The sequence below is a fragment of the Enterobacter cloacae complex sp. P2B genome, assembly GCF_014895985.1.
Lineage (GTDB): Bacteria > Pseudomonadota > Gammaproteobacteria > Enterobacterales > Enterobacteriaceae > Enterobacter > Enterobacter bugandensis.
Window position 1 is genome coordinate 56,001 of record NZ_JADBQQ010000002.1, and the last position, 216,264, is coordinate 272,264.

Consider the following 216,264-nt stretch of genomic DNA (forward strand, 5'->3'; position numbering starts at 1 on the left):
GGAACGGCGAACTCCGTGACCGGGGTAGCATTCTCAACCGCCTTAATCCAGCGGCTGCTGCGCAGGTATAGCCGACAAAAGTAATTCAGCCGCTGCCAGAAGGCGCGATGGCGATAATCAAACTCATCCACCGGGGCGAGCGGGGCGATAATCTTCGCGACGGTATAGATGTCCGCATCCGGTCGCGCGAGCGCCGCGAGCAGGGTTTCGATTACCGCGCGAGTGTTTTCTGGCGGTGTCGGCCAGTTGAGCAGCATTCGGCGCAGGCTGGAGATAGCGCTGGTCATGCGCAGCTGCTGGTGCAGCAAATAGTTAAGCAGCGTGTTCTGACGGCGAAAACGGTAATGGCTCCAGAACGCCTGAATTCGCAACAGATTCATGGTCAGGATCTGCCCGATAACCTTTTCATGCGCGAGGCGGATGTCATCGCTTGTATCCGGTTGCCACAGCAGGCTCGCATGTTCCAGCAGCCGGGTATGCATGGTTTTCAGCGCAGTGATAAGCGCAGTGCCGTCAGAGGTGCTGGGCAGGATCATCATCATAAATCCGCCGCAGAGGATCCCGACAATGACTTCGCAGACGCGCGCCTGTGCGATATCCCATAGCTCGGTGGTGTCGAGCACGTTGACGACCGGGAAGGCGATAATGGCGGCGGTATAGCCCGCCAGCTGGAAAGCATAGGCCACGTTATTGGTGAAATGGGCGCAGGCCCAGGTACAGCAACCCAGCCATGCCGCCATGCTCAGCAGGAACAGCCACGGATCGTTCAGCGTGTGGCCCGCAATAATTAACGCCGCGGTGGCGCCCAGCAGGCTACCTGCGATACGGCCAAGGCTTTTGCTGATCACCCCGCCAACGGTGGGGAAGCTTACCACCGCCGCGGAGGTCATCGCCCAGTAGGGTTCATCCAGGTTCAGATAATAGGCGACAGTCAGCGCCAGGCACATGGCAATGCCGTTACGCAGCGCGTAGCGCCACTGGGGGCGCGTCGCTTTCATCCACGGCGTGTTTTGCCAGGAGAGCGCCTGCAGCTTCATTAACGGGTTCCGATAGAGACAGTGCAGGTGGTGCCGGAAACCAGCGTGATGTCCTCGGGTAAACGGTCAAACTCCACGCGCACAGGAACGCGTTGAGCCAGGCGCACCCACGGTACGTTCGGCTTGATGTCCGGCACCAGCCCGGAATCCGTTTCAACGCTTTGATCGTAAATGGCGCGGCCAATGCTGGAAACGTGACCCTGTAACTTTTGCGGGCCACTATACAGCGTTATGGCGGCGGGTGCGCCTTCATGGATATGACGAAGCTTGGTCTCTTCGAAATAGCCCACGACGTAGAACGAGTGGCTGTCGACGAGCGCAAAAACCGGCTGACCGGCGGTGGCATAATTTCCCACCCGGGCGGAGAGGTTGGTCACCCATCCGTCGACGGGGGCGGTGACCACGGTTTGGGTTAACTCCCACTGCGCCTGCTTCAGCGTGGCCTCAGCCACGTTGACGCTTGCCTGCATGGCCTTGACGTTAATATTGGCGGTATCTAAATCTTCCGCGGAGATATAGTTTTTCGACAGGTGACGGCGGCGATTGGCCTCATTATTGGCCTTTGCAAGGTCAGACTGGGCTTTTGCCAGCTGCGCCTGGGCGTTCAGAATCGCAATGTGATACGGGGTGTCGTCGATGCGGAATAACACCTCTCCCTTTTTAACGTACTGGTTATCCTTAACCAGCAGCGTTGTGATACTTCCCGAGACCTGGGGGGTGATGCTGACCTGCTCAGCGCGAACTTTGCCATCACGGGTCCAGGGGGACTGCATATAATAATTCCACAACCACCATCCAGCAGCCAGGGCGAGGACAAGAACGAACAGGGTGGAAAAGTACTTCAGCGTTTTCAGAGGCATATTCACCACACGATCAGAACAGCAAGGCCCAGGCATACGGAGAGGGCAAACAGGGAGAGATCCATCAGCATGGGGTGCCAGATTTCGCCGGAGTACATCCAGTCGCGAAGCAGGCGATGCGCGATGAGCCAGAGAACAAAGCCCACCAGCACGGCTTTAAACAGGGGAGGAAAGTAGACTGACGCACCGAAGATCAGGTCCTGAAGGGGTAAACCTTCTGAGCGATGAAAAAAGATCACAGGCAGAAATCCTTTGCAGTGAACAGAATGCCGCGTTGGCTTGTCTGAGTATGAAGAAGCATCATAATTCAGTGTAAGTCATACTTTTGAGTCCGATGAATGCAGTATTGCATTTGTTTTGCCAATACAAATGCTGCACACTATTCTAAAATCAGTATAATAACTTAGCAAGCTAATTATAAGGAGATGAAATTGGAATCGCCATTAGGTTCTGATCTGGCAAGGTTGGTACGCGTCTGGCGTGCTCTGATTGACCATCGCCTGAAACCTCTGGAACTGACGCAGACGCATTGGGTCACGTTGCACAACATTCATCAGCTGCCGCCCGACCAGTCGCAAATTCAACTGGCTAAAGCGATAGGCATTGAGCAACCGTCGCTGGTGCGCACGCTTGACCAACTGGAAGAGAAGGGACTGATCTCCCGGCAAACCTGCGCCAGCGATCGTCGCGCCAAGCGCATTAAGCTGACGGAGAAAGCGGCGCCTATCATCACTGAAATGGAAGCGGTGATCACCAAAACGCGCGGTGAAATCCTTTCAGGGGTTTCACCGACGGAGCTGGAAATGCTCATCAGCCTCATTGCGCGCCTTGAGCAAAACATTCACGAGCTACAGTCTCGCGACTGACCAGACAACACGGCCTTGCATCTGCAAGGCCTTGTTTTTACTTAAAGACAACGACGCGGTTACGGCCCGTCTCTTTCGCTTCATACATCGCCTTATCGGCACTTTCCACGCACGCTTCTGCGCTTACCGACGAAGAGGTTGCCGTAAACACCCCCATGCTGATGGTAATCGGCTCTGGTAACTGACCCTCGCTGCTAATTTTATCAAAACCGCTTAGCTTCAACCGAATGCGCTCCGCCACCTGATATGCGTCTTCTGCGGAGGTGTTTGCCAGCATCAGGACAAACTCTTCGCCGCCGATTCGCGCTGCGATATCCTGCGGACGTACGGAGTCCATCAGCAGATTGGCGACAAACTGCAGGACTTTATCTCCCTGCAGGTGACCGTAGTTGTCGTTGATACGCTTGAAACGATCGAGATCGCTGACGATAACCGAAACCGGGCGGCTGGGTTTGGCGATGCCCAGCGCCTGGTTTAACGATTCATAAAAATAGCTGCGGTTATAAAGGCGCGTGAGCGGATCGCGAATCGAATTTTGATACGACTGCTGATACTTCAAATGGGAGTCACGATACAACCTGAAGACATCATAGAGCAGCACAAAAATAATAATCAGCGTCGCGACGGTTTCAAATAATCGAGCACGATACCAGGATATATCTTCTGCATGTCCGCCTACCAACAGCATAGCGAGCGTGACGACATAGCAGACACACAGAAAATTACCGCCTACCCAGAACAGATTACGCACGCGCGTAATAAACATCAGCGTGGCTAGTGTCACGACCCAGAAAACGATTAATGAAATATTAATGCTGTGGCTCCAGAGAACCATAAACTGCCGCGTTTCATTATCAACCAGATCGAGGGATAAAAACGGGGAATGGCTGGAATACATCCAGGCCAGAATCACCATACATGCGGTAAAAAGAAATGAACCGCTAACGATGATGATATGCGCCAGCCGTGAAAGGGGCAGATTGCGCGTGGGATAAAGTAATGCCGAAACGATCATCAGCACCGCCATTAAGAGGTGGCGGAACATATAGTAGATCATCGCATCGTTGTAGTTCACAACGTTGAATTGATAGAGATCCAGCCACGCCGGAAAGCTGGTCAATGTTCCGACCATCAGCAAGGCCGAACCGGCAAAGGCAAATGAGATGGCAATCAGATAGAGCCGCCGCTTATCACACCAGTATTTCATCGCCATAAAACAGGCAATAAACAGGTGAAACACGAGTAAAAAAATGGTGAGTGTGGGGAACAAAAGAGGCGAAAAGGACGGAACCCAGTCAACCAGTTTTGAAAATAAAGCCTGTAATATTCCGATGACGACAAAGCAACCGAAACAGAACGAGATATAACGACCTTTTACAGAACGACTATTCGCAAGCATATAAAGTTTTACAAATTAAAATAATTATGAAGAGATGATTGCGAAGAGTTTAATCAATTAGCACGCTAAATACTTTGCGCAGAAACAATATATGGCGCGTTTAATAATGTGTGTGGTGAATATATTTTGTAAATATATTTGTGGGGGTGATATATATTGTTAATGGATGTGGCCTGATGACCACATCCATTTTTAATTAACGCGGAGAAACGGTAACCTGGCTGCCGTTGCTCGCCAGCACGACGCGTTGACCCGCAGAGAAGCGGGTGTTGCCCTGCTTCTGAACAACCATAATGGTGCTGCCGTCGTCTTTACGAATTTCCAGCTCTACACCCTGGGTTTTGTTCATCGCGCCCTGAACGCCCTGACCCGCGACACCACCCGCTACAGCGCCCGCTGCGGTTGCCAGAGAACGGCCCGTGCCGCCGCCAACGGTATTACCCAGGAAACCACCCAGTACAGCACCGCCGATTGCGCCCATCACGTTGTTTTCATCACCACCCTGAATTTGTACAGGACGGGCGTTAACAACGGTACCGTAAGTCACGCTCTGAACCTGTTTTGCTTCAGAAGCGCTGTAAACGTCGCCAGACAGCGAGCTGTCGTTCACACAGCCAGCCAGGGTTAAACCAATCAGCGAAACGCCCAGTACACGTACAATCATTTGAATCTCCTGTTCACCAAAAACGCCCATCTGGAGGCATCCGTTATGGCTAAATTATATGGCATAAAGAGCCATAGTTCATATCTTTGCACTAACAATAAGAAAATTGTACTTGAATTTGACTTAACGAGACATAAACAGGAGCCACTCGCCATACCGGCAAGACATTGTTAAAAAATATTATCGTCGGATGGCAAAGGAGCGCTGTTTATGGTTGAGTGGATATCCTTAGCCCACGCAACGTAAGGAAAGCGCATGAAATCGGGTCGCTACATTGGTGTGATGTCGGGCACCAGTCTGGATGGGGTAGATGTCGTTCTGGCCGCCATTGACGAACATATGGTGGCACAGCAGGCGAGCCTGACCTGGCCAATCCCCCTTTCGCTAAAAGAGGACATTCTGAGCATCTGTCAGGGGCAGCAGTTAACCCTCTCCCAGCTTGGTCAACTTGATGTTCGGCTGGGGGCGCTGTTTGCGGATGCGGTGCAGGCGTTAATGCAAAAAGAACATCTTCGTCCCCAGGATGTGGTCGCCATCGGGTGTCACGGACAAACCGTCTGGCATGAGCCGACTGGCGACGCGCCGCATACGTTGCAAATCGGCGATAACAACCAGATTGTGGCGAAGACGGGCGTAACGGTCGTCGGGGATTTTCGTCGCCGCGATATTGCCCTTGGCGGACAGGGCGCACCGCTGGTGCCCGCGTTTCATCAGGCACTACTGGCGCACCCTTCAGAACGCCGCATGGTGCTCAACATAGGCGGGATTGCTAACCTCTCGATGCTTATTCCGGGGCAGCCCGTTCGCGGCTACGATACCGGCCCGGGAAATATGTTAATGGATGCCTGGATCTGGCGGCAGTGCGGTCAACCGTATGATAAAAACGCCGAGTGGGCGAGTGAGGGGAAAGTGGTTCTCCCGCTGCTGCAGTCCATGCTCAGCGACCCTTATTTTGCTTTACCGGCGCCGAAAAGCACGGGACGAGAATACTTTAACTTTGGCTGGCTCGAGCGCCAGCTTGCGCTGTTCCCGGCACTCGCCCCGCAGGACGTCCAGGCGACGCTTGCCGAATTAACGGCCGTGTCGATCTCTGAGCAAGTGCTGCTCAGCGGCGGCTGCGAACGCCTGCTGGTGTGCGGCGGGGGAAGCCGAAACCCGCTGGTGATGGCACGTCTTGCCGGGCTGCTGCCGGGCACCGAGGTGACGACGACGGACGAGGCCGGCATCAGCGGGGATGATATGGAAGCGCTGGCTTTCGCCTGGCTTGCCTGGCGCACCATCGCCGGGCTGCCAGGGAATTTGCCGTCGGTAACCGGCGCGCGCGAGGCCAGCGTCCTCGGGGCGATTTTCCCTGCAAATCCTCGTCATAATCAGAGTTAACTGAAATTCAGCGCGGCGGCTCGTCGTTAGAATGGAATAAAACAGGGGGGCAGCCATGCCCTCCAGGACCAGGAAAGTCTTCGGAATACGCCCATGAAAAAACTTCTTCTTATTGCCGCGCCTTTATTGCTTTCAGGATGCACCGTCTATAACCAGTTCCTTGAGCGCATGCAGACCGATACGCTGGAGTATCGCTGCGATGAAAAACCGCTGACCGTGAAGCTGAATAACCCGCGTCAGGAAGCCAGCTTCGTTTACGATAACAAGCTGCTAACCCTTAAACAGGGTATCTCGGCCTCCGGGGCGCGTTATTCGGACGGCATCTATGTCTTCTGGTCGAAAGGCGACAGCGCCATGGTCTACAAACGCGACCGCATTGTGCTGAACAACTGCCAGCTTGAAAATCCGAAGCGTTGAGATTTTTACAGGGGCGGCGCACAATAGCGCCACCCAATCTCAAGATCAGCTAACGCCATGTCAGATAACGACGAACTGCAGCAAATTGCGCATCTGCGCCGTGAATACACCAAAGGCGGCCTGCGTCGCCAGGATCTTCCCGCTGAACCCCTCGTGCTTTTTGAGCGCTGGCTGAAACAGGCCTGCGACGCGAAGCTGGCCGACCCAACGGCCATGGTCGTCGCGACGGTAGATGAACACGGTCAACCGTATCAGCGCATCGTCTTGCTTAAGCATTACGACGAGAAAGGGCTGGTGTTCTATACCAATCTGGGTAGCCGCAAGGCGCACCACTTAGAAAACAACCCGCGCATCAGCCTGCTGTTCCCGTGGCATATGCTTGAACGTCAGGTGATGGTCACCGGTAAAGCGGAACGTCTCTCGACCCTTGAGGTGGTGAAGTATTTCCACAGCCGCCCGCGCGACAGCCAGATTGGCGCCTGGGTATCAAAACAGTCCAGCCGGATCTCTGCCCGCGGCGTGCTGGAAAGTAAATTCCTGGAGCTGAAACAGAAGTTCCAGCAGGGGGAAATTCCGCTGCCGAGCTTCTGGGGCGGCTTCCGCATTCCGATTGAGCAGATGGAATTCTGGCAGGGCGGTGAGCATCGCCTGCATGACCGCTTTTTATACCAGCGCGAGAATGGCGGCTGGAAAATCGACAGACTGGCCCCGTAATCCCCGAAATTTGTTGATTTAAGCGCTAGCGTACACCGCGCTTGCGCTTTATTCTATGGTCCTTTCGCATCAGGCGAAAAGTCGTGTACCGGCAAAGGTGCAGTCGTTTATACATGGAGAATTTGATGGCAAGCAGTAACTTGATTAAACAATTGCAAGAGCGGGGCCTCGTGGCCCAGGTGACGGACGAGGAAGCGTTAGCAGAGCGACTGGCGCAAGGCCCGATCGCGCTCTATTGCGGCTTCGATCCCACCGCTGACAGCTTGCATTTGGGGCATCTTGTTCCATTGTTATGCCTGAAACGCTTCCAGATGGCGGGCCATAAGCCTGTTGCCCTGGTGGGCGGCGCGACCGGTCTGATTGGTGACCCGAGCTTTAAAGCCGCGGAGCGTAAGCTGAACACCGAAGATACCGTGCAGGAGTGGGTGGATAAGATCCGCAAACAGGTTGCACCGTTCCTCGACTTCAACTGTGGTGATAACTCTGCCATTGCTGCTAACAACTACGACTGGTTTGGCGGTATGAACGTGCTGACCTTCCTGCGTGACATCGGCAAGCACTTCTCTGTTAACCAGATGATTAACAAAGAAGCGGTCAAGCAGCGTCTGAACCGTGACGATCAGGGTATCTCCTTTACCGAGTTCTCCTACAACCTGCTGCAGGGCTATGACTTTGCCTGCCTGAACAAGCTGCACGGCGTCTCTCTGCAGATCGGCGGCTCTGACCAGTGGGGGAACATCACCTCCGGTATCGACCTGACCCGTCGTCTGCATCAGAACCAGGTCTTCGGCCTGACCGTTCCACTGATCACCAAAGCAGACGGCACCAAATTCGGTAAAACCGAAGGCGGCGCGGTATGGCTCGATCCGAAGAAAACCAGCCCGTACAAATTCTATCAGTTCTGGATCAACACGGCGGATGCCGATGTTTACCGCTTCCTGAAGTTCTTCACCTTCATGGACATTGCAGAGATCAATGCGCTGGAAGAGGAAGATAAGAACAGCGGTAAAGCGCCGCGTGCCCAGTACGTGCTGGCGGACGAAGTGACCAAACTGGTTCATGGTGAAGAGGGCCTGGCCGCGGCAAAACGCATCACCGCAAGCCTGTTCAACGGTACGCTGAGCGATCTGAGCGAAGCGGACTTCGAACAGCTGGCGCAGGACGGCGTGCCGATGGTTGAGATGGAGAAAGGAGCTGACCTGATGCAGGCGCTGGTGGACTCTGAGCTCCAGCCTTCCCGTGGTCAGGCGCGTAAAACCATCGCCTCCAACGCTATCACCATCAACGGTGAAAAGCAGGCTGATCCGGAATACACCTTCGTCGACGGCGATCGTCTGTATGGCCGCTACACGCTGCTGCGCCGCGGTAAGAAAAACTACTGTCTGGTCTGCTGGAAGTAAGTAAAAGTCTCGAGGGGCGTGGGAAACCACGCCCTTTTTGTTTGTTCAGGGTTTGGTAAGAAAAAGATGAAGAACATCCTCGCCATTCAGTCCCACGTTGTCTTTGGACATGCTGGCAATAGCGCAGCGGAATTCCCGATGCGCCGCCTCGGTGCCAACGTCTGGCCTCTCAATACCGTGCAGTTCTCTAACCACACGCAATACGGCAAATGGACAGGCTGCGTGATGCCGCCTTCGCATCTCACAGAGGTTGTGCAGGGTATTGCGGATATCGACCAGCTCAAGCGCTGCGACGCCGTTCTGAGCGGCTACCTCGGCTCAGCGGAGCAGGGGGAACACATCCTTGGCATCGTGCGTCAGGTGAAAGCGGCAAACCCGGCGGCAAAATATTTCTGCGACCCCGTCATGGGACACCCGGAGAAAGGCTGCATTGTGGCGCCTGGCGTAGCGGAATTTCACGTTCGCCATGCGCTGCCCGCCAGCGATATCATTGCGCCCAACCTGATTGAGCTGGAGATCCTCTGCGAGCATCCGGTTAACAGCGTAGAAGAGGCTGTACGCGCGTCTCGCGAGCTGATAGCTCAGGGGCCGGAGATTGTGCTGGTAAAACATCTCGCCCGCGCAGGGCTGACCCAGGAGCGTTTTGAGATGCTGCTGGTGACGAAAGATGACGCATGGCATATCAGCCGTCCGCTGGTGGATTTCGGCACGCGTCAGCCGGTGGGCGTGGGTGATGTGACCAGCGGGCTACTGCTGGTGAAACTGTTGCAGGGTGCAACGGTGAGAGACGCGCTGGAGCACGTGACGGCAGCGGTGTACGAAATCATGATTGCGACGAAACAGATGCAGGAATATGAACTGCAGGTGGTCGCGGCACAGGATCGTATCGCGAAGCCGGAGCACTATTTCAGCGCCACACGGCTATAATCGTTCAGAGTTCGTAGGCCGGGTGAGCGTCAGCGCCACCCGGCAACACAGACGGCTCGCTTAATTCAACCCTTCCGCTTTTAGCGCCGCGGCCACCGCTGGACGCTCCGCCACGCGCGCCATATACGATGCGATGTGGTCCAACCCTTCCAGGTTCAGCTTAACCGCACGCGCCCAGCGCAGTACGGTAAACAGGTACGCGTCGGCAATGGTGAAGCGTGAACCACAAATCCACTGATCGTCTTTCAGCGATTCGTTAACATACTGCAGCTTTTTCTCCAGCAGAGCTCGCACGGTCGGCTTGTACTCTTCCGGCGTATCCGGGCGGAAGAGGGGGGTAAAACCTTTGTGCAGCTCGGTGGCGATATAGTTCAACCACTCCAGCGTTTTATAACGTGCGACGCTGCCGGTAGGGGCAAGGAGCTGGCGATCCGGTACGTTGTCCGCCAGGAATTGCATAATCGCCACGCCTTCGGTCAGCAGAGTTCCGTCATCCAACAGCAGGGCCGGAACCTGCCCTTTTGGGTTAATCGCAAAAAAGTCATCCCCGTTTTCCAGGCGCTTTTTCATCAGATCAACGCCATCCAGCGTGAAATCTTTGCCGCTCTCGCGCAGGGTGATATGGGAAGCAAGAGAGCACGCGCCCGGTTTGTAGAACAGTTTCATCGGTAACTCCTTTTTGCTGAGGTTTCAGCTATGTTAGTGCGCGAAGGGACAAAAAAAAAGCCGCTAATCTCTTAGCGGCTTCTGTTCTGTCGTTTCTCTCAAATATCACGCGGTAGCGGTTTTGTTCGCTTCCGCCGTCTTGTCGTCGTCCTGAGTCATTCGATTCAGTTTCGGCGCTGTCAGCAGCATCAGCGCCGCGATAACCGCCGTAGCGATACCAATCTGCATGAACACGGTACCGTAGACGTTCAGGGAGAGCAGCGGATCGGTCACGTTTTCTGGCACAGCCATCAGGTTTGCGATCTTACCGGCGATGATCGCCGCACCGGCAGTGGTCAGGAACCAGCTACCCATAATGAAGCCCATCAGACGCTGTGGAACCAGCTGTGCAACCATCGCCAGACCCAGACCGGAGATCATCAGTTCGCCGATAGACTGCAGCGCGTAGCTCAGGATCAGCCAGTTAACGGACACGATACCGGCGTCGGACGCAAACTTTGTCCCCAGCGGCAGCACCAGGAACGCACCAGAACAGAGCACCATACCCACCGCGAACTTGTGCGGCATTGGCAGACGATCGCCCATCTTGTTATAGATTGCGGCCAGAATCGGGGAACCGATCATGATCCAGAATGGGTTCAGCGCCTGGAACTGCTCGGGTTCGAATGCGATACCCAGGATAGAGTGCTCAACGTTACGAATAGCGAAGAAGTTCAGAGAGGTTGGCATCTGGCTGTACAGCACGAAGAAGATAATCGCTTCCAGCATCAGAATGAACGCCACAATCATCTTACGACGGGCTGCACCCTTCATAGCGAACGCTTCTTTCGCGAAGATGACCACGATGCCCAGCGCAACTACGCCCAGAACGGCACGAGCGATACCCTGGTTGTGCAGCAGCCAGGTGGCGATCGCCGCCAGGACGACAACGCCCACGATGGTAGCCAGCAGCTTGCCCATGTGGACAGGCTCGAAGTCAGGTTTTGAACCGTAGTCTTTCACCCAGTTGCGGCAGAACAGGAAGTTTACCACGGTGATCAGCATACCCACGAAGCTCAGCGCAAACGCCACGCTCCAGCCGAATTTCGCGGCCAGCCATGGGGTTGCCAGCATGGAAAAGAAGGAACCGATGTTGATGGACATGTAGTACATGGTAAATGCACCGTCCAGACGTGGGTCATCTTTGCTGTAGCAGGTTGAGAGCAGGGAAGACGGGTTCGCTTTGAACAGGCCGTTACCCACGGCGATGGTTGCCATGCCCATGTAGACCACAGCCGCATCATGTCCTGACCATGCAACCAGACCATAGCCAATAGCCAGAACAATGGCACCCAGCATAATGACGCGCTTAGTACCGAGAACTTTATCACCCAGCCAGCCGCCGATAGCAACCAGACCGTAAACGAGGGCACTAAAGGAGGAGAACAGCGTGATGGAATCGGCTTCGGACATACCCAGCTGTTTAACCAGGTAAACCGCCATGATCCCTTGCAGGCCGTAGTAACCAAAACGCTCCCATAACTCGATAGAGAAGATGAGATAAAACGCTTTCGGTTGTTTAAAAGCGTTCAGACTCACGCTTTCATCTGTTGGTTTATTGTTTGCAGTCGACACATATACCTCTTTTTTTACATCCCATATTAACGGGGGTGTTCATAGCGTGATGGCCGTAGCCCATCCGCCTTATAGTTATATTGGGAGGAGAAACGGCGGGTAATGTTCACTATCCTGCCCCGTCTGGCAATACGTTTGTAATAATCTGTTACATATATCTTGAACGGTATAATTGTCGGTTTCTACAAATGTTATTTAGCGTTAAATTTTATACGATAACTAAAGGTAGTTTTTTCGACTGGTATACACCCAGTGCGATGGGGTTTTGGCGATATGTTCTGCTATTTGCCGCTTGTTGTAGTGATATAGCCCATATTCTGAAAAATAGCTGGTCTTATCTTCCGGCTAAACGCATTTAAATCTTGCCCGGCAAAGGGTTTGCGATGACTTTGACTACAAAAAATCAACATGACGTTATCAGAGTGATCGCGATCACAGATGTATAGAAATTTTTGGCTATGAAAAAAGTATTAACCTGTTTGAGCGTTATAGAGCCGAACAAGTGACAAGTCAGAAGAAAGTAAGAGCGGACAAATAACGGCCAAAAGAAGAACGAACGGTAGCCCTTCTTTTGGCAAGGGATTATGACGGTCAGGGATAGACTTTTTCTTTATATTCGCAGAGATCTTCAATAACGCAGGAGCCGCAGCGCGGCTTTCGGGCTATGCAGGTATAACGACCGTGCAAAATCAGCCAGTGGTGGCAGTCAACCTTGAATTCGGCAGGAACCACTTTTAACAGCTTCTCTTCTACCTGCTCGACATTTTTCCCTGGGGCGAAGTTGGTCCGGTTTGAGACGCGGAATATATGCGTATCAACGGCGATGGTCGGCCAGCCAAACGCGGTATTGAGCACAACGTTCGCGGTTTTACGCCCCACGCCCGGCAAGGCTTCCAGCGCGGCGCGATCTTCCGGTACTTCGCCTCCGTGCTGTTCCAGCAGGATCCGACAGGTCTTAATTACGTTCTCGGCTTTGCTGTTAAACAGGCCGATGGTTTTGATATAGGACTTCACGCCTTCCACGCCCAGCTCCAGCATGGCCTTCGGCGTATTGGCGACCGGATAGAGCAGGGCAGTGGCTTTATTGACGCTCACGTCGGTCGCCTGCGCAGAGAGCAACACCGCGATCAGCAGCTCAAACGGGGAGGTAAAATTCAGCTCCGTCGTCGGGTGCGGGTTCTCGTCCCGCAGACGGGTCAGGATCGCAATGCGCTTTTCTTTATTCATGAGGCCTTTTCGTGTGTCCCTTCCAGAACGCTGCGCTCAGCCGCGCGGCGCTTACGTTTCTCATCAATCAGGTATTTTATCGCCAGCATCATGCCGAGGCCAATAAACGCGCCGGGCGGCAGCATCGCCAGCAGGAACGGCGTATCGGTGTGAAACACCTCAACGCGCAGCGCTTTAGCCCAGCCGCCCAGCAGCGCATCTGCGCCGTCGAACAGCGTACCGTTGCCGAGGATTTCACGCAGCGAGCCCAGCACGAACATGGCGCACGTGGCGCCCATGCCAATGGAAAAACCATCCAGCGCCGACATGGCCGGGCTGTTTTTTACCGCGAACGCTTCCGCACGCCCGACCACGATACAGTTGGTGACGATAAGAGGAATGAAGATCCCGAGCGACTGGTACAGACCAAACGCGTAGGCGTTAATCAGCATCTGGACAATACTGACCACCGACGCAATGATCATGACGTAAATCGGAATACGAATTTCCGACGGCGTCCAGCGTCGCAGGGCAGATATGGAGAGGTTGGTCAGGGTCAATACCAGCGTGGTTGCCAGACCCAGACCGAGCGCGTTGGTGGCGGTGGATGTCACCGCCAGCAGGGGGCACATACCCAGAAGCTGTACCAGCGCGGAGTTGTTCTTCCACAATCCCTGGACAATAACCTCTTTAACCTGGCTCATGATTACTCCTCACAGGCCGGAAGATTGTTGATCTGCGCGGGCAGCGTTTCAGCGTACAGCCCGGCACGTTTTACGGCGTTTACCACCGCCCGCGGGGTGATGGTTGCGCCCGTGAACTGGTCAAACTCGCCGCCGTCTTTCTTCACCGCAAACGCGGTGTCATCTTCACCATGGATCACTTTACCGGCAAAGTGCAAAATCCAGTCGCTCAGACGGGTTTCGATTTTATCGCCAAGACCCGGCGTTTCATGATGCTCCGTCACGCGGGTGCCCAGGATGGTACCGGAGAAATCGCTGCCCACGAGCAGCTGAATGGTGCCGGAATAGCCATCAGGCGCGGTCGCTTCCATCACCGCGCCGACCGGTTTATCCCCTTTGCGGGCGATAAAGAGGCGGTGCGGGCCTTTCCCAAGCTGCGGCGCGTCTACCACAAAGCAGCTTTTTTGCAGGTCATTATCGTAGAAATCGGACGGGATCACCTGATCGAACAGCGCCTTTTGCTGCTTCGAGGCCTGTTCTTCGATGGTCGTTTTGGTCAGCGCATTAACCAGTGCCGTCAGCCCCGTCAGGACCGCGGCGAAGACAGCCAGCGTGACGCCGTGTTTTTGCATCGTTTTTAACATGGCGAAACCCTTAGCGATGGCCGTACACGCGCGGACGCGTGTAATAGTCGATGAGCGGAACGGTAATATTGGCGAGCAGGACGGCAAAGGCCACGCCGTCCGGGTAGCCGCCGAAGCTGCGGATGAGCCAAACCAGCAGGCCAGCCAGCGCGCCGAAGATCAGGCGTCCGCGGTTAGTCGTTGAGGCCGTCACCGGATCCGTCAGGATAAAGAAGGCACCCAGCATGGTCGCGCCGGAGAGCAGGTGCATCTGCGGGCTGGCCAGCGATTCAGGAGAGAATACCCAGCCCAGCGTGGCACAGACCGCCAGCGTCACGAGGAAGCTGACCGGAATATGCCAGCGGATGGCCTTCTGCTGCAACAGGAACAGGCCGCCCAGCAGATACGCCAGGTTGACCCACTGCCAGCCGGCTCCCGCCAGCACGCCGCTGTAGATGGCGGACTTCATGATTTGCTCAACGCTGTGCCCGGCGTGCAGGGACGTTTTAAACGTATCGAGCGGCGTCGCCTGGCTGATACCGTCCACGCCCATACGCAGCGCGTTCATATCAGCACCCAGCGCCGTATGGCCGGTAAAGATCACCTGCAGAGCATCCATAAAGCCGGGAACCGTGGCTGCAATCTCGTGCGGTGGCAGCCAGCTGGTCATCTGTACCGGGAAGGAGATCAGCAGCACCACGTAGCCAATCATCGCCGGGTTAAACGGGTTATGACCGAGGCCGCCGTAGAGCTGTTTGGCAATAATCACGGCAAACACGGTGCCGAGCACTACCATCCACCACGGGGCAAGCGGGGGAATGCTGATGGCCAGCAGCAGGCCGGTCAGCAGCGCGGAGTTGTCGGCCAGGATGCGGGAAACCGCCATCTTGCGCAGCTTCAGCACGAGGGCTTCCGCCGCGACGGCGCTGGCGCATCCAAGAGCTATCTGGAACAGGGTTCCCCAGCCGAAAAACCAGCACTGAACGGCAATGCCCGGTAGCGCCGCCAGGCAGATCAGCATCATGATGCGCGAGGTCTGGCGCTGATTGTGGGTGTAAGGGGAACTTGCGATTCTGAAAACCATTTAATCCTCGTTTACGGCTTGCTGTGCGGCTTTCTTTGCCTGAACGCGCGCAATGGCGGCGGCGACGGCGGCCTTGCGCGGGTCATCGTTGGCGGCCTGCGGCTGCTCTTCCTGCTGCGCTGCTTTGCGCGCTTTGGCGCGGGCTATCGCCGCTTCAACGGCGGCTTTGCGTGGGTCGACCGGTGCTTCAGGTTCTGCGGCTGGCGCCTGCTGCGCTGCTTTGCGCGCTTTGGCGCGGGCAATCGCCGCTTCAACGGCAGCTTTACGCGGATCGACCGGTTCCTGTTCAACCACCACTGGCTGCTCCCCGGCCTTGCGCGCTTTGGCACGGGCTATTGCCGCTTCGACGGCGGCTTTGCGTGGATCGATTTCAGCTTCCGGCTGCGCCGCTTGCGCTTTTTCCGCCTGACGGGCGCGGGCCGCAGCTTTACGCGCTTCGCGGGCGGCAATCGCTTCGCTGTTATCCGGTTTTTCACCGGCCTGGATCACCAGCGTCTGGGCGGCACTGGCTTTTTTCTCGCGAACGCGCGCCAGTGCGGCGTTGATTGCATCCTGATCTTTCCCGGCAGGCTGAACGGCGGCCTGCTTATGTCGCTCCTGACGAGCCATCTTCTCACGTTCGAGACGCGCCTGACGCGCTTCGAAACGTGCCTTGGCTTCCGCGGCGCGTTTTTCTTCCATGGAGATGGCATAAATCTCGGCCTTCTCCTGGCGGAAATACTGCACCAGAGGAATGTTGCTTGGGCAGACCCAGGCGCAGGCGCCGCATTCGATGCAGTCGGCCAGGTTATGGGCTTTGGCCTTATCGTGCAGCTGGCCTTTGCTGTACCAGTACAGCTGCTGCGGGAGGAGATCCGCCGGGCAGGCATCGGCACAGGCGCTGCAGCGGATGCAGCCTTTCTCTTCCTGCTCCTCCCCCATTTCGGTTGGGGAAGGGGCAAGCAGGCAGTTGGTGATTTTCACTACCGGAACGTCGAGCCACGGCAGGGTAAAGCCCATCAGCGGACCGCCCATGATCACCATCTGGTCGCTGGCCGGGCAAAATTCAGCCTGTTCCAGCAGATGGCGCACCGGCGTGCCGAGGCGCGCCCACACGTTACCCGGACGAGAGACAGACTCTCCGGTCAGTGTTACCACGCGCTCGGTCAACGGCTCGCCGTCAATCACCGCACGCTTGACGGCGTAAGCGGTGCCGACGTTTTGCATCAGCACGCCGATATCCGACGAGCGTCCGCCGTGCGGGACCTGCTTGCCGGTGAGGATTTGCGTCAACTGCTTTGCGCCGCCAGAGGGGTACTTGGTCGGAATAACGCGCAGGGCGATATCATGGCTACCGGCAAGCACGGCGCGCAGCATTGAAATAGCCTGCGGTTTATTATCTTCGATACCAATCAGCACTTCCCGCGGCTGCAGAATGTGCGCAAGGATGCGGATGCCTTCCACCACCTGGGCGGCGCAATCCTGCATCAGACGATCGTCGGCGGTGATGTACGGCTCGCACTCGGCGGCGTTGATAATCAGCGTCTGAATCTTATCGCCACCGCCGCGCAGCTTGACGCCGGTCGGGAAGCCCGCGCCGCCAAGCCCCGCGACGCCGAACTGATGAATACGCTCGATGAGCGCTTCGCGGCTCTGGCTGCGGTAGTCGCTCCAGCCGTCACGGTCAATCCAGCGATCTTCACCGTCGGCTTCAATAATCACGCTCAGTTCCGACAGCGCGGATGGATGCGCCACCGTATGAGGGGCAATCGCCACCACTTTCCCGGAAGTAGGGGCGTGTACCGGCAGCATACGTCCGCGTCCGAAGGTCAGCGGCTGACCGCGCAGAACCTTATCGCCTTCTTTCACGCACAGCTCGCCCTCAGCGCCAATATGCTGCTTGAGCGGCATGACGTAACGCGTCGCCAGCGGAATTTGACGCAGCGGCGTGCCGTTGGACTGGGTTTTCATCTCTGGCGGATGGATACCGCCGTCAAAGTCCCAGATCTTCTCTTTTCTGAAAGCAGAAAATAACTTAAGCATGTTGTTCCACAGGAATATTGCGAACCGGAATGGTTTGAAGATCCCACTTCCAGCTTTCGGTAGTCGTTTCAACCGGGCGCAGCTCTATACATTGCGTCGGGCAGGGGGCCACGCAGAGGTTACAGCCGGTGCAGAGATCCGCCACAACGGTGTGCATGGCGCGCGTTGCGCCAACAATGGCGTCGACCGGACAGGCCTGAATACATTTGGTGCAGCCGATGCAGTTTGCTTCGTCGATCACCGCGAGGGCACGGACCGGCTCCTGGACTTCCGCATCGCCATCAACGGGCTGCGGATCGACGTTAAGCAGGGCGGCAATTTTCAGCATCACCGCTTCGCCGCCGGGCGCACAGCGGTTAATTTTTTCACCCTGAATGCCTACCGCTTCAGCGTAAGGGCGGCAGCCTGGGTAGCCGCACTGTCCACACTGACTTTGCGGCAAAAGCTCATCAATTTTTTCAACAACAGGATCGTCCTCTACCGCGAAACGGCGGGAGGCGTAGCCCAGGATAAGGCCAAACACCAACCCCAGGACGCTGATAGAGGCGATGGCAATCCAGATAGCACTCATTACAACTTCACCAGACCACTAAAGCCCATAAAGGCCAGAGACATTAAACCCGCGGTCACCAGCGCAATGGCATTACCGCGAAATGGCGCAGGGATGTCCGCTGCTGCCAGACGTTCGCGAATCGACGCGAACAGCACCATAACAAATGAGAAACCGACAGCGGCGGAGAAACCGTACAGCGCCGACTGCATGAAGTTATGGCCAAGGTTGATGTTCAGCAGCGCCACGCCAAGCACCGCACAGTTGGTGGTGATCAGCGGCAGGAAGATACCCAGCAGGCGATAGAGCGCCGGGCTGGTTTTACGCACCACCATTTCGGTAAATTGCACCACCACCGCAATGACCAGAATAAACGCCAGCGTGCGGAGATAGATTAACCCCAGCGGGATGAGGATCCAGGTGTCAATCAACCACGCACAGATAGACGCCAGCGTCATGACGAAGGTCGTCGCCAGCCCCATGCCCATCGCTGTTTCCAGCTTTTTGGACACGCCCATAAACGGGCACAGGCCAAGGAACTTCACCAGAACGAAGTTGTTAACCAGCACGGTGCCGACAAAGAGCAGTAAGTAATCGGTCATTATTTAGCCTGAAATAAAAAAGCCGCCTATTATCGGACAAACCGGGGCAGGCGACAACAGGTTATCTGTAAGGTTATTACGGGTTCACGAAGGTGTTTTTCACACGCGTTGAACGTTTGAAATAGGGCACCAGCAGCGCCGCGGCCAGTAACGGGAAAAGCAGCTGGCGGACAGCAAGCGCGTCAGAGACGGGCGAGAAAGCAAACGCTTTAACCGCCAGCAAGACCGAGACCAGCAGCCAGATAATGTAGTGCTTAGGCACACTCTTGCGGCGCTTAAAGAAGGCGATAGTCAGCCACAGGGTGTAGTACCACATCCCAATCGCGAAAACGAACGACACAAACCACATCGCTATATTCAGCACGCTTTGCGACATCAGGGTCTGAATAGCGTGAGGGGTAATCAATGCGGTGGTATAAAGCAGCAGCGCAAGCGATGCGCTTAATAAGGCAACCAGCAGCCATGCCAGTGGGGCGATTAACCAGCCTCCGATGCGTTCTCCAGGCGTTGCGGTCATGAACTCTCCCATTATCTGCGCGAAATGTTGTATAGCCAGTTTGCAGGGCGGAGAGTATATAACATTTCGCGCGGATGGCTACTTTCTTATAAAACGTAACGCCATACGGACTTTGGCACCTCGCCGACGTTGAACAAGCGTCCGCCGGAGACCAGCTCCGCACGGCGATGGTCAGCGGCGCGATACATATTGATGATGTCCTGATTATCCGACAGGGTGTAGTTCAGATGGTCAAACAGTTTTTCCAGGCTCTCAAGCGAATTGATCTTGCGAAATTTTAATAAATAGTCCTGAACTGTCATATTAATAATTTTCCATATAAAAGTGAGTAATACCAGTTAAGGTAATTCGGTCGAATAATAAACGGATTAATACAGACGTAAACAGCCCACTCAGATAACGCGACGAAATTAGGAGTTTTCTTTGCTGAAATTCAGGCACCGAAGGTGATGCCTGGAAGAGAAGGTTAACCGCGTTCACCAGGGCTGGCAATACGAAACTGACACATTATGTCACTCTTTAAAGCAGCAACCGGTTACTTAGGATGGGTGACGGCAGCAGGCTCCGGCGGCTGGTAGTTATCAATATGGCTGGCTACGCCGAGCAAAATGACCGAAACCCCAAGAACAATCCATCCCGCTAATTCAATGATTCGATTAATAATTGATGCCATGATTCACTGTTGTAATTTATCCATAAATACAGGTCGCAAATGTTACAGCGCTGTTTCTCTGACGGCAAGCGCTTTGGGAACGATTCCCTTAAACAAAATCAGAAGGTTAATACTATGTAACAAAAATAGCCGGTACAGCCTGCTATTTTAAGCGCCATGGCTCATTATTAATGAGGACAATGCCAGAAAGGCCAGTATGAAATAAGAAACGCAAAAAGAGGACAACACGATGAGTGATAACATCCGCGTCGGGCTTATAGGCTACGGGTACGCGAGCAAAACGTTTCATGCGCCTCTGATAGCCGGAACGCCGGGAATGGCGCTGGCGGCGGTATCCAGCAGCGACGCCGCCAAAGTCCACGCTGACTGGCCCGCAGTGCCGGTTGTCTCCGAGCCTAAACACCTTTTCAACGATCCGAATATCGATTTAATTGTTATTCCCACCCCGAACGACACGCACTTCCCGCTGGCGAAAGCCGCGCTGGAAGCCGGGAAGCACGTCGTTGTTGACAAACCCTTCACCGTGACGTTGTCACAGGCGCGTGAGCTGGAGGCGCTGGCAAAAAGCCTGGGCAGAGTGCTGTCCGTTTTCCATAACCGCCGCTGGGACAGCGACTTCCTGACGGTTAAAACGCTTCTCGGGGAAGGCACGTTAGGAGAGATCGTTTTTTTTGAATCGCACTTTGACCGCTTCCGTCCGCAGGTGAGAAACCGCTGGCGCGAGCAGGCCGGTCCGGGCAGCGGCATCTGGTACGATTTAGCCCCGCATCTGCTGGACCAGGCCGTGAATCTGTTTGGGCTGCCGGTGAGCATGACGGTCGATCTGGCCCAGCTCAGGCCCGGGGCGCAGACAACCGATTACTTCCACGCGGTGTTAAGTTACCCGCAGCGGCGGATTGTGCTGCACGGCACGATGGTCGCGGCCGCGGAATCTGCCCGCTATATCATCCACGGCACGCGCGGGAGCTACGTGAAGTTTGGCCTCGATCCGCAGGAAGACCGCCTCAAAAACGGTGAACGTCTGCCGCAGGAAGACTGGGGCTATGATATGCGCGACGGCGTCGTGACGCGGACGGAAGGTGAGGAGCTGGTTGAGGAAACCCTGTTAACGATCCCGGGTAACTATCCGGCTTATTATGCTGCCATCCGCGATGCGCTGAACGGAACGGGGGAGAACCCGGTTCCGGCCAGCCAAGCGATACAGATTATGGAGCTGATTGAGCTGGGGATTGAATCTGCCAAACATCGCGCCACGCTCTGTCTGGCATAAGTTTTAAATGCTTTTGTATGCCGGGTAAGGCGTAGAAGCCACCCGGCAAAAGGGTTTACGCGGTTGCCACCTTATCCCGCAGCGCCTGCTTCTCTGCAGGCGTAAGGAAGGCGATCTCCAGCCCGTTGATCTGCGCCTGACGGATCTGCTCGCGGCTCAGGCCCGCCTGCGGGGCGGCAATGTTGTACTCGTGGATGATATCCACGCCCTGAACCGCCGGGTCGTCCGTGTTCAGCGAGGCCAGCACGCCGTGCTCAAGGAACGTTTTCAGCGGGTGCTGCGCCAGCGTTGCCACGGTGCTGGTCTGAATGTTGGACGTCAGGCACGACTCAATGCCGATGCGCTGCTCCGCCAGGAAATCCATCAGCGCGCGATCTTCTACCGCCTTCACGCCGTGGCCGATACGCTCGGCGCCCAGCTCGCGGATGGCCTGCCAGATACTTTCCGGGCCCGCTGCTTCACCCGCATGGACGGTAATGTGCCAGCCAGCATCGCGCGCGCGGTTGAAGTGGGAGAGGAACAGGCTGCCGGGGAAGCCCAGTTCGTCGCCGGCAAGGTCGACGGCAGTGATGGCATCGCGGTGCGCCAGCAGCGCTTCCAGCTCCTGCAGGCAGGCGGCTTCGCCGAACGTACGGCTCATAATGCCGATCAGGCGGGCCTGAACGTCGAAGGTTTTACACCCTTCACGGACGCCTTCAATGACGGCCTCCACCACGCCTGCAACGGGCAGGCTGTGGGTCATCGCCATATAGCCCGGCGAGAAGCGCAGCTCGACGTAGTGCAGGCCGTTGCGGGCCGCGTCTTCAATGTTCTCAAACGCCACGCGGCGGCAGGCATCCAGCGAGGCCAGCATCTTCACGCCCCAGTCTAGTTTGCTCAGGAAGCTGACCAGGTCTGGTTCATTGGAGGTAACCTGTACGTGTGGGATCAACGACTCAAGCGTCTGAGCGGGAAGCGTTAAGTTGAACTGGCGGCCAAGATCGAGGATGGTTTGGGCACGAATGTTACCGTCAAGGTGACGATGAATATCAGTTAAGGGCAGGCGTGTATCAATCATGGTCGCACTCTTTTCGGATTAAAGTGCGCCATATTATAAAAACAAAACGGGGTAAAAAGCTATTTGCGCAAGGGAATATTCCGTTGCGCAAACAAATTACAGGAGCGTGTTGATCCCGGCGATGAGGCGCTGAACCCCTTGTTCCAGCTTGCTGCGTGGGCAGCCCGCATTTAAGCGCACGAAGCCATTTCCCTCTTCCCCGTAGGTATATCCCGGCATGATGGCGACTTTTTGCTGCTCGATCAGTACTTTTTGCAGTGCCCTGTCGTCAATGTTCAGCGGGCGCAGATCAATCCAGGCCAGATAGGTTGCTTCCGGCGGCTGCCAGTTCAGTTTCGGAAAAGCACTGTTTAATTCCTGTGCGATATACAACAGATTCTCTTCCAGATAACGACGCAAGGCATCCAGCCACGGCTCTCCCTGCTGATAGGCGGCGATATGGGCCGTCAGCGCCAGCACGGAAGGGGAAGAGAGCCCATCCCGTCCTTTTAGCGCGCTGAGATAGCCGTTACGGCTCTCTTCATCGCCGATCAGGCCGTATGCGCCCGTCAGTGCCGGAATATTAAAGCTTTTCGAGCCGGAGGTGAGAAGCGCCCATTTGCCGCGCGCTACCGCATTCCACGGGGTGTGGCGATGCGCCCCCCACACCATGTCCATATGAATTTCATCGCTGATAACCGCCACGTCATAGCGCTCACAGAGTTCCGCCATCTGCGTCAATTCACCCCGCGTCCAGACCTTGCCGGTCGGGTTCTGCGGGCTGCACAGTAGCAGAATTTTGTTTTCCGGTTTCGCCAGGGCCGCTTCAAGCGCCGCCATATTGCCCTGCCAGCCAGCCGCCTGCTTTTCCATCTCAACGGCCACAACCTGACGCGCATTGCCTCCAATGGCGTTGTAAAACGCATCGTACGCCGGGGTGTGAACCACCACGCCGTCACCGGGCTTTGACCAGAGGCGGATCAGCTCTGACACCATGTAGATGACGGAAGGGCCATAAACGATGGTTTCTTTATCAATGCGGCTGTTAAAGCGCTGCCGAAACCAGTGCTCAACAGCGGCAAGAAACTCGTCGTTTTTCCAGCGGCTGTAGCCCAGCACGCCGTGGTTGATGCGCTGATGCAGCGAGTCGGTAATGCAGGGGGCGGTGGCGAAGTCCATATCCGAGATGGTGAAGGGCAGCAGATCCGTCGCGCCAAAGCGGTCGGCGACGTAGTCCCACTGCGTACACCAGGTGCCGTGACGATCCACGACGGTTGAAAAATCAAACATGACGTTAATCCTTAAAGTAAAACCCCCTCATGAGAGGGGGTTGAGGCATCAGGCTTCTACTGTTCGCATCAGGGTTGCCAGCTCATCTTTCACCGACTGAACCTGCGGGCCGATAACCACCTGCAAATTGTGCTGATTTAACTGTACCACGCCGATGGCCCGGTTGGCTTTCAGGGCGTTGGTATCCACTTTTGACATATCCGCCACCGACAGACGCAGGCGGGTGATGCAGTTATCCAGCGAGGTAATGTTATCCGCACCGCCCAGCGCAGCCAGAATGGCAGGGGTGTTATACCCGGATTTGCCCACAGTACCGGCTACCGCCTGCTCAATGCTGGTGGCGGTATCGGTATCGCGGCCCGGCGTTTTCAGGTTAAAGCGGGTGATGGCGAAGCGGAAGATACCGTAGTACACCGCGAACCAGATAGCCGCCACGACCGGCACCAGATACCACTTGGTTGACAGGCCGTGCAGGATCCCGAACACCACGAAGTCAATCACGTTGCCGTCGGTGTTGCCGATGGTGACGCCCAGCACCGCCATCACGGTAAAGCCCAGGCCGGTCAGCAGCGCGTGGATGAGATACAGCACCGGCGCAACAAACAGGAACAGGAATTCGATAGGCTCGGTGGTGCCGCCCACGACGCAGGCAATCACGCCGGAGATCAGCAGCCCTTTAATTTTATGTCGGTTTTCCGGGCGCGCGCAGTGGTACATCGCCAGCGCGGCACCCGGCAGGCCGCCGAGGAAGGCCGGCATTTTACCCTGAGACAGGAAGCGGGTGGCGCTTTCAGAGAAGCCGTGGGTAGTCGGACAGCTCAGCTGCGCCTGGAAGATGGTCAGCGCACCGCTCACGTCGTGACCGCACACCTCCATGGTACCGCCCGCTTCGGTGAAGCGAATCAGGGCCACCAGGATATGCTGCAGGCCGAACGGCAGCAGCAGACGCTCGCCGGTGCCGAAGATCATCGGACCAAAATCTCCCGCGCCGTTGATGATGCGGCCAATGCCGTTGATGCCCATCGCAAAGACTGGCCAGATCAGGGGAATGATCAGGCCGAACAGACCCATGACCACCAGGGTGACAATCGGCACGAAGCGGGTACCGCCGAAGAAGGCCAGAGCATCCGGCAGGCGGATATTATGGAAGCGCTCGTGCAGCATCCAGATAATGACCCCGGCGATGACCGCTCCGAGGATCCCGGTATCAATAGATTGAATACCAATCACGCTCTGAATGTTGTTGGCCTTCAGCACGGCAGCATCGGTCGTCGGCAGAATGCCTTTCGCGGTCAGCCAGAAGTTAACCGCCAGGTTCATCACGGCGTAACCCACAAACCCGGCAAACGCCGCGACGCCTTTATTCTCGCGGGCCAGGCCCAGCGGGATGGCGATGCAGAACATCACGGGCAGGAAGCTAAACGCGAAGGAGCCGACCTTACTCATCCAGATAAAGATCGCCTGCAGCACGGGAGTACCGAGGAACGGGATCAGCGTGATGACGTCTTTACTGCTCAGCGAGCTGCCGATCCCGAGCATGATCCCGCAGAACGAGAGGAGCGCCACGGGCAGCATAAAGGTTTTACCCAGTTGCTGGAAAAACTCCCACAGCGATATTTTTTGTGCTGTTTTCGCCGTCATAAAACGACTCCTTTATTGTTAAAATCAGTTTGCCTGCTTCAATGCTGCGAGAAGATAAAACGTTTTATCAAAGTTTAGTGCGCGCTAAATCACATTCTCAGGCTTTGACTGGTAGTATAAAGATAACGTATTGATAAAACGTTTTACCGATCTCATTTCAGGGAGTCACGCTGACACATGGCTGTAGCGAAAAAAGTCACCATCAACGATGTCGCGCTGGCGGCGGGGGTTTCCGTCAGCACCGTTTCTCTCGTGCTCAGTGGTAAAGGGCGCATCTCGCCCGCAACCGGCCAGAGGGTGAACGAGGCGGTTGAACAGCTGGGCTTTGTGCGTAACCGTCAGGCGTCGGCGCTGCGCGGCGGGCAAAGCGGGGTGATTGGCCTGATTGTCCGTGACCTGACGTCACCTTTTTATGCGGAGCTGACCGCCGGGTTAACCGAAGCGCTGGAAGCGCAGGGGCGGATGGTCTTTCTGCTGCATGGCGGGCGCGAGGCCGGGCAGCTTCTCTCCCGTCTCGATATGCTGCTGACCCAGGGGGTTGACGGAGTGATCGTCGCCGGAGCGTCGGGCGTGGGTAGCGATCTGTGCGAGCGCGCCGCCGAAAAAGGCGTGCCGCTGGTGTTCGCCTCGCGCGCCAGCTATCTGGACGAGGCCGATACGCTGCGCCCGGATAACATGCAGGCCGCGCAAATGTTGACCGAACATCTTATTCGCCGCGGGCATCAGCGCATTGCCTGGCTGGGAGGGAAAAGCTCCTCCCTGACGCGCGCCGAGCGGGTCGGCGGCTACTGCGCGACGCTGATTAAATACGGCCTGCCGTTCCACAGCGAATGGGTCGTGGAGTGTGAATCCAGCCAGAAGAAAGCGGCGGAAGCGATAGGCGCGCTGCTGCGAAGCAATCCGACGATCAGCGCCGTGATTTGCTACAACGATGTGATTGCCATGGGTGCCTGGTTTGGCCTGATCCGCGCCGGGCGTCAGAGCGGCGAGGGTGGGGTGGAAACCTTCTTCGGCCATCAGGTGGCGTTAGGGGCGTTCGCCGACGTTGGTGAAAACGCGCTGGACGATCTCCCCATCGTCTGGGCTACCACCCCTGCGCGGGAGATGGGCTACACGCTGGCAGACAGAATTATGCAGCGCATCGACAACACGGATGTCCAGTCCGGGCACCAGATTGTGGCGGCGCGGCTGGTGACGGTGAAATAACTCAGCTCTGCTGCGTAAGCGGGTTGAGCGTCAGATGTGTCTCCAGGGCTTCTACAAATTTTCGTACTTTTGCCGGGATCAGCCGGGAGGTCGGGTAAACCGCCCAAATGGCCAGCGATTCCGGCTGAGCATCTTCCAGGACGATCCGCACGAGTTTACCCTCAGCAATGGCAGGCTCTACGTACCAGCGAGATAAATTTGCGATGCCGAGTCCCCCCAGGCAGGCCTCGAAAATCGCCTCAATAGAGTTAGCCGAGAATCGGCCTGACACCTTTTGTTTGTAGCGCTGTTCACCCTTCTCAAACGACCAGTGTGTCGTATCTGAGGTGGTCAGGCAGCTATGTCCAGCCAGATCGTTAAGCAATTTCGGTGAACCGTACGCGGCGAGATACTCCGCGCTGGCGCAAAGCTCGCGGGGGTTATCACAGATGCGGTGTGCAACTAACCGGTTATCGCGCAGCGGTGCAATGCGTAACGCCACGTCTATGCCTTTCCCGACAATATCAATTTGCTCATCGGTTGCCAGCAGGTCGACCTGCAGGGCAGGATGTTGCTGCATAAACAGCGGCAACATCGGTGCAACGATCTTGCGTCCAAACGCCGCTGAGGCGGTAATGCGAAGGCGTCCGGACAGGTGCGTACCATCAGGAAACAGATCGGCCAGCGCGTTATTTTTATCTTCCAGCAACGCCTGCGCATGCGGCAAAAAAACGTCACCATCGCTGGTCGGTGAGAGGGATCGCGTGGTGCGATGCACCAGCCTGACCCCCAGCTCAGCCTCAAGATTGTTAAGAGAGCGTGACGCCGCCATGGCGCTCATTGAGAGCCGACGCGCGGCGCCCGCCAGGCTACCCGCCTTAATCGCTTCGACAAACACTTCAACGTCTTCCAGTTTCATTGTATCGCTTTTCGTTATGCTGCCTTATCAAAGTACATATCTACAGTATTTATCGTTACGCTGCCATAGTCTCTTCACAACCTGAAAAATACCAATCTGGAGTGAAGATGAAAAAGTTGAAAACGGTTCTGGCATTCAGCAGCCTGTTGCTGGTAAGTGCCGCCTGGGCTGACGCACCTGCGCAGGTGAAGCAGCAGGTCCCAGGCTATTATCGTCTGGCGGTAGGGGAATATGAGGTCACGGCGCTGTACGACGGCTATAACGACCTTTCGCCGTCATTACTCCACGGTCTTTCAGACGACAAGGTTCGTAAACTGCTGGCTCAGCATAAAATCGATGCCGACCGCATGCCTACCGCCTTTAACGCTTTCCTGGTTAATACCGGTAAACATCTGGTCATGATTGACAGCGGAGCGGGGCACTGCGTGCCGGAAACGGCCGGCCAATTGGTTAACAATATGAAAGCATCAGGCTATCGTCCCGGGCAGGTTGATACCATTTTCCTGACGCATCTTCATCTTGATCATGTTTGTGGCCTGAGCGATGCGAACGGTAAAGCGTTGTTCCCCAATGCCACCGTCTACGTACCGCAGGGGGAGGCCGACTACTGGCTTGATCCTGCAAAAGAAGCGAGCGCGCCGGCTAATGCGAAAGAGTATTTTGCTATCGCCCGAAAAGCATTGTCTGATTATAAAGCCTCCGGACATCTTAAAACCTTCGTTCCGCCAGCTTCGCCGATCCCGGAAGTCCAGACGGCCTATGCCGTTGGCCATACGCCCGGCAGTACCGTTTATCGCTTTGCGTCGCAGGGGACGGCTATTAACTTCATTGGGGATCTGATTCATGCGCCAGCCGTCCAGTTCCCGCATCCTGAAGTGTCTATTCGCTTTGATGTCGATTCGAAAAAAGCCATCTCGTCCCGGGCGCAGGAATTTAACGCCCTGGCGAAAGACGGCGAGTGGATGGCCGCTGCGCATCTGCCTTTCCCCGGTATTGGGCATATCACTGCCTGGCAGCAGGGCTATAGCTGGAACCCTGTAAATTACGGTCCTTATCAACGTGCGGCCAACGTGCCTCTGCTGAAATAAAGTGAGGTTATGAATATGAAAAGTTACACCGTAACGGCAAACGGCATTCGCCAGTTTGTGGTTGAAGAGGGTGAAGGCGCGCCGGTTATTCTTCTGCACGGTTTTCCTGAAACAAACTATGCCTGGCGCTACCAGATACCTGTATTGTCCCGGCACTACCGCGTCATCGCGCCGGATTTGCGAGGATATGGCGAAACGGATAAACCGGCTTCTGGCTATGATAAACGGAACATGGCCCGGGACATCCGGGAGCTGATGCGTGCGCTGGGGTTACAGAAGGTGGTGCTGGTGGGGCACGATCGCGGGGCGCGCGTCGCGACGCGGTTCGCAAAAGATTACCCTGAGCTGGTGGATCGTCTGGTGGTCATGGATAACGTGCCAACGCGTATCGTGGCGCGCGATTTGAATGCGTCCATCGCCCGCGCATACTGGTTCTTCCTGTTCCATCTTGTGCCCGATCTGCCGGAAGCGTTGATTGCAGGACGTGAAAATATCTGGCTGCGCCACTTTTTCTCGGACTGGACCTACGATCCGTCAACCATCAGCGGCGAGGCGTTTGACACCTATGTTCGCGCGTATCAGGCGCCCGGAGCCGTGCGAGGCGCGATGGCTGACTATCGCGCCAACGCGGAAGACGTGGCGCAGGATCTTGCCGACGCTGACGTAAAAATCGCCTGTCCGGTAATGTCGCTGTGGGGCAATGATTTTCACGCGGTCGGAAAGCTCTTCGATATGCAAAGCGTCTGGGCTGAAATGGCGGATAACCTGCGGGCGCAGGGTATCGACGAGTGCGGCCATCTTCCTCAGGAGGAACAGCCTGAGAAAGTTAACGCCTTGCTGCTGGATTTCCTGGAAGGATGGAAAGGATAAGGGCAATAAAAAACCCCTCTTGCGAGGGGTTTTGACGTTTACTGCTGCGGTGCCGCCGGTACGGCTGGCGCTGCGGGTTCAGCCGGTTCCGGCATTCCCAGCGTCGGCATACCAAACATGCCAACAAACTCTTCCAGCGGCATTTTGTCGCCGTTCAGCGTTACCTGGCCGTTGGCATATTGCAGGCTGGTGGAAATGGTATTGTCTTCCACTTTGGTGATGCGGAACATCTGACCCATCGCCGCCAGACCTTTCACCTGCTGGTTCGCCAGCTTGCCGGCATCTTCATCGCCGTAGCCTTCCAGCTTCGCAATCTGGGTCATAAACTCGGTCGCCATATCCATCGGGATGGTCAGCTTGCTGTCGAGCGACTTCACGCTGCGATCCACTTCCTGCGCCAGCGTCTGCGGTTCACCCGTGGCGGCTGCAGGATCTTTCAGGAACAGCGACAGGTTAAAGCTGGTTTCGCCTTTGCTGTTTTTCCAGCTCAGCGGCGCAACGGTGACTACCGGCTGGCCTTTCAGCAGGATTGGCAGGTTATTGAACAGCACCGCCATCGCCTGCTGCTGGTACACTTCCGGGTTCTGCTGCAGCGCGGCATCGGTCAGCAGCGCCTGGCTCTCTTTGCTGTATTTCTGGCTAAATTCGTGCCATGCCTGGCCGTCGATATTGCCGATCTTCAGCGACAGCTTGCCGGTGCCCAGATCCTGATTCTGCACTTTCAGGCTCTTCAGCGTGTAATCCAGCTGGGTATTGATGCTCTTACCGTCTTTGGATACGTCGGATTGACCGTTAACGTCCATGCCTTCCAGCACGGCCATCTCTTTTCCTTCAATTGCGATAGCAATCTTATCCACGGAGAGCTTCTGATCGCCGATACGCTCTTTAAAGTCGGTCATACGGCTGTTGCCGTCGGCTTTCAGGTTGTTGAAGGAGAGCTGAACTTTTTGATTATATTCGTTCACGGCGTTGACCAGGCCGCTTTCCGCTTCACCCGTCATGGAGAAGACGTTGCCGTCCCGATCCGCATCAAGTTTGAAATGGCCGCCGCTGAAGGCGACTTTTTCGTTCTCTTTCTCGTAGTTTAGCGGTTTCAGCGCGATATCAGAACTGGTATCACCGGAGTAGCTAATACGGGTGTTAATGTCGAAAGGTGATTCATTCTTCGCCAGGTCAAACAGCGGTTTGGTGACGTCGTTATTCACCAGTACGGTATGAACGGACGCCATGGACGGGATAAGGTTAAACGACTTTAACTGCGCCAGCGGCAGCGGACCGTGGCTTACCACTTCATCCAGCACCACGCTCTGTCCCGGCTTCAGCCAGCCGTTTGCCGCACCGGCCACCGGCTTCACCACCAGCTGCATGCGGCTGGTGAACACGCCGCGCTGATAGTTCTGGTAGCTCAGTTCCAGACCCGCCTCCGGCGCGCTGCGCTTAATTTCTCCGTTAGCCTGCGCCACTATCTCAGCCAGACGGCCTTCCAGCTGTTTCCCGGTAAACCAGGAGGCACCCGTCCAGACCACGCCTAACGCTACAATCACTCCAACCGCTACGACCGATTTTTTCATTGCGACTATCCCTAAAATGAAACCAGGCGGTAAAAACCGCCCGGAGATATTAAGCCTTCAACTAGCTTAGCAAGAGTTGTTAAAAAATTCAGTAAGTGCTTAAAGCTTATTAAAAACGCGTGCCAGGCGACCGGTGCCGCTCACGCTGACCGGGGACTCATTGGCTGCAACGAATGCTGACTCGCCAGGCTGGAGAACCAGACGCTGCTCGCCTTTGCGCAGCGTTGCTTCGCCCTCGACGCAGAACAGGATCGCCGCGCTCTCCTGTGCGATTGTCGTTTCCGTCTGATTGAGGTCATGCAGGGAGAACGCAAAATCCTCAACCGGAATCGGGAAGTCCAGCTCTGCACCGTTTTTCACCGGCTGAGTCAGCAGCTCCGCGGCAGGCTTCGCCACAAACTTCACGTTGGCAACCAGCTCAGGGATGTCGATATATTTCGGCGTCAGGCCCGCGCGCAACACGTTGTCAGAGTTGGCCATCACCTCCAGCGCTACGCCCTGCAGGTAGGCGTGCGGGGTTTCCGCGAACAGGAACATCGCTTCGCCCGGGTTCAGCTTCACCACGTTCAGCAGCAGAGGGGAGAACAGGCCGCTGTCGTCAGGGTAAAACTCGGAAATCAGGCGGATGGTCTCCCACGGTTCCCCTTGCTGGCTGTTCAGGGCCGCTTTCAGCACCGCCAGCGCGTGAGATTTCTCTTCACCCTGCATATTCAGCAGGCTGGCAAACAGCTGGCTGAGCGCGTCCGCGTTTGGGTTTTCGAGGAAGTGGGCAATAGCCTTGTTGGCACCCGCGACCGGCTGCAGCAGGGAGATAATCTCTGAAAACTCGCGGAACGCGTTCATCGCCAGGAACGGGGTCAGCGCGAACACCAGCTCCGGCTTGTGGTTAGGATCTTTGTAGTTACGCTCGGCGGCATCCAGCGGGATGCCCGCCGCGTTCTCTTTGGCAAAGCCGATTTCAGACGCTTTCTTGTTCGGGTGAACCTGGATGGAGAGCGGCTGGTCGGCGCACAGCACCTTAAACAGGAACGGCAGTTCGCCAAAGCGCTGAGCCACCTTGTCGCCCAGCAGTGCGGCTTTATCGGCATCAATCACGTCACGCAGGCTGCGTACCTGGCCGCTGGCGTCTTCAATTTTTGAGCTGCTCTTCGGGTGCGCCCCCATCCACAGTTCCGCCATCGGCAGGTTGTTCGGGTTCGCGATACCGTAGAGATCCGTTAACGCAGTTTTACTTCCCCAGGCGTAGTTTTGCACTGAGTTAATGAGTTTTTGCATTATCAAGCCCTGATTCAAATGTGGAATTAACTCCGGGTATTAAAGCAATAAACTACGTGGAAGTAACCTGTGGATGTAAAAAGTCGTACTAGTCTCAGTTTTTGTTAAAAAATTGTGTAGGATAAGCTGACTCGCTTTTAAGCCGGGCAGCGGAACATCTGCCCTGAATAAACAGACCGAAGCAGTAAGTGAGAGAACAATGTCGAATAAACCCTTCCATTATCAGGATCCTTTCCCCCTCAGTAAGGATCAGACCGAGTATTACCTGTTAACCCGCGATCACGTCTCCGTCTCTGAGTTTGAAGGACAAGAGATCCTCAAGGTGGATCCGCAGGCGCTGACGCTGCTGGCGCAGCACGCTTTCCACGATGCCTCCTTTATGCTCCGCCCCGCGCATCAGCAGCAGGTTGCCGATATTCTGAGCGACCCGGAAGCCAGCGAAAACGACAAGTACGTTGCCCTGCAGTTCCTGCGTAACTCCGATATCGCGGCGAAAGGCATTCTGCCCACCTGCCAGGACACCGGCACGGCGATCATCGTCGGTAAAAAAGGCCAGCGCGTCTGGACCGGCGGCGGTGACGAAGCGGCGCTGGCTCACGGCGTCTACAACACCTACACCGAAGACAACCTGCGCTACTCGCAAAACGCGGCGCTGGACATGTACAAAGAGGTCAACACCGGCACTAACCTGCCTGCACAGATTGACCTCTACAGCGTCGACGGTGACGAGTACAAATTCCTCTGCATCGCCAAAGGCGGCGGTTCAGCCAACAAAACCTATCTCTACCAGGAAACCAAAGCGCTGCTCACTCCGGGCAAGCTGAAAAATTACCTGGTTGAGAAGATGCGTACCCTCGGCACCGCGGCGTGCCCGCCGTACCATATCGCCTTCGTGATTGGCGGAACCTCGGCTGAAAGCACGCTGAAAACCGTCAAGCTGGCCTCAACCAAATACTACGACGGACTGCCTACTGAAGGTAACGAGCACGGTCAGGCGTTCCGCGACGTGCAGCTTGAGCAGGAGCTGCTGGAAGAGGCGCGTAATCTGGGACTCGGGGCGCAGTTTGGCGGTAAGTACTTCGCCCACGACGTGCGCGTGATCCGTCTTCCGCGCCACGGTGCCTCCTGTCCGGTCGGGATGGGCGTCTCCTGCTCTGCGGATCGCAACATCAAGGCCAAGATCAACCGCGAAGGCGTGTGGATCGAAAAGCTGGAAAATAACCCGGGCAAATACATCCCGGAAGCGCTGCGTAAAGCGGGTGAGGGGGAAGCGGTTCGCGTTGACCTGAACCGTCCGATGAAAGAGATTCTGGCGCAGCTTTCTCAGTATCCGGTCTCGACCCGTCTCTCCCTGAACGGCACGATCATCGTGGGCCGCGACATTGCGCACGCGAAGCTGAAAGAGCGTCTGGACAACGGCGAAGGGCTGCCGCAGTACATTAAAGATCACCCGATCTACTACGCGGGGCCGGCGAAAACGCCTGAAGGCTATGCCTCCGGCTCGTTAGGCCCAACCACGGCAGGGCGTATGGACTCGTACGTTGATCAGCTGCAGGCCAACGGCGGCAGCATGATCATGCTGGCGAAAGGCAACCGCAGCCAGCAGGTGACGGACGCGTGCCACAAGCACGGCGGCTTCTACCTCGGCAGCATCGGCGGCCCGGCGGCGGTTCTGGCGCAGGGCAGCATCAAGAGCCTGGAGTGCGTGGAATACCCGGAGCTGGGTATGGAAGCGATCTGGAAAATCGAAGTGGAAGACTTCCCGGCGTTTATCCTGGTGGATGACAAAGGCAACGACTTCTTCAAGCAGATCCAGTCGTCCCAGTGTTCGGCGTGCGTGAAGTAAATTGAAAAAAACGGGTGGCGCCGCCGCCACCCGACATCAAAAAGAGCGCACAAAGCGCCATACCGTTTCTCAGAAGTCATCAATACTTATCCCTTAAGCATGTGAGCAATCCCTCTTTTGTTATCAAGGAGAAAGTAATGACCACGGTACGCCATGAGAAAGACTCGATGGGCGCCATCGACGTCCCGGCCGACAAGCTATGGGGCGCGCAAACCCAGCGTTCGCTGGAGCACTTCCGTATTTCGACCGAAAAAATGCCCGTCTCGCTGATTCAGGCGCTGGCGCTGACCAAACGCGCCGCCGCGAAAGTGAACCAGGATTTGGGCCTGTTGGACAACGATAAAGCCACCGCCATTATCAACGCCGCAGACGAAGTGCTGGCGGGAAAGCATCCTGACGAATTTCCCCTTGCTATCTGGCAGACCGGTTCCGGTACCCAGAGCAACATGAACATGAACGAAGTGCTGGCGAACCGGGCGAGCGAGCTGCTGGGCGGCGTGCGCGGCATGGAACGTAAGGTCCACCCGAACGATGACGTCAACAAAAGCCAGAGCTCTAACGACGTCTTCCCGACGGCGATGCACGTGGCGGCGGTAATCGCCATTCGCGAGCAGCTTATCCCGCAGCTCAACGTGCTCAAATCCACGCTTAACGAGAAAGCGCAGGCCTTCCGCGACATCGTCAAGATTGGCCGTACGCACCTGCAGGACGCCACGCCTTTGACGCTCGGCCAGGAGATTTCCGGCTGGGTGGCGATGCTGGAACACAACCTGAAGCATATCGAGAACAGCCTGCCGCACCTGGCGGAGCTGGCGCTCGGTGGGACGGCGGTCGGTACCGGGTTAAACACCCATCCAGAATACGCGGTGCGCGTGGCGGAGGAGCTTGCTGCCATCACCGGACAGCCTTTCGTCACGGCGCCCAATAAGTTCGAAGCGCTGGCGACCTGCGATGCGCTGGTCCACACCCACGGCGCGCTGAAGGGGCTGGCGGCCTCGCTGATGAAAATTGCTAACGACGTGCGCTGGCTGGCCTCGGGCCCGCGCTGCGGCATCGGTGAAATCAGCATCCCGGAAAACGAGCCGGGCAGCTCCATCATGCCGGGTAAAGTGAACCCGACCCAGTGCGAAGCCATGACCATGCTCTGCTGCCAGGTTATGGGCAACGACGTGGCCGTCAACATGGGCGGTGCGTCCGGCAACTTCGAGCTGAACGTCTATCGCCCAATGGTGATCCACAACGTGCTGCAATCTGTTCGTCTGCTGGCGGACGGGATGGAAAGCTTTAACGAGCATTGCGCGGTAGGGATTGAGCCCAATCGCGAACGCATCAGCCAGCTGCTCAATGAATCTCTGATGCTGGTCACCGCGCTCAATATCCATATTGGCTACGACAAGGCCGCCGAGATCGCCAAAAAAGCGCATAAAGAGGGGCTGACGCTGAAAGCCTCCGCCCTGGCGCTGGGCTATCTCACGGAGGCGGAGTTTGACGCCTGGGTTCGCCCGGAAGCGATGGTCGGTAGCCTGAAATAATCATCCCGCCACGTACAGGTGCAGCCGAGGAATAATCAGCTGTAGCGGCTGCGCCTGAGGTCTGTAACGGTGCTGAACATTGTCAGCATCGTAATTCAGCAGTTCCCCGATATCGGGTACCACCGCGCCCTGAGCGGCATCGTAAAGCGCAATCAGCGGCGTCGGGCAGGCATATTGCACCTGCTTTTGCTGACCGGAATACCAGACGCGAGCGATAGGCTGCACCTTCACCGGGCGCTTTATCTTCAGGCGCGCATCCGCTGGCAGCGAGGCGATGCTGTGGTACTCCTGCTCCAGGCGCTCAATCCACTGCTCCCGCGACCACGGGGCGACCGTGCGCGGCGATTTCAGGCTTTTTTCCAGCTGGGCCAGAATCTCATCCCGGGTGAAGTTTTTAATGATGTGCTTATTCGCCCAGCCGAAGCGCAGCGTAGCGGGGTGACGCAGTACCGTCAGCGTCCGATAGGCGTTCAGGGTAATCAGCCCCGGAAGCTGGCGGTGCACCCACTCGAACCGCGCGGCAGGCGCGAGGCCGGACTCTTCGGTGATGATCTTTTCAAAGGCCGCTTTCAGGGTGTTGATATGCGCAATCTGGCTTTCCAGCGCTTCGCGCGATGTCGCATCGGTTTGCAGGCAGATGACCCCCGGCAGGCGCACGGCGGCCTTGCTGCTGCGGTTTTCTGACTGCTGCTGGATAAACAGGCGACGATAGTGTTTTAGCGCCAGCTCAAGGGCCGCGCTGCCGATGTGCTGTTCGACCTCGATGGTGTCCACCGGATCGTGCTCGGCTCCCTTAGCCACATCGGGCAGGGTAAAGACGCTCGCGGCCAGCAGGCGGCAGGCCTGCAAACGCTCGGTCAGGGTCAGGAGTTCGTGTTCTATTTCCCGAAACGTGCCGTTAAGCCGTTCGATGAGATCGTAGTTCGCCATAAACACTCTCATTAGTTACAACATACTTATCATATAGCACAGCACGCCGGGTCAGGCCAGCGTGCGTTTGAGGTCAGGCAGGGACGGGAAGGGCGATGTTATGGTACACCGGCCAGCTAAAGCAGAAGCGCGCGCCGCCGAGCTCGCTCTCCTCGCAATGCACCGTGCCGCCCATCGCCTGCGCGATAGAGTAGACAATCGCCAACCCCAGGCCGCATCCGCCGGTGGCGCGATCGCGGCTGGGATCGAGGCGGACAAACGGTTCAAACACGGTTTCTCGCGCTTCCGGGGCAATTCCCGGTCCGTCGTCCTCCACCGTCAGGCTGGCCCGGTTGCCCTGCAAATCCAGGCCAATCTGGAGCGTACTTTCGCTGTAGCGCATGGCGTTGTTCATCAGGTTGTCCAGCACGCGCTCCATCAGGCGCATATCGAGCGCGCCGTAGTCACCCGGCGTGACGCGCGTCAACAGCGTGCGCTGCGGGTTTACGCTCTGAACGTCATCAATGTGGGTTTGCAGCCAGGCGGGCAGATCCGGCGTGGTGAGGTTCAGCTCGTTTTGCGGGCGGTCGAGACGCGCGTAGGTCAGCAGCTCCTCAATCAGCGCTTCAAGCTGGCCAATGTCGCGGTTAAGCGCCTGATTCTCTGCCTCGGTCAGATTCTCGCTCATCTCCAGACGGTAGCGCAGGCGAACCAGCGGCGTGCGCAGCTCGTGCGCAATTCCGTCGATCAGCTGCTTCTTGCTGGCGATCAGGGCGTTGATGTTATCGGCCATCTGGTTAAAGGCCACGCCCAGACGCTCAAAGCTGGAACCGCTGTCGAAATGAATGCGTTCGGTAAAATGCCCCTCACCAAAACGCTGCGCGGCGGATTCCAGCTTCAGCATGTCCTGCCAGTGGGGCCGCATCCAGATAAAGACCGGAAATGCGAGCGAAATGGCGATAAAGGCCATCAGCGCCATGTCCAGCAGGCGCATCTGGTGCAGATAATAGAGATAGGGCACCGGCCCGACGGCCAGCACGTAATGGCTGCGCGGAATACGCTGAATAAACGTGTATTTCTCATCCAGCGCGACGATGTCCCCGTCGCGCAGACGCTGCATGGCGGGCGGATCCAGCTCAAAATCTTTCAACGGCTCAATGCGTAAATCGAATGACAGATTAAGATCCAGCTCTTTCAGGGTTTTCGCCCAGTCGTGTGGCGGGATCTCTCTCAGCTCGCTGCGCATCAAATAGAGCGAGCTTTTCATCAGATCGTCCAGCGACTGCCGGCCCGCACGTTCGGCGGTGAATTTATAAACCAGGCCGACCAGCATGGTCATCACCAGGAAGCAGACAAACAGTAAAAGATAAAACTGCACAAACAGCTTTTTCATTAAATATCACCGGGACATCAAGTAATTAACTACTTTGTTTTGACCTTCAGGGGCACTATAGGGACATTTGCATATCCGCCAAAGCGCTGATTCAAAAATGGTACCTGATCGCTATCGAGAACATTTATCCTCGCAGAGTATACATGAATGCCCGATCGTTTTATCGTTCGGTAGGCCTGTCTTCTCGTTCAGTTTTGAAGCAATTTCTCGGCTGAACAAGCTTGATCATATTATTAATACCGAAACGAAAGAGGTTAGTCATTGCGCCAGCAAAATGGGCCGGTGGGAAGCTGGTGGTAGGAAACAATTTCTTCATATGGCTCGTGAGTGGATGATGAGCGAAGTTCAGATTTATTTGCCAGGCTTCAAATAAGTATTCACAGAGAGCCATTTTCACAACGGCTTACAGATAAAATTACTTCCTGTAAAGGTCGCCTTGACCGGACCTTGCTCTTCCCCAGATTTCATCATCAGAGAGTGAAGTTTCTATCAGTTCAATCGGTGCGCCATTGTCATTAATCATGGCAACAAAGAAACCGTCAATGGGCTCATAGGGACCAAGAATTACTTCTTCATCTTCGATAGCTCTTAGCAGGTTGTCCACTTTGAAGGCGACGTGAGGCACAGTTTTTATCAGATTGTGGAGTGGAGAACTATCTTTAAATCTATGCCACTGCACACGAAACTGGCCTGGGTTATCAACTGTATACATCCCGGCTTTTTCGCTGTATGCACCTTCAAAAACGCCATCCTGTAACGGGATGCCGAAGTGATGAAAGGTATACTTTACATTTGATTTCATTCTTATCTCGCTAACTAATTAATGACAATTTAATTGAGCATAGGATGTAACTACTGTGGGCAATGTACTAAATATAAACAACTAAAGAATACCATACATGAAATTCTTCCAACACGAGCGCATTTGTAAGTGGATTTAAAAGGGATATCCCTACAGCGGAAAAATCATCTGCTATTCCCTTGAGTGGATAAATAGACGTTCATGACTTACATCGACAGATGCATTAAACCTGTAAGGGAATCGATTTAACTGCTGGTAATTTTGAAATGATCAATCTGATGCGAGCGTTTGTTTCTGAAGGTGTTGAATTTTTTACAAACTTATGCAGCAAGCGGTTTGGTTCAGTTTGTACGGGGGCATTACTCCTGGCGCTCACCGGAAAGCTAAATGGAAAAAGAGTGACCACGCATTGGGCATGTGCGGAAACCCTTTCCGCCAGGCATCCCCAAATAATCGTAGAGGCAGATGCGTTGTAACGAGCCGTTAATAGCTTTGCGAACGGGAGAGAAGCTATAGCCTTTCCAGTAAATTGCAGGTTTTCTGCACACTAAACTGCACAAACAGCTTTGTCATTGGATCTCACCGAAAAAACGCTATGTGCAGAATATACATAAAAACCCTTCGGGTTTTTCACGTCTGTCAAGCGTGTTATATGGCTTTCGCGCTGTTTTTTACCTTGGCGATGAATTTTTCGGTCACGGCCAGGCCTTCCGCAATGTGCGTATCAATCACATCCGGCCCGTATTCGCTGATGAGATCCAGCAGTATTTCATAAGACTGGATGAGTTCCAGCAGGTCAAAGAGCGCTTTTTGATCGGTGCGTGAGGGTGAGGTGTGGTTAAGGGTTGCCTGATTAACAATCCACTCAAGATTGATTTTTATCGCTTCTACCTGACCGTAGCTATACATAATTCATGAGCTTAAATCCTCATTTCAAGATTTCTGGGAGCGATGTCGTGAAAGCTTCACGGCGAAAATGAGTAAAACGATCGTAAGAGCAGGATGAGCTGAAGAAAGGAGAGTCGAGAAGCTAATTATGGAATAGTTTGCGTGCTTAGCAAGTTAAATGTTGCGCAAACGTAAAAATAAATGCGCGAAAGGAGGGCGTTTTCGCGCAATGCCTTCAATTCGCGCAGATTATCCTATCCGACGATCAGGTTTCCCAGGCGTGTGGGGCGAACAGATAACCCTTGTTACGCACGGTTTTAATGCGGTAGGGCTCGGTGGCGTTATCCTGCAGTTTTTTGCGTAATCGCGAAATCGCCACGTCAACGCTGCGATCCATACCGTCATAGCTCACGCCACGGAGGTTTTTCAGCAGCGCGTCGCGGTCCATGATTTGCCCGGCATGCGTGGCCAGCTCCCACAGCAGGTCAAAGTCTGCGGTAGAAAGGGCGATAAGCTCGCCGGAAAGCAGGACCTGGCGGTTAACCGGGTCAATAGACAGCGTACCGAAGCGCAACGCTTTGTGCGGCGTCAGGGACGGCGCGGGCGCTTCGCGTTCGATGCTGGCGTGCTGGCGCAAATGCAGGCGCAGGCGGGCCAGCAGGACGGCAGGCGGTGTGGTTTTCAGAATGTAATCATTGGCGCCCATCTCCAGCGACAGAATATGGTTCATATCGCTGTCCAGTGAGGTCAGCAGAACGATAGGACCGTCCCAGCGGGCGCGCAGGTCCCGGCAGAGCGTCATGCCGTCTTTGCCTGGCAGCATGATGTCCAGCAGCACTAAATCCGGGTTTTCACGGACGACCACCTCTTCGGCACGATCGCCGCGAGGCTCAACAATGACGTCCATATCATGTTTACCCAGATAGGCGGCGATCAATTGCCCGACTTCGGGTTCGTCTTCAACATATACAATCTTATTCATACAGCGTCTGTTTTCGTGAAAAAAGCCAAAATACACCGCGGAACCTTAACCTTCCATTAATCTTTCAAAATTAACGCCGCTTCCGTTATTCTGACGTTTCTTGTTATTTGATTGTTATAGGAAAAAATATGGGGCTGGTGATCAAAGCCGCGCTGGGGGCGCTGGTGGTATTACTGATTGGCATTCTGGCAAAAACCAAAAACTACTATATTGCCGGGCTGATCCCGCTGTTCCCGACCTTTGCGCTGATTGCCCACTATATTGTGGCCTCTGAGCGGGGTAGGGAAGCGCTACGCACGACCATTGTGTTTGGCATGTGGTCAATCATACCGTACTTTCTCTACCTGCTTTCCCTGTGGTATTTCACCGGTTTTCTGCGGCTCCCCCTGGCGCTGGGCGGGGCAGTGGTCTGCTGGGGGCTCAGCGCCTGGGTGTTAATCTTCTTCTGGAGCCGCTTTCACTAGCGCAGCGGGCGGCCGCCGTCCACGGCAAAGGTTCTGCCGGTGACGTAGCAGCTGGTGAGCAGGTAATCCACCAGGTCGATCACCTCTTTCTCACCGGGCGCTATTTTCATGAGCGACTTATTCAGCGCCTGCTGGCGGTATTCCGCATCATCGTGTTCGTTAAACAAAATCATCGCCGGGGCGATGGCGTTCACCTTTACCTCGGGCGCGAGCTTGCGGGCAAAGGAACGCGTCATGTTATCCAGCGCGGCTTTGCTGGCCGCGTAGGCGATATGCTTGTCGCTGCCGCGCTCCACCACATAATCGGTAAAGTGAATAATGTCCCCCGCCGCATGCCCGTGGCCGCGCAGCAGATCCTGCAGCGCGTGGTTAAGCAGATAAGGGGCGTTAACGTGGATCTGCAGCATGGCGGAGAGCGTATCGCTGAGGGACGTGCCGGGCTTCTCGGCACACCATGCGCTGGCGTTATGGATCACGGCACGCAACCCCGTCGCGGTGGATTTAACCTGTTCGGCAAAGGCCAGAATGCCTTCGTCGGTGGAAAAATCAGCCTGAATGCAAACCGCTCCGGCTTTGCGCAGCCCCTCAATCGACGGGTATTCCGTACGGTAGCTGACAATGACCGGATGCCGAAGGTTGAGAAAGTGATGGGCGAGGGCGAGGCCGATACGGCGGCCTCCACCGGTGATCAGTATTGGGCGAAGCGGTGCATTTCCCATCGTATTCTCCTTTACAGTTCAACAATGGGAAAGACAGTGCTATCCCATTAACATCCAGGTTGCCGGTACGGCAGCAACCAGTAACAGCCCGATTAAGGCCATTTCACGGCGTTTCAGCGCGTTCTCCAGCTGATGCGTGCGGCGGGCATAGACAAACACCAGCAGACCCGGCGCATACAGCACAACCGACAGCAGCAGATGCATCGGCCCGGAAGCATACAACAACCACAGGCCGTAAATACAGGCCCCTACGCCCACAACATAGTGCACCGGACGCGTGGCGATTTTTAACAAATACGCACCCACTAAGAAATAGGGTACCAGAATCATCTCCGAGGCGATGGTCAGCAGGGTGTTATAGTCTGAACCTGTGAGCCAGATCAGCACCAGACAGACCTGAACGCTGATGTTGGTCAGCCAGAGTGAGGCTGATGGTGCATTATTTTGGTTTTGACGGGCAAACAGGCGGGGAAACGCCTTGTGCGTCGCGGCCAGGAACGGTACTTCAGCCGCCATGATGGTCCAGCTCAGATAAGCGCCGCAGACGGAGACGATCAGTCCTGCGGCAATCACCACATCGCCCCACGGGCCGAGCATTTTCACCATCAGTCCTGCCATGGACGGGTTACGCATTTCGGCCAGTTCAGGACGCGCCACCACGCCCAGCGACAGCAGGGTCACCAGCAGATACACGCCCAGCGCCGCCAGGACGGCCAGCAGCGTGGCGCGGCCCACATCGCGCTTATTACGCGCGCGGGCAGAAACCACGACGGCACCCTCAACGCCGATAAATACCCACAGGGTAATCAGCATCGTGTTTTTCACCTGCTCCCAGACCGGAACGCCCAGCGCAATGCCGCTGAAATCAAGCGAAAACACGTCGAGACGGAACGCAATGAAGGCCAGCACGATAAACAGGCCAAGCGGCACCAGCTTCGCCAGCGTCGCCACCAGGTTGATGCTGGCGGCGGTCTGGACACCGCGCAAAATCAGCCAGTGAACAATCCACAGCAGCACCGAGGCGCCGACGATAGACTGCCAGGTATTACCGTCGCCAAACAGGCGCAGCTCAGGGGTATCGGTAAAGAAACTGAGCGCCGAGAAGACAATTACCAGATAAGAGACGTTGGCGATGACCGCGCACAGCCAGTAGCCCCAGGCGGAACAGAAGCCGATCAGCTCGCCGAAACCTTCACGTGCATAAGTAAAAATGCCGCCGTCCAGATCAGGGCGAATGCGCGTCAGCAACAGCATGGCAAACGCCAGCAGCAATATCCCGACACCGGTAATGCCCCAGCCAATGAGCAGGGCGGCAGGGCTTGCGACGGCCGCCATGTTCTGCGGTAAACTGAATACGCCCGCGCCCAGCATTGAGCTCAATACAAGTGCAGTTAAAGCACTCAGGCCAAGTTTCTTTTCCATTGGCTTCCTGTTATGAAAAGTCCCAATCCAGAATAATTATTTCGCTAAGGCGCATAAAAATGGTGGATCACACTAAGGCGCGGGATTTTACGGAGTGTAACGAAAGCATGCAATGATGTGTGGCAGATTTTCAAAAAAAGTAACAAAAAAGGCGGCATTGCGCCGCCTTTCATCAACGGTTTTGTTACTTGTACAGATCGGCGCTGATGGTCACGTTGTTACCACGTTCCTGCCACTGGCGGGTGATGTGGTAATACTTCGCCCCTTTCTTCGCCGCACGCTTCGCGACCTGATAAGAGACTTCCGTCATATTGCCGTAGTTGCCGGTAAACTTGATGCTGTCGAACGGCACCATCTGCGCGGCAGTGGCTTTGTTCAGCTCTTCAATTTTGGTGCCGTCCGGCAGCGTCACGGAGTAACGGCCACCTTTCGTGGACTGCGTTTCAAAGAAACGGCCCACTTCAGCGCTTGGCGCCGCAGTGGTCGCTACGCCCGGAATTTCAACTTTCTTCGCTTCTTCGCCGCCTTTGGCTATCGCCGCGCGACCCGCTTCAGAATCCGCAGGGATGGCATCCGGGCTCTGCAGAACGCGTTTTTTCGCATCTTCTTTGTAGATGAATGCGGTAATACGCTGGTTGCCGCCCTGGTTAGCATCCACCTGACGCACGATATAGAAAGAGTAGGCACCTTTCTCTTTCGCGGCTTTGGTGATGGCATCGTTCACTTCTGGCTGGCTGCGATAGAAGCCCTGAACGGTAACGGTGTCGTAAGGTTCCAGCTCAATGGCCTGGTCTTTCGGCAGCTCAACGATACCGTTGATCACGCGGTTTTTCGGCGCGTCAGCCTTTGGTGCATTATCTTTATACAGCGCAATGGTCACGCGCTGGTTACCGCTGTTGCCGTAATCGGACTGGTCAACTACGTAAAACGAGGCCGCTCCGTTTTTATCCGCGGCTTTTGATGCGGCGGCGACGGCATCGCCAATAGAATTATAACGACCCACAATGACCGTATGGTCAAAAGGTTTTAACGCTGCCGCTTGCTCTGGCGTTAACTCTGTTGCGGCATTCGCAGACAGGGCGGTCGCACAGAGAAGTGCGGACGCCAGGAGTGTGTTCTTAAGCTTCATAAAAATAATCCTTCGCCTTGCGCAAACCATGTACTGGTATTGTTGTTAATTTGAGACGGCCCTGATTATGGCATTTAAAACCCGTCGCTGTCTGCGCCATTTTTCACTGCCTGTGCTCACTCAATTACCGAATTCGATAACATTTAGTGATATGTTGAAAAAACAGGCGTTTGACAAGCAAAACTGATAAAGCATATGACTTTTACAAGTTAATTTAATGTTAATAACTTGTTCTCTTATGGCGCTATATCATGTTTTTACCGCTTCGCTTGCGCGATTTATCGGTTCTGGCGATGAATTTAAGGTAAATATCACTGTCAGTGACGCCGATCGCTTATTTTTCACAGATAAAGTAAGAAATAGTGTTTTCTGGCGGTAGATCACAAGCGCTATTTTCAGTAGGTTATAGACAGTTTGTTACTGTTTTATTTTGCGGGGTTACTCATTTCTCGTCGCTATCATGCTGGCGAAAATTGATACAAACCGCGGGCATTTATCGACAAACCATCATCAAAAACCGATGGAAGGGAAAACTATGCGTATTGGGGTACCAAAAGAACGGTTAGCCAATGAAACCCGCGTAGCGGCAACACCGAAAACGGTGGAGCAACTGCTTAAGCTGGGTTTTACCGTCGCGGTTGAAAGCGGCGCAGGCAAGCTGGCGAGTTTCGATGACGAAGCCTTTATTCAGGCTGGCGCGGAAGTGGTGGACGGTGCTGAAGTCTGGCAGTCGCCCGTGATTCTGAAGGTCAACGCGCCGGAAGAGAGTGAGATTGCGCTGCTGAATCCAGGCACCACGCTGGTGAGCTTCGTCTGGCCTGCACAAAATCCTGAACTGATGGAGAAGCTGGCGGCCCGTGGCGTGACCGTGATGGCGATGGACTCCGTGCCGCGTATTTCGCGCGCGCAGTCGCTGGATGCGCTGAGCTCCATGGCAAACATTGCCGGCTACCGCGCCATTGTTGAAGCCGCCCACGAATTTGGACGCTTCTTTACCGGGCAGATCACCGCGGCGGGGAAAGTCCCACCGGCGAAAGTGATGGTGATTGGCGCGGGCGTGGCGGGTCTTGCCGCAATCGGTGCGGCAAACAGCCTGGGCGCTATCGTGCGCGCGTTCGACACCCGTCCCGAAGTGAAGGAACAGGTCCAGAGCATGGGGGCCGAATTCCTTGAGCTGGACTTTAAGGAAGAAGCGGGCAGCGGTGATGGTTACGCGAAGGTGATGTCCGAAGCCTTTATCAAAGCCGAAATGGAACTCTTCGCCGCGCAGGCAAAAGACGTCGACATTATTGTTACCACCGCGCTTATTCCGGGTAAACCGGCGCCGAAGCTGATCACCCGTGAGATGGTCGACTCCATGAAGCCGGGCAGCGTGATTGTCGACCTGGCGGCGCAAAACGGCGGTAACTGCGAGTATACCGTTGCCAATCAGGTGACCACGACCGCGAACGGCGTGAAGGTGATCGGCTATACCGACCTGCCTGGCCGCCTGCCAACCCAGTCGTCTCAGCTGTACGGCACCAACCTCGTTAACCTGCTGAAGCTGCTCTGCAAAGAGAAAGACGGCAACATCACCGTCGATTTTGACGATGTGGTGGTGCGCGGCGTCACCGTCGTTCGCGAAGGTGAAATTACCTGGCCTGCGCCGCCTATTCAGGTTTCAGCCCAGCCCCAGGCTGCGCCGAAAGCGGCACCCGAGCCAAAAGAACCGGCTAAACCGGCTTCTCCGTGGCGCAAATACGCCATCATGGCGCTGGTCATTATTCTGTTCGGCTGGCTGGCTGACGTCGCGCCGAAAGAGTTCCTCGGCCACTTTACCGTCTTCGCACTCTCGTGCGTTGTGGGTTACTACGTGGTGTGGAACGTCTCCCATGCGCTGCATACGCCGCTGATGTCGGTGACCAACGCTATCTCCGGGATCATCGTGGTAGGGGCGTTGCTGCAGATTGGACACGGCGGCTGGATCAGCTTCCTGAGCTTTATCGCGGTGCTGATCGCCAGTATCAATATTTTCGGTGGTTTCACCGTGACTCAGCGCATGCTGAAAATGTTTCGTAAAGGCTAAGGGGTAGCATATGTCTGGAGGATTAGTGACAGCCGCATACATTGTTGCTGCAATCCTGTTTATTTTCAGTCTGGCGGGGCTTTCCAAACACGAAACGTCTCAGCAGGGAAATAACTTTGGTATCGCCGGGATGGCGATTGCGCTGATTGCCACCATCTTCGGGCCGGATACCGGCAACGTGGCGTGGATCCTGGTGGCGATGATCATCGGCGGCGCGATTGGTATTCGCCTGGCGAAGCGCGTTGAAATGACCGAGATGCCGGAGCTGGTGGCGATTCTGCACAGCTTCGTGGGCCTGGCGGCGGTGCTGGTGGGCTTCAACAGCTACCTGTATCACGAACCGGGCATGGAGCCGATTCTGGTCAACATTCATCTGACCGAAGTGTTCCTCGGTATCTTCATCGGTGCAGTAACCTTCACCGGTTCTATCGTGGCGTTCGGCAAGCTGCGCGGTAAGATCTCTTCTAAACCGCTGATGCTGCCTAACCGTCACAAGCTGAACCTGGCGGCGCTGGTGGTGTCGTTTGTGCTCCTGGTGGTCTTCGTGCGTACCGAAAGCGTGGGCCTGCAGGTACTGGCGTTGCTGGTGATGACCATCATCGCACTGGCGTTTGGCTGGCATCTGGTGGCGTCCATCGGCGGTGCGGATATGCCGGTGGTTGTCTCGATGCTGAACTCCTACTCCGGTTGGGCAGCGGCGGCTGCGGGCTTTATGCTGAGCAACGACCTGCTGATCGTCACCGGTGCGCTGGTCGGTTCCTCCGGTGCCATCCTGTCTTACATCATGTGTAAGGCGATGAACCGTTCGTTCATCAGCGTTATCGCCGGTGGCTTCGGTTCTGACGGTTCTTCTACCGGCTCTGACGAAGAAGTGGGTGAACACCGTGAGATCAGCGCGGAAGACACCGCGGAAATGCTGAAAAACTCGCATTCTGTGATCATCACCCCAGGCTACGGTATGGCGGTGGCGCAGGCGCAGTATCCGGTGGCGGAAATCACCGAGAAGCTGCGTGCGCGCGGTATCAAAGTTCGCTTTGGTATTCACCCGGTGGCCGGACGTCTGCCGGGCCACATGAACGTACTGCTGGCGGAAGCGAAGGTGCCATACGACATCGTGCTGGAGATGGACGAGATCAATGATGATTTCGCCGACACCGACACCGTGCTGGTTATTGGTGCTAACGACACCGTTAACCCGGCGGCACAGGACGATCCGCGTAGCCCAATCGCCGGGATGCCGGTTCTGGAAGTGTGGAAGGCGCAGAACGTCATTGTCTTCAAACGCTCGATGAACACCGGCTATGCTGGCGTGCAGAACCCGCTGTTCTTCAAAGAGAATACCCATATGCTGTTTGGCGACGCCAAAGCCAGCGTGGATGCGATTCTGAAAGCGCTGTAATTCGCTTTCTCCTGACAAACCGCCTTTCGGGGCGGTTTTCCTATTTCTGCGGCCAGCGTTTCTCCTCTGTCTATACTTTACCCTTTGTGTAATACGAGGAGGTGTAATGCAATTTCTGTCCCGCTTCGACATCATCGCGCTGATGATGACGCCGACATTCTGGATAGGCGCCGCCACGGTTGTCTTTGTGACGCTGTTGGTGTACTGGCTGCTAACGCGCCTGATCGCGTTCGTTAAGAAAGGCATCACCACCTGGGGCGACAAGCACCCGACCACCAACCGGATGCGTTTTATCCTGACCGATATGCTTAACCGCACCAGCCGCTTCCTGCTGTTTGTGGTGGCGCTGCTCTTCAGCCTGCGTTTCGTTGACTTGCCGGATCATCTCTTTGGTACCGTGAGCCACGCCTGGTTCCTGGTTTTCGCCATCCAGGTGGCGCTGTGGATGGATCAGGGGGTGGTGTCGTGGCTTCGTCACGTCATGCTGGCGCCCGGAAGCCATAAAAACCCGGTCACGCTGGTGATCACGGGGCTTATTCTCCGTGCCATCGTCTGGTCAGTGATGCTGCTGTCTATCCTTGCTAACGCGGGCGTCAACATCACTGCTCTGGTTGCCAGCCTTGGGGTAGGGGGTATTGCCATCGCCCTCGCCGTACAAACTATCCTCAGCGACGTGTTTGCCTCGCTCTCTATCGGCTTTGATAAGCCGTTTGAAATTGGCGATTTTGTGGTGTTCAACGACGTGGCGGGGACGGTAGAGCACATTGGCCTGAAAACGACCCGTATCCGCAGCCTGAGCGGGGAGCAGATCGTCTGCGGTAACGCCATTTTGCTTCAGCAGACGCTTCACAACTACAAACGCATGCAGACGCGTCGCATCGTCTTTACCTTTGGCGTTGCCAGCGACACGCCGCCCGATAAGTTGCGCTACGTGGGGGATATGGTCAGGCAGATCATTACTGATGTCGGCGAGACAAAATTCGATCGTGCCCATTTTCTGGGATTTGACCGCGACCGCCTGACGTTTGAAGTCGTCCATATCGTTAATACCGCGGATTACAATAAATACATGGACATCCAGCAGGAGATCAATATCCGTATTCTTGAAGGGCTGAACGCCCAGGAGATTAAGCTGGCGCTGCCCAGCATGGTATTGCACGCGCCGTGGATGCAGGATGAGTCAGGTGAACAGACGAAGCCGGTAATGGAGAGCTGATGAGAAAAGCCCGCCGGAGCGGCGGGCTTTGATGTTTACGTTAATCGTCTTCCGGGTCGTCCAGCTCAATCGGCGTCTGATACTCATCCGGCTTGATGACCAGCAGGTCGCAGCGCAGATGGTCGATCACCTGTTCGGCGGTATTGCCGAGGAAGGCAGCAGAGATACCGGTCCGGCCAATGGTGCCCAGCACCACAATCCCGGCCTGCAGATGTTCGGCTAAATCCGGGATCACCTCTTCAGGCAGCCCTTTTTCCACGTGCGTCATGTTCTCGTCAATGCTGAACTTCTGGCGCAGCGCTTTCATCGCCAGCAGGTGCTGACCGCGGATCGCGTCGTTATAGACGCTAGGGTCAAATTCCGGCAGCTCAATGGCGATATTGATCGGGGTAACCGGATAGGCGCCCACCAGATGCACTTCGGTATGGTTAACCTGATCGGCAAGCTGGATGGTCTCCTTCACCAGCTTCTCGTTGAGCGAATTGTGATAATCCTCTTCGCTCGCGAGATTCACCGCCACAACGGCTTTCCCGCCTTCAGGCCACGGCTGGTCTTTCACCATCCAGACCGGGCAAGGGCATTTACGCAACAAATGCCAGTCGGTCGGAGTGAAGATTACGGACTCCAGCTTGTCGTGCTGGTGCGCCATCTTCAGCAGCAGGTCGTGCCCACCGGCAACCACTTCCTGGATAATGGCCTCAAAAGGTCGGTTATGCCAGACCACTTTAATATCAATAGGCACGCCCGCTTCCAGGTAATACTTCGCCTGTTCACGGATCCACGCGGTACGCTGGCTGATGACGCCCTGACGCATAGCGGTGCGCTCGTCAGGCGACAGAAGGGTGGTCATCTCATACGAGAAGTCATAGATCGGCAAAAACGCTTTGATTTTGCCACCAATCCGTTGATGTAAATACACAGCACGTCGTAATGCCGGCTGATCGTCCTGATTCGGATCGATAGCTACCAGCATGTTTTGATACTTGGCCATACAGGTCTCCTTACTACTGTCACCACAGTCTGTAATTAAAAGAGTAACCTATATATCCTGAATGAAACAGAGGGGAGCTTTTGCCAGATCAATAATTCATGAAAATTTATCAGAGGAAAAGCACGGTGGATGTCACCGCGATAAACGCAATGAACAGCAGCACCATCACCGCTATCGCAAAGGTCGTGGAATCCTGAACGTAGGTTTTTTCCTCCCCCTTCATCGGACCGACAAGCATGATCCAGATGAAGATAAAGGTCACTGAGGCGATCACGACTGAAACGAAAAACAAACTTTCTCTCAATTCATAACCTCAACGACAACCTTTCAGGCGCTGTATGGGGACGTGCTACGGTGAAAATGTCTTAAAGCGGAAGCGATGATACCAGACCAATAAATCACGTGAATTTATCAGTCTGGTTATCAACATGCGGAGAGTTACGCCACGTTGCGGGCGTGTCCGGCAAGAACGGCCAGCGCTTCGCCGTTTTCGATAGTGATGTATTTACCCTTAACGGCCAGCATTCCGCTCTTCTGGAAACGACCCAGCAGACGGCTGATGGTCTCAACGGTCAGGCCCAGGTAGTTACCGATATCGCCACGGGTCATGGTCAGACGGAACTCACGCGGCGAGAAACCGCGCTCGGCGAAGCGGCGGGAGAGGTTGTAGATAAACGCGGCCAGGCGCTCTTCTGCGTTCTTTTTGGAAAGCAGCAGAATCATGTCCTGATCGCCTTTGATCTCACCGCTCATCAGACGCATCATCTGCTGACGCAGGTTAGGCATCTTACCGGACAGATCGTCCAGGGTTTCAAACGGAATTTCGCAAACCATCGAGGTTTCGAGTGCCTGAGCAAAGCTCGGGTGGTGACCAGTGCCGATGGCATCAAAGCCCACCAGATCGCCTGCCAGGTGGAAGCCGGTGATCTGCTCGTCACCCTGTTCGGTGATGGTGTAGCTCTTGATGGTGCCAGAGCGGATAGCATAGAGCGATTTCAGTTCGTCTCCCGCTTTAAACAGCGTCTGCCCTTTCTGAATCGGCTTTTTGCGCTCGATGATATTATCAAGCTGATCGAGTTCATGCTCATTCAGGGTAAACGGGATACAGAGCTGGCTGATGCTGCAATCCTGGCAATGGATAGCACAACCGCCAGACTGAATGCGTCGTATAATTCGCTTTTCCGGGATCATAGGTTTGCTCAAGCCTTAATTGATATTGGTCAATTTTAACATCTTTTTGGTAAGTACGTAAGCCTGACAAACCCTCAATAAGGACAAGAGACGGCAACGTGTTGCCATCTTCTTGAAATTCCACAGCTTGATTATGGATTTTTAGCCTAACCGGAAGAAAATTAAGCACAAAAAGCCTGGGATCTACAGCAAGAGATACCCTTCGTGACGTAGTAACCACTCCTTACGCTGCACGCCACCGGCATAGCCGGTCATGGTGCCGTTACGGCCAATGACCCGATGGCAGGGCACCACAATGCTGACCGGATTAGAGCCATTGGCGGCACCCACCGCGCGTGCGGCGCCTGCGCGGCCTAGCTGCTCCGCGAGCTGGCCGTAATGCATGACCTGCCCGCACGGAATCGACCGCAGCGCCCGCCACACTTCGCGCTGAAAAGGGGTACCTGCCGTGGCGGTTGGCAGAGTGTCAATGATGCTGAGATCGCCTTCAAAATACGCCGCCAGCTTGTCGCTCAGCCCGCCCGGGTTGGTGGCGCTGATGCGTTCATAACCTTGTGCGCGGTAATGAATATCAAGCAGTTCCTCCATGCGGTCGCTGTGCTCTTCCCACTCAACGGCGCGCAGGCAGAACTGCTCGTCCGCGATCACCCACAGCGGCCCGAGCGGCGTCGCAATTTTATCTTCGAGTAATCTCAGCATTTTCAATCCTTTAATTTAGCCTCGGGTATATCCCCGGCCCAATCGGCAGGCCGACAAGATACCATGCCACCAGCATCACCAGCCATACCCCTAAAAAGATAAGCGGGTAGGGTAAAACCAGCGAATAGTAGGTACCCAGTCTGGCCTCGGGCTTATAGCGCTGCAGGAAGCCTAAAAACAGCGGAACGAAAGGTGAGACGGGCGCCAGCGGGATCACCGAGGAGTCCGCGATGCGGAACAGGATCTGGGCAAACGCCGGGTGGAATCCGAGCATCATAAACATCGGCACGAAGATCGGCGCCAGAATTGACCAGATGGCGGAGCCGCTGGCAATAAACATGCACAGCAGGGATGACAGCAGCGCCAGCCCGACAAACGCCGGTACGCCGCTTAATCCGGCAGCCTCCAGCGCGTCGGTCAGGCCCACGGCCATAAACTTGCCCATGTTGCTCCAGTTAAACATCGCCACAAACTGCGCCAGCGGGAATACCATCACGATAAAGCCCGCCATCTCTTTCATCGGCTCGATCATCAGCTGCGGCAGATCGCCCTGACGGCGGATTTTGCCGGTAGCGATACCGTAGGCGAGCGAAACGACAAAGAAGAAGAGAATAATCAGCGGCACGATGCCCTGAATAAACGGCGACGGCAGGACGGTATGCTTAACCGGATCGCGCAGTATGCCGTTTTCCGGTACCACCATCAGCGCCACCAGCGCGATAAACGCCAGCGAGACCAGCCCAGCCACGCGCAGGCCGAAGCGCTGCTCTTTGCTTAGCGTCTCCAGCTTTTCATCGCTACGGCCTTCCCATTTGCCCAGACGCGGCTCGACGATCTTATCGGTAATCAGCCCGCCGACAATCGTCAGGACAATCACCGAGCTGGCCATAAAGTACCAGTTGTCGATCACGCTGACGTGCATGGCCGCATCAATGGTTTTCGCCGCCTCCGTGCTGATGCCCGAGAGCAGCACGTCGGTGGTGACGATCAGCAGGTTGGCGGTAAACCCGCAGCCCACGCCCGCAATGGCCGACAGCAGACCCGCCACGGGATGGCGCCCGACGGCGAGGAAGATCAGCGCCCCCATAGGCGGCATAATCACCAGCGCGGCATCGGATGAAATGTGGCTGAAGAAGGCGATAAACAGCACCATGTAGCTGGCGTAGCGCGCGCTGACGTGGGACGCCATTTTTACCATCAGCGCGGGTAACAAGCCCACGCGTTCAGCCAGCCCGGCGCCCAGCACCAGCGCCAGAATGGCCCCCAGCGGAGCGAAACCGCTGAAGTTTTTGATGACGTTCGGTAAAAACCAGTGCAGCCCGTCAACGCTGAGCAGGTTTTTCACCGCCACCAGGCTGCCGTCTGCCGGGCTGCGCACGCTGACGTCAAAGGCCGAGAGCACGGCGGTGGCAACCATCAAAATCACAATCAGATAGATAAACAGCAGGAAAGGGTGCGGCACTTTATTGCCGATCCTTTCAACCCAGCCATAGAGCTTACCGGATGGGGAATGCGAAGGTATGGATGACATACTCATGGGCGTTCCTCGGGAGTGTTGTGTTGTTGTGTTGTGTTTTTTTATTTTAAAGGTGACGGTGTCACGCCCGGTGGGATCGGACACGCGTACGGTTTTTCTTCTATTTGTTGTTCGAACTCTTCACGGCATGTTTTCAGCAGGTCTGCATCCTGCAGCAGATTGAGCGCGGTTGCGCCCATCACTTTCGCGGCCAGCAGCATGCCTTTGTGGGCGATGGAGGTTCGTCCCTGCGACACCAGTTGCCAGGTGTGCAGCGGCGTGCCAACGGTAAAGCAGGGGCTGAAGCACTGGGCGACCGGCATTTTCCAGCTGACGTCACCCACGTCTGTTGAACCCGCCAGCACGTTATCGGTGATGGCATAGGGCGCGACTTCATCCACCAGCAGCGTCTCCTGATGGCGGCGGGCAAAGGCTTTGCCTGCTTCTCCCCCCGTGGCGGCAATGTTTTTCAGGCTGTTCTGCAGATCGTTTGGCGTCAGCGTGGCGCGGATTTCGCGGGCAAAGTCGCGCTCTTCATCGGTCCACTCCGGCGTGCCGTAGTGCTGCAACGCGCGGTACATCGCAGCCTCAAGCGTGCGGTTCGGCAGGTAGCTGGAGCAGGCTTTATCAAAGCGGCATTCGACGGTGGTTTCGGTCATCATTGCCGCGCCCTGGGCAATTTTTTCGATGCGTTGGTAGATCTGCTGCGCGTCGGCCATCTCCGGGGCGCGGATCAGGTACAGCACTTCAGCCTGCGCCTGCACCACGTTGGGCGAAATCCCACCGGTGTCGGTGATGGCGTAATGGACGCGCGCTTTCTCAATGATGTGCTCGTTAAGAAAGTTGGTCCCGGTGGTCATCAGCGTCACGGCGTCCAGCGCGCTGCGCCCTAAATGGGGCGAGTTGGCCGCATGCGCCGCCACGCCGTGAAAACGCCAGGCCGCCTGAATGTTGGCCAGCGTGCTGACGTTAAACATCCCGGCAAAGGCCTCCGGGTGCCAGGTGACAGCAGCATCAACGTCATCAAACAGACCTTCACGTACCATAAAGGTTTTCCCGGAGCCGCCTTCCTCACCGGGACAGCCGTAAAAACGCACCGTTCCGCTGCCGCCGTGCTGCTCCAGCCAGCTTTTTACCGCCACCGCGCCCGCAAGCGCCGCGGTGCCCAGCAGGTTATGCCCGCAGCCGTGGCCGTTCGCCCCCGGCGTGGCGGATTGCGCCGTCGCGCAGTGCGCCTGCTGGCTTAGCCCGGCCAGCGCGTCGTACTCGCCCAGCAGAGCGATAACCGGTTTTCCGCTGCCGAAGCTGGCGATAAACGCGTTTGGGATACCGCCTGCCTCGCGGGTCAGCGTAAAGCCCTCGGCTTCCAGCTCGTCAGCGAGCCGTCTGGAGGACCAGAACTCTTCAAAGCGGGTTTCGGGATGATCCCAAATTGCATCGGCAATATCGGTTAGCGTCTGACATCGCGTGTCGATGGCATCGGCAATAAAAGCGTAGTTCTCCTGCATTACACACCTCGCGTCCACGGGAAATTGAGCGCAGTTCGCGCCAGCGTTTCAATGGCGACAGCCATGACCTGCTCATCGAAGTCGAATTTTTCGTTGTGATGTCCGGCGCTCAAATCCGTGCCGAACACCATATACGACGCCATGCCGCCGTTCTGCTGCACGCGGGCCATCATCAGCGTGGCGTCTTCAGAGCCTGCTGGCGCTTTCACCTTATCGATTGCGTGCACAATTCCCGATACCTGGCTCGCCTGTTCACGCAGGTAATCAACCCAGGCCGGCGTCGGTGCGCTGGAGGTGGCGGCCCCCATCAGGCGCATCTCCGCGCTCACGCCATAGAGCGCGGCCGCGCCGTTAATGACAGCCTGCGCGCGTTCAAAGACATACTGGTTTATTGCTTCGCTTTCGCCGCGGGTTTCAACCTTGATCAGTGCATTTGCGGGCACCACGTTGCGGCCGCTACCCGCCTGCATCACGCCGACGTTGACGCGGGAAGCGCCTTCGCTGTGCGGGGCGATGCTGTGCAGGGCGAGGGCGGCCTGCGCGGCGGCAAGCAGGGCGTTACGTCCATCCTCCGGTTTGCCGCCCGCGTGTGCGGCAACGCCGGTAAAGTTCACGTCGAACTTGGTGGTTGCCATAAAGTTATCGCTGCCGCAGATCGCCGTTCCGGCGGGGACGCCGGTACCAATATGGATGGCAGTAAAATAGTCCACGCCGTCCAGCGCCCCGGCGGCGACCATGGCGCGCGCGCCGCGGGTGCCTTCCTCGGCAGGCTGGAAGATCAGCTTGACGGTACCGTTGAGCTGCGCTTCGTTCTGCTTAAGCACCTTTGCCAGCCCCAGGCCAATGGTGGTGTGGCCGTCGTGCGCGCAGGCGTGCATCATTCCCGCGTTGCAGGAGGCAAAACCGTCGCGGAACGGGCGATGGCTGTCGTCGAGCGCTTCGCTTAAATCAAGGGCATCCATGTCGACGCGAAACGCCAGCGTCGGGCCCGGTCGTCCGGTATTCAGGGTCGCCACAATGCCGGTAAATCCGCCTTCAAACGGCGCCAGCCATTTCTCAGGCGCCCCCTGTGACCGCGCACGGGCAAACTCTCGCGAAAGGGTGGCGTCATCGGGCAGCCCCATACGGCTTTCGGCATCGATCACGTCGCGACCCATCGCCAGTTCGTAGCCCAGGGAGTCAAGGATTTCCGCGACCTTTGCGGCGGTACGGAACTCTACCCAGCCGGATTCCGCAAAATGGTGAAAATCGCGACGCCATGCGATCAGCTGGGGGGCTAATGTCTGGATGTACTGCGCCAGTGTGTCCATATCTGTTCCTGTCATCATTAAAAAATGTGAACTGCTTCACGCTGTGATAGTTTTTACTTATCACTAACCGTTTTTTCACAGTTTTAACCGTTCAGGAATTACCCTCGCACATCCCTTTCCATTAAAGTAGATGACAGTTTCTTTACTCTGATAAACAACGGTTATCGGTTGGGCTATGTCATTTCAGATTAAATTTCATCAAATCCGGGCGTTTGTTGAAGTGGCGCGTCAGGGCAGCATTCGCGGTGCCAGCCGGACGCTGAATCTCTCGCAGCCGGCGCTGACCAAATCCATCAAAGAGCTGGAGGAGGGCATGGCGGCGCAGCTTTTTGTTCGCCGGAGTAAAGGCGTTGCGCTGACCGAGTGCGGGGAAGGTTTTTACCAGCGCGCCAGGCTGATTCTGGAAGAGCTGCGTGCGGCGCAGGATGACATTCGCCAGCGGCAGGGGGATCTGGCCGGGCAGATCAATATCGGGATGGGGGCCAGCGTGTCACGCAGCCTGATGCCCGCCGTCATCACCCGTTTTCACGCCCAGCACCCGCAGGTTAAAGTGCGAATTATGGAAGGGCAGCTGGTGTCGATGATCAATGAATTACGCCAGGGCGAACTGGACTTCACCATCAACACCTATTATCAGGGGCCTTACGACCATGAGTTTACGTTTGAAAAACTCTTCGAAAAACCGTTTGCGGTATTTTGCCGGGAAGGGCATCCGGCGACAGGGGCAACATCCATTAACGATCTGCTGCATTATAACTGGACAATGCCAACGCCGCGGGGAAGTTATTATAAGCAATTAGAAGATCTATTTAGCCACCGCTCGCAAATACCGCGGATTGGCGTAGTGTGCGAAACCTTTTCTTCCTGCATTAGCCTTGTTGCGCAAAGTGATTTTTTAAGTATCCTTCCGCAGGAGTTAGGCTGTGATCCGCTGCTGGCGCACCGTCTGGTCATTCTGCCGGTTGCCGAGTCGCTTCCAAAAGCCGCATATTATTTAATTCAGCGCCGGGATTCTCGTCAAACTCCGCTTGCCGAATCATTAATTACGCAATTCAGAAGGGAAGCGAGAAAAATAGTTTCAGGGTGAATGTCGCATAATAAAAAAACAGAGTCTGCCCGACATCAGACAGACCCTATAGTACACACAGCAGTGCGTCCTTTCGCAAGTCCTGGGTATTATATCCATGAGGCAGGTAAATTTAGTTATAACACCTTTCCCGAAAAATGAAAGGAAGGTGAATGACTGATTTTACAAAAATTTAACGCAAATCACCTATTTTACCGTTGATGGGGTTTTAGTTAAGTCAGGTTTAAGTGCATTTTATAATGACTATATATATTCATCGGGTTAATATTTATCCCGTGCCTCATCTTCTAAGGGTTATTGAGACACCTGTCTGGCGCAGGTATAGTACAAGCCCAGATGTAGCCGGAGGATTTCCATGAACCCTGACGACAAATCCCTTTTTCTTGACGCCATGGAGGATGTCCAGCCCCTGAAACGCTGCACCGATATCCACTGGCAGCAAAGCCGTAATACCCGGGCTCGCCAGGACATCGATACCGAACAGCTCGACAACTTTCTGACCCTGGGTTTCCTTGAGCTATTGCCGCTTGACGAGCCGCTGGCGTTCCAGCGCGAAGGCGTCCAGCAGGGCGTTATTGATAAGCTGCGTTCGGGTAAATACTCCCGACAGGCCAGCTTAAATCTGTTGCGTCAGCCCGCTGAACGCTGCCGCCAGATGCTGTATTCCTTTATTCGCCAGGCCAGTCGTGACGGATTACGTAACCTCATCATCATCCACGGGAAAGGGCGCGAGCAAAATTCGCATCCTAATGTGGTGCGTAGCTATCTGGCACGCTGGTTAACCGAGTTCGAGGAAGTGCAGGCGTTCTGCGTGGCGCTGCCGCATCACGGCGGCAGCGGGGCTTGCTATGTTTCCCTGCGAAAATCCGACGACGCGAAGCAGGAGAACTGGGAACGGCACGCCAAGCGCAGCCGTTAGCGGGCGATATCTTCGCCCGCCTGAGGCTTAGAAGGTTTCCCAGTTACTGTCGGGGGTGGCGTTAGCCGTTGCCGGACGCAGCAGTTGCGGCGTTTTAACGTCGGCCGGGCGTGGGGCGGTGGCGTTTGCTTTACCGTTCAGACGAAACGCGGCCACGGCCTGACGCAGCTGTTCGGACTGATCTTCCAGTGCCGCTGCCGCCGTGGCCGACTGCTGCACCAGCGCGGCGTTTTGCTGCGTCACGCTGTCCATCTGCGACACGGCCAGGCTCACCTGCTCAATTCCGCGGCTCTGTTCATCCGATGCGGACGAAATCTCGCCCATGATATCGGTGACGCGGGTGACGGCGGCGACAATCTCCTTCATAGTCGCGCCCGCTTCGCTGACCTGCTCAGAACCGGTGTTCACCCGGCTGACGGAGTTCTCAATAAGCCCTTTGATCTCTTTCGCCGCCTGCGCGCTGCGGCTGGCCAGCGTACGAACTTCACCGGCGACAACCGCAAACCCGCGGCCTTGCTCGCCTGCGCGTGCGGCTTCCACCGCGGCGTTAAGCGCCAGAATGTTGGTCTGGAATGCAATGCTGTCAATCACGCCGGTAATATGAGCGATTTGCTGCGAACTGTCGGCAATTTCGTTCATGGTGCGCACCACGTTATCCACGACGTGGCCGCCGCGAGCCGCTGTTTCAGAGGCATTCTTCGCCAGCAGCGTCGCCTGACGGGCGTTATCGGAGTTCTGTTTAACCGTTGCGGTCAGCTCTTCCATGCTGGCGGCTGTCTCTTCGAGCGAGGAGGCCTGCTCTTCGGTGCGGGCGGAGAGATCGTTGCTCCCTGCGGCAATTTCACCCGCGCCGGTGTAGATGGAGTCGGTGCTGCCGCGTACGGCGCTGACGGTCGTCACCAGCGACTGCTGCATCTCGTGCAGGCCAGCCGCCAGTTGACCCATCTCATTGCGGCCAGAGAGGGTGATATCCTGTGTCAGATCGCCTCCCGCAATGGCGCGAATATGGTTCATGATGGCGTTGAGCGGTTTTAACAGCAGGTGCTGTAAACCCTGCCAGATCACCACCAGCACGGCGATAACGGCCAGGAAAATGGCTGCCAGCGTCCACTGCATCTGCGTGAAGCTGCTTTGGTTCTCTTCGGTTGCCGCCTTCAGCAGCGTGTTGTTCTCGGCGCGCCAGCGGTTATAGACCGCTTCCATGTCGTCCTGGGCCTGCTGAGCGTCCAGATCGCCATAGGCCTGGTAGTTGTCGGCACGCAGATACTCAATCGACAAACGCATCACCTTGTGCATCTGATTCCATGACTTCTGCATCTCGTCGGTTAACGCCGCATTCTGGCCGTTAACCTGCGGCATTTTCTGCCATTCTTTGTTATAGGCTTCAGCTTTAGCCAGCGAGTCGCCTGCGGTGCCGAGCAGTTTGTTAATCGCGGCAAGGGATGCCGGGTCGCGCTGGTTCTTCAGGTAGCGGATTGCCACGCGGGTGACGGTAACGCGCGTTTTCACCAGCGTGTTCACGCTGTCGCTCAGGCTTTCCTGCTGGGCATTCAGCACGCCGGAGTTCTGGAAGTTATGGCGATCGTTGCTGACGGCAGAGTAGAACAACCCTCCCGTGACAACTTGCAGCAGACAGAATATGGTGAGGGCAAAGATAATTCCGGTAATCACGTGCAGATTTTTCAGCATAGCGGTCGTCCGTTAGAAAAGATGCAGAGGTACACCCATACTATCGTCGTATAGAATTTAAACTTTAATTTAACTCGCGCTTAACTTAGGGCTTCGGTCAGGAACCTGTTGTAAATCCGGATCATTTTATGAGGAAGGTTAACATGAGCAGCATTGATAAAAGCGGGACGTACGCGCTCGGAACGCGAACGGTGAAACGACTGGGCTACGGGGCAATGCAGCTTGCCGGGCCGGGCGTATTTGGCCCGCCGAAGGATAAACAGGCCGCGCTGGACGTGCTGCGCGAAGCCGTGGCGGCGGGTGTGAATCATATCGATACCAGCGATTTTTACGGCCCGCATGTGACGAACCAGCTGATCCGCGAGGCGCTTCATCCTTACCGGGACGATCTTACCCTCGTCACCAAGATCGGTGCCCGTCGCGATGTCAAAGGGGCCTGGCTGCCGGCCTTTTCCGCGCAGGAGCTGACCCAGGCGGTGCATGACAACCTGCGCAACCTGAAGCTGGACGTGCTGGACGTGGTGAACCTGCGGATCATGTTTAGCGCACACGGCCCGGCAGAAGGATCGATTGCTGAACCGCTTTCCACCCTCGCAGAATTACAGCAGCAGGGGCTGGTACGCCACATTGGCCTGAGCAACGTCACGGCCACGCAGGTGGCGGAAGCGCGGAAGATGGTGCAGGTCGTCTGCGTGCAGAACATGTACAACATTGTGAACCGCGGCGACGATGCGCTGGTAGATTTACTGGCGCAGCAGGGGATTGCGTATGTGCCGTTCTTCCCGTTGGGAGGCTTCACGCCACTGCAGTCCACCGGCCTGCAGGCCGTCGCGGATTCCTTGGGCGCAACGGCGATGCAGGTTGCGCTGGCATGGCTGCTGCAACGGTCGCCGAACATCCTGCTGATCCCCGGCACGTCATCCGTGGCGCATGTGCGGCAAAACCTCGCGGCGGGAGAGGTGCAATTGCCGCCTGAAGCACTTGAAAAGCTGAATGCGCTGATGGGTTAATCACAGCATGGGCAAAGCCGGAAGGACACTTCCAGGCTTTGCCTGCTCAGACTCCGCATTGACTTTTTTGTCTGTGAAGCGCTAACGCTTCTGCCACAATTTCCTGCTTGCTTTTTCGCGTCTCAAAGGCGGTGATTCTGATATATTCCATCAGGTCAGGCTCAATGCGGGCGCTCAACATCCTGAGATCGGCCTCCTTTGCTAAACCGCGGGCAACTCGCTTGTCGGGATAGTCACGGGCTGGCATAGAAAACGTCCTCCAAAAGTCTTGATAATTCGTGCCCTAAAATATGCGTTATTCTGATGTGTAAGTCAATTGATAGTGTTTCTATAGTGATTTAATGATCTTATTTATATGAAGTGATTTTAAAAGTGTTCGCTAATGACTTTTTTATGACTTTCGGTTGGCCCATCTGCGATCGCCAGCAGAAGAGGTTGCTAAATTAAATCCGCTCAAACTTCAACGCGTTTGCGGTCTTTGTCGGAAATGACCTTGATCCTGTGCCGTAATCCGTAATACTGTGTTTATATACAGTATCTGGCGGGAAAGGCATTTATGGACACTCTCTTTTCTTATCATCCAAAGCAACTTATTGAATTACCTTTATATCTTGAGCGTGTTGCCTGTGGCTTTCCAAGCCCTGCGCAGGATTATGTGGAGGATCGTCTCGATCTTAACCGGCTGGCGGTCAGGCACCCCAGTGCGACCTACTTTATCAAAGTGAGCGGGGACTCCATGATCGGCGCAGGGATTAGCGACGGCGATCTGCTGGTGGTAGACCGCTCGTTAAATGCCGAGCACGGGGACATTGTTGTGGCGTCGGTCGGCGGCGAATTTACGGTGAAAGAGCTACAGACCCGCCCGGTTCTGCGGCTGCTGCCGCGTAATGCCCGCTATCAGCCGATCGCCTTTCAGTCCGAAGAGGAGCTGCAAATCTTCGGTGTCGTCACTCATACGCTCAAAACGCATAAACATGTTCGCGCTGGTTGATGTGAATAGCTTCTATGCCTCCTGCGAGAGGGTGTTTCGCCCCGATCTGGTGGGTAAGCCCATCGTGGTGGTGTCCAATAACGACGGCTGTATTATTTCGCTGTCGCGGGAGGCAAAGCAGTTCGGCATAAAAATGGGGGAGCCCTATTTTAAATTCAAAGAGAAGGGGTATCCGTCGCGGGTTTACGTCTTTAGCTCCAACTATGCGCTGTATGCCGATCTCAGCAGCCGGGTGATGCAGACGCTGACCGATCTCGCGCCGGCCATTGAGATCTACTCCATCGATGAAGCATTTGTGAACGTTTCGGGTGTCAGCAACTGCATCTCGCTGGAAGCATTCGGTCATCAGATGCGTACGCAGGTCTTTAAAAACACAGGCTTAAGTGTGGGCGTCGGGATTGCGCCGACTAAAACGCTGGCGAAGCTGGCCAACTATGCGGCGAAGCGGTGGTCAGCCACCGGTGGCGTGGTCGATCTCTCGGATCGTGGACGGCAGCGTAAGCTGCTGGCAAAGGTTCCGGTGGAGGAGGTGTGGGGCGTAGGACGACGCATCACGAAAAAGCTTAACGCGATGGGGATAACCACGGCGCTGGAGCTGGCGGAAGCGTAATCCTGGGTCATCCGCAAACATTTTAACGTGGTAATGGAGCGCACGGCGCGCGAGCTTCGAGGTGAGCCCTGCCTCGATCTGGAAGAGTTTACTCCCACGAAGCAGCAAATTATCTGTAGTCGTTCGTTTGGACACCGTATTACGCAGTACGAGGAGATGCATCAGGCCATTTGCGCCTATGCAGAACGTGCTGCGGAAAAACTGCGTGGCGAGCATCAGTATTGCCGCTTTATCAGCGTGTTTGTGCGCACCAGCCCGCATGCCGACAACGAAATTTATTACGGCAATCAGGCTTCCGTCACCCTGATGACGCCCACCAATGATTCGCGCGATATCATTCGTGCCGCCACTGAGGCGCTGGGGCGTATCTGGCTTGACGGATATCGCTATATGAAAGCGGGGGTGATGCTGGCAGACTTTTTCAGCAGCGGCGTTGCCCAGCTGAATTTGTTTGACGATAACCGCCCGAGCGCCAACAGCGCCGCGCTGATGGAAACCATCGACAGCTTAAATCATTCCGGCAAAGGGAAAATATGGTTTGCCGGGCAGGGGATTGAGAAAGCCTGGGCGATGAAGCGGGAGATGCTGTCACCGGCCTATACGACGCGGTACGCGGATTTACCGGTGGCGAGATGAAAGGCGGCTATGTGTGACAAAGAGCCGAAGACGGTTTACGGACGCCGCTCCTGTGCAGCGTCCATAGCATCAGGGTTAAGGGCTTACTCAACCGTTAATGTATCGACAACCTCAGCCACGCTTCTCACGCTGCGGATACTTCCTATCCCCGTGCCGAGCGAGATATAACCTTCATCGGTGTTATCTTCCAGCATGCCCAGGCGTAGGCCCCGCAATCCTCCCATCGCCTTGCCCAGCGCTTCATTGCTTGCGCCAGCTTTATCCATCGCCGCCAGTTTTTCCGCCAGCTTGCCGGGCAGAGAACGATAGTAGTGAGGGACGGTGCGGAAAAGCAGCAGGTCCAGGCCGTTGGCGGCAACAATTTTCTCTTTGACCTCCTGCGGCACGCGGCTTTCTACGGTACTGATAAAGACCGAACCGGCAAACACGCCTTCCGCACCTAACGCATGCGCCGCTCTGGCGGTGCGGCGATCGGTAATACCGCCCGCCGCCATCACCGGAACATGCTTCACGGCATCGGCAATCAGCGGCACGATGGAAAAGGTACCCAGCGCCGTTGCGGGTAGCGTCCCGCCCTCGTCAAAACCGGTGGCGACGATAATGTCTGCCCCCATTTCTTCAGCCAGAAGGGTGTTCTCCGGCGTGGGATTGATGTCGCGGTAGATAATGGCGATACCCGCCTCTTTTAATTCACTGAACAGCGTAGGAATAATGCTGCCTTCACCATAGCCCGTATACACCACGGCCCTGACGCCTTCCTCTTTTATCACCTTAAGAATTGGCCCGGTCCAGACGTCATTAACGGCGGTGGGGATCAGGTTCACGCCGAAGGGTTTTTCGGTCAGCCGTTTGGTTTTGCGAATTTCTTCCCGCATTTTTTCGGCGGTCTCTTCCGGCGTGGAGACCGCGGTGTCGGCGGTTAAACCGGCATTAGGCCCCAGCACGCCGAGCCCTCCTGCATTGCTGACCGCGGCCACTAAACGGGCATCAGTAAGCCAGGATAACGGTCCCTGAATAACAGGCTTTTCGATACCCAGGATCTGACAGATACGGTTATTTTTCATAGCAGAACATTCCTCACGTTTGAATGGAGGAGAGTGTAGGGCGGAAGATTGTTAGGAAAAATAGCCAAAAAGATTCATCACTGTTATAAAATAAGTAACAATCCTGACATTCCTGTGACGGCAAAAGAGACAACCAATGCAACTAAATCTCTTTGAATCGATTAGAGTTTTCATTGAAATTGTCGAGTCGGGCAGCCTGACCCAGGCGGCGGAAAATCTGCAGATCCACCGTCCGGCGGTCACCAAAGCGTTACAGCATCTGGAGCAGCACAGCGGCACGCGTTTGCTGCAGAGAACAACGCGGCGGATTAGCCTGACGCCGGACGGAGAGGCGTTTTATCGCCGAAGTAAACCCCTGCTGGCGCAGGCGGACGATTTACTGGAGTCGTTTGGCACTGGCCGGGCAATACACGGTCAGTTGCGGGTGGATATGCCCATCGCTTTTGCGGCGCTGAGGGTCATACCCAACCTGCCGGATTTTTATCGGCAGCATCCTGAAATCGACATCATACTGAGCAGCTCTGACCGCCGTCGGGATATGCTGCGCGATGGCCTGGACTGTGTGCTGCGAGTAGGGGAGCTGGACGATGGTGACTATGTCGCGCGCAAAATCGGGAACATTAAAATCACGACCTGTGCCAGCCCGGCCTGGCTGGCAAAACACGGTACGCCAGAAACGCTGGATGATTTATACAAACATCAGGCCATCAACTGGATTAATAACAACAGCAGAAAAATTCAACCCTGGACGTTTACTACGCCAGAAGGCATTGCGGAAATAACGCTGCCCGGCAAGCTGGTCGTGGATAACTCCGAAGCCTACATCGCGGCGGGCCTGGCCGGGTTAGGGTTAATACAGGGGATGAATCTTTTTCTGCAGCCCTATATTGACCGCGGCCAACTGGTTGAAGTGTTACCGGAGCATCGCTCCCCGGATCGTAAATTGTCGCTTCTCTATCCACACCGCCATCTCTCCCGCAAGGTGCGGGCCTTCACCGAGTGGCTGGAAAGTTTAGTGTAAAACCGCCACCGGAGAAGAGCCGCCAGTTCATGACACCGCGCGCCAATCTGTTCCATGGCATTCAGCAGGCGAGGCGTGGGTTCGTTTGCGCAGTTTAGCCGCAGCAGCTGACGGAGGTTGAGATCCCCCGGATCCTGAGGAACCGTTTTGCGCTGACTGCTGTGTAATCTGCCGGGTAACGATTGAGCCTCAGCTCACCTTTCTTCTGCGGCTTTGCGCTGAGTCCCCCCACTGTAACAGCAGGCTAAACGACGCGGGTAATACGGTCAGCGTTACCAGCGTCGCGACCAGCAGCCCGCCGATAATCGCATAGGCCATTGGCCCCCAGAATACCTGATGAGAGATCGGGATCATGCCCAGAATGGCGGCGCAGGCGGTCAGACAGATGGGTCTGGCCCGATGCTCCGCGGCCGCCACAATCGCGGCATCGTTTGCCATCCCTTGAGCAAGATTACTGTCTACCTCGCTAATCAGTATCACCGCGTTACGCACGATCATCCCCGCCAGGGCGATGACGCCCAGCAGCGCGACAAATCCCATCGGCGTGCCGCCGGGCAGCATAGCCAGCACAATCCCCGGTAAACCAAACGGGGCCATCAGAAGCGCCAGCAGCATCCGGGAATATCGGCGCAACTGAAGCATCAGCAGCATCAACATGATGACAAGCGTCACCGGAAGAACGCTAAAAACGGAGCTGTTCCCCTTATCTGATTCGGCAACCGCGCCGCCTTCTTCTATGCTGTAACCGGCAGGCAGCTCCGCGCGCAGCGTGTCGATCGCCGGACGCAGCGCCGCCGATACCGCTTCGGCCCTCAGCCCCGGCGCGAGGTCAGTTTGCACCGTAATAAAAGGCAACCGCTGTCGACGCCAGATGACCGGATCGTCCACGCTCCAGTCCAGCGTCGCGACGGCGCTGAGCGGAATTTTTTTACCGTCATTCCCCTGAACGGTCAGCGAGGAGAGAGTGGCGGTGCTGTGACGTTCATTGTCCGTGGCCCGCAGTACCACGTCGACAAGGCGATCGTTATCCCTGACCGAGGTGACAACGCTGCCGGACCAGAGGGTATTCAAGGTGCGGGCGAGAGCTTCTGACGATATTCCTGCCGCCCTGGCCGCCGTCTGATTCACCTTCAGAGTAATGATCCTCTCCGGCTCTCCGGCCGTCTGGTTAACCTCGCGCGACAGCGGCGATTGGCCAATCGCGTCGGCCAGACGGTTCGCAAGCACCCGGACCTGCAGGTAATCAGGCCCGCTCACCCGGTATTTGATTGGCCAGCCGACGGGCGGCCCAAGCTCCAGGGGCGACACGCGCGTGATGATGTCGCTAAACTGCGCCGCCAGCAGCCTGTTCAACTGCCCATGCAGACGATCCCGCGCCTGAAGATCCTTCGCCACCACCACAATCTGGGCGATGTTTTCATTTTCCAGCAGCACGTCCATCGGCAGGTAAAAACGGATGGCTCCTGACCCGACGTACGTCGAGTAGCGCTCGATATTGCTGTTGCCGGCCAGCGCGTGTTCCAGCTTTTCCACCTCTCTTAACGTTTCGGGCTGCGACGCGTTGGCCGGAAGCGTCAGGCTGACCAGCAGCTCAGGCCGGTCCGACGCGGGGAAGAACTCACCCTGCATAAACGTCGTGCCGTACACGGACAGCCCCAGCGCGGAAAGCGCAATCAGCACGGTGGCGAGCCGGTGGCGTAGCGCCAGCCCTAAAAGCCGCCCGTACCCGCGCGCGATCCTTCCAGGGCCTGCCGCGCGATGTCTGACCTTCTCCGGCAGCAGCCACGTGCCCGTCAGCGGCGAAAACAGGATCGCGACAACCCAGGAGCAGAGCAGGGCAATCAGCACTACCGCAAACAGGGAAAAACAATATTCACCGGCGCTGGAGGCCGCAAAACCAACGGGAATAAACCCGGCAATCATTACCAGGGTTCCGGTGAGCATCGGGAAGGCCGTCGTTTTGAATGCATGGGTGGCCGCATGCCGACGGGAATCCCCGGCTTCCAGTCGGGAGACCATCGTTTCGACGGCGATCATGGCGTCATCCACCAGCAGACCCAGCGCAATGATCAGCGCCCCAAGCGAGATACGCTGAAGCCCGATGCCGGCGAGCATCATGCCGGCAAACGTCATGGCGAGCACCAGCGGAATGGCCGCAGCCACCACCAGCCCCGCCCGCAAACCCAGCGAGACAAATGAAACCGCCAGCACGATAACAACAGCTTCAATAAGCACCCGGACAAAACCACTTACCGCGTCACTGACCACCGCCGACTGAGCGGCAACTTTCACCATCTCAATACCGTGCGGCAGCCCGGCGCTGAGGACTGTCATTCTGGCGTTCAGCGCGGCGCCAAAACGCAGCATGTTGCCCGTTGGCGCCATTGACACCGCCAGCCCGATGGCCGGTTTGCCGTTTACCCGGTACGCGGGGGCCGGCGGCTCGGCGGCTTCCCGGGTGACGGTGGCGATATCGGTCAGCGGAATATAGCGATTGTTAATGTGCAGCGTGACGGCGCGTAAACTCTCTTCGGACGTGAGCGCCCCGCTGACCTTGATCGCGATGTTCTCCTGCCCGGTACGCATAACGCCAGCTGGGACAACCGCGTTTTGCGCCCGCAGCGCATCGGCGACCGCCTGAATATCCAGTCCCATACCCGCCAGACGGGCCGGAGAAAAGGCGAGAACCATCTGATCCTGCTGTTCGCCCAGCAGGGTGGTTTTGCCGATATCTGGCAAGGAGGCGAGCTCACGACGTATTGTCTCAACGCGATCCCGCACTTCCCGTAAGGTGTAGCCGTCGGGAATAAAGCCGTAAATCGTGCCGAACGTATCGTCAAATTCGTCGTTCACGGCCGGGCCCTGAACGCCTTCCGGTAAAGACGGCGCGATGTCCTGCATTTTTTTGCGGATCTGATACCAGATGTCCTGCACCATTTGCGGCGGGGTATTGTCACGGAGATTCACATGGATAACCGTGCTCCCGGCGCGGGTTTCACTTTCGAGATAATCAAGCCAGGGCGTTTCCTGCAGCTTTTTTTCAAGCGTATCGGTCAGCAGACGGGTGGTGTCCGTTACGGACGCGCCCGGCCACTGCGCTGAGACGACCGCCGTTTTAATGGTAAAAACCGGATCTTCATTACGCGGCAGTTTTTCATAGCAGAACACGCCCATCGCCACGATCAGCAGCATGAAGAAACTGACCATCTGCTGATGGTTAAGCGCCCATGCGGACAGGTTAAATTTCGCTTCCGGTTTCGTGTTCATGGCTGAACCTCCCCGGGTACCACCGGCTCTCCGGAACGGAGTTTGCTCACGCCAGCCGTAATCACCCGGTCGCCTGGCTCAAGGCCGGAGGCGATAATCACCGAGGAGGCCGTATAGCAGGCAGGCACCACCGCGCGCAGCTGCGCCTGCGAATGCGGGTTGATCACGAACACCGCCGGTCTATCTCCTGTTCGGCTCAGCGCCGATGCGGGAATGACGTAACCTCGCGGGCCAGTCGAGGGCAGGGTGACGGTGACGCTGGCACCCAGCGCTATCGCCGCTGGCGGGTTTATCAGGGTGGCTCTGACGCGCCAGGTGCGGGTCTGAGGATCGGCCTGCGGGGTGATATCCCGCAGCACGGCAGATGCCTGTACCGACGGGTCGCTGAGCAGGGAAACCCGCAATTCCGCCTTATCCAGCGGCGGTATCGCATCGGGCGTGGCGATATCAAACGCTACGTCGCGGGCTTCGCCGGTTGCCAGCGTAAGCACCGTCTGTCCCGCGCTGACAACCTGGCCCGCAGAGGCGCTCACCTCGGTGATCGTGCCGGTTTGTGGAGCGATAAGGCGCGTCCAGCCAAGGCTTTCGCGGGCGTTACGCCACGCGGCCTCGCTGCTTTTTAATCGCGCGCGGGCGACAAGCCAGTCCGCGCGGGCGCTGTCTAGTTGCGTGCGGGCTATTGCGCCCGTCGGCATGAGCTTTTGCATTCGGCTGACGTTAAGCGCGGCAACCTGCGCTGAGGCTGTGGCCTCTTCATAGTCGGCCGTTGCGCTGTCGAGCTGATTTTGTCCGGTGGTATTTTCAAGTGTGGCCAGCAGCTGTCCGGCATTAACCCGATCGCCAATATCAACGCTGCGCGTCAGTATTCGCCCCCCGGTTTGAAAGCTCAGCGTCGTTTCATCGTGGGCATGGATCTCACCGGTCCTTTCCAGCGCGGGGAGGGTTTGGGCTGTACGTACGACGACGTAGCGCACCGTACGCACTGGGGCAGGCTTATTTTCCTGTTTGTCACCGCAGCCGGTGAGCGGAAAAATCACCAGCGCGAGCAGGACCAGAGGGAGAAAATTTACCCAGGGAAGAGTGCGCGCCACGCCGTACAGATGGTGCAGGCAGTGGCGGAGGGAGAGAACAAATTCGTCTGACATAACGCCGCTCCATAAAGATGAGGGCGTTATTAAATGCGCGCTACGTCGAGAAAGATTCGATGTTCTGTCAAGGGTTTATCAAGAGTGGATATTTTCATTACCGGACGGCTGCCAGGGTAACAAAATACGCACAGCAAGGCCGCCCGTTTCCGGTAATGAGGCCTCGATCGTGCCCCCATGTGCCTGACAAATCGCCCGGGCGATAGACAAACCGAGGCCGCTGCCGCCGGAATGCCGCGCGCGGGACTGCTCCTCACGGCTAAAGCGCTTAAACATGTCCGGTAAGAACTGGGGGGATACGCCCGGTCCGTCATCGTGAAATTCAATGGCGTAATGCCCGCTGGCGTAGTGCAGCGCCACCTCAAGATGGCCGCCTTCGCGCCCGTAGCGTAGTGCATTTTCCATAAGGATAGTAAATACCTGCCCCATGCGGAACGCATCGCCTCTGAACGGGCACGTACGCGGGTTACGCAGCGTAATCGTAAAATGATGCGCTTCGGCCTGCGGCATGATCCAGGCCGCCCGCTCCTGAATAAGCTCATCCAGAGAAAAGGCCTGCTCTTCCAGCACCAGATTTCCCGCGTCCGCTAACGAGAGAAGGTGAAGCTCATCGGTCAGGCGATTAAGATGCTGAAGCTGTTTCATCACCATTTCCAGCTGCATCGGGCTGGCATCAAACACACCGTCCAACATGCCCTGCAGACGACCAATGGCGGCCGTCAGGGGCGAACGCAGCTCGTGCGCCATCGCGACGTGCGAGGCGCGGAGCTCTTTTTCATAGCGGGCGAGTTGCCCCGTCATGGAGTTAAAGTCGTTTGCAAAGCTGACCATTTCCGCTGGCGCATCCTTGACCAGTTCAGCCTGACGGCCAAACTGCCCGTCGGCGACATCTTTGGCGGCATCGCGAAGACGGCTGAACTGCAGCGCCAGCGGTCGGGCGTGTTTTAACCCCATTACCACAATAAACGGGATCATCACCAGCACCAGCAGGGCCACCGTAACCCAGTCCGCAGAGGCGATGGATGGCGTGGAATAACTCAGCCCCCACCAGGTATCCACAATGCTGTGGAAGCGGGCCGGATCGGCCTGTGGGTTCTGGCTGAGCGTCAGAAATTCCTGCCGGACCGCCGCTGGCATTCTGCCCATTATCCAGTAGTTCTGTACCGCATAACGTAGCCACATGCAGGTGGCAATGACGATCACGCTGCCGATGGCCAGTGCCAGGATACGCGCGCAAATCCAGCGCCAGAGAGAGGAGTGCCGGTTTTTTATCATGGTTGTCTGAACCTGTATCCCACGCCGCGAACGTTAATCAACACGCCGGAAATACCCGCCGCTTCGAGTTTTTTACGCAGGTTATAAATATGGGTGTCCACCACGCGCTCCAGCGCCTCGCTTTCCGGCAGACAGTGTTCCAGCAGGTACTGACGGGAAAAGGGGCGTGCGGGAGAACGCAGCAGCGTTGCCAGAAGCGAGAATTCCGTTGGCGTAAGATCGAGCATCACGGGCGCGTCGCCACCGTTATCCACGCTCGCCACAATGGCGGCCACATCCACCTCCAGCGTTTGCCAGCGAAGGATCTCGTCGTCTGTCTCTTTTTTACTGCTGCGTCGCAGCACCGCCTGTACGCGAGCCACGACTTCTCCCGGATGATAGGGTTTCACAACATAATCATCGGCACCGTACCGCAGGGCACCAATGCGATCGGGGGTGTCGCCCATGGCGGTGACCATGATCACCGGTACATCGCTTTTACGACGCAGTCCGGCCAGCACTTCGGTGCCGTTAAGCCCGGGCAGCATCACGTCCAGCAGGATGAGGTCGGGTTTCCACCGCTGCGCCATATCCAGCCCGGAAAGACCGTCTCCGGTAATGGTGACATCGTAATTTTCACGACGTAAATAGGCTTCAAGCACGCCAGCCGCATCGGCGTCATCTTCAATAATCAGCACTCTTCTGGACAACATCCGTTCACCTTGACCGTTTCTTAACACTATCCCGACGATTCATTGATTTAGCCAAACTATACTGCGCCAACATTGTGTGGCAGACCCTGAATCAGCAGACGCCAGCGTCTGCGTGGAGAACAGTATGATAGCGATAAAAAAAAGCCTGTATATGACCGTTCCGTTTCTGATGGCCGTTGCCTCAGGTGTGCAGGCGGATGATGACGCCGCTTCCGGCTCTTTAACCGTCGGGCTGGGCGGTCACTATGCCCCCCGTTATTCAGGCTCAGACAAGCAGGTTTGGCAGGTGGTTCCTGTGCTGCAGGGGCGCAAGGGTGCTTTCTTTATTGATGCACAAAAAGGAGTGGGATATGACCTGCAAAACGACAGCGGTTGGTACCTGGAACATACGCTGGGTTACGACCTCGGGAGGGCAGAGAAAAATTCTGGCTGGCGTGAGGGCGCAAACAATCTGAAAGGGATGGGGGACATTGATGCCACCCTGAATACCGGCCTGGCCGTCGGCTGGCAGGCTGCGTCCTGGCTAAGCGTTGAGGGTAAGGCGACGCTACCGTTAACGGTCAGCCAGGGCGTAAGTTATCAGGCGTCCGTTACGTTGATTCCCCTACAAAACAGCGAGGACACGATCGCCCTTCAGTCTGCGGCTCTGTTTGGCGACAGCCGTTATCTGAATACCTGGTATGGGGTCAGCGAGCAGCAGAGCCGCCGCACCGGCTATCGCCGCTATTCAGCGCCGGGGGGATTTTATGGCGTCGACACCAGCCTGACCTGGAGCCATCAGTTCGATGCTCACTGGGGAACGGTCCTGAGCGCGGACTATACCTGGCTTGGCGACCATGCGAATGAAAGCCCAATAGTGATGCGGCGCAATGAGGGGTCTGCAACCGCCGCTATCACCTGGACATTTTAAAATCGCGGAGCACGAGCGGACGAGAAGATTATTTCTTCTTATCCATCATCGCTTTTAAATCGGCAAACGGGTTAAACGTGGCGACACCCACGTCTTTTTGCGCGTCTTCACCGGCGACCACGGTGGTGCCGTACTGATCCGCTTCGGTGTATTTCGAATGCTCGTGATCGTGGCAAAACAGGCACAACAGCTCCCAGTTGCTGCCATCTTCCGGGTTGTTAGTATGGTCATGATCGATATGGTGAACCGTCAATTCACGCAGGTTGGAATAGACGAACTCCCGCGAGCAGCGTCCGCAGACCCAGGGATAGATTTTTAATGCTTTCTCGCGATAGCCGCTTTCCAGTCGCGCGTAGTTTTTAGGGATCAGAGCCATTGCCGGTTTTACCTGCCATGAAAAAAGTGGGGAATATTATATCCATTATGGAGCGGAATGACGAACCCCGCTATTCCGTCAATTTATTTGATGCATTCCGTTAAATAAACGGCATTTATTCTTACCGGGTAATGCGTAAAGTGGACAGAACGCAACGCATTATCAGGACACAGGGTTATGAAAAAGATCGGGTTTTTATCGTTTGGTCACTGGACGCCTTCTCCGCAGTCCGGCACGCGCTCGGCGGCAGACACGCTGCTGCAGTCCATCGACCTGGCCGTGGCCGCTGAAGAGCTGGGCGCGGACGGCGCCTATTTCCGCGTGCACCACTTCGCCCGTCAGCTTAGCTCGCCGTTCCCTCTGCTGGCGGCAATAGGCGCGAAAACGAAAACCATTGAAATCGGTACGGGCGTGATTGATATGCGCTATGAAAACCCGATGTATATGGCCGAGGATGCGGGCGCGGCAGATCTGATCTCCGGCGGCCGTTTGCAGCTTGGCATCAGCCGCGGCTCCCCGGAGCAGGTCATTGATGGCTGGCGTCATTTCGGCTATGTCCCGCAGGAAGGGGAAAACGAAGCGGACATGGCGCGCCGTCATACCGAGGTGCTGCTTGAGGTGCTGCGCGGCGAAGGGTTTGCAAAGCCGAATCCACAGCCGATGTTCCCCAATCCGCCTGGGCTGCTGCGCCTGGAACCGTATTCTGAAGGGCTGCGGGAGCGTATCTGGTGGGGCGCCGGTTCAAATGCGACGGCGGTATGGGCCGCTAAGCTCGGAATGAACCTGCAAAGCTCAACCCTGAAAGACGATGAAACCGGTGAGCCGTTCCATATTCAGCAGGCAAAACAGATCCGCGCCTATCGTCAGGCCTGGAAAGAGGCAGGGCATACGCGGCAGCCACGCGTCTCGGTCAGCCGTAGTATTTTTGTCCTGATGGACGACCGCGACCGGATGTACTTCGGCGCCAGCCGCAACGACAGCGATAGCGTGGGGTATCTTGATGAAAAAACGCGCGCGATCTTTGGGCGCAGCTATGCCGCAGAGCCTGACAGGCTGATTGAACAGCTGAAGAAGGACGAGGCGATTGCCGAGGCTGATACGTTATTACTGACCGTACCGAACCAGCTCGGTGTGGATTACAATGCGCACGTGATTGAGTCCATTCTCAAACATGTCGCACCGGCAATGGGCTGGCGCGATTAAGTATTCCGCCGTCAGCCGTGAGATCGTAATGGAAAATTTGGCCCTCTGGTATCGCCGTTTTGGCGAGCCAGAATCTGTTCTGCAACCTGAAACCGCGCCGCCGGGCGCGCTTGCGCCTGGACACCTCCGTGTGCAAATGCTGTATGCGCCGGTGAACGCGTCCGATCTCATTCCCATTACCGGCGCTTACCGCCACCGAACCCCGCTGCCCGCCGTCGCGGGCTATGAAGGCGTCGGCGTTGTCATTCAGGCGCCCGCGTCTTTTGCGCATCTGCAGGGTAAACGCGTTCTGCCGCTGCGCGGTCAGGGCACCTGGCAGCGCTATGCGGATTGCCCGGCAGAGTATGCGATCCCCGTGCCGGATGATGTCGATTCACGCCTGGCCGCGCGGGCCTATATCAACCCGCTGGCGGCGCAGATGATGTTGAGCCACTATCCACCGCGGGGAAAGCGGGTGCTGCTCACGGCCGCCGGTTCGGATTGCGCTATTCTGCTCGGGCAGTGGGCGCGTCTGGCGGGGGCAGAGGAGGTGTACGGTATTCATCGTTCGCCCGTTCACGCCGAACGGCTGGCGGCGATGGGGATCGTTCCTGTCGCACAGCATGACATGCAGCGGATTCTCTCCGTTGCCGCGCGTGCCGACGTCGTTTACGATGCAACCGGCGGGGCGCTGGCGGAAGCGATCCTGAGCGTGCTGCCGGAGCTGGGCATATTTGTCTGCTACGGGCTGCTCTCCGGGCAGACCTTCCGCCAGCAGCGGCCCCTGCCGCGCGTGGCGTGGTTCCATATTCGTAACTATCTGGATGGGCTCAGCGCAGAGGCGTGGCGCGCGGCGTTCGATCAAATCTGGCCCCGGATGCGCGCCAGTGAATACAGCCCCGGAACGGTGTACCCTCTGACGGACTGGCAGAGGGCACTCAGGGCTTACCGTGAAGGAGGAAGGGCAAGCAAGCCCCTCATGTCGATGGCGGAATGACAGCTATTGATGGCTCATATCGCTCAGCAGCACGGCGATGCTTTGCCCGCCCGCCGTCTGTTCCAGACCAATCTTCACGATGATGGTCAGCGGAACGGAGAGCAGCATGCCTACGGGACCGAGCAGCCAGCCCCAGAAAATCAGGGACAAAAAGACGACCAGCGTCGAAAGCCCCAGCCCACGCCCCATCATTCGTGGTTCAAGAATATTCCCGAATACCAGGTTAATCGCCAGATAGCCGGCCAGCAGAATCAGCGCATCATAAAATCCGCTGAACACCAGCACCTGAAGAATAGGGGGGATTGCCGCCAGCACGGAGCCGATGTTAGGAATGTAGTTGAGCGCAAATGCCAGTAACCCCCAGACGAACGCAAAGCGGACGTCCAGCGCCACCAGCATTCCCCAGACCACCACCCCGGTGACCAGGCTGATGACGGTTTTCAGTACCAGATAGCGTGAAACGCTGTCCAGCGCGCGCTGAATAGCGCCCATTCCTTCAACCGGACGAACCATGATTTGCTGTAACTTTGCGGGTAGCTGTGGCACCTCCAGCAGCATGAACACCACCGTTAAAAACAGCAGGAAAATGGAGGTCATGGCATTGGAAAGCTGCGTCAGCAGGCCTGTGACGATGGTCATGGCCGCATTAGGGTCGATATATTTAAGAAGCTCCTCAACCGAAACTTCTATTCCCGCGCGCTGAAGCCAGGGCTCAAGCTGCAGCAGCGGTATCGCCAGCGAGGAACGGTATTTCGGCAGCGTTCGCGCCAGTTCGTTCAGCGAGGTACCCAGATACGCAACCAGTAACACCATGGCGAAAATAATGACGCTAATTAGCAGGGTAATTGCCAGCACGCGCGGGATGCGCAGCCGCGTCATGCGCCGGACCAGTGGGTTAAGGATCACCGCAACAAACAGGGCCAGAATAAAGGGCACAATGATGTCGGCGGCAAAACGAACGCCCGTGAGTATGATCACCAGCATGCCCAGCATGATGACAATTTTTAACCCGTTCAGGGTAATAATGGGTTTAGCCATGGTGACTCCAAAAAACGCTTTTTATTTATAATAGAGGGTAAACGTCCTGCAATAAACTAACCAAAATCAAACGGGATGGGTAAAGAATTGAAAAGACTTTGAGTAAAATCTTCAGTTATGGTACAAATTTGGCGTGTTCAACTACCGAGGACAATTTTCATCCGCAAAGACGAGAAGCAACAACGCGGATAATTGTAATTTTATGGACAATTTGTTCAGGACCTATTCTTCAAACAACGCTGCTCTATTTTCTACCTCCTTCTGCCTGATTGCTGGTGAGCAACACTGGCGCACCGCACTATAGTCACCTCTTCTGCCTGAGCTGGCGCTACGCGCTTAGCTATCTGATTTAATTTCATATTTTTTTGGTTTGCTGCATGCAGCGGGCCACGATGGATTATATTCTCAAGCAGGAGAAAAACATGTTTTACTGGATCTTATTAGCCCTGGCTATCCTCGCTGAAATTACCGGCACGCTGTCAATGAAATGGGCAAGCGTCAGCGAGGGCAATACCGGTTTTATTTTAATGCTGGTGATGATATCCCTTTCCTATATTTTCCTCTCATTTGCGGTGAAGAAAATTGCGCTGGGTGTGGCCTATGCGCTGTGGGAAGGGATCGGTATTTTATTGATTACGCTGTTCAGCGTTCTGATATTCGACGAAACATTAACAACAATGAAGGTCGCCGGGTTAACGACGCTGGTCGCGGGTATCGTGCTGATTAAATCAGGTACCCGTAAACCGACAAAACAGCAGAAGGAGCAGAACCATGCAACAGTTTGAATGGGTTCATGCGGCCTGGCTGGGCTTCGCCATCGTGCTGGAAATTCTGGCGAACGTGCTGCTGAAATTCTCTGACGGTTTTCGCCGTAAGGTTTATGGCCTGATGTCGATTGCCGCAGTGCTGGGGGCGTTCAGCGCCCTGTCACAGGCGGTCAAAGGTATCGATCTGTCTGTGGCCTATGCGCTGTGGGGTGGTTTTGGTATCGCCGCCACCCTGGCCGCAGGGTGGGTGCTTTTCGGGCAGCGTTTAAATAATAAAGGCTGGATAGGGCTGATTTTGCTGCTGGCGGGCATGATCATGATAAAACTCGCCTGATCAATCGGTAACCCTGATTCACAGACGGCCGCGCTGGCTTACTCTTTAGCCAGCGCTTCCAGCTTATCGCGAAAACCGGTGACGGATAAGGCCCGGTTATCGGCTCGCCAGCGGTCTTTCGCCGCCGGGGCGGAGCTTTGAACCCCAATCAACTGCCAGCCGTTATCGGTTTTCAGCATCAGCGGTGAACCGCTGTCGCCCGGCAACGTATCGCACTGATGGGAAAGCACGCTGGTCTGCGCCCAGCCCGTCACGATACAGTCCGTGTGGGTGTAAAGCGCATTCAGATGATCGACCGGGTAGCCTGACTGCGTTACCTTGCGGTCGGCGGCTTTCAGCGCGGCGGTGAGCGCCGCTTTATCGCCATCAAATAACGGCAGCGGCGTAATGCCCGAAGGCGGGTAGCGCAAAATAATCAGGCCAAAATCCCACGAGGCTGCCGCGGGCGGCACAATCCAGCCGTCTCCATCCGGTTTAAGACGCTTCCCAAGAGAAGCATCAACCCGGCCTTCAATGCCGTGGATTTCATAGCGCCAGATCCCTTTTTGCGACACAAATCGTAAGACAACCGCTTTGTCTGGCTTACCGTTGGGTGGCGTCAACAGGCAGTGGCCCGCCGTCAGCGCTAATTGCGGGGTGATTAACGTCGCGGTACACAGGTTGCCGCTGGCGGTTTCCAGTTGGCCTATAGCGTCCCAGGGAGCCTGGGTAGGATCGGTGACGCGAGTACGATCGTCATGACCGAAAAAAAGCGTCTTTAGCTCTTTCGCGCTAATGGCGTTATCACCGCCATCATCCGCCTGTGAAAATCCAGAAAAAAGGCCAAACGTTCCCAGCAACAACACAACAGATTTACGCATATCACACTCTGGTGGGGGTAATTATGATTATTAAAAGTGAACCCTATGAAAATACTATAGACGGGACGGCGCTAAAGTGGGAGTAAAATCAGCGTGCTACAGTCAGGAAAGATAAAAGCGGCTTGCGATGAGCGCGCATAAAATAAGCAGGATAAGAATCAGCTCAAACCGATAGCGTCGCAGCATACGCCCTCCGGATAAAAAAAACGGCGCAGAACCTTTTCCGGTTCAGCGCCGGTTTACCAACGTGCCCCGCAGGGCACGGTTAAGCTTGTACGCTTACGCAGCTGGCTGTGCAGCTGGTTTAGCAGCTTCGTGTTTTACTGCTTTTTTGTGATGCTTTTTCGCAGCCTGGGCTTTCTGCTCTACGGCTGGTTTAGCGGCTTTCTTGTGGTGCTTTTTCGCAGCCTGAGCTTTCTGCTCTACGGCTGGTTTAGCGGCTTTTTTGTGGTGCTTTTTAGCTGCCTGTGCTTTTTGCTCTGCAGCCGGTTTAGCGGCTTTGTGGTGTTTCTTGTGATGTACGGTTTTTGCTGGCGCCGCGGTGGTCGTTGCAGCAGGCGCAGCAGCAGCTGGTGCAGCAGTGGTTTCAGCAGCAAACGCAGCAGAAGACAGACCCATAGCAGCGGCAACAACCAGAGCTAATACTTTTTTCATGTTCATACCCTCGAATTTGGTTTTTCATTTAACCCCACTGCGGGGCCGTTGAAATAACTATATCCCTGTAAATTCGGGGTTTCCGTGAGTGATTGGTATCGGCGTGTAACCATATGTACAAGGCCGGGGAAGAACCCCGGCCTTATCATTACAGGTAGCGTGAGGTCAGATGTTCGCGGAAGTAGCGGATATTCAGATCTTCACCCGTCGCCTGGGTGATTAACTGCGACGTGCTAAAGCGGCTACCGTGCTGCCAGATGTTCTGACGCAGCCACTCAAAGAGGGCGGAAAAATCCCCTTCAGCGATGGAGGACGCCAGTCCCGGAAGCGCGGTCTTTGCAGCATGGAACAGCTGCGCGGCATACATTGCGCCCAGCGTGTACGACGGGAAGTAACCAAAACCGCCGTCGGTCCAGTGGATATCCTGCATGCAGCCGTTGCGGTAGTTATCTTTGGTGGATAATCCGAGCCAGGCCTGCATTTTCTCATCCCACAGGGCGGGGATATCGTCCACCTCGATCTCGCCGTTGATCAGCGCGCGCTCAATCTCATAGCGCAGCACCACGTGTGCCGGGTAGCTCACTTCGTCGGCATCGACGCGGATATAGCCCGGCTTCACGCGCTGGTTCCAGGCGATAAAGTTCTCTTCGCTGAACGCCGCCTGGCTGCCAAAGCGGGCGTGAACGGCTGGGAGGAGGTGCTTAAGGAAGGCTTCGCTGCGTCCCAGCTGCATCTCAAAGAACAGGCTCTGGGATTCATGGATCGCGGTTGAGCGTGCCAGGGCAATCGGCTGGCCTGCCCACGCGCGCGGCAGGTTTTGTTCGTAGCGCGCGTGTCCGGTTTCGTGGATCACGCCAAACAGCGCGCTGAGCAGCTCGTCCTCATCATAGCGCGTGGTAATGCGCACGTCTTCCGGCACGCCGCCGCAGAACGGGTGCGCACTTACGTCGAGGCGACCGCCGTTAAAATCGAAGCCGAGCATCTTCATGGCTTCCAGACCCAGTTCGCGCTGGGTTGCCGTCGGGAAGGGGCCCTGCGGCGGAACGAACGACCGCTGAGCCTGTTTCTCCACCGCGCTTGCCAGCAGGTCCGGCAGCCAGGTTTTCATATCACCAAACAGCACGTCCAGGCGCGCGCTGGTCATGTCCGGTTCAAAAATATCCAGCAGCGCGTCGTACGGCGTACAGCCTTTGGCTTCTGCGCGCAGGCGGGCTTCTACACGGCTGAGTTTCACCACTTCTTTCAGGTTGCCGGAAAAGCCCTGCCAGTCGTTCGCGGGACGCTGCGTACGCCAGGCGTGCTCGCACCTGCTGCCCGCCAGGGATTTGGCTTCCACCAGCGATTCCGGCAGCAGGGTAGCCTGCTGATACTGTCGCGTCATTTCACGCAGGTTGGCCTGTTCGACGTCATTCAGATCTTCCCCTGCTGCGGCCGCTAACAGGTCGCCGACTTTTTTATCGGTCAGGATCTGATGTTGCAGGACGCTCATCTCTGCCAGCGCTTCACCGCGCGCGGCGCTGCCGCCTGGCGGCATCATGGTGAACATGTCCCAGCTGGCGATGGAGGAGAGATGCGAGAAGCGTGAGAGGCGTTGGAAGGTTTTCACAAGTGACTGATAGGCGGATGTTTTTTGCAATTCTTATTTCCTCTTGCCAGGGATGTGTTTCAGGGAGCATACAATGAAACAGACCAAATTCCCCAGCATTTCCCACACGGAGGAAATCTGTGCCGATCTCCTCCGTTGAAACCGTCCCCGGCATTCCGGGTGACGGTTTTCGGTGGGCACTCAGGACTTATCACGCATAACCTGTTGCAGGATCGCCAGTGCCTGGTTGAACTGGGCATCCGGAATGGTCAGCGGATAAAGGAAGCGGATCACGTTGCCGTACTGGCCGCAGATCAATAACAGCAGGCCCTGGGCGAGCGCCTTTTGCTGGATAGCCTGCGCAATGGCGGCCGACGGTTCACGGCTCTCGGGATCAAAAAACTCCGCCGCAATCATCGATCCTCTCCCCCTTATCGCCACGAGCGCAGGGAAGGTGCCCTGAATCTCCTCCAGCGTGGCTTTCAGTCGATCCCCCAGATGGCAGGCGCGGGCGCACAGTGACTCGTTGTCGATAATCTTCAGCACCGCGTGCGCGGCGGCCACCGCAAGCGGGTTGCCTGCATAGGTCCCCCCCAGACCGCCGGGCGCCGGCGCGTCCATGATTTCGGCGCGACCCACCACGCCAGACAGCGGCATTCCGCCTGCCAGGCTTTTCGCCATCGTCATCAGGTCGGGCTTGTCCACGTAGTGTTCCATGGCAAACAGTTTACCCGTACGGGCGAAGCCGCTCTGCACTTCGTCGGCAATCATCACGATCCCGTGCTCATCACAGATTCGGCGGATGGCGGCCACCAGTACTGGCGGGGCGACGTTGAATCCGCCTTCACCCTGAATGGGTTCAAAAATAATCGCCGCTACCTGTTTCGCCTCAATATCCGCTTTGAACAGGCGTTCTATCGCCGTGATGGCATCCTGCGTCGTGATGCCGTGCAGCTCGGAGGGATACGGCACGTGATAAACCGACCCCGGGAAGGGGCCAAATCCCAGCTTATAAGGCGCGACCTTGCCGGTTAAGGCCATGGTCATATAGGTTCGGCCGTGAAAGCCTCCCCCGAAGGCAATCACGCCCGGTCTGCCGGTGTGGGCCCGGGCGATTTTAATGGCGTTTTCCACCGCTTCCGCGCCCGTGGTGAAGAACGCCGTTTTGGCCGGGCCCTGTACCGGGGCCAGCTCGTTAAGCTTTTCGGCTAATGAAACGTAGCTTTCATACGGCACAATCTGGTAGGCCGTGTGGGTGAACTGGTGAAGCTGTTTTTCCACTGCGGCCACCAGTTCAGGATGGCGATGGCCGGTGTTCAGTACCGCGATCCCGGCGGCGAAATCAATATAGTCGTTGCCTTCCACGTCGGTAAGCGTGGCATTCTCCGCCGTGCGGGCAAAGAAATTACACATTACGCCTACGCCGCGCGGGGTGGCAGAAAGTCTGCGCTGATGAAATTCCTGGTTACTCATGTCAGATACCCTTTTGTCGAAACGATCATACGCCAAGACGATCGCGCAGGCTGTAATACGCCGCGCCCATCGCCGTGAATGGAATCCGCAGGCTACGGCCGCCCGGGAAGGGGTAGTGCGGGAGATTGGCAAACGCATCAAAGCGCTCAGCGTCACCGCGCAACAGTTCCGAGATCAGCCGTCCGGCCAGGTGGGTGCAGGTCACGCCGTGGCCGCTATAGCCCTGCATGTAATAGATGTTTTTGTCCAGACGGCCAAACTGCGGCATCCGCGACAGGGTCAGCAGGAAGTTGCCCGTCCAACGGTAGTCGATTTTGACGCCTGCCAGCTGAGGGAAGGTTTTGAGCAGCTTTGGCATCACCAGGCGTTCGACATCGTCCGGATCGCGCGCGCCATAGACGACGCCACCGCCGTACAGCAGGCGGTTGTCGGCGGTGAGACGGTAGTAATCCAGCAGATAATTGCAATCTTCCACGCAGTAGTTATTGGGGATCAGCGTGCGGGCGACCTCCTTCGGCAGCGGGGCGGTGGTCACCACCTGGGTGCCGCAGGGCATGCTGCGTTTTGCCAGCTCCGGTTCTATCTTATCGCCCAGATAGGCATTCCCGGCGACGATCACGTAGCGGGCCGTGACCTGGCCATGCTGCGTGCTTACTACTGCCGGGCTGGTGTGCTGAATGGCGGTCACCGGAGACTGTTCATATACACGCCCACCGTTCAGGCGAATGGCGTCCGCTTCGCCGATCGCCAGGTTCAGCGGATGAATGTGCCCCCCGCTGCGGTCCAGCAGCGCGCCGGTATAGCGGTCGCTGTCGACTTCCCGGCGGATGGCGCTGGCGTCCAGCAGCTCCAGCTGCGTGTTGCCGTAGCGTTCCCAGTTGGCCTTTTGCTCCTCCAGCGTCTCCAGCTGCTTATGGTTTAGCGCCACAAACAGCCCGCCGGGACGATAGTCGCACTGGATCTGATAGCGCTGGATACGCTCCCGAATAATTTCCCCGCCTTCAAACATCATGCTCCCGAGCACTTTGGCGGCATCGGGCCCGTAGTTTTTCTCGATCACGTCGATATCGCGGCTGTAGGAGTTAACCAGCTGGCCGCCGTTGCGTCCGCTGGCGCCGAAGCCGATGCGCGCCCCTTCAAGGAGCACCACGTCGTAGCCCATTTCGGCGAGATGCAGCGCGGAGGAGAGGCCGGTATAGCCGCCGCCCACCACGCACACGTCACAGCTGATCGACTCGTTAAGCGTCGGGAAAGGTTCATAAGCATTCGCGCTGGCCGCGTAGTAGCTGGTGGTATGTTCGGTCATGATTGAGGCTCCAGGGCAATCCAGATGGTTTTCAGTTCGGTAAATTTTTCCAGCGCGTGCAGGGACTTATCGCGACCGTTGCCGCTCTGCTTATAGCCGCCAAAGGGGACGGTCATATCACCGTCGTTGTAGTTATTGACGAAGACCGAGCCGGCTTTCAGGCGGCGGCTCATGCGGTGCGCCCGGGAGAGATCGCGGGTCCATACCGCCGCGCCAAGCCCGTATTCACTGTCGTTGGCCAGCGTTAAGGCTTCCTCTTCGGTTTTAAAACGGGTGACGACCAGCACCGGCCCGAAAATCTCTTCCCGGCACAGCGGGGAGGCAGGGTCGATGTCGACAAAAATGGTGGGACCGACTGCGGAAGGCCATGATTGTTCCCGCCCGTCCAGCAGCAGCGTACCTTTCCGGGTTCCTTCGCGAATAAACGTGTGGACGGTATCGGCGTGCGCAGCGTCGATGAGCATGCCCATCGTGCTGTCAGGGTCGAGCGGATCGCCAGGCTGCCAGCGGTGGGCCTGCGCTTTCAGCCTTGCCAGGAAGTCATCGGCGATGCTGTCTTCGAGCAGCAGGCGGGTACCGGCGATACAGACTTGCCCCTGGTTGTAAAAAATCCCGGCGGCGGTCGCGCTCACGGCCTTGTCCAGGTCCGGACAGTCGGCAAAGATAATGTTGGCGCTCTTGCCGCCTGCCTCCAGCCAGACGCGCTTCATATTGCTTTCTCCCGCGTCCTTCAACAGCTGCTTGCCGGTACGGGTAGAGCCGGTAAACGTCAGCACTTCGACCTCCGGGTGCAGTGCCAGCGCCTGGCCCGCTTCGTGGCCGTAACCGCTTATCACATTCAGCACGCCGTCCGGCAGGCCCGCCTCTTTCGCCAGCCCGGCCAGGCGCAGGGCGGTGAGCGGTGATTTCTCCGACGGTTTTAATACCACGCTATTGCCCGCGATCAGCGCCGGGCCCAGCTTCCAGCAGGCCAGCAGCAGCGGGAAGTTCCAGGGGACGATGGCCGCGACAACCCCGATCGGCTCGCGCACGATCATCGCCAGCTCGCCCGGACCCGTAGGCGCCACTTCGCCGTAGACTTTATCCGCCGCTTCGGCGTACCAGCGAATGGCGCGCGCCGCGCCGGGAATATCGTCGCGCAGGCTGTGGCGGATGGGTTTACCGGTGTCAAGCGTTTCCAGTAAGGCCAGCTCTTCGCCGTGGCGTTCCATTAAATCGGCGAGCTTATTGAGCACGGCCTTGCGCTGCGCCGGAGACGCCTGTGACCAGTCGCCGCGCTCAAATACCTCACGTGCGGCCTGAACCGCGCGGTCCACGTCCGCCTGCTTGCCCCGGGCCACGTTCGCCAGCGTCTGTTGGGTAGCGGGATTGACGGTTTCAAACGTGGCATTATCGGCGGCGTCACAATAGGCACCGTTAATAAATAACCGGGTCTCAATGGCGCTGTTTTTTGCTTTATCCTGCCAGTAAGTCAGGTGCTGAAAATGCATATTCACTCCTTTCTTTCGCAATCAGATAAATAAAGGCATGGCCGTTTCAGGCAATACGAAGCCGTGGGGCATCCCGGGAATTAACCCGTTGAATGCCGACATTGATCGTTTTTATTTGTCCCGGCGTAAGCGCGCTTACGCCGGGACTGAGTGGTAATTAGAACGTGGTGGGGGTGTGGGCACTGATAATGCGGCAGATGCCTGCCGAGGTATTGCTGAAGCTGTGCGGTATGCCGGTATTGATGGCATAGCTCTGCCCTGCAACCAGGTGATAAGGCTGGCCATTAATGGTCAGCACTATTTCACCTTCCAGTATCGTACCGATCTCCTCACCCTGATGTTTGATCCTCTCTCCGGTCGTGGTTCCAGGCTGGTAAGTTTCAAAAATCATCGCCAGCGTACGGTTCGGATTTCCGTTATGAACCAGCTTCATCGAAACCCCCTGACTGCCTATTTCGATAAGGTCTTCCTGATTAATAACCACCTGCGGTTCATCAGGTTTTTCCGGTTCCGAAAAGAATTCCGAGAGCGACAGCCCATAGACTTTCAGCAGCTTTTGCAGCGTACTGATGGCAGGACTGACTTTGTCCTGTTCAATGGTGCTGATGGCACTGTGTGTTAACCCAGACAGTTCGGCGGCACGCCGCTGCGAGAGACCCAGCTGTTGGCGGATCTCAGACAGACGTTTCCCTGGCGCCAGTCCGTCATCGCTCATAGTTGCATTTCCTTTACGGTAGTGGTCAAAGCCGTTGCTTCTCGGCAATGTGGCTTTGACAGGCGGTGATAAAACCATCAAACAACATACGTGACAGGGCGTACTCGCTGCTGTTCCATTCGGGGTGCCATTGCACGCCGAGGGCAAAAGGGTGGTCATGAACGCTGACCGCTTCGACCAGCCCGTCCGTCGAACGGGCCTCCACGCGGAGCCGTGGTCCTAACGTTCGTGCACCTTGCCCGTGTAACGAGTTTACCCAAAATGTGTTACAGCCTGGTATTAATTGAGACAGCAGTCCTCCCTCCTGAACCTGAACCTCATGAGAAGGGGCGTATTGTAGCTCAACCGGCAGTTCAGGATCTTCCCGGTGTTCAAGCAGGTCGTTCTGCTCAAACAGGCGGCGATACAGCGTTCCTCCCGTCGCAACAACCAGTTCCTGCAGCCCCCGGCAGATGGCGAAAATGGGGATGCGCCTTTCGAGCGCGGCGGCAATCAGCGCCATACTCAGAAGATCTCGCCCGGGATCGGCGTCAGGCTCATCGCCGTTTTCACCATAAAGGTGCGGCTGCACGTTACTTGGGCTGCCCGGCAGGTAAATCCCGTCCAGGGTTGGCAGCAGAGCGGTAAGTAGCTCTGGCTCTGCCAGCGCATGGGGTAAGGCAATCGGTAAGCCCCCCGCGTTAATAATGGCATTCAGGTACTTTTCTTGCAGGGTCTGGGTCTCATGACCCTTAAGCCTGTTTCTGCACATCACTACGCCAATAACTGGCTTGTTCATTATATTTTCCATGATCGCCCTCACAAAGTGGACTAAATTTAGGCCATTCTCGCCTGTGAAACGGCCTTTTCGTTCAATATTTTCTCAATCTAGCAACGGGATCTGCCTTTTGCAAACTTAATTTAACATTTGACAAACAATTTGTTTGCATACAGATTCGATAGGGTGGACATTATATTTGACAGTCCAGAGCAGCGAACGCAAATCCCAAAAACGGTGGTAAATCATGGAAACCAATATCGTAGAAGTTGAGAACTTTGTGCAGCACACGGATGAGAGGCGGGGCAGCGCCTTTACGCAGGAAGTGAAGCGCTATTTAGAAAAGTATCCTGACACCCAGTTTATTGATGTCCTCCTGACCGACCTGAACGGCTGTTTTCGCGGCAAACGCATCCCGGTTGCCGGACTGAGCAAGCTTGAAAAAGGCTGCTATTTCCCGGCATCGGTTTTCGCCATGGACATTTTAGGTAACGTCGTGGAAGAGGCGGGCCTGGGGCAGGAGCTCGGCGAGCCGGACTGTATCTGCGTGCCGGTGCCGGGTACCCTGACGCCGTCCGCCGCCGACCCGGAATACATTGGTCAGGTGCAGCTCACCATGGTCGATGAAGATGGCGCTCCCTTTGACGTTGAGCCGCGGAACGTACTCAACCGACTCTGGCAGCAACTGCGCCAGCGCGGTCTGTTCCCCGTGGTAGCGGTAGAGCTGGAGTTCTATTTACTTGACCGTAAGCGCGATGCCGACGGCTATCTGCAGCCACCCTGCGCGCCGGGCACCGACGTACGTAACACGCAGAGTCAGGTCTACTCGGTTGATAACCTGAACCACTTTGCTGACGTGCTGAACGACATTGACGAACTGGCGCAGCTGCAGCTGATCCCCGCCGACGGGGCCGTGGCTGAGGCCTCCCCGGGCCAGTTTGAGATAAACCTGCACCATACGGAAAACGTGCTCGACGCCTGCGATGATGCGCTGGCGCTAAAACGTCTCGTCAGGCAGATGGCGGAAAAACATAAGATGCACGCCACGTTTATGGCAAAGCCGTATGAAGAGCATGCGGGCAGCGGGATGCATATTCACATCAGCATGCAAAACAACCGAGGCGAAAACGTGCTCGCAGACGCCAGCGGCGAGGATTCCGCGCTGCTGAAACGCGCGCTGGCCGGAATGATCGATCTGATGCCCGCGTCCATGGCGCTGCTGGCGCCGAACGTCAACTCCTACCGCCGCTTCCAGCCGGGAATGTACGTACCGACGCAGGCGTCATGGGGACACAATAATCGCACCGTTGCCCTGCGTATCCCCTGCGGCGATCGCCATAACCATCGGGTCGAGTACCGCGTGGCGGGAGCAGACGCGAACCCGTATCTGGTGATGGCGGCGATTTTTGCCGGCATTCTGCACGGGCTGGATAACGATTTACCCCTGCAGGAAGAAGTGGAAGGCAATGGCCTGGAGCAGGACGGACTGCCGTTCCCGATTCGTCAGAGCGATGCGCTGTGGGAATTTATGCAAAACGATCATCTTCGCGAGCGGCTGGGCGAACGTTTCTGCCACGTCTATCACGCCTGCAAAAATGACGAATTACTGCAGTTTGAACGCCTGATTACCGAAACAGAAATTGAGTGGATGTTGAAAAACGCCTGATGACGTGCCCCGGTAAGGGGCCGCTTTGTTTCATCGCATACGTATCACCAAACGGCCTGCGCGGAGCCTGGCCGAAACGTTCGCTGGCACGCCAGCTATCTCCCGGGAGTCGCGTTATGGAGCGCAGGCGGCACAGGGACTTTCTTAACGACACTGTGTGACGAGGTAGGAAATGATGCAGATGTTCAACTATCCGCAGGGCGAAGGGGGCCAGTCAGGCGCCTGCTATGAGTGCGAGCGAGAGACGCTGCGCTGGTACGATCGCGTATGTTCTTTACAACTTCCCCCTTTGCTAAGCAGGTTTGCGTTACGGTCAACGCGATTGCAAACCACGGTAAGCATGGGGGGGATGGTTTATGGCGACTAACACCTCTCTTGATTCGCCGGGCATGGCCGGAAGAACCCGGCTGCGCAGTTCCCTCAAGCTCTGGCAGGTGGTCATGATGGGGCTGGCTTACCTCACTCCCATGACCGTGTTTGATACCTTCGGCATTGTGTCCGGTATCAGCAACGGCCACGTGCCCGCCTCGTATCTCCTGGCGCTGGCGGGCGTCATGTTTACCGCCATCAGCTACGGCAAACTGGTACGACAGTTCCCGGAAGCGGGCTCTGCTTATACCTACACGCAGAAATCGATCGGCCCCCACTTAGGCTTTATGGTCGGCTGGTCATCCCTGCTGGACTATCTCTTCCTGCCGATGATCAACGTGCTGCTGGCGAAGATCTACCTTTCCGCGTTGTTCCCTGAAGTCCCGCCCTGGGTCTGGGTGGTGGGGTTTGTGACGATCCTGACGCTGGCGAACCTGAAAAGCGTTAACCTGGTCGCCAACTTTAACACTCTGTTTGTGCTGGTGCAGGTCGCCATCATGGTGGTCTTTGTCATACTGGTAGTGCATGGACTGCACAAGGGGGAGGGGGTTGGCACCGTCTGGTCGCTCCAGCCGTTTATCAGCGAGAACGCACACCTGATCCCGATTATTACCGGCGCGACTATCGTCTGCTTCTCTTTCCTCGGCTTTGACGCGGTCACCACGCTCTCGGAGGAGACGCCAAACGCGGCGCGGGTGATCCCCAAAGCCATTTTCCTGACCGCACTGTATGGCGGGCTGATATTTATTGTTGCCTCGTTTTTCATGCAGCTCTTTTTCCCGACGATCGCGCGCTTCAAGAACCCGGACGCCGCGCTGCCGGAAATTGCACTGTACGTGGGCGGCAAGCTCTTCCAGTCGGTGTTTCTGTGCACCACGTTTGTGAATACGCTCGCTTCAGGCCTGGCCTCGCACGCCAGCGTCTCACGCTTATTGTATGTGATGGGGCGTGACAACGTCTTTCCGGAGCGGGTGTTTGGCTACGTGCATCCGAAGTGGCGCACTCCGGCCCTGAACGTGATTATGGTAGGGATAGTGGCGCTGTCGGCCCTGTACTTTGATCTGGTGACCGCGACGGCGCTGATCAACTTTGGCGCGCTGGTGGCGTTTACGTTTGTTAATCTCTCGGTGTACAACCATTTCTGGCGGCGTAAGGGGCTGAACAAAACGTGGAAAGATCGGCTCCACTATTTCCTGCTGCCACTCATTGGTGCCGCAACGGTCGGCGTGCTGTGGATCAACCTCGAAGCGACGTCCCTGACGCTTGGCCTCATCTGGGCGGCACTGGGTGTCCTTTACCTGACCTGGCTCACGCGCCGCTTCCGAAAACCGCCTCCGCAGTTTGAAGCCGGTAAGATAGAACAGGCCTGGGATTCCTGAACGAACAACGGCACCAGTACGCTGGTGCCGTTTTTCGGGAAACGGATATCAGCCCGCAAGCCTATTATTTCAGACGTTTATGAAGGCTTGCGCCCACCAGCAGTGCGGCACAGAGCATCAGCGCAATAAACCCGCCCACGCCGTTCCAGCCGTAGTTATGCCAGAACACGCCGCCCAGCGTCCCGGCGATGCTTGAGCCCAGATAATAGCTAAACAGATACAGCGACGATGCCTGGCCTTTGGCGCGACGCGCGCGCGGGCCAATCCAGCTGCTGGCGACGGAGTGAGCGGCGAAGAAGCCTGCGGAGAAGAGCAGCATCCCGGCAAAGATAAGCCACAGGGAAGAGAAAAGCGTCAGCAGCAGGCCGAGCAGCATCACTGCGGTAAACACCAGCATCACCGGCCCGCGGCCAAAGCGTGCCGTCATCGCCCCGGCTTTCGGCGAACTCCACGTACCGGTGAGATAGGCCACGGAAAGCAAACCCACAACGGCCTGATTCAGATGCCACGGCGAGAGCATCAGGCGGTAGCCAATATAGTTAAACAGCGTCACGAAGGAACCCATCAGCAGGAATCCCATCAGAAACAGTCTCGGTAAACCTTTGTCACGCCAGTGCAGGCGGAAGTTGATAAACAGCGTTTTCGGGCGCAGAGACGTCGGGCGAAAATGGCGCGATTCTGGCAGGATTTTCCAGAACATCAGGGCCGATGCCAGCGCAAAACACCCGATCACCGCCAGCGCAATGCGCCAGCTAAAGAAGTCCGTGAATACCCCGCTCAGCAGACGCCCGCTCATGCCGCCAATCGAGTTCCCGCTGATGTACAGCCCCATCGAAAAGGCGACGAAGCTCGGGTGGATCTCTTCGCTGAGATAGGTCATCCCGACTGCCGCCACGCCGCTGAGCGAGAGCCCGATCAGCGCGCGCATCATCAAAATGCCGTGCCAGCTGGTCATCATCGTCGAGAGTAACGTACAGACCGAGGCCAGCATCAGGGCGGTTACCATCACCTGTTTACGGCCGATGGCGTCGGAGAGCGGGCCGGTAAAAAGCAGGCCAATTGCCAGCATCCCGGTTGAAATGGAAAGCGAAACGCTGCTGCTGGCGGGGGAAACCCCAAACTCGTGGGAGAGAACGGGCAGGATCGGCTGAACGCAGTAGAGCAGGGCAAACGTTGCCAGACCGGCGGAAAAGAGCGCCAGCGTGACGCGCATAAACTGGGGGGTACCACGTTTGATGAACTGAACCGGCTGCGATGCTACAGGCAAATCATTAATATCTCTGGCCGGCTCGATATCAATGGTAGATGTACGACTCACACAGTTTCCTTGCTTAAACATCCCCGTGATTTTTGGTGACGGGTATGACCACACGTTTAGAGTAGGAAAATGTAAATATTCTGTCTAATATATTAATAATCTCAAATGATACTTTAAAAATATGAATATCGAGCTGCGTCATCTTCGCTACTTTGTCGCCGTCGCCGAAGAGCTGCATTTTGGCCGCGCGGCGGCACGGCTGAACATTTCTCAGCCGCCCTTAAGCCAGCAGATTCAAATCCTCGAACAGCAGGTCGGGGCGCGTCTACTGGCCCGCACCAACCGCAGCGTGAGCCTGACGGCAGCGGGTAAGCAGTTTCTGATCGACAGCCGACAAATTCTGAGCATGGTCGACGACGCCGCTGCCCGGGCGGAACGGCTCTATCTTGGGGAAGCCGGGGAGCTGCGGATCGGGTTTACCTCGTCCGCGCCGTTTATCAGCGCCGTCTCGCAGACGCTTTCGTCATTCCGCCGTCATTTTCCGGACGTGCATATTCAGACGCGCGAAATTAATACCCGCGAGCAGATTGCGCCGCTTAACGAAGGTGCGCTCGATCTGGGGCTGATGCGTAATACCCAGCTGCCGGACACGCTGGCATGGGAGGTTATCCTGCGCGAACCGCTGATGGCCATGATCCCGAACGATCACCCGCTGGCGTCGCGTCCGGCGGTTTCGCTGGCAGAGCTGGCAAAAGAGCCGTTTGTCTTTTTTGACCCGCAGGTCGGGACGGGCCTGTATGACGATATTCTGGGGCTGATGCGCCGCTACGATCTGGCGCCGGTCATTACCCAGGAAGTGGGAGAGGCGATGACCATTATCGGCCTGGTCGCCGCCGGGCTGGGCGTGTCGATACTCCCGGCCTCCTTTAAGCGGGTACAGCTACGCGAGATGCGCTGGGTTGCTATCGCCGAGGAGGATGCCGTTTCGGAGATGTGGCTGGTGTGGTCAAAACATCGCGAACAGAGTCATGCTGCCCAGCGCTTCAAACAGCGGTTAATCCAGGCTTCCGCGGTCTGATATTTCCCGGGAAAACGGGTAAAAATGTGCGGTAAATCACAAGGCTAAGTAAATATTTGACGACACCCATGGAAGTGCTTCACCATAGCCAACAGTTTATTTCGAAGCTCGAAAATAAGGGAGTACGAGGTGGTTGCTGATAGTCAGCCAGGGCATATTGATCAGATTAAGCAGACCAACGCTGGCGCGGTGTATCGCCTGATTGATCAGCTTGGTCCGGTTTCGCGTATCGATCTGTCGCGCCTGGCACAGCTGGCACCTGCCAGTATCACCAAAATTGTCCGCGAAATGCTGGAAGCGCACCTGGTCCAGGAGACGGAAATTCAGGAGCCGGGCAGCCGTGGTCGTCCGGCGGTCGGCCTGGTGGTCGAGACGGAAGCCTGGCACTACCTCTCGCTGCGCATCAGCCGCGGAGAGATCTTCCTTGCGCTGCGCGATCTCAGCAGCAAGCTGGTGGTGGAAGACCGGCTTGAGCTGCCGCTCAACGCCGAGGAACCGCTTCTCGATGCGATTGTCTCCCATATCGATCGCTTCTTTATTCGCCATCAGCAGCGGCTTGAACGCTTAACGGCGATTGCCATCACCATGCCCGGCATTATTGATACCGAAAATGGTATTGTTCACCGCATGCCGTTTTACGACGATGTTAAAGAGATGCCGCTGGGCGAAGTGCTGGAAAACCATACCGGCGTGCCGGTCTATATTCAGCACGACATTAGCGCCTGGACGATGGCGGAAGCGCTGTTCGGCGCGTCGCGCGGTGCGCGGGATGTCATTCAGGTGGTTATCGACCATAACGTCGGGGCGGGGGTGATCACCGACGGACGGCTTCTCCACGCCGGGAGCAGCAGCCTGGTGGAAATTGGTCATACCCAAGTCGACCCGTACGGTAAACGCTGCTACTGCGGGAACCATGGCTGTCTGGAGACGATCGCCAGCGTGGAAAGCGTGCTCGAACTGGCGCAGGTGAGGCTCAGTCAGTCCATGAGTTCCTCGCTGCACGGCCAACCCTTAACGGTGGATTCCCTCTGCGCCGCCGCGCGTCAGGGGGATCTGCTGGCGAAGGACATTATTACCGGGGTGGGTAATAACGTAGGCCGCATTCTGGCGATTATGGTGAACCTCTTCAATCCGCAAAAAATCCTGATCGGCTCACCGCTCAGCCAGGCGGCGGAGATCCTTTTTCCGGCGATTACGGCCTGTATTCAGCAGCAGTCGCTTCCTGCCTACAGCAGAAATATTGCGGTAGAAAGTACCCAGTTTTCCAACCAGGGCACAATGGCCGGCGCGGCGCTGGTCAAAGATGCCATGTACAACGGCTCGCTGCTTATCCGCCTGTTACAGGGTTAACTCTTTTCCGCAGATGTAAGAAAAATTGCGCTATCTCAAGCCGGGTAGCGCACGCATCCCGTAGACTTCCTCCACTGAATTATTTACCTGGTTGATATTTTCGAAGCATACCCAAGAGGTGGAGTGAGTCATGCTTAAGCGTTTCTTTGTTACTGGTACAGATACCTCTGTCGGCAAGACCGTTGTATCCCGCGCATTGCTGCAGGCTCTGACAGCAAGCGGTAAACGCGTCGCTGGGTACAAACCGGTCGCAAAAGGGAGTAAAGAGACGCCAGAGGGATTGCGAAATAAAGACGCCCTGGTGCTGCAAAGCGTCTCGTCGCTGGAACTGCCTTATCACGCGGTCAATCCCATTGCGTTAAGCGAAGATGAAAGCAGCGTGGCGCACAGCGGCCCAATCAATTATTCCCTGTTATCCGACGGGCTGGCGAACCTGAGTGAGCAGGTCGATCACGTAGTCGTCGAAGGAACGGGCGGCTGGCGCAGCCTGATGAATGATTTACGCCCGCTGTCTGAATGGGTCGTGCAGGAGCAACTGCCGGTAGTGATGGTAGTGGGGATCCAGGAAGGGTGTATCAACCACGCGCTGCTGACGGCGCAGGCGATTGCCAATGACGGCCTGCCGCTGGCTGGCTGGGTGGCAAACCGTATTAATCCAGGCCTCGCGCACTACGCGGAGATCATCGACGTACTGAGCACCAAACTGCCTGGCCCGCTGGTGGGGGAGCTGCCTTATCTGCCTCGCGCCGAGCAGCGCGAGCTAGCGCAGTACATCGATCTCTCTGCCCTCGGTGGCGTGTTGACCGTAGATCGAGTCGTGGCGTAACGTCCGCGACAGTACGGACGCTATCACGCAGGCGACCAGTAAACCGGGCAGTAAAAAATACAGCCCGGTCATTTCACAGACCATCAGCGCCGACATAATGGGTGCATGCGTGGTCGCAGCGAGCAGCGTTGCCATCCCGGCCAGCCCCAGCAACATGGCCGTCTCAGAACCCGGCAGCCACAGCGCGAAAAGCTGCGCGAACAGCATCCCCGTAGCCATACCGACAAACAGCGTTGGCGTAAATACCCCGCCCGGCGCACCCGAACCGCTACTTGCCAGCACCGCCAGCAATTTACAGATGAACACGCCGGCAATCACCGACAGCAGCGGTGGGGCGAGCAGAAAAGCCTGAACCACGCTGTAGCCGTTCCCCCAAACCTTCGGCGTCAAAAGAGACAGCAGCCCGACAATCAAGCCGCCGAGCGCCAGCTGCCACGGCGGCGAAAGCCTGAGGCGCAGGAAAAGCTCGTGGCTGAACGCCATTAGCCACATCAGCAGCGGTCCGCAGAGACCTGCCAGCAGCCCCATCGCGACCAGCAGGGCATAATCTGCCGCGGTGAGAATGCCGCTCAGATGGACCTCGTAGAGCGTGCCGGCACCCGGTGCCAGGAGTTGCGTCGTAAGAAGCGCCACCACCGCCGCAATCACCACGGGGCCGAGCGAGGCCAGCATCAGCGTGCCAAACAGAATCTCTGCAATGAACAGGCTTCCCGCTAACGGAGCATGGTAGGCGCTGGCCATCCCGGCGGCGGCGCCACAGGCGATCCAAAGCTTCCATTCCGATTTGGGCGTAAAGCGCCGGGCAAAAAAGGAGGCGGCGAGGGCGGCAAGCAGGATCATGGCCCCTTCGCGGCCGATGGCGCTTCCGCTGGCAACGACCAACAGCGAAGCAAGAGATTTAACGAGGCTCGCGCCGTAGTCAAACTGACCGTCCCCGGTCTCCAGCGCTTCCATATAATCGGTCGGCGCGTGGGGACGCTGGGCGGTCAGGCGCTGCCATCCCCAGAGCAACAGCCCGGCAGCCAGCCCGCCCAGCGCGGGTGTCAGCGCGCGCCTCCAGGGTGAGAGCGACGCGGCGGCATTCACCAGGCTGCCGCTGTCGTTGCTCAGAAGCAGCCACTCCAGCAGGTACATGCTGTGGCGGAACACCGCAACGGCCAGCGCGGCCAGCACGCCGGTGACGGTTGCAATCAGGAGTCGGCGAAACATTGCGCGGATGTCGGGGTACGTATGAAGACGTTGCATGGGTCGCGATTAAACGGGGACGATACAATATTGTGGCGGGAAATCGTGGGGTTAGCAAAAGGTATGCGTGCGAAAAAGCCGGGCGATGCCCGGCCGGAAAAATTAACTCTCGCTATGAATATTCAGCGCCCGGCGCGTACGCCCTGAACTCAGATACTCGGCAATATAATCCTGCGAAATCTCGCCGTTGTAGCGCCCGTCCTCATCCACGATCGGCATCCAGCTGGTGTTGCTCTCATACAGGCGTGACAGCACCACGCGCAGGTTGTCTTCGGCTTTGCCAGTCATGCGGAACGGATGCAGGATGTCGGCGCAGGTCCCGCTGGCGTTACGCGCTTCGCGACGCTTCACAAAGCCCAGCGGCTTGCCGTGCTCGTCAACCACGGTAATCGCGCGAATATCGTTATCATCCATGGTGGCAAACGCGTCAGTAAGCGGGGTAGAGCCTCGCACCGTAATAGTAGGCTGCTGGTCGGTGACATCTCCCGCCGAGACCAGCAGCAGGCGCTTCAGCGTGCGGTCCTGACCAACAAACGAGCCGACAAACTCGTTCGCCGGTTTCGCCAGCAGTTCATCCGGGCTGGCACACTGGACGATTTTTCCCTGACGGAATACCGCAATGCGGTCGCCGAGCTTCAGGGCTTCGTCGATATCGTGGCTCACCAGCATGACGGTTTTTTTCAGCTTGCGCTGCATCTCGAGGAACTGGTTCTGGATCACCTCGCGGTTGATCGGGTCCACCGCGCCGAAGGGTTCATCCATCAGCAGTACCGGAGGATCCGCCGCCAGGGCGCGAATAACGCCAATACGCTGCTGCTGGCCGCCGGACATCTCGCGCGGATAGCGGTGGAGGAACTTGTGCGGATCCATTGCCACCATATCCATCAGCTCTTCGGCGCGGGCTTTGCAGCGCGCTTTATCCCAGCCCAGCATGCGCGGCACGACGGTGATGTTCTCTTCAATGGTCATGTTCGGGAACAGGCCAATCTGCTGGATCACGTAGCCGATGTTGCGGCGCAGGGTGACGGTGTCCATCCCGCTGGTGTCCTCGCCGTTAATCAGGATGTTTCCGCTGCTTGGGGTGATAAGTCGGTTAATCATCTTCAGGGTGGTGGTCTTTCCGCAGCCGGACGGGCCGAGCAGGACGCACATTTCCCCTTCGGGCACGTTCAGGTTGACGTTATCGACGGCCTTAAAGGTCTGGCCGTGCTTCTGTGAAAATTGTTTGGTGAGGTTTTCCAGTTTTATCATTATCGAATCCCCTTTGGAGTCAGAACCACCTGCAGACGGTGCAGCAGCCAGTCGAGCACAATCGCTAAAAGACAGATCATCAGCGCGCCCGCAATCAACATACGAATATCGCTTCCGCCGATGCCGTTAAGCAGCAGCAGGCCAAGTCCGCCCGCGCCAATCACGGCGGCAATCGCCATCACGCCGATGTTCATCACCACGGCGGTGCGGATGCCGCCGAAAATCACCGGCAGCGCCATCGGAATTTCCACCCAGCGCAGACGCTGCCAGAACGTCATACCGATGCCGCGTCCGGCTTCGCGCAGGCCCGGCGGCAGGCTGTCGAGCGCCGTGTGGGTGTTACGCACGATCGGCAGCAGCGAGTATAGAAACACCGCCGTGATTGCGGGCAGGGCGCCAATCCCCTGACCGATCAGCGAAAACAGCGGGATCATCAGGCCAAACAGGGCAATGGACGGGATGGTCAACACGATGGTGGCAATCCCCAGCACCGGCGTCGCCAGCCACTTGTGGCGCACAATCAAAATACCCAGCGGGACGCCGATGATAATCGCTAAGCCCACGGCCAGCGCCACCAGCCACAGATGCTGCAGCGTGAGGGTTAACAGATAGTCCCAGTTGTCCAGAATGTAGTGAACGGTATCCATAGCGCCTCCTACAGCAGCTGCTTGCTACGCAGGAAATCGCGGGCGACCTGCTGCGGTGACTGATGGTCAATATCCACCTTCTTGTTCAGCTCGGTGATAACGTCGTTGTTGAGCTGGGCCGAGAGGGTATTGAGCGCCTCTTCCAGACCGGGATTGGCCTCCAGGGTGTCCTTGCGCACCACCGGGGTGACCGCGTAGCTCGGGAAGAAGCCTTTATCATCTTCCAGCACTTTGAGATCAAAGCCCTTCACGCGCCCGTCGGTGGTATAAACCAGCCCGGCGTCGACGAAGCCGTCGCGCACGGCGTTATAGACCAGACCCGGGTCCATCTGGCGGATTTGCGGACGGTCCAGATCCATCTTATAGGCCTCCTGCAGTGGCTTCATGCCGTCGCTGCGCCCGGCAAATTCAAGGTCTAAGCCCAGCAGCCAGTTTTTGTCCGGGTTGGTTTTGCGAACCTGTTCAATTTTCGCCACCATCTCCGACATGGTGTTGATATGCTCCGCCTCGGCGCGCTTGCGCTGCATGGCGAAAGCGTAGGTGTTGTTCATATCGGCGGGTTTGAGCCACACCAGACCGTGCTTCGCATCCAGGCGCTTCACCGTCTCCCAGGACTCCTGCGGCGACATGCGCTTGTTGATGTGGTTGAAGATGATCAGCGACGTGCCGGTGTACTCCCAGGTCATATCAATCTGCTTGTTGATCATCGCGTTGCGTGAGATCACCGTGGCGATATTGGTTTTTGGCTGAACCTGAAAACCTTTCTTTTGCAGGTACTGTACGGTCATCGCCGAGAGAATGTGCTGCTCGGTAAAGCTCTTGGTCGCCAGAATCAGCGGGGCTGCCATCGCCTGGCCGGTGAACAGCGACGCGGCACACAGCGCCGCAAGGCTGGATATCAGTCTCATAAAAGCTCCTTGTTATTGTTATCGAGCGAGATGGGGACTCATCACGCGACCCAGCGCCGCCAGCAGGGTGTCGAGGATCAGGGCGAACAGGGCGGTGGCCGCCGCGCCGAGGATCAGGGTCGGGAAATCGTTCAGGTAAATGCCCGGGAAAATCAGCTCGCCGTAGCTGCTGGCACCAATCAGGAACGCCAGCGGCGCGGTACCGACGTTAATGGCGGTGGCGATGCGGATCCCCGAGAGCATAACCGGCCAGGCGTTGGGCAGCTCAACCTGGCACAGGCGCTGCCATTTGGTCATCCCAATCCCGTTTGCCGCTTCCAGCAGCGACGACGGGACCGAGCACAGCCCGGCGTAGGTATTGCGCACAATCGGCAGCAGCGAGGCGAGGAACAGGGCGATGATGGCGGGCGTATCGCCGATACCAATCACCACCATCGCCAGCGCCAGCACGGCCAGCGGCGGCAGGGTGTTGCCGACATTAAAGATTTGCATCACGTATTCGGCGACGCCCCGCGCGGCCGGACGGCTCAGCAGAATACCGGCCGGAATGCCCACCAGCAGGGCAAAAAACATCGACGAGAAAACCAGAATCATGTGCTGTTGCCCGAGGTAGACCAGGTCAACCTGGCGCGCCTTGATTGTCTCAAGCCCGACTCCCCAGACGAGGAGGGCGAGGACCACGAGAATGGCGCCGACAAACAGCAGCGAGCGTTTGAGTAATGGGTGCATTGCGGTGTGTCTCCCTGTGCGCATGCGTTATAGCAACCACCGGTTGCCTGTTGTTATGCCATGTTTCGGCAGGGGTAATTGACCTATAGCAAGCGTTTGGGAAGGGTTCCAGCGAAGGGGGGAAATCAGTAACCCTATGAAATTAGTGACAACCTTAATTAAAGCCTTATGGCGTAAGGGCTGGTTGCGTGCCGGGCAGAATAGTCCTAAAGCGAATTTTAGATAGTGACAGTGTCACATATCAAAGGGCGCCCTTACGCCGAGAGTCGTTCGTTATTTAGATAGAGGCACGAACCCGGCGAACGCGGACCGAGATGCTAATGATAGAAAAAATGGCAACAATCGCGAGCAGCAGCCCAAGCGCCAGCATGGCGTTAAACCCAATCCATCTGAACAACAGCAGCCCAGCAATCCCTCCGCTCATAAACGAGAAAATGGTGGTTAAGTGAGTTTTCAGCTGACTTTTTTGTGCCGCGGTATCCTTCGAGTAATCCCTGCGAAGCATCGCCACCAGCACGGAGGCCAGTGATATGCCTGCATCCGTTAGCGTGCCGGTAATGTGCGTCGATCTCACCCGCCCTCCGGAGAGCTGCGTGGAGGTTGAATTATGAATGCCCATCAGGCCGCACAGAAAAATAATAATCTCGCGGTTGCTCGTGAGGGCGTGGAAATACATCTCGTAGAGAGAGATGCCGGTCAATAGTACCCCCTCGACGAAAAGGATTTGGCAAAAAACCAGCCTGATATTGTGGATAATGCCCCAGAGTACAATAAGACGAGCAAGGATGGCGCCGGTGACAAAAGAGAGAATAATCGAGCCAAAGAAAATCATATCGCTCAGATCGGTGGAGGAGACTTCGCTGGATAATTGTGAGGTATTGCCGGTCATGTGAGAGGGGAAAAAGCCAAATGCCCCAAGGGCGATGGCGTTAAGCAAACCTGCCGAGGTCGCCAGCCAGAGGGCAAGCCGACGATCCTCCTTATGCGTTCGTTCTTTCTTGAGTCTAATCAGCAAGAATACCTCCGGGTTGAGCTTTGCCTGAATAGTCAGGCTAGCAAAGCGGTGCAACGGGCTGTCCAGGATATGGCTTAATTATTATTCCCTCTGACGCCAATCAGGGTTTAGTAATTAAATAAAATATCCTTGCTCAAGGTGGGGGCGTAAATAATTTATATCATGCCGTTATTGCCGTGACGCAAAAACGCCGGGCGCTGGTTGAGGCGCTCATACCAGGCCTCAATCGCCGGCACGTCGGGCTTGTCAAACGGCGTCATCTTCCACCGATTCACCGACAGCCCAAGCACCACGTCGGCAAGGGTAAACGTCTCGCCTGCCGCAAAGGCCCCGGTGCGCTGCAGCTGGTTTTCCAGAATGGTGATGCAATGGTTCCACTCTTTTATTCCCGCCGCAATGCGCGCAGGGTCGTTAAAGTCCGGGTTTTTTCGTCCCAGCGCCGGGAAGACATAGCGCCAGGCGTTATTGAATTCAGTTGCCTGCCAGTCCATCCAGCGCTCAACGTTGGCGCAGGCCTGCGGCTCTGCAGGCAGCAGATCGTGACGTCCGGCCTTGCGCACCAGATAGCGGCAGATGGCGTTGGACTCCCACAGCACGAAATCGTCATCCATCAGCACCGGCACCATGGCGTTGGGGTTCAGCGCGCGGAAGTCATCCGTTTCTGTTGAGGCAAAACCGCTGCCGTAGTCTTCCTGCAGGTAAGGGATGCCCGCTTCTTCACAGGTCCAGAGCACTTTACGAACGTTGATGGAGGTGGTTTTACCGAGGATGTTAATCATGACGCCGCTTCTCTTCAGGGGGATTAATCATTTAAAAACAATACACCCTTTGCGCGAAGAGGGAGGGATAATATTGAGTGAGGAGTGCTCTGTACGGGCAGGTCAGCGCGTTTTAAGCGGAAACGTTACGTCTTCAGGGTGCGTAATGGCGGTTATTCCGCGCCGTTTTCTCCAGAGGCGTCTGCTTGCTTAATGCATGGAAAAAATTTAGGCTAACATCAGAGATATGCTTGCTCATTAAAGGTTTAGAAATGGAAAAAATAACCCCTGAATATACGTCCGTTGACTTATCTCGTTGGGCAAGGAAGGAACATTTTGAGATTTTTCAGGGGTTCGCTCAGTCGACGTTTAACCAGACGGTTTTAATCGATATTACTGCGCTGTTAAAACATATCAAAGCGGTCGGCTGGAAATTTTACCCGACTATTATTTTTCTCATTTCTAAGATCGTCAACAGTCATCCTGAGTTCCGTATGGCTATGAAAGACAATGAGCTTATTATATGGAACGAAATTCATCCAAACTATACCATTTTCCATAATGAAACAGAGACCTTTTCATCATTATGGAGCCATTACGATGGCAATATTCAGCACTTCCAGAACACCTATACTGAAGACATTGCGCGCTACGGTAATAATTTTTCTTATTGGCCTAAAGAAGAATCCCGGGAAAATATTTTTTTCATATCGGGTATTCCCTGGGTGAGTTTTACCAGCTTTAACGTCAACGTTGCGCACATGAAGAACTTTTTTGCCCCTATGTTTACGCTTGGAAAATACTATGAACAAGATGGCAAAGTATTATTGCCCCTTGCCGTTCAGGTTCATCATTCCGTGTGCGATGGTTTCCATGTGGCAAGATTGTACAATGAATTACAAGAGATGATTGATGCCTTGCCGCAATCCGGCGCGTGACGTTAATAAAAAGCCGCAAGCAGCATGCTGCTTGCGGCGTCAGGCTCGTTGACGATGTGGCAATCAGGCAGCTTTTACCGCTCTGATTTTTTTACTGTCAGCCGCAGGGGCATCGAGAGCAGGGAGCTTGCTGGTGCGCAGAATATGCTGCACGGTATCTTTCTGCTCGGCGAGATACAGACCAAGATTTTCAGCCTGCGTTTCATCCATCTGCATTCCGCTTTGCAACAGCCAGTCGGTGAACGCGTCTGCCATATCGAGCAGCTTGTCGTGAGCGTCAGCCTCTTTCTTACTGGCAAATGTCATTTTCTCTTCACCTTTTCTTACGACAACATATTTTATTTCAACAGCCATCACGCACCTCTCATACTGTATTTATATACAGTATAACAGCTTCGGGATGATGTTGCAGTAAAAAGTGAGCTACTGGTGCATCGGCTGCGTTTCACGGCCGCCGATACTGCGTCGCCATGCGCCAGGTGCCTGACCGAATTGGCGCTTAAAGCTGCGGTTGAACGACTGCTGAGAGTCAAACCCGAGCGCGATTGCCACGTTCAGGATGGGCTCATCGCTGTGGGCTAAGCGCTCAACCGATTTTTGCAGCTTTTGCGCGCGAATATAGCCGGCGAGGGGATAGCCCGTGTGCTCTTTAAACAGGCGCTGGAGGTGCCATTTCGAGTAGCCGGAGCGCCTGGAGACGGTCTCAATGTCCAGGCGACTGTCGAGGTTGTTATCAATCCAGTCGAGTAAATCATGCATAAATGCGCCAGTGTTCATCAGGTTTCCCCCACGCAGCGATAGAAAGGTATCTTTATCTGTTGCATTTTAAGGTGGCCTGGTTTCTCGATAATTGCAAGTTTTATTGTTGCATTTAAATCCTTGCCCGAAACGGGCCTTTTAACGCCGCCTCAAATAGCACATAAAGTGCAACAATTATTCTTGCACTTAGTTAGGCGCATTCCTACAATCGCCGCGATAGTGTATTCGAAACTGTTACAGTTTTGTGGCGATGAACGACACAAATGGCCTTAAGCCAGCCCGGACAAAGGAAGTGGCGCGGCACCTCCCGCTGCGTCTTGCCCGGCGGCTACAATTACCGGAATAAAAATAATGAGCCTGCAAAAAACCTGGGGAAACTATCATCTGAATGCGCTGGGAGCGATGATGCTCTCCGTGCTGCTCGTCGGATGTGATGACAGCGTCGCGCAAAACGCCGCGCCGCCCGCGCCCGCCGTTAATGCTGCAGACGTGGTTGTGAAATCCATTAGCCAGTGGGATAGCTTTAACGGCCGGATTGAAGCCGTGGAAAGCGTGCAGCTTCGTCCCCGTGTCTCTGGCTACATCGACAAAGTGAATTTCACCGACGGCCAGGAGGTGAAAAAGGGTGAGGTGCTGTTCACGATTGATGACCGAACCTATCGCGCCGCGCTGGAGCAGGCGCAGGCGACGCTGGAGAGAGCCAAAACGCAGGCCGGCCTGGCGCGAAGCGAGGCTAACCGTACCGATAAACTCATTAATACCAACCTGGTATCCCGTGAAGAGTGGGAGCAGCGCCGTTCGGCCGCCATTCAGGCGCAGGCCGATATTCGCGCAGCCCAGGCTGCGGTAGACGCCGCGCAGCTGAATCTCGACTTCACTAAAGTGACGGCTCCTATTGATGGTCGCGCCAGCCGGGCGTTAATCACCAGCGGCAATCTGGTCTCCGCGGGCGACAGCGCCAGCGTGCTCACCACCCTGGTCTCGCAGAAGACGGTTTACGTCTACTTTGACGTGGATGAGTCAACCTATCTTCACTATCAAAATCTCGCCCGCAACGGGCAGGGGGCGTCCAGCCACCATACGGCGCTACCGGTTGAGATCGGCCTTGCCGGCGAGGAGGGTTACCCCCATCAGGGTAAAGTGGATTTCCTTGATAATCAGCTCACGCCGAGTACCGGTACGATCCGCATGCGCGCGCTGCTGGATAACGCGCAGCGTCAGTTCACGCCGGGACTCTTTGCCCGCGTGCGCCTGCCGGGCAGCGCGGAATTCCAGGCCATGCTTATTGACGACAAAGCGGTACTGACTGACCAGGATCGCAAGTATGTCTATATCGTGGATAAAGAGGGTAAAGCGCAGCGTCGCGATATTACGCCGGGGCGTCTGGCCGACGGCTTACGCATCGTGCAGCAGGGGCTGAAACCTGGCGATAAGGTCATCGTTGACGGTCTACAGAAAGTGTTCATGCCGGGTATGCCGGTGAACGCGAAAACCGTCGCCATGACCGCCAGCACCGCCCTCAACTGATCACTTGACCTGAGAATCCTTCCCATGGACTTTTCCCGCTTTTTCATCGACAGGCCGATTTTCGCTGCCGTACTGTCGATTCTGATTTTTATCACAGGATTAATCGCCATCCCGCTTCTGCCGGTGAGTGAATATCCTGACGTCGTACCGCCAAGCGTGCAGGTGCGCGCGGAGTATCCGGGCGCCAACCCGAAAGTGATTGCCGAGACCGTGGCGACGCCGCTGGAAGAGGCGATCAACGGCGTCGAGAACATGATGTACATGAAATCCGTTGCCGGCTCGGACGGCGTGCTGGTTACTACCGTCACGTTCCGTCCGGGTACCGATCCGGATCAGGCGCAGGTGCAGGTGCAAAACCGCGTAGCACAGGCTGAGGCGCGTCTGCCGGAAGACGTGCGGCGCCTGGGCATCACGACGCAGAAGCAGTCGCCAACGCTGACGCTGGTGGTTCATCTGTTCTCGCCCAACGGCAAGTACGATTCACTGTACATGCGCAACTACGCCACGCTGAAGGTGAAGGACGAGCTGGCGCGTCTGCCCGGCGTCGGCCAGATTCAGATTTTCGGCTCCGGTGAATACGCGATGCGCATCTGGCTGGATCCGAACAAGGTCGCGGCCCGCGGGCTGACCGCCTCGGACGTGGTCACGGCAATGCAGGAGCAGAACGTGCAGGTCTCCGCGGGCCAGCTTGGCGCCGAGCCGCTGCCGAAAGAGAGCGATTTCCTGATCTCCATTAACGCCCAGGGTCGTCTGCATACCGAAGAAGAGTTTGGCAACATTGTCCTGAAAACGTCGGAGGACGGTTCGGTCGTCCGCCTGCGCGACGTGGCGCGTATCGAAATGGGTTCCGGCAGCTATGCGCTGCGTTCCCAGCTTAACAATAAAGACGCGGTCGGGATTGGTATCTTCCAGTCACCGGGGGCGAACGCCATCGATTTGTCTAACGCGGTGCGCGCCAAAATGGACGAGCTGTCTACCCGTTTCCCGGAAGATATGAAGTGGGCGGCACCTTACGATCCGACGGTTTTCGTGCGCGACTCCATCCGTGCGGTGGTGCAAACCCTGCTGGAAGCGGTGGTGCTGGTTGTACTGGTGGTGATCCTGTTCCTGCAAACCTGGCGCGCGTCGATCATTCCGCTGATCGCGGTGCCGGTGTCGGTGGTGGGGACGTTCAGCATTCTCTATCTGCTGGGCTTTTCGCTTAACACCCTGAGTTTATTCGGGCTGGTGCTGGCGATTGGTATCGTGGTGGACGATGCCATCGTGGTGGTGGAAAACGTCGAGCGAAACATTGAAGAGGGGCTTGCGCCGCTTGCGGCGGCGCATCAGGCGATGCGTGAAGTTTCCGGGCCCATTATCGCGATTGCGCTGGTGCTGTGCGCGGTGTTCGTGCCGATGGCGTTCCTCTCCGGCGTAACCGGTCAGTTCTACAAGCAGTTTGCGGTGACGATAGCGATTTCCACGGTGATCTCCGCCATCAACTCGCTAACGCTCTCTCCGGCGCTGGCCGCGCTGCTGTTAAAACCGCACGGCGCGCCGAAAGACTTCCCGACCCGGCTTATCGATCGCCTGTTCGGCTGGATTTTCCGTCCGTTTAACCGCTTTTTCCATCGTAGCTCTAACGGTTATCAGGGGCTGGTGGGCAAAACGCTTGGTCGACGCGGCGCGGTGTTTGTGGTGTATCTGCTGCTGCTGTGTGCCGCGGGCGTCATGTTTAAAGCGGTACCCGGCGGGTTTATTCCGACACAGGATAAGCTCTACCTGATTGGCGGCGTGAAGATGCCGGAAGGCTCGTCGCTGGCGCGCACCGACGCGGTGATCCGCAAAATGAGCGAAATCGGCATGAATACCGAAGGCGTGGACTACGCGGTGGCTTTCCCGGGGCTGAACGCGCTGCAGTTTACCAACACGCCGAATACCGGGACGGTGTTTTTTGGCCTGAAGCCGTTTGACCAGCGCAAGCACTCTGCGGCGGAAATTAACGCGGAGATCAACGCGAAAATCGCGCAAATCCAGCAGGGCTTTGGTTTCTCCATTCTGCCGCCGCCGATTCTGGGGCTGGGTCAGGGGTCTGGCTACTCGCTGTATATTCAGGATCGCGCGGGTCTGGGCTATGGCGCGCTGCAAAACGCGGTGAACACCATGTCCGGTGCGATTATGCAGACGCCGGGAATGCACTTCCCGATCTCAACCTATCAGGCTAACGTTCCGCAGCTGGACGTGCAGGTTGACCGCGATAAGGCGAAAGCGCAGGGCGTGTCGCTGACCGATCTGTTCGGTACGCTGCAAACCTATCTGGGCTCGTCGTACGTGAACGACTTCAACCAGTTCGGGCGCACCTGGCGCGTGATGGCGCAGGCAGACGGGCAATTCCGCGACAGCGTGGAAGATATTGCGAATTTACGCACCCGGAATAGCCAGGGCGAAATGGTGCCGATTGGCAGTATGGTGAAAATCACGACCACCTACGGACCGGATCCGGTTATCCGCTACAATGGCTACCCGGCGGCGGATCTGATTGGCGATGCCGACCCGCGCGTGCTCTCGTCCGCGCAGGCGATGACGCAGCTGGACGCGATGTCTAAGCAGATCCTGCCGAACGGAATGAACATTGAATGGACGGATCTAAGCTTCCAGCAGGCCACGCAGGGCAATACGGCGCTGATCGTCTTCCCGGTCGCGGTACTGCTGGCGTTCCTGGTGCTGGCGGCGCTGTATGAAAGCTGGACGCTGCCGCTGGCGGTGATCCTCATCGTTCCGATGACCATGCTTTCCGCGCTGTTTGGCGTCTGGCTGACCGGGGGCGATAACAACGTCTTCGTGCAGGTGGGGCTGGTGGTGCTGATGGGGCTGGCCTGTAAAAACGCGATTCTTATCGTGGAGTTTGCCCGCGAGCTGGAAATTCAGGGTAAAGGCATCATGGAAGCAGCGCTGGAAGCGTGCCGCCTGCGTTTACGTCCGATTGTGATGACATCCATCGCCTTTATCGCCGGGACCATTCCGCTGATCCTCGGCCATGGCGCGGGCGCAGAAGTGCGCGGCGTCACCGGGATTACGGTTTTCTCCGGGATGCTGGGCGTGACGCTGTTTGGTCTGTTCCTGACGCCGGTCTTTTACGTGACGCTGCGTAAGTTCGTGACGCGCGGCAAAGAGGAAAGAGAGGTTCTGCCTGCGTAGGGATATCGCAGATAACAAAAAACCGCACTCACTATGAGGGCGGTTTTTTTTTGCGTAAATTACTGGGCTTTTTTGTACTGGGCAATCAGTTCAGGTAAAGGATCGCACCCGCTGGTATCGGCTTTTTTGACCTCGTCCAGCGCGCTTGCCACGGTGTGGCGCGCTAATACCGCGAGCGAGGCCTGCTCTGCTTCTTCGGAAATAGATTTGAAGTACCAGCAGGCGTTCGCGCTGACCACGCAGCGGGCCGGCACGTCCGGGCGCGACGCCCAGAGTTTTTTATCTTCGGTAACTGAAAGGTAGATATCGCGCAGGGTAATCTCTTCCGGCGGACGTCCAAGATGAATTGAGCCGTTGCGGCCAAGCGTTGAGACGATAATGCCGTCACGCGTGAGTGGAACCATCAATTTGCGGATAAAGCTCGGGTTGGCTTCCAGGCCGTAGGCCAGAATCGCACTCGTCGAACGTTCACCTAGTTGCTCCGCCATCGCTACGCTGAGAACCATCTGCAAAGCTGTCGGGAAGCGGTAATCTAACATTTCTCTTTCCTGGGTTGCGGTGAATCTTGTTCTTTTTGGCACCGCAGAGGTGAATAAGCAATAAACAACAATATAACAAATACGGTAATTTTTTTGAAGCAATCTGCGGCATTTGCGATCAAACACCCTGTTCCGGTTTAGCTATACGTGCGGTTCGGGAAGTCAACCGTCACCAGCAGGCCACCTTCTGCGGAAGTACTCAGGTTTACGCTGCTGCCGTGCTGCTGTGCAACGGCTTTGACAATGGCAAGCCCCAGTCCGCTCCCGCTTTGCAGCTGATTGGGGTCGCGGAAAAACCGGTCGAATACGCGCTCGCGCAATTCAACCGGGATACCCGGCCCCCGATCGGAGACGCGTAGCTGGGCTGAATTATCTGCTGAGCGTACCTCTACCTGAATCCGCCCGCCCTCAGGACTGTACTTCACGGCGTTTTCAATGAGATTGTCTATAAGCGACATCAGACGCTCCCTGACGCCAGCGATCCAAATCTCATCCTCAGCGAAGAATTCCAGCTCAATCTTGCGCCCGGACGCTAGCGGCTCCAGCGCAGCCATCCGCTCTTGTATGAGCGAGGTTAGCGGCACGGGCTCCATCGCGGTGTCAATGCGCGCTTCACTGTGCATCATCAGCAGCAGCTGGTTGACAAGACGGGCCGCCCGGCTATTGCTGCGCACAATCCCTGCAAGCAGCTGCCGCTGGCTCTCGCTGCTCACCCAGGACTGCAGCGCCTCCACGTTGATGCGCATCGCGGCCAGCGGCGTACGCAGCTCGTGCGCGGCGTCCGCAATGAAAACCCGTTCGCGTTCAGCGCTTTCCCGCACTCTGGCAAGAAAATCATTTATCGCGTCCACCATCTGGCGGAGTTCCTTATGCCCGGGAACAGCCTTTAAAGGGGAGAGATCGTCAGGCGAACGTAATGAGATCTCATTAACCACCTTGCTCCAGGGGCGCATCGCAATGCGGATTGACAGCCACGCAGGAAACAGAAGAAAAGGAATACATACCAGCAGCGGCATAATGTAGTAGCCCCGCGAGTTCAGGTAGATAAAGAAGTTCCAGCTTCCGGCAGGGGTGAAAAGGGTAACCTCCACGTCGGAGTGGGGGGATTTAAGCGTGCGGCTCGTCCAGGCGTGGCCTTCACTCTGAACGCGCTGCAATTCGCCCAGTCTGGTGTTTTTTACCCCCGTAGGTGCACCATCAGAAGAGAAAATAACCTCGTTGTTTTTGCGAACGATCAGGTTAATCGAAAGCTCCGGATCTTCACCGCCGCCATAGCCTTCCCGCAACGCTTTGCTGAATGCTTCCAGGACATCATTACGATCCTGCGGGCGCTCGTCACTGAGATCAACCAGAGTAAAAATGGTTTCGTAAGTCTTACTTCCCGTGAGTATCGGAGGGCTACGCAGGTCTTCCAATAAAATAAAGGTTAAAAAAAGACACCACAGCAGGGTAAGCAGCAGCATCTGGGCGATGATAATTCGCCGTACCAGCGTTGGGCGCCTCAGTTGGTGCCAGACATTTCGCATTAATCTGTCACCTTCTGGATAGCGACGGTATCAATGACATACCCGACGCCCCGCACCGTTCGTACATAGCCGTCACCAATTTTTCGCCGCAAATTCCCCATATGCACGTCGAGCGCATTGCTGAGATTTTCCTTCGCGCCAAATATCCTCTCTTCCAGGAACCGCCGCGTGATCACCCGGTCAGCGCGCAGCATCAACGTTTCAAGCAGCGCATATTCACTGGCCGTCAACTCAACGTGACGCGCGTTCACCGTTACGCGACGCGTCGGGATATGAAGCGATAAGCTCCTGATTTCTATCGCTTCATTTTCAAAACCGTAGCTGCGTCGCGCAAGGGCTCTGACTCGCGCCAGCAGTTCGGCGAGAACGAAGGGTTTGACAAGATAGTCGTCTGCGCCAGCATCCAGCCCGCACAGGCGATCCTGCAGGGTGCCTCGCGCCGTCAGGATGATGACGGGGATCCCCTTAAGCTGCTGGCGCAAACGCGTCATCAGGCTCATGCCGTCGCCGTCGGGCAGCCCCAGGTCGAGCAGAATAAGTTCCGGCACGCCGACCTCAAGCTGATGCAGCGCATCCTCTTTACGGCGAACCCATATGACATCAAATCCTTGATCTGAGAGGGCGATACGTACGCCATTGCCGAGATCCAGGTCGTCTTCGATTAGTAAGATTTTCACATTGGTAACTGTATCAACAGTGAATGAAGAACAACTTAAGAAAAAAACGGTAGCAGGAAATCCGTCCGGTTGACAGCGCCCGCACGCGCTTCAGCGTTTCTTCATTTTCGGCTCATAAGAACCTCAGGGTGAGTATTCAGAATGAGTGCTCTGGCGTGTAAACCGCTGGCATTGCAATCATTTGAATCCAAAGGACTTCTTCAATGAGTAACATCGAACTGCGTCATACTTTCCCCTATTTGCTTCCGAGCCGCAGACTGAAAAACATCGTGCCGGGCGTTATTCTGGCGTTACTGGCAACCCCGGTACTGGCGGCAGAGCAGAAACAGGGCAATGTCTTAACCCTGGGGGGAGGCGTGGACGTCGCGCCACGCTACTCGGGTTCGGATAAAAGCCGGGTCTCGGCAGCTCAGGTAGTAGATTATTCCATGGCAAATGGTTTCTTTATCAGCACCACGCGGGGTATCGGTTACGGAAATAACATTGGCAACCTGGATTACAACGCCGCAGTGAGCTACCGAACAGGCCGTAAAGATAAAGACGTGAGCAGTGATTCGATCAGCTCCGGCAGCGACTATCTGCGGGGGATGGGCGATATCAAAGGTTCCGCTATCGTGGTGCCGGGGCTGGGGTATAAGGTGACCGACTGGCTCAATCTGCAACTGCAGGCTGAGATCCCGGTTTCTGAGAGAGACAACGGTGAGGCGGTGCATTTCGGCATTTCCAGCCCGCTCTACACATCGTCGAAAAATGCGGTGACGCTGGGGCTGACTGGCAGCTGGGGTTCCGGCAAGTACATGCAAACGTACTATGGGGTTAATGCTGCCCAGTCCGCCGCATCGGGATTTGCCCGACATGACGCCGGAGCGGGAATTTACGCCTGGTCGATGAACCTTGACTGGACCTACAGGCTCACCTCGCGCTGGAGCGTTCTCACCTCCGCGGGCGTAACGCAGCTGACGGGGGATGCGGGTGATAGCCCGATCGTGCAACGTAAAACGTCGCCAACGGGAAGCCTGAAGGTGACGTACAGTTTCTGATTGCGGGTTGCTTATAGATATGAGCGCGCAATAGCGACGAATTTGAGCCGCCCCGGAAAGATGATGGGGCGGTAGTTTTTAAATGATGTTTAACAGCAGTCAGAATAATGAGTTGACTGACGTTTTATTAAGAACTGAGAGGCATCGACCTGACTCCGGAGCATTTGGAAACCAGAACCTCACTGAGAAGTGTGCCAATATGACGTGGCTATCATCCCTGTCCGGAGAATAAAGTGCTCGGAAAATTATTGTTAAAGTACATGCCAGGGTTACAAAATTTGTTAGCCTACGATAAAAGCTGGCTAAAACATGATGTTAAAGCTGGATTATCCGTTGCGGCTGTAGCGCTACCCGTTGCTATTGCTTATGCTGAATTGGCAGGTGTTGGGGCAATTGTGGGGCTCTATTCCTGCGTTTTACCGATGATAGCTTATGCACTGTTTGGTTCTTCACGTCAGCTTATTGTTGGCCCTGATGCAACGACCTGCGCCGTGATTGCAGCCGTCGTGTTTCCTCTTTCTGCAGGCAATCCTGAACTGCACTGGCAACTGACGATCGTCATGACATTGATGATGGGCGGGTGGTGCCTGCTTGCCAGTAAATTTCATCTGGGTGCACTTGCCGATCTCCTTTCTCATCCCATTCTTACAGGGTTGCTTAATGGCGTAGCCGTGACGATTATTGTCGGGCAATTAGGCAAGGTTTTGGGGATCAAGCTCGATGAAGCGCAGGTTATTGAGAAAATACTGGCCTTGCCAGGCCGACTTTTAGACAGCCATGTATTAACAATAGGGATATCACTTTTAACGTTAATTATTTTAATGGTTATCAAAACGTATCGCAGCCACTGGCCAGCACCTCTGATTGCCATTGTGATGACAACGATACTGGTATGGGGAACATCTGCGCAACAGTATGGTATTGCCACGATTGGGGGGGATGGCTTCCAGCCTGGTTTACCCGTCGTTAACTGGGGGGCGTTCCAGCCCGGTCCGATGCGAGAATTAGTGATCCCGGCGCTGAACCTGGCTTTAGTGAGTTTTGTCAGTCTGATGCTGACCGCCCGCAGTTTCGCCGCGAAAAATGGCTATGAAATTAATGCTGATGCAGAGTTCCGGGCACTGGGTATTGCGAACATTATGTCTGGGCTATCTCAGGGATTTGCCATCAGTGGAGCCGATTCCCGGACCGCGGTTAATGATTCCGTTGGGGGGAAAAGTCAGCTGGTTTCCATAGTCGCAGCCTTACTGATAGGTTTAGTGGTGGTATTTTTCACGCAGCCATTACAATTTATTCCGGTATCTGCATTAGGTATTGTTCTAATGTATGCATCGTGGTCATTAATTGATTTACGTGGGTTATGGAACCTGAGGCGAAGAAATAAACAGGCATTTCGCCTGGCCTTTTTCACGTTTGGCTGTGTTTTAATCATCGGTGTAATTCAGGGGATCGGCCTTGCGGTGTTGCTTGGCCTGTTACAGTTCCTGCGTACGGTATTTCGTCCCTCTGAGCACTTACTGGGGACTGACGAAAATGGAATGATCCACTCATTAGGGAATACAACCGATATTAAAATGGTCCCGGGCGTGCTGATGTATCGATTTAACTCACCGTTGACCTATTTTAATGTGGCTTATTTTAAACGTCGGGTATTGAACCTGGTTGATGGTGCAGCATTACAACCTCAATGGGTGGTTATTGATGCCGTGGCTTGCTTCACCTATTCAGATATCAGTGTCCTGGCAACCATTAATGAGTTAAAGCGTGACCTGAAAGCCCGACAGATTATGTTAATCCTTGCGGGCAGGAAAACGGAATTAACACGTTGGTTTAAAGAAAGTCGGCCAACGATGAATGATGATGACATGATTCTGGCGCCAGACCTCTATTTGGCACTCCGGTTCATTCAAAGCAAAGAAAGTGTGAGTGAATCAGGTGGTGATGCACAACCAAACCCTGGTTAAAGGCTTGCTCGCCACCCGCGAGCAAGCCATATCCCTTAGCGGTACAACGTCTTTTCCGCAACCGGAACAACCAACGCCGATCGCCAGTCCGCCAGCGTCAGCTGCGCAAGCCTGCCGAGCGCGATATAGAACGGATGCCCGGCGTTGTCGACAAACACCGACAGAAAGCGGGTGCTCCACGGCAGCAGATGCCACGCCAGAAGCCGATCGCACTCCGATTTGCGGCCATTCTCGGCCAGCCATGCCGCCAGCAGCAGCAGGGTGCCGAAATGATCTTCCGGTTCATTTTGCTGCATCTGAAACGCGATATTGTTTTCCCGCATCCACTGGCGCAGCGCGAGGGTCGAATCGCCAAACAGCACGGATTCACGGTCCAGCCAGACGGAACCCCACGGCGGAGCGGGCAGGGCATAAGGACCAATAAACAGCCGTTGCCAGGCATCCGTCAGCGGCTCATCGGAAGATGAGGCAAAGGTTTCGGCAACGGGCAGCAGCGTTTCCGGCGGCAGGGGCCAGTCCTCTATCCATTCGCCAGCGGTAAGTGCCTGCACCAGCGGGGCTGTCTGCTCGCTGTCAGGGGCGAAGTAAAACAGCGCGCCCAGTACGCGGGCGCTGAACGCGAACGAGTCACGGTGTGAGACGTCTTTCATTAAACCTTCCTTGCTCGCGCGGTTATGTCCGCGCGAGGTGATTAACCATTAATACAGACCAAAGCATAAACCAGGGTCATAGAATTCACCCCTTACACCTTCTCAATCTGCACCAGATTGGTGTGCTGCGGGTTGCCTTTTGCCAGCGGTGACGGGCGGTGCGTGGTCAGGGTGTTGATACACGAGCCGTGGTCGATACGATCGCCATTCATATTGGCATCGTGCCAGGCTCCCTGGCCCATTGCGCTTACGCCTGGCATGATGCGCGGCGTGACTTTCGCTTCTATTCTCACCTCACCGCGATCGTTAAAGACGCGCACCGTATCGCCGTTCTTAATGCCACGTTTCGCGGCATCAACGGGATTCAGCCAGACCTCCTGGCGGCAGGCCGCTTGCAGCACGTCGACGTTACCGTAGCTCGAGTGGGTGCGGGCTTTAAAATGGAAGCCAAACAGCTGCAGCGGGAACTGCGCGCGCTCGGGCGCATCCCAGCCGTCAAAGGTGGATGCGTAGACGGGCAGCGGGCTGATGGTCTCATCTTTTGCCAGCTCCCAGGTCGCCGCAATATCCGCCAGCTTGCTGGAATAAATTTCAATCTTGCCTGAGGGCGTTTTCAGCGGGTTGGCTTCCGGGTTCTCGCGGAATTTTTTATAGGCCACAAAGTGTCCGTTCGGATCTTTGCGCTTATAGATGCCCATTTTTTTCAGCTCGTCATAGGACGGCAGCGTGGGATCTTTTGCGAGCATTTTGGCATACAGATACTGCAGCCACTCTTCCTGCGTTCGCCCTTCGGTAAATTTCTGATGGATATCCGGTCCGAGGCGTTTCGCCACTTCGCTCATGATCCAGTAGATAGGCTTGCGCTCAAACTTCGGCGCGGTCACGGGCTGGAGAAAAATCAGGTAACCCATGTTCCCGGCGTAATCGTTAGGGATAATGTCTTCCTGCTCAACGGTCATTAAATCTGGCAGCAGGATATCGGCGTATTTCGCCGATGAGGTCATAAAGTTGTCGATCACCACGATGGTTTCGCACTTGCTTTCGTCCTGCAGAATATCGTGGGTTTTATTGATATCGGAGTGCTGGTTAATAATGGTGTTGCCCGCGTAGTTCCAGATGAACTTAATTGGCACGTCCAGCTTATCTTTACCGCGTACCCCGTCGCGCAGAGCGGTCATTTCCGGGCCACGGGCGATGGCGTCCGTCCAGCTGAAGCAGGAAATTTGCGTTTTGACCGGGTTTTCCGGCAGCGGCATACGTTCGATAGTGATGGTGTAGGTCGACTCACGGGCGCCGCTGTTGCCGCCGTTGATCCCCACGTTGCCGGTCAGAATCGGCAGCATCGCGATGGCGCGGGAGGTCAGTTCACCGTTCGCCTGACGCTGTGGTCCCCAGCCCTGGCAGATATAGGCCGGCTTCGCGGATCCAATCTCGCGGGCCAGTTTAATGATGCGGTCTGCAGGAATGCCGGTGATGCGCGAGGCCCACTCCGGCGTTTTCGCCGTGTTGTCCTCACCCTGGCCGAGAATGTACGCTTTATAGTGACCATTCGCGGTGGCACCTTCCGGCAGCGTTTTTTCGTCGTAGCCAACACAGTATTTGTCCAGGAAAGGCTGGTCAACCAGGTTTTCGTCGATCAATACCCAGGCAATCCCCGCCACCAGGGCGGCATCGGTACCCGGACGGATCGGGATCCACTCGTCTTCGCGTCCGGCTGCCGTATCGGTGTAGCGCGGGTCGATGACAATCATACGTGCGTTAGAACGCTCGCGGGCCTGCTCCAGATAGTAAGTAATCCCGCCGCCGCTCATGCGCGTTTCCGCCGGGTTATTGCCGAACATCACCACCAGTTTGGTATTTTCGATATCCGAGGTGCTGTTGCCGTCGTTGCTGCCGTAGGTATAAGGCATCGCGCAGGCGATTTGCGCCGTGCTGTAGGTGCCGTAGTGGCTCAGGAAACCGCCGTAGCAGTTCATCAGGCGCGCCACCAGCGAAGCGTAAGGGGAGGAGCGGGTGATATTGCCGCCGACAATTCCGGAGGAGTAATTAATATACACCGCTTCGTTGCCGTACTTGCTGACCACGTCTTTCAGGCTGGTGGTGATGACGTTCAGCGCTTCGTCCCAGCTGATGCGCTCGAACTTGCCTTCACCCCGCTTACCCACGCGTTTCATCGGGTAGTTCAGACGGTCAGGGTGGTTGATGCGGCGGCGAATGGAGCGCCCGCGCAGGCAGGCCCGGACCTGGTGATTGCCGTAGATATCCTCACCGGTGTTATCCGTTTCGACCCAGTACACTTCGTCATCGCGGACGTGCAGACGCAGCGCACAGCGGCTGCCGCAGTTGACCGAACAGGCGCCCCAGACCACTTTATCTTCTGCCGGTTTCATTGCATTTTGTACCGCGGCTGCGGCGCTTTTCAGTCCAAAAGGCAATGAAATTCCGCCAGCGGCAAGCGCCAGAGAACCTATCGCCGTAGATTTCACGAGTGTTCGACGGCTAATCCCGCCGTGATGTTCGATATCGGACATGGCTCACCCCACCATTGTGATTACGTATTATTTTTCCCGAAATGATAACCGGGCTAATGATGGGGTGAGTGTTACTTATTTGGAGGTATTAAATATTAATCCTTGTCAAATCAAAGGGGATTGACGGTGATTTACTGAGGTTCAGCCGGCGCATTATCCTGATTGCCGGACGCCGCCCCGCTGCCCGTACGGGTGTACAAAATTTTAAAGGTGTCGTTGGCACAGTGGCCCACCACCTGAGCGTCCGGCTGGTCAGCCTGATCGTTCGGCACAATGTTCAGCGTAAAACCTGACTCCGGCACGCCGTTGTTGATGATCTTCTGCTGAATGTCGCTTTTCACGCGCTCGCAGGAGTCCGGTGCCGCCAGCGCGGCCGTTGAGGCACTCATTAACAGCAGGGCGGTAATCCAGGGTAACCGTTTCATCTGTAGCTCCTTTTCTCTGTGTAGAGATTAATTTTAGCAGGCTTCGTGTAAACAACTGTATTTGCTAATATGATTGGGAATAATCTCTCTGTATTGGTAAAGAATGTGAAGAAATATGCAGCGATAACGCTCCTGGCAGCTACTCTCGCAGGGTGTGATAACAACTCCGCGCCGCTGTCGTTTACGCCCGAGATGGCGAGTTTTTCGAACGAATTCGATTTCGACCCTCTTCGCGGCCCGGTCAAGGATTTTACCCAGACGCTGTTCAACGAGAAGGGTGAAGTGTCCAAACGGGTCACCGGCACCGTGTCGGCGGAAGGGTGTTTCGATACGCTGGAGCTGCACGACCTGGAGGCTAACACGGGCGTAGCGCTGGTGCTGGATGCCAACTACTACATCGATGCAGAAACCCAGCAGCGTAAGGTGAAGCTGCAGGGCAAATGCCAGCTGGCCGAACTGCCGTCAGCCGGGGTGACGTGGGATACCGACGACAACGGCTTCGTGGTGGCCGCACATGGTAAAGAGATGGAGGTGAAGTACCGCTACGATGCGGATGGCTACCCGCTGGGCAAAACCACCGTCTCCGGGGATCAGCATTTATCGGTACAGTCGACGCCATCTAAGGATCTGCGCAAAAGAATGGATTACTCGGCCGTGAGCCTGTTAAACGATAAGCCGCTGGGCAACGTGACGCAAAGCTGCGACTACGATCGCCACAATAACCCGGTGAGCTGCGATCTGACGATCACGGACGACAGCGTCAAACCCGCCGTTGAGCGCAAGTACACCATCAAAAACACGATTGAGTATTACTGAGAATGAAACCGCGCAGGCTACTGCGCGGTTGGTTTCAGCAGGCTGGCACCTGACGGCTTGTGACCGGCCAGATGCTGATGCTGGAAAATGCACATGCGGATGGTATTCCGGTATTCACCATTGATAAAGAACTCATGAATCAGCTCGCCTTCTACCATAAAGCCCAGCTTGCGGTAGATATGGATCGCTTTTTCGTTCTCTTTATCCACGATCAGATAAAGCTTGTAGAGATTCAGTACGTTGAATCCGTAATCCATCGCCAGCTTCGCCGCCCGGGAGGCCAGGCCTTTCCCCTGGTGCTCCGGCGAAATAATGATCTGGAACTCCGCCCGGCGGTGAACGTGGTTGATCTCAACCAGCTCCACCAGCCCGGCTTTGTCGCCTTCACACTCCACCACAAAACGACGCTCGCTCTGATCGTGAATGTGCTTGTCGTAAAGATCCGACAGCTCGACAAAGGCTTCGTACGGCTCTTCGAACCAGTAGCGCATCACGCTGGCGTTATTGTCGAGCTGGTGGACAAAGCGCAGGTCTTCACGCTCCAGCGGCCGGAGTTTTACGTCACAGGGCGCCGACATTATGGGGCTACCGTACGACCAGTGCGGCGATCCAGGCAGCGCAGGGTGTTCGGCTCCCAGTAGGCATTGACGTTCGCACTTTGCTGACACTTATCGCGTGCGTCAAAGGCGACATCTTCTTTGTCCCACTCTTTTTCAGCACGTTTGTTGACCTTCTGACGAAGGCTGCGGGTGTCATTCCATTGTTCTTTGTCCATCGCGGCGTTCTGGCGGCTTTGCGCGCTGTCACCAGACTCAATAATGAGCTTGCTGGTTTCCGCTGTCGCAGAGGCGGCAAAGGCGAACGATGACAGCGCCAGCAGGGCTGTCAGACAAAGGCGTTTGCTTAATGTAGTCATAGCGTTTCCTTTTAAATGGGTGCAGATGAGCAAGTTTCCCCGTTCAGATTCTACACCAAAGAGCAATAACGGCATACCCGCGGAGCAAGTATGGAAAAGTAAAGGGCATCATCAGGTATGATGGTTAAATAAATCCTCACCTGACGTGAAATATGCTCAAAACGACGCTGCTTTTTTTTGCCACCGCGCTATGCGAAATCATCGGTTGCTTCCTGCCCTGGCTCTGGATGAAGAAGGGGGGAAGCGCACTGCTGCTGATCCCGGCGGGCGTCGCGCTGGCTCTGTTTGTCTGGCTGTTAACGCTGCATCCGGCGGCCAGTGGGCGCGTTTACGCGGCTTACGGCGGCGTCTATGTCTGCACGGCGCTGCTGTGGCTGCGCGTGGTGGACGGCGTCAAACTCAGCGCATATGACTGGTCCGGGGCGCTGATTGCCCTCTGCGGTATGCTGATTATTGTGGCGGGATGGGGCCGTGCTTGAGCCCCCCGGGTTTTGTGATCGTTAGCTGATTTTATGATCATTATACTTGTATGGTAGTAGGGTTGATGGGTAAATTTCAAGCATCACAACGAACGATGTAAGGAAAGGAATTATGAAGATTGTCGCGGCTGACGTGTTTGTTACCTGCCCGGGGCGGAACTTTGTCACCCTTAAAATCACTACCGATGAAGGGATCGTTGGCCTCGGTGACGCCACGCTGAACGGGCGTGAGCTCTCCGTTGCTTCCTACCTGAAAGATCATCTCTGCCCGCAGCTGATTGGCCGCGACGCGCACCGTATCGAAGATATCTGGCAATTCTTCTATAAGGGCGCCTACTGGCGCCGCGGGCCGGTCACCATGTCGGCTATCTCCGCTGTGGATATGGCGCTCTGGGACATCAAAGCCAAAGCGGCCAATATGCCGCTCTACCAGCTGCTGGGCGGCGCATCCCGTGAGGGCGTAATGGTCTACTGCCACACCACCGGGCACACCATTGACGACGTGCTGGAAGATTACGCCCGCCATAAGGAGATGGGCTTTAAGGCGATCCGCGTCCAGTGCGGCGTGCCGGGTATGAAAACCACCTACGGCATGGCTAAAGGGAAGGGGTTGGCCTACGAGCCCGCCACCAAAGGCGACTGGCCGGAAGAGCAGCTTTGGTCCACCGAGAAATACCTCGATTTCACGCCAAAACTGTTTGACGCGGTGCGCAGTAAATTTGGCTTCAATGAGCATCTCCTGCACGACATGCACCACCGTCTGACGCCCATCGAAGCGGCGCGCTTCGGCAAGAGTATCGAAGCGTTCCGCATGTTCTGGATGGAAGACCCAACGCCTGCGGAAAACCAGGAGTGCTTCCGCCTGATCCGCCAGCATACCGTCACGCCAATTGCGGTGGGCGAGGTGTTTAACAGCATCTGGGACTGCAAGCAGCTTATTGAAGAGCAGCTTATCGACTATATCCGCACCACTATCACCCATGCAGGGGGGATCACCGGGATGCGCCGCATCGCGGACTTCGCGTCGCTCTATCAGGTGCGTACCGGCTCGCACGGCCCGTCCGACCTGTCGCCGATCTGCCACGCAGCCGCGCTGCATTTCGACCTGTGGGTGCCGAACTTCGGCGTGCAGGAATATATGGGATACTCCGAACAGATGCTGGAAGTCTTCCCGCACAGCTGGCGCTTTGATAACGGCTATATGCATCCGGGCGAGAAGCCGGGGCTGGGCATTGAGTTTGATGAAAAGCTGGCGGCGAAATACCCGTACGATCCGGCCTATCTGCCGGTGGCCCGTCTCGAAGACGGCACGCTGTGGAACTGGTAACCGAGGAGCGAACGATGAAAAGCGTAGTGATTCAACAGCCGAACCAGCTGGTGATTGAAGAGCGTCCGCGCCCGGAGCCAGGCGCAGGGGAAGTCCGCGTCAAAATCAAGCTGGCCGGGATCTGCGGGTCAGACAGCCACATCTACCGCGGGCATAATCCGTTTGCAAAATATCCGCGCGTGATTGGCCACGAGTTTTTTGGCACGATCGACGCCGTGGGCGAGGGCGTAGAACCGTCCCGGTTAGGGGAGCGCGTTTCGGTGGATCCGGTGATCAGCTGCGGGCACTGCTACCCGTGCTCCGTCGGCAAGCCTAACGTCTGCACCTCGCTGGTGGTGCTGGGCGTCCACCGCGACGGCGGATTCAGCGAATATGCCGCCGTGCCCGCTAAAAATGCCTGGCGCATCCCGGATGCGATCCCGGATAAACACGCCGTGATGGTTGAACCTTTCACCATTGCCGCCAACGTGACGGGGCAGGCTAGCCCTACCGAACAGGACGTTGCGCTGATCTACGGTGCAGGGCCGATGGGACTGGTCACCGTACAGGCGCTGAAGGGCGTCTACAACGTGAAGCAGGTTATCGTCGTCGACAGAATCAATGAGCGTCTGGCCATGGCCCAGCGCAGCGGCGCGGACTGGGTCTTTAATAACGGCGAAACGTCGCTGCAGGCCGCGCTGGACGAAAAAGGCATCAAGCCGACGCTGATTATTGATGCCGCCTGTCATCCGTCGATTTTGCAGGAGGCGGTCACCCTGGCTTCCCCGGCGGCGCGCATCGTGCTGATGGGCTTCTCCAGCGAGCCGAGCCAGATAGTCCAGCAGGGGATTACCGGTAAAGAGCTGGCGATCTTCTCCTCGCGCCTCAATGCCAACAAATTCCCGGTCGTCATCGACTGGCTTGAAAAAGGGCTGATCGATCCGGAAAAACTGATCACCCATACCTTTGACTATCACCATGTAACAGACGCCATCGAACTGTTTGAAAAAGACCAGCGGCAGTGCTGCAAGGTTTTACTGACGTTCGGGCAATAACCCTACACGCGGTTAAGAGCCCGCGAAGACGGGCTCTCAGTGGTACGCATCTTACCTTTTAGAGATAGCCATTATGACGCAAGCACAACCTCAAAGAACCACCTCAGATCTGGTGAAAGCCGCCGTCTCCGGCTGGCTGGGCACCGCGCTGGAGTTTATGGATTTCCAGCTCTACTCGCTAGGGGCGGCGCTGGTATTTCATGAAATCTTCTTCCCGGAACAATCGGCCGCGATGGCGCTGATTCTGGCGATGGGAACCTACGGCGCGGGGTACATCGCGCGTATCGTCGGGGCCTTTATCTTCGGCAGAATGGGCGACAGCATTGGCCGTAAAAAGGTGCTGTTTATCACCATCACCATGATGGGGATCTGCACCACGCTGATTGGCGTGCTGCCGACCTACGCGCAGATCGGCATTTTTGCGCCCGTACTGCTGGTAACGCTGCGTATCATTCAGGGGCTGGGCGCCGGGGCGGAGATCTCCGGGGCGGGGACCATGCTGGCGGAGTACGCCCCGAAAGGGAAACGCGGCATCATCTCCTCGCTGGTGGCGATGGGGACTAACTGCGGGACGCTGAGCGCCACGGCGATCTGGGCCATTATGTTCTTCGCCCTCGATCGTGAACAGCTGCTCGCCTGGGGCTGGCGCGTGCCGTTCCTTGCCAGCGTCGTGGTGATGATCTTTGCCATCTGGCTGCGAATGAACCTCAAGGAGAGCCCGGTCTTTGAGAAAGTAAACGATGCAGAAACCGTGCAGCCGGACACCTCGCTGGGTTCCATGGTGAAAAGTAAATCCTTCTGGCTGGCGACCGGCCTGCGTTTCGGTCAGGCGGGCAACTCGGGGCTGATCCAGACCTTCCTCGCGGGTTATCTGGTCCAGACGCTGCTGTTCGATAAAGCGATTCCCACCGACGCGCTGATGATAAGTTCCATTCTCGGGTTTATCTCCATCCCGCTGCTGGGCTGGCTTTCCGACAAAGTGGGGCGCAGGCTGCCGTACATTATCCTCAATATCTCCGCCATTATTCTGGCGTACCCGATGTTGTCGATTATCGTCGATAAGAGCTATGCGCCGGGGATAATCATGCTCTCGATCATCGTTATCCATAACTTCGCCGTGCTGGGGCTGTTTGCGCTGGAAAATATCACCATGGCGGAGATGTTTGGCTCGCGAAATCGCTTTACCCGTATGGCTATCTCCAAGGAGGCGGGCGGTCTGGTGGCGGTGGGCTTTGGCCCGGTACTGGCGGGGATTTTCTGCAATATGACGGGTTCCTGGTGGCCGATTGTAGCCATGCTGGTGGCTTATTCCGTGATTGGGCTGGTTTCGGCGTTCCTGATGCCGGAAGTCCGCGACCGCGACCTCAGCGCGGCTGAAGATGCCGCCGAGGCCGCGCCGAAAGAGCGCGTGGGTTACGGCGCGGTTTCCACGCGACGCTAGCGGTTTATATCTTTCGTGACTTATCACACAACTTTTTGTTTATGTCACACCACCTGAGCAAAAGTTAATATAAATCAAAAACTCAAACGGCAGTATCAGTATGGTTGATGGCAGTAATTTTTTACCCCGACTGCCATTCTAGTTGGTGTAGTCAGCAGGCGCTGCCGCTCTGGACTGGGGGCGGCAGCGATCCACAGCTTTCTAATTAGCGAGTCTTAATCATGGAAAACACCTTATTACAGGCCAACGCGACGCTGCCTAAGTACGATCGCGACAGCCTTAAAGCACGCAATGTACATTTAGGCTTCGGCGCATTTCACCGCGCGCATCAGGCGGTGTATGCGGACATCCTCGCGGCTGAACACGGCAGCGACTGGGGCTACTGTGAGGTTAACCTGATTGGCGGCGAGCAGCAGATTGCCGACCTGAAGGCGCAGGATAACCTCTACACCGTAGCGGAAATGTCTGCCGATGGCTGGACGTCCCGCGTGGTTGGCGTAGTCAAAAAGGCCCTGCACGCGCAGGTCGACGGGCTGGAAAGCGTGCTGGCGGCAATGTGTGAACCGCAGGTGGCGATTGTCTCGCTGACCATCACCGAAAAAGGCTACTGCCACTCTCCGGCAACCGGGCAACTGATGCTCGATCATCCTTTCATCGTTGCCGACCTGCAAAACCCGCATCAGCCGAAATCTGCGCCGGGCGTGGTGGTGGAAGCGCTGGCGCGCCGTAAAGCGGCAGGGCTGCCCGCGTTTAGCGTGATGTCCTGCGACAACATGCCGGAGAACGGTCACGTGATGCGCAACGTCACCTGCGCGTACGCCCGGGCGGTAGACGGCGAGCTGGCGGACTGGATCGAGGCTAACGTCACCTTCCCGTCAACCATGGTGGACCGCATCGTACCGGCGGTCACACCCGATACGCTGGATAAAATCGCGCAGCTGACTGGCGTACGCGATCCGGCGGCGGTGGCCTGCGAGCCGTTCCGCCAGTGGGTTATCGAGGATAACTTTGTGGCCGGGCGTCCGGAATGGGAAAAAGCCGGAGCCGAACTGGTTTCAGACGTGATCCCGTTTGAAGAGATGAAGCTACGCATGCTCAACGGCAGCCACTCTTTCCTGGCCTACCTGGGCTATCTGGCCGGTTATCAGCACATCAATGAGTGTATGGAAGACGAACACTATCGCGTCGCCGCGCACGCGCTGATGTTCAACGAGCAGGCGCCGACCCTGAAAGTGAAGGGCGTCGATTTAGAACGCTACGCTGACCTGCTGATCGCCCGTTACAGTAACCCGGCCCTGCGCCACCGTACCTGGCAAATTGCGATGGACGGCAGCCAGAAGCTTCCGCAGCGGATGCTGGATCCCGCGCGCTGGCACCTGGTGCACCAGACGCCTTTCCCACTGCTGGCGCTGGGCGTGGCTGGGTGGATGCGCTATGTCGGCGGCGTGGACGATCAGGGTAACGCTATTGACGTGAGCGATCCGCAGCTGGCGGTGATTCAGGCGGCGGTGAAGGGAAGTGCCGAAGGGGAAAACCGGGTTAACGCGCTGCTCGGCATTGAGGCCATTTTTGGGAAAGAGTTGCCGCGAGAAAAAGCCTTCACAGATGCCGTGATGAGCGCGTATCAGACGCTGCTGCAGAAGGGAGCAAAGACCACGGTGGCGGAGTACGTGTCGCACCTGTAATTCAATACATGCCGCCGTTCGCGGCGGCATGTCGGCGCACAATTTAGTGCATACCCAGACGAATCAGTTCAATTGGTTCGAACTTACCTTCGCACCCTTCCACTTCCACCGTTTTGCCACGGCGCACCTGCGCGGCATCCAGCCCGTCGCTGTGGATCGCCTTAATCACGCCGGTTTTGCCGGTGCCGCTAATCATGACGCGGCTGCCGGTGGTGATTGCATTGCGGTTACGGTCGTATGTCATCATGGTATTTTCTCCTCTCTAAACTATCCGTTACGGCGCTATTTCAGGTTTTGCCGTTCACGGGGCACTATAAATACGCCTGTCTGCCAGTCATGTTTTTGTTTTTGATCAAACTCACACTTTTTTCTTTATTACATGGGGCGTTGACGCTTCACGACGGCAATTTACAAAGCAGACCGTTATTTTCACTCATTGATAGTTTCTACGAGGAAGCGTTGAGGATTGGTTTATATTCCCGATGCCATTCTGGTTGCAGGAAATAACCCTTCATCGGAATAAGGAGTCAGGCTTATGTATAAGAAGATTTTGATGCCTGTTGACGTGTTTGAAATGGATTTAAGCGACAAAGCGGTTCGCCACGCGGCTAACCTCGCGAAGGCCGAGGGCGCGTCGATTACCCTGGTCAATATTCTGCCTGCCAGCAGCCGGTCTCTGCTGCGCGGATTCAACGCCGATATTAAAAAGTTTGAAGAGTATATGAGCGCAGAATCCGGGAAGAAAATGAACGAGTTAAAACGACTGTTCGATATCTCCCTGGAGAATATTCACACTCTGGTTCGTTTTGGCAGCGTCCGCGATGAAATTATCAAGTTGAGCAAAGAAGGGGAATATGACGTGATTGTCATCGGGTCAAGAAATCCGGGCATCACCACCCATCTGCTGGGGTCAAATGCGGAATCTATTCTGCGCTACGCCACAATTCCGGTGTTAGTCGTTCGCTAATTACGGCGCCGCCCGCCAAAAGGGCGGCAAATATCACTCTTCGCTAAACCACTCGCTATTTTCCTGACGAATAAGCTGCACGGATTCGCCTATCTCCTGCAGATGCAGGGTCATCGCTTTTTCCACGCCGTCCGGGTCGCGTTTTTCCAGCGCGCTGAAAATATCGTGATGCTGGCGGAGCAGCATTTCCGGCGGGGAGACGTGATCGAGGCTCATGTAGCGCACCCGGTCAATGGTGGCCTTGATGTTCTCGATGGTATCCCAGGCCAGCTGGCAGTCTGCAATTTGCGCCAGCTTCTGGTGAAACTCATCATCAAGCTGGAAGAAGTCGTTGAGCTGTTTACGGTCAATCGCAATGCGCTGCTGATGCAGGTTTTGCTCCAGCAGGTAACACTGGTTGTCATTAATGAGCGTCGCGGCACGGCGCACCACCGCGCATTCAATTGCCTGGCGTACGAAACAGCCGTTGCGCACCTGTGAGAGTGAAATTTTGTTCACGTAGCTGCCGCGCTGCGGGCGGATCTGAATCAGGCCGTTCTCCGCAAGCTTAATAAACGCTTCACGCACCGGCTGACGGGACACGTCAAATCGCACGGAGACCTCTTTTTCAGAAAGCGGCGTTCCCGGTGGGATCAGGCAATGGACAATATCACGTCGCAAAATGCGATAGATTTGCTGGTTTACGGGCTGGGTGGGATTGAGTTGCGATTCAGCGGCCATGAGTTGTCATTTCTCAGAGAGTTAGCCCGAACATACTACCATTCTTTTATGACCCGAAACAGACCCGGCCCGCGGGCCGGGAAGGGCTTATTTAGCCACGATGGACGCTAAGTCCGGCAAAACTCTGGCTGACCGGCATCATTTCCACGGTATTGATGTTGACGTGTTTTGGCAGCGTTGCGACCCACCAGACCGTTTCGGTGACGTCTTCCGGCGTCAGGGCGTTGGCATTTTCGTAGGTTTTATCCGCTTTCGCGTCATCGCCCTTGAAGCGCACGTTGGAGAATTCGGTGCCGCCTACCAGCCCCGGCTCGATATCGGTGACGCGAATGGCGGTGCCGTGCAGGTCGGTGCGCAGGTTCAGGCTGAACTGGCGCACAAACGCTTTGGTCGCGCCGTAGACATTACCGCCCGCGTAAGGCCAGCTCCCGGCGGTAGAACCGATGTTGATAATGTGGCCGCGGTTGCGCTCGACCATGCCCGGCAGCACCGCGCGGGTCATGTACACCAGCCCTTTGTTGTTGGTGTCGATCATGTTTTCCCAGTCTTCAACGCTGGCTTTGTGGGCTGGCTCCATGCCCAGCGCCAGACCGGCGTTGTTGACCAGCACGTCGATGGCACGCCACTCTGCCGGCAGGCTGGCAATCATCTCTTCAATGGCCGCACGGTTACGCACGTCCAGCTGCGCGGTCAGGATGCTGTCACCTAAATCGTCCTTCAGCTCCTGAAGCCGCTCCTGACGACGACCCGTTGCAATCACCTTATGCCCGTTGGCGACGAAGCGACGCGTGATGCTTTCACCAAAACCTGCCGTTGCCCCGGTAACTAAAATAATCATCTCACTGTTCCTCAACGCTTTTTGTGTGGTACTAACATAGCACGCCCGCAGAGGGTGCGTTAAGGCAACATTTGTATGACGGCGTTGCAGGCGATGGCGGCCTGGCCTACTCTGGGAAGATATTCGTTCGGAGGAGTGAAAGATGACGGCCACCAACCCCTTTTTTGACATCAGCCTGCTGCCTTACCAGGCTCCCCATTTTGATACCATCAAAGACGAGCATTATCGTCCGGCCTTCGATGAAGCGCTTCGCCAGAAGCGGGCGGACATAGAGGCGATAGTCTCTCACACCGCTGCGCCAGACTTCACTAACACCGTGCTGGCGCTGGAGAAAAGCGGCGTCATGCTTGCGCGCGTCAGCAGCGTTTTCTTCGCCATGACCTCCGCGCACACCAATGCGTACCTGCAGGAACTGGAGGAGCAGCTCTCCACCGAACTTGCCGCGCTGGCGAACGACATCTGGCTGAACGACACCCTTTTCGCCCGCGTCGAGAGCGTCTGGCAGGACCGCGCCGCGCTGGATGCCGAATCCCGTCGGCTGGTCGAGGATACGTACCAGCGCTTTATTCTGGCCGGCGCGCGCCTGAATGAAGCGGAAAAAGCCGAGCTGAAGGCGCTGAATACCGAGGCCGCGTCCCTGACCAGCCAGTTTAACCAGCGCCTGCTGGCCGCTAACAACGCGGGCGGGCTGGTGGTTGATTACGCGCACCAGCTTGAAGGCCTTAGCGCCGAAGAGATTGCCGCCGCGGCGCAGGCCGCCGCGGAAAAAGGGCTTAACGACCGCTGGCTAATCCCGCTTCTGAATACGACACAGCAGCCTGCGCTAGCCGCGCTGCGCAATCGGCAGACGCGCGAAAACCTGTTCAACGCCGGCTGGACGCGCACCCAGAAAGGGGATGAAAACGACACCCGCACGCTGATCCTGCGCCTTACGGCGCTGCGGGCGCGCCAGGCCCGTCTGCTCGGCTTTGAGGATTACGCCAGCTGGAGCATCGCCGACCAGATGGCGAAAACCCCGGCCGCCGCGCTGGAATTTATGCGCGGCATTGTGCCTGCCGCCCGCGCCCGCGCGGAACGCGAGCAGGCCGATATTCAGAAGGTCATCGACGACGAGCAGGGTGGCTTCACCGTGCAGGCCTGGGACTGGGCCTTTTATGCCGAGCGCGTGCGCCAGGCGAAATATGCCCTCGATGAATCGCAGATTCGACCCTATTTTGCGCTCAATACCGTATTGCAGGACGGTGTATTCTGGGCGGCCAGCCAGCTGTTTGGCATTCGTTTTGTGGAGCGTTTCGACATTCCGGTTTATCACCCTGACGTCCGCGTATGGGAAATTTTTGACCATACCGGTGAGGGCATGGCGCTGTTTTACGGCGACTTCTTCGCCCGCGATTCCAAGCAGGGCGGGGCCTGGATGGGCAATTTCATCGAGCAGTCCTTTGAGTTTGCTGCCCGCCCGGTGATCTACAACGTCTGCAACTACCAAAAGCCGGGTAACGGCGGCGTCGCGCTTCTCTCCTGGGATGACGTGATAACCCTGTTCCACGAGTTTGGCCATACCCTGCACGGTCTGTTTGCCAGCCAGCGCTTCGCCACGCTGTCCGGTACCAATACGCCGCGTGATTTCGTTGAATTCCCGTCGCAAATTAATGAGCACTGGGCCAGCCATCCTCAGGTGTTTAGCCACTATGCCCGTCATTACGAAACCGGTGACCCCATGCCGGACGCGCTGCGGGAAAGCATGCTCAACGCGACCCACTTCAACAAGGGCTATGACATGACGGAGCTGCTGAGTGCGGCTCTGCTGGACATGAACTGGCACGGCATCAGCGAAGCCGTGTCGAGCGTTGAAGAATTCGAAGCCGCCGCGTTGAAAAAAGAGGGGCTGGATCTGCCCGCTGTACCGCCGCGCTATCGCAGCAGCTACTTTGCCCATATCTTCGGCGGCGGCTACGCTGCGGGATATTACGCCTACCTGTGGACACAAATGCTGGCGGACGATGGCTATCAGTGGTTTGTCGAACAGGGTGGATTGACGCGTGAAAACGGGCAGAAATTCCGCGAGGCGATTTTGTCCCGTGGTAACAGTACGGACTTGGCTGAACTGTATCGCAGCTGGCGCGGGCACGATCCGAAGATTGAACCGATGCTGGAGAATCGCGGGCTGAGCGCATAAAGTCACTTTTAGCTAAGAAGATAACCGGGCCCCGCGCCCGGTTTTTTTTTAAGGTCTGAAAGCCCGAAAATGGTCAAAAAAAAGAGCTAAAATTTACATTTGTTAACGGTTTGAAATATATTTATATTAAATGTGCTTAAATTTAGGCGCTTTTACCAATCTCAAATTTATAATGCTCGCAAGTTTATTTAATTATTTATGCTGACTGAAGCATGGCCGTTTATTGCATATAAGAATCATCGCAAAAAGATGATTATAATATTTTTATCCCAGTCTAAAGTATTAATTTTCTCTGCCGATTAGCATGGGTGTGGTCGTGGTGGAAACCCATTTCCATTAACCACAAAAAATAAGCCGTTATTAAAATTCATCTCCAGAAGATGAACCTATGCTAATTATTAAGGAAGAGTCATGTTTAAAAATCTCAACATCGGCACCCGGCTTACCATAGCATTTGGCGCAATTGTGGTTTTAATGTCCGTCGTCTGCGGATTGCTCTATTTGAGCTTTGACAGAGTGACGGCCGTAAGCAAGCTCAACGTCCATAGCTATAAAGTGGTCGACAATCTTCGCTCCCTAACCGAAAGCCTGATCAACATGGAAACAGGTATTCGAGGTTTTGCGCTCACCGGCAACCAGGATGTGCTTGAGCCTTTCACGCAGGGTGATGAACGGTTTAAAAGCAAAGTAGAAGAAATTGCGGGGCTTACGCGTGATAATCCGTCGCAGCAGCAGAAGTTAACTTCCCTTTCCAGACTTGAAGAAGAATGGAAAAGAACCTTTGCGCTGCCGCTCATCCAGCGTCGGGAGAGCGTATCCCGCGGGGGCGAAAATATGGATGCGTTTATCAGTAACGTTGAGCGAAATACCGGAAAAGCCCAAATGGACGCCATGCGGAGCGTTATTCAGCAGGCGCTGAGTGATGAGTACGACATTATGGCTGAACGCCAGACCCGACTGGCTGAAGAACGCTTTCGAACGCGAATGATGATTGTTCTGGGGATGATTGCTGCGGTTATCACCGCGCTGCTGACGGGCATACTGCTGTCACGCAGTATTCTCCGACCGCTTAAGCAGGCCGTAAATACGGCGAATACTATCGCTGCGGGCAATCTCACCTCAGCCATACGTATTACCCGGATGGATGAAACCGGCACGCTGCTTGCGGCTCTGGACAACATGCAGACCCAGTTGAAAACCCTTGTCACTGAAATCAAAGAGGCCGCGACGTCGGTGGATCTGGCTGCCGGTGAGATCGAGCAGGGTAATATGGAGTTATCGTCTCGTACCGAGGAGCAGGCGGCGGCGTTGCAGCAGACTGCCGCCAGCATGGAACAGCTGACGATGACCGTTCGGAACAATACCGAGGTCGCGGAGCATACGGCAACGTCAGCAAGAAAGACGGAAGCACTGGCACGTGAAGGTGAGTCTGCCGTGGGCGAAATGAGCGAAACGATGCAGAATATCTCGGCTAACGCCCTGAAGATAAAGGAAATCACCAGCGTTATAGAAGGGATTGCTTTCCAGACTAATATTCTGGCGCTGAATGCGGCGGTCGAGGCTGCACGTGCCGGTGAGCATGGTCGTGGCTTCGCCGTGGTGGCGACGGAAGTCAGAAATCTCGCTCAGCGCAGCGCAACGGCGTCCAAAGAAATTGGGGCGCTGATTGAGCATGCCGTTGAGGATGTCGATAACGGTGTGTCGGTGGCATCCAGAACGGCAGAGACGATTTTGCGGGCTGCGAGCAACGTGGCTACGCTGGCAGAAACTATGGACAGTCTTTCAATGGCCTCGGTTGAGCAAATGCAGGGCATCATGCAAATCAGCGCTGCTGTCACCCAGATGGATGGCGTGACGCAGGGTAATGCGGCGCTCGTTGAGCAATCCGCAGCGGCATCGCAGGCGCTGACCGAGCAGTCCAGGGCACTGAAGCAGATGACGGAAAACTTTGCTATTTGAGCAGCAAAAGCATAATCAAAAGGTAAAGCTCCGGCGTTTTAAACGCGAATTTTAATCAAACCAGCAACGGGGACGCTAATAAAAAGGGGCGTCCCCGTGAATAATGAAGAAAATAGCCGAGCGTCAGTGACAAATTAAAAATACTGACTACGATTTCGTAAAACGAAAATTTAAAAGGAGTTTCTGATGGCGATTGCTGTGGTGACAGTTTTACTCTTCCTGTTGATGTTCCCGGCGGCTATTCACATTTTGCTACAGCTCGTTGGAGGCTGGTGTGACGAGTAGCCTCCCCGGTTAATCCGGTCTTTTGGGCCGTCATCTGATTTTCAATAAGCAGCGCTACGCTACATTTTAAATTTTATTGTACGATCGTCTGGACGCGGGTCATCGCGAAACGCGAGCCGGATAATTTACAGGCAGGAAGTATGTCTCTTCGTTCGCTGCGGGCGTTATGCCTGACAAGTTTTTTCATTGCGGATGTCCGTGATGGCCTTGGTCCTTTTCTCGGTATCTTTCTGACAGAACGCCACTGGAGCCCCGATGATATTGGCATCCTGATGACTGCCGGTGGGCTGGCGGGATTGCTGGCTACGCTCCCGGCGGGGGTAATTACTGACACTTCGCGGAACAAACGCGCCGTACTGGCGCTGCTCTGCACTTTGATCACCCTGAGCACGCTGCTGCTCTGGTTTAGCCAGCAGACCAGCGTTGTTGCCGTCTCACAAATGGTCACCGGCATCTGCGCGGCGTTTGTCGGGCCGCTCATCGCCGGGATTACGCTGGGCCTGACCGGCCAGCGCGGGTTCAGCGCGCAGATGGGCAAAAATGAGGCGTTCAATCACGGCGGTAATTTTGTCACCGCAGTGATAGCAGGCGGTATTGCCTGGTACTGGGGCGTCGGCGGGATTTTCCTGCTGATGACCTGCACGACGCTGCTGACGCTCTGCGCGCTGCTTGCCATCCGCAACGGGGACATTGATAACGATGCGGCGCGAGGGCTTTCATCCTCAGGTAGCGTTCCTGTCCCCGGCTTCGCGGTGCTGATTAAAAACCGGGCGCTGTTTGTGACCGGACTGACGCTACTGCTGTTCCATCTGGCGAATGCCGCACTGCTGCCGATGCTGAGCATGAGGGTGGCCGCGGCACCCGCCTCGATCAATCCTGGCCTGTACGCGGCAGGCACCGTCATCATCTCGCAGGCGGTGATGATCCCCGTTGCCATCTGGGTTGCAGGCCGAATAGAACGCTACGGCTACTGGCGTTTGATTATGCTGGCGCTGTTGGTTATGCCGGTGCGCGCGGCGCTGGCAGCATCGACCGACGCGCCGTTAATGATGATCCCGGTACAAATTCTCGACGGTCTCGCCGCCGGGATCCTGGGTGTCGTCGTACCGTCGTTTATTGTGGTGCTGCTGCGCGGAAGCGGGCACGTTAATGCCGGGCAGAGTGTGGTGATGCTGATGCAGGGAGTGGGGGCAGCCATGAGCCCGGCGTTAACCGGGACGATCGCCGGTCGTTACTCGTTTGCGACGGCATTCAGTGTCCTGAGCGCGATTGCGCTGGCCGCCGTCCTGCTCTGGTGGCGCGTTGCTCACCGAAGCTGGGAAACAAACGCGCCGGATGAAGCTTAGCCCCCACCCGGCGTAGCATTTAAGCCAGTTCGTTAGGGCACGGTTCACCCTTTTCTAACTGCTGAAGATTCCCCAGCGTGGTTTCCGAAATGCTGATCAGCGCTTCGGCAGTCAGAAACGCCTGGTGGCCGGTAAACAGGACGTTATGGCAGGCAGACAGACGGCGGAACACGTCGTCCTGGATCACATCGTTGGACTTGTCTTCAAAGAACAGATCGCGCTCGTTCTCATACACGTCCATCCCCAGCGCGCCAATTTTCTGAGTTTTCAGCGCTTCGATAGCAGCCTGAGAGTCAACCAGACCGCCGCGGCTGGTGTTGATGATCATCACGCCGTCTTTCATCTGGTCAAACGCCGCCTGGTTAAGCAGGTGGTAGTTTTCCGGCGTCAGCGGGCAGTGCAGGGAGATCACGTCGGACTGCGAGAATAGCGTCGGCAGGTCGACGTACTCCACGCCCAGATCCAGCGCTGCGGCGCTCGGGTACGGATCGAATGCCAGCAGACGCATGCCGAAGCCTTTCAGAATGCGCAGGGCAGCCACGCCAATTTTACCGGTGCCGATCACGCCCGCGGTTTTGCCGTACATGGTAAAGCCGGTCAGCCCTTCCAGCGAGAAGTTGGCGTCACGCGTACGCTGATAAGCGCGGTGAATTCGACGGTTGAGCGACATCATCATGCCAATCGCATGTTCTGCTACCGCTTCCGGGGAGTACGCCGGGACGCGAACCACCTTCAGACCCAGCTCTTTTGCCGCGTCGAGATCTACGTTGTTAAAGCCGGCGCAGCGCAGGGCGATATACTTCACTCCCTGCTTTTTCAACTCTTCCAGCACCGGACGACTGCCGTCATCGTTAACAAAAATGCAGACGCCTTCACAGCCGTGCGCCGTTTTGGCGGTTTTTTCGGACAGCAGAAAGTCGAAAAATTCAAGCTCAAACCCGTAAGCTTCGTTAACATGTTGCAGATACTTTTTGTCGTACTGCTTTGTGCTATATACCGCGAGTTTCATAAGACTTTCTCCAGTGATTTTGCATTCACGTTAGCATGATTAAAATTATCTTACAATTTATAAAATATTATTGAATTCAATAAGTTCTATCAATTATTCTAGAGCATATATACACCCTAACTCCATGATATTCATATCCAACGCTTTCTTAAGTGCGAGTTATACAAAAGACATGCCTGTTAGCTTCAATTTTCAGGAACGCAAGGGTTACCAAAGCCTGAAAACGTGGCTAAGCTTAGTTGTTGATATGACGTAGCTCTTTGAATGTATTAACATCAAAGGTAGTATTAGCATTATCGTTTAAAAATGACAGGGAGACCGAATGTACAACCATAATCGGGATAAAAGTCATTTCGAAGAGAAAGTAGTTGAGATTGAAAATCTCGCGCAACGTATTGCCACAAAGCATTTGCTTTATGGTACTTCAGGCATGTTTTTTGAAACTCAACAACTTGTTGATCATCTGAAACGAGAGATCGAATCGCATTGCCTGACGTGGTCAGGTGGGATTCAAATACTTGATGAACAGATTCATCATCTCAAGGATCAGGATGATTTACTTACCTTCAACAAGGCTAAGCTCTACATCGTTGTTGAAAAAAATCGGACCACAACGACGACCTTAGCCCTCAAACAAATTGGTTTCGTTGCGGGTGGGGCGCAAGTGTATGGTGGCGCTAGTTTATGCGTCGGATCGCTGGGACTGGCCTGCGCCGCATATGGTGCACCTATGATTACTCATGGGTTAAACAATATGTATGAGAATGGATACTATCTTCTTTATCGGGAAGATCGGTCAGGCACGCTAAGAGATGCTTATCGTTTCGCGGCAGCGAAGCTCGGCTATGGGAATAACGAAGCTGATATTGTTTATGGGGTTGTTGATATATCATTATCAGCCTACGGTGCTGGCAGGAGAGTTCTGGCTCCCAGAGAAAAATCATGGAGTTTGTTTCGCAACATTGAATCTGATTATATCAGAGGATGGCAGGAAGCGTCTAAAACAGCGATGGCTCTGGATTTGACCAGTGGGAGCGTCACAGGTTGGCAGATGTACCAGATAGCTAAAGAGAATTAATTATGTCGCAACAGTTTGAGTTGTCATTAACTCCCCCCATTCTACCTGCTTTATGCTATTTCATTGTTTCTATTTTAATTTTTTTCTTGTTGTACGTTGGAAAACTCAAGGTCAATAGGCTCCGTAAATATCCATTGTTCATTGCCTATACGCTGTTTGTGATAGCGATTGCAGCCATCCAGATTAATGTTTTTGCCAACGGCTATGAGTTTGTTCGCGGTTTTTTACATATCGATTTTGATCCATGGCGGTACGATTCAGTGTATTGGGGGTCGTTGATATTCGCCATGCTCTACCTATTGGCAATGCCCAGGAACAAGTATTAGTTACGCAGTGTTTTCCCGTTTTTACGTCTGAGATAATGCGTAACCCACTGAATCTAAAATGTGTTCTGTAGGTTACGCATAGCAAAAAGTTTTCTCATACTCTTTACAGCATCTATCCTTTATCTTGGGGTCAACTTCAACTCAACCGCCAAATATGCGACAATATTCGGCATTGCCGGCTTAATTCTTTCGAAAAATCAGGACATTAACTGCCCATGAAGGGTAAATACAAAGCCGCCATTGCGGTTTTACTGCTGTTGATTTTGGTGCCGCTGACGCTGCTGATGACGCTCGCCCAGTGGGTGCCGACGCTCGCCGGGATCTGGCTCCCCGTCGGGACGCGGATTGCTTTCGAAGAAAGCCCAAAACTGACTCGCCACGCGCTGGTGATCCCCGATCTTCGCTATCTGGTGGAAGACTGCGAAATTGCCCGCATCGATAACGTGACGCTGTCACATCCGAGCCGCTGGAAACTGGATATCGGCGCGCTGGATCTTAACACCGTCTGCCTGAGCAAAATTCCCCAGTCTGCACCCTCAACGGTCGCCCCCAAAACGCTGGCCCAGTGGCAGGCTGTGTTGCCCAATACCTGGCTCACCATTCACCGTCTGACGCTCTCGCCCTGGCAGCAGTGGCAGGGCGAGCTCAATGCGTCACTGACGCCCTCCAGCCAGGAGATCGCTTACCGAGGCGAACAGGTCAACATCAAAGGCACGCTTCGCGGCCAGACGCTCTCGGTCAGCCAGTTTGATGTTCAGCTCCCTGACCAGCCGCAGCCGATTAAGCTGGTGGGCGAGTTCACTTTGCCGCTGGTGCCGGACGGCGTGCCGGTGAAAGGCCACGCGGTCGCGACCTTTAACGTGCCACAGTTAACGTCTCTGGTCGATGCCGATCTCGACTGGGAAGACAATCAGGGACAGCTGGTGGTGATGGCGCGGGATAACCCCGATCCGCTTCTCGACCTGCCGTGGCAGATCACGGCGGAACAGCTGAACATCAGCGACGGGCGCTGGAACTGGGATCTTTCGGGTATGCCGCTGAGCGGGCGGGTGTCCCTTCGCGCCGACAACTGGCAGCAGGGGCTGGAGAAAGCTACCCTGACCGGACGACTGAACGTGTTGACGCAAGGCGATGCGGGTAAAGGTAACGCGGTACTGAACATTGGGCCCGGCAGGCTCAGCATGGAAAACAGCAACATGCCGCTGCATCTGAGCGGCGAGGCGAAGCAAAACGATCTCATTCTTTTCGCCAAATTGCCCGCCACACTGACCGGCAGCCTGTATGAACCGCAGCTTGCTTTTGAGCCCGGCGCGCTGCTCCGCTCGCGCGGGCGCATTATTGACTCACTCGATATCGATGAAATCCGCTGGCCGCTGGCGGGCGTGAAGCTCACCCAGAAGGGCGTGGACGGGCGTCTGCAGGCTATTCTGCGTGCCCATGAAAACGAGATGGGCGGTTTTGAACTCCACCTGGACGGTCAGGCCAACGACTTTTTACCTGATAACGGCCTGTGGCAGTGGCGCTACTGGGGAAAAGGCGGCTTTACGCCGATGCATGCCCGCTGGGATGTCGCCGGGAAAGGCGAGTGGCGCGACAACCTTATTGAACTGACGGCGCTCTCCACCGGTTTTGACAAGCTTCAGTACGGCACCATGGAGGTCAGCAAGCCGCGTCTGGTGCTGGATCGGCCTGTACGCTGGCTGCGCGATGCCGAAAAACCCGCATTCAGCGGCGCGCTGTCGCTGAATGCCGGGCAAACCCGGTTCTCCGGCGGCAGCGTATTGCCGCCCTCGGTCCTGACCTTCAGCGTCGACGGTACCGACCCGACTGTTTTTCAGTTTAAGGGCGACCTCCATGCGGACAACATCGGCCCGGTACAGGTGAACGGACGCTGGGATGGCGTGCGCCTTCGCGGGCAGGCCTGGTGGCCGAAACAGTCGCTCACCGTCTTCCAGCCGCTGGTCCCCCCGGACTGGAAAATGACGCTGCGTGACGGTGAACTCTATGCGCAGGTTGCCTTCTCGGCGGCCCCCGATCAGGGCTTTGAGGCGGGCGGACACGGCGTGCTGAAATCCGGCAGCGCCTGGATGCCGGACAACCAGATCAACGGCGTCGATTTTGTGCTGCCGTTCCGCTTCAGCGAGGGGACCTGGTCCCTGGGCACGCGCGGCCCGGTCACGTTGCGGATTGGCGAAGTGGTAAATCTGGTGACCGCGCGCAACATTACCGCGGACCTGCAGGGGAATTACCCCTGGACGGAGGACAACCCGCTGCTGCTCACCAACGTTAAGGTAGAAACGCTCGGCGGGAAGATCACCATGCAGCAACTGCGGATGCCGCAGCACGATCCGGCCCTGCTGCGCGTGGACAATATCTCCTCAAGCGAGCTGATCAGCGCCGTCAACCCGAAGCAGTTTACCCTGTCGGGCCCAGTGAGCGGGGCGCTGCCGTTCTGGCTGGACAATGAAAAATGGATCATTAAAGATGGCTGGCTGACCAACCCGGGGCCAATGACGCTGCGCATCGACAAAGATACGGCAGACGCCATCGTGAAGGATAATATGGTCGCGGGCGCAGCGATTAACTGGCTCCGCTACATGGAAATTTCGCAGTCGTGGACGAGAATCAATTTAGATAACCTGGGTGAATTAACCATGCAGGCGACCATCAAGGGGACCAGCCGCGTGGACGGCAAAAGCAGCTCCGTCAATCTGAACTACACCCATGACGAGAATGTCTTTACCCTGTGGCGCAGCCTGCGTTTTGGCGACAACCTGCAAACCTGGTTTGAGCAACACGCGGCGATTCCCGGTCTCCGCAGTTCGACTGGCAAGGAAAGTGAGGAACAACAATGAAAAAGATGGCTGGTGCGCTCACCGTTGCCGCGCTACTGACCGGCTGTACGCCGCGCATTGAAGTCGCTGCGCCAAAGGAGCCGATTACCATCAATATGAATGTCAAAATCGAACACGAGATCCACATCAAGGTCGATAAAGACGTTGAAGCCCTGCTGAAATCGCGCAGCGATCTGTTCTGAGGATGCCATGAAACGATTAGCGTTGATTTTACTGGCCCTGAGTATAAACGTGCAGGCGGCTGCGCTGACCTTAAACGATGCCCGCGCGCAGGGGCGCGTGGGGGAAACCCTGAGCGGCTATCTTGCTCCGATCCAACAGGATGCCGAAACGCTGGAGCTGGTGAATCGCATTAACGCAGCGCGCACGGAGAGCTATCAGAAGCTGGCCGACAGCAATAATTTGCCGGTTGATGAAGTGGCGAAAATGGCGGGGCAAAAGCTGGTGGCCCGCGCGCAGCCGGGCGAGTACGTGAAGGGCATTAACGGTAAGTGGCTGAAAAAATAGCTAACGGTAGCGCTTGCGGTATTCACCCGGCGAGACGCCAAAACGCTGCTTAAAGGCCGTTGAAAAGTGGCTATGGTCGGTGAATCCCCAGCTGTAGCCAATGCCCGCCAGCTTTTCATCGTCGCCGGTTGACTGCAATTCCTGAGCGCAGAGATCCAGACGACGGTTTTTAATGTACTGCGCCACCACCAGCCCCTTCTCGGCAAACATGCGGTAGAGGCTGCGCACGGACATTCCGCTCTCAGCGGCAATCCATTCCGGACGCAGCGATTCAGACTGAATATGGTTGTCAATCAGCGCCACAACGTGCTGGAACTGGCGCTCCTTGCGCGGCTGAATCACGTCGCGCTGCTGGAACGCGGGGCGCAGCAGGCAGACCATCGCCTCAAGCGCCGCTTCACTCTCCCGGTCACTCAGGTCGCGGTTGTTCATACTTTCCATCAGCAGGCGATGGCTCAGCTGTACCGTGGGTAAGGTGCGGGAAAGGGCGAGCGCGCAGCTTATCTCCTGAAAGCGGCACTGCTGCTCGATAATCTGACGGGGAACCAGCAGCGAAATCTGGCGGGACTTTTCCTGCCAGTTGATCGAGCACGGGCGTGAGGCATCAATCAGCGTAATATCACCGGTTCTGAGTACCGCGCGATGGTCATCCTGCTCAATTTCCGCACTCCCTTCGAGCTGAAACACGGTATAGAACCAGGCATCGTTACTCTGCTTAATCTCATGACGGGAGCGGAACAGGTTAACGCCGCCTGCGGTGACGGTACTGAGCTTCAGGCTGCGCGCATAGCTGGTCTCCAGCTCGCCGTAGAACTTTCCCTCGGTGGGCTGCGCGTTAAAACGCCCGCAAACCTGGTTAATCTGCGCCAGCCACTGCTGATACTGTTCCTGCTCGCTTGCACACGCCATCGTTTCTCTCGCTGCACCGTCAACGTTTTCGCATTGTTGCATTTGTGTTGCATTTTGTCAGAGCTATGAGGCTGACTATAGGAAAGAACACTCACCGGTAACAGCGATATAAGCGGCGATTATCGCGATTTGCGGCACCTGTCACAGGTGGCAAAGCGAATGTCACAGAGACAAAAGCGAGAATGCAAAACCCCACATAGACTGGATGAACACCCTGCGAAGAATAACGAAGGAGTATCCTATGTCTGAATCACTGGTGGCTATTCAGCCTGCCGTGCAGCAATTTTTAGACCGACAACATGGCCTGTGGATTGAAGGGCGTCAGGCCGCGTCGGACAGTGAAAAGCGGCTGAACGTCTACAACCCGGCCACGGGCGAGGTGATTGCCTCGACCGCCGATGCCAGCGTCGATGACGTTGACCGGGCCGTTATGTCCGGCTGGCGCGCGTTTGTCGCCCGTAGCTGGGCCGGAAAATTACCGGCGGAGCGCGAGCGGATCCTGCTCCATTTCGCCGATCTGGTGGAACAGCACGGCGAGGAGCTGGCCCAGCTTGAAACGCTGGAGCAGGGCAAATCAATTAACATCTCCCGGGCTTTTGAAGTGGGCTGCACCCTCAACTGGATGCGCTATACCGCCGGGCTGACCACCAAAATTGCGGGCAAAACACTCGATCTTTCCATCCCGCTGCCGCAGGGTGCGCGCTACCAGGCGTGGACGCGTAAGGAGCCGGTTGGTGTGGTGGCCGGGATTGTGCCCTGGAACTTCCCGCTGATGATCGGGATGTGGAAAGTGATGCCAGCGCTGGCCGCGGGCTGCTCTATCGTCATTAAGCCGTCTGAAACCACGCCGCTAACCATGCTGCGCGTGGCGGAGCTGGCCAGCGAAGCGGGCATCCCTGACGGGGTGTTCAACGTGGTAACCGGGAGCGGCGCGGTGTGTGGCGCAGCGCTGACCTCGCACCCGCATATTGCAAAGGTGAGCTTTACCGGCTCGACGGCAACGGGTAAGCAAATTGCCCGCGCGGCGGCGGACACGCTAACCGGAGTGACCCTGGAGCTGGGCGGGAAAAACCCGGCAATTGTACTCAAGGATGCGGACCCGGCGTGGGTGATCGAAGGACTGATGACCGGCAGCTTCCTGAACCAGGGGCAGGTGTGCGCGGCGAGCTCGCGCATCTACATTGAAGCGCCGCTGTTTGACACGCTGGTGAGCGGGTTCGAACAGGCGGTGAAATCCCTGAGCGTCGGGCCGGGCATGTCGCCGGAGGCGTTTATCAACCCGCTGGTGTCGCGCGCCCACTGCGATAAGGTGCAGACCTTCCTCGACGAGGCGACGTCGCGCAATGCGGAGCTGATCGTCGGTAATCGCGGCCCGGAGGGCAAAGGCTATTACGTGTCGCCTACGCTGGTGGTGAACCCGGATGCCGCGCTGCGGTTAACCCGAGAAGAGGTGTTTGGTCCGGTGGTCAACCTGGTGCGGGTATCCGACGGAGAAGAGGCGCTCCAGCTGGCAAACGACACCGAATATGGCCTGACGGCCAGCGTCTGGACGCAGAATATCAGCAAGGCGCTGGAGTACACCGACCGGCTGCAGGCGGGTACCGTGTGGGTGAACAGCCATACGCTGATTGACGCCAACCTGCCGTTCGGCGGGATGAAGCAGTCCGGTACAGGACGTGATTTTGGCCCGGACTGGCTGGACGGCTGGTGCGAAACCAAGTCGGTTTGCGTGCGCTACTAGTAAAAGCAAAAGGCAACAGGGAGGTTGCCTTTTTAGTGTTTGTTCCCTCTCCCGTGGGAGAGGGGCAGGGTGAGGGCATCAGGCCGCACCCGGCGAATTTTTGTAGGTCGGGTAAAGCGTCGCATCCACCCGACATGTTATAAAGACCACCGATCCCGCCCGGCCTCTTTCGCCCGGTACAGCGCCGCATCGGCGCGGGCAATAATCTCGGTACCCGCAAGCCCCTCGACCATGCCCGCAATCCCCATACTCACGGTGACACGATCGCTGACGGATGACGCGCTGTGCGGTATCGACTCCGCGCGCAGGCCGTCCTGAATGCGTACCGCAACTTTTTCCGCGATATTTTCCGGGCAGTTAAACAGGATCACCACAAACTCCTCGCCGCCGTAACGTGACACCACATCGTCGGGCGTTCGCACTGACTGCTTCAGCACCCGCGCCACGCGCGTCAGACAGTCGTCACCCGCCTGGTGACCGTAGGTGTCGTTGTAGCGTTTGAAATAGTCAATATCCAGCATAATCAGCGAGAACGGTTTCTTCTGCTCAACCGCGTTCTCCAGCACCACTTCCATCTTCCGGCGGTTGGCGGTTGTGGTTAACGGATCCTGATGCGCCAGCGCATCCAGTCGTGAGATCAGCAGCTGGTTTTGCTGGTTACGTCGCCAGGCCTCGTCAAACCAGCTTAAGAGGATGAATCGCCCGCAGATCAGGATCAGCGAAAAGACGCTCCAGATGATAACGAAGTGAAGATTAAGGCCATCATTCAGTGCCCAGCTTGCAATCGGCAGGGTTATCCAGAGCGGGAGCACGAAGGCGAGCAACCCCACAGGGTAAAAGTAGAGGGCCGTTAACCCAGCGAGTAATAAAATAACGCACAGCGGCCAGACGTGGGGCAGCAGTAAATCGGTGATAAACCAGAAGCATGATATCGACCAGATAGCACTACAGATACACAGCACTACGCTGATACCGGCGATGCGCCGCCAGCCCATAAGGATCAGTGCAGCCGAGAGGATAATAATGCCGAGCATCGAAGCGTCGACCATTTTCATCATATGCGGCAAGTGGGGATAAAGGGGATCGCTGGCGTTAAGCAGAACATGGCGCAGCAGAATCATCACGGCGAAGCTGATGTTGACGAAAGCCAGCCAGGGCAGGTTCATCGCCAGCCCGTGCATGACCATGGCGTGGCGCGTCGGCCAGGTTGCTCGTTCCAGCGTCGGTTTTTTTCTTTTTTCCATAAAGCCCTTTCCCGTCCGGGGGAAAAATCATGCAGGTGATATATCAGTAACTATAAGCAAGCGAGGGCGATCATCAAACGTCAGGGTAAAAAAAACCGGGCAATTGCCCGGCGGGTGGTTATTTTTCGTCTTTTTTCTTCCCGAGCGTCGGCGTCTCGTCGAAGAAGTTCCACGGTTTAAGCAGGGTATGCACCCATTCCGTCGGCATGATCGGCCACTCTTCCGCGCGTGCGACGTGGGTGGTGCCGGTGGTCATCCACACCACGTCGTCCTGGTCGTTGAGCGACTCGTTATCCTTGCTGTACTGGCCCAGACCCGTATCGTGGATGGAGCGGTTCGGGAATTTCCCTTCCGGATACAGCTCGTCCGGGTGGTAACGCGTCACCCACAGCTGTTTATCCATAAAGCTCAGACGATGGTAGATCCACTCGTCCGGCGCAAATTTCGCGCCTGTCGCCACCGGATGGGTACCGCCCGCGTAAGGGATAATCTGGTACGAGACCGGGTTGCCCATGCGGTTCTCCTTGCTGGTGTTGCTCAGCAGTCGGATGGTGCCCGGGTCAAACTTCTGTGCCGCCTGCTGTTCGGTATCAATGTCATACTGGTTCACCTGCATGGTGCTGGTGCGCGGGCCGCCGGCGGTATTCGGCTTCACTTCCGGGTCCATCGCCACCAGCTTGTTGTTGATGCCGTCCACGTCCATATCAAGACGGAAGTTATAGATGTGCTGGTGCGTGGTGCCCACGATATTATGATCGATCAGCGTGCCGTACTTTGTGTCGTCTTTGGCGGTGGCATCATGCATGGTTTTTGCCTGAACGCCTTTCACCGCCTCGATACCCGTAGCACCGGCGTCAATGCCGATAGTGCCGTTTTCGTGGAACACCCAGTCGAAGATGTAATCGTAGTTGCCCACGGTACTCACCCAGCGCACCACCAGCTCGCGGCGTTCGGCGCTGACGTTCGGCTTGCCCATCTCCTGATGTTTATATTCTGGCCCCGCGTAGCGTTCGAAAATGGCGATCGCGCGCGGGATCTCCATCGGCGTGCCGGTGTAGTCCGGGATGGTTTCGTTGAGCATCACGGCGTTGGACGGCACGTCTTTACCGCGCACCAGCGGCGAGGTCAGGGTGCCCATGCCGTAGTCGCCGGAGTCGAGATAGGCCTTGAAGTACCAGCCCACGTCCGGATCGCCGTAAGGGACAATCATGCCGCCGAGCGATCCCTGATACATCACCTGACGCTTTTTCCCGTTGTCGTTGTAAGTGACGGTCGAAATCATCGGGCCGACGCGGGAATCCAGGCTCAGGTGGAAATCCCAGTTCTGCCAGTGCACCATGTCGCCGGTAATGGTGTAGTTCTTGCCTTCCGGCTCAATGATGTCGAGCGGCTTTTTCGGCGTCTCGACACGGTCGCGGCCGTCATAGGGGCGCGGAGTCATCGGAACCGGCACAACGGCACCTTCTTCGATCTTCTGAATTTTTTTCTGCTCAAGATCGACCACGGCCACGAGGTTCTCGATCGGGTGGGCCCAGTAGTTGCCGTCGCCGACGTCCAGATAGCTCACCACCTTAAGCAGGCGGTCTTCCTGCTTCAGGCCGTCTTTACCGTCGAAGTAGCCGACGGTAAGCGGCGTGGTGATCACTTTTTTCGGGTCGGTGATGCCGTGTTTTTTAAGCACCTCGGCAAACTCCGGGCTCTCGTTAATGATCTGCTGAACCGCGGTGAAATCATCCAGCAGCACCATGCCGTGCGCGTCCTTCACCGGCTCCCAGCGCAGGATTTTTTTATCCTTCAGGTCCACTACGCTTTCGATAACGTGCTTGCCGTCGAGCATGACGATCTTCGCCTGGCGAGGGGCGTCCACTGCCGTACCGTTGAGCACAAAGTCCCACACTTTGGCTTTCTCTGGTTGCGCAAGGGCGATCTGGGTAAAGCGGGTATTGGGTTTAAAATCCGCCGAGGCTTTCACAATCCCGACAGCCTGCTTAATTTCGTCCGCCGTGAGCGCGTTTAGCGGGTGAGGACGTTTTTCAACCTGGAAGGTCTGGTCAAGACCAGACTGGAAAACATCGTTGATGAAGGTCTCTGAGATAAAGGCTTTTTTGTCCTTCATCACTACCGGCACTTCAAGATTGAGGGGGTGACCGTTGACGATGGCCGTCTTTGCGCCCGGTTTGACCTTCACGAAGGCGCCGTCTTTCGCAATGGTGAACATCTGTGCGTAATCATCCCACTGAACGTCCGCGCCAAAATCCTGCAGTGTTTTGTCCATCGGGACCATATGCGCCTCGCTGCCGTGGGCGAATGCAGGGGATTGCCAGGCGCAACACAGCGCAACGGCCATGGCCAGTGCCGTTCTACGGGCAGAAAAAGAAGAATTGCTTCCCATCGTAGACCTCATCTTGTTGTGTTTTTAGGGTTTATTGTGTTGTGACAGCCTTATCCTGACAGGCGCCTGAGAAAAGCGTTTGCCTGCATCTGCCAGGTTATTTGTTGGTCTTGCCAGGTTAAAAAAGGCGCTGAGATAAATCACAGGTCGTGCAGAGCAATCTCCTCTCCCCGTTGGGGAGAGGGGCAGGATGAGGGCGAACGTTAGCTGAAATCACCCCGCTGGCGCGCCACCAGCGTCAGAATGGAGTAGAGCGCCACGGCCTGCTGGTGCTGGTTGAAAATCTCTACCGCCCATTCCACCACGCCGGTCGGTTTTTCCTCGGCGGTACGCTGTTTCTTCAGCGTTTTGCGCTTGCAGGTCAGACGCACCTGGATGGTGTCGCCCGGCTTGACCGGCTCGATAAAGCGCAGGTTTTCCATGCCGTAGTTGGCAATCACCGGCCCGACGCCTGCATCAACGAACAGTCCCGCCGCGGCGGAGATCAGGAAGTAGCCGTGAACCACGCGCTCGCCAAAGATCGACTCTGCCGCCCCGATCTTGTCCATATGGGCGTAGAAGTGGTCACCGCTCAGGCAGGCAAAATTGACGATGTCCGCCTCCGTCAGCGTGCGGCGCGGCGTCAGCAGGCTGTCGCCCGGCTGCAGTTCCTCAAAGTATTTACGGAACGGATGGACGCGATCTTCCTGCACCGCTGCGCCACGCACCCACTGCTTGCCGATGGCGGCCAGCATCGTCGGGCTGCCCTGAATCGCGGTGCGCTGCAGGTAGTGCTTCACCGCGCGCAGGCCGCCCAGCTCTTCGCCGCCGCCCGCGCGGCCAGGGCCGCCGTGCATTAGCTGAGGAAGCGGGGAGCCGTGGCCGGTAGACTCTTTTGATGATTCTTCGTTAAGGATCTGAATACGCCCGTGGGCGCGCGCCGCGCCGGCAATAAACTGGCGGGCAATGTTCAGGTCTGCGGTGACAAGCGTCCCCGCCAGGCTGCCGCCGCCCGCGCGGGCAAGCTGCATGGCGTGCTCTGCACTGCGATACGGCATCAGCGTGGCGACCGGGCCGAAGGCTTCGGTATCGTGCACCGCCGGGGTTTCATCCGGCTGCGGGCAGAACAGCAGGGTCGGCGGGAAGAACGCCCCCGCGGCCTGCAAATCCGCTTTGCCACCCAGACGGATCTGGCAGCCTGAGGCGACCAGCCGATCCACTTTCTCCTGCACGTCTGCGCGCTGTTCAGCGTTGACCAGTGCTCCCATCTTCACCCCTTCCTGCGCCGGGTCGCCCATCACCACCTTTTCCAGACGGGCAATCAGCGCCTGGCTGACGGCATCAACCTGGCTTTGCGGGACGATAATCCGGCGAATGGCGGTACATTTCTGCCCGGCCTTGGCGGTCATTTCGCGGACCACCTCCCGAATGAACAGGGCAAACTCCGGCTGCTCCGGCGTGACGTCTTCACCCAACACGCAGCAGTTCAGGGAGTCGGCTTCCATGGTGAACGGAATCGAATTCGCCACAATATTCGGGTGCACGCGCAGGCTTTGCCCGGTGCTGGCGGAGCCGGTAAAGGTCACCACGTCCTGGCTGTCGAGCTGGTCGAGCAGATCGCCCGCGCCGCCGCAAATCAGGCTGATGGCGCCGTCCGGCACCAGTCCGCTGTCCACGATGGATTTGACCATCGCCTGCGTCACCTGCGCGGTAGCGGTGGCGGGCTTGATGATGGCGGGCATCCCGGCAAGCCAGGTCGGCGCGAGTTTTTCCAGCATTCCCCAGCAGGGGAAGTTGAAGGCGTTGATGTGTACCGCCACGCCGGATTTCGAGGTCAGAACGTGGCGTGCCGCAAAGCCGCCTTCTTTCGACAGGGTGATTAGCTCATCTTCCGGCCACAGCGTGTCGTCCGGCAGCTCGCGGCTGCCCAGGCTGGCGTAAGTGAAGAGGGTGCCGATGCCGCCTTCAATATCGACCCAGCTGTCCGCCTTCGTCGCGCCCGTCTGGGCGGACAGGGCATAAAACGCCTCTTTTTCGCCGAGCAGGTGTTTCGCCACCGCTTTCAGCATGACGGCACGTTCAATAAAGGTCATGGCGCGCAATGCCTCGCCCCCATGCTCAATGGCATAGCGACGGGCGGCCGCCATGTCCAGCCCTTCGCTGGTCACTTCCCAGAGTGCTTCGCCGCTGATGGCGTGATGAATCGCGCGTTCGCGGCCCCGGCCAGACTGCCAGGTACCGGACAAGAAGCTGGCTAACTGCTGCATCGCTTATCTCCAAATGTTTCGTGATTTCACTATTAATAGTTTGATCGCGAATCATAAAAATCAAGCTGTGTTTTTAATGAATTGTTAACGTTGTGATCTGGCTGGATGAATCGCGTCGCGTAAAGGCGCTTTGTAAAAGGCATGGCGTAAAAGCCTTGCGAGCAGCATCACAAAACCGGGAAACAATTCTTGGGGTTATATTTAACCTTTGTGTAACTTTTAAAAAACAAAGTGATTCAACATTTCGCTTTAATTTGCAAACTAACGAATCATAAAGGTGATGACGTGACGCAAGAACAACGGTTTGAGCAGCGCATAGCGCAGGAGACGGCGATTGAGCCTCAGGACTGGATGCCGGAAGCCTACCGTAAAACGCTGATCCGCCAGATTGGTCAGCACGCGCACTCCGAAATTGTCGGCATGCTCCCGGAAGGGAACTGGATAGCCCGCGCGCCGACGCTGCGCCGAAAAGCGATCCTGCTGGCGAAAGTGCAGGACGAAGCCGGACACGGGCTTTACCTCTACAGCGCGGCGGAAACGCTGGGCTGCGCGCGGGAAGACATCTACCAGAAGATGCTCGACGGCAAGATGAAATACTCCTCCATCTTCAACTATCCGACCCTGAGCTGGGCTGATATCGGCGTGATCGGCTGGCTGGTGGACGGCGCGGCCATCGTCAACCAGGTGGCGCTGTGCCGAACCTCCTACGGCCCGTATGCCCGGGCGATGGTGAAAATCTGTAAAGAAGAGAGCTTCCACCAGCGTCAGGGCTTTGAAGCCTGCATGGCGCTGGCGCAGGGCAGTGAGGATCAGCGTCAGATGCTGCAGGACGCCATCAACCGCTTCTGGTGGCCGGCGCTGATGATGTTCGGGCCGAACGACGATAACTCGCCGAACAGCGCCCGCAGCCTGGCCTGGAAAATCAAACGCTTTGGCAACGACGAGCTGCGCCAGCGCTTTGTCGACAACACGGTGCCGCAGGTGGAGATGCTCGGCATGACGGTGCCGGATCCGGACCTGCGTTTCGATGAAGAGAGCGGTCACTACCGCTTCGGCGAGATCGACTGGCAGGAGTTTGACGAGGTCATTAACGGGCGCGGCATCTGTAACCACGAACGTCTGGCCGCGAAACGCAAAGCCTGGGACGACGGGGCGTGGGTGCGGGAAGCCGCGCTGGCGCACGCCGAAAAACAACGTACCCGTCAGGCCGCATAAGAGGAAATAACCATGAGCAATGTCTACTGGCCGCTGTACGAAGTGTTCGTACGCAGCAAACAAGGGTTATCGCACCGTCACGTGGGCAGCCTGCATGCCGCCGACGATCGCATGGCGCTGGAAAATGCCCGTGATGCCTACACCCGCCGCAGCGAAGGGTGTTCTATCTGGGTGGTGAAGGCGAGTGAAATTGTGGCCTCCCAGCCAGAAGAGAGCGGCGATTTCTTCGACCCGGCGGAAAGCAAGGTTTACCGCCATCCGACGTTCTACACCATCCCTGACGGCATCGAGCATATGTGAGGCAAAGAATGAACTCAGTGACTGCCTATGCCCTGCGCCTGGGCGACAACGGTCTGGTGCTCTCCCAACGTCTCGGCGCCTGGTGCGGCCACGCGCCTGAACTGGAAATTGACCTCGCGCTCGCCAATATCGGCCTCGACCTGCTGGGGCAGGCGCGCAATTTTCTGACCTATGCCGCGGAATTAGAAGGCCCGGGCGATGAAGACACGCTGGCGTTTGGCCGCGACGAGCGCCAGTTCCGCAACGTCCTGCTGGTGGAGCAGCCGAACGGCAGCTTCGCCGACACGATTGCACGCCAGTACCTGATGGATGCCTGGAACGTGGCGCTGTACGAACGCCTGACACAGAGCAGCGACGGCCAGCTTGCTGCCATCGCCGCCAAAGCGATCAAAGAGGCGCGCTACCACCTGCGCTTCAGCCGCGGCTGGCTGGTGCGGCTGGGCGACGGGACCGAAACCTCCGCGCAAAAAATGCAGCAGGCCATCGACAGCCTGTGGCGTTTTACGGCGGAGCTGTTTGACGCCGATGAGGTCGAGCTTGAGCTGATTGACGCTGGCGTGGCGGTGGATCCGCGAACCCTGCGCCAGCCGTGGGAAAGCGAAGTGTTTGCTGGTCTGAAAGAAGCCTGTCTGCAGGTTCCCGCAGAGGTGGCGTACCGCACCGGGGGCAAGAAGGGGCTTCATACCGAACATCTGGGTCCGATGCTGGCGGAAATGCAGTATCTCCAGCGCGCGTATCCCGGTCAGCAGTGGTAAAGGAGAACGCTATGCAACGCCTCGTCGACATCGCGCCTGCGCAAATTCCGCAGATCTGGTCGCTGTTAAGCCAGATCCCCGATCCGGAAGTGCCGGTGTTAACCATCACCGATTTAGGCATGGTGCGCAGCGTGAAGGCGCAGGGGGAAGGCTGGGTGATTGGCTTCACGCCAACCTACTCGGGCTGCCCGGCAACGGAACACCTGCTGGGGGCGATCCGCGAGGCGATGACCGCGCACGGCTTCACCCCCGTGCACATCGTGCTCCAGCTTGAACCTGCCTGGACCACCGACTGGATGACCGCCGACGCGCGCGAGCGCCTGCGGGCGTACGGCATCAGCCCACCGGTGGGGCATAGCTGCCACGCGCACGCCCCGGCAGAGGTGAGCTGCCCGCGCTGCGCCAGCACCGACACCTCCCTTATCAGTGAATTTGGCTCGACGGCCTGCAAAGCGCTCTACCGCTGCAATACCTGCCGCGAACCCTTCGACTATTTCAAATGTATTTGAGGCTGCCATGACAACGTTTCATTCATTAACAGTGGCAAAAGTGGAACCCGAAACCCGCGACGCGGTAACCATCACCTTCGCGGTGCCGCAGGCGTTGCAGGAGGCCTACCGCTTCCGCCCCGGCCAGCACCTGACCCTGAAAACGACGCTGGGCGAAGACGAGCTGCGCCGCTGCTACTCCATCTGCCGCAGCACCGCGCCGGGTGAGATCAGCGTGGCGGTCAAAGCCATCGACGGTGGGCGCTTTTCCCGCTATGCCCGGGATGAGATCAAAGCGGGCATGGCGCTGGAGGTGATGGTTCCTCAAGGGCAGTTTGGCTACCAGCCGCAGGCTGAACGCGAAGGCCACTACCTGGCAATTGCCGCAGGCTCCGGGATCACCCCGATGCTGGCGATTATCTCCGCCACGCTTTCAACCGAACCCAACAGCCATTTCAGCTTGATCTACGGCAACCGCAGCAGCCAGAGCATGATGTTCCGCCAGGCGCTGGCGGACCTGAAGGACAAATACCCGCAGCGGCTGCAGCTGGTCTCCATCTTCAGCCAGGAGCGGCTGGACAGCGACCTGCTCTATGGCCGCATCGACGGGGAAAAGCTGCAGGCGCTGGCGAAAACCCTGATCAACTTCCGCCAGTATGACGAGGCCTTTATCTGCGGCCCGTCGGCGATGATGGACGACGCCGAAGCGACGCTGAAGGCGCTGGGGATGCCGGAAAAATCCATTCACCTTGAGCGCTTTAACACCTCCGGAATCCCCGTTAAGCGCGCGGTGCACGTGCAGGCGGAGGGTCAAAAAGTGACCGTGCGCCAGGACGGGCGCGACCGTGAAATCACCCTGACGGCGGACGACGAAAGCATTCTTGATGCTGCCCTGCGTCAGGGAGCGGATCTGCCGTATGCCTGCAAGGGCGGCGTGTGCGCCACCTGCAAATGCAAAGTGCTGCGCGGCAAGGTGGACATGGCAACCAACTACAGCCTGGAGCCGGACGAGCTGGCCGCCGGGTACGTACTGAGCTGTCAGTCGCTGCCGTTAACCGCCGACGTGATTGTCGACTTTGACGCGAAGGGGATGGCATGAGCGAACTGATTGTTACCCGTCATGGCCGCGTGCTGCAGCTGACTCTGAACCGTCCGGAGGCGCGCAATGCCCTTAACAATGCGCTGCTGGCGCAGCTTGCGGAACAGCTTGAGGCTGCCGCCGTGGATGCCGACATCGCCGTCTGCGTGATTTACGGCAGCGAGCGCTGCTTTGCCGCCGGGGCCGATCTCAACGAAATGGCGGAGAAGGACCTGCCCGCCACCCTGAACGATATCCGCCCGCAGCTATGGGCGCGCATTAACGCGTTTAACAAACCGCTGATTGCTGCCGTGAACGGCTTCGCGCTGGGCGCAGGCTGCGAGCTGGCGCTGCTGTGCGACGTGATCATTGCTGGCGATAACGCCCGTTTCGGCCTGCCGGAAATCACGCTGGGCATCATGCCCGGCGCGGGCGGCACCCAGCGTCTTATCCGCAGCGTCGGTAAATCCCTGGCCAGCAAAATGGTGCTGACCGGCGAGAGCATTACCGCAGAGCAGGCGCTGGGCACCGGGCTGGTGAGCGATATCTTCCCGGCGTCTCTGACACTGGAGTACGCCCTGAAGCAGGCGGCGCTGATGGCGCGACACTCTCCGCTGGCGCTGCAGGCGGCGAAGCAGGCGCTGCGGCAGTCGCAGGAGGTGCCGCTACAGGCCGGTCTGGCCCAGGAGCGCCAGCTGTTTACGCTGCTTTCCGCCACCGAAGACCGCCGGGAAGGTATCGACGCCTTCTTACAAAAACGCACCCCCGACTTTAAAGGACGCTAATTGTGGAATTTATTCTCAGTCACGTAGAACAGGGCGTAATGACCATTACGCTGAACCGTCCGGAGCGTCTGAACAGCTTTAACGACGTGATGCACCAGCAGCTTGCCGAGTGCCTGAAGCAGGCCGAGCGCGATGACGCCATCCGCTGCCTGCTGATCACCGGGGCAGGACGCGGGTTCTGCGCCGGTCAGGATCTGAACGACCGTAACGTCGACCCCAACGGCCCGGCGCCGGATCTGGGAATGTCTGTCGAAACCTTCTACAACCCGCTGGTGCGCCGCCTGGCAAAGCTGCCGAAGCCGGTCATCTGCGCGGTTAACGGGGTGGCGGCTGGCGCGGGAGCTACGCTGGCGCTCGGCTGCGACACGGTGATTGCCGCCCGGTCGGCCAACTTCGTGATGGCCTTCAGCAAGCTCGGCCTGGTGCCGGACTGCGGCGGCACGTGGCTGCTGCCGCGCGTGGCCGGACGCGCCCGCGCCATGGGGCTGGCGCTGCTCGGGGACAAACTCAGCGCCGAGCAGGCGCAGGCGTGGGGGATGATCTGGCAGGTGGTGGACGACGACCAGCTCTCCGCCACGGCGCAGCAGATGGCGCTGCACTTTGCCTCGCAGCCGACCTTCGGCCTGGGCCTGATCAAGCAGGCGATCAATGCTGCGGAAACCAACACCCTCGACGCGCAGCTTGACCTGGAGCGCGACTATCAGCGTCTGGCCGGTCGCAGCGACGACTACCGCGAGGGCGTCAGCGCTTTCCTCGCGAAGCGCGCGCCTAACTTTACGGGGAAATAAGATGCTCAACATACGGACTGTCGCCGTGATTGGCAGCGGCACGATGGGCGCGGGGATTGCAGAAGTGGCGGCCAGCCACGGGCATCAGGTGCTGCTCTACGATATTTCCAGCGATGCGATATCCCGCGCTATCGAGGGGATCCGCCAGCGTCTGGCCTCCCGGGTGACGCGCGGAAAACTCTCCGCCGATGCCGGGAGCCAGATCCTCGCCCGGCTGCTTCCCGTCACGGATATCGACGCGCTCTCCGCGGCCGAACTGGTGATTGAAGCGGCCTCGGAACGGCTGGAGGTTAAAAAGGCGCTGTTTTCGCAGCTGGCGGAAATCTGCCCGCCGCAGACGGTGCTGACAAGCAATACCTCTTCGATCTCCGTCACGGCGATTGCGGCGGACATCCACCATCCGGAGCGCGTCGCCGGGCTGCATTTCTTCAACCCGGCGCCGGTCATGAAGCTGGTGGAGGTGGTGAGCGGGCTGGCAACCTCCCCGGAAGTGGCCGACGCGCTGTGCGAGCTGGCGCTGAACTGGGGCAAGCAGCCCGTGCGCTGCCAGTCAACGCCGGGGTTCATCGTCAACCGCGTCGCGCGTCCGTTCTATTCCGAGGCCTGGCGCGCGCTGGAAGAGCAGGTGGCCGCGCCGGAGGTGATTGACGCCGCCCTGCGCGAAGGCGGTGGCTTCCCGATGGGCCCGCTGGAGCTGACCGACATGATTGGTCAGGACGTGAACTTCGCGGTGACCTGCTCGGTATTTAACGCCTTCTGGCAGGAGCGTCGTTTTCTGCCCTCGCTGGTCCAGCAGGAGCTGGTGCTGGCTGGCAGGCTGGGCAAAAAAAGCGGGAAGGGCGTTTATGACTGGCAGGGCGACAGGCCCGGGGTGCGCTGGGCTGATACCGTGAACGACAGCTACAGCCCGATGCGCGTGGAAAGAAAGCGTGACAGTGTCACAGAAATTGATGATGTGTACTTGATTGAAACGCAGGGCGAAACCGCGCAGGCGCTGGCGCTGCGGCTCAACGGACCGGTGGTTGTAGTAGACCGCATCGAGCGCGACGTCGCGGTCATCGCCGCAGCCGCCAGCAACCCGCATACGGCGACGCAAAAGGCCATCCGCTACCTGCAGCAGCAGGGGCTTCGGGTGGTGCAGATTGCCGATTATCCCGGCCTGCTGGTCTGGCGCACGGTGGCGATGATTGCCAACGAAGCGCTGGATGCTCTGCAAAAAGGGGTCGCCAGCGAGAAGGACATCGATACCGCCATGCGCCTGGGCGTCAACTACCCGAGCGGGCCGATCGCCTGGGGTGAGCGTCTGGGCTGGCAGCGCCTGCTGACGCTGCTGGAGAACCTGCAGCGTCATTACGGCGAAGAACGCTATCGCCCCTGTTCCCTGCTGCGCCAGCGCGCGCTTCTGGAGAGTAGCTATGAGTCATAACGCCTGGCACAACGCCCGCGCCATGTATGAACGGGACGCCTGCGCGCAGGCGATGGGGATGGACATTGTCGATATGGACGACGGCTACGCGGTGGTGTCCATGACCATCACCCCGCAGATGCTAAACGGCCACCAAACCTGCCACGGCGGACAGCTGTTTTCGCTGGCAGACACCGCCTTTGCCTACGCCTGCAACAGTCAGGGGCTGGCGGCGGTGGCCTCCGGCTGCTCAATTGATTTTCTGCGTCCGGGCTTTGCCGGGGACACGCTCACCGCCACTGCGCGGGTGAAGCATCAGGGCAGGCTGACCGGCGTGTACGACATTGAAATTCAGAACCAGCAACAGAAAACCGTCGCCCTTTTTCGCGGAAAATCTCACCGCATCGGCGGCAATGTGACAGGAGAGGCCTGATGCGTGACGCATTTATTTGTGATGGCGTTCGAACCCCGGTTGGGCGCTACGGCGGGGCGCTTTCCGCCGTTCGGACTGACGATCTCGGCGCCGTGCCGCTGCGCGCGCTGCTGGCCCGCTATCCGCAGCTCGATCTGGAGCGGATTGACGACGTGATCTTCGGCTGCGCGAACCAGGCGGGTGAAGATAACCGCAACGTGGCGCGTATGTCGTCGCTGCTGGCCGGGCTGCCGCAGACGGTGTCCGGAACCACCATTAACCGCCTGTGCGGGTCGGGGCTGGACGCGATTGGTTTTGCCGCACGCGCCATTAAGGCGGGCGACGGCGACCTGCTGATTGCGGGCGGCGTGGAGTCCATGTCCCGCGCGCCGTTTGTGATGGGCAAAGCCACCGCCGCGTTCCAGCGACAGGCGGAGATCTTTGATACCACCATCGGCTGGCGATTTGTGAATCCGCTCATGCATCAGCAATTCGGAACTGACAGCATGCCGGAAACGGCAGAGAATGTAGCGGAATTGTTAAATATCAGCCGTGCCGATCAGGACGCGTTCGCGCTGCGCAGCCAGCAGCGTACCGCGCAGGCGCAGCAGAACGGCATTCTGGCGCAGGAGATTGTGTCGGTGCAGGTACCGGGGAAAAAAGGGGCGGTCAACGAGTTCAGTGAGGATGAACATCCCCGCGCGGACACCACGCTTGAGCAGCTTGCCGGGCTAAAAACGCCGTTCCGCAGGAATGGGGTGGTCACGGCGGGAAATGCCTCCGGCGTCAACGATGGCGCAGCGGCGCTGATCGTCGCCAGCGAGCAGATGGCGCTGGCGCAGGGGCTGGTCCCGCGCACGCGGATCGTGGCGATGGCGACGGCAGGCGTGGAGCCACGTCTGATGGGACTCGGCCCGGTACCGGCCACGCGCAAGGTGCTGGAGCGCGCCGGACTCAGCATTAACGAGATGGACGTGATCGAGCTCAACGAAGCTTTCGCCGCGCAGGCGCTGGGCGTGCTGCGTCAGTTGGGATTGCCGGATGATGCCGCGCACGTCAACCCGAACGGTGGCGCGATAGCGATTGGTCACCCGCTGGGGATGAGCGGCGCCAGACTGGCGCTGGCCGCGAGTAATGAACTGCACCGACGCGGCGGGCGCTACGCGCTGTGTACGATGTGCATCGGTGTGGGTCAGGGCATTGCCATGATCCTTGAGCGTGTTTGAGCATAAAAACAATGTGAGTACCCTACAATGACAAATACAACAAAGCTTGATCCGATTGAAACGGCCTCCCTTGACGAACTGCAGGCGCTGCAGACCGCGCGTCTGAAATGGACGCTGCACCACGCCTATAACAACGTGCCGATGTACAAACGCAAGTTTGACGCTGCGGGCGTTCACCCTGACGATTTCAACGAGCTGGCGGATATTCGCAAATTCCCGTGCACCACCAAGCAGGACCTGCGGGATAACTACCCGTTTGATACCTTTGCCGTGCCGATGGAGCAGGTGGTGCGCATTCACGCGTCATCCGGCACCACCGGCAAACCGACGGTTGTCGGCTACACGCAGGGCGACATCGACAACTGGGCCAACCTGGTGGCGCGCTCCCTACGCGCGGCGGGCGGCAGCGCGAAGGACAAAATTCACGTGGCCTATGGCTATGGCCTGTTTACCGGCGGGCTGGGCGCACACTACGGCGCCGAGCGTTTGGGGGCGACGGTGATCCCGATGTCCGGCGGCCAGACAGAGAAACAGGCGCAGCTGATCCGTGATTTCCAGCCGGACATGATCATGGTGACGCCGTCCTACTGCCTCAACCTGATTGAGGAGCTGGAGCGCCAGATGGGCGGCGACGCCAGCGCCTGCTCACTGCGCGTTGGCGTTTTCGGCGCGGAGCCGTGGACGCAGGCCATGCGTCGCGAAATCGAAAAACGCTTAGGCATTACGGCGCTGGATATTTATGGCCTCTCCGAGGTGATGGGGCCGGGCGTGGCGATGGAGTGTATCGAAACCGCCGACGGCCCAACCATCTGGGAAGATCATTTCTACCCGGAGATCGTCAACCCGAACGACGGCACGCCGCTGGATGACGGCCAGCAGGGCGAACTGCTGTTCACCACGCTGACCAAAGAGGCGCTGCCGGTGATCCGCTACCGCACCCGCGACCTGACGCGCCTGCTACCGGCAACCGCGCGCAGCATGCGCCGTATGGACCGGATCGGCGGACGCAGCGACGATATGCTGATCATCCGCGGCGTCAACGTTTTCCCGTCGCAGCTGGAAGAGGAGATCGTGAAGTTCGAACACCTTTCTCCGCACTATCAGCTGGAGGTGAACCGTCGTGGGCATCTTGATTCACTTTCCGTGAAGGTGGAGCTGAAAGAGAGCAGCTTAACGCTGACCCACGAGCAGCGTTGCCAGGTGTGCCACCAGCTGCGCCACCGAATAAAGTCGATGGTCGGGATTTCCACCGACGTGATGATTGTGAACTGCGGCAGCATCCCGCGCTCGGAGGGGAAAGCCTGCCGGGTGTTTGATCTGCGTAAAGCGGCGGCGAACGGTTAAAACACCTGGCCATCTCCCCTTTGGGGAGAGGGCCAGGGTGAGGGACTTATGCTATGATTCATCCAGGACAAAAATAACAACAGAATGAATCACATGAATAAACTCGATGCCTTTATCCAGCACGCGGTCAGCTCGGTTCCCGTCAGCGGAACGTCGCTTATCTCCTCGTTATACGGTGACGCGCTTTCCCACCGCGGCGGCGAGATTTGGCTCGGCAGCCTGGCCGCCTTACTGGAAGGCATGGGATTTGGCGAGCGCTTCGTGCGCACCGCGCTGTTTCGCCTCAACAAAGAGGGCTGGCTGGACGTCTCCCGCATCGGGCGACGCAGCTTTTACCGCCTGAGCGATAAGGGGCTGCGGCTGACGCGTCGCGCGGAGAATAAGATTTATCGCGCAGAGCTGCCCGCCTGGGACGGCAAATGGCTGCTGCTGCTTTCCGAAGGGCTGGATAAAACTACGCTCGCGGATGTGAAAAAACAGCTCATCTGGCAAGGATTTGGCACGCTGGCACCGAGCCTGATGGCCTCGCCGTCCCAGCATCTGGCGGACGTGCAGTCCCTGCTTCATGATGCCGGCGTGGCGGAAAACGTGATCTTCTTCGAAGCCCACTCGCCGCTGGCGCTCTCCCGCGCCGCGCTGCGTTCGCGGGTGGAAGAGTGCTGGCAGTTAACCGAGCAAAACGCGATGTACGAGTCGTTTATCAACTCGTTCCGCCCGCTGCTGCCTCTGCTGAAGGAGGCCGCGCCGGAGGAGCTGACGCCGGAGCGCTGCTTCCAGATCCAGCTGCTGCTGATTCACTTTTATCGCCGCGTGGTGCTGAAAGACCCACTGTTGCCGGAGGAGTTACTGCCCGCGCACTGGGCGGGGCAAAGCGCCCGACAGCTCTGCATTAATATCTATCAGCGTGTCGCGCCGGGGGCGCTGGCGTTTGTCAGCGAGAAGGGCGAAACCTCCGTGGGTGAACTGCCCGTGCCCGGCACGCTCTACTATCAACGCTTTGGTGGTCTTACAAGCGCATAAGGAGTGAAGATGCCAGTTTATCAAATTGACGGTCTGACGCCGGTGGTACCTGACGAAAGCTATGTTCACCCAACGGCGGTGCTGATTGGCGACGTAATTCTGGGTAAAGGCGTTTATGTTGGCCCTAATGCCAGCCTGCGCGGTGATTTTGGCCGTATCGTGGTGAAAGATGGCGCGAACATTCAGGATAACTGCGTGATGCACGGTTTCCCGGAGCAGGACACGGTGGTGGAGGAAGAGGGGCATATCGGCCACAGCGCCATCCTGCACGGCTGCATCATCCGCCGCAACGCGCTGGTGGGTATGAACGCGGTGGTGATGGATGGGGCAGTGATTGGTGAAAACAGCATCGTCGGCGCGGCGGCGTTCGTGAAGGCGAAAGCGGAGATGCCTGCCAACCACTTGATTATTGGCAGCCCGGCGAAAGCGATTCGCGAGCTGAGCGAGCAGGAGATGGCGTGGAAGCGGCAGGGCACGCGGGAGTATCAGGTGCTGGTGGAGCGCTGCAAGCTAACTATGCACCAGGTTGAGCCGCTGCGCGAGGCTGAGCCTGACCGGAAACGGCTGGCGTTTGACGAGAACTTAAGGCCGAAGTCGGCGATGTAGCGGTAAGGCCGTCTTTTTTCGCCATATCCATCAGTAGCGCGATGCCAATATAGTTGCTCCAGTTAAAGATATTTTGCAGCACCACTACCGCATTGCCTTTCTCTTTGTCATAGCCGATGAAGCTGGAGTAGCCGCCGATATAGCCGACCTGATAGGTGATTTTTTCCAGACCGATAAAGTCGGTGGTCCAGGCAATGCCCTGCACCCCGTCGGGGCGTTGAATATCGGTATTTCTGACTTCGTCAAAGACGCTGTCCAGCAAGGGATTGTGGGTCGTAGAGACGTGATAGCGGGCATAGGCCGCCAGATCTTCGGCGTTACTGTACAGGCTTGCTGCCGCCACCATGTTGTTGGAAAAATGCCAGTCTGGCGTCAGCTGCCCGCGCGGGATGAATTTTGGCTGATCGCCCGCGTGGCCGAGCGCCCGCTGGGGGTATCCTTTGAGCTTCTGGGGCGTAAAGCTGCTGTTAACCATGTGCAGCGGACGGAAAATATAGCGTGACGCTAAACTCTGAATATCTTCGCCGGTTTTGTGCTTCAGGATATAGCCAATCAGGGCGTAGCCGGTATTCGAGTATTGCGGCGTTTTATCTCTCGGCGCGCGCCAGTTCGCCAGATAACGCAGCACGTTATCGCTGTCCAGTTCACCGTAGAAATTATCACCCGTGCCTAAGTAGCGGATGAATTTTCCGAGCATCGGAACATCCATATTCTGGCGCGGAAGGCCGGAGGTGTGGGTTACCAGCTCCAGCAGGGTGATTTTTTGTGCATCCTTACTTAGCGGCGTTCCCGGCGGTAGCAATGTCGCCAGGCTGTCGTTCCAGTTCAGTTGCCCCTCACTCACCAGACAGGCCACCACTTCCGCCGTGATCCCTTTGCTGAGCGAGCCGAGCGCAAACAGGGTATCGGGCCTGACCGGGTAGCGGTTGACCGCATCGGTAACGCCCCAGGTGTAAAACTGAGGTGAGCCGTGATTATGGATTACCGCGACCGTCATTCCTGGAACCGACTTTTGTGCCATGTAGTGACGCACCACGCTGTCAACGTCGCCATCCAGCGATTCATGGGTGAGGAGTTCCTGGGTATCTTCCGGGGAGGACATTTGCGAGAGCGTGCCACAACCGCTGAGGAATGGGATAGCAAGCAGAAGCCAGCGAATTTTTTTTGTGATGTTCTGCATACCTGATAGCGAGTGTGGTGGTCATTGGCGCGGCGGGAATGTATCACACTTAGCCTGTTTGAATGTAAACTTTCTGTACGGAGGCCGCCGCGTGGGTGGTCATAGCGGCTTTTCGGCCTGCTTTGAGGATTTCAGCATGACACGCTTTCATCAGCTTACCGCCACCCGCCTGGATGGCGGTCTTATCTCAATGGCCGACTATGCGGGGAAGGTGGTTTTGGTCGTCAATACCGCCAGCCAGTGCGGCTTTACGCCCCAGTATGCGGGTCTCGAAGCGCTATACAAGAAATACGCCGAACAAGGGTTAGTGGTGCTGGGCTTCCCCTGCAACCAGTTCGGTAAGCAGGAACCCGGCGACGCCGATGAAATCTCAAAGACCTGTTACATTAACTACGGCGTCAGTTTTCCCATGTTCGGGAAAGTTGAGGTCAATGGCGCTGAAGCACATCCGATGTTTCGTTATCTGAAAAGCGAATTGCCTGGCGTGCTGGGTGGGCGGATCAAGTGGAACTTTACCAAGTTCCTGGTCGGACGCGACGGAAAGCCGCTCAAGCGTTTTGCACCGATGACGACGCCAGAGAAAATGGAGGGGGCAATTGTTGCGGCACTGGGAAGGTGAGTGTTTTTGTCGCCAGAGCCATCCATTTGCCGGGTATAGCCGAAATTCATTATGTCCGCTCTGTGCCAGGAGCGGACGTTGGTACAGGTAGCCCAGTAGTCGCCGCGATGGATGGGTTTACTGGAGCAGCATCGCCAGTAGCACCAGGCACAGCAGTATTACATAGATTCGTGCGTGCCATATGTCAGGTAAAGCAGGTATAACCCGACGGCTAAAAACTATTCCAGCCCAGCCCGTCAGTACCAACAGGCCTAAAATTTTCAGGCTGATAAAACCGAGAAATCCGCTCACCGGAATATTTTGCCAACCAATGACCGCATACGTCACGGCACCACACAGCGCGACAGGCAGAGAAAGCGGGTTAGAAGCGCTAATACATTCACCCATCGCATAGCCGTGTCGCCGTAATAATGGCACTGTCATCACGCTGCCACCCACGCCCAGCAATGCGGCTATCATGCCGATGATCACTCCGCCGCCCGTTACCACTGAAAGTGACAAGCGACGCGGGGAACTGCAGCTAAAAAAACCTTTGCGCAACAAACAATCGCCAATGGTTACCAGCATATAAAGAATGAACAGTGCGCGAACAATATTCTCGCTGAAGACTCCCGCCAGACAGGAACCCACGACAGCCCCGATAGCGATAAACCATAATAATGGGAACAATGTCTGCGCTGAAAGTTTGCCGGCGCGCCAGTTTCGGTAGCTGACCCAGCCCGCGTTAAAAATCATCACCGCCGTTGAGGTAGCAACCGCGATATGCATGGCGTTTCCTGCCAGCTCAGACTGCCGCAGCATCAGTTGATAAACAAATGGCACCACGACAAAACCGCCCCCAAAACCAAAGAGCACCGTGGTGATACCGGTAGTAAAGCCTGCCAGTGCAATAATTGCGATATCGTTCAAGAGAATATCCCCGACCTGAAAATGAGCGAGCAGCTTATACCGGTAGCATCCTGCTTCCCATTTGCGCAGCGCTCAATTACCTTTGTAAATCGTTCAGACGGAGACCGGTGTGCGCAACGTAAAAATTGAAGATGTCGATAAGCTCGATCGTGAAGTGGTGGCGTTAGGCAATGACTATGCGCAGGGATTTATACTGCCACAACACCAACATCGCCGCGCGCAGCTGCTGTATGGTGCAACGGGTCTCATGTACGTCTCAACCTGTAACGGAGAGTGGGTTGTTCCCCCACAACATGCAGTATGGATCCCACCCGAAACCCCTCACGCTGTCCGGTTTGTAGGTGTGACCACGCGTAGCTTATATATTGAACCAACATGCGTGACGGGATCGATTAAGTATCGACACTGTAAGGTGATCAGCGTATCGCCATTGTTACGTCAGTTGTTGCTTGATGCCGTGGATTTGCCGCTGATGTATGACAGCGCACGCGACCGTGCGCTGGTAAATCTGCTGTTACTGGAACTGGCGGAAATGCCGGTTCGCGAATTCGATATTCCGCTGCCACAACATCCGGCTCTGTTGGCTCTTTGTCAGGCGTTTTTACTCAACCCCTCAATCCATGATCCTGCTGAGCGCTGGGCCAGTACGCTGTTTATGAGCGCCAGTACCTTTCGTCGACTTTTCTTACGGCAAACCGGCATGTCATTTTCTGCATGGCGACAGCGAGCCTGTGTCGTCAGTGCGCTGACGTTGCTGATAACAGGTAAACCGGTGAATGAAGTGGCACTCACTCTCGGATACGACAATGCATCATCTTTCGCCACGATGTTCCGCCGTGTCACGGGACAGCCGCCTTCGTATTATCGGCTTGATTTCAAAAGCTTCACAGGGCACCGTTCATAACATCAGTTATGTGACCACAGCGGACGTTCTGAGCTGTGTTAGCGTTAATCAGGTTATCTTGTGCTGAGTGCAAGTTTAGCTGCAAAGCACAAAAACAATCCTCCTGTAGCTCTGTCCATTCCCCTGATAACACTGCTTTTCTTCAGTATGGCTGATGCAAAGTGCGTGGATAAAATGAGCGTGACTGACCACATTGTCCCTATTGCGACATGAATGCTGACAAGTATAAAAGTCCATACAAAGGGGGAATGTCCGGCAGGTATGAATTGAGGTAAAAAAGAGACATAGAAAATACCCATTTTAGGATTGAGTACATTTCCCAGCATTCCTTTTATAAACCAGTTCCCCGCTGAAGGATTAACGCCATCGCCGTGATTGAAAGATGAACGTGGCCGCCTCAGCAGTTGTAAACCCAGCCAGCAAAGGTAAGTCGCACCACAAATTTTCAGCATGGTATAAGCGAGCTCTGACACCGCCAGCAGCGCTCCCAGTCCCAGCGCAACAAGTGCGCCCCAGATAAAACAGCCAGCATCAATTCCAAGAGCTGCCTGAAAAGCCTTCTTTCCACCTTCAGCACATGCCGTTCGTAGAATGAGTGCCGTATCCAGGCCCGGAGTGAGGGTGAGCAGTAGTGCCGCGAGAGAGAAGGCAAGGAGAGAATCAGTAACAGACATTTTCTTTATCCGAAAGAGTGGATGTTACCCCCTTACTTTGCGCCAATCAATTAGACAAAGGCAGTTATGTGAATAAATTGTAAATTGCTTTAATGAGAAAAGCCCTGCTGGCATACCGGGCTACAACTCAGGACGCTTTCTCATGCACTGTCATGATGAATACCAATGGGTCCTTCTCCCGGTTTTCATAGAAATGAGGAACGTCCGTTCTGGCAGTTGCCGAACAGCCAGTTTTTACCTGATACACGTGATCCTGTACGCCGAGTGTGAGCGTGCCCGACTGAACATAAAACAGTTCTAGCGTTCCTTCCGCGTGGCCGGGTGACGCAAACTTTTCCCCGGGCTGCATTTCCCACATCCAGAGCTCGGTCATATCAGGGCCACCCGATCCTGCGAGTAATCTTGCTCTCCCGCCTGTTTCACCTTGCCACAATTCTGGGATCTCATCTTCAGCAATGAGATGCACGGTCGGTTTGGCACTGACATCCACAAAATCAGCCACCGAAACCCCCATCGCGGCAGCCAGGCGACATAACAGGGCAATGCTGGGATTCGCCCGGCATCCCTCTATCTCAACCAACGCTCCCTTACTTACACCCGCCTGACGCGAGAGTTCATCAAGGGAGATTTTCTTTTGCTTACGATACAGTTTAATTCGCTGCGATACGGCTTCATTCACGGAGCTGGCGATCGAATTTGCATCGGTCATTAAATTGACTTTTTTGGTCATTGGTCATTATCATGGAATAAATTGGTCATTACAGGATTATCACGTGTTAACAGTATCTCCGTCAATTTCTCCTGAAATTTATCGTATTGCTCCCGGTTTTCGGGCGCTCAGTATACGCGTAAAAGCTGCGCCAGTGCTTAATCCCGGCACTGGAGAAACGGCGCTGCGAGAAGCCTGTGAGGCGGTTCTGGCCGGTGAGCCTGCCTGGGCGGAATCTCATCTGGCGGCATGGGCCGACGTTTTTCAAAAATTTGGGGCTAAACCTAAACGCACCCCTTGCTCAGCGGATGCGTTACGCAAGCGCGTCTTACGTGACGGAACGATGCCAGCGCTCGATCCTGTCGTTGATCTTTATAATGCCGTCAGTCTCCGCTATGCCGTTCCGGTTGGTGGAGAGGATCTCTCTGCCTATAAGGGGGCCCCGCGTCTGACTGTGGCCAAAGGAACAGAATCTTTTGATACGGTCAAAGAGGGAGAGACCACCGTTGAGTATCCTTCACAAGGCGAGGTTATCTGGTGTGATGATATCGGCGTGACCTGCCGTCGCTGGAACTGGCGACAGGGGATCAGAACCCGCTTAGGCGTGGAAGCGCAGCAAATGTGGTTCATTCTGGAGAGTCTCCCGCAGATGCCGCTGGAGATGCTTCACGAAGCCGGAAAAATGCTGACCGACGGCCTGGAAAAAATGATGCCCGGTCTGTGGTTTGACGTTGCTCTCATCGAAGAACCACAGCAGTAATATCCTTCAGGAGAAACATGTATGTTTACCGGCTTGTCGGCATTTCCATTAACCCCAGTCACCGCCAGCGGCGTGGATGAAAAGGGTTTCAGCCATATCCTTTCCCGTCTTACAGACGCTCGGGTTGATTCAATGGGCATCCTGGGGTCAACCGGAAGCTACGCCTATCTCACCCGGGAGCAGCGCAAGCGCGTAGCAACGCTGGCCAAACAGCATGCAGGGAACATCCCCGTGATGGTGTGTGTGGGAGCGGTCAGTACCGATGCCATTCTGCATCTGGCAGATGATGCACAGGCCGCTGGTGCGAATGCGCTGTTACTCCCGGCGGTCAGCTACCAGCCACTCCGTGACGAAGAAGTCTTCTCACTCTTTGAGACCGTTACCCGGCACGTGTCTGTACCGGTGTGTATCTATGATAATCCGGGCACGACGCATTTTACCTTTACGGATGAACTCCACGGTCGTCTCTCATCACTTGAGGGTGTCCGCTCGGTCAAGATCCCTGGCGTCCCGAATAGCCCCGCTGCAGCAACTGAGCGGGTGAAGGCGTTACGTCAACATCTGCATCCTGGCGTAACAATCGGTATCAGTGGCGACGCTTATGCGGGACTGGGATTAAACGCCGGTTGTGAAGTGTGGTATTCCGTGTGTGGCGGTCTGTTCCCTGAGATGGCGAAACAAATCACTGAAGCCGCGGCGGCAAACGATCGTCAACGCGTTACAGCCCTGACAACCCGCCTTGAGCCATTGTGGTCGCTGTTCCGTAAACATGGCGGAAGTATTCGCGTTATTGCCGCTGCGTCTGGCGTGCTTGGGCTTACCGACATGGATTGCCTGCCTCGCCCTCTGCAACCGTTGTCAGCTGGCGACATCGCGGATATTGCCCATGTGATAAGCACGCTGGAGCTGAAGTGATCTCCGCAGGACTGGGTGTCTACCGGTCCTTACCGCAAAATTTTATTATTGAAGTGACTCTTCTTCGCCTGATAGCTTATCTGCATCAGAAGAATAATGCTGGCAAACGCACGCCAGTTTATGCCCGTCAGGATCGCGCAGATAGGCAACATAAAAGTCGGGGCCGTAGGCGGTTCGTGTACCGGGCACGCCTTCATTTTTCCCACCCGCGCCGAGGCCCGCTGCATGGAAGCGTCTGACAATGTCCGCGTTATCTGCTCTGAAGGCGAACATTGTCCCGTTTCCCGCCGTCGCGGGTTGCTGGTCAAATGGAGGACAAATGCAGAAGCTAAATTCGTCATCCGGATGATTTTCGTTTCCCCACATTGCCCAGCTATCAGTCCAGGCGGGCAGACGTGTATAGCCCAGCACGTTAAAAATAGCGTCATAAAAGTTCACGGCGCGCTGAAAGTCATTTGTGCCAATCGTGGTATAAGCCAGCACTTTAAACATCCTCTTTTCCGTCAGTCTGAACAGAGATTATCTCAAAGTAGCTATCTTCATCACCACCCAGGCCAGGATCATCGGCATGCCTCAGCAGGAAGACTCGGCGATAAAAAATGTTGGCTGACGTCATCATGTGCCGATAATACAAAAACTGTATGATTACACCTTCCAAAAAGGGAATGTATGTCTTTACCGCCACTGTATGCGCTGCGCGCGTTCGAAGTTGCCGCACGGCTGAACTCCTTCAGCAAAGCGGCTGAAGTCCTGAATATCACGCCGGGGGCGGTCAGCAGGCATGTCCGCACGCTTGAGATGTGGTTCGACTGCGAGCTGTTTAAACGGCAGGGACCGAGAGTGGAAGTCAGCGACGCCGGGCGTATTCTGGCCGGGCAGCTTAGCGAAAGTTTCTCGAATATTGAGTGGGCCTGTCGCGCATTCAAAAGTGAAAACCACCTTCTGCGCCTCAAGGCCCCGAGCACACTGACGATGCGATGGCTCCTGAACGTTCTCAAAACCTTTCGCGAGAACCATGCGAAGCCGAAAATCGAAATTGCCAGCGTCTGGATGGACTTCGACACGGTTGACTTCAGCCGCGAGCCCTACGATTGTGCGATCCTCCTCGGTAACGGCTATTTCGGCGAATCAACGGAGAGCAGGCTGCTGTTCAGCGAATGGCTTATTCCGGTTTGTACGCCGTCTTTGCTGGAGCCTGCCCGGCATCAGCTTCCAGAATGCGATCTTATTCATCCGTCTCCGGACCGACGGGACTGGAAGCGCTGGCTGAAAAGGACGGGCTTATTCCCCGGCCTCGACATGAGCGGCGGGATCGTGTTCGACACCCTGGAGCAGGGAAGCCTTGCGGCCATGCACGGACACGGCGTGGCGATGGCCGATCTCCGGCTCACGCTCGACGCGCTGAAAAGCGGCCTGCTCGCGCTGCCCTTCCGGGAGGCGATAGCAACAGGGGACGGATACTATCTTGTCTGGCCGAAAAATTCGCTCAGAGGACAGAGTATTGAACGGTTGCTGGCCTGGCTTAACCTCAATTCGCCGGTCGTTCCTTCGCTGGATATCGTCTGTCTTGAGTATAATGAAAAGCGGCTGTCTTAAATCAAACAGGATATTCCTTACGGACTATCCTGTTTAATAAGTTTACGCGTAGGGTATATTCGCCATCTTCTTATATCTTTCCGGCAGTGCGCTATTCAGGTTAAGTAATTTATCCAGAATATAAAGCGCTGGCGTCCCCTTTGCGCGCTCTTCGTCGATCAGCGAAGAACGTAGCACATTGGCAGCCGAGGTCATTTTACGAAAATACTCTTCTGATTCCGGCGTCTGTACTTCACCGGACTCCGCGTAACGCACCCGTGGCCAGTCCGCGAAGTCAGGCTGGGGGAAGAGTCCGACGTCTTTTGTCATATGTGCTGAGAGTAGCTCCTCGGCATTGCCAGGAGCGTTCTGGGCAAATGAGAGCAGGTGCAGTCGATGTATAAATGGCGAAAGCGCTTCTGAACGATGACTTTCTGAGGAAAGTAAGGTGATTAGCGCAGGTATTTTTTCATCAGCGGTGCTTTTTTCTGGTGAGAGGGTTTTCAATAAATGGAATAAAACATCGAGTGTCATAGGTGCTCCATATCCGCACATTATTATTTATTGTTTTTACGTCGCTATCTGTTTTTGACAGCGGTATACCAGGGGTAAATGGATGGTATTTCAGTGCGGTTATGTTTGAAAAACGATAAATAGTTGGCATTAATGTGAGTTTTACTCAATGTGGCGCTCTGGGCTCCAACATTGCAGATCCTCTCACGGCAGCGTTTTGTTTCACAAATGCCTTAGCTTATCGGCTTTTCAGGATGGTATAACGTCGTGCAGCAATCGGCTTGCCGTTAATCACCACATTCTCAAAGGCTTATATGAAACAAATTACTTTTAGTGACCTGCAGCAGCAAAGCGAGCAGGCCGCACATTCTCCTCGCTTACGCGCACACCGTAATTTACACCCTGACCTGAGTGACCCGGTGCAGCGCCTGGCCATTGCAATGGAACCCGGTACCTATGTCCGCCCCCATCGCCATCCGCACACGTTTGAACTGCTGACGGCGCTGAGCGGCCGCTTTCTGGTGCTGAATTTTGACGACAGCGGAAACGTGACCCGGCGCGTGGTGTTAGGCGAAGAGTGTAAAGTCCTGGAGATGGATGCCGGAACCTGGCATGCCGTGCTGTCGCTGGATAAAGGCGGCGTCATTTTTGAGGTAAAACACGGGGCGTATCAGCCCGTGCCTGAGCACGATACCGCCCCGTGGTCGCCTGCTGAGAACGCGCCAGGTACTGTAGAGTTGATGAAATGGTACGCCCAGGCGCAGGTGGGTGATAGGCGTTTTACCCTGTAATTTTCCTGTAGTGTTCCCGGCGCGCAGAAAAGCGCGCCAGCACCGTATGGTTTACTGGATGTCGCCCAGTCGTTGCAGAAATTCCTCAACCTGCTCAGGCGTAGCCGTGTCTGCCTGGTAAAGGATTTCGAGCTTAACGTTCTTCAACCCGCAGAAGCCAAATACCCCTTCGATTATCTGCGTCTGAATCGCCGTCGAATAGCCGTGTTTGTCGAACCCGGTAAGATCGCTACCGCCGGTGGCAATCAGGCGGACGGGAACATCACGTAAGTTGCCCACAATCCGGCCGTCGTCGGCCACCTTATACGCCCAGTTCAGGGTTAACACGCGATCGAACCAGCCTTTCAACAGCGCGGGAACCGACCACCAGTACACCGGGAAGACGAATACCAGCATATCCGCGCGCTCCACGCGCTTTTGCTCGCGCAGAATATCGTCGGGGAGGGCGCTCGGATCGCCGTGATACAAATCGAGATCGGCGCGGGTCATCGCCGGATTAAACCCTTCAGAATGCAGATCGGCGATCTCAACCTGCGTACCTTCCTCGCGTAATTTCCCGGCAATACGAGCTGCCAGCGTATTGGATAACGAATTGTCGATCGGGTGTGCCGTCACGATCAGCGCGTTTTTAATGGCATGGGTTGCAGACATAGCGACCTCCAGATGGGGGAGAAGTGATACCTATATTACTATTGGTAACTTAGGTGTCAATCCGCCCCCGGCGATCATTTTGTGCTATTCGCGTAGGTCTCAAGCACCCCGGTCATGACGCCGCAGAGCATATCTTCTGCCACATTCCGGGCGAGCACGCCGTTGCCCGCCGAGGTGCTGAGCGCCTCCGCCGCACCAATGATGGCCGTCAGCGCCGCTTCTCCCTGAACGCCTTTCAGCACGAGGAACGGGGACAGCGCGGTACGCAGACAGTCGGCACATTCAGCCACGCACGCCTCGCGGAACGTCTGCAATGCGCGGGAGCCGGACAGCGCCGCCGCAATCGGCCCGGTTTCCGGCCCGGCGGTAATGGCGCAGTCGATATAGGCGGCGCTGAAAAAGTGGATCGTCTTCTCCAGCGTTTTGCTGTCCACCGCCAGCGTCTCCCTGAATTTCGCCAGCTGCCGATCGCTATAGTCTTGATACAGTGCCATCAGCAGCCCCTCACGATCGCCAAAGTGGTCGTAGGGGATAGGCTTGGTCACGTTGGCCCGTTCTGCCAGATAGCCAAGGGTCAACGCCTCCGTGCCTTGCTGACGCACGATCCCTCGCGCAACCTCCAGCAGCTGCACGCGGCGATCCTCTTTTCTTAAGCGCTTAACAACCATGCTTTCCTCGGTTTTGTTATCTACTCATGGTAGTTTACACGTTTTCGGCAGGCTGCTGCACCCGTTGTTCCACAGAGCGGAGCCGATACTTTATAGCCCCAGATCGCTCAGAGAAGGATGATCGTCCGGGCGTCTACCCAACGGCCAGTGGAACAGTCGCTCGGATTCTTTTATCGGCATATCGTTAACGCAGGCAAAACGGCGCTTCATCAGTCCGTCCGGTTCAAACTCCCAGTTTTCATTTCCGTACGAGCGGAACCAGTTGCCGGAATCATCATGCCATTCATAGGCATAGCGCACCGCGATCCGGTTGTCCGTAAATGCCCAGAGCTCTTTAATCAGGCGGTAATCCAGCTCTTTTTTCCATTTCCGCGCCAGAAACGCCTGGGCTTCCTCGCGGTTGGTGGCGAACTCCGCGCGGTTGCGCCACTGGGTGTCCAGCGTGTAGGCCAGCGCGACTTTTGCCGGGTCGCGGCTGTTCCAGCCATCTTCGGCCAGTCTGACTTTTTCGATGGCGCTTTCGCGAGTGAAGGGCGGTAATGGAGGACGAGTGTTCATAGCGATTACCTCTGTGTGATGATGTAGACAGGTCTGTCTACTTGCGCTAATCTATGCCTGAAAAATAACGCTGTCAACATCCGTTTTGAGGCTACCGAAAAGTGAAAACCGAGCACGCAGGCAACGAAGCAATAATCAGCGTCAGGGATAAAATATTACTGACGGCGCACGATCTGTTTTATTCTAATGGCTTTAGGGCGACGGGGGTGGATACGCTGATTAAAGAGGCGAAGGTGACCAAGGTGACGTTTTATCGCCATTTTCCGAGTAAAAGTTTACTTATTCTCGCCTACCTGCATTATCGACATGAAATATGGATTAACTGGTTTGAGACCACGCTGCGTCGACATCTTGATGAAGGCGAAATACCTTCTGATGCGATATCTGCAACCCTTTATGAATGGTTTATTTCGCCCGAGTTCCACGGCTGCGCGTTTATTAATGCCAGCGCAGAAGCCAAATCCGAGGATATAGAAAGCGAAATAAAAGCGATATGCCGCGATCATAAAATCGAAACTAAAAATATGATTGCGTCGCTGACGAAGATCGCTGATGAGCGCGTCGTTAATGAAATCATGCTGCTTATTGACGGCGCCATTATTCATGCACAAATGGGCATGGATTCAGAGACGGTAATAAATGTGTTAAAAAGTGGGTTAGAGGCGTTGACCGGTCAGAAATAAATCCTGAATCTGCCGCAAGCGGCGTGGAGCAAGTATTACGGTAGCTGGAATATCGACTCACCGAATCGGTAAGCTATTTATGCAAAGGAAACGAAAAATATGAGAACGCAGAAACGATGCCTGGGATGCGTGGCTATCGTGGTTGATGACTACGATCGCGCCATTGAATACTACACTGACAGGCTGGGTTTTACCCTCGTAGAGGATACGCCCCAACCGGGGAAACGCTGGGTAGTCGTCTCACCCAACCCGGAAAGCGACTGCAATATCCTGCTGGCTCGTGCCTCTAACGAGAGGCAGGAAGGTTTTATCGGTAATCAAAGCGGTGGCAGAGTTTTCCTGTTCCTTCAGACGGATGACTTTTGGCGCGATTACCATGCCATGAAAGTAAAAGGCGTTCATTTCTGCGAAGAACCTCGTGAGGAAGAGTACGGTACGGTGGTGGTGTTTGAAGATATTTACGGCAACCGCTGGGATCTTTATCAGAATGCGCAACCGTGAATATCACCATAAATGATGTGTCATTCGCCTTTCGTCGTGCACGCTTCCCAGCAGAGCGTACTCAACATTATGGGGACGTCTGGCTCTCGTCCCGCTGTGCCAGCGACAGCGCGCTGGCGCTGGCGGGATCGAACAGCGAGATGCTCTCAATCTGATTAAGCAAAATCACCTTGCGGAATGACATGGCGCTGCGGGGTTCAGAGTCGAGCGTGATGTCATGCTCCGCATACCACTTGCTGTAATTATTCTCGATACGCAGATTCATCGTCTTCGCATCCCGGTACCCGCTCAACATTGGGATCAGCACGATATTGGCCGTTTTTTCATATTCCAGCGTCGCGGTGTGGATCATGCCGACGTAAATCCGCCGCGACCGGAGTGTGACCTGCGCCAGCTCGCCTTGCTCCATACACTGATAGAGCAGTTGTTCAATCCCGCTCGCCTGCGCAAGCCGTTTGTAGAGCTTTTTCCGACTCTCGCCGTCCAGCCTGGCGCTGCCTGCCCAGTTAGAGCGGTAGAGGCAAAACAGAATGGCAAACGCCAGCATCACGACCACCGGCGCCTGAATGCCTAAAAAACTCCAGTTCATAAAGTCGATTTGCCAGTCGGTGTATTTCGGTGAGGCAAAGTGAAAAGCGTTGTTGGCGGCGGAAAGGGCGAACAGCAGCAGCCAGAGCAATCCCGTGGCGATTACGCCCTGCAAAACGAAAATACAGCCGTAAAGCGCGACGAGAAAATAGACGTCCCAGCCGAAGGAACGCTTGATTTTAAAGCGGGTCGACAGGTCGCGGCTGGTGTACCAGTACCCGCAGACCATCAGCACCATAAATATCGCCGTTCCCATATCAGGCCCTCTTCAGCGCGTTAACGTGACGCAGAAAGTCCTGCCGCACCTCGTTGCTCTTGTAGTTCACCGAGGCGTTCCCGTCCTGGTCGATAATGATGCGGTCGCCATCTTCCACGGCTTCAATAATTTCCTGCTGACTCATCACCTGCAGTAAGGATTCCGGGCTTGAGAATAGGGAGAGAAAGAAACGTTTCATGTCAGGCATCCTTATGAATAAAAAGGATAAGCCTGGAAGATGACGGCTGAATTTGCCTTAAGGATAACCTGAAAGTGAAAGTCGGGTGGCGGCTACACCTTACCCGGCCTACTAAACCGTCAAATGATCGAGTTTTCAAATTGTTGATATTTATCGGTAATAAAAAATAAACTTGCACAAACTTGGACAAATAACGTTAATTGTGTAAGTTTTAATTATGCGATTACGCCACGTTGTTTACAGCCAGGATGTGACCCATGAGCACTTTGCCCTCTGTCGTGAGTCGGTTTATTGAGTACTACGCCGCAATGGATAGCCAGCCGCCGACCGCGCTGGTCGGGCTTTACCATTCGAATGCCACCCTTATCGATCCGTTCGGCGAGCACAACGGTATTTTCGCGCTTCAGCGCTATTTCACCCATCTGCTGGCAAACGTCGAGAAATGCCGTTTTGTCATCGATCCGCCACTGTGCAGCGGGAACCGGTTTGTTGTCACCTGGGTAATGCACTGGTCGCATCCGCGCATTGCCGGAGGCGAGCCGCTTGAACTACCCGGATGTTCGGTGGTGGACACCGAAAACAATCTCATCACGCGTCAGCGGGACTTCTACGATGCAGGAGAGATGATCTACGAACACCTCCCTCTGCTGGGCTGGGCGGTACGCGGCGTGAAGCGGAGGGTCAAATCATGAAGACGGTGCTGGTTACCGGCGCAAGCTCTGGCATCGGCGCGGGGCTGGCGAAGTCCTTTGCCGCTGACGGCTACCACGTGATTGCCTGCGGGCGCGATCCGGCGCGGCTTGAAGCGCTACATCAGACCTGCCCCAATCTCACCGTTCACCCGTTCGATATGACAGACAGGGACGCCTGTCGCCAGGCGCTGAGCGGCGTTTACGCCGATCTGGTTATTCTATGCGCCGGTACCTGCGAATATCTCGACGGCGGCGTGGTGGATGCGGCGCTGGTGGAGCGGGTCATGACCACCAATTTTCTCGGGCCAGTGAACTGCCTGGCCGCGCTGCAGCCGCAGCTGGTTGCCGGTAACCGCGTGGTGCTGGTGAGCTCGATGGCTCACTGGCTTCCCTTCCCGCGGGCAGAGGCCTACGGCGCGTCCAAAGCGGCGCTGAGCTGGTTTGCCGACAGTCTGCGTCTGGACTGGGAGCCAAAGGGGATTGCCGTGACGGTCGTCTCTCCGGGATTTGTCGATACCCCACTGACGCGCAAAAACGATTTTGCCATGCCGGGTAGGGTGAGCGTTGACGAAGCGGTAAAGGCGATCCGTACCGGGCTGGCAAAGGGCAAAATGCATATCGCGTTTCCGGCCGGGTTTGGCCTTATTTTGCGGCTGCTCTCCGGGCTGCCCGCATTTTTGCAGCGCACGCTGCTGCGCAGGATGGTGCGCTCATGAACATTGCAATTATCGGCAGCGGCATCGCCGGGTTGACCTGCGCCTGGCGGCTGGCAGGGCATCATCAGGTAACCCTGTTTGAAGCGGGCACCACGCCCGGCGGCCATACCGCGACGGTTGACGTCTCAACGCCCCAGGGCACATACGCGATCGATACCGGGTTTATTGTCTACAACGACCGCACCTACCCGCGCTTTATGGGCCTGCTCAGCGAGCTCGGCATCAGCGGGCAAAAAACACAGATGAGCTTTTCAGTACACAACCCCGAGACGGGGCTTGAGTACAACGGCCACACCCTGACGTCGCTGTTTGCCCAGCGCCGAAACCTGGTGAATCCGGCATTCTGGCGGCTGCTCGGTGACATCGTCCGCTTTAACCGCCTGGCGAAACAGGCCCTTGAAGGGGAAGTCGATCCGAACGCCACGCTGCAGACGTTTCTGGACCAGCACGGCTTCACGCCGTTTTTTGCGCGCCACTACATTCTGCCGATGGGGGCCGCGATCTGGTCGTCGTCGCTGCAGGAGATGAAGCGTTTCCCGCTGCCGCTCTTCCTGCGCTTCTTTCATCACCACGGCCTGCTGGATATCACCCAGCGTCCGCAGTGGTACGTGGTGCCGGGCGGCTCGCGGGAGTATATCCGCGCCATGCTGCAAATACTGGGCGACCGCCTGACGCTGCATCTGAACACGCCTGTTCTGCGGGTGAGCCGCCACGCGCGCGGGGCCACGCTTCAGCTTGAAAACGGCAGCCACACCTTCGACCAGGTGATATTTGCCTGCCACTCCGCCGCTGCCCTGGAGATGCTTGAGGATCCTACGCCCGCGGAGCGCGAAGTGCTGGGCGATATCGGCTGGCAGCGCAACGAGGTTGTTTTGCACAGCGATCCGCGCTGGCTGCCGGTGCGGCAGCGCGCCTGGGCCAGCTGGAACTACCGCCTGAGCGCGCAGGAGCAGGCCAGCGCCTGCGTCACCTACAACATGAACTTTCTGCAGGGTCTGCCTGCGGGCAGCCCACTGTTCTGCGTCACCCTGAACCCGGACGCGCCGGTGGATGAACGCTTCGTTCTGCAACGCTTTGTCTATGAACATCCGCTGTTTAACCCGCAAAGCTGGCGTGCGCAGGCGCGCCGTGGGGAGATCAACGGTCATCACCGGAGCTGGTTCTGCGGCGCTTACTGGTACAACGGTTTCCATGAAGACGGCGTGCGCAGCGCGCTGGACGTGGTCAATGAAATAGCCGCCGGGGAGGGGAACTGACATGAACAGCTGCCTCTATCACGGCGTATTGCGCCACCGCCGCCTTCAGCCGAAAACGCATGAATTCAGCTACGGCGTTTTTATGGCCTGGCTGGATCTTGATGAACTGCCGCTGCTGGCGTCCGTCGGCGTGCGGCGCAACCGCTTTGCCGCCGCCGCGTTCCATGACGCGGACTATCCGCTCGGCACGCCGCTTAAAGAGAACGTGCTGAACAGGCTGGAGAGCCTGACCGGGGAACGTCCCGCAGGGCGGGTCATGCTTCTGACGCAGCTGCGCTACTTCGGGTTTCATTTCAATCCGGTCAATTTTTACTACTGCTATGACCAGGAAAACACGCTTCGCTGGGTGTTGGCGGAGGTGCGCAACACGCCGTGGAACGAGCGCCATTATTACGCGGTCGACGGGCAACATGCCCGGCCCACGGAGAAAGCGTTTCACGTTTCCCCCTTCAACCCGATGGACATGGTCTACCACTGGCGCTTCAACAACCCGGACAACACGCTGCATATGCACATTGAAAATCATCAGGAGGCGAAGGTCTTTGACGCCACGCTGGCCCTGCGCCGGGAGCCTCTGACCCGCCCGGCGCTGCGCGCGCTGCTGCTGCGCATCCCGCTGATGACTCTGAAAACCGTTTTCGCCATTTACTGGCAGGCGCTGAGGCTATGGCTCAAGCGCGTGCCGCTGTATAACCATCCCGTCAGCAGGAGTGAACGCTCATGACCGATCCCGTCTTTGCGCTAGAACCCGATATCCCGCGCAACGTCCGCATCGCGCGATGGCTGCTGTTTCGTCTGTTAAGCGGCATTCGCGGCGGCTCACTCACCCTGCGTGAAGGGGCGCAGACCTTCCATTTTGGTGAGACATCCTCCGCGCTGCACGCCGACGTGCAGATCCTCACGCCCGGCGTCTACTGGCGCGTCTTAACGGGCGGAAGCCTTGCCGCCGCAGAAGCCTGGATGGACGGCGAATGGGAGACCGCGCAGCTTACGCCGCTTCTGCAAATTCTGGCCCTCAACGGCGAGGTGCTTGGTCGTCTGGAGAACGGGTTTCGGCTGCTTGGCCGACCGCTGGAGCGGCTGCGCCACTGGACGCGGCGCAACTCTCGCGCCCAGGCCCGCGAAAATATTGCCGCCCATTACGATCTGGGCAACGCTTTCTATGCCCATTTTCTGGATAAGGAACTGCTTTACTCCAGCGCGCTGTTTACCGCGGACGAGCAGGATCTGACGGCGGCTCAGCAGGCCAAAATGGCTCGCCTGTGCGACCAGCTGTCACTAAACCCGGATGATCACCTGCTGGAAATTGGCACCGGCTGGGGGGCGATGGCGGAATACGCCGCCCGTCACTACGGCTGTCGGGTGACCACCACCACGCTGTCGCAGGAGCAATATATCTGGGCGACCGAGCGCATTGCCCGCGCCGGGCTGCAGGATCGGGTTGAGGTACTGCTCTGCGACTATCGCGACCTCACCGGGCAGTACGACAAGCTGGTCTCGATAGAGATGATTGAAGCCGTCGGGCAACGCTATCTGCCCACGTTCTTCCGTACCTGTCAGGCGCGGCTGCGCCCCGGTGGACGGATGGCGATTCAGGCCATCACCATTCAGGACCAGCGCTACCGCGACTACAGCAAAAGCGTCGATTTTATCCAGCGCTATATTTTCCCCGGCGGCTTCCTGCCGAGCATTACGGCGATGAACGAGCTGATGACGCGCCACACCGATTTTGTGGTGCGCAATCTCTTCGACATGGGGCCGGACTACGCCCGCACACTGGCCCACTGGCGGCAGCGCTTTGTCCACGCCTGGCAGGAGATTGAAAAGCTTGGCTTTGATGAACGGTTCCGCCGCATGTGGCTGTACTACTTCGGCTACTGCGAAGCCGGGTTTAACGCCCGCACCATCAGCGTGGTGCAGCTGACCGCCGAGCGCGTATGAGACGCTACCTTCAGGTCTTTCTGCTGGCCGTCGCGTTCGATCTCTACTGGGCGCTGGTAGTGCTGTTTCGCGAACAGGGCCTGATTATCTGGCTCGGGCTGGCGATCCTGGCGTGCTTGCTCTTGCCGTCAGCATACCGTCTTTACGCCATTGTGCTGGCCGCGGCGGGCAGCCTGCTGGATGCGCTCTGGGCGCTGACGGGGCTGATTGCCTTCACGGGCGACTCCCTGATGCCGCTATGGATGGTGGCATTGTGGCTGATGTTCGCCGTGGTCTGGACGCAGCTTGCGCGTACAACCACGTTACCCGGCTGGCTGCTGACCCTGCTGGCGGCCGTGGGAGGCCCGGTGGCCTACCTGATTGGCGAGCGGTTGGGCGCCATCACGTTTCTGGAGCCGACCTTTATCGTCGTCAGCTGGATGGCGCCGGGCTGGCTGGTGCTGATGCTGTTTTTCCACCTGCTGATGGGGAGACAAAAATGAGGGCTGCGGTTCTGCTGTTTTGGCTCATGCTGGTTGTTCCTGGTGCTCAGGCCGCCGACTGGCTGGCCTGGCGCAAGGTGGGCGACGCCACGCTCACCTGGGGGCCGTTCACGGTCTATACCTCTCAGCTCCGCACGCCGGATGGCCGTTACAGCCGGGACGATCAGGATCAGGCGCTGATTATTACCTACGCGCGCGACATAGATCGCGATGAACTGGTTGAGGCGACCCGCGACCAGTGGCAGGCGCAGGGGATCCTGACGCAGGAACCGCAAAGTGAAGCCTGGCTAAGGATGCTCCAGTCCCTGTGGCCGGATGTCCGACCGGGTTCACAGCTGGCGTTTGTTCTCAACGATAAGCAGGGGCAGTTCTGGTACCGCGCGTCGTCGGCGCAAAAATCTTTTATTCCGCTCGGTCCGCGCCAGTCAGAAGCGTTCAGCACCCGCTTTCTGGCCATCTGGCTCGATCCCCGCACGCAATATCCTGAGCTGCGTCAGCAGCTAATCGGAGGCAAAAAATGAAACGAATCCTGACGCTGGCGCTGGCATTCACGATGCTGCTGGCCGGCTGCAGTACGGAGGTGTCCGAGTATCGCCAGCAGCAGCCGCGGCTTGATATCTTCCACTACTTCCAGGGCAAAACCGAAGCGTGGGGCATGGTGCAGGATCGCAGCGGCAAGCAGATCCGCCGCTTTCACGTTGAGATTGCCGGGGACGTCATCGGCGATACGCTGACGCTGAACGAGCGTTTCGTTTACGACGACGGCGAGAAGCAGCAGCGGGTATGGCACATTCGCCGCGTGGGGAACGACCGCTACGAGGGAACGGCAGGTGATATTGAAGGGGTTGCCACCGGGCAGGCCGCAGGGAACGCCTTTAACTGGCATTACAGCATGAACGTGAAGGCCAACGGCAAAACGTGGCTGCTGAACTTTGATGACTGGATGTACCTGCAGGATGAGACGCATCTGTTCAATAAAACCGAGATGAAGAAATTTGGCGTCACCGTCGCCACGGTGACGCTGTTCTTTACCCGGAATACGGAAGCTTAGTCGCGAACATAGCCGGTTTTGCTGCTGGAGTAAATGAAGTACAGGGCAATCCCCAGGCACACCACCGCGCCCAGACGGCTCGGTGAAAACGGAATAGCGGGATTGTTCAACCAGCCAAAGTTATCTATCAGCATGCTCATGGCGAGCTGGCCGAATATCACCGCCACCGTGGCGACGGCGGTGCCGATGCGCTGCACGGCGAGCACCATGATCACAATGTAGGGCACGCCGAACATCGCCCCGAGAAGCTGCCATTTCGGCACGTCCAGCAGCGTGACCGTCTGCTTAGGCTCAAAGAAGAAAATGAGCAGGGCGGTCACCAGCGCGCCGACGGAAAACGTCAGAAACGCGCTCTTGAAAACGCCCACGCTGCTGCCGAGCTGTCCGTTAATTGCGGCCTGTATGCTCAGCGTCGCGCCGCCGCAGATGGCCAGAATTATCATCATCAGTGTCATGTGTTTACCCCTTTGCGACCAGTACCAGTGCGGCAATAATAAAAACCAGCGCCACGATGCGTCTTGCGTTTATCTTCCTGTGCGGCGTACCCAGCAGGCCAAAGTGGTCAATGATCAGGCTCTTAAAAACCTGACCTGCCAGAATGCCGATCATCGTCAGAGCGATGCCGATAGCGGGGGTGGCGATAGTCAGAATGACAACGTAAACAGGACCCAGCACGCCGCCAAGCAGCTGCCAGCCGGGCTGTGCGAAAAACGACGGACCGTTGCGCGGGCTGAAAAACAGCATCAGCAGAAAGGTCAGCGCGGCGCCGACCCCGAAAATGCTGAACGTGGCCCATAAATCGCCTACTTCTCCCCCTAACGGCCCCAGCAAACCCGCCTCGACGGAGAGGCCCATCCCGCCGGCAATCACCAGTAAAATCAATACAAACTGCATTATGCTTCCTCCATTTTCAGGCGAAGAAGATTACGTCGGTAGACATGTGAGAAAAATGCCATAATGCAGGAAACACCTTTGCAGGAAATGCATTAATGTCAGATGCCGGAAGCATGAACCTTCGCTCACTGCTGCTGTTTATTGCCGTCTATGAAACGCAGAACTTTTCCGTCGTTGCGCGACGGGAGGGAATTTCTGCCTCGCAGGTGTCGCGGATTATTCATCAGCTTGAGGACGCGCTCGGCCAGCAGCTGTTCTATCGCAATACCCGGGCGGTGATCCCCACGGAAAACGGGCATCTTTTTCTCCGCTATGCCCGGGCGATGGTCGATAACTTCGAAGAGGCGCGTCGGGAGCTGGATGAACGTTCGACCGAACCCTCCGGCACGGTACGCATTAACGGGCCGGTTTTTTTTGGACAGAGGCACGTTGCACCCGGCCTGGCAGGCCTGGCCGAGCGTTATCCACGGTTAACCATAGAGCTGACGCTGACCGATGACTTTATCGACCCGCACCGGGATGCTGCCGACCTCATCTTTCGCATCGGCACCCTGACGGACTCGACGTTCCACGCCCGCATCTTCGGGCAGCAGCGCTACCATCTTGCCGCGTCACCCGCGTATCTGCGTCAACACGGCGTACCGGCCGACCCGGCCGAGCTAAGCCAGCATAAATGCCTGGTGTATCGCGGTTCGTCTGGCCCTAATCGCTGGCTTGTGCGACGCAAGGGGGAAAATTGGGTGCACTATCCCGTCGCGCCGCTGATGACGTCCAATAATGCGGAGTCGCTGCTCATTGCCGCGCTGGGTGGAATGGGGATCGTCCTGTTTCCGGACTGGCTGATTGGCGACAGGCTGCAGCGGGGGGCGCTGGTCGCACTTATGCCGGAAATGGCGTGCGCTATCAATACGGAGCCGCTGAATATTGCGGCGATCTATCCTCACGCACGTCATCCGCCCCTGAACGTCAGGGCGGTGATTGATTATTACGTGGCGTTTTTCGGCTCGCCGCCGTACTGGCAAACGTAAGGCAATTACGCGCCGAGCTCCTTGCGGATAATTTCTGCGCCGGCGCTGAGCGCTTTCAGCTTACCGTTAGCCACCTGACGGGAGAGGGGAGCCATGCCGCAGTTGGTTGAGGGGTAAAGCTTGTCGGCGTCGACGAACTGCAGCGCTTTACGCAGGGTGTCGGCGACCTCTTCTGGCGTTTCGACGGTGTTGGTTGCCACGTCAATCGCCCCAACCATCACCTTTTTACCGCGAATCAGCTCCAGCAGATCCATCGGAACGCGGGAGTTGTGGCACTCCAGGGAGATGATGTCGATGTTAGAGGTTTGCAGCTTAGGGAAGGCCTCTTCATACTGGCGCCATTCTGAGCCGAGCGTCTTTTTCCAGTCGGTATTGGCCTTGATGCCGTAGCCGTAGCAGATGTGTACCGCGGTTTCGCATTTCAGACCCTCAATGGCGCGCTCGAGCGCGGCGATACCCCAGTCGTTGACCTCATCAAAAAAGACGTTAAACGCCGGCTCGTCGAACTGGATAATATCCACGCCCGCGGCTTCTAATTCACGCGCTTCCTGGTTGAGGATTTTGGCGAATTCCCAGGCCAGCTTTTCACGGCTTTTATAATGCGCGTCGTAAAGGGTATCGATCATGGTCATTGGCCCAGGCAGGGCCCATTTGATCGGCTTGTCCGTGAGCTGGCGCAGGTACTTTGCATCGTCCACGAATACCGGCTTCTGACGCGCAACGGCAGAAACCACGGTCGGCACGCTGGCGTCGTAGCGGTTACGAATGCGCACGGTTTGGCGATTTTCAAAATCGACGCCGCTCAGGTGTTCAATAAAGGTGGTGACGAAGTGCTGACGGGTCTGTTCCCCGTCGCTGACAATATCGATTCCCGCACGGATCTGCTCGTCAAGAGACAGGCGCAGTGCATCCTGTTTACCCGCCAGTAATTCCTGATCCTCCAGTTTCCACGGAGACCAGAGCGTTTCAGGTTGCGCAAGCCAGGTCGGCTTAGGCAGGCTGCCAGCCGTAGACGTCGGGAGCAATGTTTTCATAATAAAAGACCTTTTTTGATGAATTAAAGCGTGTAGTTATCAGACCACTGCTCGAGAATGTGTTTATAAGGCTTAATGAAATATTCTTCGGTAAATCGACCCTGTTCAATCGCCAACCGGCTTCGCTCTTCGCGGTCATAAACAATTTTGGTTAATGAATGATCCTGCTGGTTCAGGTCCGGGCGATAAAACAGTCCCGCCGCCGAGTTCGCGTTATAAATTTCCGGGCGATAGATTTTCTGGAACGTCTCCATCGTGCTGATGGTGCCGATCAGTTCCAGATCGGTGTAATCGCTCAGCAAGTCTCCGGTAAAGAAGAACGCGAAAGGCGCCACGCTGTTCTCAGGCATGAAGTAGCGGACCTTCAGGCCCATTTTGGCGAAGTACAGTTCCGTTAACGATTCGCCATCCGGCGCGTACTCAATACCCAGAACAGGGTGCTGGTTACCGGTGCGGCGATAGGTGTCTTTGCTCGAGACGCTCAGGCAGATCACCGGGCCCTTTCTGAAGTTCTCTTTGTATTCCGGCGAGTTCACAAAATGGCGGAAAATATTGCCGTGCAGTTCGCCAAACTTTTCCGGAATACTGAAGTGCTGCTGGTTCTTGTTGTGCTCCAGCAGCAGGACGCTGAAATCATAATCCCGCACGTAAGAGGAGAAGTTATTCCCGACAATGCCTGCGATACGCTGGTTATTTTTTTTGTCGACAATATACGTCTGCAAAATCTCGATGGCCGGGAACGGCTTTTCCGCGCCAATGTTCAAATCGACAGAGATGATTTCAAGCTCAACCGCGTAGCGATCGGCGGTCGGGTTATCCCAGCGCGCCAGGGCGTTAAAGCGGTTGTTGATCATCACCAGCGTATTGCGCAGGTTTTCCTGACGTTTTTCCCCACGCGCCAGGTTGGCAAAGTTGGTGGTTGTACGCGTATTTTCTGACGGATTGTAATTCTCATCGAAGCAACTGCGCTTAAGGGTATATGTGAAAGCTTTGCTCATTGTGGTTATGCATCCTAAGTTCATGTTGCTAAGAAGTTACTAATGCATAATTTATGCCTGAGCCCGCGGCGCAGGGGAAGTGACTTAATTTCAATGCAACATGAGGGAAGTTCATGAACAGGGAGACGCTGAGTGGAAACTTCAGATTGCTTCAGGCAGGGAAGTGAAAGAGTAAGGGGCATCGGGCCCCTTTGGGCTATGCTGTAGGACGTTCGTCCCAGGCGTCGCTGTGCATGATGTTCCCAGCGGCGATGCGCCAGGTAATTATTTCATACTGCAGGCTTACGCTTTCAACCACGCTTTATTCGGGGCGAACCAACCGCGTTTTGAGGGTGCCAGGAATGAAATAACTCTTTAGCTGAGCGGGTAGCAAAGCAGGCATTGCTATTGTTCTTCCTTCCTCGTCACAAAATTCGACAAGATAGCCCAGTGTCGGGGTATCGAAAACCATAACAATCGTACCAACAGCCCCTTTTACCAGTCCTTCATCAGGTAAATCCTCGTCTAAAACCACAACGTCTAATTCGGCTCTTTTCATTTTTGTTTTCTCATTTAACGAATAGGGTTGTCAGGCGAGGAACTAGCGCGTCAGTTTCATACATCCAGCCTGTACGCACGATCGCTGTTTCACCGTTGACGCCTAAAATGGGCATATCGACAGCCATTGTTTGACCGTAATTGTTGGCCTGCAACACTTTTGCTGGGACCGATAATACGCCTTCCTGAATTCTTGCTGCTAAAACATCTGCATTAGTTGGGTTGTATCCCAGCGCTGACTCAAACACCCTGGCTTTGTGCCCACCTGTAGGATGTGTTGAATCTAAAGCATAGGTGGCGAGCTTTTTCGGATCGATAATGGCGTGTTCAGCGTTCACTAACGTACCGCTTTCAGATGTGAAACCTTTTACATATGGGCTTTCAAACGTTGGTATTTTACTGAGACCCGATATTTCATCTATCTCGCTTAGAGGATTCAACCTGCCCATTGTTAATCCTGCTGCAATAGAGGCACCCGTAATAATTAACCCTTTGTTATTCATCACTTGATCGTAACCCGCTGGAGCATCACCGCCAAGCTGCTGCGCGGTTTCATGAAACCCTTCAATGTTGCCGTTATATACACCGCCAGCGGCCAGCAGGCGGCCAACGGTTTTACTGTTCAGCGTTTTCCCCGATCGTGCAGTTGTTGGTCCGTAATAATCATAATGTATCCGTTGAGTGGGGGCAGGCTTCCTGCCTTGCCGATCGGCAATAACGTGCCGGTAGGCACTCATGATTTCGTCCTTATACCATGCATGCCAGGATGAGGCTGTTGGAGTAAACATCAGATCGCCGTTGTCGTCGATGTAAAATGGATTCCGGTCGCTGCTCCAGCGCCTGGAGGTATCTACACCAACAAGCCAGCCAATTTGCAGCTCTTGCTCAACTTCATCATAAATCGGATCTGCGTAGCCGCGACCTTTTCGCTCATACGGCCTTTTATATGGGAACACGCTGTATATTTTTTTGGGAAGACCAAAAGAGAGGCTTTGACCGTTCGCTTCATAAGACAGATCATAATGTATACATGCCTCTTTCAGCGAACCTGCTGGCGTGAGAATGTATTGAAAATCTCCAGGGCTTAATTGCCGTGTTAAATCATGTGACCGGTAGAGTCGGAACATGCCGAATCCTTATCGTTAAGCAACATTGTTTCTTTCAAGGGCATATTTTTTCATTCTTTAATAAGAAAAAGCAGCCTACGCCTGAAGCGAACACAGATATTCAAACCACATCAAATTTATGAACTGCTCATTTTTTTTAAGAAAATAACCTGGCAATTTTTAACCATTTTTTTAGGCGTTAGCGTGAGTATATGTTGAATCAATAATGAACCAGATTCAGGCAGCTAAACGCCATATCTGCTTCTCTGGTACACCATCCCCAATTCCCGCTATAATCCCCAAAATTTCCAACCGGTTTAGAAACGATCATGACAAAACTCACCTTACAAGAGCAGATGCTGAAAGCGGGCCTGGTCAGCAGCAAGAAAGCGGCGAAAGTGCAGCGCACGGCAAAGAAATCACGCGTTCAGGCACGTGAGGCTCGGGAAGCGGTAGAAGAGAATAAGAAGGCGCAGATCGAGCGTGACAAGCTGCTGAGCGAGCAGCAGAAGCAGGCCGTACTCGCTAAAGAGTTTAAAGCGCAGGTGAAGCAGCTGATCGAGATGAACCGCATCACCGTGGCGAAGGGTAACATCACCTTTAACTTCACCGACGGTAATCTGATCAAAAAAATTGAGGTCGACAAGCAGACGCAAACCCAGCTGATCAACGGCCGTCTGGCCATTGCGCGCCTGGTGCTCAATGCAAACGGCGATTGTGAATACGCGATCATTCCGGCGGTGGTGGCTGATAAAATTGCCCAGCGCGATGCCGACAGCATCGTGTTAAACAGCACGCTCAGTCAGGAAGAGCAGGACGAAGACGATCCGTACGCGGACTTCAAAATTCCTGACGATTTGATGTGGTAAACCGCGTTCAAAACGGGGCGGCGTGGCGGGCGTTAACCGGCTCTCCGCTCACGGGATGAATAAAATTCAGCTCGCTGGCATGCAGCATCAGCCGGGGCGTTTCCTTAGCCCCCGGCGCGTCAAGACCGCCATACAGATCGCAGCCCAGAATAGGGTGCCCCAGCTGTTGGCAGTGGATGCGCAGCTGGTGGGTTCGCCCGGTTTCCGGCGTCAGTTCCACCCGCGTTAACGGCACTCCTGTCCCCCGAAAAAAACGTTCCACCACCCGATAGCGGGAACGGGCGGGTTTACCGTTGATGGCGCAGATCGACATCAGCGGGAACAGCGCCGGGTCTTTGGCAATGGGCGCGTCTATTATTCCCTCATCGTTTCCCAGATGTCCATAAAGCAGGGCGCTGTAGACTTTCTCCACGCTGCGCTGGCTGAACTGCTGGCAAAGCGCCGCATTGATGGCCTTATTGCGCGCAACCACCATCAGCCCGGACGTGCCGAAATCCAGACGATGTACCAGCGTGCAGCCGGGGAACGTCTGGCCCAGACGATAATGGACAGAATCGAGGTTTTGCGGGTTTTTGCCCGAGAGGCTGAGCAGGCCAGAAGGCTTATTAATCAGCAGCAGATGTTCATCCTGCCAGAGGATCTCAATGTCGTCGTGACACGGTGGGGCAATAAAAGAATCGATAATCGCAGACATCAGGCCGTCCGGCTGGAGAGTGGAAGCGGATGATAGCGAAATGCGGGGAAAAGAAAAACCCTCCCACCGGGCGGTGAGAGGGGGAAATCTTACGCGGCTACCAGGCTGTCGATGGCGGCTTTCGCGTCGGACTGTGCTTTGGTCGCCACTTCCGGACCGTAAGCGATACCTTCCGCGAACACAAAGTTCACGTCGGTAATGCCGATGAAGCCCAGGAACAGGCTCAGGTACGGCGCAACCAGGTCAGTTGGGGTATCTTTATGGATACCGCCACGGCTGGTCAGGACGATCGCACGCTTGCCTTTTACCAGACCTTCCGGGCCGTTCTCGGTGTAGCGGAAGGTTACGCCAGCGCGCGCCACCAGGTCGAAGTAGTTCTTCAGCTGGGTAGGAATGTTGAAGTTGTACATTGGGGCGTTGATGACGATAACGTCGTGCGCCTGCAGCTCAGCAATCAGCTCGTCGGACAGGGCCAGGGCTTCCTGCTGACGCGGGGACAGTGGCGCATCGCTTGGGCGCAGCGCGCCAACCAGCTCGCCGTCCAGGACAGGAATGGGGTTTGCTGCCAGGTCACGCACGGTGATTTCGTCTGCAGAATGCTGTTCACGCCACTGTTCAACGAAGTAATCAGACAGCTGACCAGACTGAGAGTACCCTGCCAGAATACTGGATTTCAAAACTAATACTTTGCTCATGGGTGATTCCTGTTGTTGCATTTGATTGAAGGGGGGTGCCCCGTTGCTTGTGGACACTTTATTCACAATCCTGCCACAGAGATAGCGCAATATATCGAAGTCTATGTTCGAATTTTTTGAATAAGGCGCTAAAAGCGTCAATGTGGTACTCTATAGCAATCATTAAAAAGAGATTTTATCCGGCAGAGCACTGCCCGTTAACGCTATGACAGAACAACAAAAATTCACCTTCCCGATGCTCCTGCAACAGCTCGATTCTCTGACGCTGCGCGATAAACAGCGCTTCGCCCGCCGTCTGCACGGCGTGAAGAAGGTTAAAAATCCTGATGCACAACAGGCCATTTACCAGGAGATGGCCAAAGAGATTGAACAGGCGGCAGGGAAGGTTGTGCTGCGCGAAGCCGCGCGTCCGGCGATCACCTACCCGGAAAACCTGCCCGTCAGCCAGAAGAAACAGGACATCCTTGAGGCCGTCCGCGATCACCAGGTGGTGATTGTCGCGGGGGAAACCGGTTCAGGTAAAACTACCCAGCTGCCGAAAATCTGTATGGAGCTGGGCCGCGGGGTGAAGGGGTTGATTGGCCACACCCAGCCGCGTCGTCTGGCGGCGCGCACCGTGGCGAACCGTATTGCCGAAGAGCTGCAGACGGAGCCAGGCGGCTGCATCGGCTACAAGGTGCGATTCAGCGACCACGTCAGCGACAACACCATGGTCAAGCTGATGACGGACGGTATCCTGCTGGCGGAAATACAGCAGGACCGCCTGCTGATGCAGTACGACACCATCATCATCGATGAAGCGCACGAGCGCAGCCTGAACATCGACTTCCTGCTTGGCTATCTTAAAGAGCTGCTGCCGCGTCGCCCTGATCTGAAAATCATCATCACCTCCGCGACCATCGACCCGGAGCGCTTCTCAAAACACTTCAACAATGCGCCGATTATTGAAGTGTCGGGCCGCACCTATCCGGTGGAAGTGCGCTATCGCCCGATTGTGGAAGAGGCGGATGATACCGAGCGCGACCAGCTGCAGGCCATCTTCGACGCTGTTGACGAGCTGGGCAACGAGAGCGCGGGCGACATCCTGATCTTCATGAGCGGCGAGCGCGAAATTCGCGATACCGCCGATGCGCTCAGCAAGCGCGACCTGCGCCACACCGAGATCCTGCCGCTGTATGCGCGCTTGTCCAACAGCGAACAGAACCGCGTCTTCCAGCCACACAGCGGACGCCGCATCGTGCTGGCGACCAACGTGGCGGAGACCTCGCTGACCGTACCGGGGATTAAATACGTTATCGACCCGGGCACGGCGCGCATCAGCCGCTACAGCTACCGCACCAAGGTTCAGCGCCTGCCGATTGAGCCGGTCTCCCAGGCTTCCGCTAACCAGCGTAAGGGCCGCTGCGGCCGCGTGTCGGAAGGGATCTGTATTCGTCTCTATTCCGAAGACGATTTCCTGTCGCGCCCGGAGTTTACCGACCCGGAAATTCTGCGCACCAACCTGGCGTCCGTTATCCTGCAGATGACCGCGCTGGGGCTGGGCGACATCGCGGCGTTTCCGTTTGTGGAAGCGCCGGACAAGCGCAACATTCAGGACGGCGTGCGTCTGCTGGAAGAGCTCGGGGCGATTACCACCGACGAGCAGGCGAGCATCTATAAGCTGACGCCGCTGGGCCGCCAGCTCAGTCAGCTGCCGGTCGACCCGCGTCTGGCGCGCATGGTGCTGGAAGCGCAAAAGCACGGTTGCGTGCGCGAGGCGATGATCATCACCTCGGCGCTCTCGATTCAGGACCCTCGCGAGCGTCCGATGGACAAACAGCAGGCGTCGGACGAAAAGCACCGTCGCTTCCACGATAAAGAGTCTGATTTCCTGGCCTTTGTGAACCTGTGGAACTACCTCGGCGAGCAGCAGAAAGCGCTCTCCTCGAACCAGTTCCGCCGCCAGTGCCGCGTGGATTTCCTTAACTACCTGCGCGTGCGTGAATGGCAGGATATCTACACCCAGCTGCGCCAGGTGGTGAAAGAGCTGGGCATTCCGGTGAACAGTGAACCGGCGGAGTACCGCGAAATTCATATCGCGCTGCTGACTGGCCTGCTGTCCCATATCGGGATGAAGGATGCGGATAAGCAGGAATATACCGGCGCGCGTAACGCGCGTTTCTCCATCTTCCCGGGTTCCGGCTTGTTCAAGAAGCCGCCGAAGTGGACCATGGTCGCCGAGCTTGTGGAAACCAGCCGCCTGTGGGGGCGCATTGCCGCGCGCATCGACCCGGAATGGGTTGAGCCGGTGGCTCAGCACCTGCTGAAACGCTCGTACAGCGAGCCGCACTGGGAGCGCGCGCAGGGCGCGGTGATGGCGACCGAAAAAGTGACCGTTTACGGCCTGCCGGTGGTCGCCGCGCGTAAGGTCAACTACAGCCAGATCGATCCGGCGCTCAGCCGCGAGCTGTTTATCCGCCACGCGCTGGTGGAGGGGGACTGGCAGACGCGCCACGCGTTCTTCCGTGAAAACCTGAAGCTGCGCGCCGAGGTGGAAGAGCTTGAGCACAAGTCCCGACGCCGCGACATTCTGGTGGACGATGAGGCGCTGTTTGAGTTTTACGACCAGCGCATCAGCCATGATGTTATCTCCGCCCGCCACTTTGACAGCTGGTGGAAGAAGGCCAGCAAAGCGACGCCGGACCTGCTCAACTTCGAAAAGAGCATGCTGATTAAAGAGGGGGCGGAGTCGGTCAGCAAGCTCGACTACCCGAACTTCTGGCATCAGGGCAACCTCAAGCTGCGTCTGACCTACCAGTTTGAACCGGGCACCGACGCGGACGGCGTAACCGTCCACATTCCGCTGCCGCTGTTAAACCAGGTCGACGAGAGCGGGTTTGAGTGGCAAATTCCCGGCCTGCGCCGCGAGCTGGTGATTGCGCTGATCAAATCCCTGCCGAAACCGGTGCGGCGCAATTTTGTGCCAGCACCAAACTATGCGGAAGCGTTTCTGGGCCGCGTCACGCCGCTGGAACTGCCGCTGCTGGACGCGCTGGAGCGTGAGTTCCGCCGCATGACCGGCACCACTATCGACCGCGAAGACTGGAACTGGGATCAGGTGCCCGATCACCTGAAAATCAGCTTCCGCGTGGTGGATGATAAAAACAAAAAGCTGCTGGAAGGGCGTTCCCTCAGCGAGCTGAAAGAGGCGCTGAAAGGCAAAGTTCAGGAGACGCTTTCTGCGGTGGCGGACGACGGCATCGAGCAGAGCGGGCTGCATATCTGGAGCTTTGGCCAGCTTCCGGAAAGCTACGAGCAGAAGCGCGGCAACTATAAGGTCAAAGCCTGGCCGGCGCTGGTGGACGAACGTGACAGCGTGGCGATCAAACTGTTTGATAACCCGCAGGAACAGCAGCAGATGATGTGGCGCGGGCTGCGCCGCCTGCTGCTGCTCAACATCCCGTCGCCGATCAAGTATCTGCACGAGAAGCTGCCGAACAAAGCCAAGCTGGGGCTCTACTTTAACCCGTACGGCAAAGTGCTGGATCTGATTGACGACTGCATCTCCTGCGGCGTGGACAAGCTGATCCACGAGGCGGGTGGCCCGGTCTGGACGGAAGAAGGTTTTGCGAAGCTGCATGACAAGGTTCGCGCCGAGCTGAACGACACCGTGGTGGAGATTGCCAAACAGGTCGAGCAGATCCTCACCGCCGTGTTCAACATCAACAAGCGCCTGAAGGGGCGCGTGGATATGACCATGGCGCTGGGGCTGTCGGACGTGAAGGCGCAGATGGCGGGGCTGGTGTACCGCGGCTTTGTCACCGGCAACGGCTTTAAGCGTCTGGGCGATACGCTGCGCTATCTGCAGGCGATTGAAAAACGTCTGGAGAAAATGGCGATCGATCCGCACCGCGATCGCGCGCAGATGCTGAAAGTGGAGAGCGTGCAGCAGGCGTGGCAGCAGTGGTTAAACAAGCTGCCGCCGGCGCGCCGCGACGATGAAGATGTGCAGGAGATCCGCTGGATGATCGAGGAGCTGCGCGTCAGCTTCTTTGCCCAGCAGCTCGGTACGCCGTATCCGATTTCGGATAAACGTATATTGCAGGCGATGGAGCAGAATTCCGCTTAACGTCCTTGCCCGGTTTTCTCCCTCTCCCTGTGGGAGAGGGTCGGGGTGAGGGCATCAGCCCGCACATTTTTTCACCCATTCACAATCGCCAGCGTAAACCCATCCCATCCCTTAACCCCCACCGTTTGCAGTGCGGTGGCGGTTAAGCGCGGGTTATCCCCCGTCATCTCGATAAAACGCCGCACGCCCAGCACGCGCGCGTCGTCGCTTTGCCCGTTAATGACCTCGCCGTCGCGGACCACGTTATCGCCGATAATCACCGTGCCGGGACGGGAATAGTGCAGCGCCCACTCCAGATAGCCGGGATTGTTTGGCTTATCGGCATCAATAAAGATCAGGTCGAACGGCGGAACGTCACCGAAATTCTCCAGCGAGTTCAGCGCCGGGCCTTCTATTAATTCAATACGATCGTTCAGCCCCGCGAGGCGAATATTCTGGCGGGCAACATCGGCATGCGTTGGGTCCGCCTCGAGCGTAATCAGCTTTCCGTCCGGCGGCAGGGCGCGCGCCATCCAGATAGAGCTATAGGCACCCAGCGTACCGATCTCAAGAATGCGTCTTGCCTGCGTCATTCGCACGAACAGCGCCAGCAGCTGTCCCTGATTGGCCGCAACATCGTGTTCGGGTAGCCCGGCGCGTTTGTTGTTCTCAAGAACCTTCTGTAGAACCTCATCCTCAGGGATAAGCGAAGAAATCATGTAATTATCTACTGCAGACCATTGTTGTTGCATAGATTGACTCCTTTAGAGGGATTGCCGGGTGGCGGCTACGCCTTACCCGGCCTACGGGTGCGAAATGCAGGTCCGGTAAGCAAAGCGCCACCGGGCAGGTTTTCAGGCACTGACCCATCCTCCGCCCAGCGCTTTATACAAATCAATCTGCGCCAGCAGCAGGTTATTTTTTACCTGCACTACGCTGGTCTGGACCGAGTACAGCGTGCGCTGCGCGTCCAGCACGTCAAGATAGGATGAATAACCGTTGCGATAGCGGTTCTGCGCAATGCGCAGCGTCTCCCGGGCCACATCCTGCTGGGCAAGCAGCTCCGTCAGCTGTTCCTGATAGCGCGTAATGGCATCAAGGCTGTTGTTCACTTCGGCAAACGCGTTACGCACGGTTTTCTCATAGGCGTACAGCGCCTGATTACGCTGCGACTGGGAGATATCCACCTGCGCATTCAGCGCCTGGCGGTTCAGCAGCGGGGCGAGAATACTGCCGCCTGCGCTCCAGAGCTGTAACGGGTTGTCCAGCAGGCCGGAAAGGGTGCGATCCTGGATCGATCCGGTTGCGGTCAGGTTGATCGACGGCAGCAGGCTGGCGCGTGACGCGGCAAGCGAGGCATCAGCCGCAACCAGCTGTCGCTCAGCCTGCACGATATCCGGCCGACGATTCAGGAGCGTGGAGGGCAGCTGTGACGGCAGCGTGAGCGGCGTCAGCGTCGCAAAGCTTTCGCTACGCGCTACCGCACCGGGATTGCTTCCCAGCAGCAGGCTCAGGGCATTCTCCTGCTGCGCAATCTGATGCCGCAGCACGGGCACCTGCGCTCGCGTTGAGCGAAGCTCGGAATCCGACTGCATCAGCTCCAGGCGCGAACTGTAGCCCGTCTCAAGCTGGCGTTTGGCAAGATTAAACGCCTCTTCGCGCGATTTCAGCGTGGATTCGGTCACGCGCAGCTGTTCATCAAGCGAGAGCAGGGTGACGTACCCGGAGGCAACGGACGAGGCGACGGTGAGATCCGCAGCTGCGGCGGCGGCTTTTTGCGCCTCCAGCGAGGCTTCGGCGGCATTGGCCGTGCTGCGGTTGACGCCCCAGATATCAACGTCATAGCTCGCCGTCAGGCTGCCTCTGTACAGCGTGCTGTAGACCGGCAACCCGGTGGCGGCGGATTGCGAACGGGCGCGCGTCCCGGTTACGCCAGCGTCGAGCGAAGGAAACAGGCTGCCGTCGGCGGCAAAGACCCGCGCCTGATATTCGTTTATCCGCTCGCGGGCAATCAGCACATCGCTGTTATTTTTAAGCGCCCGATCCACGTAGCGGTTCAGGTCGCTGTCATGGAAGTTGCGCCACCAGAGTTGCTCCGCCGGGCTGGCCGGGCCGGAGGCTGCTCTCCACTGCGCAGGGGGGTGAAGCGTCGGCTGCGCCGGTTTTACGTCGACGGACTGGCATCCGGCCAGCATGAGCGCCCCCACCAGCGCGGCTATCGGGCGAAGGATCATCACTTCGCCTCCCGCGTATCGATCGTCACCTGGACCGACATACCCGGACGCAGCAGCGCGGACTCTTCAGGCTTACCGAGCACCTCAATGCGCACCGGAATACGCTGGGCGATTTTGACAAAGTTGCCGGTGGCGTTGTCCGGCGTGATAGCGCTGAATTCAACCCCGGTCGCCGGAGAGATGCTCTCCACGCGGCCCTGATACGCTTTGTTGTTTAAGGCATCGACGGTAAACTTCACCGGCTGACCGACGCGCAGCTCCGCCAGCTGGGTCTCTTTGATGTTAGCAATCACCCAGTGCTGCGGCGGTACCAGCGTAGTGAGGTGCGTTCCGGCGGTCACGTACGCGCCGAGACGCACGGCAATCTGGCCGAGCTGGCCGTCGCGCGGGGCGATAATGCGGGTGTTTTGCAGGTCAATCTGCGCCAGCTCCAGCGCCGCTTTGGCGTTTTCAACATCTGCCTCCAGCGCGCCGCGGTTCACAATCACCGTCTGCAGATCCTGACGCGACATCTCAAGCGTGGCTTTCGCCTGGTCGATATCCGCGCTGCCCTGAGCCGCACTGGCCAGCGCGGCATCGCGCTCGCGTATGGAAAGCGACCCATCCGCCGTCAGATCCTTCACGCGCTTTAAATCCGCCTGGGTTTTCAGGCTCTGGGCGCGGGCATTTTTCAGCGCGGCTTCATTTTTGGCAATGGTCGCTTCGGCGCTTTTCCGCTGCTGCAGGTTGTTATTCAGCGCGGCAATTTTCATCGCCAGCTGCGCCTCGGCCTGATGCACGCGCTGACGATAGATGCGGTCATCGATCTGCAGCAGCAGATCGCCTTTTTTGACCTGCACAAAGTCCTGAACCTTCACCTCGGTGATATAGCCGTTAACCTGGGGGCTAATGAACGTCGTCTGGCCGCGCACGTAGGCGTTGTCTGTAAACTGCGCGTGGCGGGTAAACGGCGGCAGCTGCCAGGCGTAAAGAATGACCAGCACGCCGACAATACCGATGGCAGCGGCGGTGAAAACGGAAACAATGCGCACATTTTTGCGGGTGTTGGCCTGCTCTTTGGCGGCATCCTGCTGACTCATAAACTCTCCAGAAATATTACAATTATTTGTTGCCGGTGGCGTTCTTCAGCGCCATACGGGCAGTAATGCGCAGGCGCAGCAAGCGCCATAAAATCCAGACCAGCGTGGCGGCAGCGATGCTTGCCGTCAGCAGATAAGTATCGTTGTAGGCCAGAATATTTGCCTCAAGGGTAGTCACCGTCTGTAGCTGGGTAATGGCCTGCGTTCCCAGCAGCGTACTGTCGCCAATCAGGCTTTTATACATCTGGGTATAAAGCTGAATCCGCTCGTTGACCAGCGGGTTAAGCGTGGTGAGCTGATCCGCCAGCAGGCTGGAGTGGTATTTCTCGCGCCAGGTCTGGAAGGTGCCGAGAATCGCCGATCCCAGCAGGCCGCCGAGGTTCTGGCTCATGCCAAACATGACCGAAAAGCTGACCAGGTTACGCGGGTCGGCAATTACCCCGCCAATGGCGGCCAGCATGGCGGGCGCCAGGAAGAAGGCGCTGCCGAAGCCCAGCAGGAACTGGCTGACCATCAGCTGATCCGGGCGGGTCAGGTTATTGGACTGGCTGTCCAGCAGCGAGGCAACAATCATCAGCGCCAGAGAGGTGATAATCGGCCACGCCAGCTTTGTGGGCTTGATGGTGAGGCAACTGGTGACGATCCCGCAGACGATCCCGGCGAAAATGGACCACGCCAGATGGGTCATCTGCTCATTCTGTAACCCCACGTACTGCAGCCAGCCGATGACGCCGGTATTTTGCTCCGCCAGCACGATGCGGATCAGCAGCATAATCAGCCCCAGGCGAACGATGCTGCCGCTCGACAGCCAGCGGGTGTTCAGCAGCGGGTTGGCGCGGTTATGTTCAAACACGATGGCGGAAACAATCAGCACCAGCGATAGCGCCAGCGACCAGCCGATCCACGGCGCCTCGAACCACCAGTCAAGACGGCCTAAAGAGAGCACGGCGCAGAGCAGGGCCATTCCGGGAGCCAGTAAAAAGAAGGTGACAAAGTCTTTCTTCTCGAAGACCTTGCGTCGGTCACCCGGCGGCAGTTTTAAGGCGATTACGCAGGCCAGGGAGATCAGCGCCAGCCCCAGTTCAAAGAAATAGAGCCCGCGCCACTCGTCCAGCTGGAGAAGCTCAGTGGAAAACAGACGCGCCAGCGGAATAGCGAGCGACGATCCGGTGATCCCGATGGTAAGCGCCTTCAGGCGATGCTTCGCAGGCCAGGCCTGGATTTGGTAGTAAATCCCCAGTGAGCTGAGCGCGGCGGCCACCATCCCGTGCGCGGCGCGTACCATCAGCGCGGAACTGAGGTCGTTAACGAACAGGTGGAAAAAAGTGACCAGCACGTACAGCACCAGAAAACCTTCCGTAAAGGCGCGCAGGCCGTACTGTTGACGAAATTTGACCAGCAGCAGGTTAATGGAGATGTTGGTCATCACATAGACTGCGGGCAGCCAGGCGATTTCGGTTGACCAGGCCCCGAAGGTCCCCTGCAGGTTTTGCAGGTTGGCGGTGACCACCGCATTGCCCAGCGCCCCCGTCAGGCAAACCAGCAGCCCAACGACGCCATAGGCGACGCGTTTTGGGGTACTGTGCTCGGGGGTGGAAGGCGAACCCAGCAGGGCGGGTTTCTCATGGGGCTGCCACTCGCGAGGAGCATAAGGGTCGCGTTCGGGCAGGCGCATAACGTCATTACCTTAGAAATGATTGAATAATTAGCGGGCTAGCGATTCTACGTCTGCCGCAAATGATAATTCAAGTGAATATGATTTGCGCATGTTAATCAAATGTACGAAAGAAATTTAAGGAAAAAGAGCGGCCCGATGTCGCCGTTGTGTTGAGAACCTGAAGTCGCTACCCTGCAGGGATAGCGAGAAGGAGTTCATCATGGAACAGACCCATTTTCCCATCCTGCCGGATGCCACACTGGCGGCCATTAATACTGTCGGTGAATGGCTGGCGCAGGATGACCTGAGCGACAGCCGCCTGTACCCGGACGTCGATGCGGTAATTCTGGCAGGGAACGCGGTGATCCCGACCATTGATGCAGCCTGCCGTATTGCCGCGCAGCGAGAAATCCCGCTCCTGATTAGCGGAGGTATTGGTCATTCAACCGCGTTTTTATATTCAGCTATCGGAAATTATCCGCGTTATCACACCTTACAAGTCGAAGGGCGGGCCGAAGCGAGCATTCTTGCCGACGTTGCGCGGGCGTTCTGGCAGATCCCCGAGGCGCGCCTGTGGGTTGAAGATCGTTCCACCAACTGCGGTGAAAACGCGCGTTTTAGCTGGAACATGCTGAAAGAGCGTCAGCGGACAAGCGGGCGCGTGCTGGTGCTACAGGACCCAACGATGCAGCGCCGCACGATGGCGACGTTTGCCCGCGTGTGCCGCGATGAACCCGCATCACTGCAGTGGATCAGCCATCCCGGGTTTACGCCAGTGCTGCAAAACGGCACAGAGGGCGTGGAGTTTAGAGGGGGCAACGCCGGGCTGTGGCCCGTTGACCGGTATCTGTCGCTGGTTCTGGGTGAACTACCGCGGCTGTATGATGACGCCAACGGCTATGGCCCGGCCGGGCGGGATTTTATCGCCCACGTTGAATTCCCTGAAACCGTCACCGCCGCATGGAGACAGCTTCAACAGGACCCAGTCCTGAAGGTGGCGCGTAAAATCATCTAATCCCCTCGCCCCATTGGGGAGAGGGTTAGGGTGAGGGGAGAATCACAGCGCCGCAAACTTATCCAGCGTCCGCACCAGCTGCGTCACAAACCCATACTCGTTGTCATACCAGGCAACGGCTTTCACCAGCTGCAGGTCTCCCGCTTCTGACACCTCCGTCTGCGTGGCGTCAAACACCGAACCATAGTGCGAGCCAATCACATCTGACGACACAATCTCGTCATCGGTATACCCGAACGATTTATTCCCCTGGGTCGCCTTTTTCAACGCGGCGTTGATCTCCTCGACCGTCACCTTTTTACCCAGAATCGCTACCAGCTCGGTTACCGATCCGGTTTTCACCGGCACGCGCTGGGCGTGACCCTTTAGTTTGCCGCTGAGCGCGGGGATCACCAGGCCGATGGCTTTCGCCGCACCGGTGGTATGCGGAATAATATTTTCTGCCGCCGCCCGCGAGGCACGCAGATCTTTCCCGCGCGGGCCATCCACCAGCGCCTGGGTGCCGGTATAGGCATGAATGGTGGTCATGGTGCCCACTTTAATTTCAAACGCGTCGTTCAGGGCTTTTGCCAGCGGGGCGAGGCAGTTGGTGGTGCAGGACGCGACGGAAATAATGGTATCACTGGCGTCAATGGTATCGTCATTCACGCTATAGACGATGGTCTTCATCTCACCCGCGGGCGCCGAAATCAGAACTTTCTTCGCACCGGCGTCCAGGTGCGCCCGCGATTTTTCTTCTGAGGTATAAAAGCCGGTGCACTCCACGACGATATCCACGCCCGCGGCTTTCCACGGAATGTGCTTTGCCTCCTTTTCGGCGTACACCGCGATGGTTTTACCGTCGACAATCAGCGCATCCTCGGTGAAGTCCACGCTCCAGGGGAAGCCACCGTAGTTGGAATCATGCCTGAGCAGGTAGGCCAGGACTTTCGGGGAGGTGAGGTCGTTGATGGCGACGACGGTATTGCTGTCCTGGGTTTCAAGAAGGCGGCGCAGCACAAGGCGTCCAATGCGTCCAAATCCGTTAATGCCAATTTTACTCATGGTGTTCTCCTGTGAACGTGTCGATACGACAGTTTGAACTCATCCAGGCTTAGACCATCACGGGCAGGGCAGCAATTGAAGATGCTTCATGCGAGGGGAAGTATTTGAAAAACCATACAGAAAAGTTAATGAATTTTTAAGGAAAGGAGATTATGTTGGCGCGGTGACTGTTTATTTCAGGAAATCCCATGCGCACTAAATATACAAGCCTTCAAATCACGATTCACTGGCTGGTGTTTTTGTTAATCGTTGTCGCCTACTGCGCGATGGAATTCAGAGGCTTTTTCCCGCGTTCCGATCGACCGCTTATTAACATGATCCACGTCTCCTGCGGCATCTCGGTTCTGGTGCTGATGGTGGCGAGATTGCTGATCCGCCTGAAGTTTCCCGCACCGCCCATTCAGCCTAAACCCAAAGCGATGATTACCGGTATGTCCCACCTTGGGCATCTGATCGTCTATCTGCTGTTTATTGCGCTTCCGCTGATTGGCATTGTAATGATGTATAACCGTGGAAACGACTGGTTCGCCTTTGGTCTGGCGATGCCTCACGCGGCGGAGGGGAATTTTGACCTGGTGGATGTGCTGAAGGAGTGGCACGTTACGCTGGCAAATCTGGGCTATTTCGTGATTGGTCTGCACGCCTTTGCGGCGCTGATGCACCACTATTTCTGGAAAGATAATACTCTTTTGCGCATGATGCCGAATAAGCGTCAGTAGTCTTAAACTCGTGCCGGGCGGCGCAGCGCCACCCGGCTTGTTTTTTAACCCACAAGAACACGCTCTTCATCAGTTAACGCCAGCGTCTGCGTTGACCCCGTCTCTGACGATTTCACCGCCGCTTCCAGAACAGCCATGACCGCTAACGCCTCGACAGGATGAACGGGATTGGCGATCTTCCCGAGCATCGCATCCCGCACGTTGATGTAGTACTGCCGCTGATCGCCCTTTGGCGTGGCAATCGTTTGGGGTTCACCATCAGCTCCGAAGAACACCATGCTGTCGTCGTCTTCGCCCCAGGCGTCGCTGCCGGGGATTACGCCAGCCAGCAGCTGCGCTTCCTGGCGATCGATTCTGGCTTTCACCACGCTGCCTTTGTCCCCGTGAACGGTAAAGCGCGCCGTACCGCCAGCCACCAGCATGCTGGCGTGCAGAACCACCTTATGATCCGGGTAATTGAGGACCACGTGCGCCCAGTCGTTAACCTCTGCGCCGTCGCGCAGCGTGGCAATATTTCCCTGAACAGACTCTGGCAGGCCAAACAGCTGAAGCGTCTGGTCGATCAGGTGAGGGCCCAGGTCAAACCACAGACCGCTGCCGGGGACGTTCTGCTCGCGCCAGCGCACGCGCACTTCCGGGCGGAAGCGGTCAATATGCGACTCCAGATGTTTAACCTTGCCAACCGTGCCTTGCTCAATAATCTGCTTAATGCCGAGGAAATCACTGTCCCAGCGGCGGTTGTGGAAAACGGAGAGCAGAAGCTGCTTTTCATCCGCCAGGGCAATCAGGTCCCGGGCTTCCTGCAAATCCAGAGTGAAAGGCTTATCCACGACCACGTGTTTTCCCGAGTTCAGGGCCAGCGTCGCCAGCGGCGCGTGGGTGGCGTTAGGGGAGGCAATGACCACCAGGTCGACATCAGGATGTTGAATGGCTTCTTCGGGCGTGGCTACCACCAGCACATCCGGAAGATCGCGCTTCACTTTCTCTTCATCACGGGAAGAGACCACCGCCAGCTTGAGCCCGTCCACGGACTGGACCAGCGGGGCATGGAAGGTTTTACCGACAAAACCATACCCGATCAGCGCAATGTTGATTGTTTGAACTTTACTCATGACCTTCTCCACGTTATTGCGCGCACACCGTGACCCGTAATGCGCCAGGGTCCCCAAGCTCAGGCCAGGGACGATCTAAAAAGAGTTGATGAATATCGGTGAGCCCGGAGACCAGATACGGCTCGCAGCGGTTAACTTTCAGGTGATCGGCAACAATCCAGTGCGCATGGCTTGCGGCGAGCATCGCGCGTTTCACCTCGGCATCCGCTTCTTTACCGGCACTCAAACCGAGTTCGGCATGAAGGGCGCACGCCCCAAGAATGGCGATATCGGCCCGATAGCGTGACAGCAGGGACAACGTGGCGCTGCCGGCAAACAGGCGCTGCTTCGGGTCCCATTTTCCACCGAGCAGAATAAGCTCAATGTCTTCCCGGTCGCTAAAATGCTGGGCGATATCCAGCGAGGTAGTGATCACGGTGTGAGGTCCCTGCAGAAAAGTAGCGACGGCCATCACCGTACTGCCGGCATCCAGAAACAAGGTGGAACCCGGCGGAACCGCCTGCGCAACCTGTTTCCCCAAGCGCTGCTTGGTTTCCGGCAACAGGGTATTGCGGCCCTGACGATTCATGGCCGAAAGATTCAGAGCAATAGCCCCGCCGTGATTCTTCTGGGCAAGCCCCTGATTTTCCAGATCGGTCAGATCCCGACGAACGGTATCCGCCGAAACCTGCAGCTTTTCTGCCAGCTCGGTGATGCTGGCCTGACCTTGTTCACTGAGAATATCAAGGACATAGCGTTGACGTGCGGTTTTGTGCATGGGCAGCAATCCTGCAAAATGTCGCAATAAATCGCATAATACAGCATTTTGACGCAGAAGGAAGGAGTATCGTAAACCAGGTTGATGTTTAATTATTGGAATTATATTAAGCGGATATCATTAAGCCGTTCTGAATGTTAACCACAGTGTTAATGTTATGTTTTAATCAACGATTTGGGTTATGTAACCAACGCATTGTCATTAACTGGTGGAATATGCTGATATGTAATTAAAATAAAGCATTTAATGTCTGATTTATGTTTTTTATTAGAATTATTTTTCAACAAATCGATGGCTCTTACTTAAGTTGACACTTCTTTGAAAATCTTTGTGTCTGACCCACTCAGAAATTAACGCAAAAATGTGCGCAGAGGAGATTAAGAATTTTCCTTAAATTACAGTGTGTTTTGATGTTTCATCTGAAAGGCTACTTTCGGAGTTTTGTCCAGAAACCCCATGTTTTTTCTTATATGTAACACCGCATTAACATTGTGGGTGTAGTGGCCTATACCACATTTTGTTATGCTGCAAATCAACTTATGAAATAAGTAATTTCTTAAATTTAATAAGACAAAGGCGGATCTCATCTCCATCGGAAATGGGTATGGGGAGCTTTACCTGAAATTTAGCGAGGAAGTTAAATAAGATATTTGTCTAATTATCTGTACCTCTTTTTGGGTAATTGCTTGAGTATCACTCAGAGTCAGGGAGATAAAATGACGATATTACGCAAGCCTGTTTCACGCCAATTTATAGCTACGCTGGCGTTAATTTCATTAGCCCTAAATACGGCTTATGCCAATAGTGGCGCGGTAGGTATTGCCCCGATGGCAACGACGACCTTAAAGGAAAGTATTCTTTTCGCTATCGATCGCGATCCGTCAATTAGCCAGCAGGCCGCGCAGTTAGGTATTGGTCAGGCGCAAATAGACGAGGCGCGCAGCGGCTGGATGCCGCAAATAGCGTTGAACGGGAGTACGGGGCATAGCCAGACCACCGATTCCAGCGGTTCGCTGAAGAATTCTGCGGCCTGGGGGGTGAGCCTGACCCAGCTGATATACGATTTTGGCAAGACCAACAACAGCATCAGCCAGTCTTCCGCACAGCGCGATAGCTACCGCTACCAGCTGATGAGCACGCTTTCTGACGTGGCGGAAAAAACGGCGCTCGGCTACGTGGAGGTCAAACGTTATTCCGACCTGCTACAGGCGGCAAAAGAGAATGTTCAGGCACTGAAAAACGTGGAGCAGCTGGCAAAACTGCGCGCCGATGCGGGCGTGAGTTCCACCTCCGATGAACTCCAGACCCGCACGCGTATTGCCGGCATGCAGGCGACGGTGGCGCAGTATAACGCTGCGTTGAACAGCGCCCGCGCAAGGCTCGCGGTATTAACCGGAATGCAGGCAGATCATTATTCGCCGGTACCCGCAAACCTCGCCGTTGAGCCGGATTCGCTCAACCGCATTGATTATTCGTTAATACCGGCGGTAATGGCCGCGCAGAATATGGAACGTTCGGCCCAGTATGGCGTTGAAACGGCGAAGTCCCAGCACTGGCCAACCCTGAGCCTGAAGGGGGGACGCACGCGTTACGAGTCGGACAACCGCTCATACTGGGACGACCAGATCCAGCTCAATATTGACGCACCGCTTTATCAGGGCGGCGCGGTATCCGCACGCGTGCGTCAGGCTGAGGGTGCACGGGCGATGGCGTCCTCTCAGGTCGATCAGGCGCGTTTCGACGTGCTGCAAAAGGCCTCCGTCGCGCAAGCTGACTGGACCGGCGCACGGGGAAGAATGGAGGCCGGGAAACGGCAGCTGGAAAATGCGCTGCGGGCCCGCGAGGTTTATAAAAATGAATACACCCTGAGCAAGCGGAGCATTAATGATTTGCTCAGCGTTGAGCAGGATGTCTGGCAGGCCACGTCGGCGAAAATAATTGCCGAGTATGATGGCTGGAGTTCGGCAATTAATTATGCTTCCGCGGTTGATAATTTAATGCCGCTTATTGGAATAGAGAAAAACGCTGCCGCAAAATTACCCGATTTGAGTTAACAAAAGCCACGCATAGCTGCACGAAATAAGTCTGAAAATAATGGGTGTTTTTTCCCAGGGATAGCTACATCCGTCTGGTGGATATATCCACAGGGATCCGTACACCTGCAAGGAGAGGAATATGAGTAACGTAAAGGTTGTTGATGTCATCATTCGCAAAACGGCGGAGAAAACGAAATTAACCGGCGAAGGAAATCTGTCGGTCTCTATTTCATCGCCGAGCGTGATTGAAATTCAGGGCTCTGCTCAGGACGTGGTACGTTATGTCCGCCAGGGTAAAGACCTTCTCATTTATATGAAGGACGGCAGCGTTATTCGCTGCAATAACTATTTTGTTGAAGATCCTGAAACCCAACATCAGTCAGAGCTGGTGTTCAACGACGGGCAGGAACTGACTCATCTCTCTTTTGCCGATGCCGGGGAAGCGTCAGGCGTTGCCGCTACTGAATTAACCGCGCAGGCCACACCCATTAGCAGCATTGAACCCTTCCTTGAGCAGGGAAGCGCCCTGAGCGATGCCCCGTGGGGCTGGATTGCAGGGGCGGCGTTAGGCGGCGGTGCTATCGGCGCACTGCTGGCCCACGGCGGTGACGGCGAAACCAAAACGAAAGTCATTGATAACACAAAAGAAGTGGAAAGCGCCACGCCGACCTTCCTGCTGTCGGACAAGGTGGGCGACAAGCAGGGAGTGCTGAGCGCAAACGCCCTCACGGACGATAACGCGCCGACCTTCAGCGGTACCGGTCAGCCGGGCGCGACCATCCAGATTAAAGACGGCAGCGGCAGCACCATCGCCAGCGCGATGGTCGGTAAAGACGGCACCTGGACGGTAAAACTCCCGACCCAGGCCGACGGAGAGCACACCTGGTCGGTGGTGCAGATCGACGGCAGTAAAACCACGTCAGCGGGCAACATCACCGTGACCGTTTCTACGTCCGAGGCCACGCTTACGCTGGCGACAACGGCGGGTGACAACGTGATTAACGCCAGCGAACAGTCCGCAGGCTTTACGCTGTCCGGCAGCAGCCAGCATCTGGCGCAGGGAACCGACGTTTCCGTAACGCTGAACGGAAAAATCTACACCGCTCAGGTGGGAGCAGACGGCGCGTGGAGCGTTAACGTGCCTGCGGCAGACGCGCAGGCGCTCAGCGACGGTACCTGGACCGTCAGCGTCAGCGGCAAAGACGCGGCGGGTAACACCGTGAGCGGAAGCCAGACGATTGGCGTGGATACCGCTGCGCCAACGCTCTCCGTCGATACGCTCGCGCAGGACAACATCATTAATGCCGCTGAGCACAACCAGCCGCTGACGCTGAGTGGTAAAACCAACGCGGAAGCCGGGCAGATTGTGACGGTGACGCTGAACGGCAAAAATTATAACGCCACGGTGGGCAGCGACGGCACCTGGTCCGTCACGCTGGCGGCCAGCGAGGTGCAGGCCCTCAATGAAGGTCACCACACCCTGACGGTGAACGTCAGCGACAAAGCTGGCAACGGCTCGTCCGTGACCGCGGATTTCACGGTAGATACCAACGCGCCGGTCGTCACCATCAACACCGTCGCGGGCGACGATATCCTCAACACCAGCGAGCAGGGCCAGGCGCAGATTATTTCCGGGCAGGCGAGCGGCGCGGCGGCAGGCGATGTCGTCACCGTGACCGTTGGCGGCCAGACCTTCACCGGCGTCGTACAGGCAGACGGCAGCTGGAGCGTGGGCGTTCCTGCCTCCGTCGTCGGCGCGCTGGGTGAGGGCAACCACACCATTGCCGTCTCCGTCACCGACGCAGCGGGGAACACCGGTAGCGCCACGCACGGCATTGCGCTGAGCGGCAACCCGCCGGAATTTACGATTGACGCCATCAGCCAGGACAACGTGCTGAATGCCCGGGAGGCGATGCAGCCGCTGAGCCTGAGCGGCACCAGCAACCTGCCGGACGGCAGCGCCGTTACCGTGACGCTGAATAACGTCAGCTATCAGGCGACCGTCGAAAACGGTATCTGGGCGGTTCAGGTGCCGGTATCCGACGTCCTGAATCTGGCGAACACCCTTTATAGCGTCAGCGTCAGCGGCACCGACAGCGTGGGTAACAGCGGCTCCGCAGAGGCGAATCTGCTGGTCGATACCGTGCTGCCGAAGGTGATCATTAACACCTTTGCGGGGGATAACCTGGTTAATAACGCCGAAGCGGGCGTGGACCAAACCCTCAGTGGCCGCGTTACCGGCGCGGCGGCGGGCGATACGGTGTCTGTTACCGTTGGCGGTAAGAGTTACAGCGCCACGGTGGGCAGCGATCTGACCTGGAACGTCACGATCCCTTCAGCGGATCTTCAGGCGTTCGGCGACGGGGATTTGACCTTTACCGCCTCCGTGACCAACGGGCACGGTAATACCGGCACCGGCGAGCGCGATATCAATATCAACGCGGAACTGCCGGGTCTGCGCGTAAACACCATTTCCGGCGATGACGTAATCAACGCCATCGAGCAACAGCAGGATCTGACCGTCACCGGCGCCAGCACCCATCTGGCCGCAGGTACGCCGATTGTCGTCACCATCAACAACGTCGACTATCAGGCCGTGGTGACCGCCAGCGGCGGCTGGAGCATTGGCGTTCCTGCTGCGGATCTGCAGGCCTGGACGGCCGGAGGTATGACGGTCAGCGTCAGCGCGGAAGATGCCTGGGGCAACACCGTTGCGGCTGAACACCCGATTGAACTCGATCTCCACGCCGTGGCGGTCACCATTGATACCGTCTCCGGCGATGACCTGCTGAACGCGGCAGAAAAAGGGAGCGATTTAACCCTTTCCGGCCAGACGCAGGGCGTGGAGGCGGGGCAAACCGTGGTGGTGAAATTTGCCGACCAGACTTTTACCGCGCAGGTGCAGCAGGATGGCTCCTGGAGCCTGACCGTCCCGGCGCACGCCATGGAAACGCTGATTGACGGGCGGGCGCAGGTAAGCGTCAGCGTGACCAACGTCAGCGGCAACAGCGCGGACGCCTCACGCGTGGTGACCGTCGATACGCAGCCGCCGACCATTACGCTCGATAATCTGACCGACGACAACATCATCAATGCGGCAGAAGCGCAGCAGGATCTGCTGCTCAGCGGCAGCACAACCGCTGAAGCGGGCCAGACGGTCACCGTGACGCTGAACGGCAAAAACTATCAAACTACCGTGCAAGCTGACGGCACCTGGACGCTGAACGTGCCTGCCGCCGACGTTGGCGCGCTGGCAGACGGCACTGTCACCGTGACGGCCTCCGTCAGCGACGTGGCAGGTAACAGCAGCAGTGCGGACCGCGTTGGGCTGGTGGATGCCACCGTGCCGCAGGTGACCATTAATGACTTTGTCACCGACACCAACACCGTTAACCAGCTGGCCCATTCTCAGGCGCAGATCCTGAGCGGCTCCGTCACCGGCGCGGCGGCGGGCGATTTGGTCACCATCACTATTAATAACGTGGACTACACCACCGCGGTGGACGCGGCGGGCAACTGGAGCCTCGGCCTGCCTGCATCCGTCGTTCAGGGGCTGACGGACGGCACATGGACCATTAACGTCTCCGTGACCGATCGGTCCGGCAACACCGGCAGCAGTTCTCTGGATGTGGTGGTGAATACCGTGACGCCTGTTATCGGTATTAACACCCTGGCCGTAGATGACGTGATCAATGCGGCAGAGAAGGGTGAAGATCTGCTGCTTTCCGGTACCAGCAACCAGCCGGAAGGGACCACCATCACCGTAAATCTGAACGGTATCAACTACACCACCACCACTAATGCCAGCGGCAGCTGGAGCGTCACCGTGCCTGCCTCTGCGGTGAGCGCGCTGGGCGAAGCCAATTACACCGTGACGGCGAGCGTTACCGATAATGTGGGCAACAGCGCCTCAACCTCGCACGATGTGCTGGTGGACAGCGCGTTGCCGGTCGTCACTATCAACACTTTCGCGACCGACAATATCGTCAACGCGGCGGAAGTCACCGCAGGGCAAACCCTGACCGGGAAGGTCTCTAACGCGGCATCGGGCGATACCGTCACGATTATCCTCGGCGGGCAGACATACACCGCTACCGTGCAGGACGATCTCTCATGGAGCCTGCCGTTAACCGAGAGCCAGTTAACCGCGCTCGGCAACGGCGAACTGACCGTATCGGCCAGCGTTACCAACGCGCACGGTAATACCGGTTCGTCTTCGCTGGACTTCACCATCGACGCCCAACTGCCGGGCCTGCGTATTGATACCGTGGCGGGTGATGACGTCATTAACGTCATTGAGCACGCTCAGATCCTGATTGTTTCCGGTTCAAGCACCGATCTGGCAGCGGGCAGCACCGTCACGGTGACCATTAACGGCAAGATCTATTCCGCAACCGTACTGGCGGACGGTACCTGGCAGGCGGCGGTTCCGGCAGCGGACGTGTCCCAGTGGGCGGACGGTTCGCTGGATATCAATGCAAGCGCGCAGGATCCTTCCGGCAACCCGGTGACTATCGGCACCATCGTGGACGTCGATCTCGCGCCGGTCGCCGTCAGCATCAACAGCGTGACCGCGGACAACGTGCTCAACGCGGCAGAAAAAGGTCAGGATCTGGTGCTTTCCGGCTCCTCAGCGAACGTAGAAGCGGGCCAGACCGTCACCATCACCTTTGCGGGTAAAACCTACACCACGACGGTGAACGCCAACGGCGACTGGACGTACACCGTACCGGCAGCCGATTTGAGCGGCCTGAAGGACGGCGACGCCAGCGTGAAGGTCAGCGTGAGCAACGTGAACGGCAACGCGGCGTCGTCTGCGCAGGAGTTCAGCGTCGATACCGCCGCGCCAACGGTGACCATCAATACCATCAGCGGCGATAACATGCTGAACGCGGCTGAGGCAGCGCAGGATCTGACCCTGAGCGGGACGTCCACTGCCGAAGCAGGCCAGACGGTCACCGTAACCTTCAACGGCAACCAGTACACCGCGCAGGTGCAGGCCGACGGCAGCTGGACGCTGGACGTGCCGGCAGCCGATCTGGCGGGCATCACCGACGGTAACGCCACGGTCACGGCTTCCGTATCCGACAAAGCGGGCAACCCGGCCAGCGCGGACGCCTCCGTGCTGGTGGATACCACCGTGCCGCAGATTAGTTTTAACATCGTTGCGGGCGACGACATCGTGAATATTGCCGAGCACGGCCAGGCGCTGATCGTCTCCGGCAAGGTCACGGGCGCGCAGGCGGGTGACGTCATTACCGTCACCCTGAACGGCAAAGACTACACCGCGATGCTGGACGCGTCCGGAAGCTGGAGCGTGGGCGTTCCGGCGGCAGACGTGGGCGCGCTGGCTAACGGCGAGCAGACGATTTCCGCGATCCTCACCGACAAAGCGGGTAACAGCACCACCGCCACGCATGAATTTGACGTCTCCCTGGCCGCGCCGGAGATCGCCATCAATACCCTGGCGCTTGACGACGTGATTAACGCGGTGGAGAAAGGCCAGGATCTGCTGATTTCGGGCACCAGCAACCAGCCGGAAGGTACAGCCATTACGGTGATCCTGAACGGCATCAGCTACGCCGCGACCACCAACGCCAGCGGCGGCTGGAGCGTGACCGTTCCGGCGGCGAACGTCTCTGCGCTGGGCGAAGCGACCTATACCGTCACGGCAAGCGTGACCGATAGCGCAGGCAACGGCGCGAACGCCAGCCACAGCGTGCTGGTCGACAGCGCGCTGCCGCAGGTCACCATTAACGCAATCGCCATCGATGACGTGATTAACGCGGCAGAAGTCGCTTCCGGACAAACCCTGAGCGGGAAGGTGAGCGGCGCTGCGAGCGGTGACACTGTCACCCTTTCAATCGGCGGCAATACGTATACCGCGACGGTTCAGGACGATCTGAGCTGGTCGGTCAACGTGCCTTCCGCGGTCTTAACCGCCATCGGTAACGGCGATCTGACGGTGTCAGCCAGCGTCACTAATGGCCACGGCAACACCGGAACCGGCGAGCGCGACATCACCATCGACGCCAATCTGCCGGGCCTGCGCGTCGATACCGTGGCGGGCGACGACGTGATTAACAGCATTGAGCATGCGCAGAACCTGATTATCACCGGCTCCAGCGACGGCCTGGCAGCGGGCACGGCGCTGAGCGTGATCGTCAACGGCAAAACCTACGCGGCCACGGTGCTGGCAGACGGTACCTGGACGGCGGCCATTCCGGCGGCAGACGTCAGCGCGCTCGGCGCAGGCACGGTCACCGTGAAGGTCGAGGGAAATAGCGCGGCAGGCAACCCGGTCTCCATCAGCCACGACGTGAAGGTCGATCTGGCGACGGTTGCTATCAGCATTGACGCGATTGCTACCGACGACGTGATTAATGCGGCAGAAAAAGGCGCAGATCTGGTGCTTTCAGGTACCACCAGCAACGTGGAAGAGAACCAGACGGTTTACATCACGTTCGGCGGCAAGTCCTACACGGCGAAAGTGGATGCCAGCGGCAACTGGACGGCGACCGTGCCGTCGGCAGATCTGGCTGGCCTGAAGGATGGCGACGCCAGCGTGCAGGTGAGCGTCACCAACGTGAACGGCAACAGCGCCTCGGCGGGACGCGAGTACGGCGTGGACGCCACCGCGCCGACGGTCTCCATCGAAATCGTCAGCGACAACAACATCATCAATGCCGCCGAAGCGCAGCAGGATCTGGTCGTCAACGGCGTCTCTAACGCCGAAGCGGGCCAGACCGTGACCGTCACGCTGAACGGCGTGGATTACACCACCACCGTGCAGGCCAACGGCAGCTGGAGCGTGACCGTGCCTTCTGCGGATGTGGGCGCGATTAACGACGGGAACTATACCGTCAGCGCCGTCGTGTCGGACAAAGCGGGCAACCCGGCCTCCGCGGCTCGCGATGTGCTGGTCGATACCACCGTGCCACAGCTGACCATCAACACCGTTTCCGATGACGATGTGATCAACAGCGCCGAGCATGGGCAGGCTCTGATCGTCACCGGCTCAGTGACCGGCGCGGCGGCGGGCGACGTGGTGACCGTCACCATCAATAACAAAGATTACACGGCGACGCTGGATGCGTCCGGCAACTGGAGCGTGGGCGTGCCTGCGGCGGACGTCGGTGCCCTGACCGCCGGGGATTACACCATCACCGCGGCGCTGACCGACAAAGCCGGAAACAGCAACAGCGCGACGCGCGAGGTGGAAGTCAACCTGAGCGCGCCGGTGCTGACCATCGACACCGTCTCCGGTGACGATGTGATCAACAGCAGCGAGAAAACGCAGGATCTGACCATCACCGGTACGGCTTCCGGACTGGCGGCGGGCGCGGTGGTGACCGTGATGCTCAACGGCAAAGCCTACAGCGCCACGGTTGAGGCCAACGGTAAATGGTCCACGACGGTTCCGGCGAGCGAAGTGGGTCAGTTGGGTGAAGCGCTTTACACCGTCACTGCCTCGGCAACGGACAGCGTCGGCAACGGCACCAGCACCTCGCACACCGTCAACGTTGAGTCCGTTCTGCCGGGGGTGATTATCAACACCGTCGCCGGTGACGACGTGATTAACGCGGCGGAGCTGGCTGCCGGCCAGACCATTAGCGGTAAGGTGGTGAATGCCGAGGCGGGCAACACCGTAACCGTAACGATTGGCGGCAACAGCTACACCGCAACGGTACAGAGCGATCTGACCTGGTCCGTCGATGTACCGGAATCGGTCCTGACGGCGCTGGGCAACGGCGATCTGACTGTAACCGCCAGCGTGACGAACGGCGTGGGCAACAGCGGCAGCGGCGAGCGTGAGATCGCGATAGACGCCAGCCTGCCGGGCCTGCGCGTGGACACCGTGGCGGGCGACGACGTGATCAACAGCATCGAACACGGACAGAACCTGATTATCACCGGCTCCAGCGACGGGCTGGCGGCGGGTGCGGCGCTGACCGTGACCGTCAACGGCAAAACCTATCCCGCGACGGTACTAGCGGATGGTACATGGAGCGCGGCTCTCCCTTCTGCGGACGTAAGTGCCCTGGCAGCGGGCACGGTCACCGTGACCGTTGAAGGCCAGAGCAGCGCGGGCAATCCGGTTTCCATCAGCCACAATGTGACGGTGGATCTGGCGAACGTCGCTATCAGCATCGACGCCATTGCCACTGACGACGTGATTAACGCGGCGGAGAAAGGGGCGGATCTGGAGCTCTCCGGCACCACCTCAAACGTGGAGGAAAATCAAACCGTCACCATCACCTTCGGCGGCAAGAACTACACCGCCACGGTGGACGCTGAGGGTAAATGGACCGCCACGGTGCCGGCTGCGGATCTGGCGGGCCTGAAGGACGGTGACGCCAGCGTGCAGGTGAGCGTTACCAACGTCAACGGCAACAGCGCCTCTGCGGGCCGCGAGTACAGCGTGGATGCCACCGCGCCGTCCGTCACCATCAATACGATTGCGACCGACGACATTCTGAACGCCACGGAAGCGCAGTCTGACCTGGCGATTTCCGGCAGCAGCACCGCCGAAGCGGGCCAGACCGTGACCGTGACGCTGAACGGCAAGGACTACACCACAACCGTCGGCGCGGACGGCAGCTGGACGCTGAACGTTCCGGCGGCGGATCTGGCGGCGCTTAATGACGGCAGCGTCACCGTTACCGCGAGCGTGAGCGACAAGGCGGGCAACCCGGCATCCGTAAACCATAACCTGACGGTGGACGTGACCGTCCCTGCAGTCACCATCAACGCCGTGGCGGGCGACGACGTGATTAACGTCGCCGAACACGGTCAGGCGCAGATTATCAGCGGCACCGCCATCGGCGCGGCAGCGGGCGATAAGGTCACCGTTACCATCGGCGGCCAGACTTACACCACCATACTGGACGCGGCGGGTAACTGGAGCGTGGGCGTCCCGGCCAGCGTGATTTCCGGCCTCAGCGACGGCACCGTGACCGTCACTGCGTCTGTTACCGACGCGGCGGGCAACACCGGCAGCGGCAGCCATAACGTGACCGTCGATACCGGGCTGCCGTCCGTGGGCTTTAACGCCATCAGCGGCGATAACGTTCTGAATGCGGTGGAAAAAGGTCAGGATCTGAGCGTCAGCGGCACCAGCGCCAACCTGGCGGAAGGCACCGTGGTGACCGTGACCCTGAACGGTAAAAACTACACCGCAACGACCGCTGCGGACGGCACCTGGAGCCTGACGGTTCCGGCTGCGGATCTGGCCGGTCTCGGTCAGGCCAGTTACACCCTCAATGCGACCGCCACCAACGGCGTGGGCAACAGCGTGAGCAGCGCTGCGAACCTGCTGGTCGACACCGCGCTGCCGACCGTCACCATCAACACCGTGGCGGGCGATAACGTTATCAACGCGGCGGAAGTGGCGGCAGGCCAGACCCTGAGCGGTACCGTGGCGAATGCCGAAGCGGGCAACACCGTAACCGTGACCGTTGGCGGCAACAGCTATACCGCAACGGTGCAGAACGATCTGAGCTGGTCCGTGAACGTGCCGTCTGATGTGCTGACCGCACTCGGCAACGGCAGCCTGAGCGTGACGGCAACCGTCACCAACGGCCACGGCAACACCGGCAGCGGCGAGCGTGAGATCGCGATAGACGCTAACCTGCCGGGCCTGCGCGTGAACACCGTGGCGGGCGACGACGTGGTCAACAGCATTGAGCATGCGCAGAACCTGATCGTCACCGGCTCCAGCGACGGGCTGGCGGCGGGCACGGCGCTGACCGTTACCGTGAACGGCAAAGACTATGCGGCGACGGTGCTGGCGGACGGCACCTGGAGCGCGGCGGTTCCGTCTGCGGACGTGAGCGCGTGGCCGGAAGGCACAGTAAAAATCAGCGTCACCGGCGACAGCGCGGCGGGTAACCCGATCACCATCAGCCACGACGTGACCGTGGATCTGGCTACCGTTGCCATCAGCATCAACGCCATTGCCACCGACGACGTGATCAACGCGGCGGAGAAAGGTGCGGATCTGGTGCTGTCCGGCGCGACCACTAACGTGGAAGCCGGGCAGACCGTCACCCTGAGCCTGAACGGTAAAATCTACACCACTACTGTAGAAGCAGACGGCAACTGGACCTATACCGTGCCGGCTGCGGATCTGGCGGGCCTCAAGGACGGCGACGCCAGCCTGCAGGTGAGCGTCACCAACGTGAACGGCAACAGCGCCTCGGCGGGCCGCGAGTACAGCGTGGATGCCACCGCGCCATCCGTCACCATTAATACGATGGCGACTGACGACATCCTGAACGCCACGGAAGCGCAGTCTGACCTGACGGTTTCCGGCACCAGCACCGCCGAAGCGGGCCAGACCGTGACCGTGTCGCTGAACGGCAAAGACTACACCACAACCGTCAGCGCGAACGGCAGCTGGACGCTGAACGTTCCGGCAGCGGATCTGGCGTCGCTCAGCGACGGCAGCGTCACCGTGACCGCGAGCGTAAGCGACAAGGTGGGCAACCCGGCATCCGTAAACCATAACCTGACGGTGGACGTGACCGTGCCTGCGGTGACCATCAACACCGTGGCGGGCGATGACGTGATTAACCTCGCTGAGCACGCGCAGGCGCAAATCATCAGCGGCACCGCCACAGGCGCGGCAGCGGGCGATAAGGTCACCGTCACGATTGGCGGCCAGACGTACACCACCGTGCTGGACGCGGCGGGGAACTGGAGCGTGGGCGTTCCGGCCAGCGTGATTTCCGGCCTCAGCGACGGCACCGTGACCGTCACTGCGTCTGTTACCGACGCGGCGGGCAACACCGGCAGCGGCAGCCATAACGTTACCGTGGACACCGGGCTGCCGTCCGTGGGCTTCAACGCCATCAGCGGCGATAACGTCCTGAACGCGGTGGAAAAAGGTCAGGAACTAAGCGTCAGCGGCACCAGCGCCAACCTCGCGGAAGGCACCCTGGTGAGCGTGACCCTCAACGGCAAAAACTACACCGCGACGACCGCCGCAGACGGCACCTGGAGCCTGACGGTTCCGGCGGCGGATCTGGCGGGTCTGGGCGAAGCGAATTACACCCTGAGCGCAGCCGCGACCAACGGCGTGGGCAATAGCGTCAGCAATACGGCGAACCTGCTGGTCGACACCGCGCTGCCGACCGTCACCATCAACACCGTGGCGGGTGATAACGTCATCAACGCGGCAGAAGTGGCGGCAGGCCAGACCATCACCGGTAAGGTGGCGAACGCGGAAGCCGGTAACACGGTGACGGTGAACATCGGCGGCAACAGCTACACCGCGACGGTGCAGAGCGATCTGACCTGGTCCGTGAGCGTGCCGGAGTCCGTCCTGACGGCCTTGGGCAACGGCGATTTGACAGTTTCGGCGACCGTCACCAACGGCCACGGCAATACCGGCGCGGGCGAGCGCGAAATCGTTATAGACGCCAGCCTGCCGGGTCTGCGTATCAATACCGTGGCGGGCGATGATGTGATCAACAGCATCGAGCACGGACAGAACCTGATCGTCACCGGTTCCAGCGACGGGCTGGCGGCGGGCACCACGCTCACCGTGACCGTTAACGGCAAAACCTATGCGGCCTCCGTGCTGGCGAACGGTACCTGGAGCGCGGCGATCCCGGCCGCAGACGTGGGTGCCCTGGCAGCAGGCGCGGTGACCGTCACCGTGGCAGGCCAGAGCAGCGCGGGCAACCCAGTCTCCATCAGTCACGACGTCACCGTCGATCTGGCGGCCGTGGCGATCAGCATCGATGCGATCGCCACCGACGACGTGATTAACGCGGCGGAGAAAGGCGCGGATCTTGTGCTCTCGGGCAGCACCTCGAACGTGGAGGAAAACAAGACCGTCACAATCGCCTTCGGCGGCAAAACCTACACCGCGAAAGTGGATGCCGACGGCAACTGGACGGCCACCGTGCCTTCCGCGGATCTCGCGGGCCTGAAGGACGGCGACGCCAGCGTGCAGGTGAGCGTCACCAACGTGCACGGCAACAGCGCGACGGCAGGCCGCGAGTACAGCGTGGATGCGACCGCGCCGACCGTGACGATTGATACGGTGGCAGGTGATAACGTGATTAACGGCAGCGAAGCGGCTGCGGGCGTGGCCATCTCCGGCACCACCACGGCGGAAGCCGGGCAGACGGTCACCGTGACGCTGGGCGGCAAGAGCTATACCGCTCAGGTGCAGCAGGGTGGTATCTGGAGCGTCAACGTACCGGGCACTGACCTCTCCGCACTGGCCGATAACGGCTACACCGTGCAGGTCAGCGTGAGCGACGCCGCGGGTAACCCGGGCAGCGCGGGCAAAGCGATTACGCTTGATACCACACCGCCGTCCGTCAGCTTTAACGTCGTGGCGGGCGATGACGTCATCAACAGCGTGGAGCACGGGCAGGCGCAGATCGTGAGCGGCACGGCAACCGGCGCGAGCGTCGGCGATAAGCTGGTCATCACCATCGGTTCAAACCAGTACACCACCACCGTTGACGCCAGCGGCAACTGGAGCGTGGGCGTTCCGGCCAGCGTGATTTCTGCCCTGACCGACGGCACCGTGACCATTAGCGCGACCATTACCGACAGCGCGGGCAACAGCAGCACCCAGACTCACGATGTGGTGGTGAATACGGCTTCCGTGGCGCTGACGGTGAATACCCTCAGCGGTGACGACGTCATCAACGCGACAGAAGCGGGTAGTTCGCTGGTGATTAACGGCTCCAGCGCCCAGTTCGCCAGCGGGACGCAGGTCACCGTGACGCTGAACGGCAAGACCTATACGGCCGCCATCCAGAACGACGGCAGCTGGACGACCACCGTTCCGGCCGCAGACGTGGGTGCCCTGGCCGATGGCGCGAGCTATCAGGTATCCGTGTCGGCGCAGGACAGCGCGGGCAACAGCGCCTCGGCGACGCACGGCATCAGCGTGGATACCACCGCGCCTGTCGTGAGCATTGCGACACTGTCGGGTGACGACATGCTGAACGCGCTGGAAGCGCAGCAGCCGCTGACGGTACACGGATCGTCCAGCGCGGAGGCGGGCCAGACCGTCACCGTGACGCTGGGCGGCAAAACCTACACTGCGCTGGTGGGCAGCGACGGCACCTGGACGCTCGATGTGCCGGCGGCAGATCTGGCTATCCTGAGCCAGGGGGCGCTGACGGTCACCGCGTCGGTCAACGACAAAGCCGGTAACGGCGGCCAGACCACGCACACCTTAACGGTGGATACCGCTGCGCCGACCGTGACCATCAGCACCGTGGCGGATGACGATATCGTCAACAATGCGGAGCAGCTGGCGGGTCAGACCATCCGCGGCACCACCACGGCAGAACAGGGCCAGACGGTGACCGTTTCCTTCAGCGGGCACAGCTATCAGGCGACCGTCGGGGCGGACGGAACGTGGTCGGTCTTCGTGCCGGGGCGTGATTTCCTCGGCCTGAGCGACGGGGATTACACCATTACCGCGTCGGTAAGCGACAGGGCGGGCAACCCGGGTAGCGCAACGCATGACGTGACGCTGAACGGTGATGTCCCAACCATCACCATTAACACTTTTGCGCAGGACGATATCGTCAACGCGGCCGAACACGGCACGCCGCTGGTCGTCAGCGGCACCACCGACGCGCCTGCGGGCCAGACGGTGACCATCACCCTGAACGGCAAAACCTACGCGGCGACCGTGCAGAATGACGGCACCTGGAGCTACACGGTGGGCAGCGCAGACGTCACCGCCCTGGCAGACGGCGGTTCGTACGTGATTAAGGCGCAGGTCAGCAACGCCATCGGCAACAGCGCCAGCGATAACCACACCGTCACCGTCGATCTCACCGCGCCGTCGATGGGCATCAGCATTGATTCGCTGCAAAACGACACCGGCCTGAGCGCGACGGATTTCATCACCAACGATAAGCAGGTAGTGGTCAACGGCTCCCTGACCGCGCAGCTCGGCAATAACGAGAAGGCGCAGATCAGCCTCGACGGCGGCACCACCTGGATTGACCTGACGGTGACCGGCACCACGTGGCGCTACACCGATGGCCGCACCCTGACGGACGGTTCGTATCAGTACCAGGTGCGGGTGATCGATAGCGCGGGCAACGTGGGGGCAACGGACAGCCAGGACGTGGTGATTGACCTGACGAAGCCTGCGGCAACGACCATTACCGTGGATTCCGTCACCCAGGATACAGGCCTGTCCGGCAGCGACTTTATCACCAGCGACAACCAGATCAGCCTGAAAGGGACGCTCGGCGCGGCGCTGGGCAGCGGCGACCACGCGCAGATCAGCCTCGACGGCGGCGTCACCTGGACCGACGTCAGCGTGAGCGGTCTGACCTGGACCTACGTGGACGGTCGTACGCTGGCCGACGGGGATTACAACTACCAGCTGCGCGTGATTGACGACGCGGGCAACATCAGCGCCACCGCCAGCCAGGTCGTGACGATTGATACGGTTGCGCCGGACGCCAGCAAAACGATCGCTATCGACAGCATCAGCGACGATACCGGCCTGAGCAGCAGCGACTTTATCACCAACGATACGTCACTGACGCTGCACGGCTCGCTCGGCGCGACGCTGGCCGACGGCGAGTATGCCCAGATCAGCATCGACGGCGGCGTCACCTGGCAGAACGTGATTGTCACCGGCAACAGCTGGTACTACGTGGACGGACGTACGCTGGGTAACCAGACCTATGACTACTACGTGCGCGTGGTGGATGCGGCGGGCAACGTGGGCGCCAGCGCCCATCAGCAGGTGACCGTCGATACGGTCGCCCCGGATGCGGCGATTACGGTGACGGTGGATAACATCACCGTGGATACCGGCTTCGACAATAACGACTTCCTGACCAGTTCGACCTCGTACACCCTGCATGGCACGCTTGGCGCAGAGTTAGGGGCGGGTGAGTACGTGCAGGTGAGCATGGACGGCGGCAGCACCTGGGTGTATGCCACGATAAGCGGTACCCAGTGGCGCTATAACGACACGCGCACTCTGGCCGACGGGGATTACAGCTATCAGGTGCGGGTTGTCGATCAGGCGGGCAACGTCGG

195 protein-coding genes and 6 pseudogenes (1 of these 201 cut by a window edge) are annotated in these 216,264 nt (G+C 57.0%); 91 read left to right on the plus strand and 110 right to left on the minus strand.

The genetic code is table 11. The features are described from left to right. The 3 genes in view from IM313_RS00955 to IM313_RS00965 are tightly spaced (at most 2 nt apart) and all read right to left on the minus strand, a layout consistent with a single transcriptional unit that may run on beyond the window. Positions 1-1,037, minus strand: the 5' portion of a protein-coding gene (locus IM313_RS00955) for an FUSC family protein (RefSeq protein WP_041910337.1). The gene continues 997 nt to the left of window position 1, outside the view; only the first 1,037 of its 2,034 coding nucleotides appear in the window; the start codon lies at positions 1,035-1,037; its stop codon lies off the left edge, out of view. Continuing rightward, complete coding sequence (locus IM313_RS00960; protein WP_049000858.1) at positions 1,037-1,897, minus strand: HlyD family secretion protein; 861 nt, start codon at positions 1,895-1,897, stop codon at positions 1,037-1,039. The genes IM313_RS00955 and IM313_RS00960 overlap by 1 nt, the downstream gene beginning before the upstream one ends. Positions 1,898-1,899: 2 nt before the next feature. After that, on the minus strand, positions 1,900-2,136 hold the full coding sequence (locus tag IM313_RS00965; RefSeq protein ID WP_028012903.1) for a DUF1656 domain-containing protein: 237 nt from the start codon (positions 2,134-2,136) through the stop codon (positions 1,900-1,902). A gap of 186 nt (positions 2,137-2,322) precedes the next feature. Between IM313_RS00965 and slyA the strand changes: the two genes are divergently transcribed. Further along, the gene (slyA, locus tag IM313_RS00970) at positions 2,323-2,763 is read left to right on the plus strand and encodes a transcriptional regulator SlyA (RefSeq protein ID WP_028012904.1); all 441 of its coding nucleotides are present in this window, start codon (positions 2,323-2,325) and stop codon (positions 2,761-2,763) included. Positions 2,764-2,800: 37 nt separating this feature from the next. Here slyA and IM313_RS00975 read toward each other — a convergent pair whose 3' ends face one another. After that, complete coding sequence (locus IM313_RS00975) at positions 2,801-4,162, minus strand: GGDEF domain-containing protein (RefSeq protein ID WP_049000860.1); 1,362 nt, start codon at positions 4,160-4,162, stop codon at positions 2,801-2,803. A 196-nt stretch (positions 4,163-4,358) separates the two neighbouring features. Then, the gene (gene slyB, locus IM313_RS00980; RefSeq protein ID WP_028012906.1) at positions 4,359-4,826 is read right to left on the minus strand and encodes an outer membrane lipoprotein SlyB; all 468 of its coding nucleotides are present in this window, start codon (positions 4,824-4,826) and stop codon (positions 4,359-4,361) included. Positions 4,827-5,081: 255 nt separating this feature from the next. Between slyB and anmK the strand changes: the two genes are divergently transcribed. The 5 genes from anmK to pdxY all read left to right on the plus strand — a co-directional run bounded on the left by anmK (position 5,082) and on the right by pdxY (position 9,664). Continuing rightward, the gene (anmK, locus tag IM313_RS00985) at positions 5,082-6,206 is read left to right on the plus strand and encodes an anhydro-N-acetylmuramic acid kinase (RefSeq protein ID WP_192970972.1); all 1,125 of its coding nucleotides are present in this window, start codon (positions 5,082-5,084) and stop codon (positions 6,204-6,206) included. A gap of 93 nt (positions 6,207-6,299) precedes the next feature. After that, complete coding sequence (gene mliC, locus IM313_RS00990) at positions 6,300-6,623, plus strand: C-type lysozyme inhibitor (RefSeq protein ID WP_192970973.1); 324 nt, start codon at positions 6,300-6,302, stop codon at positions 6,621-6,623. 57 nt (positions 6,624-6,680) lie between these two features. Next, complete coding sequence (gene pdxH, locus IM313_RS00995) at positions 6,681-7,337, plus strand: pyridoxamine 5'-phosphate oxidase (RefSeq protein ID WP_049000865.1); 657 nt, start codon at positions 6,681-6,683, stop codon at positions 7,335-7,337. Between the two features lie 125 nt (positions 7,338-7,462). After that, positions 7,463-8,737 carry a tyrosine--tRNA ligase gene (gene tyrS / locus IM313_RS01000; RefSeq protein WP_028012910.1) on the plus strand — a complete coding sequence of 425 codons (1,275 nt, stop codon included), beginning with the start codon at positions 7,463-7,465 and terminating at the stop codon, positions 8,735-8,737. Between the two features lie 66 nt (positions 8,738-8,803). After that, the gene (gene pdxY / locus IM313_RS01005) at positions 8,804-9,664 is read left to right on the plus strand and encodes a pyridoxal kinase PdxY (protein ID WP_048956288.1); all 861 of its coding nucleotides are present in this window, start codon (positions 8,804-8,806) and stop codon (positions 9,662-9,664) included. A gap of 60 nt (positions 9,665-9,724) precedes the next feature. Here the strand turns inward: pdxY and gstA are convergent, their stop codons facing one another. The 12 genes from gstA to blr form a co-directional block, all read right to left on the minus strand. After that, positions 9,725-10,330 (minus strand): glutathione transferase GstA, encoded by a 606-nt coding sequence (gstA, locus tag IM313_RS01010; RefSeq protein ID WP_028012912.1) that lies wholly within the window; start codon positions 10,328-10,330, stop codon positions 9,725-9,727. 105 nt (positions 10,331-10,435) lie between these two features. Then, entirely contained in the window at positions 10,436-11,944 is a 1,509-nt protein-coding gene (dtpA, locus tag IM313_RS01015) for a dipeptide/tripeptide permease DtpA (RefSeq protein WP_028012913.1), read from the minus strand. Positions 11,945-12,535: 591 nt separating this feature from the next. Then, on the minus strand, positions 12,536-13,171 hold the full coding sequence (nth, locus tag IM313_RS01020) for an endonuclease III (RefSeq protein WP_028012914.1): 636 nt from the start codon (positions 13,169-13,171) through the stop codon (positions 12,536-12,538). Next, complete coding sequence (locus tag IM313_RS01025; protein ID WP_192970974.1) at positions 13,168-13,854, minus strand: electron transport complex subunit E; 687 nt, start codon at positions 13,852-13,854, stop codon at positions 13,168-13,170. Before IM313_RS01025 ends, nth begins: the two co-directional genes overlap by 4 nt. A 2-nt stretch (positions 13,855-13,856) precedes the next feature. Continuing rightward, positions 13,857-14,477: an electron transport complex subunit RsxG gene (rsxG, locus tag IM313_RS01030; RefSeq protein WP_192970975.1), complete on the minus strand. Its 621-nt coding sequence runs from the start codon at positions 14,475-14,477 to the stop codon at positions 13,857-13,859. A gap of 10 nt (positions 14,478-14,487) precedes the next feature. Further along, positions 14,488-15,540 (minus strand): electron transport complex subunit RsxD, encoded by a 1,053-nt coding sequence (gene rsxD, locus IM313_RS01035; RefSeq protein ID WP_049000871.1) that lies wholly within the window; start codon positions 15,538-15,540, stop codon positions 14,488-14,490. Continuing rightward, a complete protein-coding gene (rsxC, locus tag IM313_RS01040) occupies positions 15,541-17,562 on the minus strand; it encodes an electron transport complex subunit RsxC (RefSeq protein ID WP_192970976.1) in 2,022 nt (673 codons plus the stop codon). Beyond that, the gene (gene rsxB / locus IM313_RS01045) at positions 17,555-18,133 is read right to left on the minus strand and encodes an electron transport complex subunit RsxB (protein ID WP_032640037.1); all 579 of its coding nucleotides are present in this window, start codon (positions 18,131-18,133) and stop codon (positions 17,555-17,557) included. The genes rsxC and rsxB overlap by 8 nt, the downstream gene beginning before the upstream one ends. After that, complete coding sequence (rsxA, locus tag IM313_RS01050; RefSeq protein WP_028012919.1) at positions 18,133-18,714, minus strand: electron transport complex subunit RsxA; 582 nt, start codon at positions 18,712-18,714, stop codon at positions 18,133-18,135. The genes rsxB and rsxA overlap by 1 nt, the downstream gene beginning before the upstream one ends. A 76-nt stretch (positions 18,715-18,790) precedes the next feature. Continuing rightward, the gene (locus tag IM313_RS01055) at positions 18,791-19,231 is read right to left on the minus strand and encodes a DUF2569 domain-containing protein (protein WP_025758365.1); all 441 of its coding nucleotides are present in this window, start codon (positions 19,229-19,231) and stop codon (positions 18,791-18,793) included. Positions 19,232-19,317: 86 nt separating this feature from the next. Further along, a complete protein-coding gene (gene ydgT, locus IM313_RS01060) occupies positions 19,318-19,533 on the minus strand; it encodes a transcription modulator YdgT (protein ID WP_013096896.1) in 216 nt (71 codons plus the stop codon). A gap of 233 nt (positions 19,534-19,766) precedes the next feature. Beyond that, positions 19,767-19,892: a division septum protein Blr gene (gene blr / locus IM313_RS01065; protein WP_168733269.1), complete on the minus strand. Its 126-nt coding sequence runs from the start codon at positions 19,890-19,892 to the stop codon at positions 19,767-19,769. A gap of 241 nt (positions 19,893-20,133) precedes the next feature. Here blr and IM313_RS01070 point away from each other — a divergent pair, with 241 nt between their 5' ends. Next, positions 20,134-21,174 carry an oxidoreductase gene (locus IM313_RS01070; protein WP_048956290.1) on the plus strand — a complete coding sequence of 347 codons (1,041 nt, stop codon included), beginning with the start codon at positions 20,134-20,136 and terminating at the stop codon, positions 21,172-21,174. 55 nt (positions 21,175-21,229) lie between these two features. Here IM313_RS01070 and add read toward each other — a convergent pair whose 3' ends face one another. From add to malX, 3 genes are all read right to left on the minus strand, one after another. Next, a complete protein-coding gene (gene add, locus IM313_RS01075) occupies positions 21,230-22,231 on the minus strand; it encodes an adenosine deaminase (RefSeq protein WP_028012921.1) in 1,002 nt (333 codons plus the stop codon). Between the two features lie 96 nt (positions 22,232-22,327). Further along, the gene (locus IM313_RS01080) at positions 22,328-23,500 is read right to left on the minus strand and encodes a MalY/PatB family protein (protein ID WP_192970977.1); all 1,173 of its coding nucleotides are present in this window, start codon (positions 23,498-23,500) and stop codon (positions 22,328-22,330) included. A gap of 48 nt (positions 23,501-23,548) precedes the next feature. Continuing rightward, positions 23,549-25,141, minus strand: coding sequence for a maltose/glucose-specific PTS transporter subunit IIBC (gene malX, locus IM313_RS01085; protein WP_192970978.1), 1,593 nt, complete (start codon positions 25,139-25,141; stop codon positions 23,549-23,551). A 177-nt stretch (positions 25,142-25,318) separates the two neighbouring features. Between malX and IM313_RS01090 the strand changes: the two genes are divergently transcribed. Then, a complete protein-coding gene (locus IM313_RS01090) occupies positions 25,319-26,347 on the plus strand; it encodes a Mal regulon transcriptional regulator MalI (protein WP_126326103.1) in 1,029 nt (342 codons plus the stop codon). A 1-nt stretch (position 26,348) separates the two neighbouring features. Here the strand turns inward: IM313_RS01090 and IM313_RS01095 are convergent, their stop codons facing one another. Continuing rightward, positions 26,349-27,245 (minus strand): LysR family transcriptional regulator, encoded by an 897-nt coding sequence (locus tag IM313_RS01095; protein WP_045261486.1) that lies wholly within the window; start codon positions 27,243-27,245, stop codon positions 26,349-26,351. A 107-nt stretch (positions 27,246-27,352) separates the two neighbouring features. Here IM313_RS01095 and IM313_RS01100 point away from each other — a divergent pair, with 107 nt between their 5' ends. Together IM313_RS01100 and IM313_RS01105 are read left to right on the plus strand one after the other, a co-directional pair. After that, complete coding sequence (locus tag IM313_RS01100) at positions 27,353-28,333, plus strand: MBL fold metallo-hydrolase (protein WP_192970979.1); 981 nt, start codon at positions 27,353-27,355, stop codon at positions 28,331-28,333. 15 nt (positions 28,334-28,348) lie between these two features. After that, on the plus strand, positions 28,349-29,203 hold the full coding sequence (locus tag IM313_RS01105; protein ID WP_049000884.1) for an alpha/beta fold hydrolase: 855 nt from the start codon (positions 28,349-28,351) through the stop codon (positions 29,201-29,203). A 38-nt stretch (positions 29,204-29,241) separates the two neighbouring features. Here IM313_RS01105 and IM313_RS01110 read toward each other — a convergent pair whose 3' ends face one another. Both IM313_RS01110 and manA read right to left on the minus strand, forming a co-directional pair. Continuing rightward, complete coding sequence (locus tag IM313_RS01110; RefSeq protein ID WP_192970980.1) at positions 29,242-30,774, minus strand: YdgA family protein; 1,533 nt, start codon at positions 30,772-30,774, stop codon at positions 29,242-29,244. Between the two features lie 99 nt (positions 30,775-30,873). Further along, on the minus strand, positions 30,874-32,049 hold the full coding sequence (manA, locus tag IM313_RS01115; protein ID WP_028012929.1) for a mannose-6-phosphate isomerase: 1,176 nt from the start codon (positions 32,047-32,049) through the stop codon (positions 30,874-30,876). Between the two features lie 199 nt (positions 32,050-32,248). Here manA and fumA point away from each other — a divergent pair, with 199 nt between their 5' ends. Continuing rightward, positions 32,249-33,895 carry a class I fumarate hydratase FumA gene (fumA, locus tag IM313_RS01120; protein ID WP_028012930.1) on the plus strand — a complete coding sequence of 549 codons (1,647 nt, stop codon included), beginning with the start codon at positions 32,249-32,251 and terminating at the stop codon, positions 33,893-33,895. Positions 33,896-34,032: 137 nt separating this feature from the next. Beyond that, positions 34,033-35,427 carry a class II fumarate hydratase gene (gene fumC / locus IM313_RS01125; RefSeq protein ID WP_192970981.1) on the plus strand — a complete coding sequence of 465 codons (1,395 nt, stop codon included), beginning with the start codon at positions 34,033-34,035 and terminating at the stop codon, positions 35,425-35,427. Here the strand turns inward: fumC and tus are convergent, their stop codons facing one another. Next, on the minus strand, positions 35,428-36,357 hold the full coding sequence (gene tus / locus IM313_RS01130; protein WP_192970982.1) for a DNA replication terminus site-binding protein: 930 nt from the start codon (positions 36,355-36,357) through the stop codon (positions 35,428-35,430). A gap of 73 nt (positions 36,358-36,430) precedes the next feature. Then, positions 36,431-37,729, minus strand: coding sequence for a two-component system sensor histidine kinase RstB (gene rstB, locus IM313_RS01135; RefSeq protein WP_048999470.1), 1,299 nt, complete (start codon positions 37,727-37,729; stop codon positions 36,431-36,433). A 199-nt stretch (positions 37,730-37,928) separates the two neighbouring features. On the opposite strand from rstB, the pseudogene IM313_RS22485 reads away from it, so the two are divergent. Next, a pseudogene (locus IM313_RS22485) lies at positions 37,929-38,102 on the plus strand (KilA-N domain-containing protein); the annotation flags it as partial. A 42-nt stretch (positions 38,103-38,144) separates the two neighbouring features. Here IM313_RS22485 and IM313_RS01140 read toward each other — a convergent pair. Next, entirely contained in the window at positions 38,145-38,531 is a 387-nt protein-coding gene (locus tag IM313_RS01140) for a hypothetical protein (RefSeq protein ID WP_063942569.1), read from the minus strand. Positions 38,532-38,857: 326 nt separating this feature from the next. Here IM313_RS01140 and IM313_RS01145 point away from each other — a divergent pair. Next, positions 38,858-39,004, plus strand: a pseudogene (locus tag IM313_RS01145) (DJ-1/PfpI family protein); the annotation flags it as partial. A gap of 175 nt (positions 39,005-39,179) precedes the next feature. Here the strand turns inward: IM313_RS01145 and IM313_RS01150 are convergent. Beyond that, positions 39,180-39,440 carry a hypothetical protein gene (locus tag IM313_RS01150; RefSeq protein ID WP_192970983.1) on the minus strand — a complete coding sequence of 87 codons (261 nt, stop codon included), beginning with the start codon at positions 39,438-39,440 and terminating at the stop codon, positions 39,180-39,182. Between the two features lie 244 nt (positions 39,441-39,684). Further along, positions 39,685-40,401 (minus strand): two-component system response regulator RstA, encoded by a 717-nt coding sequence (gene rstA / locus IM313_RS01155; protein WP_028012938.1) that lies wholly within the window; start codon positions 40,399-40,401, stop codon positions 39,685-39,687. Positions 40,402-40,529: 128 nt separating this feature from the next. Between rstA and IM313_RS01160 the strand changes: the two genes are divergently transcribed. Next, positions 40,530-40,865, plus strand: a complete 336-nt coding sequence (locus tag IM313_RS01160) for a GlpM family protein (RefSeq protein WP_192970984.1) — start codon at positions 40,530-40,532, stop codon at positions 40,863-40,865. On the opposite strand, the gene folM is transcribed toward IM313_RS01160, so the two are convergent. The 3 genes from folM to ydgH form a co-directional block, all read right to left on the minus strand. Next, positions 40,862-41,584: a dihydromonapterin reductase gene (folM, locus tag IM313_RS01165; protein WP_028012939.1), complete on the minus strand. Its 723-nt coding sequence runs from the start codon at positions 41,582-41,584 to the stop codon at positions 40,862-40,864. The two genes, IM313_RS01160 and folM, sit on opposite strands and share 4 nt — an antisense overlap. 39 nt (positions 41,585-41,623) lie before the next feature. Further along, positions 41,624-43,006, minus strand: coding sequence for an amino acid permease (locus IM313_RS01170; protein ID WP_048999467.1), 1,383 nt, complete (start codon positions 43,004-43,006; stop codon positions 41,624-41,626). A 184-nt stretch (positions 43,007-43,190) separates the two neighbouring features. Next, the gene (gene ydgH / locus IM313_RS01175; protein WP_014883599.1) at positions 43,191-44,135 is read right to left on the minus strand and encodes a DUF1471 family protein YdgH; all 945 of its coding nucleotides are present in this window, start codon (positions 44,133-44,135) and stop codon (positions 43,191-43,193) included. Positions 44,136-44,670: 535 nt separating this feature from the next. Here ydgH and pntA point away from each other — a divergent pair. The 3 genes from pntA to IM313_RS01190 all read left to right on the plus strand — a co-directional run bounded on the left by pntA (position 44,671) and on the right by IM313_RS01190 (position 48,815). Then, positions 44,671-46,200: a Re/Si-specific NAD(P)(+) transhydrogenase subunit alpha gene (pntA, locus tag IM313_RS01180; RefSeq protein ID WP_028012942.1), complete on the plus strand. Its 1,530-nt coding sequence runs from the start codon at positions 44,671-44,673 to the stop codon at positions 46,198-46,200. A gap of 10 nt (positions 46,201-46,210) precedes the next feature. Further along, positions 46,211-47,599: a Re/Si-specific NAD(P)(+) transhydrogenase subunit beta gene (pntB, locus tag IM313_RS01185; protein ID WP_013096868.1), complete on the plus strand. Its 1,389-nt coding sequence runs from the start codon at positions 46,211-46,213 to the stop codon at positions 47,597-47,599. 106 nt (positions 47,600-47,705) lie between these two features. Next, entirely contained in the window at positions 47,706-48,815 is a 1,110-nt protein-coding gene (locus IM313_RS01190) for a mechanosensitive ion channel family protein (RefSeq protein ID WP_047368431.1), read from the plus strand. A gap of 40 nt (positions 48,816-48,855) precedes the next feature. Here IM313_RS01190 and uspE read toward each other — a convergent pair whose 3' ends face one another. From uspE to IM313_RS01225, 7 genes are all read right to left on the minus strand, one after another. Beyond that, complete coding sequence (gene uspE / locus IM313_RS01195; RefSeq protein WP_028012944.1) at positions 48,856-49,806, minus strand: universal stress protein UspE; 951 nt, start codon at positions 49,804-49,806, stop codon at positions 48,856-48,858. A gap of 109 nt (positions 49,807-49,915) precedes the next feature. Beyond that, positions 49,916-50,098 (minus strand): hypothetical protein, encoded by a 183-nt coding sequence (locus tag IM313_RS01200; protein WP_224224379.1) that lies wholly within the window; start codon positions 50,096-50,098, stop codon positions 49,916-49,918. Positions 50,099-50,244: 146 nt separating this feature from the next. Beyond that, entirely contained in the window at positions 50,245-50,997 is a 753-nt protein-coding gene (fnr, locus tag IM313_RS01205; RefSeq protein ID WP_006174991.1) for a fumarate/nitrate reduction transcriptional regulator Fnr, read from the minus strand. 183 nt (positions 50,998-51,180) lie between these two features. Beyond that, positions 51,181-51,696 (minus strand): methylated-DNA--[protein]-cysteine S-methyltransferase, encoded by a 516-nt coding sequence (ogt, locus tag IM313_RS01210; RefSeq protein ID WP_045261474.1) that lies wholly within the window; start codon positions 51,694-51,696, stop codon positions 51,181-51,183. 10 nt (positions 51,697-51,706) lie between these two features. Then, positions 51,707-53,233 carry a p-aminobenzoyl-glutamate transporter gene (gene abgT / locus IM313_RS01215; RefSeq protein WP_045261473.1) on the minus strand — a complete coding sequence of 509 codons (1,527 nt, stop codon included), beginning with the start codon at positions 53,231-53,233 and terminating at the stop codon, positions 51,707-51,709. Between the two features lie 41 nt (positions 53,234-53,274). Further along, a complete protein-coding gene (locus tag IM313_RS01220; protein ID WP_192970985.1) occupies positions 53,275-54,720 on the minus strand; it encodes a M20 family metallopeptidase in 1,446 nt (481 codons plus the stop codon). Next, positions 54,720-56,030: a M20 family metallo-hydrolase gene (locus IM313_RS01225; protein ID WP_192970986.1), complete on the minus strand. Its 1,311-nt coding sequence runs from the start codon at positions 56,028-56,030 to the stop codon at positions 54,720-54,722. Before IM313_RS01225 ends, IM313_RS01220 begins: the two co-directional genes overlap by 1 nt. Positions 56,031-56,205: 175 nt before the next feature. On the opposite strand from IM313_RS01225, the gene IM313_RS01230 reads away from it, so the two are divergent. Next, positions 56,206-57,117: a LysR family transcriptional regulator gene (locus IM313_RS01230; protein ID WP_028012950.1), complete on the plus strand. Its 912-nt coding sequence runs from the start codon at positions 56,206-56,208 to the stop codon at positions 57,115-57,117. A gap of 355 nt (positions 57,118-57,472) precedes the next feature. Beyond that, on the plus strand, positions 57,473-58,036 hold the full coding sequence (gene smrA / locus IM313_RS01235; protein WP_045630204.1) for a DNA endonuclease SmrA: 564 nt from the start codon (positions 57,473-57,475) through the stop codon (positions 58,034-58,036). Positions 58,037-58,063: 27 nt separating this feature from the next. Here smrA and IM313_RS01240 read toward each other — a convergent pair whose 3' ends face one another. Then, positions 58,064-59,725 carry a methyl-accepting chemotaxis protein gene (locus tag IM313_RS01240; RefSeq protein ID WP_192970987.1) on the minus strand — a complete coding sequence of 554 codons (1,662 nt, stop codon included), beginning with the start codon at positions 59,723-59,725 and terminating at the stop codon, positions 58,064-58,066. Positions 59,726-59,868: 143 nt separating this feature from the next. Here IM313_RS01240 and IM313_RS01245 point away from each other — a divergent pair, with 143 nt between their 5' ends. Further along, positions 59,869-60,735, plus strand: a complete 867-nt coding sequence (locus tag IM313_RS01245) for an aldo/keto reductase family oxidoreductase (protein WP_192970988.1) — start codon at positions 59,869-59,871, stop codon at positions 60,733-60,735. A 46-nt stretch (positions 60,736-60,781) separates the two neighbouring features. Here IM313_RS01245 and IM313_RS01250 read toward each other — a convergent pair whose 3' ends face one another. Next, positions 60,782-60,982, minus strand: coding sequence for a hypothetical protein (locus IM313_RS01250; protein ID WP_028012954.1), 201 nt, complete (start codon positions 60,980-60,982; stop codon positions 60,782-60,784). Positions 60,983-61,291: 309 nt separating this feature from the next. Between IM313_RS01250 and umuD the strand changes: the two genes are divergently transcribed. Next, a complete protein-coding gene (gene umuD, locus IM313_RS01255; protein ID WP_028012955.1) occupies positions 61,292-61,726 on the plus strand; it encodes a translesion error-prone DNA polymerase V autoproteolytic subunit in 435 nt (144 codons plus the stop codon). Then, positions 61,710-62,972 (plus strand): annotated as a pseudogene (gene umuC / locus IM313_RS01260) (translesion error-prone DNA polymerase V subunit UmuC). Before umuD ends, umuC begins: the two are co-directional and overlap by 17 nt. An 83-nt stretch (positions 62,973-63,055) precedes the next feature. Here umuC and IM313_RS01265 read toward each other — a convergent pair. Continuing rightward, positions 63,056-64,036, minus strand: a complete 981-nt coding sequence (locus IM313_RS01265) for a nitronate monooxygenase family protein (RefSeq protein WP_192970989.1) — start codon at positions 64,034-64,036, stop codon at positions 63,056-63,058. Positions 64,037-64,172: 136 nt separating this feature from the next. Here IM313_RS01265 and IM313_RS01270 point away from each other — a divergent pair, with 136 nt between their 5' ends. Continuing rightward, entirely contained in the window at positions 64,173-65,057 is an 885-nt protein-coding gene (locus IM313_RS01270; protein ID WP_045261464.1) for a LysR family transcriptional regulator, read from the plus strand. Here the strand turns inward: IM313_RS01270 and IM313_RS22725 are convergent. From IM313_RS22725 to IM313_RS01290, 5 genes and pseudogenes are all read right to left on the minus strand, one after another. Further along, a pseudogene (locus tag IM313_RS22725) lies at positions 64,991-65,173 on the minus strand (hypothetical protein); the annotation flags it as partial. The gene IM313_RS01270 and the pseudogene IM313_RS22725 sit on opposite strands and share 67 nt — an antisense overlap. A gap of 73 nt (positions 65,174-65,246) precedes the next feature. Further along, the gene (locus tag IM313_RS01275; RefSeq protein WP_192970990.1) at positions 65,247-68,324 is read right to left on the minus strand and encodes an efflux RND transporter permease subunit; all 3,078 of its coding nucleotides are present in this window, start codon (positions 68,322-68,324) and stop codon (positions 65,247-65,249) included. Continuing rightward, complete coding sequence (locus tag IM313_RS01280; protein WP_192970991.1) at positions 68,321-69,469, minus strand: efflux RND transporter periplasmic adaptor subunit; 1,149 nt, start codon at positions 69,467-69,469, stop codon at positions 68,321-68,323. Before IM313_RS01280 ends, IM313_RS01275 begins: the two co-directional genes overlap by 4 nt. A gap of 78 nt (positions 69,470-69,547) precedes the next feature. Then, a complete protein-coding gene (locus tag IM313_RS01285; protein WP_192970992.1) occupies positions 69,548-70,744 on the minus strand; it encodes a cell wall metabolism sensor histidine kinase WalK in 1,197 nt (398 codons plus the stop codon). Next, positions 70,741-71,436, minus strand: a complete 696-nt coding sequence (locus IM313_RS01290; protein ID WP_028012960.1) for a response regulator — start codon at positions 71,434-71,436, stop codon at positions 70,741-70,743. The genes IM313_RS01285 and IM313_RS01290 overlap by 4 nt, the downstream gene beginning before the upstream one ends. A gap of 124 nt (positions 71,437-71,560) precedes the next feature. Here IM313_RS01290 and IM313_RS01295 point away from each other — a divergent pair, with 124 nt between their 5' ends. After that, a complete protein-coding gene (locus IM313_RS01295; RefSeq protein WP_192970993.1) occupies positions 71,561-72,346 on the plus strand; it encodes a MipA/OmpV family protein in 786 nt (261 codons plus the stop codon). 28 nt (positions 72,347-72,374) lie between these two features. Here IM313_RS01295 and yajD read toward each other — a convergent pair whose 3' ends face one another. Then, on the minus strand, positions 72,375-72,722 hold the full coding sequence (gene yajD, locus IM313_RS01300; RefSeq protein WP_003857471.1) for an HNH nuclease YajD: 348 nt from the start codon (positions 72,720-72,722) through the stop codon (positions 72,375-72,377). A 177-nt stretch (positions 72,723-72,899) separates the two neighbouring features. Between yajD and IM313_RS01305 the strand changes: the two genes are divergently transcribed. Further along, positions 72,900-73,925 (plus strand): LLM class flavin-dependent oxidoreductase, encoded by a 1,026-nt coding sequence (locus tag IM313_RS01305; RefSeq protein WP_028012962.1) that lies wholly within the window; start codon positions 72,900-72,902, stop codon positions 73,923-73,925. Between the two features lie 28 nt (positions 73,926-73,953). Next, positions 73,954-74,901: a zinc-dependent alcohol dehydrogenase family protein gene (locus tag IM313_RS01310; RefSeq protein ID WP_192970994.1), complete on the plus strand. Its 948-nt coding sequence runs from the start codon at positions 73,954-73,956 to the stop codon at positions 74,899-74,901. Positions 74,902-74,904: 3 nt separating this feature from the next. Here the strand turns inward: IM313_RS01310 and IM313_RS01315 are convergent, their stop codons facing one another. Beyond that, the gene (locus IM313_RS01315; protein ID WP_041910260.1) at positions 74,905-75,939 is read right to left on the minus strand and encodes an AI-2E family transporter; all 1,035 of its coding nucleotides are present in this window, start codon (positions 75,937-75,939) and stop codon (positions 74,905-74,907) included. Positions 75,940-76,361: 422 nt separating this feature from the next. On the opposite strand from IM313_RS01315, the gene mdtJ reads away from it, so the two are divergent. Both mdtJ and mdtI read left to right on the plus strand, forming a co-directional pair. Beyond that, positions 76,362-76,724: a multidrug/spermidine efflux SMR transporter subunit MdtJ gene (gene mdtJ, locus IM313_RS01320; RefSeq protein ID WP_028012965.1), complete on the plus strand. Its 363-nt coding sequence runs from the start codon at positions 76,362-76,364 to the stop codon at positions 76,722-76,724. Further along, positions 76,711-77,040, plus strand: coding sequence for a multidrug/spermidine efflux SMR transporter subunit MdtI (mdtI, locus tag IM313_RS01325; RefSeq protein WP_028012966.1), 330 nt, complete (start codon positions 76,711-76,713; stop codon positions 77,038-77,040). Before mdtJ ends, mdtI begins: the two co-directional genes overlap by 14 nt. Before the next feature lie 38 nt (positions 77,041-77,078). On the opposite strand, the gene IM313_RS01330 is transcribed toward mdtI, so the two are convergent. From IM313_RS01330 to puuD, 9 genes are all read right to left on the minus strand, one after another. Continuing rightward, complete coding sequence (locus IM313_RS01330) at positions 77,079-77,900, minus strand: serine protease (protein ID WP_192970995.1); 822 nt, start codon at positions 77,898-77,900, stop codon at positions 77,079-77,081. Between the two features lie 102 nt (positions 77,901-78,002). After that, positions 78,003-78,086, minus strand: a complete 84-nt coding sequence (locus IM313_RS22730; RefSeq protein WP_023617729.1) for a hypothetical protein — start codon at positions 78,084-78,086, stop codon at positions 78,003-78,005. Positions 78,087-78,179: 93 nt separating this feature from the next. After that, positions 78,180-78,554, minus strand: coding sequence for an acid resistance repetitive basic protein Asr (gene asr / locus IM313_RS01335; protein ID WP_032642591.1), 375 nt, complete (start codon positions 78,552-78,554; stop codon positions 78,180-78,182). 148 nt (positions 78,555-78,702) lie between these two features. Further along, entirely contained in the window at positions 78,703-80,190 is a 1,488-nt protein-coding gene (locus tag IM313_RS01340) for a carboxypeptidase M32 (protein ID WP_192970996.1), read from the minus strand. A gap of 150 nt (positions 80,191-80,340) precedes the next feature. Next, positions 80,341-81,612: a 4-aminobutyrate transaminase gene (gene puuE / locus IM313_RS01345; protein WP_192970997.1), complete on the minus strand. Its 1,272-nt coding sequence runs from the start codon at positions 81,610-81,612 to the stop codon at positions 80,341-80,343. A gap of 25 nt (positions 81,613-81,637) precedes the next feature. Continuing rightward, positions 81,638-82,918: an FAD-binding oxidoreductase gene (locus IM313_RS01350; RefSeq protein ID WP_192970998.1), complete on the minus strand. Its 1,281-nt coding sequence runs from the start codon at positions 82,916-82,918 to the stop codon at positions 81,638-81,640. Next, complete coding sequence (puuC, locus tag IM313_RS01355) at positions 82,915-84,408, minus strand: aldehyde dehydrogenase PuuC (protein WP_192970999.1); 1,494 nt, start codon at positions 84,406-84,408, stop codon at positions 82,915-82,917. Before puuC ends, IM313_RS01350 begins: the two co-directional genes overlap by 4 nt. 157 nt (positions 84,409-84,565) lie before the next feature. After that, positions 84,566-85,123: an HTH-type transcriptional regulator PuuR gene (gene puuR / locus IM313_RS01360; RefSeq protein WP_013096835.1), complete on the minus strand. Its 558-nt coding sequence runs from the start codon at positions 85,121-85,123 to the stop codon at positions 84,566-84,568. A 25-nt stretch (positions 85,124-85,148) separates the two neighbouring features. Further along, positions 85,149-85,913: a gamma-glutamyl-gamma-aminobutyrate hydrolase gene (puuD, locus tag IM313_RS01365; RefSeq protein WP_028012974.1), complete on the minus strand. Its 765-nt coding sequence runs from the start codon at positions 85,911-85,913 to the stop codon at positions 85,149-85,151. 214 nt (positions 85,914-86,127) lie between these two features. Here puuD and IM313_RS01370 point away from each other — a divergent pair, with 214 nt between their 5' ends. Together IM313_RS01370 and IM313_RS01375 are read left to right on the plus strand one after the other, a co-directional pair. Further along, positions 86,128-87,546 (plus strand): glutamine synthetase family protein, encoded by a 1,419-nt coding sequence (locus tag IM313_RS01370; protein WP_024909135.1) that lies wholly within the window; start codon positions 86,128-86,130, stop codon positions 87,544-87,546. Between the two features lie 356 nt (positions 87,547-87,902). After that, a complete protein-coding gene (locus tag IM313_RS01375) occupies positions 87,903-89,294 on the plus strand; it encodes an APC family permease (RefSeq protein WP_063942554.1) in 1,392 nt (463 codons plus the stop codon). A 64-nt stretch (positions 89,295-89,358) separates the two neighbouring features. Here IM313_RS01375 and IM313_RS01380 read toward each other — a convergent pair whose 3' ends face one another. Continuing rightward, the gene (locus tag IM313_RS01380; RefSeq protein WP_192971000.1) at positions 89,359-90,612 is read right to left on the minus strand and encodes an MFS transporter; all 1,254 of its coding nucleotides are present in this window, start codon (positions 90,610-90,612) and stop codon (positions 89,359-89,361) included. Positions 90,613-90,733: 121 nt separating this feature from the next. Here IM313_RS01380 and IM313_RS01385 point away from each other — a divergent pair, with 121 nt between their 5' ends. From IM313_RS01385 to bioD, 3 genes are all read left to right on the plus strand, one after another. After that, complete coding sequence (locus IM313_RS01385) at positions 90,734-91,630, plus strand: LysR family transcriptional regulator (protein WP_028012978.1); 897 nt, start codon at positions 90,734-90,736, stop codon at positions 91,628-91,630. Positions 91,631-91,759: 129 nt separating this feature from the next. Continuing rightward, positions 91,760-92,980, plus strand: coding sequence for a sugar metabolism global transcriptional regulator Mlc (mlc, locus tag IM313_RS01390; protein WP_041910244.1), 1,221 nt, complete (start codon positions 91,760-91,762; stop codon positions 92,978-92,980). Between the two features lie 130 nt (positions 92,981-93,110). Continuing rightward, positions 93,111-93,806, plus strand: coding sequence for a dethiobiotin synthase (bioD, locus tag IM313_RS01395; protein WP_028012980.1), 696 nt, complete (start codon positions 93,111-93,113; stop codon positions 93,804-93,806). On the opposite strand, the gene clcB is transcribed toward bioD, so the two are convergent. From clcB to IM313_RS01430, 7 genes are all read right to left on the minus strand, one after another. Further along, the gene (gene clcB, locus IM313_RS01400) at positions 93,741-95,051 is read right to left on the minus strand and encodes a voltage-gated ClC-type chloride channel ClcB (protein ID WP_192971003.1); all 1,311 of its coding nucleotides are present in this window, start codon (positions 95,049-95,051) and stop codon (positions 93,741-93,743) included. The genes bioD and clcB overlap by 66 nt on opposite strands. A gap of 102 nt (positions 95,052-95,153) precedes the next feature. Further along, a complete protein-coding gene (gene osmV / locus IM313_RS01405; RefSeq protein WP_192971004.1) occupies positions 95,154-96,302 on the minus strand; it encodes an osmoprotectant ABC transporter ATP-binding protein OsmV in 1,149 nt (382 codons plus the stop codon). Then, positions 96,302-96,949 carry an osmoprotectant ABC transporter permease OsmW gene (gene osmW / locus IM313_RS01410; protein ID WP_028012983.1) on the minus strand — a complete coding sequence of 216 codons (648 nt, stop codon included), beginning with the start codon at positions 96,947-96,949 and terminating at the stop codon, positions 96,302-96,304. The genes osmV and osmW overlap by 1 nt, the downstream gene beginning before the upstream one ends. 8 nt (positions 96,950-96,957) lie before the next feature. Next, positions 96,958-97,857: an osmoprotectant ABC transporter substrate-binding protein OsmX gene (gene osmX, locus IM313_RS01415; protein ID WP_028012984.1), complete on the minus strand. Its 900-nt coding sequence runs from the start codon at positions 97,855-97,857 to the stop codon at positions 96,958-96,960. Positions 97,858-97,875: 18 nt separating this feature from the next. Further along, a complete protein-coding gene (gene osmY, locus IM313_RS01420; protein WP_048999445.1) occupies positions 97,876-98,586 on the minus strand; it encodes an osmoprotectant ABC transporter permease OsmY in 711 nt (236 codons plus the stop codon). A 277-nt stretch (positions 98,587-98,863) separates the two neighbouring features. Further along, positions 98,864-99,601, minus strand: a complete 738-nt coding sequence (locus IM313_RS01425) for a YoaK family protein (protein WP_041912015.1) — start codon at positions 99,599-99,601, stop codon at positions 98,864-98,866. 155 nt (positions 99,602-99,756) lie between these two features. Continuing rightward, positions 99,757-100,380: a glutathione S-transferase family protein gene (locus IM313_RS01430; protein WP_028012987.1), complete on the minus strand. Its 624-nt coding sequence runs from the start codon at positions 100,378-100,380 to the stop codon at positions 99,757-99,759. A 251-nt stretch (positions 100,381-100,631) separates the two neighbouring features. On the opposite strand from IM313_RS01430, the gene catA reads away from it, so the two are divergent. Continuing rightward, positions 100,632-101,297, plus strand: a complete 666-nt coding sequence (gene catA / locus IM313_RS01435) for a type A chloramphenicol O-acetyltransferase (RefSeq protein WP_028012988.1) — start codon at positions 100,632-100,634, stop codon at positions 101,295-101,297. Between the two features lie 63 nt (positions 101,298-101,360). Here catA and IM313_RS01440 read toward each other — a convergent pair whose 3' ends face one another. Both IM313_RS01440 and IM313_RS01445 read right to left on the minus strand, forming a co-directional pair. Beyond that, a complete protein-coding gene (locus IM313_RS01440) occupies positions 101,361-101,651 on the minus strand; it encodes a YebG family protein (protein WP_063153922.1) in 291 nt (96 codons plus the stop codon). Positions 101,652-101,720: 69 nt separating this feature from the next. Further along, positions 101,721-102,074, minus strand: coding sequence for a helix-turn-helix domain-containing protein (locus tag IM313_RS01445; RefSeq protein WP_028012990.1), 354 nt, complete (start codon positions 102,072-102,074; stop codon positions 101,721-101,723). A gap of 333 nt (positions 102,075-102,407) precedes the next feature. On the opposite strand from IM313_RS01445, the gene IM313_RS01450 reads away from it, so the two are divergent. Both IM313_RS01450 and oqxB read left to right on the plus strand, forming a co-directional pair. Continuing rightward, positions 102,408-103,583: an efflux RND transporter periplasmic adaptor subunit gene (locus IM313_RS01450; protein WP_045261449.1), complete on the plus strand. Its 1,176-nt coding sequence runs from the start codon at positions 102,408-102,410 to the stop codon at positions 103,581-103,583. A gap of 24 nt (positions 103,584-103,607) precedes the next feature. Beyond that, on the plus strand, positions 103,608-106,760 hold the full coding sequence (oqxB, locus tag IM313_RS01455) for a multidrug efflux RND transporter permease subunit OqxB (protein WP_045261448.1): 3,153 nt from the start codon (positions 103,608-103,610) through the stop codon (positions 106,758-106,760). A 59-nt stretch (positions 106,761-106,819) separates the two neighbouring features. On the opposite strand, the gene IM313_RS01460 is transcribed toward oqxB, so the two are convergent. The 3 genes from IM313_RS01460 to IM313_RS01470 form a co-directional block, all read right to left on the minus strand. Further along, positions 106,820-107,299, minus strand: coding sequence for an Rrf2 family transcriptional regulator (locus tag IM313_RS01460; protein WP_028012993.1), 480 nt, complete (start codon positions 107,297-107,299; stop codon positions 106,820-106,822). A 137-nt stretch (positions 107,300-107,436) separates the two neighbouring features. After that, positions 107,437-108,825 carry a HAMP domain-containing sensor histidine kinase gene (locus IM313_RS01465; RefSeq protein WP_048999442.1) on the minus strand — a complete coding sequence of 463 codons (1,389 nt, stop codon included), beginning with the start codon at positions 108,823-108,825 and terminating at the stop codon, positions 107,437-107,439. Further along, positions 108,825-109,502 carry a response regulator gene (locus tag IM313_RS01470; RefSeq protein WP_028012995.1) on the minus strand — a complete coding sequence of 226 codons (678 nt, stop codon included), beginning with the start codon at positions 109,500-109,502 and terminating at the stop codon, positions 108,825-108,827. The genes IM313_RS01465 and IM313_RS01470 overlap by 1 nt, the downstream gene beginning before the upstream one ends. A gap of 203 nt (positions 109,503-109,705) precedes the next feature. Here IM313_RS01470 and IM313_RS01475 point away from each other — a divergent pair, with 203 nt between their 5' ends. Together IM313_RS01475 and IM313_RS01480 are read left to right on the plus strand one after the other, a co-directional pair. Continuing rightward, on the plus strand, positions 109,706-110,542 hold the full coding sequence (locus tag IM313_RS01475) for a MipA/OmpV family protein (protein WP_048999441.1): 837 nt from the start codon (positions 109,706-109,708) through the stop codon (positions 110,540-110,542). Positions 110,543-110,775: 233 nt separating this feature from the next. Next, the gene (locus tag IM313_RS01480) at positions 110,776-112,506 is read left to right on the plus strand and encodes a SulP family inorganic anion transporter (RefSeq protein ID WP_192971005.1); all 1,731 of its coding nucleotides are present in this window, start codon (positions 110,776-110,778) and stop codon (positions 112,504-112,506) included. A gap of 35 nt (positions 112,507-112,541) precedes the next feature. Here the strand turns inward: IM313_RS01480 and dmsD are convergent, their stop codons facing one another. The 3 genes from dmsD to IM313_RS01495 all read right to left on the minus strand — a co-directional run bounded on the left by dmsD (position 112,542) and on the right by IM313_RS01495 (position 116,112). Beyond that, positions 112,542-113,156: a Tat proofreading chaperone DmsD gene (dmsD, locus tag IM313_RS01485; RefSeq protein ID WP_045261443.1), complete on the minus strand. Its 615-nt coding sequence runs from the start codon at positions 113,154-113,156 to the stop codon at positions 112,542-112,544. 92 nt (positions 113,157-113,248) lie between these two features. Continuing rightward, positions 113,249-115,687: a selenate/tellurate reductase subunit YnfE gene (ynfE, locus tag IM313_RS01490; protein WP_192971006.1), complete on the minus strand. Its 2,439-nt coding sequence runs from the start codon at positions 115,685-115,687 to the stop codon at positions 113,249-113,251. Positions 115,688-115,818: 131 nt separating this feature from the next. Beyond that, a complete protein-coding gene (locus IM313_RS01495) occupies positions 115,819-116,112 on the minus strand; it encodes a DUF1161 domain-containing protein (protein ID WP_028013000.1) in 294 nt (97 codons plus the stop codon). Positions 116,113-116,181: 69 nt separating this feature from the next. Here IM313_RS01495 and IM313_RS01500 point away from each other — a divergent pair, with 69 nt between their 5' ends. Beyond that, on the plus strand, positions 116,182-116,928 hold the full coding sequence (locus tag IM313_RS01500) for a YnfC family lipoprotein (RefSeq protein WP_032644870.1): 747 nt from the start codon (positions 116,182-116,184) through the stop codon (positions 116,926-116,928). A gap of 17 nt (positions 116,929-116,945) precedes the next feature. Here the strand turns inward: IM313_RS01500 and speG are convergent, their stop codons facing one another. Next, positions 116,946-117,506 (minus strand): spermidine N1-acetyltransferase, encoded by a 561-nt coding sequence (gene speG / locus IM313_RS01505; protein WP_041910220.1) that lies wholly within the window; start codon positions 117,504-117,506, stop codon positions 116,946-116,948. Continuing rightward, positions 117,506-117,844, minus strand: coding sequence for a DUF1283 family protein (locus tag IM313_RS01510; protein WP_008502414.1), 339 nt, complete (start codon positions 117,842-117,844; stop codon positions 117,506-117,508). Before IM313_RS01510 ends, speG begins: the two co-directional genes overlap by 1 nt. 152 nt (positions 117,845-117,996) lie before the next feature. On the opposite strand from IM313_RS01510, the gene IM313_RS01515 reads away from it, so the two are divergent. From IM313_RS01515 to IM313_RS01535, 5 genes are all read left to right on the plus strand, one after another. Further along, a complete protein-coding gene (locus IM313_RS01515; protein ID WP_192971007.1) occupies positions 117,997-118,323 on the plus strand; it encodes a YnfA family protein in 327 nt (108 codons plus the stop codon). A 112-nt stretch (positions 118,324-118,435) separates the two neighbouring features. Next, positions 118,436-119,650: a D-mannonate dehydratase ManD gene (gene manD / locus IM313_RS01520; RefSeq protein WP_028013004.1), complete on the plus strand. Its 1,215-nt coding sequence runs from the start codon at positions 118,436-118,438 to the stop codon at positions 119,648-119,650. A 14-nt stretch (positions 119,651-119,664) separates the two neighbouring features. Continuing rightward, positions 119,665-120,684: a Zn-dependent oxidoreductase gene (locus tag IM313_RS01525; protein ID WP_028013005.1), complete on the plus strand. Its 1,020-nt coding sequence runs from the start codon at positions 119,665-119,667 to the stop codon at positions 120,682-120,684. Positions 120,685-120,757: 73 nt separating this feature from the next. After that, positions 120,758-122,125, plus strand: coding sequence for an MFS transporter (locus IM313_RS01530; protein WP_192971008.1), 1,368 nt, complete (start codon positions 120,758-120,760; stop codon positions 122,123-122,125). 221 nt (positions 122,126-122,346) lie between these two features. Then, on the plus strand, positions 122,347-123,810 hold the full coding sequence (locus tag IM313_RS01535) for a mannitol dehydrogenase family protein (RefSeq protein WP_192971009.1): 1,464 nt from the start codon (positions 122,347-122,349) through the stop codon (positions 123,808-123,810). A gap of 43 nt (positions 123,811-123,853) precedes the next feature. On the opposite strand, the gene ydfZ is transcribed toward IM313_RS01535, so the two are convergent. Then, positions 123,854-124,057: a putative selenium delivery protein YdfZ gene (gene ydfZ / locus IM313_RS01540; RefSeq protein WP_028013008.1), complete on the minus strand. Its 204-nt coding sequence runs from the start codon at positions 124,055-124,057 to the stop codon at positions 123,854-123,856. Positions 124,058-124,345: 288 nt separating this feature from the next. On the opposite strand from ydfZ, the gene IM313_RS01545 reads away from it, so the two are divergent. After that, positions 124,346-124,777, plus strand: coding sequence for a universal stress protein (locus tag IM313_RS01545; RefSeq protein WP_192971010.1), 432 nt, complete (start codon positions 124,346-124,348; stop codon positions 124,775-124,777). A gap of 33 nt (positions 124,778-124,810) precedes the next feature. On the opposite strand, the gene IM313_RS01550 is transcribed toward IM313_RS01545, so the two are convergent. Together IM313_RS01550 and ydfG are read right to left on the minus strand one after the other, a co-directional pair. Continuing rightward, entirely contained in the window at positions 124,811-125,497 is a 687-nt protein-coding gene (locus tag IM313_RS01550; protein WP_028013010.1) for a GntR family transcriptional regulator, read from the minus strand. Positions 125,498-125,588: 91 nt separating this feature from the next. Next, on the minus strand, positions 125,589-126,335 hold the full coding sequence (ydfG, locus tag IM313_RS01555; RefSeq protein WP_028013011.1) for a bifunctional NADP-dependent 3-hydroxy acid dehydrogenase/3-hydroxypropionate dehydrogenase YdfG: 747 nt from the start codon (positions 126,333-126,335) through the stop codon (positions 125,589-125,591). A 142-nt stretch (positions 126,336-126,477) separates the two neighbouring features. Between ydfG and dcp the strand changes: the two genes are divergently transcribed. From dcp to IM313_RS01570, 3 genes are all read left to right on the plus strand, one after another. Then, positions 126,478-128,511: a peptidyl-dipeptidase Dcp gene (gene dcp / locus IM313_RS01560; RefSeq protein ID WP_192971011.1), complete on the plus strand. Its 2,034-nt coding sequence runs from the start codon at positions 126,478-126,480 to the stop codon at positions 128,509-128,511. Between the two features lie 411 nt (positions 128,512-128,922). Beyond that, on the plus strand, positions 128,923-130,470 hold the full coding sequence (locus IM313_RS01565) for a methyl-accepting chemotaxis protein (protein WP_192971012.1): 1,548 nt from the start codon (positions 128,923-128,925) through the stop codon (positions 130,468-130,470). A gap of 425 nt (positions 130,471-130,895) precedes the next feature. Further along, positions 130,896-132,101 (plus strand): MFS transporter, encoded by a 1,206-nt coding sequence (locus tag IM313_RS01570; protein ID WP_136485944.1) that lies wholly within the window; start codon positions 130,896-130,898, stop codon positions 132,099-132,101. 19 nt (positions 132,102-132,120) lie between these two features. Here IM313_RS01570 and IM313_RS01575 read toward each other — a convergent pair whose 3' ends face one another. Beyond that, positions 132,121-133,110, minus strand: a complete 990-nt coding sequence (locus IM313_RS01575; protein ID WP_028013015.1) for a 2-hydroxyacid dehydrogenase — start codon at positions 133,108-133,110, stop codon at positions 132,121-132,123. A gap of 322 nt (positions 133,111-133,432) precedes the next feature. On the opposite strand from IM313_RS01575, the gene IM313_RS01580 reads away from it, so the two are divergent. From IM313_RS01580 to IM313_RS01600, 5 genes are all read left to right on the plus strand, one after another. Beyond that, on the plus strand, positions 133,433-134,188 hold the full coding sequence (locus tag IM313_RS01580) for a DUF4225 domain-containing protein (RefSeq protein WP_028013016.1): 756 nt from the start codon (positions 133,433-133,435) through the stop codon (positions 134,186-134,188). A 2-nt stretch (positions 134,189-134,190) separates the two neighbouring features. Further along, entirely contained in the window at positions 134,191-134,514 is a 324-nt protein-coding gene (locus IM313_RS01585) for a hypothetical protein (protein WP_045261433.1), read from the plus strand. A gap of 215 nt (positions 134,515-134,729) precedes the next feature. Continuing rightward, a complete protein-coding gene (locus IM313_RS01590; protein ID WP_192971013.1) occupies positions 134,730-137,369 on the plus strand; it encodes a YdbH family protein in 2,640 nt (879 codons plus the stop codon). After that, positions 137,366-137,551: a YnbE family lipoprotein gene (locus IM313_RS01595; RefSeq protein ID WP_028013019.1), complete on the plus strand. Its 186-nt coding sequence runs from the start codon at positions 137,366-137,368 to the stop codon at positions 137,549-137,551. Before IM313_RS01590 ends, IM313_RS01595 begins: the two co-directional genes overlap by 4 nt. Positions 137,552-137,558: 7 nt before the next feature. Then, the gene (locus IM313_RS01600; protein ID WP_028013020.1) at positions 137,559-137,876 is read left to right on the plus strand and encodes a YdbL family protein; all 318 of its coding nucleotides are present in this window, start codon (positions 137,559-137,561) and stop codon (positions 137,874-137,876) included. Here IM313_RS01600 and feaR read toward each other — a convergent pair whose 3' ends face one another. Continuing rightward, entirely contained in the window at positions 137,877-138,785 is a 909-nt protein-coding gene (feaR, locus tag IM313_RS01605) for a transcriptional regulator FeaR (RefSeq protein WP_047368759.1), read from the minus strand. A 241-nt stretch (positions 138,786-139,026) separates the two neighbouring features. On the opposite strand from feaR, the gene IM313_RS01610 reads away from it, so the two are divergent. After that, positions 139,027-140,526, plus strand: coding sequence for an aldehyde dehydrogenase family protein (locus IM313_RS01610; protein ID WP_192971014.1), 1,500 nt, complete (start codon positions 139,027-139,029; stop codon positions 140,524-140,526). Positions 140,527-140,663: 137 nt separating this feature from the next. Here the strand turns inward: IM313_RS01610 and IM313_RS01615 are convergent, their stop codons facing one another. From IM313_RS01615 to paaZ, 3 genes are all read right to left on the minus strand, one after another. Further along, complete coding sequence (locus tag IM313_RS01615) at positions 140,664-141,770, minus strand: GGDEF domain-containing protein (RefSeq protein WP_088205379.1); 1,107 nt, start codon at positions 141,768-141,770, stop codon at positions 140,664-140,666. Between the two features lie 118 nt (positions 141,771-141,888). Continuing rightward, on the minus strand, positions 141,889-144,162 hold the full coding sequence (gene tynA / locus IM313_RS01620) for a primary-amine oxidase (RefSeq protein WP_192971015.1): 2,274 nt from the start codon (positions 144,160-144,162) through the stop codon (positions 141,889-141,891). 203 nt (positions 144,163-144,365) lie between these two features. Continuing rightward, positions 144,366-146,408, minus strand: a complete 2,043-nt coding sequence (gene paaZ / locus IM313_RS01625) for a phenylacetic acid degradation bifunctional protein PaaZ (RefSeq protein ID WP_192971016.1) — start codon at positions 146,406-146,408, stop codon at positions 144,366-144,368. A 285-nt stretch (positions 146,409-146,693) separates the two neighbouring features. On the opposite strand from paaZ, the gene paaA reads away from it, so the two are divergent. From paaA to paaY, 13 genes are all read left to right on the plus strand, one after another. Continuing rightward, positions 146,694-147,623, plus strand: coding sequence for a 1,2-phenylacetyl-CoA epoxidase subunit PaaA (gene paaA / locus IM313_RS01630; protein ID WP_041910193.1), 930 nt, complete (start codon positions 146,694-146,696; stop codon positions 147,621-147,623). A gap of 12 nt (positions 147,624-147,635) precedes the next feature. Then, positions 147,636-147,923, plus strand: a complete 288-nt coding sequence (gene paaB / locus IM313_RS01635; protein WP_192971017.1) for a 1,2-phenylacetyl-CoA epoxidase subunit PaaB — start codon at positions 147,636-147,638, stop codon at positions 147,921-147,923. 8 nt (positions 147,924-147,931) lie between these two features. Continuing rightward, positions 147,932-148,678, plus strand: a complete 747-nt coding sequence (paaC, locus tag IM313_RS01640) for a 1,2-phenylacetyl-CoA epoxidase subunit PaaC (protein ID WP_192971018.1) — start codon at positions 147,932-147,934, stop codon at positions 148,676-148,678. 11 nt (positions 148,679-148,689) lie between these two features. Next, positions 148,690-149,187, plus strand: coding sequence for a 1,2-phenylacetyl-CoA epoxidase subunit PaaD (gene paaD / locus IM313_RS01645; RefSeq protein ID WP_028013029.1), 498 nt, complete (start codon positions 148,690-148,692; stop codon positions 149,185-149,187). Positions 149,188-149,194: 7 nt separating this feature from the next. After that, positions 149,195-150,265, plus strand: coding sequence for a 1,2-phenylacetyl-CoA epoxidase subunit PaaE (gene paaE / locus IM313_RS01650; protein ID WP_192971019.1), 1,071 nt, complete (start codon positions 149,195-149,197; stop codon positions 150,263-150,265). Then, positions 150,262-151,029: a 2,3-dehydroadipyl-CoA hydratase PaaF gene (paaF, locus tag IM313_RS01655; RefSeq protein WP_192971020.1), complete on the plus strand. Its 768-nt coding sequence runs from the start codon at positions 150,262-150,264 to the stop codon at positions 151,027-151,029. Before paaE ends, paaF begins: the two co-directional genes overlap by 4 nt. After that, positions 151,029-151,817 carry a 2-(1,2-epoxy-1,2-dihydrophenyl)acetyl-CoA isomerase PaaG gene (gene paaG, locus IM313_RS01660; protein WP_192971190.1) on the plus strand — a complete coding sequence of 263 codons (789 nt, stop codon included), beginning with the start codon at positions 151,029-151,031 and terminating at the stop codon, positions 151,815-151,817. Before paaF ends, paaG begins: the two co-directional genes overlap by 1 nt. Position 151,818: 1 nt before the next feature. Further along, complete coding sequence (paaH, locus tag IM313_RS01665) at positions 151,819-153,243, plus strand: 3-hydroxyacyl-CoA dehydrogenase PaaH (protein ID WP_192971021.1); 1,425 nt, start codon at positions 151,819-151,821, stop codon at positions 153,241-153,243. Next, on the plus strand, positions 153,233-153,655 hold the full coding sequence (gene paaI / locus IM313_RS01670; protein WP_028013034.1) for a hydroxyphenylacetyl-CoA thioesterase PaaI: 423 nt from the start codon (positions 153,233-153,235) through the stop codon (positions 153,653-153,655). Before paaH ends, paaI begins: the two co-directional genes overlap by 11 nt. Beyond that, positions 153,655-154,860 (plus strand): 3-oxoadipyl-CoA thiolase, encoded by a 1,206-nt coding sequence (gene pcaF, locus IM313_RS01675; protein ID WP_047368479.1) that lies wholly within the window; start codon positions 153,655-153,657, stop codon positions 154,858-154,860. Before paaI ends, pcaF begins: the two co-directional genes overlap by 1 nt. A gap of 27 nt (positions 154,861-154,887) precedes the next feature. Continuing rightward, a complete protein-coding gene (gene paaK / locus IM313_RS01680) occupies positions 154,888-156,204 on the plus strand; it encodes a phenylacetate--CoA ligase PaaK (protein WP_192971022.1) in 1,317 nt (438 codons plus the stop codon). Between the two features lie 84 nt (positions 156,205-156,288). After that, the gene (paaX, locus tag IM313_RS01685; protein WP_021241337.1) at positions 156,289-157,224 is read left to right on the plus strand and encodes a phenylacetic acid degradation operon negative regulatory protein PaaX; all 936 of its coding nucleotides are present in this window, start codon (positions 156,289-156,291) and stop codon (positions 157,222-157,224) included. Positions 157,225-157,233: 9 nt separating this feature from the next. Next, positions 157,234-157,830, plus strand: coding sequence for a phenylacetic acid degradation protein PaaY (gene paaY, locus IM313_RS01690; protein ID WP_028013037.1), 597 nt, complete (start codon positions 157,234-157,236; stop codon positions 157,828-157,830). On the opposite strand, the gene IM313_RS01695 is transcribed toward paaY, so the two are convergent. Continuing rightward, positions 157,739-159,010, minus strand: a complete 1,272-nt coding sequence (locus tag IM313_RS01695) for a serine hydrolase (RefSeq protein WP_192971023.1) — start codon at positions 159,008-159,010, stop codon at positions 157,739-157,741. The two genes, paaY and IM313_RS01695, sit on opposite strands and share 92 nt — an antisense overlap. A 136-nt stretch (positions 159,011-159,146) precedes the next feature. On the opposite strand from IM313_RS01695, the gene IM313_RS01700 reads away from it, so the two are divergent. After that, a complete protein-coding gene (locus IM313_RS01700; RefSeq protein WP_192971024.1) occupies positions 159,147-159,629 on the plus strand; it encodes a glutathione peroxidase in 483 nt (160 codons plus the stop codon). A 117-nt stretch (positions 159,630-159,746) separates the two neighbouring features. Here IM313_RS01700 and IM313_RS01705 read toward each other — a convergent pair whose 3' ends face one another. Next, the gene (locus IM313_RS01705; protein ID WP_032674705.1) at positions 159,747-160,538 is read right to left on the minus strand and encodes a sulfite exporter TauE/SafE family protein; all 792 of its coding nucleotides are present in this window, start codon (positions 160,536-160,538) and stop codon (positions 159,747-159,749) included. A gap of 109 nt (positions 160,539-160,647) precedes the next feature. Between IM313_RS01705 and IM313_RS01710 the strand changes: the two genes are divergently transcribed. Further along, the gene (locus tag IM313_RS01710) at positions 160,648-161,442 is read left to right on the plus strand and encodes a helix-turn-helix domain-containing protein (RefSeq protein WP_028013041.1); all 795 of its coding nucleotides are present in this window, start codon (positions 160,648-160,650) and stop codon (positions 161,440-161,442) included. Positions 161,443-161,495: 53 nt separating this feature from the next. Here the strand turns inward: IM313_RS01710 and IM313_RS01715 are convergent, their stop codons facing one another. Continuing rightward, positions 161,496-162,116 carry a LysE family translocator gene (locus tag IM313_RS01715; protein ID WP_192971025.1) on the minus strand — a complete coding sequence of 207 codons (621 nt, stop codon included), beginning with the start codon at positions 162,114-162,116 and terminating at the stop codon, positions 161,496-161,498. A 127-nt stretch (positions 162,117-162,243) separates the two neighbouring features. Further along, positions 162,244-162,846 carry a helix-turn-helix domain-containing protein gene (locus tag IM313_RS01720; protein WP_048998449.1) on the minus strand — a complete coding sequence of 201 codons (603 nt, stop codon included), beginning with the start codon at positions 162,844-162,846 and terminating at the stop codon, positions 162,244-162,246. A 43-nt stretch (positions 162,847-162,889) separates the two neighbouring features. Here IM313_RS01720 and IM313_RS01725 point away from each other — a divergent pair, with 43 nt between their 5' ends. Both IM313_RS01725 and IM313_RS01730 read left to right on the plus strand, forming a co-directional pair. After that, on the plus strand, positions 162,890-163,585 hold the full coding sequence (locus IM313_RS01725; protein ID WP_192971026.1) for a B3/4 domain-containing protein: 696 nt from the start codon (positions 162,890-162,892) through the stop codon (positions 163,583-163,585). A 21-nt stretch (positions 163,586-163,606) separates the two neighbouring features. Then, entirely contained in the window at positions 163,607-164,500 is an 894-nt protein-coding gene (locus IM313_RS01730) for a dihydrodipicolinate synthase family protein (RefSeq protein WP_048998451.1), read from the plus strand. Between the two features lie 45 nt (positions 164,501-164,545). Here the strand turns inward: IM313_RS01730 and IM313_RS01735 are convergent, their stop codons facing one another. Continuing rightward, entirely contained in the window at positions 164,546-164,983 is a 438-nt protein-coding gene (locus IM313_RS01735; protein ID WP_192971191.1) for a VOC family protein, read from the minus strand. Positions 164,984-165,169: 186 nt separating this feature from the next. On the opposite strand from IM313_RS01735, the gene IM313_RS01740 reads away from it, so the two are divergent. Further along, positions 165,170-166,096: a LysR substrate-binding domain-containing protein gene (locus tag IM313_RS01740; RefSeq protein ID WP_192971027.1), complete on the plus strand. Its 927-nt coding sequence runs from the start codon at positions 165,170-165,172 to the stop codon at positions 166,094-166,096. Between the two features lie 42 nt (positions 166,097-166,138). Here the strand turns inward: IM313_RS01740 and IM313_RS01745 are convergent, their stop codons facing one another. Beyond that, positions 166,139-166,609 carry a hypothetical protein gene (locus IM313_RS01745; protein ID WP_048998454.1) on the minus strand — a complete coding sequence of 157 codons (471 nt, stop codon included), beginning with the start codon at positions 166,607-166,609 and terminating at the stop codon, positions 166,139-166,141. A 293-nt stretch (positions 166,610-166,902) separates the two neighbouring features. Here IM313_RS01745 and IM313_RS01750 point away from each other — a divergent pair, with 293 nt between their 5' ends. Further along, positions 166,903-167,379 carry a WbuC family cupin fold metalloprotein gene (locus tag IM313_RS01750; RefSeq protein ID WP_028013049.1) on the plus strand — a complete coding sequence of 159 codons (477 nt, stop codon included), beginning with the start codon at positions 166,903-166,905 and terminating at the stop codon, positions 167,377-167,379. Positions 167,380-167,430: 51 nt separating this feature from the next. On the opposite strand, the gene IM313_RS01755 is transcribed toward IM313_RS01750, so the two are convergent. The 3 genes from IM313_RS01755 to IM313_RS01765 form a co-directional block, all read right to left on the minus strand. Next, positions 167,431-168,030 carry an NAD(P)H-dependent oxidoreductase gene (locus IM313_RS01755; RefSeq protein ID WP_048998456.1) on the minus strand — a complete coding sequence of 200 codons (600 nt, stop codon included), beginning with the start codon at positions 168,028-168,030 and terminating at the stop codon, positions 167,431-167,433. Positions 168,031-168,104: 74 nt separating this feature from the next. Beyond that, positions 168,105-168,698, minus strand: a complete 594-nt coding sequence (locus IM313_RS01760) for a TetR/AcrR family transcriptional regulator (protein WP_192971028.1) — start codon at positions 168,696-168,698, stop codon at positions 168,105-168,107. Between the two features lie 90 nt (positions 168,699-168,788). After that, positions 168,789-169,256 carry a nuclear transport factor 2 family protein gene (locus tag IM313_RS01765; RefSeq protein ID WP_063942514.1) on the minus strand — a complete coding sequence of 156 codons (468 nt, stop codon included), beginning with the start codon at positions 169,254-169,256 and terminating at the stop codon, positions 168,789-168,791. A 101-nt stretch (positions 169,257-169,357) separates the two neighbouring features. On the opposite strand from IM313_RS01765, the gene IM313_RS01770 reads away from it, so the two are divergent. Together IM313_RS01770 and IM313_RS01775 are read left to right on the plus strand one after the other, a co-directional pair. Continuing rightward, complete coding sequence (locus IM313_RS01770; protein WP_192971029.1) at positions 169,358-169,939, plus strand: TetR/AcrR family transcriptional regulator; 582 nt, start codon at positions 169,358-169,360, stop codon at positions 169,937-169,939. Positions 169,940-170,038: 99 nt separating this feature from the next. Next, complete coding sequence (locus IM313_RS01775) at positions 170,039-170,440, plus strand: VOC family protein (protein ID WP_192971030.1); 402 nt, start codon at positions 170,039-170,041, stop codon at positions 170,438-170,440. A 67-nt stretch (positions 170,441-170,507) separates the two neighbouring features. Here IM313_RS01775 and IM313_RS01780 read toward each other — a convergent pair whose 3' ends face one another. Both IM313_RS01780 and IM313_RS01785 read right to left on the minus strand, forming a co-directional pair. Next, positions 170,508-171,284, minus strand: a complete 777-nt coding sequence (locus IM313_RS01780) for a hypothetical protein (protein WP_028013055.1) — start codon at positions 171,282-171,284, stop codon at positions 170,508-170,510. A 1-nt stretch (position 171,285) separates the two neighbouring features. After that, a complete protein-coding gene (locus tag IM313_RS01785; protein ID WP_008502331.1) occupies positions 171,286-171,483 on the minus strand; it encodes a hypothetical protein in 198 nt (65 codons plus the stop codon). 257 nt (positions 171,484-171,740) lie between these two features. On the opposite strand from IM313_RS01785, the gene IM313_RS01790 reads away from it, so the two are divergent. Genes IM313_RS01790 through IM313_RS01825 form a run of 8 tightly spaced genes read left to right on the plus strand, consistent with a single transcriptional unit; the run spans position 171,741 to position 177,621 of the window. Continuing rightward, positions 171,741-172,175: a nuclear transport factor 2 family protein gene (locus IM313_RS01790; protein WP_192971031.1), complete on the plus strand. Its 435-nt coding sequence runs from the start codon at positions 171,741-171,743 to the stop codon at positions 172,173-172,175. Beyond that, positions 172,172-172,891, plus strand: a complete 720-nt coding sequence (locus IM313_RS01795; RefSeq protein WP_192971032.1) for an SDR family NAD(P)-dependent oxidoreductase — start codon at positions 172,172-172,174, stop codon at positions 172,889-172,891. Before IM313_RS01790 ends, IM313_RS01795 begins: the two co-directional genes overlap by 4 nt. Continuing rightward, positions 172,888-174,147, plus strand: a complete 1,260-nt coding sequence (locus IM313_RS01800) for an NAD(P)/FAD-dependent oxidoreductase (RefSeq protein ID WP_192971033.1) — start codon at positions 172,888-172,890, stop codon at positions 174,145-174,147. The genes IM313_RS01795 and IM313_RS01800 overlap by 4 nt, the downstream gene beginning before the upstream one ends. Position 174,148: 1 nt before the next feature. Further along, on the plus strand, positions 174,149-174,871 hold the full coding sequence (locus tag IM313_RS01805; protein ID WP_048960632.1) for a DUF1365 domain-containing protein: 723 nt from the start codon (positions 174,149-174,151) through the stop codon (positions 174,869-174,871). After that, the gene (locus tag IM313_RS01810; RefSeq protein ID WP_192971034.1) at positions 174,868-176,088 is read left to right on the plus strand and encodes a cyclopropane-fatty-acyl-phospholipid synthase family protein; all 1,221 of its coding nucleotides are present in this window, start codon (positions 174,868-174,870) and stop codon (positions 176,086-176,088) included. The genes IM313_RS01805 and IM313_RS01810 overlap by 4 nt, the downstream gene beginning before the upstream one ends. After that, positions 176,085-176,570 (plus strand): DUF2878 domain-containing protein, encoded by a 486-nt coding sequence (locus IM313_RS01815; protein WP_192971035.1) that lies wholly within the window; start codon positions 176,085-176,087, stop codon positions 176,568-176,570. Before IM313_RS01810 ends, IM313_RS01815 begins: the two co-directional genes overlap by 4 nt. Next, positions 176,567-177,091, plus strand: a complete 525-nt coding sequence (locus IM313_RS01820; RefSeq protein WP_063942507.1) for a hypothetical protein — start codon at positions 176,567-176,569, stop codon at positions 177,089-177,091. Before IM313_RS01815 ends, IM313_RS01820 begins: the two co-directional genes overlap by 4 nt. After that, entirely contained in the window at positions 177,088-177,621 is a 534-nt protein-coding gene (locus tag IM313_RS01825) for a DUF3833 domain-containing protein (protein WP_028013063.1), read from the plus strand. Before IM313_RS01820 ends, IM313_RS01825 begins: the two co-directional genes overlap by 4 nt. Here the strand turns inward: IM313_RS01825 and IM313_RS01830 are convergent. Both IM313_RS01830 and IM313_RS01835 read right to left on the minus strand, forming a co-directional pair. Then, positions 177,618-178,076, minus strand: a complete 459-nt coding sequence (locus IM313_RS01830; RefSeq protein WP_192971036.1) for a DMT family transporter — start codon at positions 178,074-178,076, stop codon at positions 177,618-177,620. The genes IM313_RS01825 and IM313_RS01830 overlap by 4 nt on opposite strands. Positions 178,077-178,080: 4 nt before the next feature. Beyond that, positions 178,081-178,515 carry a DMT family transporter gene (locus tag IM313_RS01835; RefSeq protein WP_028013065.1) on the minus strand — a complete coding sequence of 145 codons (435 nt, stop codon included), beginning with the start codon at positions 178,513-178,515 and terminating at the stop codon, positions 178,081-178,083. Between the two features lie 95 nt (positions 178,516-178,610). On the opposite strand from IM313_RS01835, the gene IM313_RS01840 reads away from it, so the two are divergent. After that, on the plus strand, positions 178,611-179,543 hold the full coding sequence (locus IM313_RS01840; RefSeq protein WP_192971037.1) for a LysR family transcriptional regulator: 933 nt from the start codon (positions 178,611-178,613) through the stop codon (positions 179,541-179,543). 5 nt (positions 179,544-179,548) lie between these two features. Here IM313_RS01840 and IM313_RS01845 read toward each other — a convergent pair whose 3' ends face one another. From IM313_RS01845 to IM313_RS01860, 5 genes and pseudogenes are all read right to left on the minus strand, one after another. Further along, a complete protein-coding gene (locus IM313_RS01845; protein ID WP_048998482.1) occupies positions 179,549-180,577 on the minus strand; it encodes a methionine synthase in 1,029 nt (342 codons plus the stop codon). A 23-nt stretch (positions 180,578-180,600) separates the two neighbouring features. Continuing rightward, positions 180,601-181,575, minus strand: coding sequence for a DUF1852 domain-containing protein (locus IM313_RS01850; protein ID WP_048956426.1), 975 nt, complete (start codon positions 181,573-181,575; stop codon positions 180,601-180,603). 196 nt (positions 181,576-181,771) lie between these two features. Beyond that, a pseudogene (locus tag IM313_RS22490) lies at positions 181,772-181,870 on the minus strand (type VI secretion system tube protein Hcp); the annotation flags it as partial. An 18-nt stretch (positions 181,871-181,888) separates the two neighbouring features. Beyond that, positions 181,889-182,113, minus strand: a pseudogene (locus tag IM313_RS01855) (DUF4926 domain-containing protein); the annotation flags it as partial. Positions 182,114-182,123: 10 nt separating this feature from the next. Beyond that, positions 182,124-183,239 (minus strand): DUF6883 domain-containing protein, encoded by a 1,116-nt coding sequence (locus IM313_RS01860; protein ID WP_048998486.1) that lies wholly within the window; start codon positions 183,237-183,239, stop codon positions 182,124-182,126. Between the two features lie 308 nt (positions 183,240-183,547). Between IM313_RS01860 and IM313_RS01865 the strand changes: the two genes are divergently transcribed. Then, positions 183,548-184,087 (plus strand): DUF2058 domain-containing protein, encoded by a 540-nt coding sequence (locus IM313_RS01865; protein ID WP_049137897.1) that lies wholly within the window; start codon positions 183,548-183,550, stop codon positions 184,085-184,087. Between the two features lie 7 nt (positions 184,088-184,094). Here the strand turns inward: IM313_RS01865 and IM313_RS01870 are convergent, their stop codons facing one another. Next, positions 184,095-184,781, minus strand: a complete 687-nt coding sequence (locus IM313_RS01870) for an RluA family pseudouridine synthase (RefSeq protein ID WP_192971038.1) — start codon at positions 184,779-184,781, stop codon at positions 184,095-184,097. Between the two features lie 89 nt (positions 184,782-184,870). Next, complete coding sequence (gene azoR / locus IM313_RS01875; protein WP_048998492.1) at positions 184,871-185,476, minus strand: FMN-dependent NADH-azoreductase; 606 nt, start codon at positions 185,474-185,476, stop codon at positions 184,871-184,873. 205 nt (positions 185,477-185,681) lie between these two features. Between azoR and hrpA the strand changes: the two genes are divergently transcribed. Then, positions 185,682-189,584, plus strand: coding sequence for an ATP-dependent RNA helicase HrpA (gene hrpA, locus IM313_RS01880; RefSeq protein ID WP_192971039.1), 3,903 nt, complete (start codon positions 185,682-185,684; stop codon positions 189,582-189,584). 71 nt (positions 189,585-189,655) lie between these two features. Here the strand turns inward: hrpA and IM313_RS01885 are convergent, their stop codons facing one another. The 4 genes from IM313_RS01885 to IM313_RS01900 form a co-directional block, all read right to left on the minus strand. After that, positions 189,656-190,315: an O-methyltransferase gene (locus tag IM313_RS01885; protein WP_047368505.1), complete on the minus strand. Its 660-nt coding sequence runs from the start codon at positions 190,313-190,315 to the stop codon at positions 189,656-189,658. Positions 190,316-190,417: 102 nt separating this feature from the next. Further along, entirely contained in the window at positions 190,418-191,797 is a 1,380-nt protein-coding gene (locus IM313_RS01890) for an efflux transporter outer membrane subunit (RefSeq protein ID WP_192971192.1), read from the minus strand. Then, a complete protein-coding gene (locus tag IM313_RS01895) occupies positions 191,797-192,876 on the minus strand; it encodes an HlyD family secretion protein (protein ID WP_028013076.1) in 1,080 nt (359 codons plus the stop codon). The genes IM313_RS01890 and IM313_RS01895 overlap by 1 nt, the downstream gene beginning before the upstream one ends. Positions 192,877-192,898: 22 nt before the next feature. After that, positions 192,899-194,551: an MFS transporter gene (locus IM313_RS01900; RefSeq protein WP_048959898.1), complete on the minus strand. Its 1,653-nt coding sequence runs from the start codon at positions 194,549-194,551 to the stop codon at positions 192,899-192,901. 202 nt (positions 194,552-194,753) lie between these two features. On the opposite strand from IM313_RS01900, the gene IM313_RS01905 reads away from it, so the two are divergent. Then, positions 194,754-195,548, plus strand: coding sequence for a YdcF family protein (locus IM313_RS01905; protein WP_192971040.1), 795 nt, complete (start codon positions 194,754-194,756; stop codon positions 195,546-195,548). A gap of 42 nt (positions 195,549-195,590) precedes the next feature. Here IM313_RS01905 and gap read toward each other — a convergent pair whose 3' ends face one another. Further along, a complete protein-coding gene (gene gap / locus IM313_RS01910) occupies positions 195,591-196,592 on the minus strand; it encodes a type I glyceraldehyde-3-phosphate dehydrogenase (protein WP_028013079.1) in 1,002 nt (333 codons plus the stop codon). A gap of 188 nt (positions 196,593-196,780) precedes the next feature. Between gap and cybB the strand changes: the two genes are divergently transcribed. Beyond that, the gene (cybB, locus tag IM313_RS01915; RefSeq protein ID WP_032644876.1) at positions 196,781-197,311 is read left to right on the plus strand and encodes a cytochrome b561; all 531 of its coding nucleotides are present in this window, start codon (positions 196,781-196,783) and stop codon (positions 197,309-197,311) included. Positions 197,312-197,355: 44 nt separating this feature from the next. On the opposite strand, the gene IM313_RS01920 is transcribed toward cybB, so the two are convergent. Together IM313_RS01920 and IM313_RS01925 are read right to left on the minus strand one after the other, a co-directional pair. After that, entirely contained in the window at positions 197,356-198,423 is a 1,068-nt protein-coding gene (locus IM313_RS01920) for an oxidoreductase (protein ID WP_192971041.1), read from the minus strand. 13 nt (positions 198,424-198,436) lie between these two features. Beyond that, positions 198,437-199,180 (minus strand): DeoR/GlpR family DNA-binding transcription regulator, encoded by a 744-nt coding sequence (locus IM313_RS01925; protein ID WP_028013082.1) that lies wholly within the window; start codon positions 199,178-199,180, stop codon positions 198,437-198,439. 716 nt (positions 199,181-199,896) lie between these two features. On the opposite strand from IM313_RS01925, the gene IM313_RS01930 reads away from it, so the two are divergent. Together IM313_RS01930 and IM313_RS01935 are read left to right on the plus strand one after the other, a co-directional pair. Beyond that, on the plus strand, positions 199,897-201,234 hold the full coding sequence (locus tag IM313_RS01930; RefSeq protein WP_041910078.1) for a TolC family outer membrane protein: 1,338 nt from the start codon (positions 199,897-199,899) through the stop codon (positions 201,232-201,234). Positions 201,235-201,355: 121 nt separating this feature from the next. Next, the coding region (locus tag IM313_RS01935; protein ID WP_193056083.1) for an Ig-like domain-containing protein at positions 201,356-216,264 on the plus strand (14,909 nt) is incomplete at its 3' end.

Coding starts and splice junctions, on each gene's coding strand:
- IM313_RS00960 (WP_049000858.1), bottom strand. CDS start 1,897: ATGCCTCTGAAAACGCTGAAGTACTTTTCCACCCTGTTCGTTCTTGTC.
- slyA (WP_028012904.1), top strand. CDS start 2,323: ATGAAATTGGAATCGCCATTAGGTTCTGATCTGGCAAGGTTGGTACGC.
- IM313_RS00975 (WP_049000860.1), bottom strand. CDS start 4,162: ATGCTTGCGAATAGTCGTTCTGTAAAAGGTCGTTATATCTCGTTCTGT.
- slyB (WP_028012906.1), bottom strand. CDS start 4,826: ATGATTGTACGTGTACTGGGCGTTTCGCTGATTGGTTTAACCCTGGCT.
- anmK (WP_192970972.1), top strand. CDS start 5,082: ATGAAATCGGGTCGCTACATTGGTGTGATGTCGGGCACCAGTCTGGAT.
- mliC (WP_192970973.1), top strand. CDS start 6,300: ATGAAAAAACTTCTTCTTATTGCCGCGCCTTTATTGCTTTCAGGATGC.
- pdxH (WP_049000865.1), top strand. CDS start 6,681: ATGTCAGATAACGACGAACTGCAGCAAATTGCGCATCTGCGCCGTGAA.
- tyrS (WP_028012910.1), top strand. CDS start 7,463: ATGGCAAGCAGTAACTTGATTAAACAATTGCAAGAGCGGGGCCTCGTG.
- pdxY (WP_048956288.1), top strand. CDS start 8,804: ATGAAGAACATCCTCGCCATTCAGTCCCACGTTGTCTTTGGACATGCT.
- gstA (WP_028012912.1), bottom strand. CDS start 10,330: ATGAAACTGTTCTACAAACCGGGCGCGTGCTCTCTTGCTTCCCATATC.
- nth (WP_028012914.1), bottom strand. CDS start 13,171: ATGAATAAAGAAAAGCGCATTGCGATCCTGACCCGTCTGCGGGACGAG.
- IM313_RS01025 (WP_192970974.1), bottom strand. CDS start 13,854: ATGAGCCAGGTTAAAGAGGTTATTGTCCAGGGATTGTGGAAGAACAAC.
- rsxG (WP_192970975.1), bottom strand. CDS start 14,477: ATGTTAAAAACGATGCAAAAACACGGCGTCACGCTGGCTGTCTTCGCC.
- rsxD (WP_049000871.1), bottom strand. CDS start 15,540: ATGGTTTTCAGAATCGCAAGTTCCCCTTACACCCACAATCAGCGCCAG.
- rsxC (WP_192970976.1), bottom strand. CDS start 17,562: ATGCTTAAGTTATTTTCTGCTTTCAGAAAAGAGAAGATCTGGGACTTT.
- rsxB (WP_032640037.1), bottom strand. CDS start 18,133: ATGAGTGCTATCTGGATTGCCATCGCCTCTATCAGCGTCCTGGGGTTG.
- rsxA (WP_028012919.1), bottom strand. CDS start 18,714: ATGACCGATTACTTACTGCTCTTTGTCGGCACCGTGCTGGTTAACAAC.
- IM313_RS01055 (WP_025758365.1), bottom strand. CDS start 19,231: ATGACCGCAACGCCTGGAGAACGCATCGGAGGCTGGTTAATCGCCCCA.
- ydgT (WP_013096896.1), bottom strand. CDS start 19,533: ATGACAGTTCAGGACTATTTATTAAAATTTCGCAAGATCAATTCGCTT.
- IM313_RS01070 (WP_048956290.1), top strand. CDS start 20,134: ATGAGTGATAACATCCGCGTCGGGCTTATAGGCTACGGGTACGCGAGC.
- add (WP_028012921.1), bottom strand. CDS start 22,231: ATGATTGATACACGCCTGCCCTTAACTGATATTCATCGTCACCTTGAC.
- IM313_RS01080 (WP_192970977.1), bottom strand. CDS start 23,500: ATGTTTGATTTTTCAACCGTCGTGGATCGTCACGGCACCTGGTGTACG.
- malX (WP_192970978.1), bottom strand. CDS start 25,141: ATGACGGCGAAAACAGCACAAAAAATATCGCTGTGGGAGTTTTTCCAG.
- IM313_RS01090 (WP_126326103.1), top strand. CDS start 25,319: ATGGCTGTAGCGAAAAAAGTCACCATCAACGATGTCGCGCTGGCGGCG.
- IM313_RS01095 (WP_045261486.1), bottom strand. CDS start 27,245: ATGAAACTGGAAGACGTTGAAGTGTTTGTCGAAGCGATTAAGGCGGGT.
- IM313_RS01100 (WP_192970979.1), top strand. CDS start 27,353: ATGAAAAAGTTGAAAACGGTTCTGGCATTCAGCAGCCTGTTGCTGGTA.
- IM313_RS01105 (WP_049000884.1), top strand. CDS start 28,349: ATGAAAAGTTACACCGTAACGGCAAACGGCATTCGCCAGTTTGTGGTT.
- IM313_RS01110 (WP_192970980.1), bottom strand. CDS start 30,774: ATGAAAAAATCGGTCGTAGCGGTTGGAGTGATTGTAGCGTTAGGCGTG.
- manA (WP_028012929.1), bottom strand. CDS start 32,049: ATGCAAAAACTCATTAACTCAGTGCAAAACTACGCCTGGGGAAGTAAA.
- fumA (WP_028012930.1), top strand. CDS start 32,249: ATGTCGAATAAACCCTTCCATTATCAGGATCCTTTCCCCCTCAGTAAG.
- fumC (WP_192970981.1), top strand. CDS start 34,033: ATGACCACGGTACGCCATGAGAAAGACTCGATGGGCGCCATCGACGTC.
- tus (WP_192970982.1), bottom strand. CDS start 36,357: ATGGCGAACTACGATCTCATCGAACGGCTTAACGGCACGTTTCGGGAA.
- rstB (WP_048999470.1), bottom strand. CDS start 37,729: ATGAAAAAGCTGTTTGTGCAGTTTTATCTTTTACTGTTTGTCTGCTTC.
- IM313_RS01140 (WP_063942569.1), bottom strand. CDS start 38,531: ATGAAATCAAATGTAAAGTATACCTTTCATCACTTCGGCATCCCGTTA.
- IM313_RS01150 (WP_192970983.1), bottom strand. CDS start 39,440: ATGTATAGCTACGGTCAGGTAGAAGCGATAAAAATCAATCTTGAGTGG.
- rstA (WP_028012938.1), bottom strand. CDS start 40,401: ATGAATAAGATTGTATATGTTGAAGACGAACCCGAAGTCGGGCAATTG.
- IM313_RS01160 (WP_192970984.1), top strand. CDS start 40,530: ATGGGGCTGGTGATCAAAGCCGCGCTGGGGGCGCTGGTGGTATTACTG.
- folM (WP_028012939.1), bottom strand. CDS start 41,584: ATGGGAAATGCACCGCTTCGCCCAATACTGATCACCGGTGGAGGCCGC.
- IM313_RS01170 (WP_048999467.1), bottom strand. CDS start 43,006: ATGGAAAAGAAACTTGGCCTGAGTGCTTTAACTGCACTTGTATTGAGC.
- ydgH (WP_014883599.1), bottom strand. CDS start 44,135: ATGAAGCTTAAGAACACACTCCTGGCGTCCGCACTTCTCTGTGCGACC.
- pntA (WP_028012942.1), top strand. CDS start 44,671: ATGCGTATTGGGGTACCAAAAGAACGGTTAGCCAATGAAACCCGCGTA.
- pntB (WP_013096868.1), top strand. CDS start 46,211: ATGTCTGGAGGATTAGTGACAGCCGCATACATTGTTGCTGCAATCCTG.
- IM313_RS01190 (WP_047368431.1), top strand. CDS start 47,706: ATGCAATTTCTGTCCCGCTTCGACATCATCGCGCTGATGATGACGCCG.
- uspE (WP_028012944.1), bottom strand. CDS start 49,806: ATGGCCAAGTATCAAAACATGCTGGTAGCTATCGATCCGAATCAGGAC.
- fnr (WP_006174991.1), bottom strand. CDS start 50,997: ATGATCCCGGAAAAGCGAATTATACGACGCATTCAGTCTGGCGGTTGT.
- ogt (WP_045261474.1), bottom strand. CDS start 51,696: ATGCTGAGATTACTCGAAGATAAAATTGCGACGCCGCTCGGGCCGCTG.
- abgT (WP_045261473.1), bottom strand. CDS start 53,233: ATGAGTATGTCATCCATACCTTCGCATTCCCCATCCGGTAAGCTCTAT.
- IM313_RS01220 (WP_192970985.1), bottom strand. CDS start 54,720: ATGCAGGAGAACTACGCTTTTATTGCCGATGCCATCGACACGCGATGT.
- IM313_RS01225 (WP_192970986.1), bottom strand. CDS start 56,030: ATGGACACACTGGCGCAGTACATCCAGACATTAGCCCCCCAGCTGATC.
- IM313_RS01230 (WP_028012950.1), top strand. CDS start 56,206: ATGTCATTTCAGATTAAATTTCATCAAATCCGGGCGTTTGTTGAAGTG.
- smrA (WP_045630204.1), top strand. CDS start 57,473: ATGAACCCTGACGACAAATCCCTTTTTCTTGACGCCATGGAGGATGTC.
- IM313_RS01240 (WP_192970987.1), bottom strand. CDS start 59,725: ATGCTGAAAAATCTGCACGTGATTACCGGAATTATCTTTGCCCTCACC.
- IM313_RS01245 (WP_192970988.1), top strand. CDS start 59,869: ATGAGCAGCATTGATAAAAGCGGGACGTACGCGCTCGGAACGCGAACG.
- IM313_RS01250 (WP_028012954.1), bottom strand. CDS start 60,982: ATGCCAGCCCGTGACTATCCCGACAAGCGAGTTGCCCGCGGTTTAGCA.
- umuD (WP_028012955.1), top strand. CDS start 61,292: ATGGACACTCTCTTTTCTTATCATCCAAAGCAACTTATTGAATTACCT.
- IM313_RS01265 (WP_192970989.1), bottom strand. CDS start 64,036: ATGAAAAATAACCGTATCTGTCAGATCCTGGGTATCGAAAAGCCTGTT.
- IM313_RS01270 (WP_045261464.1), top strand. CDS start 64,173: ATGCAACTAAATCTCTTTGAATCGATTAGAGTTTTCATTGAAATTGTC.
- IM313_RS01275 (WP_192970990.1), bottom strand. CDS start 68,324: ATGAACACGAAACCGGAAGCGAAATTTAACCTGTCCGCATGGGCGCTT.
- IM313_RS01280 (WP_192970991.1), bottom strand. CDS start 69,469: ATGTCAGACGAATTTGTTCTCTCCCTCCGCCACTGCCTGCACCATCTG.
- IM313_RS01285 (WP_192970992.1), bottom strand. CDS start 70,744: ATGATAAAAAACCGGCACTCCTCTCTCTGGCGCTGGATTTGCGCGCGT.
- IM313_RS01290 (WP_028012960.1), bottom strand. CDS start 71,436: ATGTTGTCCAGAAGAGTGCTGATTATTGAAGATGACGCCGATGCGGCT.
- IM313_RS01295 (WP_192970993.1), top strand. CDS start 71,561: ATGATAGCGATAAAAAAAAGCCTGTATATGACCGTTCCGTTTCTGATG.
- yajD (WP_003857471.1), bottom strand. CDS start 72,722: ATGGCTCTGATCCCTAAAAACTACGCGCGACTGGAAAGCGGCTATCGC.
- IM313_RS01305 (WP_028012962.1), top strand. CDS start 72,900: ATGAAAAAGATCGGGTTTTTATCGTTTGGTCACTGGACGCCTTCTCCG.
- IM313_RS01310 (WP_192970994.1), top strand. CDS start 73,954: ATGGAAAATTTGGCCCTCTGGTATCGCCGTTTTGGCGAGCCAGAATCT.
- IM313_RS01315 (WP_041910260.1), bottom strand. CDS start 75,939: ATGGCTAAACCCATTATTACCCTGAACGGGTTAAAAATTGTCATCATG.
- mdtJ (WP_028012965.1), top strand. CDS start 76,362: ATGTTTTACTGGATCTTATTAGCCCTGGCTATCCTCGCTGAAATTACC.
- mdtI (WP_028012966.1), top strand. CDS start 76,711: ATGCAACAGTTTGAATGGGTTCATGCGGCCTGGCTGGGCTTCGCCATC.
- IM313_RS01330 (WP_192970995.1), bottom strand. CDS start 77,900: ATGCGTAAATCTGTTGTGTTGTTGCTGGGAACGTTTGGCCTTTTTTCT.
- IM313_RS22730 (WP_023617729.1), bottom strand. CDS start 78,086: ATGCTGCGACGCTATCGGTTTGAGCTGATTCTTATCCTGCTTATTTTA.
- asr (WP_032642591.1), bottom strand. CDS start 78,554: ATGAAAAAAGTATTAGCTCTGGTTGTTGCCGCTGCTATGGGTCTGTCT.
- puuE (WP_192970997.1), bottom strand. CDS start 81,612: ATGAGTAACCAGGAATTTCATCAGCGCAGACTTTCTGCCACCCCGCGC.
- IM313_RS01350 (WP_192970998.1), bottom strand. CDS start 82,918: ATGACCGAACATACCACCAGCTACTACGCGGCCAGCGCGAATGCTTAT.
- puuC (WP_192970999.1), bottom strand. CDS start 84,408: ATGCATTTTCAGCACCTGACTTACTGGCAGGATAAAGCAAAAAACAGC.
- puuR (WP_013096835.1), bottom strand. CDS start 85,123: ATGAGCGATGACGGACTGGCGCCAGGGAAACGTCTGTCTGAGATCCGC.
- puuD (WP_028012974.1), bottom strand. CDS start 85,913: ATGGAAAATATAATGAACAAGCCAGTTATTGGCGTAGTGATGTGCAGA.
- IM313_RS01370 (WP_024909135.1), top strand. CDS start 86,128: ATGGAAACCAATATCGTAGAAGTTGAGAACTTTGTGCAGCACACGGAT.
- IM313_RS01375 (WP_063942554.1), top strand. CDS start 87,903: ATGGCGACTAACACCTCTCTTGATTCGCCGGGCATGGCCGGAAGAACC.
- IM313_RS01385 (WP_028012978.1), top strand. CDS start 90,734: ATGAATATCGAGCTGCGTCATCTTCGCTACTTTGTCGCCGTCGCCGAA.
- bioD (WP_028012980.1), top strand. CDS start 93,111: ATGCTTAAGCGTTTCTTTGTTACTGGTACAGATACCTCTGTCGGCAAG.
- clcB (WP_192971003.1), bottom strand. CDS start 95,051: ATGCAACGTCTTCATACGTACCCCGACATCCGCGCAATGTTTCGCCGA.
- osmV (WP_192971004.1), bottom strand. CDS start 96,302: ATGATAAAACTGGAAAACCTCACCAAACAATTTTCACAGAAGCACGGC.
- osmW (WP_028012983.1), bottom strand. CDS start 96,949: ATGGATACCGTTCACTACATTCTGGACAACTGGGACTATCTGTTAACC.
- osmX (WP_028012984.1), bottom strand. CDS start 97,857: ATGAGACTGATATCCAGCCTTGCGGCGCTGTGTGCCGCGTCGCTGTTC.
- osmY (WP_048999445.1), bottom strand. CDS start 98,586: ATGCACCCATTACTCAAACGCTCGCTGCTGTTTGTCGGCGCCATTCTC.
- IM313_RS01430 (WP_028012987.1), bottom strand. CDS start 100,380: ATGATTAACATCCTCGGTAAAACCACCTCCATCAACGTTCGTAAAGTG.
- catA (WP_028012988.1), top strand. CDS start 100,632: ATGGAAAAAATAACCCCTGAATATACGTCCGTTGACTTATCTCGTTGG.
- IM313_RS01440 (WP_063153922.1), bottom strand. CDS start 101,651: ATGGCTGTTGAAATAAAATATGTTGTCGTAAGAAAAGGTGAAGAGAAA.
- IM313_RS01445 (WP_028012990.1), bottom strand. CDS start 102,074: ATGAACACTGGCGCATTTATGCATGATTTACTCGACTGGATTGATAAC.
- IM313_RS01450 (WP_045261449.1), top strand. CDS start 102,408: ATGAGCCTGCAAAAAACCTGGGGAAACTATCATCTGAATGCGCTGGGA.
- oqxB (WP_045261448.1), top strand. CDS start 103,608: ATGGACTTTTCCCGCTTTTTCATCGACAGGCCGATTTTCGCTGCCGTA.
- IM313_RS01460 (WP_028012993.1), bottom strand. CDS start 107,299: ATGTTAGATTACCGCTTCCCGACAGCTTTGCAGATGGTTCTCAGCGTA.
- IM313_RS01465 (WP_048999442.1), bottom strand. CDS start 108,825: ATGCGAAATGTCTGGCACCAACTGAGGCGCCCAACGCTGGTACGGCGA.
- IM313_RS01475 (WP_048999441.1), top strand. CDS start 109,706: ATGAGTAACATCGAACTGCGTCATACTTTCCCCTATTTGCTTCCGAGC.
- dmsD (WP_045261443.1), bottom strand. CDS start 113,156: ATGAAAGACGTCTCACACCGTGACTCGTTCGCGTTCAGCGCCCGCGTA.
- ynfE (WP_192971006.1), bottom strand. CDS start 115,687: ATGTCCGATATCGAACATCACGGCGGGATTAGCCGTCGAACACTCGTG.
- IM313_RS01495 (WP_028013000.1), bottom strand. CDS start 116,112: ATGAAACGGTTACCCTGGATTACCGCCCTGCTGTTAATGAGTGCCTCA.
- IM313_RS01500 (WP_032644870.1), top strand. CDS start 116,182: ATGATTGGGAATAATCTCTCTGTATTGGTAAAGAATGTGAAGAAATAT.
- speG (WP_041910220.1), bottom strand. CDS start 117,506: ATGTCGGCGCCCTGTGACGTAAAACTCCGGCCGCTGGAGCGTGAAGAC.
- IM313_RS01510 (WP_008502414.1), bottom strand. CDS start 117,844: ATGACTACATTAAGCAAACGCCTTTGTCTGACAGCCCTGCTGGCGCTG.
- IM313_RS01515 (WP_192971007.1), top strand. CDS start 117,997: ATGCTCAAAACGACGCTGCTTTTTTTTGCCACCGCGCTATGCGAAATC.
- manD (WP_028013004.1), top strand. CDS start 118,436: ATGAAGATTGTCGCGGCTGACGTGTTTGTTACCTGCCCGGGGCGGAAC.
- IM313_RS01525 (WP_028013005.1), top strand. CDS start 119,665: ATGAAAAGCGTAGTGATTCAACAGCCGAACCAGCTGGTGATTGAAGAG.
- IM313_RS01530 (WP_192971008.1), top strand. CDS start 120,758: ATGACGCAAGCACAACCTCAAAGAACCACCTCAGATCTGGTGAAAGCC.
- IM313_RS01535 (WP_192971009.1), top strand. CDS start 122,347: ATGGAAAACACCTTATTACAGGCCAACGCGACGCTGCCTAAGTACGAT.
- ydfZ (WP_028013008.1), bottom strand. CDS start 124,057: ATGATGACATACGACCGTAACCGCAATGCAATCACCACCGGCAGCCGC.
- IM313_RS01545 (WP_192971010.1), top strand. CDS start 124,346: ATGTATAAGAAGATTTTGATGCCTGTTGACGTGTTTGAAATGGATTTA.
- IM313_RS01550 (WP_028013010.1), bottom strand. CDS start 125,497: ATGGCCGCTGAATCGCAACTCAATCCCACCCAGCCCGTAAACCAGCAA.
- ydfG (WP_028013011.1), bottom strand. CDS start 126,335: ATGATTATTTTAGTTACCGGGGCAACGGCAGGTTTTGGTGAAAGCATC.
- dcp (WP_192971011.1), top strand. CDS start 126,478: ATGACGGCCACCAACCCCTTTTTTGACATCAGCCTGCTGCCTTACCAG.
- IM313_RS01565 (WP_192971012.1), top strand. CDS start 128,923: ATGTTTAAAAATCTCAACATCGGCACCCGGCTTACCATAGCATTTGGC.
- IM313_RS01570 (WP_136485944.1), top strand. CDS start 130,896: ATGTCTCTTCGTTCGCTGCGGGCGTTATGCCTGACAAGTTTTTTCATT.
- IM313_RS01575 (WP_028013015.1), bottom strand. CDS start 133,110: ATGAAACTCGCGGTATATAGCACAAAGCAGTACGACAAAAAGTATCTG.
- IM313_RS01580 (WP_028013016.1), top strand. CDS start 133,433: ATGTACAACCATAATCGGGATAAAAGTCATTTCGAAGAGAAAGTAGTT.
- IM313_RS01585 (WP_045261433.1), top strand. CDS start 134,191: ATGTCGCAACAGTTTGAGTTGTCATTAACTCCCCCCATTCTACCTGCT.
- IM313_RS01590 (WP_192971013.1), top strand. CDS start 134,730: ATGAAGGGTAAATACAAAGCCGCCATTGCGGTTTTACTGCTGTTGATT.
- IM313_RS01595 (WP_028013019.1), top strand. CDS start 137,366: ATGAAAAAGATGGCTGGTGCGCTCACCGTTGCCGCGCTACTGACCGGC.
- IM313_RS01600 (WP_028013020.1), top strand. CDS start 137,559: ATGAAACGATTAGCGTTGATTTTACTGGCCCTGAGTATAAACGTGCAG.
- feaR (WP_047368759.1), bottom strand. CDS start 138,785: ATGGCGTGTGCAAGCGAGCAGGAACAGTATCAGCAGTGGCTGGCGCAG.
- IM313_RS01610 (WP_192971014.1), top strand. CDS start 139,027: ATGTCTGAATCACTGGTGGCTATTCAGCCTGCCGTGCAGCAATTTTTA.
- IM313_RS01615 (WP_088205379.1), bottom strand. CDS start 141,770: ATGGAAAAAAGAAAAAAACCGACGCTGGAACGAGCAACCTGGCCGACG.
- tynA (WP_192971015.1), bottom strand. CDS start 144,162: ATGGGAAGCAATTCTTCTTTTTCTGCCCGTAGAACGGCACTGGCCATG.
- paaZ (WP_192971016.1), bottom strand. CDS start 146,408: ATGCAGCAGTTAGCCAGCTTCTTGTCCGGTACCTGGCAGTCTGGCCGG.
- paaB (WP_192971017.1), top strand. CDS start 147,636: ATGAGCAATGTCTACTGGCCGCTGTACGAAGTGTTCGTACGCAGCAAA.
- paaC (WP_192971018.1), top strand. CDS start 147,932: ATGAACTCAGTGACTGCCTATGCCCTGCGCCTGGGCGACAACGGTCTG.
- paaD (WP_028013029.1), top strand. CDS start 148,690: ATGCAACGCCTCGTCGACATCGCGCCTGCGCAAATTCCGCAGATCTGG.
- paaE (WP_192971019.1), top strand. CDS start 149,195: ATGACAACGTTTCATTCATTAACAGTGGCAAAAGTGGAACCCGAAACC.
- paaF (WP_192971020.1), top strand. CDS start 150,262: ATGAGCGAACTGATTGTTACCCGTCATGGCCGCGTGCTGCAGCTGACT.
- paaH (WP_192971021.1), top strand. CDS start 151,819: ATGCTCAACATACGGACTGTCGCCGTGATTGGCAGCGGCACGATGGGC.
- paaI (WP_028013034.1), top strand. CDS start 153,233: ATGAGTCATAACGCCTGGCACAACGCCCGCGCCATGTATGAACGGGAC.
- pcaF (WP_047368479.1), top strand. CDS start 153,655: ATGCGTGACGCATTTATTTGTGATGGCGTTCGAACCCCGGTTGGGCGC.
- paaK (WP_192971022.1), top strand. CDS start 154,888: ATGACAAATACAACAAAGCTTGATCCGATTGAAACGGCCTCCCTTGAC.
- paaX (WP_021241337.1), top strand. CDS start 156,289: ATGAATCACATGAATAAACTCGATGCCTTTATCCAGCACGCGGTCAGC.
- paaY (WP_028013037.1), top strand. CDS start 157,234: ATGCCAGTTTATCAAATTGACGGTCTGACGCCGGTGGTACCTGACGAA.
- IM313_RS01695 (WP_192971023.1), bottom strand. CDS start 159,010: ATGCAGAACATCACAAAAAAAATTCGCTGGCTTCTGCTTGCTATCCCA.
- IM313_RS01700 (WP_192971024.1), top strand. CDS start 159,147: ATGACACGCTTTCATCAGCTTACCGCCACCCGCCTGGATGGCGGTCTT.
- IM313_RS01715 (WP_192971025.1), bottom strand. CDS start 162,116: ATGTCTGTTACTGATTCTCTCCTTGCCTTCTCTCTCGCGGCACTACTG.
- IM313_RS01720 (WP_048998449.1), bottom strand. CDS start 162,846: ATGACCAAAAAAGTCAATTTAATGACCGATGCAAATTCGATCGCCAGC.
- IM313_RS01730 (WP_048998451.1), top strand. CDS start 163,607: ATGTTTACCGGCTTGTCGGCATTTCCATTAACCCCAGTCACCGCCAGC.
- IM313_RS01740 (WP_192971027.1), top strand. CDS start 165,170: ATGTCTTTACCGCCACTGTATGCGCTGCGCGCGTTCGAAGTTGCCGCA.
- IM313_RS01745 (WP_048998454.1), bottom strand. CDS start 166,609: ATGACACTCGATGTTTTATTCCATTTATTGAAAACCCTCTCACCAGAA.
- IM313_RS01750 (WP_028013049.1), top strand. CDS start 166,903: ATGAAACAAATTACTTTTAGTGACCTGCAGCAGCAAAGCGAGCAGGCC.
- IM313_RS01755 (WP_048998456.1), bottom strand. CDS start 168,030: ATGTCTGCAACCCATGCCATTAAAAACGCGCTGATCGTGACGGCACAC.
- IM313_RS01760 (WP_192971028.1), bottom strand. CDS start 168,698: ATGGTTGTTAAGCGCTTAAGAAAAGAGGATCGCCGCGTGCAGCTGCTG.
- IM313_RS01765 (WP_063942514.1), bottom strand. CDS start 169,256: ATGAACACTCGTCCTCCATTACCGCCCTTCACTCGCGAAAGCGCCATC.
- IM313_RS01775 (WP_192971030.1), top strand. CDS start 170,039: ATGAGAACGCAGAAACGATGCCTGGGATGCGTGGCTATCGTGGTTGAT.
- IM313_RS01780 (WP_028013055.1), bottom strand. CDS start 171,284: ATGGGAACGGCGATATTTATGGTGCTGATGGTCTGCGGGTACTGGTAC.
- IM313_RS01785 (WP_008502331.1), bottom strand. CDS start 171,483: ATGAAACGTTTCTTTCTCTCCCTATTCTCAAGCCCGGAATCCTTACTG.
- IM313_RS01790 (WP_192971031.1), top strand. CDS start 171,741: ATGAGCACTTTGCCCTCTGTCGTGAGTCGGTTTATTGAGTACTACGCC.
- IM313_RS01795 (WP_192971032.1), top strand. CDS start 172,172: ATGAAGACGGTGCTGGTTACCGGCGCAAGCTCTGGCATCGGCGCGGGG.
- IM313_RS01800 (WP_192971033.1), top strand. CDS start 172,888: ATGAACATTGCAATTATCGGCAGCGGCATCGCCGGGTTGACCTGCGCC.
- IM313_RS01805 (WP_048960632.1), top strand. CDS start 174,149: ATGAACAGCTGCCTCTATCACGGCGTATTGCGCCACCGCCGCCTTCAG.
- IM313_RS01810 (WP_192971034.1), top strand. CDS start 174,868: ATGACCGATCCCGTCTTTGCGCTAGAACCCGATATCCCGCGCAACGTC.
- IM313_RS01815 (WP_192971035.1), top strand. CDS start 176,085: ATGAGACGCTACCTTCAGGTCTTTCTGCTGGCCGTCGCGTTCGATCTC.
- IM313_RS01820 (WP_063942507.1), top strand. CDS start 176,567: ATGAGGGCTGCGGTTCTGCTGTTTTGGCTCATGCTGGTTGTTCCTGGT.
- IM313_RS01825 (WP_028013063.1), top strand. CDS start 177,088: ATGAAACGAATCCTGACGCTGGCGCTGGCATTCACGATGCTGCTGGCC.
- IM313_RS01830 (WP_192971036.1), bottom strand. CDS start 178,076: ATGACACTGATGATGATAATTCTGGCCATCTGCGGCGGCGCGACGCTG.
- IM313_RS01835 (WP_028013065.1), bottom strand. CDS start 178,515: ATGCAGTTTGTATTGATTTTACTGGTGATTGCCGGCGGGATGGGCCTC.
- IM313_RS01840 (WP_192971037.1), top strand. CDS start 178,611: ATGTCAGATGCCGGAAGCATGAACCTTCGCTCACTGCTGCTGTTTATT.
- IM313_RS01845 (WP_048998482.1), bottom strand. CDS start 180,577: ATGAAAACATTGCTCCCGACGTCTACGGCTGGCAGCCTGCCTAAGCCG.
- IM313_RS01850 (WP_048956426.1), bottom strand. CDS start 181,575: ATGAGCAAAGCTTTCACATATACCCTTAAGCGCAGTTGCTTCGATGAG.
- IM313_RS01860 (WP_048998486.1), bottom strand. CDS start 183,239: ATGTTCCGACTCTACCGGTCACATGATTTAACACGGCAATTAAGCCCT.
- IM313_RS01865 (WP_049137897.1), top strand. CDS start 183,548: ATGACAAAACTCACCTTACAAGAGCAGATGCTGAAAGCGGGCCTGGTC.
- IM313_RS01870 (WP_192971038.1), bottom strand. CDS start 184,781: ATGTCTGCGATTATCGATTCTTTTATTGCCCCACCGTGTCACGACGAC.
- azoR (WP_048998492.1), bottom strand. CDS start 185,476: ATGAGCAAAGTATTAGTTTTGAAATCCAGTATTCTGGCAGGGTACTCT.
- hrpA (WP_192971039.1), top strand. CDS start 185,682: ATGACAGAACAACAAAAATTCACCTTCCCGATGCTCCTGCAACAGCTC.
- IM313_RS01885 (WP_047368505.1), bottom strand. CDS start 190,315: ATGCAACAACAATGGTCTGCAGTAGATAATTACATGATTTCTTCGCTT.
- IM313_RS01890 (WP_192971192.1), bottom strand. CDS start 191,797: ATGATCCTTCGCCCGATAGCCGCGCTGGTGGGGGCGCTCATGCTGGCC.
- IM313_RS01895 (WP_028013076.1), bottom strand. CDS start 192,876: ATGAGTCAGCAGGATGCCGCCAAAGAGCAGGCCAACACCCGCAAAAAT.
- IM313_RS01900 (WP_048959898.1), bottom strand. CDS start 194,551: ATGCGCCTGCCCGAACGCGACCCTTATGCTCCTCGCGAGTGGCAGCCC.
- IM313_RS01905 (WP_192971040.1), top strand. CDS start 194,754: ATGGAACAGACCCATTTTCCCATCCTGCCGGATGCCACACTGGCGGCC.
- gap (WP_028013079.1), bottom strand. CDS start 196,592: ATGAGTAAAATTGGCATTAACGGATTTGGACGCATTGGACGCCTTGTG.
- cybB (WP_032644876.1), top strand. CDS start 196,781: ATGCGCACTAAATATACAAGCCTTCAAATCACGATTCACTGGCTGGTG.
- IM313_RS01920 (WP_192971041.1), bottom strand. CDS start 198,423: ATGAGTAAAGTTCAAACAATCAACATTGCGCTGATCGGGTATGGTTTT.
- IM313_RS01925 (WP_028013082.1), bottom strand. CDS start 199,180: ATGCACAAAACCGCACGTCAACGCTATGTCCTTGATATTCTCAGTGAA.
- IM313_RS01930 (WP_041910078.1), top strand. CDS start 199,897: ATGACGATATTACGCAAGCCTGTTTCACGCCAATTTATAGCTACGCTG.